General features: G+C 29.6%; 194 protein-coding genes, 4 tRNA genes, 3 rRNA genes and 2 pseudogenes (1 of these 203 running past the window's edge). 122 read left to right on the forward strand and 81 right to left on the reverse strand.

What is annotated here, in order from left to right:
• The first annotated feature begins 5 nt into the window (after positions 1 to 5).
• The 42 genes and pseudogenes from BW723_RS15875 to BW723_RS18175 all read left to right on the forward strand — a co-directional run.
• Positions 6 to 578, forward strand: coding sequence for a hypothetical protein (locus BW723_RS15875; protein WP_139059067.1), 573 nt, complete (start codon positions 6 to 8; stop codon positions 576 to 578).
• Positions 579 to 598: 20 nt separating this feature from the next.
• The gene (locus BW723_RS15880; protein ID WP_068357819.1) at positions 599 to 808 is read left to right on the forward strand and encodes a hypothetical protein; all 210 of its coding nucleotides are present in this window, start codon (positions 599 to 601) and stop codon (positions 806 to 808) included.
• A 160-nt stretch (positions 809 to 968) separates the two neighbouring features.
• The gene (locus BW723_RS15885) at positions 969 to 1,784 is read left to right on the forward strand and encodes a hypothetical protein (protein ID WP_068357815.1); all 816 of its coding nucleotides are present in this window, start codon (positions 969 to 971) and stop codon (positions 1,782 to 1,784) included.
• Between the two features lie 148 nt (positions 1,785 to 1,932).
• Entirely contained in the window at positions 1,933 to 3,726 is a 1,794-nt protein-coding gene (locus tag BW723_RS15890; protein WP_068357813.1) for a DUF6119 family protein, read from the forward strand.
• Positions 3,727 to 3,879: 153 nt separating this feature from the next.
• Positions 3,880 to 4,374 (forward strand): hypothetical protein, encoded by a 495-nt coding sequence (locus BW723_RS15895; RefSeq protein WP_068357810.1) that lies wholly within the window; start codon positions 3,880 to 3,882, stop codon positions 4,372 to 4,374.
• A gap of 132 nt (positions 4,375 to 4,506) precedes the next feature.
• Positions 4,507 to 4,878, forward strand: coding sequence for a hypothetical protein (locus BW723_RS15900; protein WP_068357806.1), 372 nt, complete (start codon positions 4,507 to 4,509; stop codon positions 4,876 to 4,878).
• A complete protein-coding gene (locus BW723_RS15905; RefSeq protein WP_068357803.1) occupies positions 4,878 to 5,747 on the forward strand; it encodes an exonuclease domain-containing protein in 870 nt (289 codons plus the stop codon). The genes BW723_RS15900 and BW723_RS15905 overlap by 1 nt, the downstream gene beginning before the upstream one ends.
• Positions 5,748 to 5,903: 156 nt before the next feature.
• Positions 5,904 to 6,650: a hypothetical protein gene (locus BW723_RS15910; protein WP_139059066.1), complete on the forward strand. Its 747-nt coding sequence runs from the start codon at positions 5,904 to 5,906 to the stop codon at positions 6,648 to 6,650.
• Between the two features lie 246 nt (positions 6,651 to 6,896).
• Positions 6,897 to 7,427 carry a hypothetical protein gene (locus BW723_RS15915; protein WP_068359808.1) on the forward strand — a complete coding sequence of 177 codons (531 nt, stop codon included), beginning with the start codon at positions 6,897 to 6,899 and terminating at the stop codon, positions 7,425 to 7,427.
• 153 nt (positions 7,428 to 7,580) lie between these two features.
• The gene (locus BW723_RS15920) at positions 7,581 to 8,033 is read left to right on the forward strand and encodes a DUF4279 domain-containing protein (protein ID WP_068359595.1); all 453 of its coding nucleotides are present in this window, start codon (positions 7,581 to 7,583) and stop codon (positions 8,031 to 8,033) included.
• Positions 8,034 to 8,199: 166 nt separating this feature from the next.
• Entirely contained in the window at positions 8,200 to 9,060 is an 861-nt protein-coding gene (locus BW723_RS15925) for a hypothetical protein (protein ID WP_068359594.1), read from the forward strand.
• 238 nt (positions 9,061 to 9,298) lie between these two features.
• Complete coding sequence (locus BW723_RS18170) at positions 9,299 to 9,643, forward strand: cbb3-type cytochrome c oxidase subunit I (protein ID WP_418312520.1); 345 nt, start codon at positions 9,299 to 9,301, stop codon at positions 9,641 to 9,643.
• Between the two features lie 2 nt (positions 9,644 to 9,645).
• A complete protein-coding gene (locus BW723_RS15935; RefSeq protein ID WP_139059091.1) occupies positions 9,646 to 10,023 on the forward strand; it encodes a hypothetical protein in 378 nt (125 codons plus the stop codon).
• Between the two features lie 818 nt (positions 10,024 to 10,841).
• A complete protein-coding gene (locus tag BW723_RS15940; protein ID WP_068359587.1) occupies positions 10,842 to 11,666 on the forward strand; it encodes an ankyrin repeat domain-containing protein in 825 nt (274 codons plus the stop codon).
• Positions 11,667 to 11,844: 178 nt separating this feature from the next.
• Entirely contained in the window at positions 11,845 to 12,417 is a 573-nt protein-coding gene (locus BW723_RS15945) for a WG repeat-containing protein (RefSeq protein WP_068359585.1), read from the forward strand.
• A gap of 155 nt (positions 12,418 to 12,572) precedes the next feature.
• Positions 12,573 to 13,064, forward strand: a complete 492-nt coding sequence (locus BW723_RS15950) for a hypothetical protein (protein WP_068359583.1) — start codon at positions 12,573 to 12,575, stop codon at positions 13,062 to 13,064.
• Entirely contained in the window at positions 13,051 to 13,458 is a 408-nt protein-coding gene (locus BW723_RS15955) for a contact-dependent growth inhibition system immunity protein (protein ID WP_068359581.1), read from the forward strand. Before BW723_RS15950 ends, BW723_RS15955 begins: the two co-directional genes overlap by 14 nt.
• A gap of 131 nt (positions 13,459 to 13,589) precedes the next feature.
• Positions 13,590 to 14,921 (forward strand): hypothetical protein, encoded by a 1,332-nt coding sequence (locus BW723_RS15960; RefSeq protein ID WP_068359579.1) that lies wholly within the window; start codon positions 13,590 to 13,592, stop codon positions 14,919 to 14,921.
• A 436-nt stretch (positions 14,922 to 15,357) separates the two neighbouring features.
• Positions 15,358 to 15,960 carry a DUF6088 family protein gene (locus tag BW723_RS15965; protein ID WP_068359577.1) on the forward strand — a complete coding sequence of 201 codons (603 nt, stop codon included), beginning with the start codon at positions 15,358 to 15,360 and terminating at the stop codon, positions 15,958 to 15,960.
• Between the two features lie 2 nt (positions 15,961 to 15,962).
• On the forward strand, positions 15,963 to 16,961 hold the full coding sequence (locus BW723_RS15970) for a nucleotidyl transferase AbiEii/AbiGii toxin family protein (RefSeq protein ID WP_068359575.1): 999 nt from the start codon (positions 15,963 to 15,965) through the stop codon (positions 16,959 to 16,961).
• Positions 16,962 to 17,366: 405 nt separating this feature from the next.
• Positions 17,367 to 17,720 (forward strand): hypothetical protein, encoded by a 354-nt coding sequence (locus BW723_RS15975; protein ID WP_068359574.1) that lies wholly within the window; start codon positions 17,367 to 17,369, stop codon positions 17,718 to 17,720.
• Positions 17,721 to 17,892: 172 nt separating this feature from the next.
• Positions 17,893 to 18,396 (forward strand): hypothetical protein, encoded by a 504-nt coding sequence (locus tag BW723_RS15980; protein ID WP_068359573.1) that lies wholly within the window; start codon positions 17,893 to 17,895, stop codon positions 18,394 to 18,396.
• A gap of 219 nt (positions 18,397 to 18,615) precedes the next feature.
• Positions 18,616 to 19,434 (forward strand): restriction endonuclease, encoded by an 819-nt coding sequence (locus BW723_RS15985; RefSeq protein ID WP_237150084.1) that lies wholly within the window; start codon positions 18,616 to 18,618, stop codon positions 19,432 to 19,434.
• A 148-nt stretch (positions 19,435 to 19,582) separates the two neighbouring features.
• Positions 19,583 to 20,086, forward strand: coding sequence for a hypothetical protein (locus BW723_RS15990; RefSeq protein ID WP_068359571.1), 504 nt, complete (start codon positions 19,583 to 19,585; stop codon positions 20,084 to 20,086).
• A gap of 157 nt (positions 20,087 to 20,243) precedes the next feature.
• Positions 20,244 to 20,609: an FEKKY domain-containing protein gene (locus BW723_RS15995; RefSeq protein WP_068359569.1), complete on the forward strand. Its 366-nt coding sequence runs from the start codon at positions 20,244 to 20,246 to the stop codon at positions 20,607 to 20,609.
• Complete coding sequence (locus tag BW723_RS16000; protein ID WP_068359568.1) at positions 20,606 to 21,037, forward strand: hypothetical protein; 432 nt, start codon at positions 20,606 to 20,608, stop codon at positions 21,035 to 21,037. Before BW723_RS15995 ends, BW723_RS16000 begins: the two co-directional genes overlap by 4 nt.
• Positions 21,038 to 21,200: 163 nt before the next feature.
• Positions 21,201 to 21,443 carry a hypothetical protein gene (locus BW723_RS16005; RefSeq protein ID WP_076686406.1) on the forward strand — a complete coding sequence of 81 codons (243 nt, stop codon included), beginning with the start codon at positions 21,201 to 21,203 and terminating at the stop codon, positions 21,441 to 21,443.
• Positions 21,440 to 21,919 (forward strand): hypothetical protein, encoded by a 480-nt coding sequence (locus BW723_RS16010; protein ID WP_068359806.1) that lies wholly within the window; start codon positions 21,440 to 21,442, stop codon positions 21,917 to 21,919. Before BW723_RS16005 ends, BW723_RS16010 begins: the two co-directional genes overlap by 4 nt.
• 224 nt (positions 21,920 to 22,143) lie before the next feature.
• Positions 22,144 to 23,217 (forward strand): Fic family protein, encoded by a 1,074-nt coding sequence (locus tag BW723_RS16015; protein WP_068359815.1) that lies wholly within the window; start codon positions 22,144 to 22,146, stop codon positions 23,215 to 23,217.
• Positions 23,218 to 23,364: 147 nt separating this feature from the next.
• A complete protein-coding gene (locus BW723_RS16020; protein WP_068359813.1) occupies positions 23,365 to 24,102 on the forward strand; it encodes a leucine-rich repeat domain-containing protein in 738 nt (245 codons plus the stop codon).
• A 169-nt stretch (positions 24,103 to 24,271) separates the two neighbouring features.
• A complete protein-coding gene (locus BW723_RS16025) occupies positions 24,272 to 25,078 on the forward strand; it encodes a toll/interleukin-1 receptor domain-containing protein (RefSeq protein WP_076686421.1) in 807 nt (268 codons plus the stop codon).
• 208 nt (positions 25,079 to 25,286) lie between these two features.
• Positions 25,287 to 25,745 (forward strand): helix-turn-helix domain-containing protein, encoded by a 459-nt coding sequence (locus BW723_RS16030; protein ID WP_076686423.1) that lies wholly within the window; start codon positions 25,287 to 25,289, stop codon positions 25,743 to 25,745.
• Positions 25,691 to 26,539 (forward strand): IS3 family transposase, encoded by an 849-nt coding sequence (locus tag BW723_RS16035; RefSeq protein WP_226789300.1) that lies wholly within the window; start codon positions 25,691 to 25,693, stop codon positions 26,537 to 26,539. The genes BW723_RS16030 and BW723_RS16035 overlap by 55 nt, the downstream gene beginning before the upstream one ends.
• Before the next feature lie 123 nt (positions 26,540 to 26,662).
• Entirely contained in the window at positions 26,663 to 27,217 is a 555-nt protein-coding gene (locus tag BW723_RS16040; protein ID WP_068359794.1) for a hypothetical protein, read from the forward strand.
• Between the two features lie 11 nt (positions 27,218 to 27,228).
• Positions 27,229 to 27,651, forward strand: coding sequence for a hypothetical protein (locus BW723_RS16045; protein ID WP_068359796.1), 423 nt, complete (start codon positions 27,229 to 27,231; stop codon positions 27,649 to 27,651).
• A gap of 231 nt (positions 27,652 to 27,882) precedes the next feature.
• A complete protein-coding gene (locus BW723_RS16050; RefSeq protein ID WP_068359798.1) occupies positions 27,883 to 28,836 on the forward strand; it encodes a Fic family protein in 954 nt (317 codons plus the stop codon).
• Positions 28,837 to 29,125: 289 nt separating this feature from the next.
• Positions 29,126 to 29,446, forward strand: a complete 321-nt coding sequence (locus BW723_RS16055; RefSeq protein ID WP_068359804.1) for a helix-turn-helix domain-containing protein — start codon at positions 29,126 to 29,128, stop codon at positions 29,444 to 29,446.
• A gap of 3 nt (positions 29,447 to 29,449) precedes the next feature.
• A complete protein-coding gene (locus BW723_RS16060; protein ID WP_068359800.1) occupies positions 29,450 to 30,493 on the forward strand; it encodes a DNA cytosine methyltransferase in 1,044 nt (347 codons plus the stop codon).
• 3 nt (positions 30,494 to 30,496) lie between these two features.
• Entirely contained in the window at positions 30,497 to 31,459 is a 963-nt protein-coding gene (locus BW723_RS16065) for a HaeIII family restriction endonuclease (RefSeq protein WP_068359802.1), read from the forward strand.
• 315 nt (positions 31,460 to 31,774) lie between these two features.
• Entirely contained in the window at positions 31,775 to 32,233 is a 459-nt protein-coding gene (locus BW723_RS16070) for a helix-turn-helix domain-containing protein (protein ID WP_076686423.1), read from the forward strand.
• Positions 32,179 to 33,027 (forward strand): IS3 family transposase, encoded by an 849-nt coding sequence (locus tag BW723_RS16075; RefSeq protein ID WP_226789300.1) that lies wholly within the window; start codon positions 32,179 to 32,181, stop codon positions 33,025 to 33,027. The genes BW723_RS16070 and BW723_RS16075 overlap by 55 nt, the downstream gene beginning before the upstream one ends.
• Positions 33,028 to 33,133: 106 nt before the next feature.
• Positions 33,134 to 33,348: pseudogene (locus BW723_RS18175) on the forward strand (Fic family protein); the annotation flags it as partial.
• A gap of 99 nt (positions 33,349 to 33,447) precedes the next feature.
• On the opposite strand, the pseudogene BW723_RS18180 reads toward BW723_RS18175, so the two are convergent.
• Both BW723_RS18180 and BW723_RS16080 read right to left on the reverse strand, forming a co-directional pair.
• A pseudogene (locus BW723_RS18180) lies at positions 33,448 to 33,866 on the reverse strand (transposase); the annotation flags it as partial.
• 35 nt (positions 33,867 to 33,901) lie between these two features.
• Positions 33,902 to 34,312 carry an Lrp/AsnC family transcriptional regulator gene (locus tag BW723_RS16080; protein WP_068359732.1) on the reverse strand — a complete coding sequence of 137 codons (411 nt, stop codon included), beginning with the start codon at positions 34,310 to 34,312 and terminating at the stop codon, positions 33,902 to 33,904.
• 117 nt (positions 34,313 to 34,429) lie between these two features.
• Here BW723_RS16080 and BW723_RS16085 point away from each other — a divergent pair, with 117 nt between their 5' ends.
• The 5 genes from BW723_RS16085 (at position 34,430) to BW723_RS16105 (ending at position 38,645) form a co-directional block, all read left to right on the forward strand.
• The gene (locus tag BW723_RS16085; protein WP_068359730.1) at positions 34,430 to 35,359 is read left to right on the forward strand and encodes a 2-hydroxyacid dehydrogenase; all 930 of its coding nucleotides are present in this window, start codon (positions 34,430 to 34,432) and stop codon (positions 35,357 to 35,359) included.
• A 3-nt stretch (positions 35,360 to 35,362) separates the two neighbouring features.
• The gene (locus BW723_RS16090; protein ID WP_068359728.1) at positions 35,363 to 35,776 is read left to right on the forward strand and encodes a VOC family protein; all 414 of its coding nucleotides are present in this window, start codon (positions 35,363 to 35,365) and stop codon (positions 35,774 to 35,776) included.
• Between the two features lie 160 nt (positions 35,777 to 35,936).
• Positions 35,937 to 36,662: a flavodoxin family protein gene (locus tag BW723_RS16095; protein WP_068359723.1), complete on the forward strand. Its 726-nt coding sequence runs from the start codon at positions 35,937 to 35,939 to the stop codon at positions 36,660 to 36,662.
• 373 nt (positions 36,663 to 37,035) lie between these two features.
• The gene (locus tag BW723_RS16100; protein ID WP_068359721.1) at positions 37,036 to 37,974 is read left to right on the forward strand and encodes a DUF4198 domain-containing protein; all 939 of its coding nucleotides are present in this window, start codon (positions 37,036 to 37,038) and stop codon (positions 37,972 to 37,974) included.
• Positions 37,974 to 38,645, forward strand: a complete 672-nt coding sequence (locus tag BW723_RS16105) for a HupE/UreJ family protein (protein WP_068359720.1) — start codon at positions 37,974 to 37,976, stop codon at positions 38,643 to 38,645. The genes BW723_RS16100 and BW723_RS16105 overlap by 1 nt, the downstream gene beginning before the upstream one ends.
• Positions 38,646 to 38,680: 35 nt before the next feature.
• Here BW723_RS16105 and BW723_RS16110 read toward each other — a convergent pair whose 3' ends face one another.
• Positions 38,681 to 39,493 carry a lysophospholipid acyltransferase family protein gene (locus BW723_RS16110; RefSeq protein WP_068359719.1) on the reverse strand — a complete coding sequence of 271 codons (813 nt, stop codon included), beginning with the start codon at positions 39,491 to 39,493 and terminating at the stop codon, positions 38,681 to 38,683.
• 55 nt (positions 39,494 to 39,548) lie between these two features.
• Positions 39,549 to 40,175 (reverse strand): NUDIX hydrolase, encoded by a 627-nt coding sequence (locus BW723_RS16115; protein WP_068359718.1) that lies wholly within the window; start codon positions 40,173 to 40,175, stop codon positions 39,549 to 39,551.
• An 83-nt stretch (positions 40,176 to 40,258) separates the two neighbouring features.
• Between BW723_RS16115 and BW723_RS16120 the strand changes: the two genes are divergently transcribed.
• Positions 40,259 to 40,546, forward strand: a complete 288-nt coding sequence (locus tag BW723_RS16120; RefSeq protein WP_068359717.1) for a hypothetical protein — start codon at positions 40,259 to 40,261, stop codon at positions 40,544 to 40,546.
• Here the strand turns inward: BW723_RS16120 and BW723_RS16125 are convergent.
• The 7 genes from BW723_RS16125 to BW723_RS16155 form a co-directional block, all read right to left on the reverse strand.
• Positions 40,543 to 40,854, reverse strand: a complete 312-nt coding sequence (locus tag BW723_RS16125; RefSeq protein WP_068359715.1) for a DUF6787 family protein — start codon at positions 40,852 to 40,854, stop codon at positions 40,543 to 40,545. The genes BW723_RS16120 and BW723_RS16125 overlap by 4 nt on opposite strands.
• The gene (gene lgt, locus BW723_RS16130) at positions 40,854 to 41,693 is read right to left on the reverse strand and encodes a prolipoprotein diacylglyceryl transferase (RefSeq protein WP_068359714.1); all 840 of its coding nucleotides are present in this window, start codon (positions 41,691 to 41,693) and stop codon (positions 40,854 to 40,856) included. The genes BW723_RS16125 and lgt overlap by 1 nt, the downstream gene beginning before the upstream one ends.
• 41 nt (positions 41,694 to 41,734) lie before the next feature.
• On the reverse strand, positions 41,735 to 42,010 hold the full coding sequence (yidD, locus tag BW723_RS16135; RefSeq protein WP_076686427.1) for a membrane protein insertion efficiency factor YidD: 276 nt from the start codon (positions 42,008 to 42,010) through the stop codon (positions 41,735 to 41,737).
• 83 nt (positions 42,011 to 42,093) lie between these two features.
• Positions 42,094 to 43,572: a cysteine--tRNA ligase gene (cysS, locus tag BW723_RS16140; protein ID WP_068359712.1), complete on the reverse strand. Its 1,479-nt coding sequence runs from the start codon at positions 43,570 to 43,572 to the stop codon at positions 42,094 to 42,096.
• A 96-nt stretch (positions 43,573 to 43,668) separates the two neighbouring features.
• The gene (locus BW723_RS16145) at positions 43,669 to 45,075 is read right to left on the reverse strand and encodes a hypothetical protein (protein WP_068359710.1); all 1,407 of its coding nucleotides are present in this window, start codon (positions 45,073 to 45,075) and stop codon (positions 43,669 to 43,671) included.
• Positions 45,056 to 45,619 carry a hypothetical protein gene (locus BW723_RS16150; RefSeq protein WP_068359707.1) on the reverse strand — a complete coding sequence of 188 codons (564 nt, stop codon included), beginning with the start codon at positions 45,617 to 45,619 and terminating at the stop codon, positions 45,056 to 45,058. The genes BW723_RS16145 and BW723_RS16150 overlap by 20 nt, the downstream gene beginning before the upstream one ends.
• Entirely contained in the window at positions 45,603 to 46,160 is a 558-nt protein-coding gene (locus tag BW723_RS16155) for an RNA polymerase sigma factor (RefSeq protein ID WP_068359705.1), read from the reverse strand. Before BW723_RS16155 ends, BW723_RS16150 begins: the two co-directional genes overlap by 17 nt.
• Before the next feature lie 183 nt (positions 46,161 to 46,343).
• Between BW723_RS16155 and meaB the strand changes: the two genes are divergently transcribed.
• Positions 46,344 to 47,411, forward strand: a complete 1,068-nt coding sequence (gene meaB, locus BW723_RS16160) for a methylmalonyl Co-A mutase-associated GTPase MeaB (RefSeq protein WP_068359703.1) — start codon at positions 46,344 to 46,346, stop codon at positions 47,409 to 47,411.
• Positions 47,412 to 47,497: 86 nt separating this feature from the next.
• Here the strand turns inward: meaB and BW723_RS16165 are convergent, their stop codons facing one another.
• Positions 47,498 to 48,691, reverse strand: a complete 1,194-nt coding sequence (locus BW723_RS16165; RefSeq protein WP_226789297.1) for a serine hydrolase — start codon at positions 48,689 to 48,691, stop codon at positions 47,498 to 47,500.
• A gap of 432 nt (positions 48,692 to 49,123) precedes the next feature.
• On the opposite strand from BW723_RS16165, the gene BW723_RS16170 reads away from it, so the two are divergent.
• Entirely contained in the window at positions 49,124 to 51,346 is a 2,223-nt protein-coding gene (locus BW723_RS16170; RefSeq protein WP_068359699.1) for an LruC domain-containing protein, read from the forward strand.
• A 73-nt stretch (positions 51,347 to 51,419) separates the two neighbouring features.
• Here the strand turns inward: BW723_RS16170 and recG are convergent, their stop codons facing one another.
• Together recG and BW723_RS16180 are read right to left on the reverse strand one after the other, a co-directional pair.
• Positions 51,420 to 53,516, reverse strand: a complete 2,097-nt coding sequence (gene recG / locus BW723_RS16175) for an ATP-dependent DNA helicase RecG (RefSeq protein WP_068359697.1) — start codon at positions 53,514 to 53,516, stop codon at positions 51,420 to 51,422.
• Between the two features lie 164 nt (positions 53,517 to 53,680).
• Positions 53,681 to 59,938 carry a collagen-binding domain-containing protein gene (locus tag BW723_RS16180; RefSeq protein ID WP_076686429.1) on the reverse strand — a complete coding sequence of 2,086 codons (6,258 nt, stop codon included), beginning with the start codon at positions 59,936 to 59,938 and terminating at the stop codon, positions 53,681 to 53,683.
• A gap of 391 nt (positions 59,939 to 60,329) precedes the next feature.
• Here BW723_RS16180 and BW723_RS16185 point away from each other — a divergent pair, with 391 nt between their 5' ends.
• From BW723_RS16185 to BW723_RS16220, 8 genes are all read left to right on the forward strand, one after another.
• The gene (locus BW723_RS16185) at positions 60,330 to 61,547 is read left to right on the forward strand and encodes an RsmB/NOP family class I SAM-dependent RNA methyltransferase (RefSeq protein WP_068364223.1); all 1,218 of its coding nucleotides are present in this window, start codon (positions 60,330 to 60,332) and stop codon (positions 61,545 to 61,547) included.
• Positions 61,548 to 61,593: 46 nt separating this feature from the next.
• Positions 61,594 to 63,786, forward strand: a complete 2,193-nt coding sequence (locus tag BW723_RS16190) for an endonuclease (protein WP_068364220.1) — start codon at positions 61,594 to 61,596, stop codon at positions 63,784 to 63,786.
• A gap of 63 nt (positions 63,787 to 63,849) precedes the next feature.
• Positions 63,850 to 65,937: an endonuclease gene (locus BW723_RS16195; protein WP_068364217.1), complete on the forward strand. Its 2,088-nt coding sequence runs from the start codon at positions 63,850 to 63,852 to the stop codon at positions 65,935 to 65,937.
• A gap of 147 nt (positions 65,938 to 66,084) precedes the next feature.
• On the forward strand, positions 66,085 to 69,762 hold the full coding sequence (gene purL, locus BW723_RS16200) for a phosphoribosylformylglycinamidine synthase (protein WP_068364214.1): 3,678 nt from the start codon (positions 66,085 to 66,087) through the stop codon (positions 69,760 to 69,762).
• 91 nt (positions 69,763 to 69,853) lie between these two features.
• Positions 69,854 to 71,062, forward strand: coding sequence for a threonine/serine exporter family protein (locus BW723_RS16205; RefSeq protein ID WP_139059140.1), 1,209 nt, complete (start codon positions 69,854 to 69,856; stop codon positions 71,060 to 71,062).
• 309 nt (positions 71,063 to 71,371) lie between these two features.
• Positions 71,372 to 72,154: a pentapeptide repeat-containing protein gene (locus BW723_RS16210; protein ID WP_068364209.1), complete on the forward strand. Its 783-nt coding sequence runs from the start codon at positions 71,372 to 71,374 to the stop codon at positions 72,152 to 72,154.
• Between the two features lie 258 nt (positions 72,155 to 72,412).
• On the forward strand, positions 72,413 to 74,203 hold the full coding sequence (locus BW723_RS16215; RefSeq protein WP_068364206.1) for an AMP-dependent synthetase/ligase: 1,791 nt from the start codon (positions 72,413 to 72,415) through the stop codon (positions 74,201 to 74,203).
• A 40-nt stretch (positions 74,204 to 74,243) separates the two neighbouring features.
• Positions 74,244 to 74,657: a BLUF domain-containing protein gene (locus BW723_RS16220; protein WP_068364203.1), complete on the forward strand. Its 414-nt coding sequence runs from the start codon at positions 74,244 to 74,246 to the stop codon at positions 74,655 to 74,657.
• Positions 74,658 to 74,745: 88 nt separating this feature from the next.
• Here the strand turns inward: BW723_RS16220 and BW723_RS16225 are convergent, their stop codons facing one another.
• On the reverse strand, positions 74,746 to 75,351 hold the full coding sequence (locus tag BW723_RS16225; RefSeq protein ID WP_068364199.1) for a thioredoxin family protein: 606 nt from the start codon (positions 75,349 to 75,351) through the stop codon (positions 74,746 to 74,748).
• 6 nt (positions 75,352 to 75,357) lie between these two features.
• On the reverse strand, positions 75,358 to 75,891 hold the full coding sequence (locus BW723_RS16230) for a TlpA disulfide reductase family protein (RefSeq protein WP_068364196.1): 534 nt from the start codon (positions 75,889 to 75,891) through the stop codon (positions 75,358 to 75,360).
• A 204-nt stretch (positions 75,892 to 76,095) separates the two neighbouring features.
• Here BW723_RS16230 and BW723_RS16235 point away from each other — a divergent pair, with 204 nt between their 5' ends.
• Positions 76,096 to 78,729 (forward strand): chondroitinase-B domain-containing protein, encoded by a 2,634-nt coding sequence (locus BW723_RS16235; protein WP_175335428.1) that lies wholly within the window; start codon positions 76,096 to 76,098, stop codon positions 78,727 to 78,729.
• A 75-nt stretch (positions 78,730 to 78,804) separates the two neighbouring features.
• Here the strand turns inward: BW723_RS16235 and BW723_RS16240 are convergent, their stop codons facing one another.
• A complete protein-coding gene (locus tag BW723_RS16240) occupies positions 78,805 to 79,587 on the reverse strand; it encodes a S1/P1 nuclease (RefSeq protein ID WP_068364190.1) in 783 nt (260 codons plus the stop codon).
• A 123-nt stretch (positions 79,588 to 79,710) separates the two neighbouring features.
• Between BW723_RS16240 and BW723_RS16245 the strand changes: the two genes are divergently transcribed.
• The 10 genes from BW723_RS16245 to BW723_RS16285 all read left to right on the forward strand — a co-directional run bounded on the left by BW723_RS16245 (position 79,711) and on the right by BW723_RS16285 (position 88,490).
• Positions 79,711 to 80,568: an SPFH domain-containing protein gene (locus tag BW723_RS16245; RefSeq protein WP_068364187.1), complete on the forward strand. Its 858-nt coding sequence runs from the start codon at positions 79,711 to 79,713 to the stop codon at positions 80,566 to 80,568.
• 3 nt (positions 80,569 to 80,571) lie between these two features.
• Positions 80,572 to 80,742: a glycine zipper domain-containing protein gene (locus BW723_RS17875; RefSeq protein ID WP_169835739.1), complete on the forward strand. Its 171-nt coding sequence runs from the start codon at positions 80,572 to 80,574 to the stop codon at positions 80,740 to 80,742.
• Positions 80,739 to 80,897 carry a DUF4177 domain-containing protein gene (locus BW723_RS16250; protein ID WP_076686431.1) on the forward strand — a complete coding sequence of 53 codons (159 nt, stop codon included), beginning with the start codon at positions 80,739 to 80,741 and terminating at the stop codon, positions 80,895 to 80,897. Before BW723_RS17875 ends, BW723_RS16250 begins: the two co-directional genes overlap by 4 nt.
• 2 nt (positions 80,898 to 80,899) lie before the next feature.
• Complete coding sequence (locus tag BW723_RS17900) at positions 80,900 to 81,400, forward strand: hypothetical protein (protein ID WP_175335427.1); 501 nt, start codon at positions 80,900 to 80,902, stop codon at positions 81,398 to 81,400.
• Positions 81,397 to 82,308 (forward strand): alpha/beta hydrolase family protein, encoded by a 912-nt coding sequence (locus tag BW723_RS16260; RefSeq protein WP_068364184.1) that lies wholly within the window; start codon positions 81,397 to 81,399, stop codon positions 82,306 to 82,308. The genes BW723_RS17900 and BW723_RS16260 overlap by 4 nt, the downstream gene beginning before the upstream one ends.
• Position 82,309: 1 nt before the next feature.
• The gene (locus BW723_RS16265; protein ID WP_068364181.1) at positions 82,310 to 82,474 is read left to right on the forward strand and encodes a type II toxin-antitoxin system antitoxin; all 165 of its coding nucleotides are present in this window, start codon (positions 82,310 to 82,312) and stop codon (positions 82,472 to 82,474) included.
• Between the two features lie 98 nt (positions 82,475 to 82,572).
• Positions 82,573 to 85,749 (forward strand): WD40/YVTN/BNR-like repeat-containing protein, encoded by a 3,177-nt coding sequence (locus tag BW723_RS16270; RefSeq protein WP_068364236.1) that lies wholly within the window; start codon positions 82,573 to 82,575, stop codon positions 85,747 to 85,749.
• Between the two features lie 7 nt (positions 85,750 to 85,756).
• Positions 85,757 to 86,437: a DUF2490 domain-containing protein gene (locus BW723_RS16275; RefSeq protein WP_068364178.1), complete on the forward strand. Its 681-nt coding sequence runs from the start codon at positions 85,757 to 85,759 to the stop codon at positions 86,435 to 86,437.
• A complete protein-coding gene (locus tag BW723_RS16280) occupies positions 86,437 to 87,744 on the forward strand; it encodes a DUF819 family protein (protein WP_068364175.1) in 1,308 nt (435 codons plus the stop codon). The genes BW723_RS16275 and BW723_RS16280 overlap by 1 nt, the downstream gene beginning before the upstream one ends.
• A gap of 41 nt (positions 87,745 to 87,785) precedes the next feature.
• Complete coding sequence (locus tag BW723_RS16285) at positions 87,786 to 88,490, forward strand: DUF4369 domain-containing protein (RefSeq protein WP_068364172.1); 705 nt, start codon at positions 87,786 to 87,788, stop codon at positions 88,488 to 88,490.
• Positions 88,491 to 88,561: 71 nt separating this feature from the next.
• Here the strand turns inward: BW723_RS16285 and BW723_RS16290 are convergent, their stop codons facing one another.
• From BW723_RS16290 to BW723_RS16335, 10 genes are all read right to left on the reverse strand, one after another.
• Positions 88,562 to 90,673 carry a glycoside hydrolase family 97 protein gene (locus tag BW723_RS16290; RefSeq protein WP_068364169.1) on the reverse strand — a complete coding sequence of 704 codons (2,112 nt, stop codon included), beginning with the start codon at positions 90,671 to 90,673 and terminating at the stop codon, positions 88,562 to 88,564.
• 3 nt (positions 90,674 to 90,676) lie between these two features.
• Positions 90,677 to 92,326: an alpha-amylase family glycosyl hydrolase gene (locus BW723_RS16295; RefSeq protein WP_068364167.1), complete on the reverse strand. Its 1,650-nt coding sequence runs from the start codon at positions 92,324 to 92,326 to the stop codon at positions 90,677 to 90,679.
• A 12-nt stretch (positions 92,327 to 92,338) separates the two neighbouring features.
• Complete coding sequence (locus BW723_RS16300; protein WP_068364163.1) at positions 92,339 to 94,219, reverse strand: alpha-amylase family glycosyl hydrolase; 1,881 nt, start codon at positions 94,217 to 94,219, stop codon at positions 92,339 to 92,341.
• 9 nt (positions 94,220 to 94,228) lie between these two features.
• A complete protein-coding gene (locus BW723_RS16305) occupies positions 94,229 to 96,649 on the reverse strand; it encodes a glycoside hydrolase family 31 protein (RefSeq protein ID WP_068364160.1) in 2,421 nt (806 codons plus the stop codon).
• A 46-nt stretch (positions 96,650 to 96,695) separates the two neighbouring features.
• Positions 96,696 to 97,664 carry an alpha/beta hydrolase gene (locus tag BW723_RS16310; RefSeq protein ID WP_068364157.1) on the reverse strand — a complete coding sequence of 323 codons (969 nt, stop codon included), beginning with the start codon at positions 97,662 to 97,664 and terminating at the stop codon, positions 96,696 to 96,698.
• Between the two features lie 82 nt (positions 97,665 to 97,746).
• Positions 97,747 to 99,681, reverse strand: coding sequence for a glycoside hydrolase family 13 protein (locus tag BW723_RS16315; RefSeq protein WP_068364154.1), 1,935 nt, complete (start codon positions 99,679 to 99,681; stop codon positions 97,747 to 97,749).
• A gap of 18 nt (positions 99,682 to 99,699) precedes the next feature.
• Positions 99,700 to 101,991 carry a glycoside hydrolase family 65 protein gene (locus BW723_RS16320; RefSeq protein WP_068364151.1) on the reverse strand — a complete coding sequence of 764 codons (2,292 nt, stop codon included), beginning with the start codon at positions 101,989 to 101,991 and terminating at the stop codon, positions 99,700 to 99,702.
• A gap of 1 nt (position 101,992) precedes the next feature.
• Positions 101,993 to 102,646, reverse strand: a complete 654-nt coding sequence (gene pgmB, locus BW723_RS16325) for a beta-phosphoglucomutase (RefSeq protein ID WP_068364148.1) — start codon at positions 102,644 to 102,646, stop codon at positions 101,993 to 101,995.
• A complete protein-coding gene (locus tag BW723_RS16330; RefSeq protein WP_068364146.1) occupies positions 102,647 to 103,999 on the reverse strand; it encodes an MFS transporter in 1,353 nt (450 codons plus the stop codon).
• A 140-nt stretch (positions 104,000 to 104,139) separates the two neighbouring features.
• Entirely contained in the window at positions 104,140 to 105,162 is a 1,023-nt protein-coding gene (locus BW723_RS16335) for a LacI family DNA-binding transcriptional regulator (RefSeq protein WP_068364144.1), read from the reverse strand.
• Between the two features lie 198 nt (positions 105,163 to 105,360).
• Here BW723_RS16335 and BW723_RS16340 point away from each other — a divergent pair, with 198 nt between their 5' ends.
• The 4 genes from BW723_RS16340 (at position 105,361) to BW723_RS16355 (ending at position 114,344) form a co-directional block, all read left to right on the forward strand.
• The gene (locus tag BW723_RS16340; RefSeq protein WP_068364142.1) at positions 105,361 to 108,273 is read left to right on the forward strand and encodes a SusC/RagA family TonB-linked outer membrane protein; all 2,913 of its coding nucleotides are present in this window, start codon (positions 105,361 to 105,363) and stop codon (positions 108,271 to 108,273) included.
• Between the two features lie 10 nt (positions 108,274 to 108,283).
• The gene (locus BW723_RS16345; RefSeq protein WP_068364140.1) at positions 108,284 to 110,173 is read left to right on the forward strand and encodes a RagB/SusD family nutrient uptake outer membrane protein; all 1,890 of its coding nucleotides are present in this window, start codon (positions 108,284 to 108,286) and stop codon (positions 110,171 to 110,173) included.
• Between the two features lie 11 nt (positions 110,174 to 110,184).
• The gene (locus BW723_RS16350) at positions 110,185 to 111,504 is read left to right on the forward strand and encodes a SusF/SusE family carbohydrate-binding protein (protein ID WP_068364133.1); all 1,320 of its coding nucleotides are present in this window, start codon (positions 110,185 to 110,187) and stop codon (positions 111,502 to 111,504) included.
• Positions 111,505 to 111,566: 62 nt separating this feature from the next.
• Positions 111,567 to 114,344 carry an alpha-amylase family glycosyl hydrolase gene (locus BW723_RS16355; RefSeq protein WP_068364130.1) on the forward strand — a complete coding sequence of 926 codons (2,778 nt, stop codon included), beginning with the start codon at positions 111,567 to 111,569 and terminating at the stop codon, positions 114,342 to 114,344.
• A gap of 25 nt (positions 114,345 to 114,369) precedes the next feature.
• Here the strand turns inward: BW723_RS16355 and BW723_RS16360 are convergent, their stop codons facing one another.
• Complete coding sequence (locus BW723_RS16360; protein ID WP_068364128.1) at positions 114,370 to 115,503, reverse strand: cysteine desulfurase family protein; 1,134 nt, start codon at positions 115,501 to 115,503, stop codon at positions 114,370 to 114,372.
• 15 nt (positions 115,504 to 115,518) lie between these two features.
• On the reverse strand, positions 115,519 to 116,064 hold the full coding sequence (locus BW723_RS16365; RefSeq protein ID WP_175335429.1) for a Smr/MutS family protein: 546 nt from the start codon (positions 116,062 to 116,064) through the stop codon (positions 115,519 to 115,521).
• Positions 116,065 to 116,130: 66 nt separating this feature from the next.
• Between BW723_RS16365 and BW723_RS16370 the strand changes: the two genes are divergently transcribed.
• Complete coding sequence (locus tag BW723_RS16370; protein ID WP_068364124.1) at positions 116,131 to 116,763, forward strand: low molecular weight phosphatase family protein; 633 nt, start codon at positions 116,131 to 116,133, stop codon at positions 116,761 to 116,763.
• Between the two features lie 2 nt (positions 116,764 to 116,765).
• Here the strand turns inward: BW723_RS16370 and BW723_RS16375 are convergent, their stop codons facing one another.
• From BW723_RS16375 to ppk2 (BW723_RS16390), 4 genes are read right to left on the reverse strand one after another with little or no spacing between them, the layout of a single operon-like run.
• A complete protein-coding gene (locus tag BW723_RS16375) occupies positions 116,766 to 117,722 on the reverse strand; it encodes a PorP/SprF family type IX secretion system membrane protein (RefSeq protein ID WP_068364123.1) in 957 nt (318 codons plus the stop codon).
• Complete coding sequence (locus BW723_RS16380) at positions 117,722 to 122,758, reverse strand: cadherin-like domain-containing protein (protein ID WP_068364119.1); 5,037 nt, start codon at positions 122,756 to 122,758, stop codon at positions 117,722 to 117,724. Before BW723_RS16380 ends, BW723_RS16375 begins: the two co-directional genes overlap by 1 nt.
• A 41-nt stretch (positions 122,759 to 122,799) precedes the next feature.
• Entirely contained in the window at positions 122,800 to 123,585 is a 786-nt protein-coding gene (ppk2, locus tag BW723_RS16385; protein WP_068364116.1) for a polyphosphate kinase 2, read from the reverse strand.
• Positions 123,586 to 123,590: 5 nt separating this feature from the next.
• Positions 123,591 to 124,451, reverse strand: a complete 861-nt coding sequence (ppk2, locus tag BW723_RS16390) for a polyphosphate kinase 2 (protein ID WP_068364113.1) — start codon at positions 124,449 to 124,451, stop codon at positions 123,591 to 123,593.
• Positions 124,452 to 124,542: 91 nt separating this feature from the next.
• On the opposite strand from ppk2 (BW723_RS16390), the gene BW723_RS16395 reads away from it, so the two are divergent.
• On the forward strand, positions 124,543 to 125,493 hold the full coding sequence (locus BW723_RS16395) for a lipid A deacylase LpxR family protein (protein ID WP_068364110.1): 951 nt from the start codon (positions 124,543 to 124,545) through the stop codon (positions 125,491 to 125,493).
• Here BW723_RS16395 and BW723_RS16400 read toward each other — a convergent pair.
• Entirely contained in the window at positions 125,490 to 126,914 is a 1,425-nt protein-coding gene (locus tag BW723_RS16400) for an ATP-dependent DNA helicase (RefSeq protein ID WP_068364107.1), read from the reverse strand. The two genes, BW723_RS16395 and BW723_RS16400, sit on opposite strands and share 4 nt — an antisense overlap.
• Positions 126,915 to 127,017: 103 nt before the next feature.
• Here BW723_RS16400 and BW723_RS16405 point away from each other — a divergent pair, with 103 nt between their 5' ends.
• The 3 genes from BW723_RS16405 to BW723_RS16415 are packed head-to-tail and all read left to right on the forward strand — an operon-like array spanning position 127,018 to position 129,114.
• A complete protein-coding gene (locus BW723_RS16405; protein ID WP_068364104.1) occupies positions 127,018 to 127,752 on the forward strand; it encodes a hypothetical protein in 735 nt (244 codons plus the stop codon).
• Entirely contained in the window at positions 127,736 to 128,554 is an 819-nt protein-coding gene (locus BW723_RS16410) for a DUF3822 family protein (protein WP_068364098.1), read from the forward strand. Before BW723_RS16405 ends, BW723_RS16410 begins: the two co-directional genes overlap by 17 nt.
• A complete protein-coding gene (locus BW723_RS16415) occupies positions 128,554 to 129,114 on the forward strand; it encodes an RsmD family RNA methyltransferase (protein WP_068364095.1) in 561 nt (186 codons plus the stop codon). Before BW723_RS16410 ends, BW723_RS16415 begins: the two co-directional genes overlap by 1 nt.
• On the opposite strand, the gene BW723_RS16420 is transcribed toward BW723_RS16415, so the two are convergent.
• From BW723_RS16420 to BW723_RS16440, 5 genes are read right to left on the reverse strand one after another with little or no spacing between them, the layout of a single operon-like run.
• A complete protein-coding gene (locus tag BW723_RS16420) occupies positions 129,111 to 130,064 on the reverse strand; it encodes an AAA family ATPase (RefSeq protein ID WP_068364093.1) in 954 nt (317 codons plus the stop codon). The two genes, BW723_RS16415 and BW723_RS16420, sit on opposite strands and share 4 nt — an antisense overlap.
• Positions 130,064 to 131,377 carry a peptidylprolyl isomerase gene (locus tag BW723_RS16425; protein ID WP_227819765.1) on the reverse strand — a complete coding sequence of 438 codons (1,314 nt, stop codon included), beginning with the start codon at positions 131,375 to 131,377 and terminating at the stop codon, positions 130,064 to 130,066. Before BW723_RS16425 ends, BW723_RS16420 begins: the two co-directional genes overlap by 1 nt.
• A 31-nt stretch (positions 131,378 to 131,408) precedes the next feature.
• Positions 131,409 to 132,257, reverse strand: a complete 849-nt coding sequence (locus BW723_RS16430; RefSeq protein ID WP_083139895.1) for a hypothetical protein — start codon at positions 132,255 to 132,257, stop codon at positions 131,409 to 131,411.
• Complete coding sequence (locus BW723_RS16435; RefSeq protein WP_068364084.1) at positions 132,257 to 133,891, reverse strand: peptidylprolyl isomerase; 1,635 nt, start codon at positions 133,889 to 133,891, stop codon at positions 132,257 to 132,259. Before BW723_RS16435 ends, BW723_RS16430 begins: the two co-directional genes overlap by 1 nt.
• 4 nt (positions 133,892 to 133,895) lie before the next feature.
• The gene (locus tag BW723_RS16440) at positions 133,896 to 134,177 is read right to left on the reverse strand and encodes a DUF493 family protein (RefSeq protein ID WP_068364081.1); all 282 of its coding nucleotides are present in this window, start codon (positions 134,175 to 134,177) and stop codon (positions 133,896 to 133,898) included.
• A 259-nt stretch (positions 134,178 to 134,436) separates the two neighbouring features.
• On the opposite strand from BW723_RS16440, the gene BW723_RS16445 reads away from it, so the two are divergent.
• From BW723_RS16445 to BW723_RS16465, 5 genes are all read left to right on the forward strand, one after another.
• Positions 134,437 to 134,988, forward strand: coding sequence for an AAA family ATPase (locus tag BW723_RS16445; protein WP_068364079.1), 552 nt, complete (start codon positions 134,437 to 134,439; stop codon positions 134,986 to 134,988).
• Entirely contained in the window at positions 134,985 to 136,874 is a 1,890-nt protein-coding gene (locus BW723_RS16450) for a RecQ family ATP-dependent DNA helicase (RefSeq protein WP_068364077.1), read from the forward strand. Before BW723_RS16445 ends, BW723_RS16450 begins: the two co-directional genes overlap by 4 nt.
• Positions 136,875 to 136,879: 5 nt before the next feature.
• Complete coding sequence (gene fmt, locus BW723_RS16455; RefSeq protein ID WP_175335426.1) at positions 136,880 to 137,824, forward strand: methionyl-tRNA formyltransferase; 945 nt, start codon at positions 136,880 to 136,882, stop codon at positions 137,822 to 137,824.
• Between the two features lie 186 nt (positions 137,825 to 138,010).
• The gene (locus BW723_RS16460) at positions 138,011 to 138,283 is read left to right on the forward strand and encodes an HU family DNA-binding protein (protein WP_068364075.1); all 273 of its coding nucleotides are present in this window, start codon (positions 138,011 to 138,013) and stop codon (positions 138,281 to 138,283) included.
• A gap of 78 nt (positions 138,284 to 138,361) precedes the next feature.
• Positions 138,362 to 138,919 carry a YqgE/AlgH family protein gene (locus BW723_RS16465; RefSeq protein ID WP_068364073.1) on the forward strand — a complete coding sequence of 186 codons (558 nt, stop codon included), beginning with the start codon at positions 138,362 to 138,364 and terminating at the stop codon, positions 138,917 to 138,919.
• Here the strand turns inward: BW723_RS16465 and BW723_RS16470 are convergent, their stop codons facing one another.
• Together BW723_RS16470 and BW723_RS16475 are read right to left on the reverse strand one after the other, a co-directional pair.
• Entirely contained in the window at positions 138,920 to 139,750 is an 831-nt protein-coding gene (locus tag BW723_RS16470; protein WP_068364071.1) for an aminotransferase class IV, read from the reverse strand. It lies immediately after the preceding gene.
• Between the two features lie 101 nt (positions 139,751 to 139,851).
• Positions 139,852 to 140,235 (reverse strand): START-like domain-containing protein, encoded by a 384-nt coding sequence (locus BW723_RS16475; RefSeq protein ID WP_068364070.1) that lies wholly within the window; start codon positions 140,233 to 140,235, stop codon positions 139,852 to 139,854.
• A 110-nt stretch (positions 140,236 to 140,345) separates the two neighbouring features.
• Between BW723_RS16475 and BW723_RS16480 the strand changes: the two genes are divergently transcribed.
• From BW723_RS16480 to BW723_RS16510, 7 genes are all read left to right on the forward strand, one after another.
• A tRNA-Met gene (locus BW723_RS16480) sits at positions 140,346 to 140,419 on the forward strand.
• 52 nt (positions 140,420 to 140,471) lie between these two features.
• Complete coding sequence (locus BW723_RS16485) at positions 140,472 to 141,833, forward strand: tyrosine-type recombinase/integrase (RefSeq protein ID WP_068364069.1); 1,362 nt, start codon at positions 140,472 to 140,474, stop codon at positions 141,831 to 141,833.
• Positions 141,833 to 142,801: a hypothetical protein gene (locus BW723_RS16490; protein ID WP_068364063.1), complete on the forward strand. Its 969-nt coding sequence runs from the start codon at positions 141,833 to 141,835 to the stop codon at positions 142,799 to 142,801. Before BW723_RS16485 ends, BW723_RS16490 begins: the two co-directional genes overlap by 1 nt.
• A 207-nt stretch (positions 142,802 to 143,008) precedes the next feature.
• Complete coding sequence (locus tag BW723_RS16495; protein ID WP_068364060.1) at positions 143,009 to 143,236, forward strand: hypothetical protein; 228 nt, start codon at positions 143,009 to 143,011, stop codon at positions 143,234 to 143,236.
• A 2-nt stretch (positions 143,237 to 143,238) separates the two neighbouring features.
• Complete coding sequence (locus tag BW723_RS16500) at positions 143,239 to 144,273, forward strand: AAA family ATPase (RefSeq protein ID WP_068364058.1); 1,035 nt, start codon at positions 143,239 to 143,241, stop codon at positions 144,271 to 144,273.
• A 1-nt stretch (position 144,274) separates the two neighbouring features.
• Positions 144,275 to 144,460, forward strand: a complete 186-nt coding sequence (locus BW723_RS16505) for a hypothetical protein (RefSeq protein ID WP_068364056.1) — start codon at positions 144,275 to 144,277, stop codon at positions 144,458 to 144,460.
• Positions 144,461 to 144,510: 50 nt separating this feature from the next.
• A complete protein-coding gene (locus tag BW723_RS16510) occupies positions 144,511 to 145,368 on the forward strand; it encodes a DUF6371 domain-containing protein (protein ID WP_068364049.1) in 858 nt (285 codons plus the stop codon).
• On the opposite strand, the gene BW723_RS16515 is transcribed toward BW723_RS16510, so the two are convergent.
• The 6 genes from BW723_RS16515 to BW723_RS16540 form a co-directional block, all read right to left on the reverse strand.
• Positions 145,365 to 145,736, reverse strand: coding sequence for a DUF6979 family protein (locus tag BW723_RS16515; protein ID WP_068364048.1), 372 nt, complete (start codon positions 145,734 to 145,736; stop codon positions 145,365 to 145,367). The two genes, BW723_RS16510 and BW723_RS16515, sit on opposite strands and share 4 nt — an antisense overlap.
• A 99-nt stretch (positions 145,737 to 145,835) precedes the next feature.
• Positions 145,836 to 148,103, reverse strand: a complete 2,268-nt coding sequence (locus BW723_RS16520; RefSeq protein WP_068364046.1) for an NACHT domain-containing protein — start codon at positions 148,101 to 148,103, stop codon at positions 145,836 to 145,838.
• The gene (locus BW723_RS16525) at positions 148,090 to 148,857 is read right to left on the reverse strand and encodes an NYN domain-containing protein (RefSeq protein WP_068364043.1); all 768 of its coding nucleotides are present in this window, start codon (positions 148,855 to 148,857) and stop codon (positions 148,090 to 148,092) included. Before BW723_RS16525 ends, BW723_RS16520 begins: the two co-directional genes overlap by 14 nt.
• The gene (locus BW723_RS16530) at positions 148,854 to 149,270 is read right to left on the reverse strand and encodes a restriction endonuclease subunit S domain-containing protein (RefSeq protein WP_068364040.1); all 417 of its coding nucleotides are present in this window, start codon (positions 149,268 to 149,270) and stop codon (positions 148,854 to 148,856) included. Before BW723_RS16530 ends, BW723_RS16525 begins: the two co-directional genes overlap by 4 nt.
• A 70-nt stretch (positions 149,271 to 149,340) precedes the next feature.
• Positions 149,341 to 149,928, reverse strand: a complete 588-nt coding sequence (locus tag BW723_RS16535; RefSeq protein WP_068364037.1) for an SOS response-associated peptidase — start codon at positions 149,926 to 149,928, stop codon at positions 149,341 to 149,343.
• A gap of 457 nt (positions 149,929 to 150,385) precedes the next feature.
• Complete coding sequence (locus BW723_RS16540; protein WP_068364035.1) at positions 150,386 to 151,288, reverse strand: hypothetical protein; 903 nt, start codon at positions 151,286 to 151,288, stop codon at positions 150,386 to 150,388.
• A gap of 1,886 nt (positions 151,289 to 153,174) precedes the next feature.
• On the opposite strand from BW723_RS16540, the gene BW723_RS16545 reads away from it, so the two are divergent.
• The 4 genes from BW723_RS16545 to BW723_RS16560 are packed head-to-tail and all read left to right on the forward strand — an operon-like array spanning position 153,175 to position 162,479.
• Positions 153,175 to 154,017, forward strand: a complete 843-nt coding sequence (locus BW723_RS16545) for a hypothetical protein (RefSeq protein ID WP_139059139.1) — start codon at positions 153,175 to 153,177, stop codon at positions 154,015 to 154,017.
• Positions 154,018 to 154,023: 6 nt separating this feature from the next.
• Positions 154,024 to 155,115 (forward strand): T9SS type A sorting domain-containing protein, encoded by a 1,092-nt coding sequence (locus tag BW723_RS16550; protein WP_068364027.1) that lies wholly within the window; start codon positions 154,024 to 154,026, stop codon positions 155,113 to 155,115.
• A 6-nt stretch (positions 155,116 to 155,121) separates the two neighbouring features.
• Positions 155,122 to 161,778: an RHS repeat-associated core domain-containing protein gene (locus BW723_RS16555; RefSeq protein WP_068364026.1), complete on the forward strand. Its 6,657-nt coding sequence runs from the start codon at positions 155,122 to 155,124 to the stop codon at positions 161,776 to 161,778.
• Positions 161,779 to 161,780: 2 nt separating this feature from the next.
• The gene (locus BW723_RS16560) at positions 161,781 to 162,479 is read left to right on the forward strand and encodes a hypothetical protein (RefSeq protein ID WP_068364023.1); all 699 of its coding nucleotides are present in this window, start codon (positions 161,781 to 161,783) and stop codon (positions 162,477 to 162,479) included.
• Positions 162,480 to 162,912: 433 nt separating this feature from the next.
• Here BW723_RS16560 and BW723_RS16565 read toward each other — a convergent pair whose 3' ends face one another.
• The 4 genes from BW723_RS16565 to dinB all read right to left on the reverse strand — a co-directional run bounded on the left by BW723_RS16565 (position 162,913) and on the right by dinB (position 169,894).
• Positions 162,913 to 164,367 carry an IS1182 family transposase gene (locus BW723_RS16565; protein ID WP_068364020.1) on the reverse strand — a complete coding sequence of 485 codons (1,455 nt, stop codon included), beginning with the start codon at positions 164,365 to 164,367 and terminating at the stop codon, positions 162,913 to 162,915.
• An 870-nt stretch (positions 164,368 to 165,237) separates the two neighbouring features.
• Complete coding sequence (locus BW723_RS16570; RefSeq protein ID WP_068364017.1) at positions 165,238 to 165,663, reverse strand: SOS response-associated peptidase; 426 nt, start codon at positions 165,661 to 165,663, stop codon at positions 165,238 to 165,240.
• Between the two features lie 55 nt (positions 165,664 to 165,718).
• Positions 165,719 to 168,676, reverse strand: coding sequence for a DNA polymerase III subunit alpha (locus BW723_RS16575; RefSeq protein ID WP_068364016.1), 2,958 nt, complete (start codon positions 168,674 to 168,676; stop codon positions 165,719 to 165,721).
• 3 nt (positions 168,677 to 168,679) lie between these two features.
• Positions 168,680 to 169,894 (reverse strand): DNA polymerase IV, encoded by a 1,215-nt coding sequence (dinB, locus tag BW723_RS16580; protein WP_068364015.1) that lies wholly within the window; start codon positions 169,892 to 169,894, stop codon positions 168,680 to 168,682.
• A gap of 52 nt (positions 169,895 to 169,946) precedes the next feature.
• Here dinB and BW723_RS16585 point away from each other — a divergent pair, with 52 nt between their 5' ends.
• From BW723_RS16585 to BW723_RS16605, 5 genes are all read left to right on the forward strand, one after another.
• The gene (locus BW723_RS16585; RefSeq protein ID WP_068364007.1) at positions 169,947 to 170,720 is read left to right on the forward strand and encodes an XRE family transcriptional regulator; all 774 of its coding nucleotides are present in this window, start codon (positions 169,947 to 169,949) and stop codon (positions 170,718 to 170,720) included.
• An 829-nt stretch (positions 170,721 to 171,549) separates the two neighbouring features.
• Complete coding sequence (locus tag BW723_RS16590) at positions 171,550 to 178,734, forward strand: PAS domain-containing protein (protein WP_068364001.1); 7,185 nt, start codon at positions 171,550 to 171,552, stop codon at positions 178,732 to 178,734.
• Positions 178,727 to 179,380, forward strand: coding sequence for a response regulator (locus BW723_RS16595; RefSeq protein ID WP_068363998.1), 654 nt, complete (start codon positions 178,727 to 178,729; stop codon positions 179,378 to 179,380). Before BW723_RS16590 ends, BW723_RS16595 begins: the two co-directional genes overlap by 8 nt.
• Before the next feature lie 309 nt (positions 179,381 to 179,689).
• Positions 179,690 to 180,058 (forward strand): response regulator, encoded by a 369-nt coding sequence (locus BW723_RS16600; RefSeq protein WP_068363995.1) that lies wholly within the window; start codon positions 179,690 to 179,692, stop codon positions 180,056 to 180,058.
• Positions 180,059 to 180,528: 470 nt separating this feature from the next.
• Positions 180,529 to 180,601, forward strand: a tRNA-Gly gene (locus BW723_RS16605).
• A 148-nt stretch (positions 180,602 to 180,749) separates the two neighbouring features.
• Here BW723_RS16605 and BW723_RS16610 read toward each other — a convergent pair.
• Positions 180,750 to 181,406 (reverse strand): rhomboid family intramembrane serine protease, encoded by a 657-nt coding sequence (locus tag BW723_RS16610; RefSeq protein WP_068363992.1) that lies wholly within the window; start codon positions 181,404 to 181,406, stop codon positions 180,750 to 180,752.
• Positions 181,407 to 181,486: 80 nt separating this feature from the next.
• Here BW723_RS16610 and BW723_RS16615 point away from each other — a divergent pair, with 80 nt between their 5' ends.
• Positions 181,487 to 182,407: a lysophospholipid acyltransferase family protein gene (locus BW723_RS16615; protein WP_068363988.1), complete on the forward strand. Its 921-nt coding sequence runs from the start codon at positions 181,487 to 181,489 to the stop codon at positions 182,405 to 182,407.
• On the opposite strand, the gene BW723_RS16620 is transcribed toward BW723_RS16615, so the two are convergent.
• The 4 genes from BW723_RS16620 to rpsA form a co-directional block, all read right to left on the reverse strand.
• Complete coding sequence (locus BW723_RS16620) at positions 182,385 to 183,851, reverse strand: aminotransferase class V-fold PLP-dependent enzyme (protein ID WP_068363985.1); 1,467 nt, start codon at positions 183,849 to 183,851, stop codon at positions 182,385 to 182,387. The genes BW723_RS16615 and BW723_RS16620 overlap by 23 nt on opposite strands.
• Positions 183,852 to 183,860: 9 nt before the next feature.
• Complete coding sequence (locus tag BW723_RS16625; RefSeq protein ID WP_139059138.1) at positions 183,861 to 184,658, reverse strand: hypothetical protein; 798 nt, start codon at positions 184,656 to 184,658, stop codon at positions 183,861 to 183,863.
• A 40-nt stretch (positions 184,659 to 184,698) separates the two neighbouring features.
• Entirely contained in the window at positions 184,699 to 186,090 is a 1,392-nt protein-coding gene (gene glmM, locus BW723_RS16630) for a phosphoglucosamine mutase (protein ID WP_068363979.1), read from the reverse strand.
• A 450-nt stretch (positions 186,091 to 186,540) separates the two neighbouring features.
• On the reverse strand, positions 186,541 to 188,352 hold the full coding sequence (rpsA, locus tag BW723_RS16635; RefSeq protein WP_068363977.1) for a 30S ribosomal protein S1: 1,812 nt from the start codon (positions 188,350 to 188,352) through the stop codon (positions 186,541 to 186,543).
• Positions 188,353 to 188,595: 243 nt separating this feature from the next.
• Between rpsA and BW723_RS16640 the strand changes: the two genes are divergently transcribed.
• A complete protein-coding gene (locus BW723_RS16640; RefSeq protein ID WP_068363975.1) occupies positions 188,596 to 189,225 on the forward strand; it encodes a 7-carboxy-7-deazaguanine synthase QueE in 630 nt (209 codons plus the stop codon).
• A gap of 171 nt (positions 189,226 to 189,396) precedes the next feature.
• On the opposite strand, the gene cmk is transcribed toward BW723_RS16640, so the two are convergent.
• The 11 genes from cmk to BW723_RS16695 form a co-directional block, all read right to left on the reverse strand.
• On the reverse strand, positions 189,397 to 190,086 hold the full coding sequence (cmk, locus tag BW723_RS16645) for a (d)CMP kinase (protein WP_068363968.1): 690 nt from the start codon (positions 190,084 to 190,086) through the stop codon (positions 189,397 to 189,399).
• A gap of 2 nt (positions 190,087 to 190,088) precedes the next feature.
• A complete protein-coding gene (gene porQ, locus BW723_RS16650) occupies positions 190,089 to 191,111 on the reverse strand; it encodes a type IX secretion system protein PorQ (protein ID WP_076686438.1) in 1,023 nt (340 codons plus the stop codon).
• Between the two features lie 131 nt (positions 191,112 to 191,242).
• Positions 191,243 to 191,352, reverse strand: a 5S ribosomal RNA gene (gene rrf, locus BW723_RS16655).
• A gap of 107 nt (positions 191,353 to 191,459) precedes the next feature.
• Positions 191,460 to 194,272 (reverse strand): 23S ribosomal RNA (locus BW723_RS16660).
• A gap of 217 nt (positions 194,273 to 194,489) precedes the next feature.
• Positions 194,490 to 194,563, reverse strand: a tRNA-Ala gene (locus BW723_RS16665).
• A 108-nt stretch (positions 194,564 to 194,671) separates the two neighbouring features.
• Positions 194,672 to 194,745, reverse strand: a tRNA-Ile gene (locus tag BW723_RS16670).
• A gap of 82 nt (positions 194,746 to 194,827) precedes the next feature.
• Positions 194,828 to 196,347 (reverse strand): 16S ribosomal RNA (locus BW723_RS16675).
• The 16S, 23S and 5S rRNA genes sit together here with 2 tRNA genes alongside, the layout of an rRNA operon.
• A gap of 876 nt (positions 196,348 to 197,223) precedes the next feature.
• Positions 197,224 to 197,973: a DUF4294 domain-containing protein gene (locus BW723_RS16680; RefSeq protein ID WP_175335390.1), complete on the reverse strand. Its 750-nt coding sequence runs from the start codon at positions 197,971 to 197,973 to the stop codon at positions 197,224 to 197,226.
• A 62-nt stretch (positions 197,974 to 198,035) separates the two neighbouring features.
• A complete protein-coding gene (ligA, locus tag BW723_RS16685; RefSeq protein ID WP_068357640.1) occupies positions 198,036 to 200,036 on the reverse strand; it encodes an NAD-dependent DNA ligase LigA in 2,001 nt (666 codons plus the stop codon).
• Between the two features lie 246 nt (positions 200,037 to 200,282).
• Positions 200,283 to 201,725, reverse strand: coding sequence for a glyceraldehyde-3-phosphate dehydrogenase (locus BW723_RS16690; RefSeq protein WP_068357636.1), 1,443 nt, complete (start codon positions 201,723 to 201,725; stop codon positions 200,283 to 200,285).
• 136 nt (positions 201,726 to 201,861) lie between these two features.
• Positions 201,862 to 203,256: a trypsin-like peptidase domain-containing protein gene (locus BW723_RS16695; protein WP_068357633.1), complete on the reverse strand. Its 1,395-nt coding sequence runs from the start codon at positions 203,254 to 203,256 to the stop codon at positions 201,862 to 201,864.
• Between the two features lie 129 nt (positions 203,257 to 203,385).
• Here BW723_RS16695 and dapF point away from each other — a divergent pair, with 129 nt between their 5' ends.
• The 5 genes from dapF to BW723_RS16720 all read left to right on the forward strand — a co-directional run bounded on the left by dapF (position 203,386) and on the right by BW723_RS16720 (position 207,155).
• Positions 203,386 to 204,156, forward strand: coding sequence for a diaminopimelate epimerase (gene dapF, locus BW723_RS16700; protein WP_068357629.1), 771 nt, complete (start codon positions 203,386 to 203,388; stop codon positions 204,154 to 204,156).
• 148 nt (positions 204,157 to 204,304) lie between these two features.
• On the forward strand, positions 204,305 to 204,721 hold the full coding sequence (locus BW723_RS16705; protein WP_068357627.1) for a GxxExxY protein: 417 nt from the start codon (positions 204,305 to 204,307) through the stop codon (positions 204,719 to 204,721).
• 43 nt (positions 204,722 to 204,764) lie between these two features.
• On the forward strand, positions 204,765 to 205,289 hold the full coding sequence (locus tag BW723_RS16710) for a GNAT family N-acetyltransferase (RefSeq protein ID WP_068357622.1): 525 nt from the start codon (positions 204,765 to 204,767) through the stop codon (positions 205,287 to 205,289).
• 33 nt (positions 205,290 to 205,322) lie between these two features.
• Positions 205,323 to 206,348 carry an endolytic transglycosylase MltG gene (gene mltG, locus BW723_RS16715; RefSeq protein ID WP_068357615.1) on the forward strand — a complete coding sequence of 342 codons (1,026 nt, stop codon included), beginning with the start codon at positions 205,323 to 205,325 and terminating at the stop codon, positions 206,346 to 206,348.
• 195 nt (positions 206,349 to 206,543) lie between these two features.
• Positions 206,544 to 207,155 (forward strand): peptidoglycan-binding protein LysM, encoded by a 612-nt coding sequence (locus BW723_RS16720; protein ID WP_068357612.1) that lies wholly within the window; start codon positions 206,544 to 206,546, stop codon positions 207,153 to 207,155.
• On the opposite strand, the gene lepB is transcribed toward BW723_RS16720, so the two are convergent.
• The 4 genes from lepB to dnaA are packed head-to-tail and all read right to left on the reverse strand — an operon-like array spanning position 207,152 to position 210,478.
• Positions 207,152 to 207,838, reverse strand: a complete 687-nt coding sequence (gene lepB, locus BW723_RS16725) for a signal peptidase I (RefSeq protein ID WP_068357608.1) — start codon at positions 207,836 to 207,838, stop codon at positions 207,152 to 207,154. The genes BW723_RS16720 and lepB overlap by 4 nt on opposite strands.
• Positions 207,839 to 207,840: 2 nt before the next feature.
• Complete coding sequence (locus BW723_RS16730) at positions 207,841 to 208,548, reverse strand: SAM-dependent methyltransferase (RefSeq protein WP_068357604.1); 708 nt, start codon at positions 208,546 to 208,548, stop codon at positions 207,841 to 207,843.
• A gap of 35 nt (positions 208,549 to 208,583) precedes the next feature.
• Positions 208,584 to 209,036 (reverse strand): low molecular weight protein-tyrosine-phosphatase, encoded by a 453-nt coding sequence (locus BW723_RS16735; RefSeq protein ID WP_068357599.1) that lies wholly within the window; start codon positions 209,034 to 209,036, stop codon positions 208,584 to 208,586.
• A 14-nt stretch (positions 209,037 to 209,050) separates the two neighbouring features.
• Positions 209,051 to 210,478, reverse strand: coding sequence for a chromosomal replication initiator protein DnaA (dnaA, locus tag BW723_RS16740; RefSeq protein WP_068357596.1), 1,428 nt, complete (start codon positions 210,476 to 210,478; stop codon positions 209,051 to 209,053).
• Positions 210,479 to 210,652: 174 nt separating this feature from the next.
• Here dnaA and BW723_RS16745 point away from each other — a divergent pair, with 174 nt between their 5' ends.
• On the forward strand, positions 210,653 to 211,051 hold the full coding sequence (locus tag BW723_RS16745) for an acyl-CoA thioesterase (RefSeq protein WP_068357646.1): 399 nt from the start codon (positions 210,653 to 210,655) through the stop codon (positions 211,049 to 211,051).
• A gap of 12 nt (positions 211,052 to 211,063) precedes the next feature.
• On the opposite strand, the gene prmC is transcribed toward BW723_RS16745, so the two are convergent.
• From prmC to BW723_RS16760, 3 genes are read right to left on the reverse strand one after another with little or no spacing between them, the layout of a single operon-like run.
• Positions 211,064 to 211,924: a peptide chain release factor N(5)-glutamine methyltransferase gene (gene prmC, locus BW723_RS16750; RefSeq protein ID WP_068357593.1), complete on the reverse strand. Its 861-nt coding sequence runs from the start codon at positions 211,922 to 211,924 to the stop codon at positions 211,064 to 211,066.
• A 5-nt stretch (positions 211,925 to 211,929) separates the two neighbouring features.
• Positions 211,930 to 213,354 (reverse strand): cardiolipin synthase, encoded by a 1,425-nt coding sequence (gene cls / locus BW723_RS16755; RefSeq protein ID WP_068357589.1) that lies wholly within the window; start codon positions 213,352 to 213,354, stop codon positions 211,930 to 211,932.
• 1 nt (position 213,355) lies between these two features.
• Positions 213,356 to 213,850, reverse strand: a complete 495-nt coding sequence (locus tag BW723_RS16760) for a GNAT family N-acetyltransferase (RefSeq protein WP_068357586.1) — start codon at positions 213,848 to 213,850, stop codon at positions 213,356 to 213,358.
• Between the two features lie 52 nt (positions 213,851 to 213,902).
• Here BW723_RS16760 and BW723_RS16765 point away from each other — a divergent pair, with 52 nt between their 5' ends.
• Genes BW723_RS16765 through BW723_RS16785 form a run of 5 tightly spaced genes read left to right on the forward strand, consistent with a single transcriptional unit; the run spans position 213,903 to position 217,518 of the window.
• Positions 213,903 to 214,367 (forward strand): LEA type 2 family protein, encoded by a 465-nt coding sequence (locus BW723_RS16765; protein ID WP_068357583.1) that lies wholly within the window; start codon positions 213,903 to 213,905, stop codon positions 214,365 to 214,367.
• 35 nt (positions 214,368 to 214,402) lie between these two features.
• A complete protein-coding gene (gene ribD / locus BW723_RS16770; RefSeq protein WP_068357580.1) occupies positions 214,403 to 215,449 on the forward strand; it encodes a bifunctional diaminohydroxyphosphoribosylaminopyrimidine deaminase/5-amino-6-(5-phosphoribosylamino)uracil reductase RibD in 1,047 nt (348 codons plus the stop codon).
• Positions 215,442 to 216,050, forward strand: a complete 609-nt coding sequence (locus tag BW723_RS16775; protein ID WP_068357578.1) for an HAD family hydrolase — start codon at positions 215,442 to 215,444, stop codon at positions 216,048 to 216,050. Before ribD ends, BW723_RS16775 begins: the two co-directional genes overlap by 8 nt.
• On the forward strand, positions 216,047 to 216,910 hold the full coding sequence (locus BW723_RS16780; protein ID WP_068357575.1) for an EamA family transporter: 864 nt from the start codon (positions 216,047 to 216,049) through the stop codon (positions 216,908 to 216,910). Before BW723_RS16775 ends, BW723_RS16780 begins: the two co-directional genes overlap by 4 nt.
• Positions 216,910 to 217,518 (forward strand): IMPACT family protein, encoded by a 609-nt coding sequence (locus BW723_RS16785; protein WP_068357572.1) that lies wholly within the window; start codon positions 216,910 to 216,912, stop codon positions 217,516 to 217,518. Before BW723_RS16780 ends, BW723_RS16785 begins: the two co-directional genes overlap by 1 nt.
• 26 nt (positions 217,519 to 217,544) lie before the next feature.
• Here the strand turns inward: BW723_RS16785 and BW723_RS16790 are convergent, their stop codons facing one another.
• From BW723_RS16790 to BW723_RS16815, 6 genes are all read right to left on the reverse strand, one after another.
• Positions 217,545 to 217,967: a thioesterase family protein gene (locus BW723_RS16790; RefSeq protein WP_068357569.1), complete on the reverse strand. Its 423-nt coding sequence runs from the start codon at positions 217,965 to 217,967 to the stop codon at positions 217,545 to 217,547.
• A gap of 20 nt (positions 217,968 to 217,987) precedes the next feature.
• Entirely contained in the window at positions 217,988 to 218,857 is an 870-nt protein-coding gene (locus BW723_RS16795) for a DUF5777 family beta-barrel protein (RefSeq protein ID WP_068357567.1), read from the reverse strand.
• Positions 218,858 to 218,871: 14 nt separating this feature from the next.
• Positions 218,872 to 219,411 carry a YceI family protein gene (locus BW723_RS16800; RefSeq protein ID WP_068357564.1) on the reverse strand — a complete coding sequence of 180 codons (540 nt, stop codon included), beginning with the start codon at positions 219,409 to 219,411 and terminating at the stop codon, positions 218,872 to 218,874.
• Positions 219,412 to 219,430: 19 nt separating this feature from the next.
• Positions 219,431 to 219,841 (reverse strand): OB-fold protein, encoded by a 411-nt coding sequence (locus BW723_RS16805; protein ID WP_068357561.1) that lies wholly within the window; start codon positions 219,839 to 219,841, stop codon positions 219,431 to 219,433.
• A gap of 11 nt (positions 219,842 to 219,852) precedes the next feature.
• Positions 219,853 to 220,206: a c-type cytochrome gene (locus BW723_RS16810; protein ID WP_068357557.1), complete on the reverse strand. Its 354-nt coding sequence runs from the start codon at positions 220,204 to 220,206 to the stop codon at positions 219,853 to 219,855.
• A gap of 138 nt (positions 220,207 to 220,344) precedes the next feature.
• Positions 220,345 to 221,430, reverse strand: coding sequence for a LytR/AlgR family response regulator transcription factor (locus BW723_RS16815; RefSeq protein WP_068357552.1), 1,086 nt, complete (start codon positions 221,428 to 221,430; stop codon positions 220,345 to 220,347).
• A gap of 133 nt (positions 221,431 to 221,563) precedes the next feature.
• Between BW723_RS16815 and BW723_RS16820 the strand changes: the two genes are divergently transcribed.
• The 4 genes from BW723_RS16820 to BW723_RS16835 all read left to right on the forward strand — a co-directional run bounded on the left by BW723_RS16820 (position 221,564) and on the right by BW723_RS16835 (position 223,819).
• Positions 221,564 to 222,001: an OB-fold protein gene (locus tag BW723_RS16820; protein WP_068357545.1), complete on the forward strand. Its 438-nt coding sequence runs from the start codon at positions 221,564 to 221,566 to the stop codon at positions 221,999 to 222,001.
• Positions 221,994 to 222,542: a YceI family protein gene (locus BW723_RS16825; protein WP_068357542.1), complete on the forward strand. Its 549-nt coding sequence runs from the start codon at positions 221,994 to 221,996 to the stop codon at positions 222,540 to 222,542. Before BW723_RS16820 ends, BW723_RS16825 begins: the two co-directional genes overlap by 8 nt.
• Positions 222,532 to 223,446 carry a DUF5777 family beta-barrel protein gene (locus BW723_RS16830; protein WP_068357539.1) on the forward strand — a complete coding sequence of 305 codons (915 nt, stop codon included), beginning with the start codon at positions 222,532 to 222,534 and terminating at the stop codon, positions 223,444 to 223,446. The genes BW723_RS16825 and BW723_RS16830 overlap by 11 nt, the downstream gene beginning before the upstream one ends.
• 82 nt (positions 223,447 to 223,528) lie before the next feature.
• A complete protein-coding gene (locus tag BW723_RS16835; RefSeq protein ID WP_068357536.1) occupies positions 223,529 to 223,819 on the forward strand; it encodes a hypothetical protein in 291 nt (96 codons plus the stop codon).
• Positions 223,820 to 223,852: 33 nt separating this feature from the next.
• On the opposite strand, the gene lon is transcribed toward BW723_RS16835, so the two are convergent.
• Positions 223,853 to 226,306 carry an endopeptidase La gene (gene lon / locus BW723_RS16840; protein ID WP_068357535.1) on the reverse strand — a complete coding sequence of 818 codons (2,454 nt, stop codon included), beginning with the start codon at positions 226,304 to 226,306 and terminating at the stop codon, positions 223,853 to 223,855.
• Between the two features lie 207 nt (positions 226,307 to 226,513).
• Here lon and BW723_RS16845 point away from each other — a divergent pair, with 207 nt between their 5' ends.
• From BW723_RS16845 to BW723_RS16870, 6 genes are all read left to right on the forward strand, one after another.
• Positions 226,514 to 227,029, forward strand: a complete 516-nt coding sequence (locus BW723_RS16845; RefSeq protein ID WP_068357530.1) for a hypothetical protein — start codon at positions 226,514 to 226,516, stop codon at positions 227,027 to 227,029.
• 61 nt (positions 227,030 to 227,090) lie between these two features.
• Positions 227,091 to 228,218 carry a glycosyl hydrolase family 28-related protein gene (locus BW723_RS16850; RefSeq protein WP_068357529.1) on the forward strand — a complete coding sequence of 376 codons (1,128 nt, stop codon included), beginning with the start codon at positions 227,091 to 227,093 and terminating at the stop codon, positions 228,216 to 228,218.
• A gap of 98 nt (positions 228,219 to 228,316) precedes the next feature.
• Positions 228,317 to 228,883 (forward strand): RNA polymerase sigma factor, encoded by a 567-nt coding sequence (locus tag BW723_RS16855; RefSeq protein WP_068357527.1) that lies wholly within the window; start codon positions 228,317 to 228,319, stop codon positions 228,881 to 228,883.
• On the forward strand, positions 228,873 to 229,397 hold the full coding sequence (locus BW723_RS16860) for a FecR family protein (protein WP_068357524.1): 525 nt from the start codon (positions 228,873 to 228,875) through the stop codon (positions 229,395 to 229,397). The genes BW723_RS16855 and BW723_RS16860 overlap by 11 nt, the downstream gene beginning before the upstream one ends.
• Positions 229,378 to 230,466 carry a hypothetical protein gene (locus BW723_RS16865; protein ID WP_068357521.1) on the forward strand — a complete coding sequence of 363 codons (1,089 nt, stop codon included), beginning with the start codon at positions 229,378 to 229,380 and terminating at the stop codon, positions 230,464 to 230,466. The genes BW723_RS16860 and BW723_RS16865 overlap by 20 nt, the downstream gene beginning before the upstream one ends.
• 25 nt (positions 230,467 to 230,491) lie before the next feature.
• Positions 230,492 to 230,686: the 5' portion of a head GIN domain-containing protein gene (locus tag BW723_RS16870; RefSeq protein ID WP_068357643.1), read on the forward strand. Its footprint extends 540 nt past the window's final position; 195 of the gene's 735 nt are visible here — the first part of the coding sequence; the start codon lies at positions 230,492 to 230,494; its stop codon lies off the right edge, out of view.

The raw sequence follows: 230,686 nt of genomic DNA on the forward strand, positions 1-230,686 counted from the left end.
ATTCAATGACAGCGACTGAATATCAAAATTTATTAACGCCAATAATGACTGAAAAATTTGAGAATTTAGAAGTGGTTAGTGAATGGAGAGCTTTTACAGGAATGAATTATCAATATTCACCGAGAGTTGATATTGCTGTTGGACCATTTAGTGTTGCGCCTGGACCAAATAGAACTGCGGAATATAATGAAATAATCCAAAGACCTTTAATAGAAAGTTTTCTACGTAACATTTATGATGCTCATATCGAGAATATTGGAGAAGAATGGTTAAATGAAATTAATATTCCAGATTTTGATATTTTAATAAGAAAGAATAAAAATGCAAGGTGTTTAATGTCCATAGAAATTGAAAACAGTAGCACTCGAAAACATATTATGGGAAGTATGATTAATGCAGCTTCATTGGGAAGAGTTGGAATTGGAATTGCCTATAACGATAGCGTATTAAGAACTTTTATTAGAATGCTAAATTATATGGGATTTCTTAAAAGAGTTGAGAAAAATGCTTATGATACTACCAATTTTTTAATTGTGACAAAGGAGCAATTTCAAGAAATTGTAAATCAAAATATTTAACAAAATTAAAATCAACAGAGATGGATTTAAGAAAAATTGCACGAAACCTTGAAAGAGAAAGATGCTCAAAACATAACGAAAAACCAAAAGCAACACCTAAAAGAGATTCTATAGATATATCTTGTTGCTGCGAAGAATTTAGAACAAAGCTGACCAATAAAATGTCGTCAGAAATTAAAAAAGAAGTTGAAAACGATTTAAAGAAAGCGTTTAAAGGTTTCGGAAAATAACGTTGCACAACACCGTATATAATTTATTGCTAGTTCTAGCCTTCTTACGAAAACCCTCGCGGATTTTCTATTCGGTTTTTATTTGCTAACTTTAGTGCTTAAACACGCAACAAACCATATACAAACACGTTGTGCGTCATTATAAAAAACCGATAATTAAATGAAAATTGAGAAATATAATCAAAGACTTCTCGCCATTTTGGGTACAATAGGAGTGATTTTTCTGATAGTTGCTTTAATAGCATTTATATCAATAACCATTATGGAACACAGAAGATATGATGACGACATTGAAACTGGAATTTTATCTGATGAAAAAATTGAAGAATTACAAAAAGAAAATAAACGTGAACAGGTAATTTCATATGAGAACCCACGATTGATTGACACACTTAATTCTGTTTATATCATCCCTGTTTCACATAAAACTTTGAATGAAATAGAAGACATTGGCAAAACACTTAACGCATTTTCTTCTGCCGACAGTTATGAAAAAAGTGATTCTCGTTATTCTTCTTATCATTATGGAGCATTCAACAATTTGATTGTCTACGATTCAAAAAATAGAGCAAACAAAAGTTTATTTGACAAAAGAGTGAATTTCAATCAAATAAAAGCAGAGTACTTTGAAGATGATATTCTTCTATTAATGAAAGTTTCCGAAAAAGACACATATAAAGATGGAGTAATAAATCTTTTGGACTTTAAAAAACTATATATCTACTCATTTGAAAAAAAGGTATTAAAAAGCATTGGAATTGATGGAATGGATGTTGTAAGCTATAAGTTTATAGACAATGGAAAAGATTTGACAGTACGATTTGGCGTTGACAAAAATGATGATGGACAATATGAAGAACATAATGAGCCGACATTGATAAAAAGATATGACTTTGAGAGTGAAAAATTGACAGATATTGTGGATAAAAAAATCGACTCTGAATTACAGCAAACACTTGAAGGAACTAAAAAATAACGAACGCACAACAATGGCTATAAGTAATTGCTGGTTCTCGCCTACTTCTGAAAATCCTAGCGGATTTTCAGCTTGGTGTGTACTTGCAAAGTTGAATGCTACCCCACGCAACTACTCATAGCCGAGACCGTTGGCAATAATTTGAAAAATGAAATTCGATTCTAAAAAAATAGATTTAAAAATTTTTAAACTCAACAATACATTTTATGAGTTTAAAGACAAATCTACAATTGAAAGAATTAAATTAATCGAAGACAACCATCTTAAAAAATTACGCCTTAAATATGATTTGGATGAGCACCATAAACTAAGACCTGTAATAACACATTCAACTGAAGAAGATGGTTTTGAAATTTGGAGTTATTGTTACAATCAACCGAAAGACCAGTTTTATTGGAAACTTTTCCTGCCTGAGAAACTAAGCGAAGGACAAAACTTTGAAATAATAGAATTTTCTTTTGTCCTATTCATAAAATACAAATCAAATATATATTGTGTTATTGGCGGAAGTGGAATGAGTGTTATTAGAAAGTATATTGACCCAGATTTTGGGATTAACCTCTATCAACATTTTGCAAAACCAACTGAGGATATTTTGATTGAATTAAATGCTCGTGGAATAGCAAGTAATATTTCTCAGAAAAGACATACTTATAATTTAAACCAAACTATATCAGAAACTCTAGAATATTCAGAAATTCCAACAAAAATAAAACTTGTTCTTCGCAAAGAATTAAAAGATTCTATTTTCAAAAAATACAAACTTGGTACAGATAGAACTCTTCTTGAAGTCGGGTCATATTTTTATTTAAGAAAAAGAATAAATTTTGAGGAACTAAAACAATTAATCATTGATTTAGATAAAATCCTTAACGATGACAACTTCACCCAATTAACACTTTTCCGAAAAATAGACGATGAAAACTTAGTTAATGAACTTGATAAAGTTCTACAAAATAGAATAATAGATGATGTAATAAAATTAAGTACATCTTCTCGAAACACAATTCAAAAAGATATACTTGAAGTCGTTCATCCCTCTAAATTAGAAAGGTTTTATGAATGTAATAATTACATAATCAAAGCTAAATATTCTCGTGGTAAACACGATATTGAAGTTAACGATAGACAAGAGCTTTATATAAAATCAATTGAGCATATTAATAACAATTCAGACGACCTAACAAATCGTTTTGAAATTGGAAAAAAACTTTTCACGCTTGGCATTGTAGGTCGTGTTAATGATAAAGAATTGACTTATGCCAATTTTTATGCTCATATAATTGCAGAAATTGAATACTTAAGTCAAAAATATTTTCGGATAGATGGGAACTGGTATTTTCTAAAAGATGAATTTCTTGAACTAATGAATTCTGATGCAATCGACTTTTATAGAAAATATGAACTAAAAGAAAATATTTTAAATAAATGGGAAGATGGAGATGATGAAGACACCTACAACTTAAGTCATAAAAATGATAATTACTACGTTTTAGACAAAGTAATTGACAGCAATATTGAACTTTGTGACCTTTTGATAATAAAAGATGATATAGCTTATTTTGTGCACGTTAAAAATGGTTTCAACACAAAAATGAGAGATTTATATGTACAGGTAATGCTCTCTGCTAAAAGACTTTCAACTGATATTAAAAATAATAAGTCTAGTAGTTACTTAAAAAAGACTTTACAAGCCTATAAAAAGATAAACAAAAAAAAGGGACTAGACGTCAAAGAATTAGCTAGAAAAATTTTAGAAAAGGAATATGAGATTGTCTACGTTATGGCTTTTAAGAACAACTATAGAAAGTCTGATACCATAATTGATAAAATAAATAAGAGTAAATCTAATATTGCTAAGTATTCAATCGTTCAAACAGTTAAGGAAATGCAAAGGTTGAACTTCGGAATTAGACTAAAAGACATATCTGAAATTAAATAAAAACTATTGCCAACACCGTATAAAATTAATTGCTAGTTATAGCCTACTTACGAAAGTCCTCGCGGACTTTCTATCTGTGATTTATTTGCTAATTTTAGTGCTTAAAACACGCAACTAATCTTATACAAACACGTTGTAGCCAATTTAACCGAAATGCAGAAAACAGAAGAGTTTATTGAAAATAGAATTAAATGGCGAGCTTCAAAACACGATTTGCCGAATAAAAATGTTCATTTGTTTGAGAATTTAACGGCTGATAAAAAAGCGGAATATTTAACTCAATTCAATGAGAATTATTGTGGAAAAATAATTTTACTCTTTACTGATTCAAAAAAGCACTGGACAGCAATCGGAACAAAAAAAATCATTGGTTTTGACGGAACTGAATTTAACTCTATCGAATTGAATTCTATAAAAGATGTTGATTCTAAAAATCGGAAAGAATATTTCGAAAAAGCTGAAGCTGGCGAAACAAAACTCAAGAAAATCAAAAAACGAAATGAATCTGAATTGTTAATTACGGAATTTAATGGAAAGCAAACTATTTTCCTTACGAAAAAAGGAAGTGACTTATTCTCGTTATGGAATATAATGAGGATGATTGAACAACTGAATAAAAAAACTGGCTACAACACCGTGTATAATTAATTGCTTGTTTTAAGCCTACTTACGAACATTCCTGCGGAATATTCTATCTGTGATTTATTTGCTAACTTAGTTCCATAAATCACGCAACTAACCATACACAATTACGTTAGGCAAAATTAAAAACCAACGACAATGACAAGAATTTACAGAAGTTTTTCAGAACCTGATAGAGAAAACCTGACTTGGGAAGAAACTTGGAAACAAGAAGACAAAGGCTTGATAAAAAATTATGAAGTTGGTAGAGCATTAGCAATAAAAGAACCTGAATTAGCAGAAAAAGCAAAAAGAGGAGAATTACCAGTTCTTGGATATAAAGGCGGAGTTGATAAAGCTTTAAAGAAAAAGGAAAAAATTGGAGCATTGAATTACATCGCTAAATGGCAAGCACTTCGAGGAGAAGATTTGAACATTGATATGAATGAGGAAATGGTTTTGATTTGTACAAAAACAAAAATGATAGTAACATTTACAATGGATTTAGAAAAATTAAAAAATGCTAACTAATGGACTTTTTAGCTATTGACGTTGAAACTGCTAACTCTGATATGGCATCAATTTGTCAAATTGGATTTGTGGTTTATGAAAACGGTCAAATAAAGAAAGAATGGTCAAGTTTAATCAATCCAGAAGATTATTTTGACTTTTGGAATGAGTCAATACACAACATTACCGAAGATGATGTAATTGAGAGCCCGAAATTTCCAGAAATATATGAGGTTCTTAAACAAAATTTAGAAAATTATGTTTGTGTTTGTCATACTCATTTTGACAGAGTTTCAATAAATAGAACTTGTGAAAAATATGGACTTCCTGCAATCCAAAATAATTGGATAGATACAGCAAAAGTTGCTCGAAGATGTTGGAATGAATTTGCATATAAAGGTTACGGACTTGCTAATGTTTGTAAAAAATTAGGCTATTCATTCAATCATCACGATGCTTTGGAAGATGCAAAGGCTTCAGCTCATATTTTAATTTCTGCAATTAAAGAAGAAGATAACACAATTGACGAATGGATAATAAGAGTTAACAATCCTATTTTAGCTAATGCAAAAACTTATAGCAAATCTGTTTCAAAAGAGGGAAATCCTGATGGAAATTTGTTCGGAGAAGTTTTAGTTTTTACAGGTTCATTACAAATTCCGAGAAGAGAAGCTTCTGTGCTTGCATCTGAAATTGGTTGCAATGTTGTGAACAGCGTAACGAAAAATACAACACTTTTAGTTGTTGGAGACCAAGACATTAGCAAACTTTCGGGAAAAAATAAAAGTTCTAAACATTTGAAAGCTGAAGAATTGAAAATAAAAGGACAAAATTTACGAATATTAAAAGAATCTGATTTTGTTGCATTATATGAATCGAATAAAGAATAAATAACTTTGCCTAACACCGTATATAATTTATTGCTTGGTTCTAGCCTACTTACGAAAATCCTCACGGATTTTCTATTCGGTTTTTATTTGCTAAATTACGTGCTTAACCACGCAACAAACCATATACAAACACGTTGGCAAACATTTAAAAAAACTATGGAGAAACCAGTATTTGACCTTTTAGTCGAAATTAGTAAAAACAAATACTTTGATTATGAGGACAAATCAAGAACTACTAATCGAGATAAAGAAATAGAACGTAGTGAGAAATATAGGCAATTAAGGTATTTGCTTGACCAAGGTTTTATTTCAAGTACCAAAGATATTTACATCATTACCGAATATGGATATATTGTTTCGCAATTTGAAAGTTGGTCTGAATATATTAATCATCAAAAAGAACTATTAGACCGAAAAGTAAAAAAGGAAAATCTTGACTTAAAAATATCTGATTTTCAAGTTCGGACTAAATACTTGCCTTATATAATTTCATTATTAAGTGTTGTTTTATCAATTATCGCTCTCTCATATCAATTCAAAAAGGAGAATAAAACAGAAGAACAAATCTCAAACCCAACTTTGTTGACTTCCGAAAAACAGGTCAAAAATTCAATTAATAATGGTATATGGATTAGTACAAAAGATTCATTATCATCTGTTGAGATTAATGGAAATAATTGGACTTTTAAATATGTAAACGAAAAAACGGATTTAGATGACCATTATGAATATTTGATTACTAAAAGTGTTTTAGATAAACATAATGAAATAATTGATGGTAGTTTAATTTTAACGAACAAATCTGACACACTCAAATACGGAATTGATTATATCTCTGAAAAAAATATGACTCTAATATATTTACCAAGAGGTAATTTTCATCATTATGAGAGGAAGGAATAAAAAACGATTTGCCAACACCGTATATAATTTATTGCTAGTTCTAGCCTACTTACGAAAATCCTCGTGGATTTTCTATTCGGTTTTTATTTGCTAAATTACGTGCTAAACCACGCAACAAACCATATACAAACACGTTGGCTGTAATTTAAAAGTCCGTTAACTAAACGAAATATAGTGTTTACTAATTAAGACTTTTCTATAAAAGCAAACTGAATTAAATTGGAATTGAATACTAAATAAAGTGATTTGAAAAAAGCAATACTTCTGACTTTCTTACTCAATTGCGGAATTGGAATCTCGCAAACCGAATTTCCATTTTATGAACAAATTGCGTTTGACTTTTATCAATCAACAATAATTGATTCTTTTCCTTCAAAAAAGAAAATAAAAGTTTATCCATATGTTATGGATTTTCATCCACCAAGAACGGGATTTTACAATCCAATCTGTTTAGGAATAAGTTGGAAAAGTAAAACTCAATTTAAAGAATTGGAATCTTATTTAGAAACTCAATTAAATATTGATTCCGATAGATTTGAACTTGATTTCTCGAATTTGGACAAAAAGAAATTCAAAATCAAAAGGAATGGAAACGGAACTTATCCAAAATTACAGATAACAGCACCACACAAAGAAATAAACGGAACTGAACGCATTTTTGTGAATATTCATATAACGAATAAATATTTATACGAGACTTATCATATTGAATTTAATGACAAAGGAAAAATTATAAATTGGTGTAGAACATATGACGAAGTTATAAGAACATATTAAAAAACTACAGCCAACAACATATATAATTTATTGCTGGCTTTTTGCTTACTTACGAAAATCCTCGCGGATTTTCTATGTCAGTAATTATTTATTAACTTGGTTGCATAAACACGCAACAAACCATATATAAACACGTTGTGTGCAATTTGAGAAATGAGTCACGAGAAACTAACATATAGCGGAACAGAATGCAATAACTATTTGTATTTCTCTTTTGATGCGGAATATTTCGATACCGAAAAAATTACAGCGGAATTGAATATTGAACCGACTTACGTAATGATAAAAAAAGAACCTGTTCCAAAATCAACTGCGTGGGAATACCGAATTGATGCTGGAAACAAAATTGATTTGGAAAGTTATCTTCAACAACTAATTGACATTTTTGAACCTAAAGTGGAAATCATAAACGGACTGAAAAGCAAATATGATTTAACAACTAGAATACAATTTGTAGTTGACATCGACATAAATCCAGAATCTTCGACACCTTATTTCGGACTGAATAAAAGAGCTGTTGACTTTTTAGCTAAAACTGGAACTGAAGTAGATTTTGCCCTTTATAAAGCTGATACAATCGGACTTTTACAAAAATCGGATGAATAAAAAACTGCACACAACAATGTATAACCGCAATTACGGCGGATTCGACTACGTCCGAATCCACTCGGAATTGCTAACGCCAGTGCTTAACCGAAAATTAACGCATATTAATCCGTAACTGACGGTTATACGAGACCGTTAGCACCAATTAAAAAAAAATACGAACTGAATGAGTTTTGACTTAAACTTTTACAAAAAAGAGAGCAATAAAATAAGCATTTCTGAAATGGTTGAATTCTTAAATACTATTCCAATGTTGGAAAGTAAAACAGAAGACCAAATAGTTTATGAAAACGAAACTACAGGAGTTTTTTGCTTATTTGAAACTTATGAAAGTGAAGATGAAGAAGAAAATGACTTTGGAGAATTAGAAGACACTAATTTGTGTTTTAATATAAATTATGTCAGACCAGACTTTTTCGGAATTGAAAGTTTTGAAATAGTAGATAAATTAATAGAAAAATTTGAACTTTATGTTCTTGATCCACAAGCAGAAGGAGAACCAATAAAGTATAAAAAAGGAGAATTATTAAAAAGTTGGTTAAAATCAAATAAAAAAATAAGTAAATCCTATTTTAAAGAATGGGAACTAAACTATTTAGAATTAGAAAAATCAAATTATTGTTGGAAATTCTGCTACAATAAAAACGAACTTCAAGAAAAATTAACAGAAGAATATTTTGTTCCAAATATATTTTACGTGAATAAAAATGGAACTGAAAAGGTGGAAACTTTATGTGTTTGGCCTGAACATATTCCGTTTGTTTTACCAAAAGTAGATTTTGTTTTAATTCAAAAAAGAATAAAAAAATTATTTAGAACAAAAGAAGAAAGTGGTTTAGTAAAATATGAAACAATAATTGAAAAATTAGGAAAATATTTTGAAAACGAAAAAGATTATAAAATTGTTCACCCAAAAAATGAGGAAAAGATAAAGCCTATTTTTAATTCAATTGAGTTTTTTACAACTATAGAAAAATACGGAAAAGGAATTTCAGTAGATAAAATAGTGAATTACAAGAACGAATAAATAACTGGTGCTAACACCGTATAAACTTTATTGCTATTTATAGCTCACTTGGGAAATTCCTTCGGAATTTCGCCGTTCGTGTTTTATTTAGTAAATTCACTGCGTTAAACAACGCAACAAAGCTTATACAACAACGTTAGCCACAAGTTGAATGAACCTATTAACTAAAAGACCACACATTATTTTTCTTGTATTTTCTGTAATCACTTTTATACTCGGATTTAATGCAAACGGAGGAATGGATATAAATATTCACGACACATATTACGTGATTAGTAATTATCATTTCGCAACACTGATTTCAATTCTTTTCGGAATAATCGGACTGATTTATTGGATTGTGAAAAAAGTGAATGGAAACCTCTCTAAACGTCTGAATTTGATTCACGTTACGCTGACTTTTGGCGGAATTTTTCTGATTCTGATTTTAAACGAATTTTTTAGAAAGTCAATTATGGAATACGATTTTAATGAAAACTTGACAATGGTAATTTATTTGATTTCTGCTATTGTGATTTTTGGACAAATTATATTTCCGATTAATATAATAAGAGGAATAATAAGAAAACGGAATAAAACCTAAGAATGAACTACGAAATACCCAACTCATATAATTGGTTTGCAAAACTGAATTTGACTCAATTCATTCCTTGGAATTTTGATACAGAAATTAATCCGAATTCATCAATCAATGAACGATTTAAAATTGAGTGTGAACAAAATCGAGGAGTTCTGACTTTTGGACGCAGACAAGATATGGACACATTTGTTGGATTTGAAATTGTGGAAGGAAAAGTAACCGAAAATGTAATTGTTTTTCATCCCTCGTTCGGGACAAATGTTAAAGGTTGGAATATCATCGAATCTGAACACGCGGATTTTTTTGAGTTTATGCAAAAAAGAGTTTTACCAGAAATGAAAGAATGGATTCCAGAAGATGACGTGAATGATTATATTGAATAAAAAAACCAGTGGCTAACACCGTGTATAATTAATTGCTAGGTCACTGCCGACTTACGAACATTCCTGCGGAATATTCTATCTGTGATTTATTTGCTAAATTAGTTGCTTAACCACGCAACTAACCATACACAAAACCGTTATCTTTAATGAAATAGCCAGTTTTGAAAATTAAGTTATTCATCGAATTTTACAGAAATCAAAGAATAAAAAAATAAAAATATTCTTAAAAATTGGAATGAAAAATAGAAGTAAAAAATAAAGAAAATTTTATATTAATTATGTTTTCAATATATTAGATAAATTCAGAATTAAAATGAAATATAATTAAGTTTTAAATTTTAAAAAACACTTTCTGATTGTTTGAAAACTCCAGAAAATCGGATAATTTTTAGATTTTTAAAAGTTTAAAGTTAAGTTCAACAAAATATAGAAATAAGCTAAGATAATTTTGAACTAACAATTTCAAAAAAAAAAAAAAAAATGGAAATTAATAACTGTGTGTATTAAAAAATGGAATAAAATTTAATTCTGACAGTTTCATTAAAATCTAGAAATAAATATAAATTTTAGTTTTTTAAATAATTTGAATAAAATAAAATCAAAAATTATTTAGAAATAAATTGAGATAAAACATAAATTCAGAAACGAAAAATAAATATTGTGTGATAAAAAAGCACTAAAGATAACACCGTGTAAAAAAAATTGCTAATTTTAGCTTACATACGAAAATCCTCGCGGATTTTCTATCTGTGTTTTATTTGTTAACTTAGTGCTGTAACACGCAACTTTTAATACACATAAACGTTGGCAGTAATGTAATGAACGACTTTGACGACATAATATTTAACGAACAATGGGACAGAGTTCTTGAAGAAATTTCGAAGGACAAAAGTCTTATTGGACAAATTGAGCCATACGACCTTGCGTGGAAACGTTTTCAATATCAGATAGCAGAAAACGGAATAGAAGAACTTGTTCTACCCTATGGCAATTTCACAGACCTATTAAAACTAATTGAGATTTGTAAAAATCAAGGATTGACAGGTTTAAACATTCCACAGGCAACAGCATTTCAGCAACTTGACCAAATAAAAATCCTTCTAAATCAAGGACACGAAATTGACGAACAAGATTTTGGGGAAAGAACAGGCTTGCTTGTTGCTGCTGCTTTAAATGACGTTCAGCTTGTAAATTTTTTCATAGACAATGGAGCATTTGTATCCTTCTACGACCAAGATAACCTTGAAGCAATTGACTTTACAACTTCGGACGAAATAAAGAAAATACTGAACAAAAATAACGGTCGAACCAAAGCACAAAGACAACAGGACTATGACGAGTATTGTGATGCAAGAGAAAAACTAAACGTACTCAGAGAGATTAATCTTTCATTTATGAAAGCGGCAGAAAAAGGAGATATATCTCAAATGGAACAAGCACTAAAAAATAGTTCAATGGATTTTATGACATTGAATTTTGCATATCCAATCAATGGATGGACAGCACTTCATTTTGCAGCAAAGAACAATGACAAGAGAGCTTTTGAATTTTTAGTAAGCAAAGGAATTGATACAACGAAGAAAAATATTGACGGCTTAACTGCATTGGACTTAGCAAAAACATTAGGAAATAATGAACTCTGAACCGAAGAATAAAAACACTACTGCCAACACCGTATATAATTTATTGCTAGTTCTAGCCTACTTACGAAAATCCTCGCGGATTTTCTATTCGGTTTTTATTTGCTAACTTTAGTGCTTAATCCACGCAACAAACCATATACAAACACGTTGTGGTGCATTTCTCACTCGAATCAACAAAATGAAAAATTTAATAATTATAATTTTTATTCTATCTCTTTTTTCTTGTTCGAAAAGATTCAAACCAGTTACAAATGAGAATGAATATTTTGAATTAACTGAATTAAATACAAAAGACACTTTATTCAGAATTTCAAAAAATGAGTTTTATGAAATGGGAGATGATTTTGCTTTTGTGAATCGAAAAGGAGATACTATAATTTCATCTGAAAAAATATACTTCACATTTAAAGATACTATTACAACATTCGGAATTGTACTTGAAAAAGAAACTTATGATTTAATTGGAATAAATCGGAAAGGAGAAAGAATTTTTGAAGTATATATGTATGACAATGGACCTGATTATATTTCTGAAGGTTTATTCAGAATTAAGAAAAACGGAAAAATTGGTTTTGCGAATGAAAAAGGAGAAATAATAATCAAACCTCAATTTGAATGTGCTTCAAATTTTGAGAATGGAATTGCATCAGTAACTTACGATTGTTATTTGTATTATAACTTGGATGAACATTTACGTTCTGAAAGTGAAAGTTGGTTTGAAATAGACAAAACTGGAAAACGAATTGAATAAAAAAAACGACACCACAACAACATATATAATTTATTGCTAGTTCTAGCCTACTTACGAAAGTCCTCGCGGACTTTCTATTCAGTTTTTATTTGCTAACTTTAGTGCTTAAAACACGCAACAAATCATATATAAACACGTTGTGCACAAGCTAAAAAATGAGCTACTCAAGAGAACAAATAGAAGAAAAAATTGAACTTACAATTGACGAATTGTATGAAAAGGATTCAGAAATTATTTTCGAAACTTACAATTTACACGAAAGGTCTATTACTCACAGATTTGCTCTGTATTTAGAAAAACATTTTGCAGACCAAGATTATGTTGTAGATGTTGAATATAACAGAATGCTAAATGATTATGGAGAAGACATAATCGGCAATGAAATTGGAAAAAGACTGGATTTTGAGAAGTATGGAAAAGAAGCTAGTGCAGTATATCCTGATGTAATAGTTCATAAAAGAAATACAACAGACAATTTGTTAGAAATAGAAATGAAGATGCAGTGGAAAAACTCAAAAAAGGAATTTGATTTAATAAAAATCAACGAATATTTAAGTCAACTTGACTACCAATTTGGAGTTTATTTAGAACTAGCGGAAAATAGAAACGAATGTCAAGTAAATTTTGGGCCATTTGAAATCAATTGAACAATTAGAAAACGATTATTGGAATGAACCTTCTGAGTTTCCGACAAGTTTAGTCGAAAAATGCTATCATTATCGGAAAATAAATATTGAAGAATTGACCAATGAGCAATTAAGACTTATGATTTCTCAACATATCGGAACTGAACACATAATTGGAATTGCACTCGAGAAACTCGAACGGAATATATTGACTGAAGGCGACTTTTACGAAGGTGATTTACTTGTAGCGATATCGGGTTTGCCGACTGAATTTTGGAATAAAAAGAAAACGGAATTTCGGGCTTTTAAAAACTTGGTGGAACGGAATTCTGAACTAATTAAAACTGAACTCGGTGAAAAGAAATTTGACCGAATAAATGAAAAAATAAAAGCCAGTGCACAACAATGGCTATAAGTAATTGCTTGTTCTCGCCTACTTCTGAAAACCCTCGCGGATTTTCAGTTTGCTGTGTACTTGCTAAGTTAACTGCTAAACCACGCAACTACTCATAGCCGAGAACGTTACCACACATTTGACAAGAAACAATGGAAATAACAACAATAAATCAAATAAGAGAAAAAAGAGACAGTATTCGTGAACAAATTAAATCTCTTAATTTGAAAAGTTTCGGGTCAACAACTTATGGTAATGAAAATGAATATACTTTTAAAGGATTAATTGCTGGAATTGATGCTTTATTAACAGATATTTCTACTCTAACACAATATCAAAACAAATTTGTCAAAATCTCAACTTATAACGAAAGAAATGGTATTTATTCAAATTTAAACAGAATAGACACTTATTTACAAACACCAAATAATTACATATCACAATTTGAAGCTTTAAAAGTTCAAATACGAGCTTATAATGTTAGAAATATTTCTGAAAGGCAATTAGAATTTGAAAAAGAAATTGAGGAAGTCAGAAAAATCAAAATTGAACTTCAACAAATTTTAGTAGAATCTAAAGAATTAAATGAAAGTATTGACGAAAAAAATGATTCTATTGAGAAAAAATTAGAAACGAGTACCGAAAAACTTACTGAAATAGAATCTGAATTAGAGAAAATTACAGAACGAAAAGATGAATTAATTGAACAATCAGAAACTCTTGAAACTATTAATGATAAACTTAATTCTATTAAAGAAAGTGCTTCTGATAATTTAGAAGAAATTACAACTTCTCTAACTGAAAGTAAAGGTAATGAAAAGCTAATTACTTCATTTGCTAATAAAGTACAAGACAGAGAAAAAAAATTAGATGAATTAGAACAAAATACTAATTCAAATAATGAGAAACTTTCAGAATATATTAAAGAAAGAGAAACAATTCTAAAACAAGCAAATGAGCTTATAGAATCCTCTAAAAAAGCTTTAAACTATACAACCGCAGAAGGAATAAGTGCTTCATTCCAAGAACAGTATAATAATTCTAATAATTGGAAAATTTTCGGTAGTTGGATTTTCGGCGCTGTAATTTGCCTTTTAGGAACAATCGCTTTAGGTATTTGGATTTTAAAAACAAAAGATGACAATATTGGAATTCTAATTGGTAGAATATCACTTTTACCATTACCAATAATAGGTGCTATATTTTGTGCAAATCAATACACTAAACAAAAGAATATAATTGAAGATTATGCATATAAAATGGTTCTTTCTAAAGCAATAGTTGGATTTTCAGAACAATTAAAGAAAAATGGAACAGATGGTAATGAGGAATATGTTCATTACATTAAAACTGCTCTTATTGAAATACACAAAGACCCTTTAAGAAAAAGAGAGAAAACAAAACAAACAGAAACAAAAGACACTAATTTTAAAGATTTAATAGAAGTTGCAGAACGAATAGTTAAATTAACAAAAGTAGAATAAAAACGTGTGGTAACACCGTATATAATTTATTGCTGGCTTATTGCCTACTTACGAAAGTCCTCGCGGACTTTCTTTGTCCGTAATTATTTACTAAATTAGTTGCTTGAAACACGCAACAAACCATATACAAACACGTTAGGGATAATTTGTGAATAAGTAAGCGCAAAAACAACTTGACTTTCTAAAAATAAAACTGTACCTTCGCCATACTTAAGTTCTTTACTTAGTACTAATTCAAACTTAGATTTTTTAAGGAAAAAGTACTAAGTAAAGAACTTAAGTATGGTAAAAACAAAGTAACGGAAAGAGAGGAAGCTATGCTTCCTCTCTTTCCGTTACTAAGGTTTAGACTTTTCCTAATATAAACACTACTCTTTTCATACAGTATTTTTGTCACAATTATTTACTATATTTGTGACAGATTATATATTTAAAAATGGCTGTATCTGTTGAAAATAAAGTAAAAAAAGCAATTACCAATTATAGAACGGGAAAAATATTTTTCCCGTCTAACTTCTCTAAGTTTGGAACTTCTACGGCAGTAAGACAAGCCTTAAACAGATTAGAGGATGATGAATTTCTTTTAAGACTAGCCCACGGAATTTATCTTTATCCCAAAAGACATCCAAAATTTGGAATTCTACACCCAAGTATTGAAGAAATCGCTATAGCTATCGCTAAAAGAGATAAAGCCAGAATAATTCCTACAGGGATACACGCTCTAAATAAATTAGGTTTATCTACACAAGTTCCTATGAACGTGGTCTATTTAACAGATGGTTCTTCGAGGTCAATAAAAATCAATAAAGGAAGTATCAAATTCAAAAAAGCTTCGCCAAAGCTACTTTCTGTAAAAAGTGATAAAATCATACTTATAATACAAGCTTTAAAAGAATTAGGACAGGAAAATATAAATTCAAAAGTCAAAGAAAGAATAAAGCAAATATTATTAACCGTTGATAAAGATGTCCTAACACACGATATAAAACTTGCACCTCAATGGATAACCGAAATAATCAAAAAATTAATTGAGCAATAAAAATGGATGAGTGGTTTAAACTTAGCGAAGACGATAGAAGAATTGTAATAAATCAAGCAAGCGCAAATAGTGGATTACTTCCTGTAGCTGTGGAAAAAGATTTATGGGTTATGATAGCTTTGCAAGCCATATTTTCAACAGAAGTCGCTGAACATTTAGTTTTTAAAGGAGGAACATCCCTAAGTAAAGCTTGGGGAATTATAGAAAGATTTTCAGAAGACATTGATTTAGCTATTGATAGGTCATTTTTTGGTTTTAAAGGAGAATTAAGTAGATCTCAAGTTAAGAACCTTAGAAAAGCATCCTGCAAGTATGTAGCCAAAAAATTCCATATCCTTCTTGAAAATGCTCTTTTAAAAAATGGAGTTAAAGAATTTGAATTAAGCGTTACTGAATTTGAAGAATCTGACACAGACCCATTAGCAATAGAAATAAGATATAAATCATTAGTTGAACAACAGGAATATTTACAACCGAGAATATTAATAGAAATTAGTTCAAGGTCACTCATTGAACCATATGAAAATAAAAAGTTATCATCAATTATAAGTGAAATTTATCCAAATGAAAATTTCATTGACCAACCAATAAATATCCCAACTGTGATTCCAACTAGAACTTTAATTGAAAAGATGTTCTTATTACACGAAGAATTTCAAAAGCCAAAAGATAGAAAAATCAGAAGTGAACGAATGACAAGACATCTTTATGATATTTCAAGACTTATGGACACAGAATATTTAGAAAAAGTAATTTCTGACAAAGATTTGTATAATACTATTATAGAACATAGAAGTAAATTGACAAAAGTCTCTTGGGTAGATTATGATAAACATAGCTATAGTACTTTAAATTTTATTCCGCCAAAAGAAATTATAGATGAGTACGAAAAAGATTATGAAGCGATGAAAGAAAGTATGTTCTATGGAGAAACAGATTCATTTGAAAGTCTAATAAAAAAATTAAAAAAACTGAACGATAGAATTAATAATTTGGAATAAAACTATCCCTAACAATGTATAAAAATAATAGCGGTTTAATCGCTAAAACGAAAGTAAGTAAATATAAAAAAGGTCTGTATTTAACCGAAAAGTAAGTGCGTAAAAATCCGCTACTATTCTTATACTAGACCGTTGGCAATAATTTGCTCAAAGAAACCTAAATAAAAATATATCAATCAAATTATCATTTGAACCACTATTAAAAAGTGAAAAGAAGACTAAAGAATTTGAACATTTCAGAATTACAGTATCTGAAATAGTTAACAAGTTAAATTTAAATGGTGAGATTGTATTTTACTACATCGATGTGCTAAACAAATTTGAACTTAAAGAAAATACAACTGAATTGAATGACAATGAGTTATTAAACCAAATTAGTTCATTAAATGATTATCTTAACTAATTATGAGTAAAAGAGGTAGCAAATCAACAATAAAGCTTAATAATGCAAAATCAATTTCTGGTGGTTCAGGAAAAGGCGTTGCCAACTGGATTAAAAAAAAGAAAAAAATAATAAAGTTAAACCCAAATGAGAATCAAATTCAAGAATTAGAAAAACATAACATTAAATTAGTTGATACTGACTTAATAGATAACGATTCTGTACTTCGTTCGGAAATTGTAAAAAAAACGAATGAACTGATATCAATATCAAAAATTGAACTTGAACCTCACAAACTTAACTTGGAGAAAAAAAAATCAACTGAACTAAAAAGAATTCTGAATATTTTGCAAAACAACATTTTAAAAAGTATTTAAAAACTATTGCCAACATCGCATAAAAATAATGCGTAGTTTAGTGCTTAATCAAGAGTTCGTGCATTTTTGCTACGTCTGATTTTCCTTCGGAAAATCCTCGCACACAAAACCGCACTATTCTTATACGTAACCGTTGTGCGTCATTTGAGCATACTCAATAGGAATTAAAGAAATGAATAGTGAAAATTTAAAAAACTCAATCCGAATATTTGAACACGCAAGTAATGAATTAGAAAAAATCTCTGTCAATGGTTTAAGAGAATTATCAAAACTGCGAAAACCAAATAACGTTATTCATCTTAAACATATAAAAAAATCTGATGATTTAGGAATTAATACACTATTAGCAACACAAAGAATTCCAGCTATTGTTCTTTTAGGATTATCAATTGAATTGACATTCAAATTAATTATAAAACAAAAATTAAATAAAGAGTTTAAAATACACGAACTGAATAAACTATTTAAGAAATTACCAAGTGAAATTAAAGACTCTATCGTATTAAAAGTAACTTCTGATTTGAAAATTTCCGAAAGTGAATTTTATAATAAACTAAATGAAAATGACTTGATTTTTGTCAACTGGAGATATTTCTTTGAAAAAGAAGCACCAAATTATGCAGGTATTGAATTTTTAAAATCCCTACACAAGTATTTAAAAGATTTAATTGAATAAAAACGAACGCACAACACCGTATATAATTTATTGCTAGTTCTAGCCTACTTACGAAAATCCTCGCGGATTTTCTATTCGGTTTTTATTTGCTAACTTTAGTGCTTAAACCACGCAACAAACCATATACAAACACGTTGTGCCTAATACCTGAAAAACCGAATGGGAAGAAAAAAAATACACGATAAAGTACCAACTCACGATAAAATGATGATTCCAACATTGGAAGCTCTGAAATTATTGGGAGGTTCGGGTTCAATAGATGAAATCAATGAAAAAGTTTACGAAGTAGCTGGATATGACGAGGAAGTTTTAGAAATACCTCACGATGAAAACGGAGTTCAAACCAAAGTGGAATATAGACTAGCTTGGGCGAGAACTTATTTGAAAAAATACGGACTAATTGACAACTCTTCTCGCGGAGTTTGGGCTTTAATTGACAATGAAATTGACACTTCTAAACTTGACGCTGACCAAATATTAAAAACGGTTCGCGAATTAACTAGAAAACCTAAAACTGACAAAAAACAAACCCAAAAAGAGCTTGACTCCGAAATTGAAGAAGAAATAGAAGACCAAATTGACTGGAAAGAAAATCTAATTTCTGTTATTCTAAAAATTGAACCTTCAGCTTTTGAAAGACTTTGTCAACGGATTTTAAGAGAAAGTGGATTTGTCCAAGTTGAAGTTACAGGGAAATCTGGAGACGGAGGAATTGACGGAAAAGGAATAGTAAGATTAAACGGATTTTTAAGTTTCCACGTTTTTTTTCAGTCTAAAAGATATAAAGGTTCTGTTGGGTCTGGCGACATTAGAGATTTTAGAGGAGCAATGCAAGGTAGAGCGGATAAAGGACTTTTTATCACAACAGGTAATTTCACTAGAGAAGCTATTAAAGAAGCAACAAGAGATGGAGCACCACCAATTGACTTAATTGATGGAGAATTATTATGTGATAAATTAAAGGAATTTAATCTCGGAGTAAAAACTGAACTTATTGAGGAAGTTTCTGTAAATGCGGAATGGTTCTCGAAAATATGAAAAAGTACTAGGCACAACACCGTATAAAAATAATTGCGGTTTAGTGCTTAATCAAAGGTCGTTGCGTGTTTGTAACATCTGATTTTCCTGCGGAAAATCCTCGCTTACAAACCCGCAACTATTCTTATACATAAACGTTGTACACCATATGAAAAACGCATTCGTAATCATATTAACCTTTATTGGATTTTTCGCATTTGGACAAGAAAAAAAACTTGACCGAATTGATAACGAAGTGAAATCTATAGAATCGGACTCGACTCTTGTGGAAAAGAAATTTGATTGGGTGGAACTGACTGGAATCACTACAGATGGTGGCGGAATTTTAAAAGTATGGCGGAATGAAAAACAGATTTGTAAAATAGTTGAGAAAATCGGACTTTCTTACGGTCGAATAACGACGGTTATTTACCTGAATAATGGAATACCAATTAAAATAATAGAAACGGAGGAAAACTTTGGTCACGAAAATGGAGAATTGAATTACGAAAAACTGAACGAAGTTTTTAGAGCAACTATTTACGTATTTGATTGGGAAAATGACGAGAGTAAAATAGAACGGACAGGAAAGAGAGTTTTAAGTGAAGGTTCGTGTTCAACTTTTAATTATGAACCGACAATTGAACGTGCTAAAAAAGCAAGAACGGAATGAAAAAATACGGTGTACAACAATGTATAACCGCAATTACGGCGGATTCGACTACGTCCGAATCCACTCGGAATTGCTAACGTCTGTGCTAAACCGAAAATAATCGCTAATTTAACCCGTAACTGACGGTTATACGAGACCGTTGTACGCAAGTTGACCAATGAAACGCAAAAAGAAAATAATAATCCGAATTGGAGTCTTTTTTGTCGGAATTTTATTTTGGCAATTCGGACTTTTTAACCGATTCAATTATTTAACTGGAAAGATTGACAGTTGGCGGAATTCAGCAAGAATCGTGACGGTTGGTAAACCATTGCCTTGTGGAGTTCCTTGCATTGGATTAAAAGAAAAATACGGATTTCACGAATCGAATGTTGGATGCACTGTAACTGGACCTCAATTACGTGGAATTGATTCTTATAACGCTGAAATTGAAAAGTATCTGAATAGAAGAAATGGGAAAGACTGGCGGGAAAATTATCAGGCGGAAATGGATTCATTGATTATAAATAATAGATTGGAATGAGTAAAACGCTAAAAATTATACTTGGAGTTTTAGGAACAGCGATAATTGCAATATTTGGACTAATAATGTTTGGACTTTATCTTATGGAAGATGAAGACAGATATGGAGATTTAGTCTACTTTAATCAAAAAGTAGAAGATGGCGATATTATTTTTCGGTGTAAATATTCCGGAGAATTAGGACAAACAACTGAATTTAATGAATACGGAATAATTGATAGATCTTGGGGAAGTGTTTATGTATGGGACAATCAAAATACAATTAAACAAGACCTTTATGATTGGGCTGAAAAAGGAAACGGAACACGAGTAAGAGTCTTTAGAATAAAAAAAAATGACTTTAATATGAACAAAGTGGAATTGAAAGATGGAACATATAACTATTTAATGAATTCAGGTAAAATGGAATTCGTAACTGAAAATTATTAAAAAACCAGCGTACAACACCGTGTATAATTAATTGCTAGGTTCTTCCCTACTTACGAAAATCCTCGCGGATTTTCTATCTAGTTTTTATTTGCTAAATTAGGTGCTTAAACACGCCACTAATCATACACAAACACGTTGTAGCACATTTGAGAAAACTCACGAATTGAAAAGAAAGACAGGGATTTTAATATTAATAATCGGAATTTTAATCGTCTCTAAATTCTGGGTTGGAATCTATACTCACGATGAATTTGGAGGAAAAAATATTTTCATTAAACATAGACCAATTTGGAAAACGTTTTTCTATTCGCCAAGAGGAATGAGTGATTTAAAACTATCAGAAATGACGACTGAAAAGCAAAATGAACAAATACTGTTCGATGAATTTATTTTAGAAAATCAATGAAATTAACAATTAAAATAGCAACCATTTTTATTTTACTATCAAGTTGTTCAAAATCCGACAACATTTTAGAAAATCGAAATTTTAACAAAGGAAATTGGTTACTTGTGAATGTTAACTATGCAAATAAAACTCTTGAATTGATTGATGATAAATCAATTTTAGAAAAGAATAAAAACGGAATTTATGTGTTGCCTACTGGAGATTGTGGAGGAACAACGTGCGATGGTTTTATAAAACTTTATCAAGACGGAAAACTTGTTGGACAATTAGAATATTTAACTAGAACATTGCTTTACGAATCGAAATCGATTAAAGAATCATATAAAAACGGAACTGAATCATATCTTGAACCTGAAAATTCAGAAGATTTTAAAACAAATTGGGATAGTTTAGTAAAGGCAAATAATTATCCAACAATAAAACATATACAACCTGACGATAAAGATATAATCTTGACTTATAAAAAATCAGAATAAAAACGTGCTACAACACCGTATATAATTTATTGCTAGTTCTAGCCTACTTACGAAAATCCTCGCGGATTTTCTATTCGGTTTTTATTTGCTAAATTTAGTGCTTAAACCACGCAACAAACCATATACAACAACGTTGTACTTAATGCGGGACAAAAAGTCGCATATTAAATTTAATTGAACTATTTTTTGTATTTTTGGTACATATATAATTTACAAGAGATAAAATGTCCCAAATCAATAAACTTGCAAAACTTCCTCCAAAAAGAGAAAAAGTAGAAACTATTGAAATTCTTCGTCAATTGAGTAAATCCTCAAATTCATTAGGAGAATTAAAAGGAATTGCTAAAACTATTCCTAATCAAGAAATGTTGATAAATGCTGTTGTCTTACAAGAAGCTAAAGATAGTTCGGAAATAGAAAATATTATTACAACACAAGATGAATTATATAAAGCTTTAGCTACAAACACAAAACAACCAACTCAAGTTAAAGAAGTTATAAATTACAGAAGTGCTATTTTTTCTGGTTTTGAATTAATTCAGAAACAAGGATTTTTAAAGCTAAAAGATATCGAAACTATTCAAAAAACCATTATCGAAAATAATGCTGGAATTCGCTCAATGGCTGGAACTGTGCTAAAAAACGATAAAACTGGAGAAATTGTCTATACACCACCACAAGAAAAAGACGAAATCTTAGATTTATTAAGTAATTTCTTAGAACATTTTAATGTTAAACAAAACGATTTAAATCCATTAATTAATTTAGCTATTTTACATTATCAGTTTGAAAGTATTCATCCTTTTTATGACGGAAATGGAAGAGCAGGAAGAATACTAAATATTTTATATCTAATTCTAAATGACCTTTTAGATATTCCTATTTTATATTTAAGCTCATATATCAACGAAAATAAAGCAGATTATTACCGTTTACTAAATACAGTTAACAATAAAGACGAATGGTCTGAATATATAATTTATATGCTAAAAGCTGTTGAGATAACATCAAATAGAACTATTGAAAAAATAAATTCAATTAAAGTATTATTGGATAAAACTATAATATTTGCTCAAGAAAAGGCACCTAAAATCTATAGAAAAGAATTAATTGAATTACTCTTTGAACAACCTTATTCTAAAATAGAATTTGTTGTAGAAAAATTAAACGTAGAAAGAAAAGCGGCTTCACGATATTTAAAAAAATTGGAAGATATTGGAATATTAACTTCTCAAAAAATTGGAAGAGAAAGTGTTTACGTAAATACAAAACTGATAGAAATATTGAAAAAGCACTAAGTACAACACCGTATATAATTTATTGCTGGCTTCTCGCCTACTTACGAAAGTCCTCGCGGACTTTCTTGGTCGGTAATTATTTACTAAATAGTTGCTTGAAACACGCAACAAACCATACACAAACACGTTGGCTGTAATTACTCAAAAATGACAAAAAAGGATATTGAAATAGGATTTTGGAGATTTAATGATGGTTTTTGGTCAGAACCTTTGACAATTGAAAACACTGAAATTTATGAAACAGAAAAATTAATTATTAATCTTTCAACATTTAACCAAGATTACAGAAATCTATCAGCTTCAAAAAAAAGAGAATTAAAAAGAGTTTGGGCTGAAACTTTACCCAAATTAGAAAATGTAAAATACCTAATGACAACACATCAAATTGACCAAGATTTTTTTGAGGCAATTTGTAAAATGAAAAATTTAGAAGGAATATATATAAAGTGGGGAAAAGTTGAGTCTTTAGAAAACATTGCTAATTTGAATAATCTGAAACACCTTTATTTTGGAAGTAATCCAAGAATTGAATCTATTGAAGGAATTTTAAATTTAAATAAACTTATTACTCTTGAATTAGAAAACTTTAAGAATTGTAAAAACCTGAATAAATTAGAAAAACTAAATAATTTACAAAGTTTGAGTATTGTTGCATCAATTGATGGTCCAAGAATAAAATTTGAAAATCTTAACTTCTTGAGTAAACTCAATAATTTAAAAGTTTTAAAATTAGATGTGAGTTTGAAATATAAAAAAATTGAACCTATTTTAGAATTGAAAAACCTTGAAAAATTATGGATTCCTGAACATCTTTACAAAAAATATGACAAAAATAATTTGAGAAAGAATTTTGAAAAACTGAAATATGGAAACCTTAAGAATTAAAAACTACAGCCAACACCATATATAATTTATTGCTGGCTTCTTGCCTACTTACGAAAATCCTCGCGGATTTTCTTTGTCTGTAATTATTTACTAAATTAGTTGCTTAAACCACGCAACAAACCATATATAAACACGTTAGCACCAATACAAAAAAAACACACCGAAAAATATGGGACAATCTATACTTACTTTCATAAGTCATTCATCTGATGATAAAATATCACTAATTGAACCAATCGTTGCTGATTTGGAGAATTGCTACATCAATGTTTGGTTAGACAAACGAAAAATAATGCCTGGAGACAACTTAAGAAAATCGATATTTAGAGACGGATTAGATAAAGCAGATGTAGCTCTTATTTTCTTTACCGAAAAATCACTAAAATCATCTTGGGTTGATAAAGAAATTAAACACGTATTAAGAGAGGAAAGTAAAAAAGGGAATGATTTTGACTTAAACAAAATTATTTCAATTTTTGATTCTAAAGAAACCTATGACGAAATTTCATTAAGATATCCTGAATTAACTGACGACTTGATGCACTTAATGCCAACTAAATATACGAAAATTCAATTAGGTCAATTAATTTCTGCTATTTGGAGTAAATATCTTTCTCTACAAGGAGGAGATGTAGAAGTTCAACGACAATTACTTTCTAAAGAAAAAGAGATATTTAAAAAAGAAAAGGAAATTCAAAAACTAAAAACTGACTTAACAGATTTAAAATCTAAAAATTCAAATCTTAATCAAATAGATGAGTTTGAAACGTTTTTAAATTCCGGAAAGATTAATGAATTGATACAAAACAAAGAAAGCTTACTTCGTGGAGGTTGGATAAATAGAGAAAGTATAAGAAATCTACCAGAAGCAATGACTTTAGGTTTAGCAGAGGACAATCCGAAAAACACTGGATATGTTAGAGTATCTGAAAAAGGAAAAGAATTTTTTAAATGGTTATTATTAAACGAAGAATAGAAAGTACTGGTGCTAACACCGTGTATAATTAATGGCTAGTCCTCGCCTACTTACGAAAATCCTTGCGGATTTTCTATTCGGTTTTTATTTGCTAAATTAGGTGCTTGAACACGCCACTAATCATACACAAACACGTTAGCTACAATTAGATGAAATTACTTTCCTGAAATAGGTTGACTAAAAATTAAGCACTTAATTATAGTCACTTATGAAAACACAAAAACAACCCTGGCGAAAAAAAGCGTACGAAAAAGCTACTTTAGAACTCAAATTATTCGTCGTTGACCAAATTCAGAATGGTCAGATTTCTTCAAACTTTGCTTCCAAAAAATATAATGTTCCTAGAACTACAATTGCCTATTGGATTAAAAAATATAGTACTTTAGTCCAACAAAATACTGGTATGAGTAAATTAGACGAAATTAAAAAACTAAAGGAACGTATTGAGGAATTGGAGTTTGTAAAGGAATTTCAACAAGATATTATTGCTGATATGGAAATCATTACTGGAGTCGATTTGGCAAAAAAGTCGTTACCCAAAATATTAGCAAAAGAGATAGCACTAAAAAAGAAAAACCTTTTAAAGTCAAGTGGTTCTATGAATATTTTGGGATCAGTAAACAAGCCTATTACAAAAGACTTAAAACACAAGAAAACAAGCAAATAAACCATCAGAAAATTATTGTAATGGTACAGGATTATCGTAAATTAGTGGGTATGAGAACTGGTGGTATTAAGCTCTATACAGAACTAAAACAAGACTTTATTAACCAAAACATCAAAATAGGTCGAGACAAGTTTTATGATGTGTTAAGACTACACAACCTACTGGTTCCTAAACTTAAAAACTATGTAACAACTACAAACTCAAACCATCAATTTAGAAAGTATAAAAACCGAATTCTAAACCAAGTACCTTCTAGACCTGAACAACTGTGGGTTAGCGACATAACCTACATTAAAACGGAAAATGGACACAATTACTTAGCCATTGTAACAGATGCATATTCTAAACAAATTATGGGATATAAACTCGATAATCATATGAGGACATCACTTTGTAAAGATGCACTTGCTATGGCTATTAAAAATAGAAAATACCCGAATGAAAAACTGATTCATCATTCTGATAGAGGGTTTCAATATTGTAATCCTAAATACACTGCATTTGCTGAAGAAAATGGAATAATTATGAGTATGACAGAACAATATGATCCATACGAAAATGCAATTGCGGAAAGAATTAATAGAACTTTAAAATATGAATATGGGCTAAGAAATCTGATGAAAAATACATCTATTGCTCAAGAAACTGCAAAACAAGCCGTTTTTATTTACAATAATTTAAGAACACATTTTAGCCTAGACTTAAGAAAACCTGCTGAAGTACATTTAAATCCGAATATCAAATACAAATCATACAGAAAAAATAATGTAAATTTGACTGAACTTAAAATTTAAGAACAAAAATAGTTTAAATTATTTTTTGCCTTCTAAACGGCTAAAAAAAATCTTTTGAACGATATAAATTAATCTAAAAAAAGGTCAACCTATATCAGGATAATACAATATTATGGATAAGGAATGAGAGATGAAGAAGTAAATAAAATATTAGAAAAGTTAAATAATCAAGAATATCCTTTATACCCAGTTCTTGAAAATGATATTGATTATGACGACCCAATTAAATTAGCTGAAAAAATAACAGAAAATGTAAATTTTCAATATTTAGAAGATGAATTAAAGCTAATAAAAAGAGTTGAAAACGTTAAAGCTGAATTTGCTTTATATAGTTTAACATCAAAAGGGAGAAGGGTGTTAAGAAAAGGGGGTTGGTTAGAATATTTAAAAATAAAAGATAAAATAGAACAAAGAAAAGAAGACAAGGAAGAATTTGAATTAAAAATAACAAAAGCACAATCTAAATACCCTTATCTACCTTATTGGTTAGCTTTCGGAGGTGTTTTTGTTTCTTTTTTAGCTTTTATTAATTCGTGCAATTCTGGAAATAAAACATCACAAGACAAGAAAGAAACATCGATATATATAATACAAGATACCACTTTAACCAAAGTTCAACAGAACAAAACCAAATATATTGACTCTTTAGAAAAACAAATAGACTCTTTAACACAATAAAAATTTAAAATATGAACAGAGAAGATACAGAAAGACTTTTAAAAATAAGAGTTTCAGCAAGCGACAAAGAATATGCTTGGGTTAAAAACGTTGTTTCAGTCATATCTATTTTATTAGGTATTTTAATTTCATTAAAAGATAAATCTGAAAATCATTCAGAAATTGAATCTAAATTGTTTATTAGTACAATTATACTCTTCGGACTTTGTATCCTTTGTGGATTAATCTTGTTATTTGCTGATTCTGACACTGAACATCGTCTGGTAAAGAAGGTCGTAGAAAAAGAATATGCCGTGGACGTGCCAAATGGATTACACGCAACATTTGTCGAGAGAAGAACCATTTTCGATATTTTAAGAATCTGTTTCTTTTTAACTTTAATTTGTTCTGTTTTGAGTTTAGTTGCTTATTCAGTTTACCCTGAAATAAATTAAAAAAAGAATAAAAAACGGTTGCTAACACAGTATATAAACAATAATTACTTTTTTCTTTACCTTTACTCATTGCAAACCTATTTAGTTAATATTAAACCCTTATTAGTATAGAATATCTAAAAATTAATGTTCATATACTAAAACGTTGTGCCCAATTAAAAAATCACGTTTCATAAGATAATTCAGATTAAATGATTGTATCTTTGATAGTATCAAATGATAGTATCACGAATGAAACCACCTTACGAAATAACATCATCTATTTTAAAATTAATAACTTCTATTTCAGAAAAAATAGGAGAAGTAAATGCTAATTTATTAAACAGACCTTCACCTAAATTAAGAAAACAGAATAGAATAAAAACTATTCATTCTTCTTTAAAAATAGAAGGAAACACACTTACAGAAGAACAAATAACAGCACTTCTTGAAAACAAAAGAGTAATTGGTCCTAAAAAAGATGTGCTTGAAGTTTTAAATGCAATCAAAATCTATGAAAATTTAGAAGATTACAATCCTTCAAATGAAAAATCCTTTTTAAAAGCACATCAAAACTTAATGGAAGGTTTAATAGAAAACTCTGGAAAATATAGAAATCAAAGTGTCGGAATTGTAAAAGGCTCAAAAGTTGAGCATTTAGCACCACCTTTTGGAAATGTGCCATACTTAATGAAAGACCTTTTTGAATATTTGAAAAAGTCTGATGAAATTGAATTAATTAAAAGTTGTGTTTTCCATTACGAAATGGAATTTATACATCCTTTTTTGGATGGTAATGGAAGAATGGGAAGATTATGGCAAACTTTAATTTTAATGGAAAAATATCCAATCTTTGAGTTTTTGCCTTTTGAAACTTTAATAAGCAACGACCAAGAAAAATATTACAAAGCTTTAGCTGAAAGTGATAAATCTGGAAAGTCAACTAAGTTTATTGAATATATGCTTAACGTAATTGACATTTCAATAAGCCAGTTATTAGATTTTAATAATCGAACATTAAATGAAAAAAATAGATTAGAATATTATGTTTCATTAAATAAAACTGAATTTACAAGAAAAGATTATATGGATATTTTTAAAGATATTTCTTCAGCGACTGCAAGTAGAGATTTAAAGAAAGGAGCAGAATTAAATTTATTTGAAAAAATAGGAGAAAAAAATAAGACAATCTATCGTTTAAAATAACTGGGCACAACAATGCATATATTTTATTGCTAGGTTCTGGCTTGCTTACGAATATTCCTGCGGAATATTCTATTCGGTTTTTATTTGCTAAATTAGTTACTTGAAACGCAACAAACCATATGCTAAACCGTTGTGTTTCATACTGAGCCAACCGCATATTTTAGCATTTTCGGTTTTTGCCAACGCTCAAGTTCCAATGCTCGAAAAACCAAAAGAGCTAAAATTTCCCAACGCTCGAATTGAATATTCAAATTAAATCATTTAAATTTGTCAAAAAATGACAAGTCTTATGAAAACCACATTTGGAGAATACATCCGACTTTTACGAAACGAAAACGAATTGACTTTAACTCAACTTGCGGCCAAACTGAATTTGGACTCTGCAAACTTGAGCAAAATCGAGAACGGAAAACGAGAGTTCGATGAAAAACGCTTACCAAAACTTGCCAAAATCTTCAAACTCAATCTTACGGAATTGCGAAATGAATATGTGACTGACCAAATTGGAAAACATATTTACGAAACAAATTGTACAAAACAACTTTTGCAAGTTGCCGAGGAAAAAGCAGAATACAGAAGAACACTTAATAAATCACTTCAAACACAATAACATATGAATGTAGTATCATTTTTCGCAGGAGCTGGCGGATTAGATTTAGGATTTGAAAAAGCAGGATTTAATGTTGTTTGGGCAAACGAATATGACAAAGATATTTGGGAAACTTACGAAAAGAATCATAAAAGTACAATACTTGACAGACGAAGTATCGTAGATATAGAATCTGACGAAGTTCCAGAATGTGATGGAATTATTGGCGGACCACCTTGTCAAAGTTGGAGTGAAGCTGGTTCATTACGTGGAATAAATGATAAAAGGGGACAATTATTTTATGACTTTATCCGAATATTAGAAGCTAAACAGCCAAAGTTCTTTCTTGCCGAAAATGTGAGCGGAATGTTATTGGAAAGACATAGCGAAGCTTTAAAAAATATTAAAGAAATGTTTAAAAATGCTGGCTACAGATTGTCTTTTAAATTATTAAATGCATCTGACTTTGATGTACCTCAAGATAGAAAAAGAGTATTTTTTGTTGGCATTCGAGAAGACCTAGATTTTGAATTTCAATTTCCTCAACCATTAAAAAAGAAAGTTACACTTGAGCAAAAGATAGCGGATTTAAAAGATTCCGTTGTTCCTGCAAAAGAAGGTAACAAAACAAACAAAGAAAATTGTAAAGTACCAAATCACGAATATATGATTGGTGGTTTTTCTTCAATGTTTATGTCAAGAAATAGAGTAAGAAGTTGGGACGAACAATCTTTTACAATACAAGCAGGTGGACGACACGCACCACTTCATCCTCAAGCACCAAAAATGAAATTCATTGAACAAAACATTCGTGTTTTTGTTCCAGGACAAGAAGATTTATATCGTAGATTAAGTGTTCGAGAATGTGCAAGAATTCAAACTTTTCCAAACAATTTTATCTTTCATTACAAACATATTGCTGCTGGATATAAAATGATAGGAAATGCTGTTCCTGTAAATCTGGCTAAACATATTGCCATAAGTATTAAATCTCAAATTGAGAGTGCAGAAAAGAAACCAAAACGAGTTACGAAGAAAAAATTGGAACTAGAAAATACACTTTCATAATTTATGGCTAGTCAAACTATTAATGGTAAAGCTTTCGAGTATGCTTTACTCTTTGAATTTTACGAACGTTTAAAAACAATTACAAGCGTTTCGATAACAGAAAATGAACCTTACAAAACAGCTAAAGGCTTTTTTGATAGTTTCTGCGAATCTGAACAAGACACTTTTAGAATAACAGCAAGTGCATCAATTAATTTCCTCATTGACATTGAACCTAGGTTATCAAATGGAATTAGCGAAGATGATATTTTGGTTTTAGAATTAGTAAGCGACCAAGCTGGGCAAACTGGAGATGTACGAGACGTTTTAATGATTCGCTCTTTACAAAAATGGGAGATTGGGATTTCTGCAAAAAATAATCACAGAGCAGTTAAGCATTCAAGATTATCTAACAAAATCAACTTTGGAGAAAAGTGGTTAGGCGTTTCTTGTTCGGATAACTATTTTAAAGAAATCAATCCAATATTTGATATGCTCGCTGATTTGAGAACAAAAGATAAATCAACGAAATGGACTTCAATCGAAAATATGCACCAAGTTGTATATATCCCAATTTTAGATGCTTTTAGAAAAGAATTACTTCGTTTAGACAAAGAAAACCCAAGTATTGTTGCAGAAAATTTAGTTCAATATCTAATCGGAAATCAAGATTTTTACAAAGTAATTAAAGGTAAAAAGAAAGTTGAAATTCAGGCTTACAATTTACACGGAACTTTGAATCTGCCATTTGAGAAAATAAAACCAAAAGCAAAAATTCCTAAACTAAAATTGCCGACAAGATTAATCGAAATTGTTTATCAAGAAAACTCGACAACAACATTATTGGTTTCCTTAAACGAAGGTTGGCAAATATCTTTTAGAATTCATAATGCAAGTTCGCGAGTTGAGCCTTCATTGAAATTTGATATTAATTTAGTGAGTGCACCACATACTTTGTTTACGAATCACATATTTGTGAACGGATAAGCCAACGCTGAAAGCCGTACACATTTGCAATTCGCTAAAGCCACCACACAAGCCAAAAATTGCAAAAGAGTATGTCTTTACCAACGCTAGCAAGTTTGCGGAAAAAAAGTACGAAAACACAACAATGTATAAAAATAATAGCGGCTTAATCGCTAAAAATAAAGTAAGTAAATATAAAAAAGGTCAATGTTTAACCGAAAAGTAAGTGCGTAAAATTCCGCTACTATTCTTATATTAGACCGTTGGCAAACATTAAAGAAAATTACTTTCCTGAAATAGGTTGACTAAAAATTAAGCACTTAATTATAGTCACTTATGAAAACACAAAAACAACCCTGGCGAAAAAAAGCGTACGAAAAAGCTACTTTAGAACTCAAATTATTCGTCGTTGACCAAATTCAGAATGGTCAGATTTCTTCAAACTTTGCTTCCAAAAAATATAATGTTCCTAGAACTACAATTGCCTATTGGATTAAAAAATATAGTACTTTAGTCCAACAAAATACTGGTATGAGTAAATTAGACGAAATTAAAAAACTAAAGGAACGTATTGAGGAATTGGAGTTTGTAAAGGAATTTCAACAAGATATTATTGCTGATATGGAAATCATTACTGGAGTCGATTTGGCAAAAAAGTCGTTACCCAAAATATTAGCAAAAGAGATAGCACTAAAAAAGAAAAACCTTTTAAAGTCAAGTGGTTCTATGAATATTTTGGGATCAGTAAACAAGCCTATTACAAAAGACTTAAAACACAAGAAAACAAGCAAATAAACCATCAGAAAATTATTGTAATGGTACAGGATTATCGTAAATTAGTGGGTATGAGAACTGGTGGTATTAAGCTCTATACAGAACTAAAACAAGACTTTATTAACCAAAACATCAAAATAGGTCGAGACAAGTTTTATGATGTGTTAAGACTACACAACCTACTGGTTCCTAAACTTAAAAACTATGTAACAACTACAAACTCAAACCATCAATTTAGAAAGTATAAAAACCGAATTCTAAACCAAGTACCTTCTAGACCTGAACAACTGTGGGTTAGCGACATAACCTACATTAAAACGGAAAATGGACACAATTACTTAGCCATTGTAACAGATGCATATTCTAAACAAATTATGGGATATAAACTCGATAATCATATGAGGACATCACTTTGTAAAGATGCACTTGCTATGGCTATTAAAAATAGAAAATACCCGAATGAAAAACTGATTCATCATTCTGATAGAGGGTTTCAATATTGTAATCCTAAATACACTGCATTTGCTGAAGAAAATGGAATAATTATGAGTATGACAGAACAATATGATCCATACGAAAATGCAATTGCGGAAAGAATTAATAGAACTTTAAAATATGAATATGGGCTAAGAAATCTGATGAAAAATACATCTATTGCTCAAGAAACTGCAAAACAAGCCGTTTTTATTTACAATAATTTAAGAACACATTTTAGCCTAGACTTAAGAAAACCTGCTGAAGTACATTTAAATCCGAATATCAAATACAAATCATACAGAAAAAATAATGTAAATTTGACTGAACTTAAAATTTAAGAACAAAAATAGTTTAAATTATTTTTTGCCTTCTAAACGGCTAAAAAAAATCTTTTGAACGATATAAATTAATCTAAAAAAAGGTCAACCTATATCAGGATAATACATAAGTGAAAAAGACCGATTAGAATATTATGTTTCCTTAAATAAAACTGAATTTACAAGAAAAGATTATATGAATATTTTTAAGGATATTTCTTCTTCAACAGCAAGTAGAGATTTAAAAAAAGGAGCAGAATTGGATTTATTTGAAAAAATAGGAGAAAAAAATAAAACAATCTATCGATTAAAATAACTGGGCACAACAAAGAACTGAGATAAAAAACAACTCTTTTCTTCATTAAATTTACACACTATTACTCTAGGCTCATAATGCTATGAATTAGTATTTTGAGCTTTTATTTTTTATGTAATTACTACTTATTTTGATAAAACAGAAACGTACGTTTCGTTATGTTGTAAACCTGATTTTACAATAGCAAAACTCTGTTTTATCAGTTTATTTGAAACTGCTATTAAAGCCAATTTCTTACTCTTTCCATTGTCTACAATTCACTCATAAATCTCACGACATCATTTATTTTGCTTGTAAGCTGTATAAGCAAAGAGAAACAAGAGGTTTCGTAACTTCCTATTGACTACTTTACTTATTCTACTTTTACCTCTTACACTACTTCTAGACGATTTTATTATTATAGTGACACCTATTGAGTCATTTCAAACTTTTTAAATCCATCTGTAATTACGATTAAAAATAATGCCGTTTTCAATCCTATTTCCTTGAATACTAGAGAGAATATTAGCTGTGTTTGTTGCTCTTGTTTTATTAATAATAGTACCTATGTTTAGATTCCAAATTATAAAAAACCTAAAACTATACTTCAGATAAAATTAAAAAAGTACTTGTATCACTAAAAATCATTAGTTCATCTAATAATTTTTGCAAACACAACTGATTCTTAACAGCAACTTTTAAATGAATATTCTGACTACCTGTAATCCGATAAGTCTCCATAATTTCATCAAAAGTTTTTATTTTTTCAAGAACATGTACTAATTGACCCGGAAAAACTTTTAATAAAATAAAGGCTTCAATATCATTACCCAGTTTTTTTTGATCTAACTGAATTCCATATTTCTGAATAACTCCAAATTCTTCTAACTTCTGAACTCGCTCTCTAACTGCAGAAGGAGATAAATTTATTTTTCTTCCTAAATCAGCAAAAGATAATCTAGAATTCTCTTTTAAAACATCAAGTAATTTTCTATCTATTTCATCTACCATTGAATCAACTTTAAATTGAACATAATTACATTATTTCCATTGTGAATATAACAAATATCACAATAATCTATTTTAAATTGTATAAAATGAAATCTATCTTTGTTAAAAAAATAGAATATGAGTATTTTATTAATCTTTGAAAACAAAGACGTTAATCCTTGGAAAAAAGAATTGGAGACAAAATTACCCAATGAAACCATTGAAGTTTACCCAAATGTAAAAAATAATAAAAATGTTGAATTTGTTATTTGTTGGAAACCTAAGAAACATATTTTAAAAAAAATCCCAAATATAAAAGTAATTCATTCTGTTGGTGCTTCTATTGACCATATTATAAATTCACAAACTGTAAAAAAAGATCAAATAATTACACGCATTGTTGATGAAAAATTATCTGATGATATGTGGGAATTTTTACTCACAATTGTATTATCAGAATTAAAGAATATGAACAGATATGCTGCACAACAAAATCAAAAATTATGGCAACAACTTGCTTATCGATCAATAAATAATACAACAGTTTCTATTTTAGGTTTAGGCAAGATAGGTAGTTATGTAGCTCAAAAATTTGCCCAAATTGGTTTTAATGTAAAAGGTTGGAGCAATTCTGCTAAACAAATTGAAAATGTTACAAGTTTTTCTGGTGAAAATGAATTCAATTTATGTTTAAATAATTCTGATTTCCTAATCAATTTATTGCCCTTAACCCCAAAAACGAAAGGGATTTTAAATACAAAAACATTTCAGCAATTACCCAAAAATGCTTTTATCATTAATGTGGGCAGAGGCGAGCATTTAATAACAAAAGATTTAATACATCAACTAAATAATGACACTCTTTCTGGAGCTTTTTTAGATGTTTTTAATAAAGAACCTTTACCTAAAGAACATCCTTTTTGGCAACATTCTAAAATTCAAATTTCACCCCATATAGCAAGTTTAACAAATGTAAAAACAGCCACAAATCAAATTATAGAAAATTACAAACGCTTTCTAAATAATGAGCACTTGCTAAATGTTGTATCATTAAAAAAAGGATATTAAACTATGGATTACAAATTTCACCTTGCATTTAAAGTAAAAGATATTAAAAGCACAATTCAATTTTATCATCATATATTAGGTTGCAATTTAGGCAGGCAAACAGAAGATTGGGTTGATTTCGATTTTTTTGGTCATCAATTATCTGCTCACGTTTCAAATAATATTCCTGATTTAGATTATTGTGGAAAAGTAGATAGTCTTAAAGTTCCTATACCACATTTTGGTGCAATTATAGATAACACTACATTTTCTGATGTTTATGATAGATTAGAAAAAAATAATCTAGATTTCATTTTTAAACCTCAAGAAAGATATATGGGTAAAAAAGGAGCACAAAAAACGATGTTTATTTTAGATTTTAGTAATAATCCTTTAGAGTTTAAAAGTTTTACAGATGAACAAGAAATTTTTAAATAAAAACTGTTTTATTAAGAAAAAAATTGATCAAACAAAACATTCTTAGATTTAGTTTCCTCCTTTTTCTTAAAAATCGATTTCGTTTTTATTCGTTAAATTAGACATTTATACTTCTTAAAATCAATCAAATAAAAATTAAAGATTATCAAATTAAGAAAAAATAGATTTTAGCAATTTAAAAGTAATTTACATAAACTGTACACTTAAAAAATCACCACAAGAAAGTCATACAGCTTCGTTAATAAACGTTTCTAAAGCTATTATGACCAAAGAAAATGTTCAAATTGACGAATTAAGATTGATAGATCATCAAGTTGCAAGTGGCGTTTATCCTGATATGACAGAATATGGATGGGATACTGACGAGTGGCCTAAAATATCTAAAAGAATTTTAGATGCTGATATTTTAATTATTGGGACACCTATTTGGTTAGGCGAAAAATCTTCTGAAGCTCAAAAATTAATAGAAAGATTATATGCATTAAGTGGACAAACGAATGATAAAGGCCAATATATTTATTATGGTAAAGTTGGTGGCTGTATTATAACTGGTAATGAAGACGGAATTAAACATTGTGCAATGGGTATTTTATATTCGTTGCAACATATTGGTTATTCAATTCCTCCTCAAGCAGATTGTGGTTGGATTGGAAAAGTAGGCCCAGGACCAAGTTATGGTGATAAAGAATGGAAAGGAGAAAAATTAGATAACCCTGTTGGTTTTAACAGCGATTTTACGAACAGAAACACCACTTTTATGACTTACAATTTACTACACTTAGCTTTAATGCTAAAAAACAATAACGGATACCCGAATTACGGTAACTCTCGCCAAAACTGGGATGATGGAGAACGTTGGGGATTCGAAAATCCTGAGTATAGATAAAAACAAAAATTTTTCTCATAAGCCTCTATATATCAATATTTAGAGGCTTTTTAACATCATAATAATTTGGAATAGTCAAAAAACAAGAAACCTTGATTTCTTAATAAATTCATAAAATTTTAAAATAGCGAACATCTAGAAAGATAACTCTTATATTTAGAGTTATAAAAATTCAGTAAGTTATCAATCATTAATTAAATGTTATTCCTAAGATTAACAAGTAATTGTAATAAAAAAGCTAACCAACCTTTAAGAATAAAATATGAATTCAAACACAAGAACAACAATCAAAAACAGTATTATTAATTTCTCTAAATATTTTTTTCTGATAGCTGCCTTCATTGTTTTTTGTAGTCATGATTTATATTTAAAAATGGGTACCTATTTTTTACAAGCAAATCAAGAAGCTACTTTAAGTCTGTATAATGGAACTTTTGAAACCAGCGAAAACATAATCACAAGAGATCGTATTATTGATGCTTCTGTAGTTTCGCAAGGAGAAAGAAAAGCCATAAACACCAATGATTGGCAAGATAAAGATAGCACAATTACTCAGTTAAAATTTAAAACTGGTAATCCAGGAACTTATGTTGCAGGTGTATCTACTAAAGCAAGAAATATAGCACTTACTGCAGATAAATTTAATGCTTATCTAAATAGCGATGGTGTTTTTGATATGCTAGATTATAGAACAAAAAATAATTTACTAGAACAAGATGCTGTTGAGAATTATCAGAAACACGTAAAAGCAATCTATCAAGTTGGTGATGTAAAAACCGATGATTGGAAAACTGTTTTAGGCTATCCTATTGAATTTGTTCCTCAAGCTAATCCGTACCAAAAATATAGTGGAGACAGCATCGATATTTTATTATTGTTAGATGGTAAACCAATAGCTAATCAATTGGTTTTTGCTGATAATATTAAAAGTGCTAATGCTCACTCTCATCATAATGAAAATGATGAACATACTCACGATGGAGAAATGCATTCGCATGACGATACCGAAGATCATACACATACAAATGGGCAACAATTACATACAAACAGTAAAGGTATAGTTACTGTAAATCTAAAAGAAGAAGGCATTTATTTTATGCGTACCATAAGTATGATTAATGTTACAGATTCTGATGAGTTAACACATCAATCTAAATGGGCTACACTTACTTTTGAAGTTGGTCACTCTCATAATAACGCACATGCACATGATGATGATCATAAAAATGAAATACCAACTTGGGTATTTATTCTAGGAAGTATATTAGCTGTTGGTGTTTTATTTTTATTCTTTAGAAACAAGGATAAATAATGAAATTTAACTTAAAGAGATATTTACCTCTATTGCTATTATTTGTTCCTTTTTTAAGTTTTGCTCATGATGTAACAAGTTCAGATCAAGAATTATTGCGCACTGGAGGCTTGTGGGCTTACATTCAAGTTGGTGCAACACATATGCTAACTGGTTACGATCATTTACTTTTTTTAGCTGGTGTAGTATTTTACTTAAAAAGCTTTAAAGATATTTTAAAGTTTATAACCTTTTTTACTATTGGCCATTGTATTACTTTAATTGGTGCTACTTATACTGGTATAACTGCAAATGAACATATTGTAGATGCAGTTATTGCCTTGAGTGTATTTTATAAAGGGTTTGAAAATTTAAACGGATTTAAAAAACTAAAAATTAAAGCACCCAATTTATTATTGATGGTTGGTCTTTTTGGTTTGATACACGGTTTCGGATTATCAACAAGATTACAGTCTTTTGATATTGGAAACGATCAATTTTTAGCAAAAATTTTGTGTTTTAATCTAGGTGTAGAATTAGGACAAGTTTTGGCATTAATACCAATTATAGGTATAATTACACTTTTTAGAAATAAAAAACAATTTCCTGCATTTTACAAAGCAATTAACTGGTACTTGATCTTTATTGGTATTGCCTTGTTTATTTATCAGATTTATAATTATTATAATTAATTTAAAATCTCCTTAAAGTTAATTAATAAATACACTTACCAAAAAGTGCGTTGCTTATTTAACTCTTCTTCTTCTTTTAAATATTCTTCTGCTTCTTTAGGAGATAATACCTTTAAAAATGAAGGATGCTGTTCTATAGCATATTCTATTTTAGTTACAATTTCTGCAATTTCTTCGTTATCGTAATCAATTTCTAATGGCTCTTTTATTACCATAGATTGCAGCACGTTTTTTCTTTTTATGCTTAATCCTTTTTTATCAAAAGAACGTCTAAAGCCATCAATTACAATTGGCACAACAACAGGCTTAAAAGTTTTAATAATATGCGCTGTACCTCTTCTAATTGGCTTAAAAGGAGTTGTAGTTCCTTGAGGAAAGGTAATAACCCAACCATCTTTTATAGCTTTACCAATATTAGAAATATCAGAATTTTTAACTTGTCTGTTTACATTTTTACCAGCACTTCTCCAAGTTCTATCAATAGAAACAGAACCTGCATACGCAAATATTTTTGGCAATAAACCTGCTTTCATAGTTTCGCCAGCAGCCACAAAATAAACGTTTAATTTAGGATTCCAGATGTAACCTATATTTTTGATAGAATCTTCTCTACCACTTAAAGATGCGTTAAAAACATGAAACATCGCAGCAACATCAGCAAAATAAGTTTGATGATTAGAAATGAATAAAACATTTTTATCTGGTAGATTTCTTAAAATTTCAGAACCTTCTATATTAAGATTGTTAAACTTTCTGTAGCGTCCATGAGAAACTACTCCAAAAAGTCGGATAATAAACTTTTTTATGAATAAATAATGTCCAAAAGGATTCCTTTTAAATAAAGGCATTTATAGTTTTTTTACTTGGTTTATAGGCAAAACTACAAAACAATTTAACAATTAGCTATTTTAGTAGTTCTTTAATTTCTGAAAGCATCATACCTGTAGCCCCCCAAATAATATGATTATTAATTTTAAAACAAGGCACATCTATGTTTTTCATATATGAGGTTGATAAGTTTACAGTAGTTAAATGCTTGTCGTTCAATAAATCTGTGATTAAAATCTCAATAGTATTTGCTACTTCGTGATTTAAGATAAACTTTGGTCTTTTAGTTACATAACCAATAAATGGCGTTGCTAAAAAATTACTTGGTGGTATATAAACATCTGTCAGTTCTCTTATTATTTCTACAGATGATGATCGAACTCCAACTTCTTCCCAAGTTTCTCGTAAAGCAGTTGCTTCTAAGTTTATATCATTTTCTTCAATTTTACCACCTGGAAAACTAATTTGAGCTGAATGTGTGCCTTTATAACTTGCTCTTTGTGTTAAAAGTAAATTCGTTTGGTTTTTATCATTTGGATAAAATAATGCCAAAACTGCAGCTTTTCTAGGATTACTGGCGACAATCTTTTCTTTATCAAATTTTAATCGAAGTTTTGGCGCCATAATAAACTGAGCCTCTAAACCTCCTAATTTTGTTGACTTTATCTCGTCAATTTTATCAGTAAAATCTTTAAAATTCATTTTGATTAATTACTTTTAGCAAACTTATAGCATTCTATTTCAGAAAATTGTTTTTTGGCAAGAATTTTGAATTGATATTAAATATGAATATAAAATATAAAAAATTAATCTATAGCATAGCTTTAGATGCTGTTGGTTTAATACCTGTTCCTTTTTTAGATTTTGCTTGGGCTCCTATTTCTAGTTATGTAATGACAAGAATGTACAAAGGTACCAAAGGTAAAATAGGTGGTATTATTAGTTTCTTCGAAGAAATTTTTCCTTTTTCTGATATTATACCAACATTTACATTAATGTGGATTTACACTTACATCATTAAAAAAGGTGATGATGAAAATGAAGAACAAGAAATAACTACAATAGACGTTTAACTATTTTCTTTAAATAAAAAGCCTAAACCTAATCTGCCTAAAAACTTTTTTTCGAAAGCCCAAAAGAATTTAAACTGACCAAATAACCAACCCACAATTGGTAATGTTAATTGATAAATAGGAAAAATTAGTAAAATTCTAAGTGGCCAATACAACCAAGGATTTAGAGTTTCTGGAGTTAACCCAATAAAACTAGTAACGGGTTTTGCAACCCAAGCTGCAAAAGAACCATTTACAGCAAAAGCACAAAAAATAAAGAAAATAGCCCAATTATTTTCTATACCCCATCTTTCTTTTAATTTATCCATTACACTGTTTCTTTAACTGTTTTTGTTTTTCTAAACATTAAATAAACTCCTATTAAAACTAAAGGAATACTTAACACTTGTCCTGTATTTAAAGAATTGAAAACCCAATCTTCTCGTCCATCTACTTGTGCTTCTTTTAAGAATTCTATAAAAAAACGTAAAGACCATAAAACAATCATAAATAAGCCAAATAAATAACCTAATTTTTGTTTTTTATCGGTTTTCCAATAGATAAACCACATCACAAAAAATAAAGCTAAATAACTAAATGCCTCATATAATTGAGTTGGATGTCTTGCTGCAGTTTCTCCTGCTCCTTTAAAAATTACACCAAAGTCAGAACCTGTTTCTTTTCCGTAAATTTCTGAGTTAAAGAAATTACCTAGTCTAATAAAAAAACCTGCTAAAGCCACCATTATTGCTAATCTATCTAAAATAAATAACCAAGGTTTTTGTAAATGTTTTTTAGAATAAAAATATAATGCAATAGGAATACCAATAGCAGCTCCATGGCTCGCAAAACCTGTATAGCCAGTAAATTCCCAACTCCCATTTATTTTTTTCATTGGTAAAATAATTTCTAATAAATGATGCTGATAATAATCCCAACTATAAAAGAAAACATCACCCAAACGCATACCAACCAACATTGATACAAATACGTACATAAAAAGTGTGTCTAATTTTTCTGCCGGAATTTCATCTTTTACAAATATTTTTTTCATTAGATATAAACCCAATAAAAAAGCGGCAACAAACATTAAACTGTACCATCTAACAGTAAAAAAACCTAGGTCTATACCTAATGATGGATCCCACTCTATTGCTAAAAAATTCATAAACTATAATTCAATATTTAAATTTTAAGATTCAAGTAAAATTACTTTTCTCTTTTTTCGGGTACAGGATCATAACCACTTCCTCCCCAAGGATGACAACTAAAAATTCGCTTCAAAGATAACCAACCTCCATAAAATAAACCGTGTTTTTGCAAAGCTTCTATGGTATAATGTGAACATGTTGGAGAATACCTACAAGTTGCTGGTGTGTAAGGTGATATTGCTGCTTGATAAAAACGAACTAATAAAATGAAGAAGCCCCCTAACCCCCAATGGGGGAATTTACGAGTTGTTTCTTTTTTTACTTTATTCTTCATTAATTTAAAATATCCTATATTTTTAAGTTCAATTTTTTATCAACCTTAGAACTCCTTCCCTTTGGGAAGGTTGGGATGGGCTATTAGTTTACCGAAAAAGTTGTGCCTTCTTTACCATCTTTTAATTGAATACCAAGTTCAATTAACTCGTCTCTAATTTGGTCTGATAAAGCCCAGTTTTTGTTTTCTCTGGCTTCTTTTCTTAGTTTTATTAACAACTCCACGACTCCTTTAACTTTCTCAGAATTATCTTTACTAGATTCGTTCATTAAACCTAAAACATCAAAAACAAAAGCGTTTAATGTTGATTTAAATTCTGCTAAATCATCTGCAGTTAAAGTTGCTTTCTTTTCTTTTATTTGATTGATTGCTTTTACGCCTTCAAATAAATTTGATATTAAAATAGGTGTATTAAAATCATCGTTCATTGCTGCATAACAATCTCTTTTCCATTGCTGTACATCAAAAGTAGATGATTTACCAGCTTCTATTTTGTCTAAATAAGAAACAGCTTCCATTAATTTAGCGTGTCCTTTTTCAGAAGCTTCTAAAGCATCACCAGAAAAATCTAGAATACTTCTATAATTGGCTTGCATATTAAAGAAACGCACTACAGAAGCCGAAAATGCTTTTGGTAAAACATCATTTTCTCCTGTTAAAATTTCATTTGGTAAAATAAAATTCCCCGTAGATTTAGACATTCTTTGTCCGTTTAAAGAAAGCATATTTGTATGCATCCAATAATTTACTGGTTTTACACCAGAACAAGTTTGCGATTGAGCAATTTCACATTCATGATGTGGGAATTTTAAATCCATTCCACCTCCATGAATATCAAAACTTTCGCCTAAATATTTTGTACTCATTACAGAACACTCTAAATGCCAACCAGGAAATCCATCACTCCAAGGAGAAGGCCAACGCATGATATGTTTTTCATCGGCTTTTTTCCAAAGTGCAAAATCTTGTGGATTTTTCTTATCAGATTGCCCGTCTAAAGTTCTAGTATTATTTAATAAGTCTTCTACTTTTCTACCAGAAAGAATTCCGTAGTTTTCTTTTTTATTGTACTCATGTACATCAAAATAAACAGAACCATTAATCTCGTAAGCAAAGCCTTTTTCTATGATTTCTTTAATCATTTCTATTTGCTCAACAATATGACCTGTTGCAGTTGGTTCTATACTAGGTGGTAAAAAATTGTAATTTTTTAAAACATCATGAAAATCTACGGTGTAACGCTGCACAACTTCCATAGGTTCTATTTGCTCTAAACGTGCTTTTCTAGCAATTTTATCTTCGCCTTCATCAGCATCATTTTCTAAATGACCTGCATCTGTAATATTACGTACATAACGTACTTTATAACCTAAATGTAATAAATATCTGTATACAACATCAAAGAACATAAAGGTTCTTACATTACCTAAATGTGCGTTGCTATACACTGTTGGTCCACAAACATACATACCTACATAACCTTCTGTTATGGGGTTAAAATCTTCTTTAGATTTTGATAACGAATTGTAAACTTTAAGCTGATTTTCTTTGTAGAGTTCCATTAAAAAAGTGACTATTTATAGGGTTCAAATATAGACACTTTAAGAAGAATAACGAAATGGAAATTGTTAGAAGTTTGGTAAAAATATTAAATCAAATTACTTAATTAATATAGTACTATATTCAGAGTTTACTTCTAAAGAATTTTTTTGCATACTGTTAATAATACCTGACTTAGTAATAAAAGTATCAGAAGAAAAAATCAACTTATTAAAATTATTTGACATATCATCTAATCTACTTTTAATCAAATCATAAGCAAGTGAAGTTTTTACTTTATTAAGATTAATAATTACATTAGAATGACTTGTATTTAAAATAAGTTCACCAAAATTTAAATCTAATTCATTGATAAGTAACTCACCAAATTTATCAGAAATATCGGTATTTCTATCTATGACTTGAATTTCTACATTTGAAGAATTATTATTCAAAATTGAATTTTGAATAAAGGCTATTTTTGCATCTACAACGTTATTTAAAGATAAATCACTAGAAAACAAACCATTAATAATTACTTGAGAATAATCTATAGTTAATTCTCCCCCTTTTAAATTATTTGCAAAAAAAGAACCATATTTTACATTACCACAAGCAACTGTATTTGGTAATTTTACTTTACAATGACGTGTATTTAAATTAAAAGTGGCATCTTTTGGAACTTTAATTTCTAATCTTTTTTTAATATTTATTTTCTTACCATTAATAATTACATCTTCATCTTCTGAGTTAAAATGGAAATTCATTTTTTTAAGTTCTTTTTTGGCTTTTTCTAATTGTTGACGAATTTCCTCCTTGTCAACTTTTTGAAATTCTTCTTTAACCTTCTTCAATTCAACTCTCATCTTGGCTTTAGACTCTGCTAATTCTTTGCGCATTTTTTCTTTATCTAAAGTAAGTTTCTTTTTAAGCTTTTCGTATTCTTTGGTTTTCTTAAAAGCTTCCCATTCTTCTTTTGAGTTAATTTCTATGTTATGATCATCATCTTTCCATCTAAATTCGTATTTGCCATCTTTACCCATATTTTTATCTAAATCATCAAAAATATTATCAAAATCTAGGTCTAAATCGAAGTCAAAATCAAAATCCATATCTGGTATTACAATTGTTTCAAATTCTGGTAAGTTGATTTCTGGCATTTCAAAATCGAAATTCATATTATCAAAAAAAACAAAATCGTTTTTAAAATTAAAAGCATTACTACCTTTAGAGGTTATTTTTACTTTTTTAGAATTTCCTAAAGCTTCAAACTGCCAATCTTTAAAATATTTTTCAGCTTCTTCTTTAGATATTCCTTCAATTTCTATAAAAGCTTCTACTTGTACTTCATTTTTGTTCCAAATTGTTACATTAATATCTGTATTTGATGCATTTATAGCAACTTCTACATCTTTATTGGTTTTAAAATTTTCGGTAAACTTTTTATCAAACTTTTGTGCAAATGAGGTTCCTAAAAAACCAATGGCAATAAAAGTAATAATAGGTTTATATAATCTGTGTTTCATTTTGTGTAGTGTTTAAATTTTTGAGTTGTTTTAATTGCTTTTTTAAACGTTGTAAAAGCTGTAAGCGTAATTGTAAATTACGAACTAATGCATCTATAGTTGCGTCATTAACCCCATTTGTATTGAGCTCTTTGGTTAATGATTTGTATTCTTGTGTTAATTCTGCAATCTTTAATAAATAGCCATCTACGATATCCTTATTTTCTTCGGACAAATCTAATTGACTAATTTCTAGATTAATACTATTTACATAATAGGTTTCTATGGTATTAAATTCTGGTGATATATTACCTAAAGTTATCTCTTTCGTTTTATTTTTTGTCGGAATTTCTTCAACATTTTCTGATGGATAAAACTGAATACCTAAACTAACCAACAATAATATTGAAGCTGCTATTGATAACCATAAAAAAGGTTTGTTTTTAGGTTTTGTTTGATGTAATTCTTGCTGCAATAAAGCTTCAAACTTATTGCTATGTTTTTTTGATAATTCGATATTATCATCTTTGTAATCTTTTAATTTTTCTCTAATATCCTGCTGCATAACTCGTGTTTTTTAATTGTTCTTTCAATAACTTTTTCCCTCTTAATAAATGAGTTCTAGACGTATTTTCTGTAATATTTAATACTTGCGAAATCTCTTGATGATCATAACCTTCTAACAAGTATAATGTTAAAACCAATCTGTATTTATCCTTTAAATTGTTTATTTTTTCTACAATAGCATCAATAGAAATATTGCATTCAACTTTCCAATCATCTTCATCCACTTTAGTGGTAACTTCTTCATTTATAGATACTAATTCTAATTTCTTTTTCTTTAAATAATCGATACTTTGATTAATTACAATTCTTTTTAACCAAGCTCCAAAAGGGACTTCATTCTTATAACTATTTATATTTTTAAACGCCTTTATAAAGGCTTCTTGCATTACATCTTCTGCCACACATTTATCATTTACATATCTGTAAGATATAATAAACATTGCCTTACAATACAAATTATACAATTGCATTTGCGCTTTTGCATTATTGTCTTTGCATTGATCAATAATAGTTTGATGTACTTGTTTGGTTGATCTCATTAATACTTTCTTGCCTTATAGACGATACTTTTTTTGTAGTGTTGCAAAAATTAAGAATAAACACAAAAAAATAAAATTTTCAATGAAACTCACTCAGATTTTGTTAGTAATTCTTTGTTCACTTGGTAAAAAACTTAGCTTCTTTCCTCTTATTTTCTTTAAATTTACATATTATGTTTTACAATGGATAAAAAACAATCTGCTTTGCAAGAAAAAAAAGGAGTTTCTCAACCAGAAACTACCAATTCTATGAGTGCAGAAAAAATAAAACTGAATAGAGCCAAGCAAAACTCAGTTAATGAATTTGTTTCAAAAATTTTAGAAGGCGATATTCCTTTTTTAAGTAGGGCAATTACTTTAGTAGAAAGTACAAATACTAAACATCAAAAAAAAGCAAATGAAATTCTTGAACGCTGTTTGCCTTACGCAAATAATTCTGTTAGAATAGGAATTACTGGTGTGCCTGGAGTTGGAAAAAGTACATTTATAGAAGCTTATGGAAAGTTTTTAACCAATCAAGGGAAAAAAGTTGCTGTTTTGGCTGTAGACCCAAGTAGTTCTGTAAATAAAGGTGCTATTTTAGGTGATAAAACTAGAATGGAACAATTAGTGACAGATAAAAATGCTTTTATAAGACCTTCTGCTTCTGGTTCTTCTTTAGGTGGAGTTGCACAAAAAACAAGAGAAACTATTATTTTATGCGAAGCTGCTGGTTTTGATACTATTTTAATAGAAACTGTTGGTGTTGGGCAATCTGAAACTTTGGTACATTCTATGGTAGATTTCTTTTTACTTTTAAAATTATCTGGTGCAGGTAATGAATTACAAGGCATTAAACGTGGAATTATAGAAATGGCGGATGCAATTGTCATCAACAAAGCAGATGGTGACAATGAAAAAAATGCAAAAATTGCTAAAGTTGAGTTTAACAGAGCTTTACATTTATATCCTTTAAAAGAAAATAACTGGCAACCTAAAGTTTTAACTGCAAGCGCTTTAAACAAAATTAATATTGATAAAGTTGATGAAATGATTAACAGTTATATTTCTCTTACCAAAGAAAACAATTATTTTAATCTAAAAAGAAAAACTCAGAATAAGTATTGGCTTTTAGCTACCATTGAGCAACAATTAAAAGACAATTTTTATAATAATCCTGTTGTTAAAAAAGCACTTTCTGAAGAAATAGAAAATTTAGAAATAGGAAAAACAACTCCTTTTAATGCTGCTAAACGCTTACTAAATATGTAACTTTAAATGCTTTTTATTTTGAAACTTGATGCAAAAAATCAAAATACTAGATATTAAATAAAAAGATAATTCAAATTTTAAATGAGTTAAACTTCCAGATTTTGAGATACTATTTTCTTTATTTTTTCATTTAAAGATTTCATCGCATTATAACTTGTATGCTCTAACACAATAACCACTAAATTATCTTCTAAATAATTGGTTAAAGCAGTACTAAAACCATTCCATTTACCATAATGATAAATGTTATTTTCATTACTTCTATCCATTCTAAAACCAAAACCATAAGGTATTTTTCTACCGTAAATAGTTTCACCTTTTGAGTACATTAAGCTTAAAGATTCTTTAGAAAGTAGCTGCCCAGAGTTTAAGCCATATGTCCATTTAAACAAATCTTCTGGAGTAGAATACACATTTTTATCACCAACAATGGCATCATTTACAGTATTACCAATTTTTAGATGCCTCCAACCTTTGTACAAACGATAGCCTATTAGTTGATTTTCCCTAACTACATCATTCTTAAAACGATACACATATGTATTGTTCATTTCTAAAGGATCAAAAATATTTTTTTCAAGAAAATTGTTAAAAGAAATACCAGAAACTTTTTCTACTATTGAGGCCAAAACAAAATAACCAGTATTAGAATAATCGAAATTACGACCAGGTTTAAAAAATCGTTGTGCCTTAGAAGATGGTAATAGTTGCATCAACTCTGTATTTGTTGGTGGTCTGTTTTGTGTCCATTCATGTTCTGCCACCCAAAAATATTTCGGCAAACCAGAAGTATGATTTAATAAATTTTTTATGGTAATATTTTTATATGGAAAATTAGGAAAAAAAGTATTTACAGTATCAGAAAGTTTTAATTTATTTTGTTCTTTTAAAAGCATTATAGCTGCAGCTGTAAACTGTTTACTTACAGAGGCTAGTTGAAAAACTGCATCTTCTTTTAAATATTTTTTCTTTCTAAAATCGGTATAACCTACTTGATTTTTATAAACGATTTTATTGTTTTTTGCTACTAAAACAGCTCCATGAAAATCATGTCTTTTATTAATTCTTTTTAATAAAGAATCTAATTTATGGTTTACTTTTTTTGTAATTTCTTCAGGGTAGTATTCAACCGAAACAAAAAATTTATCTTCTTTATTATCAAGAATAGCTTCTTGATGAATTGCTTTCTCTTCTTTTAATTCAAAATTATTAAAGGCAAAAAAAGAAGCTGTAACTATAATTAAGAATGCAATTGATATCTGTTTAATATAATTTTTCAAAAAATTAATCTTTATATATACACAAATGTAAGTATCATTACGAAATAAACAAAACCCTTACTTTATGATACAATTTTTGTTATTGCTTAATGATAACAAATAAATCCTTTTAAAAAAATTATAAGAGTGAGAATAAAAAAGTTTAAGTTAAATTAACATTTTAATTGTATAAAATAAAAATAGTTTTGTATATTTATATTTAAGACAAGTATAATTAATTAGTGAAAAGTAACCTTTTTTTGAGTTAAAATTATTAAAAACTTTTATGATTTAATAGATAAAAGACAGTAAAAATGGTTAAAATAAATCATTAATCTCTGATAAAACGTAATTAATCGATACAAAATATCAATACAACCACAAAAGCAAAAAAAATTTAAATTAATAATTAATTTTGCAGTGGGTAAAAATAAATCTAAAAAACCCCCAATTATGAAAACTAAATCTATTGCTTTACTTTTATTAGTAATTTTATTACAAAACTGTACACCTGAATTTGAAAAAACACCAGAAGAAACAGTAGAATACATTCAAGATGATATTACTACACTGGTTGTACCAGATGGTCATGACTTAAGACCATTGGCATTGCAAAACACAAGTATTAATTTATCTGAAGAATCTCGTGCAGATATGGTTAATATTAAAATGTATAAAGTAGAAAATGATACAAATATATTATTGTACGAGGGTTTTATTGATAAAGAAAAATCTATAAGTAGTATTACTAAAATACCAAATCATGTTGAATTAATAGCAGTACAAGCAGATTTAGCAACTGGAACAAGAGAGTGGATTGTTACTCCAAGTGAATTACAAAATGTAGTTATAGAAGATGAAGAAATAATTGATGATGAAGAAAGTAAAACAGCTACAGTTACTAAATTAAGTGCTAGAATAAATAATGATCCTCCAACCTGGAATTGTAATGATTATGACTCATTTAACGGTAATGATGATGGAAGTTACAGTATAACAAATACATCTACTCAAGGTATAAATGTAAACCAAAATACAACTATTTATATCTGTGATGGTGGTTCATGGAGCCCATCTTACTTGAATGACAACAACAATAATCTTACAATTTATGTTGCACAAGGAGGTACTTTAAAACTTTCTGGAACTGTTAACTCAACCATTTATAATGAAGGAACCTTTAATGGTGTTAACCTTGGAATGAACAAAAATAGTTCATTTGAAAGCTGGGGAACTACAAATATTACAGGAAATTTAAATACCAATAGTGAAGATTTAAATGTTTATGCTGGTGTTTTTAATGTTTCTGGATCTTTAAATTTAAATAGTGATGGGAAATTTGAAAATGATGGTGGACAAGTAAATATTGGCGGTCATCTTACCATTTCTGGAAATTTTGATAACGAAGAAAATTCTTCTTTAAATGTAGCTGGTAATTTTACAGTAAATAGCAGAGGAGATTTCAAAAACGAATGTCAAACAATTATTTCAGGAAATTTCATCAACAATAATGATGTAAATTTTAGAAATGCATCTTACACTGTTATTAGTGGTTCTTTAACAAATAACTCTAATACTGATTTTAAATTACGTGAGGGCTCTATTTTAAAATGTAAAAGCATTATGTCTAATGATAAAATAGAAGGAAATAGAGGATATTCTGTAATAGAAACTGGAAGCATCACTTTTAACGGAAACAATAAATTTGAAGGAAATTTAGATATTTGTTCTGATTATTATACAGATAAAATGGGTGACAATGATGTTTTAAATACCTGCTCAACATTTATATCTGCTGGTACTTGCTCTCCTGGTTATAACGCTGTTACAGATAATGATAATGATGGTGTAGTTGAAGGAGTAGATGTTGATGATTCAAATCCAAATGTATCTTCATACAATTACCCACAAGGAAAAGATACTTATTTTACATCTTTATACGAAGATTTATATCCTTGTATGGGAGATTATGATTTAAATGATTTAGTACATAATTACAGTTACCAAGAAGGTGTAAATAAAAATGGTACAATCACAGAAATTGCATTCGACTTTAAATTCCCTGCAATGGGTGCTAATTTTAACAATAGTTTTGTACTTAGAGTAGTTGATGAAGATGATAATGCTGTTTTAAATTTAAATAATTCTGATGCATATTCTAGTAGTGAAATAACAAGAATACATGACACTCAAAACAACACAACATTATTTACTTTTAACAATCTTAAAACAATTTATACAGATAACAAAGGGGCAATTATAAATACAGTTAAAATAGATTATGATAACATACCCGTAATTTCTGGAACAGTTACTAAAATTAATGGTGCTTACGATGAATTTATACTTAAAAATGGAGAAATAGGACAAGAAATACACCCTATTTATAATTCGTTTCACAGCAATTATCCAGCTTTAAATAAACCATCAATGTATAATGATTCTAGTAATTTCTTAAATTGTAGCGATAATTCTTCTGGTAATAATCTTTTTGTGAATTCAAATAAATTTCCTTGGGTACTTAACGACTTACCAATTGATTTACCTTGGGCTAAGGAAGGGGTTTCAATTTTAGAAGCGTATCCTAATTTTGATGATTTTGTAATTTTAAATCCTGGATTAGATTGGTATTCAGACAAAAATGGAAACAGAAATAACGACAAATTAAATAATTAATAACATTTGTTAAATTTAAAATTACTCCATAAAAATGGTATTCCATTTTTATGGAGTAATTTTTTGCTTATACTTAACTAATATTAGACCAAACTTTCGAAGTTTTACTCATTTTAAAAAATGTATTTCTAATCGGTAAATTTTCTTTTTTAGATAAATTTGGATCTTCTTGTAAAACATCAATAGCAGTATTTCTTGCGGAAACTAAAATTTGAGAATCTTTTACAACATCAGCAATTTTTAAATTTAAAACTCCACTTTGTTGAGTGCCCATTATATTTCCTGGTCCACGTAATTTTAAATCTACTTCTGCAATTTTAAATCCGTCAGAAGTTTCTACCATTGTTTTTAAACGTGTTTTTGCTTCTACAGATAGTTTAAAACTCGATAATAAAATACAATAACTTTGGTCTGCTCCTCTACCAACTCTACCTCTTAATTGGTGCAATTGGCTTAACCCAAAACGTTCTGAGCTCTCAATAATCATTACACTTGCATTGGGCACATTTACACCTACTTCTATTACAGTTGTGGCAACCATAATTTGTGTTTCACCATTTACAAAACGTTGCATTTCATAATCTTTATCTGCAGGTTTCATTTTACCATGCACAATACTTATTTGATATTTTGGTAATGGAAATTCTCGAGAAACACTCTCATAACCATCCATTAAATCTTTATAATCCATTGCTTCAGATTCCTGAATTAGTGGATAAACGATATATACTTGTCTTCCTTTTGCAATTTCATCTTTCATAAATTTAAAAACAGATAATCTATTACTATCATATCTATGAACTGTTTTAACTTCTTTTCTTCCTGGTGGTAATTCATCAATCACAGAAATATCTAAATCACCATAAACAGACATTGCTAAAGTTCTAGGAATTGGAGTTGCAGTCATTACCAAAATGTGTGGAGGCAATTCATTTTTAGTCCACAATTTTGCTCTTTGTTTTACTCCAAATCTGTGCTGTTCATCAATTATAGCAATTCCTAAATTTTTGAATTTTACTTTATCTTCTAATAAAGCGTGTGTACCTATTAAAATATGTAAAGTTCCGTCTTCTAAATTTTGATGAATTTCTCTTCGCTTTTTTGTTTTTACAGACCCTGTTAAAATATCAACGTTAATGTCCATTCCTTCTAATAACTCAGAAACTGCCATATAATGTTGATTTGCCAAAATTTCTGTCGGTGCCATAATTGTAGCTTGAAATCCGTTATCTAAAGCCAATAACATAGTTAATAATGCTACAATCGTTTTCCCTGAACCAACATCACCTTGTAAAAGTCGATTCATATGTGCACCAGAAGCTACATCTTTTCGAATTTCTTTTAACACTCTTTTTTGAGCGTTTGTTAAATCGAAAGGTAAATTATTCTTGTAAAAACCATTAAAATAGTCGCTCACGTTTTCAAATACAAAGCCTTTTATTTTAGTTTTATTTACCAGTTTTTTTCTTACTAACTGTAATTGAATAAAAAATAATTCTTCGAATTTTAATCGATATTGTGCTTTGGCTAAATTCTCTTGATTTTTAGGGAAATGTAAATTTAATAAGGCATCTCGTTTTTGCATCAACTTAAAATCATTGATGATTTCTTCGGATAAACTTTCTTGAATTCCATCGTAAAATTGTTGTAATAAACTCTGAATGTAGTTGCGTATCAATTTATTTGAAACTCCAGAATTGGTTAATTTTTCTGTGGATGGGTAAACAGGTTGCATTTTAGTTTGCAACTTTTTTTTGTATTCTGTTACCAATTCCATTTCAGGATGAGGAATACTAAAATTTCCATTATAATGATTCAGTTTACCATAAACTACATAAGGAACTCCAATTTTTAAAGAATCTTTTATCCATTTTTGACCTTTAAACCAAACCAATTCCATAGTACCAGAAGTATCTTGAAAAGTAGCTACTAACCTACTTCCCCTTTTTTGTGCTACAGATTTTACATTTGTAATTTTACCAACTATTTGTACTTCAGATGAGTTAGGTTGTAAATCTTTTATTGCGTAAAAAGCTGTTTTATCTATATATCTAAAAGGAAAAAAATTAAGTAAATCGTTACACGTTTTTATACCCAGCTCTGTATAAAACAAAGTTGCTCTTTGTACACTAACTCCTTTTATATATGTAATTGGGTAATCTAAATTCAAGTTGATAAATAAATGAATAACGAAAATACGTAATTCATTACATATTTTAATAAATCCTTAATTTTAAACAAAAAAAGAGAGCTGATAAATCAGCTCTCTTGGAATCAATAGTGTTAATTAATACCCCTAAAAATTATTCAAACTATTGACTATTTTATAATTATCTATCTAAAAATAATTTTAGATGTTCCATAATCAACTTTAGGTGATGTTACTTGTAATAACATAACGCCTGGCTTTACTTTAAAAGTATACTCTAACTCGTTTTTACCAGCATTTAATTCTTTTTGAACACTATAAATTACTTTACCAGTAATGTCTGTTAAAGTTACAGTAGCTTCTGTATCTATTTCACTGAACAATAATAAATTTACATTTCCTTTTGATGGGTTAGGATAAGCCATAAATTCGTTTTCAAAGGTATCAATTTTTTCGATAACTTGACCTTCTTCAGCAACTTTTGTAAACTTTACATCAGAGATTTCTAAATCTAGCTCAGTAGTGTTTGCTTCAACTGGCAAGAATGTGAACGTTAACATTGTTAAATCTTCAGCAGTTAACTCTTCTTGAGAAGCACTTGAAGTAAATACATCAAAAGGAACATAGTATGTTTGCTCTTCTTCAGATAAATCTACCATTACTTTATATTGAGCTGTCCAATCTTCGATTGATGATTTTAGTAAACCTAATTCCATTAATCCAGACCCTTTAGCTGTAAAAGCTACATAATTGTACTCAGAATAATCTGCTGATAAAGTACCAGGTAATAATGATTTGTATACTGTTAAGTAATCATAATCACTTGTTGCTTGTAACTCTACACTTCTGTTGATTGTATATTCATCATCTTGATATTCTCTATCAAAATCATTCCAAACAAAGTAGTTCTTGATTTCTGTGTATCTAGAATCATAATCTAATCCCCAGTTACCATCTGCGTGATAGAATGCATCTTCAACTTCATCTTCAACTTTAATTAAAGCATCATACTCATAACCATCTGCAATATCAACTCTTAAACTCTGTTGAATTTCTGTACTTACAGTATTATATCTGTGTTTGATGTTATTTGCAGTTTCAGAATACAATTCAACCATAGAAATATCTGCAGTATTACCTTCTTCTGTACTTCTTAATGCTACAACTAATTCTCCTTTATCTCTGTAAATTTTAGAAGCATACGTTTCTGGAAACTTCTGTACTTCTGTTTGTGCAACAGGAATATAAGTTTTTAAGTTGTTTAAAATATCAGCAACTAACTTCTGAGTATCAGCTGGTCTTGTAGACCATACTTGGAAGTTATACACATCATTAAACTTAGTATAATTGTTAACATACCAGTTCGTTTGAATGGTATAATTTGCATCGTTATTATTCTTAGCAGTTGCAAAAGAGATTGCATATTCTATCTCACCACTTCTTTGTTTGATACCTTGCATTAAGAAATTATACCCTTGAATTTGTACTTTCTGAATGTTTAAAATCTCAGCACCTCTTAAACGATCACAAGACGCTTTAGTGTGATTGTAAATTTTATCAGAAGTTTTAATTCCTAAAACAACACCTTTTGTTTCACCATTTAAAGAGAAATCTACAGACAATACTTCATCAGCAATTGTGTAATCTAAGATATCTGTAGGCGAAGTAACGTTTGCTACATTACCAGCATATAATTGCGCTGGGAACATATCTAACATTGTTTGTCCTTTACCTTGGTAAGGTTGTTTTGATTTTAATTTTGCTTTGTTAAATAAGTTTTCACTTGATTTTACAAATTGAGTTGGTACAGAATTCTTTTTTCTACCTACGTAGATTTTAGAGATTGCATCACCTAAAGATTCAGATTCAACACCACCAGAGTTTCCTCCAGAAGTTCCACCTGTTGGCACGATATATGCAAAATCTTGATCTAAGTTATCTTCACCTTGTGCTAAGTTAATGGTACTATTGTTTGGAGTACCAACACTATCATCATCATAAGTTTGTACTAAATCAGCTGGAGTTTTACCTGCAGGGATACCAGAAGTTACAGTACTAACATCAACAGAAACAGTGTAAGTTCCAGCTGGTAAATTATCGAATAAATAATTACCATTTGCATCTGTAATTGTAGTTACATCATCACTAGCATCACCAGGAGTTCCTGGATCTAAAGTTACAGTTGCACCACCTAAACCAGCTTCGCTTGCATCTTTAATTCCATCTCCATCTGTATCATACCAAACTGTATCTCCTATAGAACCTAAACCATTATCACCAACATAACCAAAGTCTTGGTCTAAGTTATTTTCTCCAGAAGCTAAAGTTACATCACTTGTATTGGCAGAACCTGTTCCGTCATTATCATAAGTTTGTACTAAATCTGCAATTGTTACTCCTGTAGGTAAACCACCAGTTACTGTGCTTACATCTACAGTTACTGTGTAATCTCCTGCATCCAAATCATCAAATAAATAGTTACCATTTACATCTGTTGTAGTGGTTACATCATCACTTGCATCTCCAGGAGTTCCTGGGTCTAAAGTTACAGTTGCTCCTTGTAAACCATTTTCACCAAGTAAAGAACCATCACTATTTGCATCATACCAAACAGTATCACCAATACTTCCTAATAATGGAGTAACCGTAAAAGTTACATCATCAGAAGTAGCAGCACAATCACCATCCGCAGCAATTGTATAACGAATTACAACAGTTGTATCAGTATTGATATCATCTGGAGTATATGTTGTTCCAGAAATAGAACCACCACCAGATACGATAGACCAAGTACCACCAGTAGGAGCACCTGAAAGTGTTTTAGTTTCGTCTTCTGTAATTGAAGCAGTAGAAGTTGTGTTATCCGCAACTACATCACACACTGGAGTTACTGTAAAAGTAACATCATCAGTGGTTGCAGCACAAGAACCATTTTCAGCAATTGTATAACGAATTACAACAGTAGTATCATTATTGATATCATCTGGAGTATATGTTGTTCCAGTAATAGAACCACCACCAGACACGATAGACCAAGTACCACCAGCAGGCGAACCTGAAAGCGTTTTAGTTTCATCTTCTGTTATAGAAGCTGTTGATGTTGTATTATCAGCAGTTTCACAAACTTGTGTAACTATAATATCAATTGTATCAATATCACTTAAAGAAGTAATACAATTATCCATAGATGTCATAGTTAAAATGTCTGTACCATAAAAACCTGAATTTGGACTATAAACTAAGGTTCTTAAGTAAGAATTTATTACTCTTTCTGTACCTGTAATTGTAATATCTCCAGGGCCATTAAATGTAACAGGACTGTTATTGCTAACTCTTACAATAACTCCTAAAGTTCCATTAGATACTGTTAACCTTACTTTAGCGATATCAGAATCAGGGTCTGTAACACTTATACCGCTAATACTATGTCTTACAGTATTTTCAGATATTGTTTGAGTTCCTGGCACTGTATTTACTGGGTTGTTACAAACTGGAGAAACCGTAAACGTTACATCATCAGAAGTTGCAGCACAGTCCCCATCAGCAGCAATTGTATAACGAATTACCACAGTAGCATCAGTGTTGATATCATCTGGAGTATATGTTGAACCGTTAATAGTTCCACCACCAGACACGATTGACCAAGTTCCACCAACAGGCGCACCTGAAAGTGTTTTAGTTTCGTCTTCTGTTATAGAAGCTGTTGATGTTGTATTATCAGCAACTACATCACAAACTGGAGTTACTGTAAAAGTAACATCATCAGAAGTAGCAGCACAGTCACCATCCGCAGCAATAGTATAACGAATTACAATAGTTGTATTTGTGTTGATATTATCTGGAGTATAAGTTGTTCCGTTGATAGTTCCACCACCAGACACGATTGACCAAGTACCACCAGCAGGCGCACCTGAAAGTGTTTTAGTTTCGTCTTCCGTAATAGAAGCAGTAGACGTATTGTTATCCGCAACTACATCACAAACCGGAGTAACCGTAAAAGTAACATCATCAGTTGTAGCAGCACAGTCACCATCCGCAGCAATTGTATAACGAATTACAACAGTTGTATCCGTGTTGATATCATCTGGAGTATAAGTTGAACCTGAAATAGAACCACCACCAGACACGATTGACCAAGTTCCACCAGCAGGCGCACCTGAAAGTGTTTTAGTTTCGTCTTCTGTAATTGAAGCAGTAGAAGTAGTGTTATCAGCAACTACATTACAAACAGGAGTAACCGTAAAAGTCACATCATCAGAAGTCGCAGCACAATCACCATCCGCAGCAATAGTATAACGAATTACAATAGTTGTATTTGTGTTGATATTATCTGGAGTATAAGTTGTTCCGTTGATAGTTCCACCACCAGACACGATTGACCAAGTACCACCAGCAGGCGCACCTGAAAGTGTTTTAGTTTCGTCTTCTGTTATAGAAGCTGTTGATGTTGTATTATCAGCAACTACATCACACACTGGAGTTACTGTAAACGTAACATCATCAGAAGTCGCAGCACAGTCACCATCCGCAGCAATAGTATAACGAATTACAATAGTTGTATTTGTGTTGATATTATCTGGAGTATAAGTTGTTCCGTTGATAGTTCCACCACCAGACACGATTGACCAAGTACCACCAGCAGGCGCACCTGAAAGTGTTTTAGTTTCGTCTTCTGTTATAGAAGCTGTTGATGTTGTATTATCAGCAACTACATTACAAACAGGAGTCACTGTAAAAGTAACATCATCAGTTGTAGCAGCACAGTCACCATCCGCAGCAATTGTATAACGAATCACTACAGTAGTATCCGTATTGATATCATCAGGCGTATAAGTTGTTCCAGAAATAGTACCACCACCAGAAACGATAGACCAAGTACCACCATTTGGAGCACCAGTTAAAGTTTTTGTTTCATCTTCAGTGATAGAAGCCGTAGACGTTGTATTATCAGCAACTACATCACATACAGGAGTTACTGTAAAAGTAACATCATCAGTTGTAGCAGCACAGTCACCATCCGCAGCAATTGTATAACGAATTGTTACATCTGTATCTGTATTGATATCTGCTGGCGTATATGTAGAACCATTAATCGTTCCGCCTCCTGAAACAATTGACCAAGTACCATCAGCAGGCGCACCTGAGAGTGTTTTAGTTTCGTCTTCCGTAATTGAAGCAGTAGAAGTATTGTTATCAGCAACTACATCACAAACTGGAGAAATTGATTGATCAAAACGCTGATAATGCATTTCACCACCATTATGTATTAAAGATTTTCCAATTACTTGACCATCTATGTTAGACCAGCCAATTTTATTTATATCTGCAAAAGGAGCAAATACAGTACCCTTTATAGTAGCTCCATCAATATTTAATTCTGTTGTGTTGTGAAAATTATAAAAGATAAAAGCACCTTCAGCATCACCAATTCCTGCGTGATTCCAAACATTCCAATTTACAGTCCCAGGAGCATTTACATTAATAACTAATATTTTGTTCGCATCAGGTTTATTAATAAATGTTAATTCGTTTAGATTAGTTAAATCTGTACTATCAATATTTAAATAGTTAATTCCATTTTGTAACTCAATCCTTACTCTACTAGGTAAATTTGTAGTAACTGCATCAAAAGGATAATCAGGTTTTGTTAAGATAGCATTGGTTGCATTTTGAGAAATACTTACAGAAGAAGCTCTCATAGTTTGAAAAGCAGCAGTAAAATCAATTAATCCACTTTCTATTACTGGATTATTACTTGCACTTACACCAAAGCTTAGGGCATTATCTTGAATTTGAATTTTTGCAGATGAGTTATAATTGTTATCTTCTGTAATTCTAATATTAGAATAAGCTCCATTTTGGTCTTGGTACCAAACTTTAGACCCTGTACCATCACCTATCTTTACATAACGATTAGAATTAACTTTAATTTCTCCATTTGTACTCGAGTTATAATCTATATTACCCCCAACCAAAAGTCCTATTTTATTACCTCTAACAGCATAATTTCCAACATCATGAATATTTACTTGGTAATAACCTTTAATAATAAGATTTCCTCCTATAGCAACTCCTCCTTCAGATTCATTTGTAATTAAAGTAGCATTGTTTTCTACAAAAACATTAAAACCTAGAGCTGGTTCTGTTGGACTTGCTCCATTTATGTAATTAAAAGTTTTACTTTGTTTTGAATTCGTTTTAGTGTCTGATGTCAAAAGAGCACTCTCTATATACCAAAGATTTGCATCGTTTAATTTAGAAGTATTAGATTCATTAACAAAAGATGCTATTTTACTTTTGTTTGCAATACTTTTAGATTTTGATTGTTTTTTGTGAAACTCTAAATTACCTGAAGTTAACGCAAAATTATATTTTTTTTGCGAAAAAGAATAACTAGAAAAAATAAAAGTAAAGAAAATAAATGATAGTAATTTTGTCTTCATTATAAGATTTTTATAGGTTATTATTTATATTAAAATATCTGCTAATTGCTTGTATTTAATAGAATAATTAGAGTTAAAAATCTCATTTCGTGAATATTTTAAACACCAATTGTTATCAAATATATTTGTATAGGTTTTAAAAAAAACAAGAATAAGAGGAGTTGCATTTATCTATAGGTGAAAAACAAATTAATTTAGATTAAGTATTTACTGGAAAAAGTTCTTTTACTTAAATAAATAAAGTAACCTTAGTGTTTATATGACTCAGATATAAATTTAATTCTTTAAAACTGCAGTAAACAACAAATACATTATCATGTATTTATCTTTAAAAAGAAAATAGTAATACCTATATTTTGATGTATATTTGCAGCCCATTAGCTGATAGAAAATGAGATTACATAGAAACTTAACATTTGCTGTTATTGACAGCATTAGAGATATATTTAACGAAGGTGTTTATGCAGACAAAGCTGTAGAAAAAGCACTAAAAAGAGATAAACGTTGGGGAGCAAGAGATCGTAAGTTTGTGGCAGAAACCATATACGATATTGTTCGCTGGAATAGATTATATGCAGAAATTGCAGAAGTAAAAGTACCTTACGATAGAGATAATATTTGGCGATTATTTTCTGTTTGGTGTATTCTAAGAGGTATTGCTTTACCAGATTGGAATCAAATTGGAGATGTACCCGAAAGAAGAATTAAAGGTCGTTTTGCAGAATTGTCTAAAACTAGAAAATTTAGAGAATCGATACCAGATTGGATGGACGAGCTTTGTGCCTCTGAATTGGGTGAAGATGTTTGGACTAAAGAAATTGCTGCCTTAAACGAACAAGCAAAGGTTATTCTTAGAACCAATACTTTAAATATTTCTCGAGAAATTCTTCAAAAGAAATTAAGAACCGAAAACGTAATCACAGAGATTGTACCAAACCATCCAGATGCGTTAGTATTACCAGAAAGAGCGAATGTATTTAGAACAGAAGCTTTTCATAATGGTTTTTTCGAAGTTCAAGATGCTTCATCGCAACTTGTTGCTGCGTATTGTGATGTTAAACCAGGTATGAAAGTTGTAGATACTTGCGCAGGTGCAGGTGGTAAAACTTTGCATTTATCTGCTTTAATGGAAAACAAAGGACAAATAATTGCTATGGATATTTACGAAAGTAAATTAAGAAAATTAAAAGTAAGAGCAAAAAGAAACAAAGCTCATAATATTGAGTTACGTGTTATCGATTCTACTAAACCGATTAAAAAACTTCACGGAAAGGCAGATAGAGTTTTAATTGATGCTCCTTGTTCTGGTTTAGGTGTTATCCGTAGAAATCCAGATTCTAAATGGAAATTACAACCTGAATTTATTGATAATATTAAAAAAGTACAACAAGACGTTTTACAACAATATTCTAAAATGGTGAAACCTGGTGGAAAAATGGTGTATGCAACTTGTTCAATTTTACCCTCAGAAAATCAAAATCAAGTTAATACTTTCTTAACATCAGAAGCCGGAAAAGATTTTACATTTGTAAAAGATAAAAAAGTGTTGGCTCATAAATCTGGATTCGACGGATTCTATATGGCGCTATTAGAAAAAAAGGAAATATAATTGCTGAAAAAGAAAATGTTTATTTTCTAATTTAAAGAATACCTTAATGACAAAAAAAATACTATTTCTATTTATTTTCACATTAACTTCTATTGCTTTTTCTCAAGAACAATATTACTATAATGTAGATTTAACTTTAACAGGCATTCAGTTAAAAGAAGAATTGGCTGCAAAAATAATATCAACCCACACTAGATTCTTAGAGTATACAAGTGGAGGTCCAGATGTTTGGGATGCTACTAAAGCTACCGATGAAAACCCAAATAATACAGATAATGTTATTTTGTATTATGGATGGGAAGAAGGCAGAGATCAAGATATTACAAACGACTATTCTCGTAATAAAAACTTACAAGATACTGGTAACGCTGCAATTTCAGAAGTTTGGAATAGAGAACACGTTTTTCCTAAATCTTTAGCTAACCCTGTTTTAGATACAGATGTTCCTGGTCCCGCAACAGATGCACATCATTTAAGAGCCGCAGATAGAACACGTAATTCAACTAGAAATAATCGAAAATACGGTAGAGGTTCTGGTAATTCAGACTTTTCTACAGATACTTTTAACGGATTAAGTGGTGCAAATACAGCTGCTTGGTATCCTGGCGATGAATGGAAAGGTGATGCTGCAAGGATGATCATGTATATGTATTTACGTTATGGTGAAGTTTGTTTACCAACAGCAGTTGGTGTTGGTAGTTCTGAATTTACGCCAGACGAAATGATAGACTTATTTTTAGAGTGGAATGCAGAAGATCCTGTTTCTGATATTGAAATTGCTAGAAATAATTACCACGAAGACACTAGAAATTATGCCGCACAAGGTAACAGAAATCCTTTTATAGATAACCCTTATTTAGCTACAAGAATTTGGGGTGGAACTTCTGCAGAAGACAGATGGGGCATATATACTGGTAGCGATACAGAAGCACCTACTACTCCAACAAATGTTACTTTAAATAATATTACCTTAACTACAATAGATGTGGCTTGGACAGCTTCTACGGATAATGTTGAAGTTTCTGGTTATAATGTATATGTTAATGATCTATTAACAACACAAACTTCTAACACAAACATAACAATAACTAACTTAAATACAAATACAACTTATAGCTTTTCTGTTGTTGCTAAAGACATTATAAACAATCTTTCTAGTGCTAGTACTGCAGTAAATGGTACTACTTTGCAAGATACAGAAGCACCAAGTGTACCTGCTAATGTTCTAGCAAGTAATATTTCTGATTCCTCATTTAAGGTTAGTTGGTCTGCATCTACAGACAATAATGCCGTAGCAAGTTATGATGTTTATTTAGATGATAATTTTGATGCTAATACTTCGGACTTATCATACACTTTAACAGGTTTAAACACATCTACAACCTATACTGTTTCAGTTTTAGCAAAAGATATTGATGGCAATACTTCCGCAAAAAGTACAGCTATAAACGTAACTACCACAGATGGCTCATCAAACGGAATTACAGAGTTATTTATTTCTGAATATGTAGAACCAAGCGAGTTAAATAATAAAGCTATAGAAATTGTAAATTTATCTAGTTCAACAATAAGTTTAGCTGGTTATAGTTTACAAAAGCAATCTAATGGTGGTTCTTGGGTAAATGATTTACCATTAGATACAGGAGATGTAAAAAGTATTATACCTAATGATGTTTTTGTAATTACACATATAGATATTGCAGATGAACATCTGATTGCAGAGTCAGATTTATCTGGCCCACCTAATAATGATGCTAATAATTATGGCTCTCCATTAAACTTTAATGGTAACGACCCTGTAGGATTATTTAAAGATGGAGTTTTAATTGATATTATTGGTGAAGACGGTAATTCTAGCAATCACATTAAAGATGGTACATATCGAAGAAAAACTACTATAACCGTACCAAACACTACTTACACTACAACAGAATGGGATGTTTTAGCTGCTGGAACTTTTGACGGAATCGGTAGTCATACAGCTACATTAAGTAATGCTAATTTTACTTTCGTATCTTTTAAAATGTTTCCTAATCCAGCAAACGGAAATAACGTTTACTTTAGCGTAACAGAAGATGCAACCATCAGCATTTACAATGTTTTAGGAAAATTAGTTAAAACAACAAAAGTTACAAAAAATAAAAATAATATTGATATTTCCGAATTTTCAAAAGGAATTTATCTTGTTAAAATTAATTCTAATAAGCAATTTATTACTAAGAAATTAATAAAAAACTAATACAATTACATTTAACAAAAAACGATTCATTTTTAATGAGTCGTTTTTTTAATTTTTATAATTATGAAAAAAAATCTACTTTTTTTATCCCTTTTTTTAGTCTCAATCATCAGCTATGCTCAGCAACAATATTATAATGGTGTAGATTTAACAAAAGAAGGATTAGATTTAAAACAAGAATTAGCTACTAAAACAATTAACGCTCATATTAATTTTTTAAGCTATACTCCTGGAGTTTGGGAAGCTTTAAAAATCACTGATTTAAATCCAGAGAATAGTAGCGAAGTATTATTAATTTATGGCTTTTCAGATACTACATCTGGTGAAACCGCAAGAAGAAGAGGCGTAAATGATAATAGCGGTGATCAAGGAGATTGGAACAGAGAACATACCTACGCTAAATCTTTAGGAGACCCAAATCTTGGTTCTACAGGTCCCGGTGCAGATGCGCATCATTTAAGACCTTCGGATGTTAGTTATAACAGCCAAAGAGGTAATTTAAAATTTGCTGATGGTTCAGGAGATTCTGGTAGCGTTTCTGGTGGTTGGTATCCAGGAGATGAATGGAAAGGAGATGTTGCAAGAATGATGATGTACATGTACATTCGTTATGGAGATCAATGTTTACCAAATGGAGTTGGTATTGGTAATAACGCAAATGCTGGTGACGATATGATTGATTTGTTTTTAGAATGGAATGTAGAAGATCCTGTTTCTGATTTTGAAAGACAAAGAAATACCTATCACGATTCTAACGCTACTTACGCACAAGGAAACAGAAATCCATTTATAGACAATGCTTATTTAGCAACAAGAATTTGGGGTGGAGAAAATGCTATAGATTCTTGGGGAATTTACATTACTTCGGATGACGAAGCACCAACTGTACCAACAAATGTTGCTTTAAGTAATATTACAACTTCTTCTATCGATGTTTCTTGGATTGCTTCTACAGATAATGAATCGGTATCTAAATATGAAGTTTATGTAGACGGAACTTTAGAAGGGCAAACTTCTGATGTTAATTATACTATTACAGGTTTAACACCTAATACAACTTATGCAATATCTGTATTAGCAAAAGATTTGGCAAGTAATAAATCTGCACAATCTACAGCAATTAACGGAACTACTACAACCGATACTACGTCACCAACAGTACCTACAAACATTACAATTACGAATGTTTCTGGGACTTCTTTTAAAGTAAATTGGAGTGCTTCTACAGATGATACTGCAGTTGTTGGTTATGATATTTATATTGATAGCTCTCTTAACGGATCTACCTCAACAACTAGTTACACTGTTAACAATTTATCATTATCTACAACCTATAGCGTTACTGTTTTAGCAAAAGATTCCGCTGATAATAAATCTCCTAATTCTTCTGCAATAAATGCAACAACAACAGATGGTGCTGCACTTGCAAATGAGCTATTTTTCTCAGAATATGTAGAAGGTGGTAATTATAGAAAAGCTATAGAAATTGCCAATCTTACTGGTAATACTGTCGATTTATCTGCATATTCTGTAGCCAGACAATCTAAAGGTACTTGGGAAACTTCTTTATATCTAAGTGGTTATTCTATTGATGCCGATGATGTTTTTGTTATTACAAACAGTTCTACAACAAATCAAACCTTAATTAATGAAAGTGATTTAGGTGTAGCAAATTCTACTCCTATGACATTTAATGGTGATGATAGAGTTGGTTTATTTAAAAATGATGTGTTAATTGATATTATTGGAGACATAGATGGTACTTCTAATTTTGGAAAAGACATAACTTTAAGAAGAAAAATGACTGTTACAAATCCTAATACTACATACACAATTAATGAATGGGATGAATATGCAAAAGATACTGTAGATGGAATCGGAGTTTACTATGATGCAACAGCAAATACTACTTCTTCTACTTTTGATACTTTTAAAATGTATCCAAACCCAAACAATGCAGATAAATTGTATTTCAACATTACAAAACAAGTTGAGATTAAAATTTATAATACTTTAGGAAAACTAGTAAAATCTGATACTTTAAACACCAATAAAAATAATATTGACATTTCTAACCTTACTAAAGGTGTTTATTTAATAAAAATAGATTCTGATAACCAATCTATCACAAAAAAATTGATAAAAAATTAATTCGAATATCATATTTTATAAAAAGACCGCTTCGGCGGTCTTTTTTTGGTTTATAAATAAGTGAATAACTATTCATTTAATCTTATGTTTTAATTTGAAAAAAAGTAAATTTGCATTTTTACAACAACACGCAAACACTACTTAAAAATGATTCATTTCTTTGGAAACAAAAGCAGCAAAGTATTCGCTGTTCAAACTACAAAAGAATTATCTTCAGAAAACATTTCTAAATTGGTATGGCTTTTTGCCAATCAGCCTAAAATAGATGAAGCATCAATAGATGCTTTTTTTGTTGGACCAAGAGCAGCAATGATAACTCCTTGGAGTACAAATGCTGTAGAAATCACTCAAAATATGGGTATTTCTGACATTATTAGAATTGAAGAATTCACTGCTGTTTCAGAAGATTTTTCTGATTTTGATCCAATGATTTCTGAGAAATTTAAAAGCTTAAATCAAGATTCATTTTCTATTGATATTCAACCAGAAGCAATTTTAGAAATCGATGATATTGCTGCATACAACACTAAAGAAGGTTTATCTTTAAGTGATGAAGAAGTTGCCTATTTAGAAAGTGTTGCCACCAAAATAGGCAGAAAATTAACAGACTCTGAAGTTTTTGGTTTTAGCCAAGTAAACTCAGAACATTGTCGTCATAAAATATTTAACGGAACTTTTGTAATTGATGGAGAAGAAATGCCAACTTCATTATTTAAGTTGATAAAAGAAACTTCGAAACAAAATCCTAACGATATTATTTCTGCATACAAAGACAATGTTGCTTTTATAAAAGGACCAAAAGTGGAACAGTTTGCGCCTAAAACAGCAGATAAACCCGACTTTTATCAAACTCAAGAATTTGAATCTGTAATTTCTTTAAAAGCAGAAACACATAATTTCCCAACAACTGTAGAACCATTTAATGGAGCTGCAACTGGTTCTGGAGGAGAAATTAGAGATAGACTTGCAGGTGGGAAAGGTTCTTTACCTTTAGCAGGTACAGCAGTTTATATGACTTCTTATTCTCGCTTAGAAGAAAAAAGACCATGGGAACAAAAATTTGAAGCAAGAGATTGGTTATACCAAACTCCTATGGATATTTTAATAAAAGCTTCTAATGGGGCATCCGATTTTGGTAACAAATTCGGTCAACCTTTAATTGTTGGTTCTGTTTTAACATTTGAGCACGAAGAAAATGCTGCTTCGAGTGATGCTGCTGCAAGAAAATTGGGTTTTGATAAAGTGATTATGCAAGCTGGTGGAATTGGTTATGGAAAAGCAGAACAAGCTTTAAAAGATACTCCAAAAGAAGGCGATAAAATTGTAATTCTTGGTGGAGAGAATTATAGAATTGGTATGGGTGGTGCTGCAGTTTCATCGGCAGATACTGGTGAATTTGCATCAGGAATTGAATTAAATGCAGTACAACGTTCGAATCCAGAAATGCAAAAACGTGCTGCTAATGCAGTTCGTGGAATGGTAGAAAGTAAAGAAAATTTTATTGTTTCTATTCACGATCATGGCGCAGGTGGACATTTAAATTGTTTATCAGAATTGGTTGAAGATACTGGTGGTAAAATCGATTTAGATAAATTACCAGTTGGTGACCCTACTCTATCAGCAAAAGAAATTATTGGTAACGAATCTCAAGAAAGAATGGGATTAGTGATTGCTGATAAACATTTAGAAACTTTACACAAAATTGCAGATAGAGAACGTTCTCCAATCTATGATGTTGGTGAAGTTACAGGTAATGACAGATTTACTTTTGAATCTAAAACTACTGGTGAAAAACCAATGGATTTAGCTTTAGAAGATATGTTTGGTTCATCACCAAAAACAATAATGACAGACAAAACTGTCATCAGAAAATATAAAAATCCACGTTATAAAACGAAGAATTTAAAAATCTATTTAGAGCAAGTTTTACAGTTAGAAGCTGTAGCTTGTAAAGATTGGTTAACTAATAAAGTTGATAGATGTGTAGGTGGTAAAGTTGCCAAACAACAATGTGTTGGGCCTTTACAACTTCCATTAAACAATGTAGGGGTTATGGCTTTAGATTATAATGGAAAAGAAGGTATTGCTACTTCAATTGGGCACGCTCCTATCGCTGCGTTAATCAACCCAGAAGCAGGGAGTAGAAATGCAATTGCTGAGAGTTTAACTAACATTATTTGGGCACCTTTAAAAGATAATTTAGATTCAATTTCGTTATCAGCAAACTGGATGTGGCCTTGTAAAAACGAAGGTGAAGATGCTCGTTTATACAAAGCTGTTAAAGCAGTATCCCAATTTTCTATTGATTTAGGAATTAATGTTCCTACAGGAAAAGATTCCTTGTCAATGAAACAAAAATATCCTGATGGAGATGTAATTTCTCCAGGAACGGTGATAATTTCTGCTGCTGCTAATTGTAATGAAATCAGTAAAGTTGTAGAACCTGTTTTACAAATTGATGGAGGTAATATTTATTATATTAATATTTCTCAAGATGATTTTAAATTAGGAGGAAGTTCTTTCAATCAAGCATTAAATGCGATTGGAAATGAAGCTCCTGATGTTACAAATACTGCTTTTGTAAAGAATACTTTTAACACCATTCAAGAATTAATTAAGGGTGATAAAATTACTGCAGGACACGATGTTGCTTCTGGAGGTTTAATTACAACTCTTTTAGAAATGTGTTTTGCTGACGTTAATTTAGGAGCTGATTTTGATATTTCTTCTTTAAACAATGAAGATTCAATTAAAGTTTTATTCTCAGAAAACTCAGGAATTGTTTTTCAAGCTGATGCTTCTGTAGAAACAATTTTATCAGAAAATAATATCGAGTTTTTTACGATTGGTACTGCAAATAATTCAGGACAGGTAAACATCCAAAACAATGAAGATAATTTCTCTTTTGATGTTACTGAACTAAGAGATGTTTGGTACAAAACTTCTTTCTTATTAGATCAAAAACAAACTGCTAATAATTTAGCACAAGACAGATTTGATAATTATAAAAATCAGCCTTTAACTTATAAATTTCCAGCCAATTTTACAGGAAAATTACCTGTCACTTCGAGCGCAGTCGAGAAGCCAAAAGCTGCAATCATCAGAGAAAAAGGTTCTAACTCAGAACGTGAAATGGCAAATGCCATGTATTTAGCTGGTTTTGATGTAAAAGATGTGCATATGACCGATTTAATTTCTGGTCGTGAAACTCTAGAAGATATTCAATTTATTGGTGCAGTTGGTGGTTTCTCTAATTCTGATGTTTTAGGTTCTGCAAAAGGTTGGGCAGGAGCATTTAAATACAATGAAAAAGCTAATACTGCGCTAAAAAACTTCTTTAAAAGAGAAGATACTTTATCTGTTGGTATTTGTAATGGTTGTCAGCTTTGGATGGAATTAGACCTAATTAATCCTGAACACAAAGTGCATGGAAAAATGGTTCATAACGATTCTCAAAAGCACGAAAGTTCTTTTACATCCGTAAAAATTCAAGAAAATAACTCTGTAATGTTATCTTCTTTAGCCGGAACAGAATTAGGTGTTTGGATTTCTCATGGTGAAGGAAAATTCAGTTTACCAGAAGCCAAAGAAAACTATAATATTGTGGCAAAATACGGTTATGAAGGTTATCCAAATAACCCAAATGGTTCTGATTTTAACACAGCAATGCTATGTGATAAAACTGGTAGACATTTAGTAACAATGCCTCATATTGAGCGTTCTACTTTTCAATGGAATTGGGCCAATTACCCAGCAAATAGAAAAGATGAAGTTACGCCTTGGTTAGAAGCATTTATTAATGCAAAAAATTGGTTGACGAAATAATTTTCGCCCTAAAATACTATATATAAAAGGGCTTTTTAGAGCCCTTTTTTTGGCTTTAATAGCTAGTAAACAAATTATACTATTATTGCAAATGAAAATTCCAGAAAAATATCGATTTATTATTGAATTAGGAAAAGCGCTTCATACTTACGGAATTCCTTCATATAAAATTCAATCTTATTTAACAGAAGTTGCTAGCAATAAAGGAATTAATGCTAGTTTTATGGACTTTCCTACTTGGATTAATTATGCTTTTTATGATGATGATGAATCGTATAATTATATAGAATGTGTACCTCCAGGTTCTTTAAATTTAGGTGCATTTTCTAGAGTTGCTGAATTAAGTAAAAAAGTAATTAATTCTGAAGTAGACAGCAATGAAATTAGCAAAGAATTAAGCATAATTCATCAAAAAACAAAAAGAGTAAATCACTTATATTCAATTTTGGCGTATGCATTTGCTGCTGGCGGATTTGGTTTAATTATTGGTACAAATTGGACCTCTTTTGGTTTTTCATTATTAACAGGTTCTTTGGTGTATTTAATGGTATTTCTTACATCAAAATCAAAATATATAGAAAATGTTTTTGAACCTTTAAGCGCTTTATTTATTACTGTAATCTGCTGTCTTATTAAACAAGTGTTTCCAGAATTTAATGTGGTATTAACCATTTTAGCCTCCATCATTATTTTTGTACCAGGCTTAGGAATTACAATTGCTTTAGAAGAAATAACATCTAAAAATTTGGTTTCTGGCTCTGCAAAACTTTTTGATGCAATAATTCTATTATTTAAACAATTTTTTGGGGTGCTACTAGGTTTAGGTTTAATGAAATCTTTAATGGATGTTGATCTAGCACACAATATCGCAGAAATACCAAAATGGATTAGTTTTCTTGGAATTCCTGTTTTATCCATTACATTATTCCCAGTATTACAAGTAAGAAAAAAAGATATGTTTTTTGGCGCATTAACCGGTGCAATTTCTTTTTCTATTATTGTTTTGCTATCTGGTTTTGGAATATTAATCAGCACTTTTATAGGTACATTAACTGTTGTTGGCGCTAGTGTTTTATTTGGTAAAATCTCTAAGACACCGAAAACGGTCTATTTAATTCAGGGTATTATTATTCTTGTACCTGGTAGTAAGTCTTTTATGGGAATTAGTAATACTTTTCTAAATTCACCAATTGCTGGTTCTGGAAATATATTTGAAGAAGTTGCCTTTATTTTAATGGGAATTATAGGAGGTTTACTTTTTGCAGGTACGTTCAGAGAAAAAAGCAGTAGTAGAGATTAAAAAACTATAAAAGAATAAAAAACTGTTTCAAAAATTTGAAACAGTTTTTACATTAAAGGCAAATATTTAGGGTAATTAATAACAATCTAAAGCACAATAAAATACTTAATAAGAGGCATTCAAAAATATTTTTTTAATGCCACTCTTACTTTAGATTAGTGCTATATAAAGTCTCTAAGAATGTTAATTCTTATTTCTAAAGCCTAAATTATTTAACCTAATTTTAATCTTAAAATCAATTTAAGATTAAAAAACTGTCACAAATTAGTTTTTGTTTGGTCTTTAAAGAAAAAACATAAACTTTTACATATGAAACATAAAATTACTTTATTAGCTGTTCTTTTTTTATCAATTAGCTTTTTTGCACAAAAAACAATTGAAGCATCAGATATTTTAAAAGACATAAAAAATGGTAAATCTATATCTTATCAAAATGCAACCATTGTTGGTACTTTAGATCTAACTTATATGGATGAAGCTATGGAAAAACTACCATCAAAAAGAAAAAGTAGTTGGTGGGGAAATGGTAACTCATCTAACGAAATAAAAAAAATAATCGAAGTAAGTATTTCTTTTATCAATTGTACTTTTAAAGATGATGTTTTAGCTTACATACCAGATGAAGATTCTGGCTACACTTTTACTGCAAGTTTCGAAGATATTGCCATTTTTAAGAACTGTAATTTTGAAAGAAAAGCCATGTTTAAATACTCTCGTTTTGAAAGTGAATCAGATTTTTCTGGCTCTTTTTTTGAGGATAACAGCACTTTTAAATATGCTAAATTTGATAAAGATGTAAGTTTCGAAAGCACTAAATTCTCTGAAATTTCTACGTTTAAATATGCTAAATTTATTAGAAAAGTAAGCTTTGCCAACTCAGTTTTCGAAGATTCTGCAGTTTTTAAATACACTAAATTTAATAACGGAGTTTCTTTTTTTAATACCAATTTCGAAGAAGATTTAAATATTAAATACATGCAAGTTTCTGGAGATTTCGATATTTCTAAAATGAAAGTTGGTTATGATATCGACTCTAAATACACCAAAATAAATGGTAAAGATTTTAATAAATATTTACTTATTAATAATTAAAGCTTATAAATAAACAAATCGATAAGGTTGACTATATGTCAACCTTTTTTATGCTCTAAAGTTTATATTTTATCGTTTTAAAAAATTAACTTTTACACTAAAATTTAAAGACTTAAAAATATCTCAAAAACAATAATTTAAAGGAAAATATAATATTAAGTGTCAAAAAATATATATTTCATAAAATAATATGTGTATTAATTAGTATTTGTAAATTCAAGTTATTTTAGTATTTTGCAATACTACAAAATAGACTCTATGCCAACAGAAATTACAAGGTTATTTGATTTTCCTTATTATCAATTAGAAAAATACAATCTTAAAAAAGCATTTTCTACAAAATACAATGGAAATTGGGAATCAATTTCTACACAAGAATATATAGATAAATCGAACCAATTAAGTAGAGGACTACTTAAATTAGGTATACAACCTAATGATAAAATTGCAATTATTTCTACAGAAAATAGAACTGAATGGAATATTTGCGACATTGGCATTTTACAAACTGGCGCGCAAACAGTACCAATTTACCCTACAATTTCTAAAGAAGATTACGAATATGTATTAAGCCATTCAGAATCCACTTATTGTTTTGTTTCTGATGTAGACATTTTAGAGAAACTAAATAAAATTAAAGGAAAAACTAAACTCAAAGGTGTTTATACTTTTAAAGATATAAAAGGCGAAAACAATTGGAATGAAATCTTAGAATTAGGTCAAGAAACCGACAATCAAGATGAAGTTGAAGCAAGAAAAAACAATGTAAAAACCGATGATTTAGCAACATTAATTTACACTTCTGGTACAACAGGTAAACCAAAGGGCGTTATGCTTTCTCATAAAAACATTGTTACTAACGTTTTATCTTCGGAAAAAAGAGTTCCTTTAGATTATGGTAATTCTGTAGGATTAAGCTTTTTACCTGTTTGTCATATTTTTGAACGTATGATATTATATTTATATCAATATTGTGGTGTAGATATTTATTTTGCAGAATCTATAGAAAAATTATCAGAAAATGCGCAAGAAATAAAACCGCATGTAATGACTGCTGTACCTCGACTTTATGAAAAAATCTACGACAAAATTATTCTTAAAGGAGAAGATTTATCTGGTATAAAGAAAAGTTTATTTTTCTGGGCCGTTAATTTAGGTTTAAAATATGAACCTAATGGCGCCAATGGTTGGTGGTACGAAAAACAATTGGCTTTAGCTCGCAAACTAATTTTTTCTAAATGGCAAGCAGCTTTAGGTGGCGAGTTAAAAATAATGGTTTCTGGTAGTGCAGCTCTACAACCAAGATTAACAAGAGTTTTTGCTGCTGCAGGAATGCCAATTATGGAAGGTTATGGTTTAACAGAAACATCCCCAGTAATTGCAGTAAACGATCAAAAAGATAGAAATTTTAGAGTAGGAACTGTTGGTAAAGTTATTGAAGGTGTAGAAGTTAAAATTGCCGATAATGGAGAAATCTTAGTAAAAGGTCCGAATGTAATGTTGGGTTATTACAAAGATGATGAAAAAACGGCAACTGTTATGAAGGGAGAATATTTCTGTACTGGTGATAAAGGGGAATTTGATCAAGATGGTTTCTTAAAAATTACTGGTAGAACAAAAGAAATGTTTAAAACCTCTGGTGGTAAATATGTTGTTCCGCCTTTATTAGAAGGTGAATTAAAACAATCTCTTTTTATAGAACAAGTAATGGTAATTGGAGAAGGAGAAAAAATGCCAGCCGCTATTATTCAACCGAATTTTGAGTTTATGAGAGATTGGATAAAACATAAACATTTAGATATAGGTTTAACTAATCAAGAAATTATAAGTTCTGATATTGTTATAAAACGTATTCAAAAAGAAGTTGATAAATGCAACAAAAACTTTGGAAAATGGGAGCAAATAAAGCGTTTTGAACTCACGCCTGAAGAATGGTCTATTGATGGTGGTCATTTAACACCAACAATGAAAATGAAAAGAGAAATAATTAAGAATATATATATTAATTTATACGAAAAAATTTATAGAGGTAATTTTTATAAAAGTTAAAATTTAATTTCAGTTTTTGTCTATTTTCAAGAATTAAATTATGTTAAGTCAATTAGTATATTATTCTATAACTAATGTAATTGTTTCAGATAAAGTTATTACAGAAATTTTAGAGTCTTCTCGTAAAAACAATGCTGCTCTAGAAATTACAGGCTGTTTACTTTATCATAATTACATTTTTCTACAGCTTTTAGAAGGTGAAAAAGAAAATGTAAACGAACTATTTGAAACTATTAAAAAAGACGAAAGACATTCTAATGTTACTTTAATAATAGAAGAAAATATCAACGAAAGAATGTACCCAAATTGGAGTATGGCTTATCACGATTTTAGAGCTAAAAAATCAGCAAAAGATAATTTTGTTAAAAGCATTGATTTTTCCTCAAATAATATTCCAAAAAAAACTGAAGCTATTGATTTATTTTGGCGAATGGCAAAACAAATAGTAGTCTAAAAGTAATATATTTTATAGCAAGAATACATAAAAAAATCCCTAGAATTAAATTCTAGGGATTTTCATTTATAATATTAAAATATTATAATTAAACTTTAATAGAACAACCAATTGCTCTAGTTTCTGTTTTTTCTACTGTTTTACCAGCCAATAAAGCATCAACAGCATCTTCTACATACTTTTCTGTAACAGCATCTGGGTTTCTAGAGCTATTATCAATTGCACCTATATATTTTACCTTCATATCATTTTTGGTTACTATAAAAACATGTGGAGTTTTAGTAGCTCCAAATTTTGGATAAACTTTCTGGCCTTCATCTAACAAATAAGGAAAATTAAAATTCTTTTCTTCAGATCTTACTTTCATTTTCTCGAAACTTTCATCAGCAACAGCTTCGGGATTATTTGGGTTTATAGCAATTACAGGATAACCTTCATCTTCATACTTATCATTTAAAGCAATAATTCTGTCTTCATTTGCTACTGAATAAGGACAAGTATTACAGGTAAATATAATAATGTAACCTTTTGCATCATCATAATCTGATAATGATAAAAAATCACCATCCACATTTTTGAGTTTAAAATCTTCTATTTTATCTCCTATTTGATAGCCAGAATCTGATTTTAAAGTAAAAGCTGTTGCAGTAATTACAACAACTGCAAGTAATAAAATGTTCTTTATTGTTTTCATAATTTATTAATTTAAAAATGTTTTTAATTCGTTTTCTAAAGTGATATAATCAAAAGATTGTTCGTAAAATTCTCTTTTATTTTTATTGTAGATAATTGTTGCTGGTATTGCCCCACTCCAACTTTCATCAATTGCTTTAATCCAAACATCTTCATTTACATCATTTAAATATACCACTTCAGATTGTAAATTTCTTTTACTGATAAAAGGAATCAATTTTTTCTCAACTTGTTTCGGAAAATCTAAACTCACCAAAATAACCTCAACATTTTTGTCTGCATATTCTTTATTTATTTTCTCAAAATAAGGCAATTCTTTTACACAAGGTGCACACCAAGTTGCCCAAAAATTAATTACATAAACTTTATCATCCTTTTTTTCTAATAAAGGTTTTAGTTGATTGTAATTGTATGTTTTTACAGATGTAATTTGTTTTGTTTCTTCAGCAGAAAGATCATCAGAAACCGGTTTAGCAACTTCTTTTTTACAAGAAGTAACTACAAATAGTAAAGTAACGAACAGTAATGCTTTTTTTATCATATTATAAAAATACATATTAAATTAAATGGTAAGTTAAAATTAACTCATTATTAACATTTCTATAAGATGATATCTTTTTAAAATTCTTGTTTACAGAATATTAATTCCATACTTTTGGTAAACCAATTTGGTAAACCAATTAACTAAAAACATTAAATTATGAAAAAAAACTATTTCAAAAGCAAATTTTTTGAACATCTAACAATGGCAATATTCTTCTTTTCTGCTTTTTCTTCCTATTCTCAAACCACCTACAATATCGACGATCCAGAAGATTTAAGAAACGTAATTTACAGTCCTGGGGATGTTATTATTCTAAAAAATGGTACTTACACAACAGACGAACGTATGATTTTTTTAGGGTCAGGTACTAAAGAAAATCCTGTTACTTTTAGAGCAGAAACTCCTGGTGGTGTTATTTTTACTGGAGGACCAAGATTAACAGTAGGTGGTGAAAGTGAAAACAATGTAAAAGTTGCAACAGGTGAATATTTAGTTGTAGATGGTTTCCATTGGAAAGGTGGTTATGGAGCCAGTAACTTTATAGAATTTAGAAACGGACAAGATTTTGCTCATCATAGCACAATTCAAAATTGTGTAATAGATGGTTTAGGTGTTGAAGCAAGTGAATTAGCTGAAGATTTGGCAGATGAACAAATTACCAAACACAGATGGATAGTTTTATATGGTACATATAACACAGTTATAAACTGTTCTTTTATGAATAAAGTTACTGCTGGTGCTATTGTTTTAGGAGAATATTCTTACAATGCTTTTCCTGACGGAGATGATGGTGCTAACAATAGTTGTGCAGAAGTTGGTCATACAATTTCGAAAAATTATTTCTACAATTTCGAAAAATTAACAGAAAAATACGGAACAAAAGCAAATGGTGATGCTTTATCGAATTCTGGTGATAGTGAAACTATTCGTATTGGTACAAGTTCATATCAAATGGTAAATAGTAACGTAACAGTTAGTAACAACTATTTTGTACAAGCAGATGGTGAAAATGAAATTATTACCAATAAAAGTAAAGGAAACTCTTATTTAAACAACACTTTTAGAAGATCTAGAGGTTCTTTAGTTTTAAGACATGGCTCTAATGCTACTGTAGAGGGTAACTTTTTTATTGGTGAAAATGTAGATGGTACAGGCGGAATTAGAATTACTGATAGTGGTCATTCAATTACTAACAATTATATTCAAGATTGTATTACTGTTTTAAGTAATGCTAAATGGAATAATGGAATTACATTTATTGGTGGTAGTGAAGACGCTGATGTTGCTTGTACTTCTGATGACGTTTCAAATGGATATCAACAAACAGAAAACATTACAGTTTCTAGAAACACTATTGTAAATACAAACGCTCCTTTATTTTATAATACCGATAAAGGTTCTACAGATCCTACAGGTGTAATTTCTGATAATTTAATTTATTTCCAAGATTCAAATGCAAATCTAACACCTGTAATTTCTGGTGATACAGAAACTGCTTACAATAATCTAGGTACAGCTTTAACCTATACTGGTAATGTATTTACCGGTTCAACTTTAGGAGCCACAAATACTGGTTTTTCTGAAGAATCTGGAATAACTGCAACTGCAGATGGTGAAATTTTTACTTTTACAGGAACAGGTGTTGCTAACAAAGGTGCAGATTTAGGATCTAATACCCCAATAACTGATGCTATGGTTGGTTATGGAATTGGAGCTTGTTTTACAGATTATACAGGAGCAAGTATTATAGATGGTAATTGCGTAATTGAAATTAGCGAATCTATTAACGTTAGTGGTTTATCTCCTTTATCTTCAGAAGCTGGTAGTTATGATATTACTGTAACTGCTAATGTAGGATGGACAGCTGTTTCTAATAATGATTGGATTACTATTAATGTTGACTCTAGCACAGGTGATGCAACAGTTTCATTAACTGTTACCAAAAACGAAAGTGCTGATAGCAGAACAGGTACAGTTACATTTACACAAGTTGCTGGTGGAGATGATATTATTAAAACGCTAACTATAACACAAGAAGGTGCAGATTTAACATCTTTATTTACATTAATAAATACTGGTACAGGATTAGATACTGATAAAGTTACCGTACATTCTTTTTCTAAACAAAACGACTCTAAATCTCCACCAGAATTAGCAATCCACTCTTTAGATAAAGATCTAGACACAGAATGGACAGCAGATGATGGATCAATTATTTCTGGTGACTTTAAAGGTGATGGAGAATATGTAATTTATGATTTAGGTGATGAATATGACTTAGACTTAATCCGTTTTAACACAACAAGTAAATCTGATGCTTTTGGAGTACAAATTTGGGTTTCTACTACTGGTACTGATGCAGCAGATTTTACAAGAATATTACCAACTACTGGAGATTTATTATTTTCTGCAACGAATACAACAGATTTTAATCAATATGAAGTAGATGAAGATGCGCTTTATGTAAAACTAATTGGTTTTGGTAGATTTAATGCTGATGGTGATAGTAGAGAAAGTGCTTGGACAGCCATTACAGAAATTGAGTTTTATGGAGAATCTACAGCACTTAGCGTAAATGATTTTTCTGCAATAGAAGGTCTAAATGTTTATCCAAATCCTGTAAACAATAAGGTATTATTTATCAAAAGAACTGCAACTGATTTTAATGCTGTAAATATTTATTCTTTATTAGGTCAAAAAATTCTAGAAGCAAAATTATCTTCTGATAACCAAACAAATAAAATTGATGTTTCTTCTTTAGAGTCTGGCGTATATTTTGTTGAAATTAGCAATGGAAAACAAAAAGCCATCAAAAAAATAATCGTTACAGAATAACAGTAATTGAATTACAAAAAAAGGTCGTCTATATATTTTATAGACGACCTTTTTACTTTTATTTTGATAAATTAATTAATCAAAAATATCATTCAATACTTTAGCCAAACGAATACCACCTTTTTGTAACTGAGTTCTTACAGTTCCAAAATGATCATAATTATATCTGTAACGTAAGTTTTCTCCTATTTTTGCAGATTTATAAACCTCAACAGAAATTTTGTGTACTTCATTTACCCAATCTATAATAGAACCTTGTTTTATTAAATCTATTTGCTTTTTTGATAAATCTTTAGCATTATCAGCTAAATCAGAATAACTCATTCCATAGTCATCAATCATTTTACTGTCCCAAACACTATGTAAATTTGTTCCTTTTCCAAACCATTGTACTTGGACATCATTACCTCCTTTATCCTCTTTTCTACCAATATGTAAAGGTTGATGTAAATCTCCAATAAAATGAACCAACATTTTTAAATGAAAAACTTTGTCTTCTTCGCTGCTATTTTCATCCTTTAAAACCTTAATACAAGTATCTATACCTGTTACTAAATCTCCCTGCGGATTTTTTTCAGCTTCTTCATAAGTCTGATCTAAATCCATATTTACATAATGCCAAGGCGAATATTTTCTATAAGCTCTATCAGATTTTATTTCATCTGCAAACGTAGATACAAAAGCTAAACTCTGCCCTTTTAATAATTTATCAATTTTCTTTTTGGCTCTATTTGTCAAATGGTTTTCGGCAATTTTACCAGTAACTCTATGCCCGTTTTTACCCCAAAAAACAGTTTCTTCTGTAGTAGAATTTGTTAAAAAAAAGAAAGGGATTAACAATAATAATTTGATATTCATTTTTCTGAATTAAATTTAATATATCACAAAAGTATAAAAATATTTATCAGAAGTTTTGGAAAATCAAAAAAATAAATCATATCTTCGTGATATCATTTTAATATCACTATAAATTTACTCAATATGAAAGCAGAAAAAATTATCAAATTAGCCAATGGCTACCTAATGTTGTTTATTGTATTATCATTGTTTTTCGGCGGAATTGCAATGTCAATTTTTAAAACTCCTATTTTTATTCTGGCTTCAATTGTAGGTTTTATTGGTTTCTTCGGCTTTATCCTTGTAAATCCAAACACTTCTAAAGTTATTTTACTTTTTGGTAAATATGTAGGTACTATTAAAGAAAATGGTTTGTATTGGGCCAATCCTTTATTCAGAAAAAAAACAATTTCTTTAAGAGCTAGTAATTTTGATAGTGAACGTTTAAAAGTAAACGACAAATTGGGTAATCCTGTAATGATTTCTACAATTTTGGTATGGAGAGTTACAGACACTTATAAAGCTGCTTTTGATGTAGATAATTACGAAAATTTTGTGCGTGTACAAACAGATGCAGCTGTACGTAAATTGGCAAGTATGTATCCTTATGACAATTTTGCTGATGAAGGCCATGATGAAGACATTACTTTACGTTCTAGCGTAAACGAAGTTTCTGAGGCTTTAGAAAAAGAATTAGAAGAGCGTTTATCAATAGCTGGAATCGAAGTTTTAGAAGCAAGAATTGGTTACTTGGCTTATGCTCAAGAAATTGCTTCTGCAATGTTAAAAAGACAACAAGCTACTGCTATTGTTGCAGCAAGACATAAAATTGTACAAGGTGCTGTAGAAATGGTAGAAATGGCTTTAGAAGAATTAAACAAAAAAGAAATTGTAGAATTAGATGAGGAGCGTAAAGCTGCAATGGTTAGTAATTTATTAGTTATTTTATGTGGTGATAAAGAAGCATCACCTGTAGTAAACGCAGGTACTTTAAGTCATTAAAACATGGAGAAAAAGAAACAAAAAAAACAAAATAAAGGAACAGGAATTGCTATAGGAATAGCAATTGGTGTGGCATTAGGAACCGCACTAAATAACATTGCAATAGGAATTAGTTTAGGGTTGATTTTTGGGGTTATATATGATTCTAATAAAAATAAAAAGACGAAATCGTGAAAGAATATAAAGTTGTTAACTGGAAAATGGGCTTATCAAAAAACAATCAAAAACTTGAGGACACTCTAAATCAATATGCAAGAGAAGGTTGGGTTTTAAAACATCTCGCAGAAAACACAGCTAGAATAGTTTTAGAAAGAGATAAAAATCGTTAGTAATGAAGGTTTTTAAAGAAGAACAACGTTTTACTCAATTATGGTTAATTGTTTTATTGGCAGTTAGCTTAATTGTTCCTATTGGTATTCTTTTTCAAGAATACAATAAACCAGAATCTTCTTTATCTTTAAATAAATTAATAATATTTATAGTTGTTATTTTACTAACCGCGCTTTTAATTTTCACTTTTAAGTTAACAACTAGAATTGATGAAAAAGGAATTTACTACCAATTTTTTCCTTTTCATTTAAAGTTAAAATTAATTGCTTGGCAAGATATTTCTAAAGCTTATGTAAGAAATTACAGTCCTATTAGCGATTATGGTGGTTGGGGATTAAAAGGGGGTTGGTCTAGTGCAAAAGGCAAAGCTATAAATGTTTCTGGAGATGTAGGCATTCAACTAGAACTAAAAACAGGCAAGAAATTGTTAATTGGTACCAATAAAGAAAGTGAAGCTAAAAGAGTTTTAGCCACATATTCATCAAAAATAGAAATACTATGATACGTTTACTGAGTTACCTTATTATTTCAATTTTAAACATCACAGTTTCATTAGCTCAAATTAATTCGGATGAAATTCTGATTAAAAACCAAGCAATTGAATTACCTGGAACTTTAACGTATTCTGAAGAAAAAACACCTTTAATTATTTGGGTGCACGGTTCTGGAGGTGTAGACAGAAATGGTAATCAGCCAAAATACATTCAGCAATTTAGAGAGGCTGTAAATCAAGAAAATATTGCATTTTTTAGTTTTGATAAAAGAACAGCGAATCCTAAAAACATTAGTTTTATAAAACAAGATGGCGTTTATTTTAATGATTTTGTAAATGATGTAAAAGAAATCGTAAATCATTTTAAAAATGATGCACGTTTTACAGAAATTATTTTGGTTGGTCATAGTCAAGGTTCTTTAATAGCAATGTTAGCTTCAGAAAGTGTTGATAAATACATTTCGATTGCTGGTGCTGGAGAAACTATTGATAAAACTTTAATAAGACAATTAACTGCTCAAAATCCCGATTTTGCTAAAGTTGCCACAGCACATTTTAAAGAGTTAAAAGAAACTGGCCAGATTAAAGATGTTAATCCTTTTTTGATGTCTATTTTTGCGAAACAAAATCAGCCTTTTTGGGCTTCATGGATCGAATTAGATCCAACTGAAGAAATAAAAAAAGTAAAAATACCAACCTTAATTTTAAATGGTGATAAAGATTTACAGGTTTTAATTAATGATGCAGAAAATTTAAAAACAGCTAAACCAGATGCTGAATTTGTAATCATAAAAAATATGAATCATATATTAAAAGATATTCAAAAAGACGAAGATAATTTAGCATCGTATACCAATCCAGATTTTAATATTTCAAAACAACTAATCCAAACAATTGTTGAATTTGTAAAAAAATAAAATGGCAAAAAAGAAAGCTTTCGCATTGCGAGTTAATGAAGATATGATAAAAGCTATTGAAAAATGGGCTGCAGATGAATTTCGTTCTACAAACGGACAAATAGAATGGATGTTAATGCAAGCTTTAAAAGAAGCTAAAAGAGAACCTAAAAAAAAGGAAGAATAATTACTCATATTATATTGTTAAAAAAACGCTCAATTTTTATTGAGCGTTTTCTATTTTGTATATTGTTGGCTAAATTCAAATTCAATAATTCTTACACAATGAAAAAACTACTAACCTTACTTTTTTTATGCGCTACTTCCCTACTCTTTTCGCAAGAGTTTTCTATGGATTTAGTAAAAAACATGAAACCCAGAAACATTGGTCCAGGAGGAATGTCTGGTCGTGTTACAACAATCGATGTTGTAGAGTCTAACCCAGAAATTATGTATGTAGGTACAGCTTCTGGTGGTATCTGGAAATCTACTTCTGGTGGTATTAAATGGGAGCCAATTTTCGAAAAAGAATTAACAGCTTCAATTGGTGCAATTGCCATTCAACAATCTAACCCAAGTGTTATTTGGGCAGGTACAGGAGAAGGTAACCCAAGAAACAGTTTAAATGGTGGTTTTGGTATTTATAAATCTTTAGATGCAGGTAAAACCTGGACAGCTATGGGTTTAGAAAAAACTAGACATATTCATAGAGTTATTATTCACCCTACAAATCCAGATATTGTTTATGCTGCTGCAATTGGTTCTCCTTGGGGAGAGCATAAAGAACGTGGTGTATACAAAACTACAGATGGTGGTAAAACTTGGAAACAAATTTTATTTAACAACAATAAAACAGGTGCAGCAGATTTAATTATAGATCCTAAAAACCCTAATAAATTAATCGCTGCAATGTGGGAGCACAAACGTGATCCTTGGTTTTTTAATTCTGGTGGTAAAGGAAGTGGTTTATACATTACTCACGATGGTGGAAATAACTGGAAAAAAATTACAGATAAAGAAGGTTTCCCTAAAGGAGATCTAGGAAGAATTGGTGTTGCAATAGCTCATAGTAATCCTGATGTAATTTACGCTTTAGTAGAAGCGAAAAAAAATGCCCTTTATAAAAGTGAAGATGGTGGTTTTAGCTGGAAAAAAATTAACGATAAACCAGGTATTGGAAACAGACCTTTTTATTATTCAGAAATTTACGTAGATCCACAAAACGAAAATAGAGTTTTTTCTGTATTTACATATGTAAACGTATCGCAAGATGGTGGTAAAAACTTTAAACAATTAATGCCAGCTTATGGTGTAGATAATGGTATTCATCCAGATCATCATGCTTGGTGGATTCATCCAAGTAATGGTAAATTTATGATTGATGGTAATGATGGTGGATTAAATATTACCAAAGATGGTGGTAAAACTTGGCGTTTTATAGGTAACATTCCTGTTGCTCAGTTTTATCATATTAATGTTGATAATGAATTCCCATACAATGTTTATGGAGGTATGCAAGACAATGGTTCTTGGAGAGGACCTGCTTATGTTTGGAAAGCACAAGGAATTAGAAACTCTTACTGGCAAGAAATTTCTTTTGGTGATGGTTTTGATGTGGTGCCAGATAAAGACGATTCTAGATATGGATGGACAATGAGTCAGCAAGGTTCTGTTTCTAGATTCGATTATTTAACAGGTAATAATTATGGTGTAAAACCAACACATAAAGATCCAAATGTAAAATTACGTTTCAATTGGAACTCTGCAATTAACATAGATCCTTTTGATAATTCTACTTTATATTTTGGTAGTCAATTTGTACACAAATCAACAGACAAAGGCTTAACTTGGTCAGTTATTTCTCCAGATTTATCAACTAACAATCCAGAAAAATTAAAACAATCTGAAAGTGGTGGTTTAACTATGGATGCAACTGGTGCAGAAAATCACTGTACAGTTTTAGTAATAGAACCAACAGTTTTAGAAAAAGGTGTTTTATGGGCTGCTACAGATGATGGTCAAGTTCATATCACTCAAAATGGTGGAGAATCTTGGACAAATGTTGCCAAGAACATTAAAGATTTACCTGCAAATAGTTGGATTACTCAAATTAAAGCATCAAACAAAAACAAAGGTGAAGCACTTTTAATTGCAAATGATTATAGACGTTTTAACTATACTCCTTATGCATTCAGAACCAAAAACTATGGTAAAACTTGGGAACGTATTGTAGATGAAAACGATGTACAAAGTTATACTTTATCTATTATCGAAGATCCTGAAAATGCAAACTTATTATTTTTAGGGACAGATGATGGTTTATATATTTCTATTGATGCTGGTAATAAATGGACAAAATGGACAGAGGGTTTCCCAACTGTACCTGTAAAAGATTTAGTAATTCACCCAAGAGAAAATGATTTAGTTATTGGTACTTTTGGTAGAGCTGCTTGGGTTTTAGATGATATTAGACCTTTAAGAAAAATGGCTTCAGAAAACATTACTTCTAAAAAACTAGAATTATTTAAACCACCAACAGCATATCAAGCAGCAACCCAACAACCAACAGGAAGTAGATTTGGAGCAGATGCATTATATCAAGGAGAAAACAGAAAAGGTGGTGCAATTATCTCTTATTTTATTAACAAACCAAAGGTTGATAAAAAAGCAGCAAAAGATAAAAAGAAAGATAAATCTGCAGTTAAATACGATTCTATTAAATTAGAAATTTTTGATGGTGCAAGACAAATTAGAACGTTAAAATTTAAAGCTCCTAAAGAAAATGGTGTTCATAAAACAACTTGGTATTTAAGAGAAAAAGGTGTTGATAGAGCTTCTAGAAGAATTAGAAAATCTACAAGAGAACCAGGTGGAGTTTCTGTAAAACCAGGTACTTATAAATTAAAAATGACTTTTGGTGATACTGTTTCTGAGCAAAACATAAAAGTAGAATTCGACCCTAGATTAGAAATTTCTGAAACAGCTATCAATCAAAAATATGATGCGAGTAAAAAACTTGAAAAATATCAAGAAAAAATTACAGGTATTGTAACTCAATTAGTAGAAAGCAAAAAAACAGCAACTACTATAAAATCTGATTTGTCTAAAAGTGATAAAAAGAAATATAAAGCAGAAATTAAATCATCGACAGAAATTATTAAAAAGATTGATAGTTTAACTGCAATGTATTTAGGTACAGTTGATAAAAGACAGGGTATTACAAGAAATCCAGAAATTACCGTAAACCAACGTTTTGGACAAGCAAGTAGATATATTCGTTCTCGTTTTGGAGAGCAAACAGCTACAGAAACTGTTTTAATGAATCAGTTTATAGAAGAATTTAAAAAAGCAGTTGCAGAAACAAATACCTTTTTTAACAATGACTGGGTTGCTTATAAAAAATCTGTAGAAAACATTAAAATATCACCTTTTAAAGAAACTAAAATTTATTCTGCGAACTAAAAAATTTATGAATAAAATATTATTAATTATGGGTTTGTGTATTATTTCGTTTAAGGCGCAAACCCAAAATTCTGCCGAAAATAAACTAGGAACTTGGTATATGTACAATGGTTCTCATAAATTATCAGAAAAATACGCCATTAAAACAATGGCTCATTTTCGTTATTATGAGCTAGCAAGTGAGTTTCAACAAGAAATTTACAGATTAGGTGCAAACTACACATTTAATCCAAAAACAAATATAACATTAGGACTTAGTTACGCAACAGCAGACACTGAATATGATATACCTTCTCCGGGTTTTTACGAATGGAGATTGTATGAAGATTTAAATCTAAAATCGAAATGGTGGCAATTTAACGCGAAACATCGTATTCGTTTTGAACATCGTTTTATTCATAAAAATTTAATAGAAGATGTTACACAAACTTGGGTTCGTTATGATTTAAATATAGGTTATCCAATTTCTAAAAATTGGAATGTTTACGCTTTTAACGAATTATTCTTAAACTTAGACAGAGGCAAAAGATTTGCTCAAAACTGGACAGGTGCAGGACTTTTACATCAACTAAACCCAAGAATAAAACTTAAAATGGGTTATTTTCAAATTAAATCGCCTACAAACGTTTTAAAAAGATTACAATTAGGCGTAATCTTAAATACAAATCATATTAAAAGCAAAAAATAATGACAGCTCCAATTTTTACTAATGATGCCATTGTTTTTGGTGTTTTAATGATTTCTTTAGGTTTTGTTTTTTACACAGAAAATCTTAAATCTGGTTTTTGGCCTAAGTTTTACAAAATAGTTCCAGGCTTATTTATGGCGTATTTTATTCCTGCCATTTTTACAACTTTAGGTGTAATTGCTCCTGAATGGGAAACTGAAAATACTTTGGGTGAAGTTGTAAAAAACAATTCGGAATTGTACTATGTTTCTAGTCGTTTCTTACTACCAGCAGCCTTGGTATTAATGACGTTAAGCATTGATTTAAAAGCCATATTTAACTTAGGTTCTAAAGCGTTAATTATGTTTTTTACTGGTACTGTTGGTATTGTAATTGGTGGTCCTATTGCCATTTTATTAATCTCTATTTTTTCTCCAGAAACTGTTGGTGGAGCAGATTTTGATGCAGTTTGGAGAGGTTTATCTACACTTGCAGGTAGTTGGATTGGTGGTGGAGCTAACCAAACAGCAATGTTAGAAATATATCAATATAACCCTGCAAAATATGGAGGAATGGTTTTTGTTGATATTGTTGTTGCCAATATTTGGATGGCGATTTTATTAATAGGAATTGGTAAAAAAGATAAAATTGATAAATGGTTAAAAGCAGACACTTCTGCCATTGAAGATTTAAAGAATAAAGTTTCTCAATTTTCTCAAAAAGTAAAAAGAAATCCGTCTTTAACCGATATTATGATTATGCTAGCCATTGCTTTTGGAACAGTTGGTTTTGGTCATTTTGCTTCAAAATATTTAAGCGCTTTTTTTACTGATTTAGTAACTGCAATGGATTCTCAAACTTGGCGAAATATTTTCTCTTTTTTGGGTTCTGGCTTCTTTTGGTTAATTAGTATTTCTACTTTGGTAGCCATTATTTTATCATTTACAAAAGCTAAAAATTACGAAGGTGCAGGTGCAAGTAAATTAGGAAGCGTTTTTATTTACATTTTAGTAGCCACCATTGGTATGAAAATGGATTTATTAATGATATTAGATAATGTAGGTTTAATAGCTATTGGTTTAGTTTGGATGTCTATACACGCTGGTTTATTAATATTGGTTGCCAAATTAATTAAAGCGCCTTATTTCTTTTTAGCAGTGGGTAGCCAAGCTAATGTTGGTGGTGCAGCCTCTGCTCCTATTGTTGCACAAGCATTTCATCCGTCTTTAGCAACAGTTGGTGTTTTATTAGCCGTTTTTGGTTATGCCATTGGTACTGTTGGGGCAATTTTATGTACCATTTTAATGGAATTATCTGCCACAGTTTAAATAAAAATCAGCATATTTGTTCTCCAAAATTTTAACTTAAAATGAAAAAATTTATAACTGTTTTATCTCTTTCAATCATCTTATTTGCTTGTTCATCAAAGAAAGAAGGTAATATGATTGTGCAAGGACAAATTAAAGGTCTTAAAAAAGGAAAATTGTATTTACAAAAAATGGTAGATACTGTTTTAGTATCTGTAGATTCTATTGCTTTATTAGGTGCTGATACTTTTAAACTTACAGATAATGTAGATTCACCAGTATTATATTATTTAACTTTTGATGGAAATACAACTGACAAAAGAATATTATTTTTTGGAGAAAAAGGCACAATTACAATTAATGATAAAGTTGATAATTTTGGTTCTTTCCCAAATATTTCTGGATCTAAAAACCAGGAAATATTAGATAGATATAATGTAGTTAGAAAAAAGTTTCAAAACAAACGTTTAGATTTTATTAAAAAAGATTTTGATGCTAAAAGAGCTAAAGACGAAGATTTAATAAAACAATTGGAAGTTGATTATAAAAGATTGGTAAAAAGAAGAGTTTTATACACTACTAATTTTGCGATTACAAATTCAGATTCTGAAGTTGCTCCTTATCTAGGATTAACAGAAATGTATGATGCTAGTTTACAAATGTTAGATACAGTTAATAATACATTATCTCCAAGAGTTAAAGAATCTGATTATGGTAAACGTTTTCAAGAATATCTAAATAAAATTAAAGCTGCTAATAAAGAGTAATTATTAGTGTTTATATCAAAAAAAAGACCAAGTAAAATGCTTGGTCTTTTTTTTAGAACTAATTTAAAATATTATAATTTTTTAATACTAATAGCCAATCCTCCACCTTCAGCTAAATGTACTTTTAATTTTGATTTCTTTGTTATCCTTAAAGTTTCAAATTCAATATCTAAAGGATTCTTGCTAAAATGTGCTGATTTTCCATCTTTATAAACTTTAGCTTCATAAGTAAAATTATCATCCAAAAAACTAAAATCAATTTCTATATCTCTGGCATTTTCATCAGTAATACTTCCCAAAAACCAATTGTCAGTTTTACCTTCTTTCCTAGCAATGGTAACATAATCACCAACTTCGCCATTTAAAACTTTGGTTTCAGACCAATCTACACCTACATCTTTAATAAATTCCAAAGGTTTTGGATTTGCTTCATAATGCTCTACCAAATCTGCAGCCATTTGTATAGGACTGTAAATAACTACATACAAAGCCAATTGATGCGCCAAAGTTGTATTTACCTGATTGTCTTTTTTAAACTCATTAAACTTTATATTAAATATTCCTGGTGTAAAATCTATTGGACCTGCTAACATTCTTGTAAATGCTACAATAGACAAATGTTCTGGAGGATTTCCTCCATCTGGAGACCAAGCATTAAACTCTTGTCCTCGTAAACCTTCTCTAGAAATGATATTCGGATATGTTCTTCGTAAACCTGTGGCTTTAATAGGTTCGTGTGCGTTTACAGCAACTTGATATTTAGCTGCTTTTATGGCTGCATTATTATATTGATTTACCATATACTGTCCATGATGAAACTCACCTTTTGGTAAAATTTTACCCACATAACCAGATTTTACTGCGTGCATTCCGTATTTCTGCATTAAAGCATAAGCTGTATCTTGTTGTTTTTCGTAAGTTTCTGTAGCAGCAGAAGTTTCGTGATGCATAATAATTTCTACACCTTTTTCTTTTGCATACGCTGTAACTTCTTCTAAATTGTAATCTGGATAAGGAGTTACAAAATCGAAAACACCTTCTCTATCTTCAAAACCAATCCAACGTTCCCAACCAGTATTCCAACCTTCAACTAAAACACCACCAATATTATTTTTTGCTGAAAAATCGATAAATCGTTTAACATTTTCTGTAGTAGCTCCGTGTTTTCCGTGCGCTTTTCCTGTATCTGTCCATTTTCCATCAACCATTTCCATTCCATAATCCCAAGAAGATTTACCCAAATGCATTTCCCACCAAACACCAGTATATTTCATTGGTGTAAACCAAGAAACATCACCTAATTTATTGGGTTCATTCAAGTTTAGGATCAACTTAGATGCAATTAAATCTGGAGCATTATCGGTAATTTGAATCGTTCTCCAAGGAGTTTTAAAAGGCAAAGTTCTTTTTACTTTATAGTCTGTGTTTTTAGAACCGACTAAACTACTTTTAAAGCTTAGTATTTCTGTATCAACCTTTAAAGTCATACCAGCATAATCTACCAAAGCAGCTTCGTGAAAACTTAAATGAATTCCATTTTCACCAACCAAAGTTACAGGCGTATTTACCGCATTTTCTGGTATATAAGTTTGCCCTAAACTAGGGTGATTTCTTTTAACAGTGGCATCTATTTTCGATAATTTTGTTGTACTATACAAGTGTTCATAAATATCCCAATCACCAGGAATCCAAAAGGTTTTGTAATCTTCTGTTAAATTAAATTCAGTGTTTTCTTCGGATATTAAAACTTCTTTTAAATTATCTTGTTCAGGAAATTCATATCGAAAACCAACTCCATCATTATAAACTCGAAAAACAATATTCAACTTTCGTTTTAAATCTGTCTTTTCTTGCAAAGCAATGCTAACTTCATTGTAATGATTTTCTACATTTAATTGCTCTCCCCAAGGCATTTCCCAAGTTTCATTAAATGTTGTTGTTGATGAATTTACAACCATAAAATCATTAGAAAATGATTTTGAATCTTGAAAATCAAAACCTAATGACGATTTTTTAATGATTGTATCTTGTTTAAAAACAACTTCATAAAAAGGTTTACCATTTTTATCCAGAGAAAATTCCAGGAATATTTTTTCATCAGGAGAAACCAAAACAGTTTCTGGTTCTGCCCAACAGGAAGTTAAACTAACACAAATAACAATCAACAAAAATCGAACTTTCATACCCTATTTTTTTTCTAACAAAACAATATCAAATTCTGAATTTACGGTTACTTTACCATCAACAACATTTACTTCTTGATTTGAATAAAAGTCATTTAAAACAACTCCATTTTCAAAAACATTAGACACATTAATTTCTTTTTTTCCTTTTGATAAATTAATCCCTGCAACAATTTTATCAGAATTTCTAATTCTAGAAAAAACCAATCCATTTTCATCAGAAATTAATTGATGTTTTCCTGCACCAACTGCTGTATGATTTGCTCTAAACTGACCTAATTTTTGCCAGTGTTTCATTATTTTTTGAGTTTCTACATCAGCATTAATGGCATCCCAATTCATAAAAGAGCGTAAAGTTGCATCACCAGCAGTACCTTCAATAATTAAAGGTCTTGCAGATTCATCACCATAATAAACTTGCGAGGTTCCTGGAGTTAACAACAACATTGTAGCAGTTTTGTAAGGCATTTTTCTTTCTTTATCAAAAGGCTGACCATCATCGTGAGAAGTCATATAATTTAATACTCCATATCCTTTTAAATCATTTTGCAGAATGCTATCATATTTTTCAAAAACATCTTTTTCTGCCATTTGTTTAGCATTCCATTTAATTTCAAAATTGATTAAACTATTAAACGCTTTATCAAAATAATTTACTTTTTTATTACCAAAATTAAAGGCTTTTTTAGCTGATATTCCGTAATTATAAACTTCCCCAACTAAATAAAAATCATTATTATCAACTACTTTATCAGCATTATTTTTCTTGTACTCTGCAAATGCAAAATCGCATTCTTGTTTAAACTCTTGCCAAACAAACTCTTCTGTATGTTTTACAGTATCAACTCTATAACCATCAATTCCGAATTCTGTAATATAATCTGTTAGCCATTTCATTATATAAAAACGAGGCGCTCTTGGATGTCCTGTTCTTGCAAAGAATTCATCTAATTCTTTTACTTCTTGCTCATATCTGCCTTCAGCTTTCCATTTTTCAACTAATTGAGGTGGCAATGCAATGTTTTCATTGCTTTCTGTTTTAATATCTGGTAAGTTTTTTACCAACGTACACGTAATGGTATTTTCGTAATTATTGTATGCACATTGTGGGCCTGTTCTTACCCAATCACTTGGCCAAACAGGATCTTTCTCAGTTACAGGACCTGTGTGATTAATTACAGCATCCAACAAAATTCGGATTCCGTTTTTATGTGCAACAGCCACCAATTCTTTTAAATCTTCTTTTGTGCCAAAGTTGGGATCAATTTTTGTCCAATCTTTTGCCCAATAACCGTGAAAACCATAAGAATTCCCTGTACCTTCATCCGTAGAACCGTGAATTTGTTCTACAATTGGTGTCATCCAAATCGCATTAATTCCTAAATCTGTAAAATATCCTTCTTTAATTTTTTGAGTAATTCCTTTAAGGTCACCACCTTCAAAACCACGTAATTTTCCAGTTTCTTTAGTTCTATCAAAATTAACATCGTTAGTTGTATCACCATTATTAAAACGATCTGTTAACAAGAAATAAATGTTGGCTGCTTCCCAAACAAATTCTTTTGTTTCCATTTTTGCAATAGTTTTTGTTGATTTTTTTTCTTGACAACTAATTAAAACCATTAAACTGATGATAAAGATGATATTTTTCATAATTCTATTTTTTTAATTATTTTTTAACTTTAAAATAAATGATTGCAAAGGTTTAACATCTACTCTAACTATAGCTTTATTATTACCTACTTTTAAGGTTGATGTAAATTCTTTATACAATTGATCTTCCAACTGATATTCACCCTCTTTTAAATTCCATTTTTCTATGATGTTTTGTGGCAAACCTAACTCAAATCCGTAGGTGTTTTCTGCATTAAAATTAGCTACAATAATCAATTTTTCATCACCTTTATAACGAACAAAAGACACCATTTTATCATTGTACCATTCTGTATTGTATCTATTATGATGATGAATATCTTCATACTCGCCCATTAAAGCATCACTCTGAATTGTAAAATTTAGCAAACGTTTGTAAAAGTCTCTTAACTCTAATTCTTCTTTGGTAGATTGCCCACCATCAAATTGTTTATTATTAACCCATCTCTGTAAAGTTGGTACGCCAATATAATCAAAGATTGAAGTTCTTGATGGCGTTCCAAAACCTGCATTTTCAGAACCATCTTCTCCAAATTCTTGTCCAAAATAAACCATAGTTGGTGCTGTAGATATGGTTGCAGAAACTACCATTGCTGGTTTTGCTTTTAAAGCATCTCCTGCAAATTCTGGACTTGCTATTCTTTGTTCATCGTGATTTTCTAAGAAGTGCAACATATTGTGCTCAATGTCTTTTAAATCATCTTGAATTTTAGCAATATTGTCTGTAGAACCACGACCTTGCATTATATTTTTAATGGTATCATACAACTGAACTTTGTCGTATAAATAATCCATTTTTCCTTTTTTGATGTAATCTCGGTATAAATGAGGTTGATACACTTCTGCCAGTAAAAAAGCATCCGGATTTTTCATTTTGATAGAAGAATTTAGATAACTCCAAAACTCAACTGGCACCATTTCTGCCATATCAAAACGAAAACCATCAACTCCTTTTTCTAACCAATACAGCGCAATATCTCTAAATTTTATCCAAGAATTGGGTATTTTTTTATCTTGCCAAAATTCAAAGTGTTTTTTGTAATCTTCGTTTTCAAAACTTAGTGGTAACTCATCAAAATCTTTTTTACCTTTTGGTGATATTCCATAATTCACTTTTACAGTTTCATACCAATCGTAAAAATTTGGTTTTACAGAACGAGATCCATTTCCAGTCCATTTAGATGGATTTTCATCAAACATACCATCAGACAAAGGATGATTTTCTCCACCCAAAGGTTTGTAATTATTTAAAAAATCTGGCACCTGAAATTCTTTATTCGGATTGTAATAAAAGTTATTATCAACATCATAAACCACAGATGTATCATCATTGGCACCAAAATCTACAACGCCTGCTGGATTTGATAAACTCTTATAATTTCTGGCAACGTGATTTGGTACAATATCAATAATTACTTTTAAATCGTTTTTATGAGAACGTTCTATAAGTGCCTCAAATTCTTCTAAACGATTTTCAACATTTACAGCCAAATCAGGATTTACGTTGTAATAATCTTTAACTGCGTAAGGACTTCCTGCTCTACCTTTTACAACATCTGGATCATCATTAGAAATCCCGAATTCTGTATAATCACGAATCACATCGTGATGAGGAACACCTGTATACCAAATGTGTGTAACCCCCAAATCTTTAATTTCTGACAAGGCTTTGTTTGTAAAATCGTTAAACTTACCAACTCCATTTTCTTCAATAGTTCCCCAAGGTTTATTTGTGGTATTTGTATTCCCAAACAAACGCGTAAAAACTTGATAAACAACAGCTTTTTTCTTTACACTAGGATTTTTCATTTTCTTTTCTGATACTTTTTCTGATGTACAACCAATTACGATTGATAAAATTACAGCTAACGAATAAGAATGTATTTTTTTCATAATTGATATTTATTTTAATGATATTTTAATTTTTAATTCTTTATTTGGATTCCATTTTAGCGGAATTGTAAGCGTATTTTCTTTGGATGAAATTCGAACTCTTTTACCATCAACTTTTATCTTTTTAGGATTGTATTTGATGTTATGAATAATTAGTTTGATTTCTTTTTCTGATGGATTCCAGTTTTTACCAAACTCTGCCTCAAAATCAATCTCTAAATATCTTTTTTCGAATTCTGCTTCGAATTCTAAAATTTCATAGTTTCCTTTTTCGTAAGCATTGGCAGTTAAACCATCATCATTGTAATAAGTTCTTTCAGAATTTTCTTTTTTATCTAAATAATAATGTAATTCTAATTGATCTGCTTTGTAATGATCTGTAGTTTGCACTAATTCACTCATCAAAATAAAAGAACCTCCTCTTACATAAGTTGGAATTGCTTTTTCTTCAACTTTTACAGTTTTGGTTTGTCCACCTTCAATTTTTTCTTCATTGAAATAAAAGTTAAACCAGTTTGCACTTTTTGGAAAGTAAATTTCTTTACTAGTTACAGAATCTTTTAAAATTGGTGTAATTAAAAAATCTTTTCCCCATAAATATGTCGTTGAATTAGTCATCAAATTTGCATCATCTTCTTCAAAGAAAATAGGACGCATTAAAGGGGTTCCTTTTTTATTGTTTTCAAAAGCCAAATTGTAATTATATGGCAACATTTTATAACGCAACTCTATGGCTTTTTTTGCATATTTTTTAGCGAAATCACTTCTAAAAACGGGTTCGCTAGCTACATCTTCTTGAGCATGAGGTCTAAAAATGGGTTGGAAAACTCCATATTGCAACCAACGTACATACAAATTATCATCTAAATTTGCGCCAGCGAAACCACCTAAATCAGAATGCATATAACCTAAACCTTGCATACCCATTTGTAAAGCAATTTCTGGTTGAGATTGCAAACCTCCCCAAGTTCTATTTACATCTCCAGACCAAGGAATCATTCCAAAACGTTGTGAACCAGAAGACCCTGCTCGCATTAAAATAAATGGTCTTTCGTTTGTATATTCTTTTTGATAACCATCGAAAATTAATTTTGCCCAATCTTGACCATAAATATTATGAATTTCATCTGCTTTTTTATCATCAAAATTTACCCAAGAAGGCAATACTTCTGGTTCGCCTAAATCTCCCCAAAGTCCTTTTGCGCCAAGATCTATAATCTCTTTATAAATATTCCAAAACCAATCTTTACCTTCTTTTTTGTAAATATTTACAATTCCTGTATTTCCAAAATAGAAATCATATTTAGCAGGATTTCCAATAGAATCTGTTGCTAAAACTTTCTGTTCTGCAGCTTCTTTCCATTTTTTAGAATTTGATAAAATAAAAGGTTCTGTAATTAAAACGGTTTTTACGCCTTTGTCTTTTAATCTAGAAATCATTCCTTTCATATCTGGAAAAGAATCTTTGTCTACTTCTAAATTCCCCATAGTTCCTTGTACCGTTTTTCCAAACCAGTATAAATCTAAAATAATAGCATCTACAGGTATTTTTTCTTCTTGAAACTTGGCAATTGTTGCTTCTGTTTCTTGTTGTGAATGATACCCAAATCTACTTGAAAAGTTCCCTAAAGTCCATCTTGGAGGTAAAGGTTGTTTCCCTGTTAAATTGGTATAATTTTCAATTAAATCTTGCCAAGAATCACCAACAATAACTTGATAGGTTTTTCGTCCAGAAATGGTTTCGTAAGTTAAAGAATTGTCTTTTTTACTATCCAAATCTAAATACCCAATTGGCGCATTATCAAAATGAATCATATATTTTTTTGATGAAATTACTAACGGAATTGTAAAATTCATCAATTCAGCATGCGTTTCATAACCATATTGAGCTCTGTTATATAAAGGTAATCTATAGCCTCTTCTGTTCATTCCTAAAGCTCTTGCTCCTCCTCCAAATAAAACCTCATCACTGGTTAAATTGAATTCAATTTTCTCGGTTTTATCTGCAACAATATTTCCTTTTACCATTTCTAAAGGAATATGTTTAGATTTAAAATAGCCTTGTTTTTCTGATGTTACAACTTCTCCTTTAAATTGATACGTAATTTGAAAAGGTTTGTGGTTGATATGTACTGAAATTCCATCCGTAGAAAAAATACTTTCCGTTTTTGAAATAACAGGAACTATTTCAACTTTTTTTGGTTCTAAAACCACTGCGTGTGAGGTTTTTAAAAATTCTTCTCCTTTAGGAATAAAGGACGTTTCTACAATTTTATCAGAATAAAATTTTATAACGTATTTACCATCATCTACATTAATTTCTAATCCGTTTTCGGTTTGATTTATATTTTTAAAAATTCTATTTGAATTTTGAGTAAAAGAATTTTGTGTTATAAGAAGAAATAAGAAAGGAATTATATATTTTTTCATATGATTTATACCTACAAGGTTTTAAAATCCTTGTAGGATTTGTAGTTTATTTTTTCAATAAAAAAGTTAAAGGAATATCAATTCTGTTTTGCCAAGAAATTTCTGAATGATTGGTACCTTCAAAAAATAAGTTTTTAAAATTTGATTCAGAATAGCCATTATGTAAGAAAATCGAATCCACTTTTGGTGCATATTCTGGATAATATTGGTCTAAAGTTTTATTACCATAATCAAAATACACTTTATGTGTTTTAGCATCAGGAACATTGTGTTCTAAATACTTAAAAATAGATTTTGGCAATGGATTATTTTCTACAGGTTGTGCACCCACCCAATGTGTAGAAATACAAGCAGCGCCTTTAAAAACATCTGGATATTGAGAAATTGCGTACATAGACATTAAACCTCCCATTGAAGAACCAGCTACAAACGTATTTTCTTTATTGGTGTAAACTGAATATGTTTTGTCTACATAAGGTTTTAAATCTTCGACTAAAAATTTTAAGTATTCATCACCAGTTAAATCTGATATTTCTACATCACTATTCGAAAAGCTTTTTACTACTTCTAACTCTTCTTTGGTTAGAAAACTCATTGCTTTTTCTGGATATAAATCTAACCATCTTAAAGCTGCAATATTATGAATACCAACAACGATAAAATCTTTAGTAATTCCGTCTTTCATTAATTTTGAGGCCACCTCATCAATTTTCCATTCTTGTTTGTTCCAAGTGGTCGTTTCATCAAACAACATTTGACCATCGTGCATATATAAAACCGCATATTTTTTTTCTGATGAATAGCCTTCTGGCAACCAAACATCAACTGGCCTTGGAGTTATGTATTTTGTAGGGAAAGAATCTACTCTAATCAATTTTCCAGCAAATAGATTTACGGAATCTAAATCCTTTGCTACTATTTTTGTTTTTTGTACTTCTGCTTTTGCGACTTCTTGTTTGGCTTGTTTGCAAGAAAAAAGCAATACAATTGAAAATAATATTGATAGATATTTCATATTTATTAATTTTTAAAACTGTTCTCGATACAATTTCGAATAAAAATCGAAATCACTCGAACTGACAATACTGAAAATTTAATTAAAATTTTGTCGTTAAAATTACGCTTCCTTTTTCTGATAACTGAATAGCGTCATTCCATAAAAATTCTTCGCCAGTAACAATGTTTTTCAATTTTTTGCCATCTAAACCAACTTCTTTATAGCGTTTTAAATCAATGATAATTGGTTTCTCGTTTTTGTTGATGATATGCACAACTGTTTCATCATTTTTAATTCTGAATAAGAAATAGGTATTCATAAATGGCGCAAAATGAATCGTTTTTCCATCTTGAATCGCATCACTGTTTTTACGATAATTTAAAACTTTACTAACAAAGTCTTGCATTGATTTTTGATCATCAGTTAAACCTAAACCTGTAAAAGCATTTATTTTATCACCTTTAAATCCGCCAGGAAAATCGGTTCTAATTAAACCATGATCTCCAGGATTTGCAGTATCATCCATTAAAATTTCTGTACCGTAATAAATTTGCGGAATTCTAGGTAACATTAGCATATAACTTAAAGCCATTTTAGCATTTACAACATCTTCTTTTACCTCTGTAAACAATCTACTTTTGTCGTGATTGTCTAAAAATATCATAATGTCTTTTGGAGTAGCATAATAAAAATCATTCGCCAAACCTTCGTATAATTTCACCAAACCTTTGTCCCAAGATTCTTCTTCATTAATTCCCTCAATTATGGCTTTTTGCATAGGGAAATCCATTGTAGATTTTAAGTTAGATTCGTAACCATCCTTATTATCTGCGCCAGTTTGCCAATAACCAACTAACAAAGGATTGTAACTCCATTCTTCTCCAACAATTGAAAAATTCGGATATTCTTCCATAATAGCACCTGCCCAATTTGCCATAAAATCTTTATCAGGGTAAGGATATGTGTCTTGTCTAATTCCGCCTAAACCTAAGGTTTCTATCCACCAAATTGAATTCTGAATTATGTAATTCGCCATAAACGGATTTCTTTGATTTAAATCTGGCATTGTAGCTACAAACCAACCTTCATTATTTCCTTTTCTATCGCTTTCTGATGCGTATAAATCTTGATTTGTGGTTCTTCTATGATTCGAATTGATGTTGGTTTTATAATTCCAATTCTCAATATTATCTTCGTAATTTTTTTGATGATTTACCCAATCTTCGAAAGGTAAATCTTTCATCCACCAGTGTTCTAAACCACAATGATTCGCAACCTGATCCATAATTAATTTCATTCCTTTTTCTCTTAATTTATCAGCTAAATTTTTATAATCAGATAAATTTCCAAAACGAGGATCTACGCTATAATAATCTGTAATTGCATAACCATGATAAGAACCTTGGTACATATTATTTTCTAAAACAGGAGTTGGCCAAACTGTTGTAAAACCTAAATCTGCTATGTAATCTATACCGTTGATAATTCCTTGTAAATCTCCTCCATGACGTTTGTAACCATCAGTTCTATCGATGGTAGTTTCTTTTAAGTTTTTGTTGATGTCATTACTTTCATCAGCATTTGTAAAACGATCTGGAGTTATTAAATAAATGGCATCTGTACTGTTAAAACCTACATATTCATCCGCAGTTTTTTGTCTTTGTTTTAACTCGTAAGTGTGTGTTTTTGTTGTTTGATCATCAAAAATAAAAGTGATGTCAAATTTTCCTGATTTTGTAGTTGCATCAATATCTAAATCAAGAAATAAATAATTGTTACTTTTTGCTTTGTTTACTTTTTTAATAGTTACTCCAGGATAAGAAATTGATGGTTCAGATTGCCCAATATTTTCTTCTTTTACTAATAACTGAAGTGAAGTATTCTTCATATTTACCCACCAATGAAGAGGCTCTACTCTTTCTAAAAAAGTGTTAGAAACTGAAACTTCAGAAACATCTTTTTTGGTTTCTGTATTGTTACATGAAATAAAAACGATTACTGATAATACTAAAAAAATGTTTCTGAAATGTTTCATAATTTCTTTTAAAGATATTTATTTAGGAGATACTGTTACTTGTTCTCCGTTTACTAAAATGTTAATTTCTTTGGTTCCTTCTAATTCAAATTGAGTTCCTTTTTGGCTAACATTAACCGTAATTACTTGCTGTCTAAAGTTTACTTTAAACGAGTAAGAATCCCATCCTTTAGGAATTTTTGGTGAAAAAGAAAGTGAATTATCTACAACTCTCATTCCTCCAAAACCTTCTACAATACTCATCCAAGTACCAGCCATAGATGTTATGTGTAAACCTTCTTCTACTTCGTGATTGTAATCATCTAAATCTAAACGAGATGTTCTTAAATAGAACGTATACGCTTGCTCCATTCTATCTAATTTGGCAGCCTGAATACTGTGTACACAAGGTGAAAGTGAACTTTCGTGCACTGTAAATGGCTCGTAAAAATCGAAATGACGCTCTAATTCTTCAGTAGAAAAATGATCTTCGAACATATAGAAACCTTGTAAAGTATCAGCTTGTTTTATGTAAGGAGAACGTAAAATTCTGTCCCAACTCCATTTCTGGTTAATTGGTCTTTGACTTTGATCTAAATCTGCAACAGTGATTAATTCTTTGTCTAAGAAACCATCTTGTTGTAAGTAAACATTGTGTTTTTCAGAAAAAGGGAAATACATATTATCTGCCACATTTTTCCAAGAAGCCAATTCTTCATCAGTAATATTTACTTTTTCTTTAATTCTGATATAATCAGAAATATGATCGTTTTTAACAATATCAATATTTTCTAATGCATATTCTATACACCATTTTGCGATGTAATTTGTGTAGAAATTATTGTTGATGTTATTCTCATATTCATTTGGTCCTGTTACACCTAACATTACAAACTTATCTTTATCTGTAGAAAAGTTGACTCTTTGATGCCAAAAACGTGCAATACCAATTAAAACTTCTAATCCTTTTTCTGGAATGTAAGTATAATCTTCTGTAAAACGATGGTAATTATAAATAGCAAATGCGATTGCTCCATTTCTATGGATTTCTTCGAAAGTGATTTCCCATTCGTTATGACATTCTTCACCATTCATAGTAACCATTGGGTACAAAGCAGCTCCGTTTTTAAAACCAAGTTTTTCTGCATTTTCAATCGCTTTTTCTAAATGATTATACCTGTACTCTAACAAAGTTCTTGCAACAGATTGATCTTTGGTTGCCATATAAAAAGGAATACAATAGGCTTCTGTATCCCAATAGGTACTTCCTCCATATTTTTCTCCTGTAAATCCTTTAGGCCCTATATTTAAGGAAGCATCTGTACCTAAATAGGTTTGATTTAATTGAAAAATATTAAAACGAATACCTTGTTGTGCTTTTACATCGCCTTCTATGGTGATGTCTGACATGCTCCAGATTTTAGCCCAAGCTTCTTTTTGTTTTGCCAACAAAGCATCAAAACCTAAACTAACAGCTTTGTCTAAAGCCGTTTTTGCAGCTGCAACTAATTCATCTTTATGGTGATTGCGATCAACAACATAACCTCCAAATTTATGGATAGAATAAGTTTGATCTTTTTTAATTTCTTGTTGATATTTATTAGCTGTATAATTATTAGATTGTTCATTAACACAATTTGTAATAATTTCATTTGGACCAATAAATATTTTAGATTCCATAAAAGTACACGTATAGAAATGTGTTTTCATGGTTCTTGCCTCTATAAAAGATTGATGATTGTCTTGCGAAACTTGTAAAACATCCCAAAATTGATCATCCCAATTGGTATCTTCATTAGTAATACCAGCATCTAAATAAGGAATATAAGTAATATTAACATCGTTACTTAAAGGCGTAATACTGTAATTAATTGCCCCTATTTCATCTAAATCTAAACTTAAAAAACGTTTGGTATCTACTTTAATTTTGATGTCGTTTTGTAAAACAGCCTCAAAACTTCTAGACAACCAACCTTCTTGCATGTTTAGTTCTCTTTTAAAATTTAAAACTTCTTTACACGTATGTAAATCTAGTTTTTCATCATTTATTAAAACGTTAATTCCTATCCAATTTGGAGCATTTAAAACTTTTGCAAAATACTCTGGATATCCGTTTTTCCACCATCCAACACGTGTTTTATCAGGATAATAAACACCTGCAATATAACTTCCTTGAAAAGTAGGACCTGTATATTCTTCTTCAAAATTTGCCCTTTGTCCCATAGCACCATTACCAATGCTAAATAAACTTTCTGAAGATTTTACCATTTCTGCATCGAATCCTTCTTCAAGAATCGACCACTCATTTGGTTGTATATAAACTTGATTCATTTTATTTTTCTATTAAATCTTTAATAAAATTGGTACTGATTTCTGTGAAATCATTAAAATTAAATTGCGCTTCTGTAAGCACGTTTTTATCACCAATACCAATACTTATCATTTGAGCAGCATTTGCTGCTTGTACACCAGCAACTGCATCTTCAAAAACCACACATTCATCTGCATTAACATCTAATTGTTTTGCGGCTAATAAAAACACTTCTGGATCTGGCTTTGCTTTGGTAACATGATTACCGTCTACAATTGCATCAAAATAAGGTAACAGACCTACTTTTTCTAGAATAGGTTTTGCATTTTTACTTGCAGATCCTAAAGCAATTGGTATGTTATTTTCTTTTAAAAAGGCTAATACTTTTGGCACATCAGGTAGTATTTCTGATGCATCCATATTTTTTATAAATTCTAAATAATCGACATTTTTGTCAATCATCCATTTATCAAACTCTTCTTGTGTTGCTTCTCTTTTTCCAATTTCTAATAAAATTTCTAAACAGCGTTTTCTACTCACTCCTTTAAAGAGTTCGTTTTGTTCTTCTGTAAATTCGAAACCTAATTGGTTAGCTAATTTTTTCCAAGCTAAATAATGATATTTGGCAGTGTCTACGATTACACCGTCCAAATCAAAAATAAATCCTTTTTTCATTTAATTTGTTTTTACCACATCATCTACATCTTTTACTTTGTAGACTAACGCTGCTGCGATTAAGAAACTAATACCGCTAATAAGTAATGCAAAGATTGCCTGATTGTTATAAGCGTATTTTACTAATGGACCACCAATTAAGGCGTTAATAATTTGAGGAATTACAATGAAGAAATTAAAAATCCCCATATAAACTCCCATTTTTTTAGCGGATATAGAACCTGCTAAAATTGCATAAGGCATAGCTAAAATACTTGCCCATGCAATACCTACACCAATCATTGAAACTATTAACCAGTTTTCGTTTGGCATAATATAAATTGATAATAGACCTAAACCACCAATAATTAAAGAAACAGAATGCGTTCTTTTTCTTCCTATTTTCTTAGCGATATATGGTAAAGCAAATGCATAAAGTGCTGAGACTAAATTGTAGATACCAAATAGAATACCAACCCAATCTCCTGCATTTTGATAAGTTTTACTGCTGCTATCTGTAAAAGGCAACCCATAAATGTGTTGCGCTATTGCAGGCGTAGCAAAAACCCACATCCCAAAAAGACCAAACCAAGAAAAGAACTGCACCCAACTTAATTGACGCATTGTTGTTGGCATTTTTTTGAAATCATCAAAAATATCCATCAAACTAGAGTTTTCTTCTTCGTCTGTAGAAATAGCATCTGAATCTTGATCAAAACTTGCTAATTCTTCTGGAGAGTACTCTTTAGTAGTGAAAATTGTTACTAAGATCGAAATAATTAAAATTGCAGCACCAATCACAAAAGACCAGATAAGATTTTGAGGCACAACTCCAGATGAAGTTTCGTTAGAAACGCCAAACCAATTTGTAAGTGCATATGGCAACCAAGAACCAACTACGGCTCCAAAACCAATTAATGCAGTTTGTACACTAAATCCTAAAGTTCTTTGATCTGTTCTTAAATTATCGCCAACAAGAGCTCTAAAAGGCTCCATAGCAACATTAAAAGAGGCGTCCATAATCATTAACATTCCTGCACCAACCCAAAGAGCGGGTAAAAATGCAATAAATAGATCTGCTTGTGGCATTAAAATTAATCCGATAGAAGCTAAAATTGCTCCAACTAAAAAGTAAGGTTTTCTTCTTCCAAATTTTCCCCAAGTTTTATCGCTGTAATGCCCAATTATTGGTTGAACAATTAACCCCATTAAAGGTGCTATAATCCAGAACCAAGAAAGTTCATGAACATCTGCTCCAAAAATTTGTAAAATTCTACTTGCGTTAGCATTTTGAAGGGCAAAACCCATTTGTATTCCTAGAAATCCAAAACTCATGTTCCAGATTTGCCAGAAGCTTAATTTACGCTTTTCCATTATCGTAATTATTAGTTTATACGATAAGTGCTTAGACTTATCAATTAATAAATTTTGTGGAATGTAATTTATTGATAAATCTTAATTATGTAACAAAGATATATTATTTTTATCAAGTTGATAAAAACTAAGGTAAATTTCTACGACGACGGTTTCGTAGATTCTCGTAACTTTAAATCGCTCGAAATCACAATTTTTTTCGGGCTATAAACTTCAGATTCTTTTTCAATTCTTTCTATTAAAAGCTCTACTGATTGTTTACCCATTGTAAACCCATGTTGTGCTATTGTTGTGATAGATGGAGAGGAATATTCTGATATTAAACCGTCTGTAAAACCAATGACAGAGAAGTCTTCTGGTACTTTTAGCCCTTTTTCTTTAGCAATTCGAATAGCATTAGCAGCATAAATTTCATTTACTGCAAAAACACCATCAATGTCTAAGTTAAATACTGGTTCTATTTGTTTTCTAACATCAAGATTTTCATCAATCTCAATAATTAGATTGTTATTCGTTTTAATGTACTCTTCTATTAAAGCTTTTTCATAACCTTGTCTTCTTAAAGTGCCAACATTTACGTGTTTTGGAGTAGTAATCAAAGCTATTTTTTTTCTACCATTATCTAACAAATGTTTAGTAGCCTTATAACCTGCACCTACATCATCTACAACCACTTTATCACATAAGATATCGTCTACTACCCTATCGAATAAAACTAAAGGAATCTCTTCAGAAACCAAATCTGTAAAGTGCTTATAATCCTTATTTTTTAAGGTTTCATTAGCTATAGAAACAATTAAACCATCGACACTACCATTAGATAAAACTTTTAAAGTTTCTACTTCTTTTGCATAAGATTCATTAGAAAAACAAACCATAATGTGATAACCTTTTTCTATAGCACCTTCTTCTATTCCCATGATTACAGTAGAAAAAAAATGATGAACAATTTTAGGTAAAATAACCCCAATAACTTTTGTTTTTTGATTTCTTAATTGAAGTGCTAAACTATTTGGTTTGTAATTATAGAGATTTGCATAAGCTTGTATTTTATCTTTTGTTTCTTTACTAATCTCATGACTATCCTTTAAAGCTTTAGACACTGTAGATGTTGAAACCCCTAATTCTTTGGCAATTGTTTTTATGGTAATTTTTTGCTTCATTTTTTTCTAAAAAGGCAATTTTAAGCGTTAAATATTACTAATTTAATGATTTTTAACAAAAAAGTTGTTAACACGAAACCGTTTTCGTGACTTTTATCATATTGATTACAGGCTTCTTGTTTCTATATTTACAATGTGGAATGTGAATTTATTGTTAAGTCGAAATCAAATTTACAGTTATTATTTAACAAATTATACATGAAAAAATTTAAATTATTGTTAATTGGAATTCTTTTGACTTCATCATTTACAATGTTTGCTCAGCAAACCATAAATGGTGTTGTAAAAGAAAAAGCAACAGGTGAGCCTTTACCTGGTGTTAGTATTTTGGTTAAAGGTACAACAAAAGGTACTCAAACCGATTTTGATGGAAACTTTTCTTTAGACAAAGTTAAAACTGGAGATATTTTAGTCTTTAACTATCTAGGATTTGCTGATTTAGAAGTAACAATTGGAACTAATTTTAATATTGAAGTAGCACTAACTGAATCTTCTGAGCAATTAGATGAAATCGTTGTAGTAGGTTATGGTTCTATTAAAAAAGAAGATTTAACAGGTACAACAGACTTATTAACTAGCGACGACTTTAATAAAGGTCCAATTGTTTCTGCACAATCTTTAATTAGTGGTAAAGTTGCTGGTGTAAATGTAATTGCTGGTTCTGGTGCTCCTGGAGATGGACAAACGATTAATATTCGTGGTACAGGTTCTTTATCTTTAACTAGCCAACCATTATATGTAATAGATGGTATTCCTTTAGATAATGGTGGAGTTGGTGGATCTAGAAATCCATTAAACTTTATCAACCCAAATGATATTGAAACTTTTGTGGTTTTAAAAGATGCTTCTTCTACTGCTATTTATGGTTCTAGAGCTGCAAATGGGGTAATATTAATTACTACTAAAAAAGGTAAAGACAGAGATTTTAAATTCAATATTAGTTCTCAAACAACGGTTTACACGTTAAGAGATAAAGTAGATGTTTTATCTGCGGATCAATTTAGTACATTAATCAACGATATTGGTACACCGAATCAAATTGCTTTGTTAGGTAATGCTAATACAGATTGGCAAGAAGAAATTTATACTACAGCAATTGGACAAGATCATAACTTTAGTGCATTAGGTAACCTTTATGGTGTGCCAATGAGAGCTTCTTTAGGATACTCTGAACACGAAGGTATTTTAAAAGGTGATAATTTAGCACGTACAACTGCTTCTATTAACTTATCTCCTTCTTTTTTAGATGATCATTTAAAAGTAGATCTTAACGCAAAAGGAATGTACACAGAAAATACATTTGCAAATAGAGGTGCAATAGGTGGTTCTATTTCTTTTGATCCTACTCAAGCTATTTTCGATCCAAATTCTCAATATGGTGGTTATTTTGCTTGGTTAGATGCAGGTACAGGAAACCAAAATAATTTAGCACCTACAAATCCTATTGCATTATTAGATTTAATAGATGATACTGCAGAAATTAGACGTTTAGTAGCAAATGCGAAAATAGATTATAAAATACATGGTTTAGAAGATTTAACTGCTACAATTAACTTAGGTTTTGATACTTCAAATAGTCATGGTAGAACTATAACTTCTGAATTAATACCAACTTCGGATGCAACTTTTAATGGTTCATTAACCAGCTTTGTTCAAAAATCAGACAATAAAGTTTTTGACGCTTATTTAACTTACACAAAAACTTTTAATGAAGCACATAATTTAACAGTGGTTGGTGGTCATGCATATCAATCTTTTGAATATGACAATTATAGTTTTGATAGTGAAGCACAAGAAGATGGTAACACTTTCGAATTTGTAGACAAATCTAAAAATGTATTATTATCATATTTTGGTAGAGCTAATTACGATTATAAAGGTAAATACTATTTAACTGCAACTTTAAGAGCAGATGCTTCCTCTAAATTAAATCCAGATGATCGTTGGGGAATTTTCCCATCATTTGCAGCAGCTTGGAGTATTCATAAAGAAGCTTTTATGGAAGATTCTTTCTTTAACGAATTAAAATTAAGAGTTGGTTATGGAGAAATAGGTAACATTAATGGTTTAGGAGATTATCAATTTTTAACAAGATATAATGGTAGTACAGATACTGCTAATTATCAATTTGGTAGTGCTTTTTACCAAACATTTAGACCAGAACCAATTAACAAAGACTTACGTTGGGAAGTAGGTAAAACATTTAACCTTGGTATGGACTTTGCTTTTCTTGATAGAAGAATTTCGGGTTCTGTAAATGCTTATATTAAACAAACTAACGACCTTATTGCAAGTTCAATCGTAGATCCTTTTACAAATTTTGGAAACAGAATTAATGCCAACATTGGTAATATGGAAAACAGAGGTTTAGAATTTAACATTAATGCTACACCTATAAGAACTGATAATTTTGAATGGTCTGTGAATTATAACATCTCTTTAAACGATAATGAAATTACACAATTATCTGTAGATCAACCTCAAGGAGGAATATCAACAGGTGTTGGTAATAATGTTCAAGTTCATAGAGAAGGAGAAACTGCAAATAGTTTTTATGTTTTTCAACAAGTTTATGGTGCAGATGGTAAGCCTTTAGAAGGTGTTTTTGTAGATAGAAATAATGATAACACCATTAATGATGATGACAAATACATTAACGAAGATCCTTTTGCTGATGTTTTAATGGGCTTTAACACCAATATAAATTATAAAAATTGGGATTTTTCTATACAAACAAGAGCAAGTTTTGGTAACTATATGTATAATGATGTAGCTGCAAACAGAGGTGTGCAAATAAATGCTACAAATAATAATATATTATCAAACTTACATTCAGATTATTACAACAGTGGTTTTACTGTAATTAGTGATAAAACTGCTTTAAGTGATCATTTTGTACAAGACGCATCTTTCTTTAAGATTGATAACATTTCTCTTGGTTATACTTTAGACAAGATTAAAAACACAACATTCAGATTCTACGGATCTTTACAAAATGTTTTAATTGTAACAGATTATGATGGTTTAGACCCAGAAATTAATTTAGGTATTGATAATAATTTTTACCCAAGACCTAGATCTTTTGTCTTAGGTGCAAACATTAACTTTTAAATAAAAAATAATGCAACAAAAATTTAAATATTTAATTGTAATCATGTTATTCTCCTTAGGAGTAATATCATGTCATGAAGACTTAAATCAATCTCCTATTGATCCAGATAGTTTTACAGAAGAAGATGTGTTTTCTAACGCAACAGATGCACAAGGCGCATTAGCTAAATTATACGCTAGTTTAGCATTAACAGGGCAACAAGGCCCTGCAGGACAAGCAGATATTGCTGATATTGACGAAGGTTTTTCTCAATATTCAAGAATGTTATTTAACCTAAACGAATTAACTACAGATCATGCAGTTGTTGGTTGGGGAGATGCTGGTTTGCCAGATTTACATGGACAATATTGGTCTGGTAGTAACGATTTTACAGAAGCAATGTATTATAGATTAGCTCAAGAAGTTTCTTTTTGTAACTCATTTATAGACAATGCTGCTATTTTAACAGACACAGAAGTTGCGGCTTATATTGCAGAAGCTCGTTTTTTAAGAGCTTTCGCTTACTATAATCTTATGGATTTATATGGGAGTGTTCCTTTAGTTACTCAAGTAACAACAGAATTACCAGAGCAAGCTACAAGAACTGAGTTATTTAATTTTATAGAATCTGAATTATTAGAAATTGCAGATGATTTAAAACCAAGTGGTTCTAATGAATATGGTAGAGTAGATCAAGTTGCGGCTTGGGCTTTATTATCTAAATTATACTTAAATGCTGAAGTTTTTACAGGAACTCCAAGATATGCAGAAGCTGTAACATTTTCTAACAATGTAATGTCATCTAGTTACACCATTAACACAAATGATGCTAATGGAAATGGTACTGCTTATGATGAGTTGTTTTTAGCTGATAATAATACGAACGGAGCTCAAAACGAATTCATTTTTACTTTAAATTTCGATGGATTAAGATCTCAAACTTATGGAGGTTCTACGTTTTTAGTTCACGCTGCAATTGGTGGTAGTATGAATGCTACAGAATTTGGTGTAAATGGTGGCTGGGGAGGCTTAAGAACTACAAAAAGTTTAGTTAATAAATTTGATGTAGATGTTACCACTCTTAATCCAAATTTAGGTCCAGTATCTAATTGGGGGATTATTGGTGATGCAACACCAAATGGATGGAATGATCCTGATACAAAAATGTATGAAACAGGTACAGATACTTATGCAATTTATGCAAATTTAACTCCAGGTGAATTAAAATTTAGAAGAGATGGTGCTTGGACAGTTAATTATGGAGATGATACTGTTGATGGTACTTTAGAAGCTGGTGGTGCTAACATTCCTGTTACAGTTGCTGGTACTTATTACATCACTTTAGATTTAAATAGCTTAACATATGCTATAGCACCATTTGTAGGTGATAGCAGAGGAATGTTTTATAAAGACGGACAATCATTAGAAATTGAGGAGATTCCTACTTTTGAAGACGGTTATGCTGTAACAAAGTTTAAAAACTTAGATTCTAATGGTAACCAAGGTTCTGATGCTGCTGGTGATTTTGTAGATACTGATTTACCATTAATTAGATTAGCAGAAATTTACTTAAACTACGCAGAAGCTGCTCTTAGAGGTGGTGGTGGAGATTTAGGTTTAGCTGTTACTAAAATTAATGAACTTAGAGAAAGAGCTTTTGGAAACTCTAGTGGTAATATAACAAGTGGAGATTTAACTTTAGATTTTGTTTTAAACGAAAGATCTCGTGAGTTATACTGGGAAGGTCAAAGAAGAACAGATTTAATAAGATATAACTATTTTACAACAGACGCTTACCTATGGCCTTTTAAAGGAGATTCTAAAGATGGTACAAGTGTAGAAGATTATAGAAATATTTTCCCTTTACCAAATAATATTATAACAACTAATCCTAATTTAACTCAAAATCAAGGATACTAATAAATAAAGACATGAAAAAAATATTAAATTCATTATTCGCTCTAATTATTGTATCAATTGGTTTTACCAGTTGCGAAGATATTAGCGATCGAGTAATATTAAATGAAAACGTAGAAGCAACAACAGAACTTATTGTTGTAGAAACTACACCTATTGTACTTTTAGAAGCAAATCAAGATATTATTGCTTTAAATACAAATTGGGCTGAACCAGATTACGGTTTTAATGCTGCACCAACTTATAAAGTTCTTGTAGATTTAGCTACAGGAGATTTTAGTAACGCAGCAACTATAGATGTAGGAGACGATTTAGAAAAGTCTTTTAGCACATTAGAGTTAAACTCTATTGCTTTAGGTTTAGGAGCAGAAGCGGATATGGCTTCAGATTTATCAATTAAATTACAAGGTTTTGTTGGTGGTCAATTATTAATAAATTCTGATGCTAAAACAATTAATGTAACTCCATATTCTAGTATTTTAGATTTATCTACTACTTGGGGTGTTGTTGGTTCTGCTGCAAATGATTGGGGAGCAACTCCAGATTTACCATTCTTTACCACAAGTGAGTCTGGTGTTTTAGTAGCGTATGTTACTTTAATTGATGGAGAAATTAAATTCAGAGAAAACAATGATTGGGCAAACAATTATGGTGATACTGGTGTAGATGGAACTTTAGAAGCAGGTGGAGATAACATTAAAGTAAATCCTGGTTCTTATAAAATTCTTTTCAATTTAAACGACCTTACTTATACTATCGAAGAATTTACAATTGGTATTGTAGGTTCTGCATATAACGAATGGGGAGCAACTCCAGATTATGCATTAACTTATGATCCTTATTCTGATCAATTTAGAGGAATCGTAAAATTAGAAGATGGTGAAATGAAATTTAGACTGAATAATGAATGGACAACTGCTTATGGTGCCGGTTCTGCTGGATTTCTAGACACTTCTGGAGGCAATATTGCTACAACCGCAGGCAGATATATTGTAACTGTAAATTTAAATGATTTATCTTATTCATTAGATCCAATTGAAAATATCTGGGGTCTTGTGGGTTCTGCTTACAATGATTGGGGTACCACTCCTGATGCAATTTTTACAAGAGATTGGTCGCAACCAAATGATGATATTTGGGTTCTAAATAATGTTACTCTTTTAGACGGAGAATACAAATTTAGAGCAAATGAGGCTTGGGCTTTAAACTATGGTGATACTGGTGCAGATGGAACTCTAGATAACGGAGGTGATAATATCGTTTCAGTAGCTGGAACTTACTCTTTTGTTTTAGATTTTACAGATCCAGACAACCCTACTTACACAATAAATTAAGTTTTTTTTTAACTTAACAAAGGCTACCATAGGTAGCCTTTGTTTTTTAAAATCGATACAATATGAAAAAAATTACGATTCTATTTTTATTAATCAGTTCTTTAGGATTTAGTCAAATTACCATTACACCAAACCCTTTTGATATCAATGCTTCTATTACAATTAGTTTAGATGCTAATAGTGCAGCTACAGATTGTAATGGATTAAATAATCCTACAAAAGTATATTTACATTCTGGGGTTGGTAAAACAAACGATGCTTGGAGCACAAGTGTTATTGGTAATTGGGGGCAAGATGATGGTGTTGGGCAAATGACTTACAATACGACCAACAATCGTTGGGAAATTACTTTTATACCTAAATCGTATTATGGTTTAACAGATTCTGAGGCTGCATCAATCACCAATATGGGTATGGTTTTTAGAAACGCTGCTGGTAATCAAGAATTAAAAGACAATGGTTGTTCCGATTTTATTTTTAACGTAGGTTCTTTTCAATTAACACTTAATTCTCCATCAACAACAACTTCCATTTTAAATTCTGGTGAAACCTTAGCTATAAATGCAACTGCATCTTTACCTGCAAACTTCAATTTAAAAGCAAATGGTGTATCTATAGATCAAAAAACAAATCTAACTTCTTATAGTTTTTCTCCAACTGTTACCCAAAACACAACTTTTGTTTTAGAAGCTACAAATAACGGAGAAACAAAAAGCTCTACTTTTCAAGCTATTGTAAAACCAACGCTTACAGAAGCTGATGTGCCTACTGGAATGAAAGACGGAATTAACTTAAATTCTACAGACAATACAAAAGCAACTTTAGTATTTTACGCTCCAGATAAAGACTTTGTTCACGTAATTGGTAGTTTTAACAATTGGGAAATCAATGACGCATATCTACTAAAAAAAGATAGTAGTTCAGACCGTTTTTGGATAGAACTTACAGGCTTAACACCACAAACAGATTATTCTTATCAATATATTATTAATGCCGATTTAAGAGTTGCAGACCCATACTCTACTGTGGTTTTAACAGAATCTAATGATCAATATATAGATGATGTTACGTATCCAAATTTGCCAAGTTATCCATCAGGAGAAACAAATCACGCAGTTACTTTATTAAGAACTGGTGATGCTGATTACGTTTGGCAAAACAAAAATTTTACGAAACCTGCAAAAACAGATTTAGTTATTTACGAACTTTTAATTAGAGATTTTGATGCTTTACATAGTTATGATGCTGTAAAAGCTAGATTAGATTATTTACAAGATTTAGGTATCAATGCAATTGAATTTTTACCTGTTATGGAGTTTGATGGTAATGAATCTTGGGGATATAATCCATCTTTTCATATGGCTTTAGACAAGTATTATGGAACCACAACTGCTTTTAAACAGTTTATTGATGAATGCCACAGAAGAGGCATTGCAGTAATTATTGATGTTGCTTTTAATCACGCTTCTGGTCAAAATCCGTATTACAGAATGTGGAACACAGACAATGGTGGTTATGGTGGCCAAGCAAGTACAGATAGCCCATTTTTTAACCCAATTGCAAGACATTCTTACAGCGTTTTTAACGATTACAATCACTCTAAACAAGCTGTAAAAGACTATGTGAAAAGAGTTTCTCAATATTGGATTGATGAATATAAAATTGACGGTTTTAGATGGGATTTAACCAAAGGATTTACTCAAAATTGTACTGGTAGCGATGCTTGTACTAATGCATATCAACAAGACAGAGTTGATGTTTTAAAAGAATATGCAGACTATCAATGGGAAATTGATCCTGATTTTTATATCATTTTTGAACATTTAGGAGGAAATACAGAAGAAACTGAATGGGTAAATTATAGATTAGATGAAGGCAAAGGAATTATGGTTTGGGGTAACCACAATCATCAATACAATCAAGCAACAATGGGCTTTGGTAGCGATGCAGATTTTTCTTGGATTTCTTATAAAAACAGAGGTTGGTCTGTGCCAGCAAATGTAAGTTATATGGAAAGCCATGATGAAGAAAGGTTAATGTACAAAAACTTACAATATGGTAATTCTAGTGGAAGTTACAGCGTTAAAAACACAAGTACAGCTTTAGATAGAGAAGAATTGGCGGGTGCATTTTATTTTACAGTTCCTGGACCAAAAATGATTTGGCAATTTGGCGAATTAGGTTACGATATTTCTATCGATCAAAATGGAAGAACTGGTAATAAACCTATTTTATGGAATTATTTTGATAATCAAGATAGAAAAGATGTTTACAATACTTGGTCTAAATTAATTCAGTTAAAATTAAAGTTTGATATTTTTGAAGCGTCTGATTTTACAATGGATGTAGGTAATTCTAATGGTTTAAATAAAATTCATTTAACTGATGATACTGCTCAAGAAATTCAATATGTTACTATTATTGGTAATTTCGGAGTTACCACTCAAAACATAGCTCCTGCTTTTCAAAAAACCGGAGTTTGGTATGATTTACTAAATGATGATCAAACCATAAATGTGAATAATGTAAATGATGTAATTTCTTTAGCTCCTGGTGAGTTTAAAGTTTACGGAAATCATCAAGCAGCATTATCAACAGAAGATTTATTTTTAGAAGATGAAGTTATGGTATATCCAAATCCTGCAAGAAATTCATTTAAATTAAACATCAATACAAACAGTGTTCGTGTTTATGATATGAATGGTAAAAAAGTGATGGATTTTTCTGGAAGTTTTAGTGCAAATGAAACTTTTAACATTCAACAATTAAATAAAGGTATTTACTTTTTAGAAGTTAAAAACCCTGATGGAAAAGCCTACAAAAAATTAATAATTGAATAAATATTTTTAGAATAAAAGAGTTGTTTTAAAGCAACTCTTTTATTTTTTTTACGGTTTCATTAATTTCTTCTTTGGTAGTATATTTAGAAAAAGAAAAACGTACAGAGGTATTATCCGCATCTTTTTCGTTCAAGATTTCAGCAAGCACATGAGAACCTAAACTACTTCCACTTTGGCAAGCAGAACCTCCAGAAACTGCAATTCCTGCCATATCTAAACTAAACAAAAGCATAGCATTATTAACAGGAAAACGTACATTTAAAATCGTATAACTGCTTTGACCTAAATCTGAAGAACATCCATTAAATTGAATGTCATCAGAAATATTTTTTAGTTCAGAAATAAAATAAACTTTTAAACTTTCTATATAATTTTTATCTTTTTCTAAATTATTATAAGCAATTGTTAAAGCTTTATCCATACCTAAAATACTGTGCACATTTTCTGTACTAGACCTTGCTCCTCTTTCTTGATCTCCTCCATGTAACATTGGTAAAATACCAAATCCCTTTCTAAAATAAGCAAATCCAACACCTTTTGGTCCGTGAAATTTATGAGCACTTGCCACAATAAAATCGATTGGAGTTTTTTGTAAATCTAAATGATAATGGCCAATAGCTTGCACAGTATCTGAATGAAATAAAGCATCATATTTTTTACAAATTCTACAAATTTCATCTGCAGGTAAAATCCTACCAATTTCATTATTTATATGCATTAAACTCACTAGTGTTTTATGATCTGAATCTGATAATAATTCTTCTAAATGAATTAAATCTACACATCCAAACTCGTCAACATTTACAAAATCTAATTGTATATTTTGTGTTTTTTCTAAAAACTCGCAGGTATGTAAAACTGCGTGATGTTCTGTTTTAGCGGTAATAATCTGTTGAACATCTAAATTTAAAACAGCATTTTTTAAAATTAAATTATCGGCTTCTGTACCACCAGCTGTAAACACAATTTCGCTAGCAGTTACATTAAAATGTTTGGCAATATTTTTTCTGGCTGTTTCTACAGCAGATTTTGCTTTTCTACCAAATTGATGCGTAGAAGACGGATTCCCGAAAAATTCTTGCATAGAATTATGCATTAATTCTAAAACCTCATCATCAATTTTTGTGGTGGCTGCATTGTCTAAATAAATAGCTTTCATAGTACAAAAATACAACTAATTCGCATTCTGATATACATAAACTTCAGTAGCGCCTAAACCATATTTCTTATAAGAAGCATCGTAATATTTTACAGGATATTTATTCAGCAAATAATGAAGTTCTGTTTTTAAAACGCCTTCTCCTACTCCATGAATAAATACAATTTTAGAAATTCTTTTATTAATTGCGTATTCAATTTTTCTTTTTGCGGTATCTAATTGTAAGTTTAGCATATCGTAATTATCTAAACCTCTTGTAGATTTTATTAATTGATTAATGTGCAAATCAACTTCTAAAATCACTTCGTTTTTATCTTTAACAAAAGCGCTTTTTTTCTTTTTTGGGGAGGCCATTTTTTGTTTTAAAAATGGATTATTAATGTCAGAGAATTTAGTGAGTTCGTGTTGCTCTTTTTCAATCTTAACCAATTCATAACTTTTGAAAATAAAAACCATTTCATCATCTGTTTTTATGGTAATATTTTCACCATCAATATTGGTGATTATCCCTTTTAAAACATCATCTAAAACCGCTACTTTATTTCCAATTTCTAAACGCATTCTTAACATTATATTAATTAACAAAAATACAATTTTAGTCTAATTTTGTTGGAAAATAATGGGAATATGCTGAAAACTTCAAATACCTCTACTAAAAACTTTTTTGAAAATTCTTATAAAAAACTTTCAATTTCTGAAGATAGAACAAAGATACTGTTAAAAATAGCAGAAACTATAGCCAAAGAGTATGTAAATAATGAAGTTGTTAATTTAAATTTTATTTGCACACACAACTCTAGAAGAAGTCAAATGGGGCAAGTTTGGAGCTATTTTGCAGCCTATTATTTTAACCTAAATATTAATGCCTTTTCTGGAGGTACAGAAGTTACCGCTTTTTACAGAAAAACAGTAAAAACTTTGCAAAAAGCTGGTTTTTCTTTTCAGTTATCAGATTTTTCTCATCAAAACCCTACTTATCAAATTTCTTTTGAAGGCTCTTTTAGTCATATTTTAGGTTTTTCAAAACTATACAGCAATCCTATAAATAAAGAACCATATATGGCTATTTTAACTTGTAATGATGTAGATAGAAATTGCCCTTTTATTTCTGATGCTACACATCGTTTTGCATTGCCTTTTTTAGACCCAAAATTCTCTGATGGAACTACTGAACAAGAAGAAGTTTATCTACAAACAAATACCCAAATTGCTGGTGAAATCTATTTAATTTTTGATCAAATTAAAAAATTACTTTCTTAAGATTAAAAATAACAAAGGTTATGAATTAACCATCTTGTATTTCTTTTAAAATTAAGATCGATGTGAAACATAATTTCGTGAGAACTTAAATTACCACCCAATGTAGAAAATCGATGATCGTAAGCATAACCAATTCTAAATTTCTTATTTAAAATTACACTGAATAAAGCACTTACAGAACTTTTATGACGATAAGACAAACCACCTTCTACCATATCTTTATACAAGAAATTTGTATTTATATCTACAGATACTGGTAAGTTTTTTGTGTATCTAACCATTGTTGATGGTCTAAACATTACATTTTCTGATAGTTTAAACAAAACTCCACTAGATAAAAAATAATTTGGGTTGGTTGCCAAGCTACCTTTATTATAATTATCTTCTATATAAAATTGCGGGGTTTCTAATAAATAAGGCACAGATAAACCAATATAAAACTTTCTATTGTAAAATAAAGCCCCAAAACCTACATTCGAAAAATTACCAGAAGTAGATGCGTAAACATCGCTATCTGGAGTTATACCATCAAATAAATTATTATTAAAAAAGGTAAAACCTCCTTTTAAACCCAAGGCAATTCTACTATATCTAGAAGTTATTAATGTATAAGATGCATCTAAATTTAAATTTGTTGTTTCTGATAAACCAATTTTATCGTTTACAACTGTTAAACCAAAACCTAAGCCTTTTCTTGTTCTTGCATTTAAAGAAAATGTATTTGTTTTTGGTGCACCTTCTACTCCAACCCATTGTTGACGAGTTAGAATTGATGCGCTTAACTCTGCTCTATACCCCACAAATGCTGGGTTAATTATTTGCATATTATACAAATATTGCGTGTAATGTGGTACTTGCTGGCTTTGCATTTTTATACTTAAAAGGCAAGCAACTAGAAGTACTAAGCTTATTTTAAACTTAGTACTAATATTTAAGATAACTTTAGTTTCCTGAGTCATTATCTTATTAATTGAATAAATTTAGTAATAGGTTTTGATGATCCATCATTAAAATCTAATTGATAAAAATAGACACCTGTTGGTGCAGGATTGCCATTATATGTTCCATCCCACCATAAAGGATTTACATTTCCATTATTACTGTAATTGTAAATTTCGTTTCCTTGACGATTGTAAATCGTTAATTTAAAGTTTGGATAATCTTCTATTCCAGATATTTCGAAAACATCACTTATACCATCACCATTTGGTGAAAACAAATTAGGGTAATCATTATCTTTTATAATACCTGTACCTCTTGGAGCAGTTATGTTTGCCACATTAAAACTAAATAAATCTGCTTGTAAATACATTGTTTCTGTATCTTCGTTTAAATTATCGTTTAACGTTTTTACTGCTTGCGTTATTGTTGATGAATATGCAGGTATTGTAACTTGTTCAGAAATTGATTCGTAATCAAAATTACCTGTTGTAGTACCATCAACAGTAATAAAATTTAAATTTATTGGTAGATAATTTTGCATTAATTCATTAGAATCATTTAAAAGATTTATTGTAAAAATTAAGCTTTTGCCTTCCACAGTTTCTTCGTTAGTGATAACTACTAGCGGATTTGGGTCTACATCTACAATTGTAGCAGTTTTGGTTAAATCTTGTGTACCAACATTGTTAGTTTGAACAACACCAACTACATCTAAAGGTTCTTGATCTAACTCATTTAAATTATCTAAAAAAGATGAGATTGAAAATGATACTTCTGTATTTGCATTACTTTCATCAATAGTACCTTCTATAACCAAAACTTCTGAAAATGAATCGTAATCATCTGGACTTATGGCAAAATCGTCTTGAGTATTTACATCAATTTCTATTGGTGTTGAACAAGGATGAGAAATTGTAATAGTATGCGCTAATGCAACTCCTTCATCTTCTAAAGAATTATTCATTATTATGTTTGGGGCAACGTCATTATCTAAAATTGTTCCAATACCGCTAAAATTTGTATTGATTGTGTTGTTGGATGTAATTGTACCATTTAAGGTAAAAAACTCTGTTAACTCGTAGATATTATCTTCTAGAGTTGTTGTAGAAAACTGTTCTGTATTCATTAATGGGGGAATTGTAAATACTGTATTTAAAACACTAAAGTAATCAAAAGGAGCAATTGCAGCATCATATTGCCCAGTTATATTTGTACCATTTGCAGTTGAAAAATTTATGGTGATAGGAAATGCACTTTCTATTAATACTGAATTATCATTTTTTGTTACTAATCTTAAAGTAAAAACAAATTCATTTCCTTCTGATAAACTAACATCATCTATAAGTACAACTATTGCAATAATTTCTCGCCAATCTCTTTCTGGAGTATCTGCATTATCAAAATTTGGAAAACTTTGTGGCGTTTGCCCATTTGTTGGGTTTAATAAACCATCATTATTATCAAAAGCATCATCTAAACCATCATTATCTGCATCAGAATTTGTGGCTACAGTTTCTGCTGTTCCATCACTATTAGTATCCCAACCTTCTATAATATCATCTCTAATATCATTATCTGAGTTTGTATCTATGTAATCTGGAATGTTATCATTTTCAGAATCTATAGGTGTTAATCCATTTGGATAAGCTGTATCTATACCAGCATCAGAAAAAACACCATTTATAGTTACGTAATTGTTAGTAAGTTGCGCTTCTATGTTATCTACAATTCCATCTCCATCAGCATCAATATCTAAAAAATCTGGTTTTGTTGTACCATCAGTATTTGGAATATTATAATTATTTGATGCGTTTGAACCATCATTAGTTTCATTAGAATTATCTAATCCATTAGCCCCAACATTGTTGTTCGTTCGTCCATTATTACTGGTATCATCTAAAGCATTACCTGCTTCTACAATGTCTAAAATTCCATCATTATCACTATCTAAATCAAAATGATTTGGCACACCATCATTATCAAAATCAAAAATATCAACAATTCCATCTGCATTATTATCAGCACCAAAATCGGTATCTCTGTAATTTGGTATAAAATCGGCATCATCATCATCTAAAGGATTTAAACCATCATATTCTAAAACATCTGTAATAGTATCATTATCATCATCTAAATCAATATCATCTATAATACCATCATTATCAGTATCTGTAGAAGCATTTACACTTGTTGCATTAGATGAGAATATTTGTCTATCTAAAGGATCATTAGCTGTAAATGAAGCTGAGTTAGAACCAATACAAGATTCGCTATACAAAACCGTAAATTCGATTGTAATTATTTCTCCTGTTTTTAAAACTCCAGAAGTTCCATCAAACAAATTTGTATCTGATGTACCATTATAATTTAAATTTAAATTCGGATTTGCTGTTGCTGAGGAATTAAAAATTGTAGGTGTAGAAACAGAAAGTATATTACCACCACAAGTACTATTTAAATTATCGGTGATTTGTAATTCGTCTAACTGAACAGAATCACTTGTGTTTTCAATAGTGATTTGATAAGTTATTTCTTCGTGTTCTAAAACACCATCTGGTACTTTTACAACATTGGTAATTGTTTTATTAGTTTTTGATTTTGCATCAAAAATAAATCGCATACCTGCAACCGTACACGTACAATATAAATCTGATGTTATGCTTGCTGATGCTGAATTGGCAAAATAATAACGGTCTAAATGATCGCCTAAACCATCTGACCAACTTACAAAGGTAAAAGCTCTTTTATTTGCATCTGATAAAGCGTCAAAACCATCAGCAATTCCTTGAGTTTGCGACAAACTAGTTTGATTAAAATAGCTATAACTACCATTATCTATTGGACCTATTTTATAATAAATTTCTAAAACTACAGTTTCTCCTGCCGGCAGGATGTTATTTGGGGTTAATAAAGTTGTTTCGTTATTTCCATCATAATTGGTGTTAACTGTAACATCTGGGCCTGAAACTTGAGAGATTAGAAATTCTGTAAAAACAACTCTATTTCTAAAATCGGCTAAGCCCATATTAAAATTAATATTTTGGGCATCTACAGTACCTTCATTTGTTAAAATAACAGTGTTTACGTAGTCGTAAGTTCCATCAAAGTTTACTAAACCAGGAGGATCTAAAGACTGATTATTAAATTCTGGCACATATAAACCTGCAGAAACAACCGCTTCTGTGGTATGAAAATCATTTAAAGTGATATCACTTGTTGCGTTATTGCCTTTGTCTGTATTTACAGTAAGTGTATTTGTAAAATTAATACCAGAACCTGATGGAGTTGGATCTGGCCTTCCATCACAAAAAGGATTTACAGTAACACAAAAACTAACAAAAATTGATTGCCTTGGATAAAGAATTAAATTATTAATAGCATTAGTATTAAAAAAGGAACTTGAACTACCATTTAAAAATGAATTATTAATTGCTGAAATATCATAATCCATAGGAAAATAAGAACCTTCTGCAATATTTTCTACTAAATTATTACTCACTGATGCAGCTTCTACATTTACAATACAACCAGAACCAAAAGCACTTTGTAAATCATCTATTAAATCGATATTTCTAATTAATGCTGGTTCGTGTAAATCTCTAGCATTATTTCTATTTGTAAGTATTAAACTATATACAATTTTATATTCGCCATTTGCATTAAATCCTTGATTACAGCTACCAAGTTCATTTATTTCTAATAAATCTTCAGTAGGCTCTACTGTCATCAATAAATTAGAAGTAGTGGTAAAAGTACCATCAGAAATTGTATATGTAATTGTAGGTACATTACCTGTATAATTTGGTGTGGGTTCAAAAATATAACTACCATCTACTGCAACTGATAACTTACCTTCTGCTAAATTTGCTGTTTGACCTGCATTATATAAAGTTCCATTTACTGAGAATTGAGTAACTGTTACAATATCTTGTACATTAATATCTGTATCATTTGCTAAAACACCTGGTGCTGCAACAGTTAAAGTTGTATTTATATCTACAGTATCATAATCTGTACTCGCTATCGGTGGTTCTGGTGGTAAATAGACCGTTAGATTTAAGTTGGCAGAGCTTTCAAAAACACCATCTGAAATTGTATAATTAATTTCGGAAACATCCCCAGAAAAATTTTGAGTTGGTGTGTACATATAACTCCCATTTTCTGATATAATAATTGAACCTTCTGAAAAGTTGGCTGTTTGCCCTGCATTATAAGTTGAACTGTTTACTGAAAATTCAATAATTTTAAGTTCATCACCATCTAAATCGATATCATTATTTAAAAGACCTGGAGCTAATTCGCTTATAGAAATATCAACAACTGTAGAATTTTCATCATCAATTGCTTCAGGGATATTTTCTACGGAAATATTTAAATCTGCAGTACTTGTAAAATTCCCATCTGAAATTGTATAATTTATGGTTGGTAAATTACCTGTAAAATCTAAAGTTGGTGTATAAGTAAAACTACCATCTGATAATATTAAAATTGCTCCTTCTGTAAAAGTTGCAGTTTGCCCTACATTATAAGTTATTCCGTTTATAGAATACTCAGTAACCACAATAACATCTCCATCTGAATCAGTATCATTATTTAAAATACCAGGTGTTGTAGTAACTAAAGCTGTGTTATTTATAGCAATATAATTATCATTATTTGCAACTGGAGCCACCTTAACAGATATGTTTAAGGTAGCTGAGCTAGTAGAAGTGCCATCTGAAATTATGTAGTTTATATCTGGTAAGTTCCCAGTAAAATTTAAACTAGGAGTAAAACTATAAGCACCATTCTCTGCAATATTTATGGTTCCTTCTGTTAGATTCGCAGTCTGATCCGCTAAAATTGTTACTCCGTTTATAGAAAATTCTGTAACGGTAATTGTATCTCCATCAGCATCAGAATCATTTGCTAAAACTCCAGGAGCAGAGACATTTATGTTTGTATTTATTAGGGCTATGTTTGTGTCATTAACAGCCAAAGGTGCAGTTTGCCCAACAAGTAATTGTGAAACAAATAGCAGAATAATTAGGGTATTAGAAAGTTTTGTTAGCATACTATATTTTTAAAAATGGGGGAATAGTCTAAAGCTAAAAACTATATTTCTAAAGTTTTATCATAAGGAATACTTTTTAAGATATGATTTATCACATTAACTCTAGCTTCAGTTTTTCTATTGGCTCTTATAATTTTCCAAGGAGAAATTTTGGTATTTGTTCTTTCGAACATTGCATTTTTATAACCTGTGTATTGGTCCCATAAATCTTGTGCCTTTTCATCTAGCTTTGTCATTTTCCATTGTTTTAAAGGATCACTTTTTATTTCTGCAAAACGCTTTGCCTGCTCTTTTTTAGAAATAGACATATAAATTTTTACCAAATGAATACCAGATTCTAAAATCATTCTTTCAAAATCATTCACTTGATTCATAAAAATCTCATATTCTTCTGGTGTACAAAAACCATTTACAGGTTCTACTACTGCTCTATTGTACCAGCTTCTATCAAAAAAAACCATTTCACCAGCTTTTGGCAATTGCTCTACATATCTTTGAAAATACCATTGCGATTTTTCGTCTTCAGTAGGTTTTGGCAATGCTACAATTCGCATAAAACGCGGATTTATACGTTCTGTAATTCTTCTTATTGCACCACCTTTACCTGCTGCATCTCTTCCTTGAAAAACAACAATAATTCTTTCGTCGTTATTAATTACCCAAGTTTGCAATCGAATCAACTCAGTTTGTAACTTTTTTAATTTTTTCTGATAATTTATATATCTTAAAGCTCTTTCTACATTTAAAGGTTCTTTAGATAAAAGAGCCAATAAACCTTTTTTAGAGTTTAATTTTTTTAAATCTGATGCACTTAAATTCGTACTCATAAATTTTAATCTATTTGATGAATATTAGAACGATAATAACGCATAACAATATTAGGATCAGGATTTAAAACAGTACCTGCTTCCGTTTTACCTTCGTAATCGAACTGAGATAAAACGTGTCTTATGGCTTCTAATCTTGCTACTTTTTTATCATTAGTTTTTACAATCATCCACGGACTGTAAGTAGTGTGGGTTTTGGTAAACATTTCTTCTTTGTAGTACGTATATTTATCCCAAAGAATTTGCCCTTGTCTATCTACAGGGCTAAATTTCCAACGTTTTAAAGGATCTTCTTTTCTGCCCTCAAAACGTTTTGCTTGTTCTTCTTTAGTTATAGACAGCCAAAATTTAATAATAATTAAACCATCCTCATACATCATATGCTCAAATTCTGGTACTTGCTGTAAAAATTCTTTGTACTGCACATCTGAACAAAAACCCATTACAGGTTCTACAACTGCTCTGTTATACCAACTTCTATCAAAAAAAACAATTTCTCCAGGATTTGGTAATTCTTTAATATATCTTTGAAAATACCATTGTCCTTTTTCTACTTCAGTAGGTTTATTCAAAGCCACTAATCTACTAGAACGTGGGTTTAAATGCTCCATAAATCTACGAATATTACCACCTTTACCTGCTGCATCTCTACCTTCAAAAATTATGGCTACTCTTTTATTATTTTTAGAAACGTAACGTTGTAATTTTACCAATTCTATTTGTAGCATACGTAATTCGTTATTGTACGTATGTGTATTTTTTACCTTAGAGAAAGAAATATTTTTTTCTTTGATTAGGGATAATAATTCATCACTACTCTTTAAATTTTCAAAATCTTCAGCACTTAGAGTTCCCTTTGCAGTCATATCTTTTATTTGATTGGTCTAAAATAAAACCTTTTTTATAATTGCCCTAAAAATTTATAAATTTAAATTGATTCATATATATTTGTCCACAATGAAAAACCGAGTATTTATATTTCTTTTTTTTATATCGCTATCTCTTTTTTCTCAGCAAAAATACTCAAAAGAGATTAGTTTTGTGAGTGATAATGACTTGTATGTTTCTGTGAACTCAGACCGATATTACACAAACGGAATGTTTTTAACCTACAGATATCTGTCAGAAAACAAAAATAAAAACCTAGAAAAAAAGATTTTTGAGTGGCAAATTGGTCATAAAATGTACACAGCATACAGGCCTGTAGTTAAAACTATTAATTTACACGACAGACCATTTGCAGGTTATTTATATGCTGGTTTAGGCTTAAGAAAGGTTTATAAAAATAATAAAATTTTAAATACTTCTGTACAAATTGGTATTATTGGACCCAATGCATATGCTAAAGAACTGCAAGATTTTATTCACGATATTTATGGTTTTGAAGAAGCTACAGGTTGGCAATATCAAATAAAAAATGCCTTCGGATTAAATTTTGGAGCAGAATACACAAATCTTTTAACCGAAAGTAAATCGAAAACTTTTGATATCTCTTGGGTTAACTCTGCTAATTTAGGAACCGTTTTTACAAATATTAATACTGGTTTAAATTTTAGGTTTGGTTTTACAGAACTTCAAAAAATGGCAAATTCTATTGCTTTTAACACAAATTTAAATGATGAAAGCACTACATTTAAAAGAGAGGTAGAATCTTTCTTTTACATAAAACCAGCTTTACAACTCGCTTTTTACGATGCAACAATTCAAGGTAGCTTTTTAAATAAAAACAGCATTGTAACCAAAGAAATCATTCCGCTTGTTTTTAATTTAGAGTTAGGGATTAAGTTTACGGCAAATCGTTTTAATTTTGGTTATGCTTTTAATTACAATACAAGCAAATCTAAAGATTTAAGAAGAACAGCAGGTCATAAATACGGTGCAATAAGTGTAAATTACTTACTACATTAATCTATAAAAAACTCATCTTTAAAGCCTATTAAGTACAATTTATCTTGTGCTCTTGTAATAGCTGTATATAACCATCTAAAATATTCTTTAGAAACACCATCTGGCAAATAGGGTTGTTCTATAAAAACAGTTCTCCATTGGCCTCCTTGAGATTTATGACAAGTCATAGCGTAAGAAAACTTAACTTGCAAAGCATTAAAATATTTGTTCTTTTTAATTGCCATAAACTGCTTATATTTCGATTTTTCATCAGCATAATCTTCTCTTACAGCTTGGTACAATTTATTAGATTCATCGTAAGTTAAAGAAGGGCTTTCACTAGTTAAGGTATCTAGTAACAAAACTGTTTCGAAGGGTTGCATTTCTGGGTAATCTATCATTTTCAACTCAACTTCTGCAAATTTAAAACCATATAACTCTTTAATTGAGAATATTTTTAAAACCTGGCAAATATCTCCATTGGCAATAAAACCTGCTTTTGATGATTCATTTAACCAGAAATAGTTGTTTTTTACAACCATTACATAATCACCAGCAGAAATTTCATTTTCTTGCCCACGAATTTTCATTCGTATTTGTTGGTTATATTGATTGGCTCTTTTATTAGAACGCACAATAAAAGCAGTATCTTCTACTCCATCTGATTCATATGCAGTTACTAAAGCATCCTCAATATCGTAACCATCTTCTAGTCTTTTTATATCAGGAAAATCGACATCAAACTGAAAATTATCTCCATTATTTTGCAACAAGAGTCTTAATTGTGTTGCATTTGCCAAAATTCCTGAATTTTCGTGCTGACGCATTACCTCATCCAATTCTATTTCAACAACGTTTTTATGATAATCGTAATGTAATGTTTCTTGTTCTAAAGCCGGACTTATATCTAACTTAACAGGTGGTAATTGTGCAGTATCACCAATAAAAACTAATTTACAATTGTGCCCACTATATACATAAGATATTAAATCATCTAACAAAGAACCAGATTCAAATAGTTTTTGATTCTGACGACTGTCTGGAATCATAGAAGCCTCATCAACAATAAAAATTGTATTTCTATGTTTGTTGGTTTGCAACACAAAATCTACAGAACCATTACTTTGCTTTTTAGGAAAATAGATTTTTTTATGAATTGTAAAGGCTGGTCTTTTAGAATAAACAGCTATAACTTTAGCAGCCCTACCAGTTGGCGCTAACAAAACTGCTTTTTTACCAGAAGCCCAAAGAGAATTCACAAAAGTACTTATAGTTGTCGTTTTACCTGTACCTGCATAACCCTTTAATAAAAACAGTTCGTCTTTATCATCATTAAAGATAAAATTGCTTAATAATTGCAACAATTTACCTTGTTTTTGCGTTGGATTATGAGGAAACTTCTTTTGGAGTTCTTTGTAAAATTCAGCGGGTAATTTTATCATAAAAAAATTAAAGCAGTAAAGATACATTTCTTTGCAAAGAAAATTTTTATCATTAAAAAAAAATTGTAGATTTGCGATAACACTATTAAAAAACAAATAAAAAATGAATTTAATACTAATGATTATAGGAGCTGTGATAGTATCAGTTCTTATCGCTTTTATTATAGTTAAATATTTACCTTTAAAGTTAAGATGGCTTCCTTCAATTTTACTGTTGGTTATAGCTGTTTTTTTAGGAGTAAAAATATACGATGGGATTATGGAACCTATCAAATTTGCTAAAGATAAAGTTGAAAAGTACACTCCAGTAATTGAAAGCTTAAAAATTATTAGAGATGCTGAGGTTAAATATTATGAAGTTAATGGTGTTTATACTAAAGATAAAACAGGTTTAATTAAATTTATTGATACTGCTCAATTAGCTTTAACAGAAACAAAAACTGTAGTAGAAAAAGTTAACAAAGGTGGTGGAATTATTGTTGATGAAGAAGTAAGAGTAACAGATACAATAGGTTACGAACCCGTTTTAAAATATTTTAAAAACAAAAATTATCAAGATATGTTCAAAGTTCCTGGTGTTGCAGGTGCTGAGTTTGAATTAGAAGTTGGTTCTGTAGAAAAAGTACAAGGTTTAGTTGTACCTACTTTTAGAGCAAGAACTCCTAAAGCAGGAATTTTAAAAGGAATGAACGAATCTTTAATTAAACAAGAATTAGAGGCTATAGAATCAGTTCAAATTAAAGGAGAGTATGTTTCTGTAGGTTCTTTAGAAGAAGTTTCTACAGGTGGTAACTGGCCTCCTTCTTACGATAGAAAAGACGGTGCAGAAAAAGAGTAGCCTTACATCTTTACAGAAAATAAAGGATATAAAATTATCCATCCAATTTAGTTTGGATGGATTTTCTTTTTGTATTTCAGATTTAGAAAGTAATCAAGATTTATTTTTTACAGAATATTTGTTTGATGAAACGTTAAATTCGCCAGTAGATTTATTAAATAAGATAGAATCTATCTTTAAAAGTGATACAAATCTACAGCAAGAATATGCTAAAATAGAAGCAATTCATCAAAATAACTTATCTACACTTGTACCAAATGACTATTTTGATGAAGGTTCTTTAGAATCCTATTTAAAGTATAACATTAAAACGCTAAAGAACGATTTTATTACTTTTGATGGTCTTAGCAATATCGATGCAAAAAATGTTTACATTCCGTTTGTAAACATCAACAATTATCTGTTTCAAAACTTTGGCGAATTTGAATTCAAACATCATATTACGGTATTAATAGATAAACTTATTGCTATAAATAATAGTAATGAAAATGTAATGTATATCAACGTTTCTAAAAACAATTTTGATATTATTATTTTAAAGGATAAAAAACTCATTTTATCAAATTCATTTACTTATACTTCAAAAGAAGATTTTATCTATTATGTATTATTTACAGCCGAACAAATTCAATTAAATACAGAAGAATTTAATTTGTATTTTACAGGTGAAATTAATTCTGAATCAGATATTTATAAAATAGCCTATACATATATCAAAAATATTTACTTTTTAGAAAGTGAAAATGCTATTTTTAATGATTTAGAAGCACCAAACCATTCTAATTTTATATTGTTAGGCTAATGAGAATTATATCAGGAAAACATAAAGGAAGACGTTTAAAAGCACCTAAAAACTTGCCTGTTCGTCCTACAACAGATATGGCAAAAGAAGGTTTGTTTAATATTATAAATAATCTTTATTATTTTGATAGCATTGCTGTGCTTGATTTATTTTCTGGTACTGGTAACATTAGCTACGAATTTGCATCTAGAGGCACAAAAAACATATATGCAATCGATGCAAATTACAATTGCATTCGATACATTTACAATACAGCAAAAGAATTTGATTTAGATATAAATACCTACAAAAGTGATGTTTATAAGTTTTTAAACAAAACATCTATTCAATCTGATGTTATTTTTGCCGACCCTCCTTACGACTTTGAGCAAGATAAATTTTTAGAAATTGCTGATCTTGTTTTTGAGAAAAACTTACTAAAAGAAGATGGTGTTTTAATTATAGAACACTCCAAACACACAGATTTAACAATACATAAAAACCATAGTTATGATAAACGATATGGAGGAAATGTATTTAGCTTTTTTGAAAATTCTGTTGAAGAAGAAAAAGAAGACTAAAGCAAAGAGGTAATAATATCAGAAATAGTAACTCCTTCTGCTTCTGCTTTATAATTCTTTACAATTCTATGCGATAAAATAGGAATAGCAACTGCTTTTACATCTTCTATATCTGGTGAATATTTTCCATTAATTGCTGCGTGTGCTTTTGCTGCGATAATTAAGTTTTGCGAGGCTCTAGGCCCTGCTCCCCAATCTAAATAGCTTTTTATCATTTCTGTTGCTGCACTAGATTTTGGTCTTGTTTTACCCACCAAACTCACTGCATATTCTATTACATTATCTGTAACTGGTATTCTACGAATTAATTTTTGAATGGCTATAATTTCATCCCCAGAAAGGATTCCGTTAACATTTTGAGCAATAGCACTTGTAGTGCTTTTTACAACCTCTACTTCTTCTTTAAACGTAGGATATTCTAAATTAATAGAAAACATGAATCGGTCTAATTGTGCTTCTGGTAAAGGATATGTACCTTCTTGCTCAATTGGATTTTGTGTTGCTAAAACAAAAAATGGTAATTCTAATTTATAATGATTACCAGAAACTGTTACAGAACGTTCTTGCATAGCTTCTAATAAAGCTGCTTGCGTTTTTGGCGGAGTTCTGTTAATTTCATCAGCTAAAATAATATTAGAAAAGATTGGTCCTTTTATGAATTTAAACTGTCTGTTTTGATCTAAAATTTCGCTTCCTAAAATATCAGAAGGCATTAAATCTGGTGTAAACTGAATTCGATTAAATTTTAAACCTAAAACATCTGAAACTGTATTTACTAATAAAGTTTTTGCCAAACCAGGAACACCAATCAATAAAGAATGACCTCCACAAAAAATAGATAATAAAGTAAAATCTACAGCTTCTTGTTGCCCAATAATTACTTTACTTATTTCAGATTTTAATGATTTGTATTTTAAAACTAAATCATCTACAGCTTTAACGTCAGACATTATTTACCTGTTTCTTTTTTCCAATTTTTATTAAAAGTACATTTTCTGTGAGTATCTGCCATTTTAATGTACGTATCCATTATTTTTTCTTTTGCCCACTTATCAATAGTTTCTTCTTTCTTTTTTGTTAAAGCTAATTCTTGCACCTTAACATAATCATTTACTAAATCTGCAGTATGTGTATTAGTTCTATCTCTCATTATAATGAACTTATACATTTTTTCTCCACTTCTGTTTTGATCAAAAAACACATCAGAAAGTTCTCCTTTTTTTAACTCAGCAACTCTAGCATACAAGGCAGGGTCCATACCTGTTAAATCGAACGTAGCTTCTCCTGTATAAGGATTAATAATTAAACCAGCATTATTTTTAGTTTCTTTATCATCAGAATATTTTTTTACAGCTTCTTCAAAAGTAATTTTACCAGACTTAATATCTTCTACAATCTGTTCTGCTTTTTCTCTAGTTTCTACCAATTTAGAGTTAGGAACATCTGGCTGCATTAAAATGTGTGATGCAATTCTCATATTACCTCTAACTTCGTGCAATTGCATTAAGTGATAACCATAGTCAGATTTAAAAGGTTTAGATACTTGACCTACATCTAAACTAAAAGCCATCTCCTTAAATTCTTTAATAAATTGAGATTCTTTAGTTACCTCATATCTACCTCCGTTATTTGTAACACCAGGATCATCAGAATTTATAATCGCTTTCATTTTAAATGGAGCTCCCTCTTCTATTTCTTTTTTAAGCTCATTTAACTTATTTAAAATTCTTTCAAGTTCTTCATCAGTTGGCTTTGCATTAATTACAATTTGTGCTAACTCAATTTCTGCAGAAAATTCTGGCAATTCTCCTTTTTCTTTTAAACCATTATAAAAAATTCGAACCTCTTCTGGAGTTACATCAATCTTTTCTGTAATTTTTAATTGCTCTTTTTCAATTAAAACATTTTCTTTTTGAACTGTATATAATTCCTTTTTTAAATCATCTAAGTCGTTAAAACCATAAGCTTTAATTACTTTATCTACAGAACCATATTGTTGTGTAAAATACTGTACACTTCTATCTACTCTTTGTGTAATTTCTGCATCAGAAACAGTAACACTATCAATTACAGCATGATGTGCTAATAATTTCTGTTGCATTAATTCTTCTAACATTTCACAATCTGAAATTTTAATTTTACCTTCTGATCGTACTTCAATTTCTTGCTTAAATTTATCGATATCAGAATCTAGAACAATGTTTTTACCAATTACTACTGCAACACCATCTATTTTTACTTGTGCAAAATTTGCGATGCTCATTAACCCAAAAAAGGCAGCGAAAAGCGTTAATTTAGTATACTTTGAAATTGTTATTTTTTGTTGCATCTTTTACTAATATTTTTTCTATATCTCTAATTAATTCGATTTTACGTTTGTGTAAAATCATTTGTTTTATGGTAGGTTTTATGTAGCTTAATGGTGCTATATCGTTTCTTACCAAAACATCTTTTATAGCGACCAAATATAAACCTAATGAATCTTGTTTTTGAACAAATTTTGTTTTTTTTAACAGGTTTTCTTTAGAAAAGGGCAGTTTTAACAAAACCTTATCTAATTGTGTCCAAATTGTATCGTTAAATTGATAAAATTTAAAGCTTAATTGTTGTTTTTCTAAAGCTTCAACATCTTCTATACTATCAGATTTAAAGAGAGTTGTAATTTCTTTCTTATTAATGATATTGTTATCGAAATGAAGATATTTAATCTTTAAAAGCTCTTCGTTTAACTTAAAATTCTCTTTATTTTCTGAGTAAAAAAGTTCAATTTCATTATCATCAATAATAGTATCTAATTGTTGTTTAATTAACCTTTCTTTATAACTGTTGATTAATAAACTCTCTTTGTAATCTTTTACAAGCGAATTAATTTCTTCTACATCTTCTAAAGAACTATTGGTTTCAGCTTTTTTTAATAACAATTGTTTAATTGCCCAATCATTAATATAACCTCTTACTAAAACAATACTATCTTGTTCGCTAATATTATTAGGTAAAACACTTTTTAAATCTTCTCTAAAAAGCTTTTCTGTGTTTACAATTGCAACAATTTCTGAAGTTGTTTTTTCTTTTTCTTGTACCTCTAAATAATCGCAAGAAGTAAGCGCACACAACATTAAGAAAAGAACTGCATATTTATTCATTAACTTTTATTATAAAATTTAATTAATTTTTTAAGTTGTTTTTTATTTACTTCTATTGCACTTTTATTTCTTAAATCTGCAATCCAATTTTTCTCTAAATAATTTTGGTAATCGTTCATCACCTCTCCTTTTACCTTTTTAAATTCTTTATTCTGATATTTAGCTATATTAGAAGTATAATGATTTTTTAAACCTAATGTATCTTTAGACGATTTTTCCCAAATTTTTCTTTGCATTAACTCAAACAACAACAAACCATCTTTATATTCTTGCAAGGTATTTGCAAATTCAGGTTCTGTTTTCTCTAAATTATCTTTATAATAGGTTAAGATTTCTTGATCTTTAAAATCATTAAACAATTCAAAAACAGGTTTATTCTTTCTATTTTTTATGTAATTTACAAATGCTTCTTGTTTAATTTTCTTTTCATTGATTGACAATAAAACAGATTGCAAAGAATCTTTAGCAATGGTTCTTATTTTTTCATTAGCAAAAATTTCTTTTGCAACTTCATTCTCAGAAATTGTATATTTTTTCTTTAGTTTATTGATTACTGCTTTTTCTGATAATTGAGCTCTATCTCCAGATTTTACTTTGTTTTTTAATTCTCTTTCTAATTCATTAAAAGATTGCACAGGATGTTTTTTTATCAACTGAACAATATGCCAACCAAAACGAGTTTGAAAAGGTTTCGAATAATCTCCTTCTTTTTCTAAACTAAAAGCAGCAACTTCAAAAGGTTTTACCATTGCTCCACTGCCAAATTTTCTTAATTTACCACCTTTTGGTTTAGAACCAGTATCATTAGAATATTTTCTTGCTAAAGCTTTAAATTGTACATCTTTTTCTAATAAACTGTAAATTGAATCGATTAAAACTTTCGCATTTTTTGTTTGTTTGGTTAATAAAATATGAGCAACTTCTAATTCTCCTTTAGATGGTCTTAAAGAATCTACTTTTAAAATATGATACCCAAAACGAGTTCTAAATGGCTTAGAAACCTCACCAACTTTAGTTGTATATGCAGCTTCTTCAAAAGGATAGACCATTTTAAAGGCAGAAAAATAACCTAAATTACCTTTATTTCCTTTTCGCTTTCTTTTTTCATCGTTTCTTGCAGATGGATCTTCTGAAGTTTCTTCTGCAACCGCCTCAAAGTCTTCGCCATTTACAATACGATTTCTAATCTCAGTAATTTTTTTATAAGCTGCTAAAGTATCTTTGGGTGTTGCTATTTTTGGTGTTCTTATTAAGATATGCTTTGCTTTTATCTCATTTTTTGTTCTAAAATAGGCGTCTTTTACTAACTTATTAATAAACAAAGTATCTTGCATATAAGGTGCAGAAAGCTGATTTTTATAACCTTCCATTTCTTTTACATAAGATGGTAAAGTATCTAACTTAATATTGTAAGCTTCTTTAACTTTTAATTTATAATTGATAAATAATTCTAAATTCTTCTCAACATCTTTGGCTTCTTCATTATCAATAGCATCTAAATTTTTTTCGTAAACTCTTTTAAAATCAGAAACTGTTGTAACTTCTCCATCTATTCTTAATAACTCTTTGTCTTTCTTTTGTGCAAAAACTACGCTAGAAAAACATAAAACCACTAATAATACTAACTTTTTCATAAATTTATAATGATATGATTCCTTTAATTTTTTCAACTTTTTTATAATAACTAATCACTTCATCAGCATCTTTTAACTTTAAAACGATTGTTATACTAATATATTTACCCGTTTTCGATTTTTTAGTTTTGATTACGGCTCCTTTATTATCAAAAATAGTTTGTACTTCTTCTAACTGATTACCATCAGTAGGCACAATAAATTTGTACATATAATCAGTAGGAAATTTTGTGGTGTCTTCTAACTGACCTTTTAACTTTATATAAAAAGCTTTTTTATCACTCATAATTATAATTGCGTTTTACTAATAACAAATAGCAAGCCACAAAATTACATTAAAATTTAGTTTTATAAAGCGAATGATTTATTTTTGTGGATTTCGCTAAAAAGTGAACCTCAAAAATAAAGTTTTTTTGATTTTAATGTAGTAAAATAAAACTGTATTTTTAGAAACACACATAAATAAGCGTAACATATAACTTAGAATCTTTTAGTTGATAGCTAAAAACATTCTTTAATATTTAATAATTTTTAAACGAAAATACTTGCAAAATAATCAGCAAAAAATTGTTTTAATCGGTGGACCAGGAACAGGAAAAACAACAGTATTAAACGCATTAAAAGAAAAAAACTTTTTTTGTTTTGATGAAGTTTCTAGAGCTGTTACCTTAAAAGCACAAGAAAAAGGAATAGAACAATTATTTTTAACAGAACCACTACTTTTTAGTAAAATGCTTTTAGAAGGCAGAGAAGAACAATACCTAAATGCTGAAAAAACAAAAAATGATATTGTTTTTTTTGATAGAGGAATACCAGATGTTTACGCATACCTCAACTATTTTAAAACAGAATATCCGCCAGTTTTTATAGAAAAAAGTAAAGATTATAAGTATGATATTGTATTTCATTTTTCTCCTTGGGAAGAAATACATACCACAGACAACGAACGTTACGAGTCTTTTGAAGAATCTATTGCTATAGATAATTTTTTAATAAAAGCTTACTCAGAATTGGGCTATAAAATTATAACGATTCCTTTTGGTTCTGTAGATGAAAGAGCCAATTACATTATAAATTCGCTTTCTTGCGATTTATGATTGACGCAAAAAACATACTAAAACAATACTGGGGTTATTCTACATTTAGAAAACCTCAAGAAGACATAATAAATGCTGTTCTAGCAAAAAAGGATACAATTGCACTATTACCAACTGGTGGCGGAAAATCGATCTGTTTTCAAGTGCCTGCATTAATAAACGAAGGTGTATGCATAGTAATTTCACCTTTAATTGCTTTGATGCAAGACCAAGTAGAAAACTTAAAGAAAAGAGGCATAAAAGCTACGACTATAAAATCTGGAGTATCACAAGATGAAATAATTACTCTTTTTGATAATATTAAATTCGGTAATTATAAATTCTTATACATTTCTCCAGAAAGATTACAAACCTCTTTAATTCAGCAGAAAATTAAAGAACTCAAAATTAGTTTTGTTGCTATTGATGAAGCGCATTGTATTTCTGAATGGGGACAAGATTTTAGACCCACTTACAGAAATATTAAAATTCTAAAAGGATTAAAACCCGATGTAAACTTTATTGCACTTACAGCAACTGCCAATAAAAAAGTGCTAGAAGATATTTCAAAAAATCTTGAATTAAAGCAACCTCAACTTTTTAAAAAATCTTTTTTCAGAGAAAATTTAGCCTATCAAATATTTGATGTTGAAGATAAATTATTGAGGTTAATTCAGATTTTTACCAAGACAAAATCACCTGCAATTGTTTATGTAAATTCAAGAAAAAAAACAAAAGATATTGCCAACTTTTTAAATGCGAATAATTTTAAAAGTAGTTTTTATCACGGAGGATTACCTTTAGCAGAAAAACAAATTGCTTATGAAAACTGGATGTCTGAAAAGACAAAAATAATTGTGGCAACCAACGCATTCGGAATGGGAATTGACAAACCAAATGTTGGCATTGTTGTGCATTTTGATTTGCCTTTTTCTTTAGAAAATTACATTCAAGAATCTGGAAGAGCAGGTAGAAACGAAAAAAAATCTTTTGCAGTTTTATTAAAAAATAATAATGATATTTTAATTCATAAAAATCAACTTAAAAAAGAACTGCCATCTTTATCAGAAGTAAAAGAAATTCACCGAAAATTATATCAATATTTTAGAATTGCAAAAGGAGAGATTTTAGAAGAAATATTTCAATTTCAGATTTCGGAGTTCTGTAAAACTTATAAATTTTCTCAAAAAAAAGTTACTTCAGTTTTAAAAATATTATCAAATAATGGTATCTTAGAAATCTCAAATACGTTCAATCAAAAATCTACTGTAATTTTTAATGCTAGTAGTAAAAAAGTGATTTCTTACGCTATAAACAATATCTATACTAAACGATTTATAGACACATTTCTAAGGACTTATACAGCTTTATTTCAACAAGAGGTTAAAGTAGATGAATTTCTATTAGCTAAGAAAACAAATAGCACTTCTAGACAAGTAATTAAGCATTTAGAACGTTTACACCAAGACAACATCTTAACTTATAAGCGTACAAAAACAGATGCAGAAATTCGTTTTTTAGTACCTAGAGAAGATGACAGAACCATTAATATATTCTCTAAAGAAATTGTTCAATTCTTAAAACAAAAGCAAAAAAAATCTGATGATTTTTTAAACTATATTCAGAACAAAAACACTTGTAGAAGCATTCAAATTTTAGATTATTTTGATGAAAAATCAACCAAAAAATGTGGAATTTGCGATGTTTGTTTATCAGAAAAAAAGACAAAAAATCAAGATATTTCTTCAGATATTTTATCGCTTTTAGCAAAAAAATCGAGCTTAACATCTCAAGAAATAAATCAGAATTTACAAGCAAATGAAAAAGACATTTTAATACATTTGCGAATGTTATTATCTGAAAATAAAGTGCAGATAAATCATCAAAATAAATACCTTTTAAAATAAAATTTATGAAAGATTTACGTATCGTTTTTATGGGAACTCCAGATTTTGCAGTTACTATTTTAAAGCATTTAGTAGATAATAATTATAATGTTGTTGGTGTAATTACTGCAACAGATAAACCTGCTGGAAGAGGAAGAAAATTAAACGAATCTGCAGTAAAAAAATATGCATTATCTCAAGACTTAAAAATACTACAACCTAAAAATTTAAAAAACGAAGACTTTCATAAAGAGTTAAAAAGTTTAAACGCAGATTTGCAAATTGTAGTTGCATTTAGAATGTTACCTAAAGCAGTTTGGCAAATGCCAAAAATGGGTACTTTTAATTTACACGCTTCTTTATTACCAGAGTATAGAGGTGCTGCACCAATTCATTGGGCAATTATTAATGGAGAAACAAAAACAGGTGTAACTACTTTTTTTATTGATGATAAAATTGATACAGGAGAAATCATCTTACAAGAAGAAATTGAGATTACCAACACAGAAACTGTAGGCTCATTACACGATAAATTAATGTTTTTAGGCGCTGGTCTAGTTGCTAAAACTGTAGATTTGATTGAAGCTGGTAATATTGAAACAAAAAAACAACCTGAATTAGAAGAAAAATCGGCTCCGAAACTAAATTCTGAAAATACAAAAATTGATTGGTCTGATAATTTAGATAATATTTATAACAAAATTAGAGGCTTAAATCCTTACCCAACAGCTTGGACTTTAATTAAAAATGATGACGAAGAGATTTCTGCTAAAATTTATAATATTGAAAAGATAGAAGAAATACATAATTATGAATTAGGAAAGCTTATTTTTTCTAAAAAAGAAATTAAAGTAGCTGTAAAAAACGGATTTATTAATATTAAGGAAATTAAACTTGCAGGAAAGAAAAAAATGGATGCCACTAGCCTATTAAATGGCTTCAGTTTTTCTAAAAATGCAAAAATGCTCTAAGTCCTTTACTGACAAGCATTTTAGCGATTTTTCAATTTTTCAACTCTCCTTATTAACAATTTGGGGGTATTTATCAACAAAACAGTAAATTTTACAGGCACAAATTTGCGTAAACCCTTAATCCGTCTATATTTGTTGAGCTTTTAAGCAATAAAATATACAATTAATTTAAAAAATCTATTTATTATGAACAAGTCAGATTTAATCGACGCAATGGCTGCAGACGCAGGAATCTCTAAAGTAGCAGCAAAAGCAGCTTTAGAATCTTTTACAGATAATGTAACTTCTGCTTTAAAAGGTGGTGGTAAAGTTGCATTAGTTGGTTTTGGAACTTTTTCTGTTTCTCACAGAGCTGCAAGATCAGGTAGAAACCCACAGACTGGTAAAACTATCGAAATCGCAGCTAAAAATGTAGCTAAGTTTAAAGCTGGAGCTGGATTAAGCGACGCTGTAAACTAAGAAATACAGCATAAATTATATTAAAACTCTCTTTTTAAGAGAGTTTTTTTTATTCCTATATTTTGCCTATATTTACTTATGGCCTATTTAAAACCGCTTAAAGGAAGATTATTAATTGCTGAACCTTCTATTTTAAACGATAGTTCTTTTAATAGAGCAATTGTTTTAATTACTGAGCATACAGATTTTAATTCTGTGGGTTTTATCTTAAATAGACCTTTAGATTACACACTACAAGATTTAATTCCTGAAATCGACTCTGATTTCACAATTTATCAAGGAGGCCCTGTAGAACAAGATAATTTATACTTTGTACATAAAGTACCAGAACTAATACCAGAGAGCATAGAAGTTGCCAAAGGCATTTTTTGGGGCGGTAATTTTGATTCTTTAAAACTGTTATTAAACGAAAATTTACTAGAAAAATCTGATATTCGATTCTTTTTAGGGTATTCTGGTTGGGGTAAACATCAACTCACCGATGAAATAAACATAAACTCTTGGTTTATATCTGAAAATGATATCGAAAATATTTTTTCTGAAAATGATGATTCTCTTTGGAGAAATAAAATTCTACAAAAAGGTGGTGATTACAAACTTTGGGCAAATGCCCCGAGTGATATTCAGCTAAATTAATTAAGAAGTTACCTCTAATACTTTTAAGCTTTTACTTATTTTATTGGCAAAATCTACATTAAATTTCTTCTTTTTATAATTGGTTACTGGCTGAATACCAATAATTGCATTTGTAATAAAAACCTCATCTGCTTTTTGAATTTCGAAAGGAGAAATACTCGTTTCTTCTAAAGAATATTCTTTATTTTTGGCAATTGTGTCTATAACTTTCATTCTAAGGATTCCTTTTATACATCCTTCTGATAAAGCTGGAGTCTTAATAACATTACCTTTTAAAATAAATATATTGGCATTGGTTACCTCTACTACCCCTTTCTTTTCATTAATTAATACACAATTATCTAAATCATTTTCATCAGCATAAATACTAGCCAAAGTATTTACCATTCTATTATTCGTTTTAATGGTTGATAACAAACCAGAATAATTATAGAAATCTTTAAACACATCAACTTTATAAATATCTTTAGTTTGATATTTATTTTCTTTTACATCGATTAAATAATCAATTTGGTTAGTTTTTGGTGTATATAAACCCCCATCTTTTCTAAAAACGCTTAAACGAACTCGAAAACTTGTAGCTTGATCTTGTACAGCCACTGTCTTTAAAATTTCTTCTTGTAAAAACTCTAAAGTAAACTGCATAGGTATTTTCATACGCAACATGCGCATAGAGGCCATTAATCTAAAGTAATGATCTTCCCAAAAAACTATTTTATTATTATTTACTTTTATGGTTTCAAAAATTGCATCACCATATTTAAAACCTCTATTTTCTGGAGATAGTTTTACATTTTCATTAAAAAGTAATTCCCCATTAAAATTAATCATCTATGCTTTTTTTTGTGAATGCAAAATTAGTGTTTTTTGTTAGATTTAGAGCATAAAAAAACTCAACCAAAAGTTGAGTTTTCTTTATATTAATTTTAGTATTAAGCTCCAATGGTATGTTTTAATTCATCTATCTGATTTTCCCAAAGTTGTTTAGATTCTTCTACCTCATCTTCATCATCTGCGAAATCAGTAATAATTAAAGAAACATCTTTAGTTAAAGCATCTACTTGAATTTTAATTTCGAAATAACTCTCATCATCTTCGCTTTCTAACCATTTAAAACGAATTCTTTCTTCCGTTTTTTTTGTTACTAGTTCTGCAACCTCTTCTGTACCATCCCAACTAAAAGTAAAAATTTTACCTCTAGAATTTACACTATCAGCGAACCATTCTTGTAAATTAGAAGGTGAAGATAAATATTGATACAACATATTAGGGGAAGCATGAATTGGTATTTCCAATTCGAATTTCACTTTATCCATTTAGTATAACTTTAGTTGACAATATAGGTATTAATTCTATTTAAAAAAAATTTTAACCACAACTTGCCAGAATGTAAAAATCTATTATATTTGCACCCTCAAATATTAATGGCGAGGTAGCTCAGTTGGTTAGAGCGCAGGATTCATAACCCTGAGGTCACGGGTTCAAATCCCGTTTTCGCTACAAGCTTTATGGTAATTAAATCAACGAATTGTGTCTCACAATTCGTTTTTTTATGCCCAATATTTTCTTACTTTTACGAAGAGTACACGATACAGTACACGATTTACCTATGAAACTGAATTATTCTGAGCCAAAAATCTTTACTGGCGGAGTTGATATAAACTCTTGGTCTAAACTATCTTCTAAAGAAAAAAAAGAAGCTTTATCTAAAAGTTGGTATATATATTATTCCTTTAGAAATCCAAAAACTGGAAAACTAAAAAGACAAACAAATATAAAAGCTGGTGTAAATCTTTATAAAGACAAAAAAAGTAGATTTCACATCTTAAAACAGCTTAAAAAAAGTTTAGAATACATTCTTGCTAAAGGGTTTAATCCTTATCAAGACAATACTAACTTAGCCAATTTTATTGAAGAACTTTTAATTGATGATATAGATAATAAAAAAGTAAAATCGAAAAATATCCCTACTAACTGCACATCTAACAAAGAAGTTTCAGAAAATAACATTATCAACTATTCAATTCAAGATGCTTTTACTTTTGCTTTAAGTATAAAATCAAAAGTCTTAAGCGAAACATCTTACAAAAATTTTAACAGTAGAATACATCGTTTTAAAACGTGGTTAGTAAAACAAAATATTGAACTTAGTATTGATATATCTACAGTTGACAAAAAGCTTGTAATACAATATTTAAATGTTGTATTACAAAAGTCTAGTGCAAGAAATAGAAATAATACAAGAACTGATTTAAGTTCACTTTTTCAAACATTAGCTGACAACGAAATAATACAAGATAATTTCATTAAAAAAATTAATGTTTTAAAATCAAAACCTGAACGCAATAAAACTTATACTTCTACTGAACAAAAAGATATTTTCAAGTATCTAAAAGAAAATGACCCCATTTTGCATTTATTCGTACAGTTTGTTTCCTATAATTATTTAAGACCTGTTGAAGTTTGCAGGTTAAAAGTAGGTGACATTGATTTAATTGATAGAAAAATTTCAGTTAAAGCTAAAAACAAAGCTGTAAAAATTAAAATCATACCCAATATTTTAATTGAACAACTCCCTGATTTAACTGAAATGAATAAAAATGATTATTTATTTACACCAAACAAAATTGGTGGTGTATGGGACACTAAAGAGAATAATAAACGAGATTATTTTACAAAACAGTTTAAAAAAGTAAAAGACCACTTTAAACTAGGTAAAGAGTATGGCTTATATAGTTTCAGGCATACTTTTATCACTAAGTTATACAAGGAAATGGCTAAAACTGGAACACCTTTTGAGGTTAAGAGTAAATTAAAATTAATCACTGGCCATGCAACAATGGATGCTTTAGAATTATATCTTAGAGATATTGATGCTGTATTACCTGAAGATTATTCAAAATTACTTAAATAATGAAAGAGAATAAATACTATAATATTTTACCATATACATTGTACGAAAAAAATAATTTAGATACCATATTAGAATATCTAATTGAAAATGATATTTGTGAAAAGTTGATTGTAAAAAGCTTTTCTGGAAAATTTAATGAAACCAACAATTTAGGTGAATATAAAGCAAATGGTAGGTTAATTGAAGAAGAGGGAATTATTCAGTATTCAAAAGAATTAGTTAACGAATTTTACAATTTTCTTTTAACTCATTATCAAGCAGGGTTAGGAAAACATATTTCATTTAGTTTAGAACTCAATCAAGATACCTTTGGATTAGAATATACTGATAGTAAAAAAATTGCAGTAAAATATTTCAATACATACTATAACCAAATCCCAATTAATCCTATTTATAAACTTAAATTTGATACTAATAGAAATGTATTGCCTGCTACGAAATTTGAAACTTTAGATAGTCATAAACAGTATTTGCTTTTAAACCTTGAAAATAAATCTGAATTGATAATTCCATATTTAGCAGGTGATGATTTGTTTTACAACAGAAAGTTATTCGAGACTAATTCGATGATTAATGAAATTTTTCAATTTGAAAATAATTTAAAAATTTTAATTGAATTAAACAAAAAGTATCAATTAGAACAAGATAATCTCTTTACTCACAAAACAGTTGCTCAAAATATTTATAAGGAATTTGCTGAAAATTTTGATTCATTAAACCAGATAGAATTTATAGAAAATCAAATTAACTCTAAAACGAAAGTTACTAGATCTTTTATTGTGGTTCTTTTCGACTTATTCTCCAATCAATTAAAATTACAAATGCCTTCTGGAAAAGATTTTGGAATAATTATAAATAACTTTTTTGGTTTTAATTTCAGTGAAATAAAGTTGAATGGATCAGAAGGTGATAAACATTATAAACAAATAGAATCAATAAAAAAAGAATGGGCAAATTTTAGAAATTAGAAACTTTTTTTTGCCATTTCCATAAAGATTTACATTTCCCACACTTTTCCCACAAATTTTCCATTTTTATTCCATTTTATTTTAAACTATGTATTACAATATTGCACCTAGTTAAATCTTGTTAATTAGGTAGTTATCTTTTGATGTAAAATCACCTTACTTTTTAGCAAGCATTTATTTATCAAATAATGTTTTAAAAAAAGTAAAATGGAAAAAACAATCAATTTTAGAATTTCAGAAGAAAACAAGTTAGAATTACAATTTATTGCAGAAGAAAAAGAAATTAAAGTTTCTCATTTAGTAAGAGAAATAATTAATGACTTTATTGAAGATTACTACGAAGATGAAAGTCCTGTTTATTTAGATAATATAGAACCCATCGAAGTTTTTTTAGAGATACCAAGTGATCATCATCAATACAAAAAAATCGATTAACTATGTTTTCAGAAAAAATCGATTTGATTAAAAAGGATATTGATATCCATAAACAAAAATTTAACTCTAATAATTTTGAAGTAGGTTGCTTAATCATAAAAGAAGCAAATATTTGGATTGAACAAGCCAAAAACAGACCTATACCAAATATGCTATTCAGTGAATTTTGGTATGAGAATGAAGTTTGTATTTTATTTTCCGATACTAACTTGGGGAAATCTGTTTTAGCGGTTCAAATTGCGAATAGCATAAGTAAAGGAATACCTATTTCTGGTTTTAAATTAGAAGGAGGTTCAAAAAAAGTGTTGTATTTAGATTTTGAATTGTCTGATAAACAATTCGAAAATCGTTGTTCTGAAAAATATCAAAATCATTACCAATTTAACAGTAATTTTCTGCGTGCAGAATTTAAAGCTGATATAGAAATTCCTAAGACTTTTAATTCTGTTGAGGAATATTTATGTGATAATTTAACAGTGATTATTAATACAGTAAAACCATCTGTTTTAATTGTTGATAATCTTACTTACTTAAGCCAAGAACACGAAAAAGCAAAAGAAGCTTTATTCTTAATGAAAGCTTTAAAAAAACTTTCTAAAGAATTTCAAATTTCTATTCTTGTTTTATCTCACACCCCAAAGAGAGATGAGTCTAAACCAATAACAAAAAATGATTTGGCAGGAAGCAAAATGCTAATGAACTTTTGTGATAGTTGTTTTGCTATTGGTGGATCTAACCAAGAGCCATCGCTAAGATATATAAAACAGCTTAAGCAACGTAATACAGAACATTTATATCACACAGAAAATGTTATTCTATGTAGCCTAGATAAAAAATCAAACTTTTTGGAATTTCATTTTGAAGATTTCGATACTGAAAAAAATCATTTACAATCAAATTCAATTTTAAATTCAGAAGAAAAAGATGAAAAAATCAGATTACTAGTTTCAGAAAACCTACCAAATACACATATAGCAACTAGACTTAATTTATCTGAAGGTGCTATTAGAAAAAGAAGAAAAAAACTAGGTATCTAAAATGGTCGCTAAAGATGTATATAATATAGCTAAAGCTCTTTCTAAAAAAGAGTTATACAGTCTATATAATATGCTGAAAAGTGATATGAACACAGAAAACAGTAAACTTAAAACAAAACCTAAATTACCCGATTTTACTATGCAAGACGGATTAAGGTATTTATTAGAAAACCAGATTAAAAAATAATCGTACCAATCGTACCAAAAAGAAGTACGAATGGTACTAATAATAACACTATGCATTACAAATTTAGCTTAGACCCTACTCCAAGAAAATTCATTTGTCCTAATTGTAACAAAAAGACATTTGTAAAATTTATTGATAATGAATCAAAAAACTACTTAAATGCCATTGATGGTAGATGTGATCGAGAAAGCAAATGTGGTTATTTTAAAAAACCATCAAATAATTATGCTATCACAAACAGCAATAGCAACGCTCTAAATGTATTACACCCAACATATCACAATAAAGATATTGTATTACAATTTTATGATACAATGCAACAAAGTAACTTTATAATCTATCTATTAAGTGTTTTTGATTTAAAAAGCGTGCAAAAAGCAATAATAAGGTATCATTTAGGTATTACAAATTATTGGAAAGGTGCAACAGTATTTTGGCAAATAGATGATAAAAACAAAATAAGAGGTGGTAAAATAATGCAATACAATTGCAATACAGGTAATCGTGTAAAACAACCTTTTAATCACGTTAGTTGGATTCATAAACAATTAAAATTAAATAACTTTGTATTACAACAATGTTTATTTGGCTTACACCTTATAAATAAAATTTCTAAAAGTGATACAATCTGCATTATAGAGTCAGAAAAATCAGCTATAATAATGAGCATTTTTATACCTGATTTTTTATGGTTAGCAACTGGAAGTAAATCGGGTTTTAAAGAAAGTATGCTACAACCATTAAAAGGTTATAAAGTTATCGCTTATCCAGATAAGTCAGAACACCAAAATTGGCAGGATAAATCGCAACTTTTAAATAAAAGAGGATTTAAAATTCAATGTAGTTCTTTATTAGAAAATATTGACATTGAAGATGGTTCTGATTTAATAGACTTATTAATTTCTTAAATAATTAAATCATTCTCCCAAAGAGCCAAAACAACATCCATTTGAGAATTTGATCTTTTATCTCCAAGATCTAAAGCTAACCATAATTCTTTTGGAGTAATATTTTTATGTTTATGCTGTTTTAATATTTCAACCGCTTTTAGGGCATATTCTTTATTTTTCACAGATTTTGTATAATTACCTTTAGGTATACCTCTTACTAAACCAGTTTCACATAAACCTAAAAAAGTACCTTTGGGACAGCCTTTTTCTTGAGGACTTTTAGTTGTAAAAAATTCTTTTGCAGCTCTTTCATAACTTTCTAAAATGGAATAGTTTTCTTTATAATTTCGTTTTGCTTTTAACGTTGTTTGTGCGTATTTATTCATTATGTTCTTTTATAATTGTCTCTTACCTTTTTTAGAGAAGTACAATACAATCATTTTCAATAAATTAATGCTAAACAAGTTTTTTCTTTGAAAAAAAAATTACCTTTTATTTACTTTATCCCAAAATTCTTTTAATTTGTTTTCATTACTATCGCTATCGGCTTTAAGTAAGTCTTTTAAATCATAATTTAATCTATAAGCCTTGCTACCACTTTGTTTGATGTTTTTATTATCAAATTCACTTATGATTTCATTTTCAAGTAAAAACGGAATAACATCTTCAATAATCATTTTCGTTGATGAACCGTAAATGCTGTGTTCTTTCCAATTAGATTCATATTGTAATATTGTTCTGTGATATTTTGATAAGAATTTATTTACTAAAGTTTTAAAAACAGAATGTTTCTTAATTACTAGTATTTCTTTTTCAGTTGTACTTCTTATGCCTCTTTTATGCAGAAGATCTTTTATTCTTATTGGAGAATAAGCAGTTTCAATTATTTCATCATTATTAATAATTTGAATTGAATCTATATTTGAATTTGAAATAATTACTTCTTCAAAAACATTTGAAGATGTTAAATCAAATTTAATTTCGTTAAAACTACAATTATCAAAAATTACATTTTTCAATTTTACGTTTTTTAAACTTATATTGATGAAATTTCCATTTTTAATTACAACGTTATTTATGAATTTATTTTCGAAACCTAAACTAGAATAAGTTACTTTACCAGAAAAGGACAAAATATCGTCGGTTGTATTATTATCAATTAAATAAGGTATTATTGTACCTACATTACTTTGTATATGAGTCGGCTTCCATTCTTTATCAATTATTTCTTGAAATAAATCTAGATACTTTTTTATATCATTTTTTTTCAAAGTATTTAACATATATCTCGGAACTGAATCAGGAAGTTGACCGAGAAATAAGAATTTTTTCAATTTCCTTAATGAAAGTTCTTTGATCAAATTTCCTAATGACTTGCCTAAAAAAAAGTTTTTAAACTCTTCATGATCAAATTTTCTTAATTGTTCGGACCCTATTGATATTGGTACTAAAAGCGCATGACTATGTAGCATTCTAATAATTGTTGCTCTTAGACTTTCTTCTATATCCCAATCGTCTATTAGCATAGTTCCGTAAAGTTCTATTTCATCAATGGAAATATAATCTTTTTGAGATTCCCACATTTCTTTTGCAATGGTGGCAAGAAACGAAAGATGTTGATTAAAATTTAAATAAGGTTGACCAGTAACTTTATCTCGATCTTTCCATTTTTGCACTTCTCTTTTTATAAATGACTCTACTATTGTTGTTACTCCTTCTTTATCTTTATTCATTTCATCAAGAAGTTCTTTAAGCGAATTCTCCTCATCACTTGAGTCAATTAACTGAACAATTTTTGATAGTAAGAAAGGTCTTGCTAGAATCGGATGAGATTCATCCTTAAAGTTCTCTATTAAATGTGAATATATTTTTTCTTGGTCATTACAAAAATATGAAATGTATTCAGTTGCATTTTCCTTTCGCCAATTGAGAACTTTTAACTCGTAAAAAAAACAATTGTGAGAAATATATCCTTTCAAAAATTCAGTTCTTTTTAAGTAATCTTGTGTATTAAAAAAAGTTCTTCTAGATGCCGCAATTAATGTTCCTCTCCCATCCATTTCTTTTACTAAACTTGAAAGAGAACCCAAAGCTGATTCACCTCCAATCTCAGCAGCTAATTCATCAAAACCGTCAATTGCCAAAATTATATTTCTATTCTTTATTAAAGTTAATATTGAAGAGTAATACAACCCTCTAATTCTTAACTCTCCTAAATCATACATTATTGCTTCAGCCAGTCTAACAAGATCTCTTCCTTGCAAATCAACATGCCAAAAGAGATAATTACTTTCTCCTTTTAAAAACCTATTAGCTTGAATAATTTGGAACTCCTTTAACAATGCACTTTTACCATGACCAGCATCAGCCGTAATAAAAGTAATTTTTGTTCCACTTAAAAGAGCTTCATCACATTCCTTTTGTAGTTGTTTAATGGCAATACCATTAGTTGTTGACCATGGCGTAATTAGATTAGATGGTCCTTCAATAAATGGTTCAATATTTTTTCTTTTTTGTATTAATCTTGTAGCAAAAATATCTAGCTGTGCAATTTCTTTGGAGATAAAGTCTTGGTATTTTATATTTCTTCCTTCAAAATTAATATACAGACTTTCATCGATATCATTTATTTTTAATTCATAATCTTTACCTAGTCTTGTAAACAAAACTTGACCATCTGGCTGAATAATTACGTCTTCTTCTGTATCTGCAAATGATTGTAAATCATTTTTAATTCTTTTAAGCCTTTCCATAACAAATTGTGTTTACTGAAAAATTAGATAATATATTTTTATAATTCGATTCTAGTCTTGAATTTTTTATTAAAACTTCAAACAAACAGTTTTTATTAAACCTTATTTTGTTTTGAGAAGCCACAGCCAGTGCTGGGAAAAAATCGACATCATCTGAAACAATAATTATTTTACTTACATCGTCTTCCATAGAATAAGACATTAAGTCACATGCAATCATAGTATCAACCATTTTCTGTTCTGTTTTGACAAACAATTCATTGTTTAAAGAATTACAGCCATCTACTGCACACTGATGAGTTTTCTTTTTTGCTATTCTTTTTAATATATGTGGAGGGCAATTGGTTTTATTATTTGCACATGTATCATTTAACTTGTCGTTATTAATTTTTATGTATGACATTCCATTTTTCTCCTTCAAAGTATTTCTCCATTGATAACTTGGAACATTAAACAATGTATCAATAACCTCTATTTTTCCTTTAATAATTATATTTTGATTATTAATTATAGGAAAGAGATTAAAAGATGAAAGAATGCTAAACAATATTGAGGCTTTATTTGTTAATACATCTTCTTGATACCAACCACCATATAACCTAATTTCTAAATAAGTATTAATTGGTGATGAATTGATATCAATACATGTATTAATTATTTCAGAAAATTGATATTGAATTTCTTCATCAGTGTATTGATTTAAATCTTTTCTATCAAACCAATTATCAAAGTCAACAAGAAAAATATATTTCATATAGTATTATTTATTTCAACAACCAAACCCAAACTTTCTTTTGCTCTTTGATTTAGATACTGATTTTCATCAGTATGCGTTACACGCACCTGCCCATTCATTAACATAGGCAATAAACAATCTCGTAATTCAGATAGTTTTTGGCTTTGTTTAAAATTGACAACCATTTTATTATAATAAACTCTTCCTAAATCTTCATTTTCTAATGAAAGAGAAATTTTATTAAATATTTTTTCTGATTCTTTTTGAGAAAGATTTTTATTGTTTTTTTTTAATTGATAATAAAAAATATAAGTAAAAATATTGGTTTCTAAATCCCAATTATTTTCTTTTAAAGAAAGGTATGTATAACCTAATTTGATAAGATGTAAAATGGAGGGAATTTTTACTCGAGAATCTTCATTGAATTTCATAGCAAATGAATAAACTACTAATGTAAGAAAACCAAATGATATTTTACTTTAGAAACCTAAATTATGAATGTTAAAAAAGAGTAGGTTGTTTAAAACCCAATTGATTTGTAGTAAAATCATATTGTGGATTAACTTCCTTATTATTTAACCAAGCTTTAAAATCGTCTTCGGTTTTTAAACTAAAAGGCATTCTTAATTTAGAGTTGTGTATTTCTCTCATAATACCTTTAGCTTCTGTGGTTACTATTGTGTAGGTGTTATTTATAAACAAGCCTGCGAATGCAAAAAGTTGATTGTTAAAGCCTATTTCAAACTTAATTTTTTCTTTCCCTTGATGTTGCCATTCGTAAAAACCATCAACTAAAACAATACACCTGTTTTCTGTATAATGTTTAAAAGCAGGTTTTTCTGATATGGTTTCTATTCGTGCATTTAAAGTATAATTTCTTTTCCAGTCAGAATTTGCCCATTCTGGTATTAGTCCCCAATTATACATTTTAATTTCTGTAAGATTAGAGTTGGTAATGATTGGTGTTTTAGGAAAATTAAATCCATTAATTTGTGAACTAGGATTAAATGAAGCTTCAGAATTAAATTTAGCCTTAAATTTTTTCTCTATTTCCTTAATTGATTTTGTTTGTTTAGTATGAAAACACATAAAATAACTTTTTGATAGTAAACTTAATAAAAATTAAAAGAAAGCACTTTAATAATCAATTTCTGGGATCAATTGCAATACTCATTTTTTTAGATTTAATAACGTTCATACTACAAAAGCCAAATCGATTTGTAATTTTACCATAACAAGCATAAATTCCCATTCCGTTTATTATAGTACTTCTAATGTATTGGCTTTCTGTCCTATTTGTCGGGGCTTGTAAAGCAAAAATCTACTTCTTGCAAATAGTTGTTTCTAGTGTAACCGTTATTAAATTCTTTGAGAGTTAATTTTTTATTTTTTGCTCTTACTTGTGGTTTATCTATTCATTGTATAAGATTAGTTGCATAGTTTAAGTACTAAAGTTAGTAAATAAATCACAAAAAGAAAGTCCGATAGAACTTTTGTAAGTAGGTAAAAACTAGCAATTAATTTTATATGGTGTTAGGCAATGGCTTTATTCTTTTTCTAATTTCTCTAATCTTTTTTGTAATTCTACAACTTTTTTTAATAAAAACTTTAAAGATTCGTTTTCTTTTTCAACCTTTTCAATTTTCTTTTCCTGAGCAATAGTGTATAATGTCAATTCTTCAATTTTTTTTAGAAGATCCATATCCATTTTTGCTAGCATTATTCCATTTTTTTCAAACTCTTTAGCGGATGGTATTTCAGGAAGATGATTGTTTTCTTTAATGAAGTTTTCTAATTCTTCAAGATCTATAAGTCTGTAACTTTTTTTAAATACATAATCAGGAGCTGGAATATTAAGGTCAATTTTCACCTCTTTAGCATGAACACTTCCATTAACTGTTAATTTCATATCTGGATTTATTGTTCCAATTCCAACATTACCAAGTGAAGTCCCGTCTGATTTGGTTGCTAAAATGGTGTTTCGATTCCAAGATTTGATGATGTCTAAATCACCCCCAATGGCATTAATACCCACTCCGTTTGAATACTGATAAGTACCCCTAATAGACCAATTCATTGCTCCAGTAATACCACTATAATTTAAAGGTATTATCCTCACAACATTTTTATCAACATAGTTTGTCGCTAACCTAACTCTTAATTCATCTGAAACCTCTAATTTGGCATTAGGAGCTGCTATTCCAATTCCAATATTCCCATTACCGAGAATTTTAATTCGTTCTTTCCCTTGAGTATAAAAGTTCAATCCAAAATACCCAGATAATCCAACATAATGATAACCAGTTCCGCTTATTCTTGACATTCCATAATGAGCAACTGAATTACCTGACACATCGAATGCATCGTTTATATCAAATCCAATTTTTGTTTGAGAATGAATTCCAAAATTCATTGCAATTAGAGCAATTAATAAAATTCTTTTTTTCATAATAATTTTTGTTTTTATAGTTACTTATGTTAGTTTTTTTTTGCTTGTGCCTAACGTTTATATATATTAAAAGTTGTGTTTTGTAACACTAAGTTTACAATTAAATCACAGAAAGAAAATCCCCCAGGATTTTCGTAAGCTAGCTTTCACTAGCATTTTTTTACACGGTGTTATTTTTTGTTGCGAAACACATTACTTAACACGTTTTAATACCAATTTTAATTTTTTTCAACATAGTTTGATTTCCGATTTAAATAATTTTTCTCTTAACATTTTTCCTTTTAATTTTTTTTCAAAGATTTTTCATAGAGTTTGAGAGGGAATTCCAGCGTTAAAATTCAGAAAATATTTTAGTTTTTAAAGTTAAGATTAAACTTTCAAAAAAGTAAGATTTTTTGACTTTTTTTGTTAAAAATCATATTAAATTAATATTTTTTATTCAACCATAATTCATCCTGAAAAAGTCAAGCAAAAAATACAATTTCAACTAATTATTAAATTTTTAAACCATAAAATTTCCCCACTTTTGATTTTTTATTTAATCTTAAAATTCCAAAAAAAAGTAAAATATTTAACTATTTTTTCAGACAATTAGATTTTGCGTTGGTTTATCTATTCATTTTATAAGTCTAAAGCATCCCTCCTATGCTAAATTCTTATATCCTGAACTGATTAGAGTGCAAGTTTTTGTATGTGAAATCATCGGTTACTTGTATGTTTTTAGGAAAACATTTTTTTGCAGTAGTTTACATAGAATTTTCCTTATTCAAGGTGATTTCCCTGACCTTAGTTTCCTTCTTGACCGATATCTTCAAGAGTTGTTTTATAATAGGTTCTACTTTGGTTCCAAGGAATATGGCTACTATAACCTCAGTTCTTTCCTTTAGCCTTCTTTTTAGTGAATATAGTAAAAAGTATTCCTTTAGACAATGCTAATTCATCAATAGATAAATAATAACTAATATTTTCAGGAAAAACAAGCTATTGCTTGACCTATATTTTGTTTCCAGTTCTTAAAACCGCTTAAATAGTATTTATATAATTGTTGTAATTTTTTCCCATTGACTTCATAGAAACTTTGAATAGTATAACAATCGGAAGTTTTAGTATTGACTAATTTCATTAAAAAAAGCAACGAACTCGTGGTCAAATTTGTTCCCTTTGCTATTATTTTTCAATCTAATTGAATAACTTCTTTCGTTGTTTTATCTAGCCTTTTAAGTCGTTTTAGGTGAGGATAAATCGTGTTTTAATTTAATGGAGAATATTGAATAGTTACTTCTTTATGAAAGCCGTGTGCAATTAAAGTTCTGGAGGCTTGTTCTTTTGGTGATGTGTTCGGTTCTTAAAAATAGAGGTCCATTACCTAACCGTTCTTAATATTCTTCACAAGATTAAAGTGGTAGATTAAGAATTCAGTAAGAATAAGTTTTAATAGATTTAGGTAGTCGTCTATTTTTTTTACAAAAAAACACAGTTCAATTCACAAACAAGTTTTTGATTCGTTTTGATTCCATAAAATTCTTATTTTGATTATTATAATCTTGTTTGATTTAGTTAAAATAATCGTTAATTAATTTGTTATTAAATTTTAAAAGCAGCTTAATGAAATAATTAAAACACGTAATTTAGAGTTAAAAGATTAACATTTTTTATTTTCTTGATTTGACATCATTAGATATAACTTATTTAATATGTTTTAAAAACAGTTGATATTTGAGTTTTTCTTAATTTACACAAAATCAATTGCTTGTAATTTCTATCTCCCCATTTATAGTGAAGAACCTCCCCATAAATGGGGAGATAAAAATTTCACTATAAATGGGGAGTTTTTTTTTTTTTTTTTTAAACTAATTTTATCAAATAATTTAAAAACTAAAATTGCAATGAGAAAAATATTATTTATTCTATTATTAATGTCTTTATCTTTTTGTTTGAATGCCCAAGATTTGTTAAGTGGAGGTAGTAATTCATGGATTTTCCACACTCCCGATGATGGTAGGACGACTCTTCACTTAACATCTATGCTTAATGGTAGTTGGCAATGGGGGAAAGAAACTGTATTTTATAATAATGGTAATGTAAAATTTAATGGCGAACTGGGTATAGGTACATCTGTTCCTATGGGTAAATTAGATATATTACTAGGTGGGTGGAGTAATATCCCTAGAGTTTTGTTTAAACAAACATCTGATAATCCATCGATGAGATTATATAGACCCTCTGGTTCTGGATCAAGTATATATTCTTGGTGGATTGAAAATACGGGGAATGGAGGTTTAAATTTTAAATATGGTTACGGCTCTAGTACCGGAAGTGAATCCCCAGTTTCAAAATTTACGTTTACTAATAATGGTGATTTTGGAATAGGAACAACTACTCCTGATTCAAAATTATCTGTAAACGGAACAATTCATGCAAAGGAGGTTAAAATAGATTTAATAGGTTGGCCAGACTATGTTTTTAGAAAAGAGTATCAATTATTAACTTTAGAAGAAGTTGAGTCTTATGTAAAGAAAAATGGACATTTACCAAGAATATCATCGGCTGATGAAGTAGAAAAAAATGGAGTTCTTTTAGGAGAGATAAGTAAAAAATTACTTGAAAAAATTGAGGAATTAACGCTTTATGCAATTTATCAAGAAAAAATAATAAAAGAACAAAATCAAAAAAATAAAGATTTAGAGAAAAGATTGAGTAAAATAGAGTCATTAATTATAAATAAATAATGATTTATGAAAACGAAAATATTTTATCTGGTAATACTTGCGAGTTTTAACTATTTTTCTGCAAATTGTCAAAACTTACTAGATTTAAGTTCTTGGACGGTTGGTTCAGGTTCAGTTTTAGGTTATTCACAACATGGTTTAACTCTAGAAAATATAAGAGATTATGGCAAAAATCATATTGGTGAGGAGGAAATAATCTGGATAGCTTCTCCAGACTTGAATGGAGGAAGTAGTGGGGGGTTTTATACAGATTTTTTCAACATTGACAATGAAAAATCATATAGGTTCTCTATATGGCTAAAAAAGTTAAATTCTAAAGATGGTACTACTTTATTAGGCACTGTGTCTAACAATAATACAACATTAAAATTAGATGGAACAATACAAAATGACCCTTACTTTTTTATTGGTGATTTACCAAGTCTTAATAGATGGTATTTATTGGTAGGTTATATTCATAGTAGTACTTATAATTCAACAATAAATTACGGAGCTGTTTATGATGGTGAATCTGGCCAAAAAGTACAATTATTGACCGACTATAAATTTAAAAATAATGCAATTAATGTTAGGTTACAATCCTATCTGCATAATGATTATAACAACTTAGATAGACAATTTTTTTATGCACCTAGAATGGAGGAACTTAATGGCAGTGAGTTATCCATACAAGAATTATTAGGGATCAATAATAATTCCAAATTAATAGTTTCTTATGATATGGCTGGTAATCAATCTCAAAATTTTTATTGTTATGACCCAAACTTTTGCGTAGCTCCAGCTGCAAAAAAGGAAGGTAAAGAAGTTATTTCAGAAGAATTACTGGAAGAACCAATTATTGATAAAGAATTAATAGAAAACATATCTGTATATCCAAACCCTACTACTGGGTTTATAAATATCAAACTAAGCACAACTTTACTTAGCAATATTCATTCTATAAAGTTATACAATGTAAATTCATCTTTAGTCAAAGAGATTAAAACTAAAAAGGAGATAATCGATTTGGATATAAGTCGAATGGCTAATGGAGTTTATTTTTTACATATTCATTTAAAAGAAGGAAGAAGTATTACTAAAAAGATTGTTAAAAAATAAGTGGTTATGAGAAGAAAAATAAATATAGGTGCTCTATTGTTATTTTTTGTTGGATATCAATTTATCTATTCACAACAAGAAGATAATTTTTTAAAAAAGAAAGTAGGATTTAAAAAAATTGAACTAAATGATAATGAATCTGGTACTTTAATCTTAGAAGGAGCAAATAAGAAAAATGTAAATCATAAAAATGAACAGACTATCAGTAGTAAATCTAATGGTTCTGGTATTGGTGAAACAATGGGAGAATTAAGTGTTTCGCTTACAGGTGGAGCAAATTATGATATCCCTATTACTGTGCCCTCTGGAATAAATGGCGTACAACCAAATATTTCTATTAGTTATGATAGCCAATCTGGTATGGGTTTAGCAGGTTATGGTTGGAATATAAAAGGAGTATCAGCTATAACAAGAATCCCATCATCAAAATACCACGATAACTCTATAGGGGGTGTTAATTTGGATCATAATGAAAATAGGTTTGCTTTAGATGGTAATAGACTTATTTTAAGAAGTGGAACCTATGGAGGGGATGGTGCTGAATATGAAACTGAGGTTTTTTCCAATTTGAAAATAACCTCACATAGAACATTTTCATATGGACATTATGATGGTCCAGAATACTTTAAAGTTTTGTATCCTGATGGTTCAATTGCCTATTATGGATATAGTACAGATTCAAAAACTGAAATTAACTATTTGATTTCATATTGGCAGAATAACCAAGGAATTAGAATAAACTATGAATATTTGAATCACAGAAATTATTCAAGCCCTGGAGGCAATACCAATATTATAAAGAAAATATCGTATGGTAGTAGATTAAACGATATACCTAAAAGTGTGATAGTATTTGAATATGAAGACATATCTAGGAATGATTTATCTGGTATTGGTGGTAATATGTACTATAATCCAGATATTCTTTCAAAAATTATTGTAAACAATAATTCTATTAAGTATAGAGAATATAATTTAACGTATAATACTAGTAGTCTAAACTATCAAAGATTAGAGAGTATCCAAGAAAAAAGTGGAGATAATACAAAATCTCATAGCCCTATATTTTTTGATTATTCTGATAGTAATTCATCAGTTACTTATAATGGTTTAACAGCAAATTTAAACTTACTAAATATAGAACAAAGAAATAGTGAAACAAGGTCTTTAGATCTTAATGGTAATGGTAAAATGGATTTTATTGTTTTTCCAAGGGATAATAAAGATAAATTTTGGGTATTTCAAGATATAAAAGGGGGTAATAATTCAGCTTATGAAATTCCTACAAACGTTTTTAAAGATGTCTTTCCTATTACTTCTTTAAGTCATAATAATAAAGTCTTATCAGGTCAAAACTTAGTTTTTATTGAGGAAACATCAAATCAAGTAAATTTTAAGATTATTTCAAAAGCTCCTGCATCTGCTGGTGGTTATCCAGTTAGATTAGATTATGAGAAAACTTGGAATGCACCTAGATATATACATACCATTAATAATTGTGGAAGTGATGGAGGGGTGAGAAATATTACTACATCTGTAAATAGTGGACAAACATCAAATGTAAATGCTAATGTAATTAATGCAGCTAATTTAATCCATTCAAATGGAGTAGCAAATTATACAGCTGATCAATTAGTCCTAAAACCAGGATTTAAAGCTAAAAATGGTTCAACTTTTAACGGAACAGCTACAAATAATGTAACCAAACTTATTCCAAATACTTATGTAAGTGGAGATTTTAACGGAGATGGATTAACAGATATAATTGCAATTTCAGAAAATTATTCTAGATCTGTTTGTAATGAAGTATGGATAAACCCTAGAATTGGGAGGGATTGCAGATGCACAGGAAGTCCAGTTAATGATGGAAATTCAAAAGTTTTTTTTGTTGATTTAAATAGAAATAGCAATTCAAATCCAATTCAAATCGGCACATTATCAAAAAGTATAACTAAAGATACTGATAAAATTTTAGTCGCCGATTTTAATGGAGATGGTAAATCAAATATCCTTCATATTGTAGAAGGAAAAGTTTTCGTTTATACTTTAAATAATAGCAATGTCTTAGAGTTGCTTTGGACCACAACAGATTATAAGTTTAATTTAAATTTACCCTATCTTTTAGGTGATTATAATGGAGATGGTTTAACAGATTTTTTAATACCTGATGTAAATACCGGTAATAATTTTGATATATTCAACATCCGTTTTTCAACAGGTGAAAGCTTTGTTAATTCAAAATCCAGACAACCTTTTTTTTATACAGAAACTAATTGGAATGGTAGCAACGGAGTCTTGAGTGGTTATAACTTAATACCCATAGATTACAATAGAGATGGAAAGACGGATATTGTAGAATATAATACCAAAACTTATAATGGAAGCTCTAATGGAACTCAAGAGATTAAGGTATATTATAATAAGGGAGCAGCAGACTCGTCGAACAAAGTTACTTTTGAATATGAAGGTCAAACTAAGAAAACAGGCAATTTAAAACACTTTCCAATACCTATTTTCTTAAATTCTAATGAACCTAATAAAAATATTGAATTTGCAGCTATAAGTGATAGATGGATTACTTCATTTAGTTTCACTCAAAATCATAGAGAAGATGTTTTATTAAGATCTATTGAAAATAATGGAATTACTAACAGTATATCCTATAATAATCTAGATGATACAGAATACACGGACGACTTTTTAAGAGTATATCAACCAGATTATAACGCTAATTATCCTAATGTAGATATAACATCTTCTCCAGGAACAAAAGTGGTAACGTCTTTAGCCAGAACTGGTTTAGGTTATACAGGTTTAAAACAGGTTTTTTCTTATTACGGAGCTATCCATAATATGGAAGGTTTAGGTTTTTTAGGATTTAAAGGTATCGCTCAAAGCAATTGGCATACAGATGGTGGAGATAGGATATTTAATGTTTCTAAATTTGATACTTCTTTAAGAGGGGCAATAATTGAAGAGTACTCTCAACCTTATAACTTTTCGTTTACTAGTCCATCCAATATAATATCTAAAGTTACAAATACATATTCTCATTCTATTTCATCAGAAAAAGTTTTCAAGTTAACTTTAGATTATAGTAGTGAGCAAAATACCTTGGAAGGTACTACTACTACTAAGACCTATGAATATAATATTTACAATAATCCAAAAACAGTTATAACTAATTATATTGGTGGTGATTCAAGTCTTGTAGAATATGAGTATGATGATACTCCAACTTCAATTACTAACTTTTTTATAGGTAGGCCAGAAAAAGAAAAAAGAACAACCACAATTGATGGCAATTCTTTTACTACTGAAACTCATTATTTACAATATTCTGGAAATTTACCAAAACAAATAAAAACTAAAGGAAATGGTACTCAATTTGATGTTGTGAATATCACATACGATTCTTACGGTAATATATTAAATAAAGAAAAAATTCCTTTTGATAGTAGTTCTAGAAGTGTAAGTTTCAAATATGATAGCTCTCATAGATACTTAGAAGAATCTACCGATTTAGAGGGTTTTACCACAAAATATGACTACAATATTACAGATGGTTCCGGTACACTAAAAAAGGAAACTAATCATTTTAATCAAAAGACAGAATATTTATACGATTCTTGGAACAGATTAACTCAAATTACGGATTATTTGGGTAACAATTTAACTACCGATTTTTCAGAATCTAATTATTCATATACTGTTACAGAGTTAGGTGACAGTGGTATGGGTAAAATTACCATTTACGATCCTTTAAAAAGAGTTTCTAAAGTTCATGAGAAAAACGCTTTAGGAAACTGGGTAAGCAAAAGTTATGAATATGATGCATTTGATAGATTAATAAGAGAAAGTGAACCATATGCAGGTGCTGCTACTCAATGGAATACTACTGCTTATGATTTTTATGGAAGAGTGGTAACACATAATAATTATGCTGGGAAGTATATGAATATCCAATATAATGGATTATCAACTACCTTAGATGATGGTACAAAAATTATTACAACTGTTAAAAATGGAATGGGACATATTAAAAGTGTGACAGACAATGGTGGAAAAATAAATTATGATTATTATGGAAATGGAGCAGTTAAATCATCAAATTATAATGGTAATATTGTAACAATTGAACAGGACGGTTGGGGAAGAAAAAGCAAAATGACTGATCCATCATTTGGAGATTTTACCTACACCTATAATGGTTTTGGAGAACTATTAACTGAAACCTCACCTAAAGGAGTAACAACTTATACTTATAGTAATATAGGTAAGCTAGAAACCGAAATTATTCAAGGTGAAAATACAGATATAAATATTACATATTCTTATTATGATTCTACACATAAACAATTAAAAAATATAACAGGGTTCAATGCTCGTACTAATGAAAATTATACGTATGAGTACTTATATGATAATTATAATAGACCTTGGATAACAAGAGAAACTAACGCTCATGCTTTCTTTGAACATCAAGTATCAAGAGATGGTTTTGGAAGAATAGAGAATGAAACATATATTACTACTAATTATTCAGATAATTTAATTAGTACAGTTAAAACTAAAAACGTATACAATTCTAATTCTGGAGGATTAGTCGAAATATTAGATTTCAATACCAATGCATCTTTATGGAAATTGAATAGCTTAAATGCTAAAAATAAAGCGACACAATTACAAATAGGTAATGGTATTCTAAAAAATAAAAGTTATGATACTTATGGTTTCTTAACCAATATATCACACAAAAAAGGTTCAGGCAGTTCTATAATTACTGCTTTGGATGTAGATTACAGTTTTGATCATCAAAGAGGAAATTTACTAACTAGAAATAACAATGTATTTTCATGGAGTGAAGCGTTTAATTATGATAGTTTAGACCGATTATTAGGAGTTTCAGGCTCAGTTAGCTATTCTCATACCTATGATAATCAAGGGCGTATTAATAATAATTCAGATGTAGGAGACTACACTTATGCCTCTTCTTCGAGTTATAAATTAAAAGAAATTCAACTCAATACAAAAGGAGATTTACACTATCAAAACAACCCACTGCAGAAAATAGAATACAATGCATTTAAAAAGCCTGTTTCTATTCACGCTAATGGTAATGGTAGAGTTGATTTTGAATACAGTATTTTAAAAAGCAGAAGCCATGCATATTATGGTGGTGAACAAGAAAATAAGTTAGATAGACGCTATAAAAAACACTACTCTGCCATTAGCCCGGTAGAAATAGAAGTTGATAAACAAGGGGGTACAAAAATTATCACTTTTATTGGTGGTGACGAATACTCTGCACCTATTATGTACGTAAAGAAAACTGGTGCAAATTCTATAGATGGCTATCATTATTTACATAGAGATTATTTAGGGACTATTCTAGCAATAACAGATAGTAATGCTATTATTGTAGAACAACGCCAATTTGGTGCTTGGGGTACTGTAGATAAATTTGTAACAGGCAGTAGTGAGGTAGATTTTACAAACGATACTACTTTGTTGAACAGAGGATTTACTGGACATGAACATTTCTTTGAGGTGGGGTTAATACATATGAATGGTAGAATGTATGAAGCCAAGTTAGGACGTTTCTTATCTCCAGACAATTACATACAAAACCCACAAAATACGCAAAACTATAATCGCTATAGTTATGTTTTAAATAATCCTTTAAAATACACAGACCCTAGTGGTGAATTTATTGCAGAAATAGGAGCAACACTCTTTTTGGTAGTTAAAGCATTGTTTGTAACTTCAGCTCTTGTTGGTTCTTATTCACTAATTAGTAATTTAAGTGGGCAATCAGGTGGTGGTGGTCAAAACACTCAGCCTAATATTAAAAATAACAGCTTACTAAATAATGCTACAGGTTCTCCACCAACAGGAGGTTTCAAACAGGCATTTGATAATGATAGACCTTGGTATGTAAATGCCTTTAAAGCATATATGGACTTCAAACAAGGAAGGGACAATGGTAGGTTAAGAGCTGCAAAAAGTAGTTGGAATTTTGTTAAAGGTCTTGCCACAACAACTCAAGCGTGGAAAGATCTGGGGCAAGGTTTTATGGATATGGCTGCAATGGCTAGCCCTACAGATGCAAGAGGTATGATGCTTAGAACCCAAACTGCTACAGCTGTAATTGACTTTGTAGGTAGAATACCAACTATGGGTTTCTACGAAATTGGTGATCATACAGGTTATGGAGAATTTAAATTGGGAGAGTCTATATTATTAAGTAAAGGTACTGGTCTCGTTGCCAATGGTATTAAAGGTCTTGCCAATTTTGCAAAAGTTCCTGCTAATTTGATTAAGGTGCCTCAAATTCCAATTAAAATTAAATCATTAAATTTGACAACTTCATCTGGAGCGCTAAAACATGCAAGGACATATACGATATATAACCGCTTTGGGGAAGTTTTTAAATTTGGTGTTACAGATCCTTCATTAGTTAGGTATGGACAGTCGTTAGGGATGGCAGGTCCTGGTGCATATGGTAAATTTTCACAAGTTATGTTTAAAGGAAAAGCTCATACGATGGAAAGGTATTTAAGAAGTATATATTATAATTCTACTGGACAGTATACCTTACCTGGTATGAAATATCCTTACCCTATTAATTTTAATACTGGATTACCAATTAAACCTTTTTAAATATGAAAAATATAATAGAGCGAACTTTGTTTTGGTTTAGTGATGGAGATGATAAATTGTTATCGTTGAATGAGAGATACTTTTCATTAGGTAATCTTCTTAACAGGTTACTTTGTGAGAAGTATAAAGGAAAGAAACTACAGTTTATTAATTTATTTTTTAGAACAGAAGAAACTTATAAACTATACCCACAAGCATCTAAGCATTTTACGCATTTTTACGGAGGGCAACTGACATATGATGATGTATTTGACTTGAAGGCGTTTAATAAAATGAATAAACAAGAACAAGACAATTTTATTTGGAAACGAGCTTTTGAAATATTGCAAGAAGCTGCCGCTTCAATAAAAAACAAGGATATATTAAATGCTAGTGAATATGCATATAATAAGGGGCTTGAAATGGATTTGAACCCAGATTTCAGAATGATTGAAAAAGATGTTGTTTTATTCGACCAAGCATTGAAAGCAGCTATCTGGGTGAATTTTAAGAAAGAGGGCATGTACTCTAAGTTCACTTTAGAAAAGGAAAACCAAATAGTTTTTGAAAAAGAAATTGATAAAGCTAAAAACGGAGTGGAATTTTTCTTGGAAATTTACAAAGACATTGACTTAAAAAACAATAATATAATTATTAAGGGTAGAAAAGATGTTGAATATTTACCTTTAAAAATACGGATATATAAAGAAGAACTTGTGTAATAACTCCATTTTATAAATGAAATCAAAATAATTTAGGAAAATATAAAAAACGAACTAATACTGAACCTTATACCAAAAGTATTATAGAAATCTGAAGAAGAAGTCTTATCAGTATTACTAAACAATTTCAGTGAAGGTCTAAAATCAATTAGAAAACAAAGTTATAATGAGTAAAATTAATAAATCCTAATATTGATAGAAATAGTATTAGATATAAGTTTAATTCAATAAAAAAACCCACTTATAATAGGAGGCTGCTGAAAAAGTAGCTTTATTTTTCAAATAAGGTTTTTTAAAAATAGATTTGACATTCAGTTGTCAAATCTATTTTTTAATTTTATCAGTATTGAAATTAAATTTTAGGGTTTTAAAATAACTAAAACAGCTTTGTTTATCGTTTTTTGGTAGCTTTATTATTTCAAAGTATTCCTTGTTAATTCAATTTCAAAATTCTTTTAAGATTTACAGCAAAAATGGTCAAAGCACCTTGCATTTGCATATTTTCAATACCATAAGATATAGCTCTCCCATAACCATGCACATTTTTTAATTCTCCATTTTTAGCTTCTATTTTGTAACGATGTTTTGATTTTTCTTTGAAATATGTTGATTTTTCAAAATCAATTTGTTCTTGATGTATTTCTGATTTTATGGATATAGAATATGTTTTTGTTTTTGCTCCTTCTTTATAGCATCCTTTTTTTAAAGGACAGTTTTTACACTTTTCTACATCAAAATAATACGTAATCACTTGATTTTCCCTTACATTCTTTTTACCCTGAATTGCTTTTCGTATCGCCATATGTCCTGCAGGACAAACAAACATATCTGCATCTTTGTTATAATCAAATTCTTCTTCTTTTTTTCTGATTCCTTGACTAATAGTAGGGTTTAATCTAGCTACTATCTGAATGTTTTCTTGTTTAGCTTTTTCTAAATTTATTTTCCCTGAATACGCGGCATCTCCAATAACCGTATCTACAACTATTCCATTGTTTTGACTTTGACTTATAAGTTCTGGTAAAATAGGTCCATCTCCTTTTTCTCCTGATGTCACAACTGCTGCTGTAATGATTCTTTCTTCACTCATCGCTAGATGAGTTTTAAAACCAAAGAAAGAACTATCAGCTGATTTGTGGCCTATTTTAGCATCTATGTCTTTAGATACAACTTCTTGCTTGTGATGTTCTATCTCATCTATAGATTCTTTTAAGAGATTCAATTTTTCTTTTATTGAGGGTACTTCTCTTATAGTTGGTGAGGCTTCTAATAATGTTTCTAATTCTTTACTATAGCTAATTTCTTTTCCTAAATCATTACTATCGTTCTTCACAGGCATTTTATCTTTCCAGTCTTCTTGATAAACATAAACAGCTTTTCGAAGCTGTTTTGATCTTTCTCTTAAAACATCAATAGCAGAAACTGGGTTAGATTTTGATAAAGTATGCGTAGCATCTACAATAATTGAACTTGAACGAATAATCCCTTTTTCTACAGCAATACCTACTGTTTTGTTTATTAATAAGTTTAATAAATTAGTGTCTTTTAGACATTGTCTACGAAATTTGGTTAAGGTACTTGGATTGATAACATCATCTTCGGGAAGCATGTCTAAAAAGTACTTAAAGGACATATCATAACGAGAACGTTCAACTACATCAACATCTGAAATAGTGTAAATCACTTTTAATAGTAAATACTTGAAAAGTTTTATGGGACATTCCGCTGTTCTACCTTGATCCACAGAATACTTGTCTAAAAGTTCTTTATAGATAAAATCAAAGTCTATCAGGTCATTGATTTTACGCAATAAATTATCTTTCGGAACTATTAAATCATAAAGTGAACTATATTCACTTAGTTTTAAAACTTGTTGTTGTGAGAGCATTACTAAAAATACAAAAAGGATTAGAATTTCAAAAATTCTAATCCTTTTTGTTCCTATCTAGACTTTTTCAGCAGCCTCTTATAATAGCGGGAATTATTTAGTTATGAAAATTACACTAAAAATTAACTACACTCTCTAAATCTTCATCATCCTTGGAGATAATACCAAAATGAATTATACTCTAAATATTGATTATTTTTGAACTATTGTAAAATGAATTTGATTAATAAAAAATTTACGGAAAGAATTTATAAAAACTAAAAAATTAATTGTTCCTTTTGATATGGATAACCCAAACAAAAGAATTACTGGTTTTTTATATACAAATATTGCAGAAAAGTAAAATACCTCTTTTTTGCAGTTAGATAAAGATAAAAAGTGGAAAACTAGTAAGGTAGTTTTTATAGTGCAAGAGGTTACCAAAAATGATTTATTTGCAAAAATTATAGATTCAGGAAAAAAATTGAGTCAGTAATTAATTTATTAGACAACCTTGATATTTTTTTGAGTCAAATAAATGATTTTAAAATTGGAAATGTTCTAGGAATTAAACAATCAATAGATTGAAGTTTTGAGTTATATAAGATAAAACAACCACCTAGAAGAAGAATGAAGTTGCCTGAAAAAATGGATATTAAAAAACTAAAATTAGAGCTTAATAAGATTGAGTACAAAACTTTAATTATTCAATATACGAGGGGGTAAAAGTAGATGCCTTAATGGTAGAGGATTTAGATGGTTTATGGAAAGTATTTTATTGCGAGAGAGGTAATAAAGAATTGATTTGAATATTTAAATCTGAATCAGAAGCCTTTATTGGGTTGCTAAATCATTTTAGAAATGATCTAAACTTAACGGGTAAACAAAGCTTTAATGAGTAAATATTGTGTAGGTGTTATTTATAAACAAACCTGCGAATGCAAAAAGTTGATTATTAAAACCTATTTCAAACTTAATTTTTTCTTTCCCTTGATGTTGCCATTCGTAAAAACCATCAACTAAAACAATACACTTGTTTTCTGTATAATGTTTAAATGCAGGTTTTTCTGATATGGTTTCTATTCGCGCATTTAAAGTATAATTTCTTTTCCAGTCAGAATTTGCCCATTCTGGTATAAGCCCCCAATTATACATTTTAATTTCTGTAGGATTAGAGTTGGTAATGATTGGTGTTTTAGGAAAATTAAAACCATTAATTTGAGAGCTAGGATTAAATGAAGCTTCAGAATTAAATTTAGCCTTAAATTTTTTCTCTATTTCCTTAATTGATTTTGTTTGTTTAGTATGAAAACACATAAAATAACTTTTTGATAGTAAACTTAATAAACATTAAAAGAAAGCACTTTAATAATCAATTTCTGGGATCAATTGCAATACTCATTTTTTTAGATTTAATAACGTTCATACTACAAAAGCCAAATCGATTTGTAATTTTACCATAACAAGCATAAACCCCCATTCCGTTTATTGGGTATTGATGCACAACATTAGTAAAGTGGACTGCATCAAAATAATTACCTTCAATATCAATAAAGGTGCTTAAACGCATTAATTTTCCTTGTGAAGTTTTATTGTATCTGGTAGTAACTAATTTGCCATATAGCAATACGTTTTTATCAGAATAATCAATCATTTGATTTGCATTAATATGTTTGTAATATTTTTCTGTAACCAAAGAAAAATAATTCTGAATTGTAAATCCTAACAATTCTATTTCATCATAAACACTCTCTAGCCAATGAGAACTTAATTTAGGAATCGTAAACTTTTGATGTTGCAAACGGAATAACTTTACTTGTTGATGTACTTGTTGTTTTTTTGTTGCATTCACTTTAAAGGTAGCTTGCCAAAGTAATTCTGTTTTGGGTTTATTGGTAAAACGAAAAGCATTAATCCGAATTAAGATAGAAAGCTGTTCTATTGAAATTGATATGCGATCAATAAAATCATCTAAAGAAGAAAACAAACCATTTAACTGACGTTCAGTTAAAATATTTTGAATTAATAAATTTTCTAAGTTTTTTAAATATCCAAAACCTAAATAGATGGTTATACCTTTTACAGCATTAGCGTGATCACTCTTATTTATACAAGGTAATTCTACAATTGCACCTCGCATTTTTGCTTCGTGAATATAATGTTCAGCAGAATAAAAACCACCTCCATTATTTAAAACAGCAACCATAAATTCAATTGGGTAATAGCATTTTAAAAATAAACTTTGATAGCTTTCTACTGCATAAGAAGCAGAATGCCCTTTTGCAAATGCATAGCCAGCAAAACTTTTAATTTGATTCCAAACTTCAAAAATTAAATCATCTTTAAAACCTTTATTTCTACAATTTGCTATAAATTTATCTTCAACCGCTTTAAATTCTGACAGCGACCTATATTTACCACTCATTCCTCTTCGTAAAACATCAGCTTCCCCTAAAGTTAAATCTGCAAATTGATTAGCTACTTTCATTACATCTTCTTGATAAACCATTACTCCATAAGTTTCTGGCATAATTTGTAATAAAATAGGATGCGCTTCTTTTCTTTTTTCTGGATAACGTTGCCTTTTAATAAATTCATCTTTCATACCAGAACTAGAAACTCCTGGTCTAATAATAGAACTTGCAGCAACCAAACCTAAATAATCTTGAGTTTGTAATTTTTGCATTAAACCACGCATTGCAGGAGATTCTACATAATAAGCACCAATTGCACCACCAGTTTTTAAAAGGTTATTGATATTTTTATCTTTCTTAAAACGCTCAATATCTGTAATGTTAATTTTGGGGTGGTTAGGATTATTCTCTTTAATAATCTCTAAAGCATCTTTGATTTTTGCTAATCCACGTTGTCCTAAAATATCAAATTTAAAAATACCTACATCATCAGCAATATTCATATCAAATTGAACAGTAGAGAAACCTTTTGGAGGTAAATTAGTAGCAGAATAAAAATGAATAGGTTTATCTAAGATTAAGATTCCTGCAGAATGTACGCTTACATAATTAGGGAAACCTTCAATTAGTTTTCCGTATTTTAAAACCAGTTTAGCAATATCATCTATATCTGTTTGTAATTTGCCTTTGCTCAACTTATCAATTTCTTCTTTAGGTAAACCAAAAACCTTACCTAATTCTCGAACAACAGCTTTGTATTTAAAAGTTACGTAGGTGGCTAAAAGTGCAACATTATCAAAACGATTAAAAATGTATTGAGTAACAGCATTTCTATCTTTCCAAGAAAAATCAATATCAAAATCTGGTGGAGAAGCTCTAAAAGGATTGATAAAACGTTCGAAATATAAATCCAATTCAATAGGATCTACATCTGTAATACCAATAATATAAGCCACAATACTATTCGCTCCACTTCCTCTACCAACGTGAAAGAAATTATTTCTATTCGCATATTGTACAATATCATAATTGATTAAAAAAAAAGAAACAAATTTTAAATCTATTATAACTTTTAATTCTTTTTCTAAGCGAGCATAAACTTGTGGTGTTGCATTCTTATATCTTTTATTAATGTTGTTGTTGCAAAGTTGTTGTAGCTTATTGCAATCTTCTTTAAAACTGTTGTAATACAATTGTAAATTCTGATTTTCACGTGTTATATCAAATCCAAATTGAATTTTACATTGTTGCAAAAGTGTTGTTGTGTTTTTAATGATATTAGGAAATTCTTTAAAAAATATTTTCAATTCTTTTAAAGAATGCATTGTATCTGTTGTTAAACATTGTTCATAAGTAGAAAGCTTACTTAATAAAGTATTTTTATCTATGGCACGCAACAAACGATGCGCATTAAAATCTCTTTTATTACGAATGGTAACTTGCTGTTGAATTACTATTTTATCTGAAAACTTTTTTAAATAAGAAAATTTAAGCTTGTTAATTTCTGCAATAGAAACACCTATAAATTCATTTTCAGCTAAAGAAGTTAAATGCATTTCCAGTGCTTTTTCAAAAGGATATATGATATAAACATTTTCTAAAAACTTTGGTTGATCTGGGATCTTAGTTTTCGATTCTAAAAAAGAAGACAAATAACTATTAATATTCTGAAAACCAATATTGTTTTTAGCCAATGCAACAAATTGCTGACTGTTACCATTTCTGAAATCTACACCAATAACTGGTTTTATATTAAACTTTTTTGACTGTTGTACAAAGTTTAAACAAGCAGAAGTATTATTTATATCTGTTAGAGCAATACAATTAATATTGTTCTCTTCAGCTAATTGTAACAACTCAATTTCTGAGAACGTACCAAAACGTAATGAATAATATGTATGACAATTTAGATACATAAATCATTGTTTTCTATGTGCTAAAACTAAAGGAGGATCTCCATTAAAAGGATCATTAAATCTGCCAATAGTTTTTGCTCCCATTGCTGATGCTCTCATTATACTAGCTTCACCATATTTATTACGAACATTATCCATAGCATTATAAAGGTTTAGCATTTGTTGTGTATCATCAAAAAGGTTAATCTGATAATTACCATTTACAATGTCAGAAATTTTAACACCTACCAACCTTATTAATAATCTTCTTTGATAGAGTTTGTTAAATAGCTCTAAAACAGTTGGTATAATAATATGATCTGCACTTGTATAAGGTATTTTAACTTGTTTGCTATAAGTATTAAAATCTGAATATCTAATCTTTACACTAAAAACAGAAGCTAGTTTGTCCCCTTTTCTTAATTGATAGGCTAAGTTTTCTGCCATTGCAAAAATGGTTTCTTTTAGCTTTTTTACATCAATTGTATCTTTATTGTATGTTCTTTCTGTTGATAAAGATTTACGCTCGTGAAAAGTTATTATTGGTGGATTGTCTATTCCATTAGCACGTTTCCAAATAGTTTTACCATTTTTACCTAGAACACTTATCATCATTTCTAAAGGCATTTCTTGTATCACTTTTACTTTATCAACTCCTAAGTTTCTGAGAGTTTGATATGTTTTTTCTCCTACTGATGGTATTTTACGAATTGAAAGAGGTGCTAAAAACGATTTCTCAAAACCATTATCTATTTGTAATTGATTATTAGGTTTAGCTTCACCTGTTGCAACTTTAGAAACAATTTTGTTTTGTGACAATCCAAAAGAAATAGGTAAACCACTTTCTTTAATAATTCTTTGACGTAATTCTGATGCAAATTTATAGCTTCCAAAAAATGCATCCATTCCTGATAAATCTGCATAAAATTCATCAATACTTGCTTTTTCGAAAACAGGTACACTCTCTTTAATAATATCTGTAACAATATTTGAATACTTAGAATAGGTGCCAGTATTTCCTCTTATAATTGTGGCTTCTGGACATAGTTTTCTAGCAATTTTCATAGACATACCAGAATGAACACCAAATCTTCTAGTTTCATAACTACAAGCTGCTACAACTCCTCTATCTCCAGTTCCGCCAACTAACAAAGGTTTTTTCTGTAACCTGCTATCAATTAAACGTTCGCAGGAAACAAAGAAAGTATCTAAATCTAAATGTAAAATATGTTTTTTCACTTGTCAAAAATATCTCAAAATTGTAGATTTGTTGGCTCAAAATATTAGTTTTATGTCATTTATTCAACAAAACATTAAGTTCATCAGAAAACAAAAGGGATTAACTCAGCTAGAGTTTTCTAGTGATTTAAATTGGTCTAAATCTCAAATAGGTGCTTATGAAGAAGGTAGAGCACAACCTTCTATAGACAAGTTAATTCAGTTGTCTGATTTAACGAATATTCCTATAGATATTTTAGTAAAAAATGATTTAAGAAAATCTGGAACTACAAGTTTTATAGAGGTTGGTAATAAGAGAATTCTTTTCCCCATTATGGTTGATGATGAAAATGAAAATTTAATTGAAGTAGTACCAACAAAAGCATCAGCAGGTTATTTATTAGGTTATGATGATCCAGAGTACATTGAGCAGTTAGAGAAAATCAAATTGCCATTTTTGCCTACTGGTAAGCACAGAGCTTTCCCAATAAAAGGAGATTCTATGTTACCAATGAAAGATGGTTCTTATGTGGTTGCTGAATTTGTTGAAGATATTAAGCAAGCTAAAAGTGGTTATACTTATGTTATTGTTACTAAAGATGATGGAATGACATACAAAAGGATTTACAATCAAGTTGAAGAAAATCAATCCTTTTTATTGAAACCAGATAATTCAAGTTATCAACCTTATGAAGTTCCAGTTTCTGAAATAATAGAATTATGGAAATTTACTTGTAGTATAAATACACAAGAATATGATGAAAATGAATTAAAATTGAGCAGTATTATTGAAATGTTTAATGGTTTAGGTGTTGAATTAGAAGCTTTAAAAAAATCTTTACTTTAAAATAAATACATTTCTCATATAAGAAAAACTTGTATATTTGAATAGAAATTAATTATAAATCAGAGTACACGATTCAGTACACGATTTAGTTAAAATAAGTTGTAAAGGGACTAAAATTTGATTTTTTTATCAAATTCATAACCCTGAGGTCACGGGTTCAAATCCCGTTTTCGCTACTAAAAGTAAAGCAGTTACATTTTTTTGTAACTGCTTTTATTTTTAACAATAAGTGTTTTTTATTACTTTTTTCTATAGATTTAAAATGAAATAAAAATAGTCCTTATTGTTTTTTACTTTACTAAGGCTAGAAAAAAATCATCTTAAGATAAACTGACTTATTATTTTCAATTTATATGTTATTGTACCCAACATCTCTATCATAATAAAGTAAAAGAATATTAGAATAAGGTATTAAAACAATTTCATACTAAGTTATTATCAACCTTAGTTTTAAGTTTATTTGTTTCTAGTTTTTCTGCTAATACCAGAATTAATTTCTATAATTATATAATTGGATTCGTTTCTTATAAAAATAACTATACATTAAAATAGTATTCTTTTTTAATATATCAATATTTCCTTCTTTATAAATTACAAATTTCATCCTAATAAAAGCTCTTAATCATTTTTATAAAAAAATTACATTTTTAATAAAATAACTATTAAATAATTTGAAATATGGATTTTTTTTTTACAATAATATTATTAATTATAATTCTAAATAAGAAAATAAATTTCAGAATAAATAAAAAAAAGGTATATTTAGTAAAAAATTAAAAAGAAATTTTATTTACTTATTGATAGTAAGTTTCCCCAACAATTTCAAGTTATGAATTATAATGAATTGCTAACCTTATTTGTACAAGGTTCTATAATTGCTCTTATAATACTTTTATTGTTTAGACTCAGAAAATATCTAGGACTAGGTGTTTTATATGCTTGTTTAGGTCTTTTTCAATTTGTACAGGTATTGGTATTTATTCTAAATACTGTTTACGACTCTACTACAAATAAATTTCTTGTTTCCCCAGGTTCATCAGTATTTATTACGATTACGCTTTTTAGTTTATTAATTATCTATTTAAAAGAAGACGCTAAAGAAACTAAAAAAATGATTTTTGCAATACTTATTGTAAATGTATTAATATCATGGTTATTACTTGCCTTTGGCAGGAATATGAACGAGGCGTATCTAGAAAATAATTTACTAACTCCTAATCACTTTATATTTTCTCCGAGAATTCAAATTTTTGGTAATATATTTTTATTTCTTGACTCTTTTCTATTGATTATTATTTTTGAATACATCTCTAAGAAAATAAAACACCTGTTTTTTCAAATATTTGTAACTATGGTATTAGTTGTAAGTATAGATACTATTCTATTCTCTATAACTACATTTTGGAATTTAGAAAATTTAAGTTCTATTATAACTAATAATTTACTTGCTAAAAACAGTTTTACTTTTTATTACAGTATTCTCTTTTATTTCTACATAAAATATTTAGATATAAAAGATAAAGATTTGGTACATTTTAAAGTAAAAGATGTTTTTAAACCTCTTAGTTACAAGCAAAAATTTGAGACTGCTGTTAGTAGTGTTAAAAAGAGCGAAGAAATGTATCGCCTAATAACAGATAATGCCACCGATATTATTAGTCTACTTGATTTGGATGGTAAATACCAATATGTAAGTCCGTCAATTAAAAATGTATTGGGTTATAATCAATCTGATTTTATAGACGAAACTATATTTAGCATTGTACACCCAGATGATATAGAAAAACTGAAAAAAAACATTAAAAAAAATATAATTGTTTTAAAAAAAACTAATAATATTTTTACGATTAGGTTACTTCATAAAAAAGGATTTTATGTATGGATCGAGTTTACAATATCACCTATCTATAAAAATAGCAAGTTTACCTCTTTTGTTTCATCCGCAAGAAATATTACAGAAAGAGTATTAGCAAATAATCAATTTAAAACTTCTTTAAAACTTTTAGAAAATAGAGAACGAGCTTTATTAGCATCTAGCAAAATAGGTAAAATAGGTTTTATAGAATTTAACAATAAAACAAATACCTACACTTGGTCTGATTATTTATATACAATTTTCGGTTTAGAAACTGGCAGTAATATACCTACTCAAGAAGAATTCTTAAATTATTTTGAAGAAAAATCTAAAATTAAACTAAAAAAATGTGTTAAAAATCTTGAACAAAATGGTATTCCTTTCGACGTAGATTCAAAAATTATAAATACAAAAAAAGAAGAGCTTTGGTTAAGAACAAAAATAGAACCAATATTTGACGAGCAGAATAAAATAGTAGGTAGAAGAGGTATTGTGCAAGATATTACTGAATTTAAAAACACGCAACTAACATTAGAACAAAATAATTATTCTTTAACACAAACAAGTAGAATTGCTAAAATAGGTTATTGGGAATATGATATAAAATCAAAATGTTTTACGTGGTCTAATTATGTTTATAAAATCTATGGTTTAGATCCTAAAAAAGAAATACCATCTCGTAAAGAAATGATTAATTTTTACGACGAGGCATCAAAAGAAAAATACAAAACTGCAATTAAAAATCTTGATATTACTGGTAAACCTTATGATTTAGAATTAAAAATTATCAATAATAAAAATGAAGAAGTTTGGGTTAGAGTTGTAGTACAATTAGTAATTAATGAATATAACCAAATTACAGGCAGAAGAGGGATTATTCAAAATATTACTGAAAACAAAATTGCCAGTCTTCAACTCGAAAAATCGAATTTAGAAATAACAAAATCTTTACATCTTTTAGAGCAAAAAGAACGTTCGTTAAAAGAATCTAGAATTATTGCTAAACTAGGGTATTCAGAATATATTTTTGAAACCAAAACTTATGTATGGTCAGATTATATGTACCTAATATATGGAGTAGACCCTAACCAGAAAACTCCTACTCGTGAAGAAATTTTAGCCTTACATGATGATATTTCATTAAAAAAACTTCAAGAAGCTACTAAAAAATTAGATAAAGAAGGCACTCCATATGATCTAGAATTAAAGCTAACTAATTTTAACAATGAAGAAATTTGGGTAAGAATAGTTGGACGTCCTATTTATAATGACAATAATGAAATTATTGGTAGAAGTGGAATTTTTAGAGATATAACAAATATAAAAAATAGTCAACTTAAATTAGAAAGTTACTTAAAACAATTAGAGGCTAAAGATGCTGATTTAAAAGAATCTAATAGAATTGCAAATATTGGTTATTGGGAGTATAAAACAGATTCAGATACTGTTACTTGTTCTCACTATGTTTATAAAATTTACGGCTTAGACTCTAACCAAAAAATCCCTTCGCAAAACACTTTAAAAGAATTATACGATAAAGAAAGTTTAAAAAGGTTAGAAGAGGCTACAATAAAACTAATAAATGATGGAAAACCATACGATATTGAAATTAAGTTAATTAATTTTAAAAATGAAGAAATCTGGACAAGAAATATTGTACAACCTATATATAATGATAAAAATGAAATTATTGGTCGTAGAGGAGTTATACAAAACATTACAGCTTATAAAAAAACACAACTAGCTTTAGAAAATTCTTTACACCTTTTAGAGAAAAAAGAATTAGCTTTAATAGATTCTAGTAATATGGCAGGCATAGGTTATATAGAATATGATTATGCAACAAACAAATACACAGATTATTCAGAATATATTTATAACATATTTGGTTTAAAACCAGGAGAAGAATTAACCCAAAAAAACGAAGCTTTATTTTATTTTGATGAAGAATCAAAAATAAAATATTTACAATCTTTACATGATGTTAAAAATGGAAAAATTTCTGATATAGAATTAAAAGGAAAAAACAGAAAACAAGAAGATATCTGGATAAGAAGTGTATCTAGTCCTATTTATAATGATAACAATGAGATTGTAAAAAGAAGAGTTGTTCTACAAGATATTAGAAATTACAAAGTAACACAGCAAGAACTACAAGAAACTCTACACCTATTAAAAAGAAAAGATTTATCATTAAAAGACTCTAGTAGAATTGCAGGCATAGGCTATGTAGAATATAGTTACAAAACAGATTCTTACGAAACAACAGAATATGTTTATAAAATTTTTGGTATTGATATAGACAAAAATGCCACACAAAAAGAAATCATAAGCTTTTTTGATAAAGAATCTCAAATAAAATATATAGAAGCTTTAGAAGAGCTTCAAGAAAACGGGACTAACTACGATATAGAACTAAAAGGAAAAAACAAAAAAAATGAAGAAATATGGATAAGATCTGTTTCTAGCCCAATATATAACGATGAAGGCACTGAATTAATTGGAAGAAGAATTGTAATACAAGACATCAAAAATTATAAAAACATACAATTACAATTAGAAAAATCGAAACAAAAAATACAAAATTCATTAGATTTAATTAAAGACAAAGATGCTACACTAAAAGAATCTAATAAAATAGCGAATATTGGTTATTGGGAGTTAGATTTAAATACAAATATCTATACCTGGTCTGAATATGTATATAAAATTTTTGGATTAGATGCCAAGCAAAAAAATCCTTCTCGCAAAGAAATATTAAAATTTTACGACCAAAATTCTAAAGGAATAATAAGTAAAGCAACGCAAGAGTTAAATACCCATGGAGTACCTTACGATTTAGAATTAAGATTAATAAATGCCAATAATGAAGAAATTTGGACAAGAAATGTAGTGCACTTAATTTTAGACCACAATAATAAAGTTATAGGAAGAAGAGGTTTAATACAAAACATTACAGCCTACAAAAAAGCACAGTTAGAAATAAAAAAATCTCTTACACAACTAGAAAAACAAGATTTTTCTTTAAAAGAATCTAGTAGAATAGCCAAAATAGGTCACGTAGATTACAACAGTATAACAAATCAATACATTTGGTCCGATTATACCTATACTATTTTTGGACTAAAACCAACCGACAAAATACCATCTCGCGATAAAATTATTAACTTTTTTGATAAAGAATCTCAAGAAAAATTAAAAAAAGTTTTTAATGATATCAATGAAAAAGGGTTATCTACAGACATAGAGTTAAAAGGTAAAAACAAAAACAATGAAACTATTTGGATAAGACAAGTAGCACAACCTGTTTATAACGATCATAATATATTAATAGGTAGGCGAGCTTTATTACAAGATATTACTACTTATAAAATAAATCAACTTCAATTAGAAAACTCCAAAAAAGAAATACAAAATTCTTTAAATGAATTAGAAAAGAGAAAATTCTCTATGGATGAAGCAAGTAAAGTTGCTAAAATTGGATACTTTAATTACGATATAGCTACAGGAGAATTTTATTGGTCAGATTATTTATATGAAATGTATGACTATGATCCAAAAAATACTGTAGTTTCTAGATCTGAGATTTTAAAATGTTTTGATGAAGCATCTAAACAAAGAATGAAAAAGGCTACCGATAATTTAAATAAAAATGGTGTGCCTTATGATATTGAAATAAAAATAACAACTCATAAAAATAACGAAGTCTGGATTAGAAATGTTGCACAACCAGTTTATAACGAAAAAAATGAAATAATTGCAAGAAGAGGTGTTTCTCTTAATATAACTACTGCTAAAAAAGCACAAATAGAATTAGAATTATCAAAAGAAAGAATACAAAACTCTTTAAAAGAAATAGAAAAAAGTAAATTTTCTATGGATCAAGCCAGCAAAGTTGCTAAAATTGGTTATCATAAATATTACAACACAACAGATTCTTTTTATTGGTCAGAATATATGTTTAACATTTTTGGTTTAATACCTAACCAAAAAATACCAACAAGAGCAGAACTATTAGAATTATTTCATGAAAAATCTAGAAATAGATTAATCAAAGCAAATGAAGAACTAGAAACTTATGGTTTACCATATGACTTAGAATTAAAACTAACCAATTTAAAAAAACAAGAAATTTGGATAAGAATGTCTAACCAACCCATTTATAACAAACAAAAAACTAAAATTGTTAGTAGAGGAGGTGTTGCTCAAGACATTACAGAAAGAAAAAAAATTGAAGAAGAACATTTAAAAACAAAAAACGATTACATAAGATTATTCGATAATGCTACAATTTCTATCTGGAACGAAAATTTAAGTTTAGTATACAAAGAAATTGAAAAACTTAAGAAATTAAACATCACTAATATTTGCCTCTACCTAGAAGAAAGACCAGATTTGGTATTAGAACTCATAGGCAAAATAAATGTTAATTATGTAAACAAGGCTACCTTAAAATTATTTAAAGCAAATAGTCAACAAGATTTTTTTAACAACATAAATTTATTTTTTGGTAAAGATGCAGATAAAGTTTTTATAAAACTTATAGAAGCAATTTGGAATGATGTAGAAACATTTACATCCGAAGTTAATTATAAAACTTTAGAAGGAGACCAATTTATAGCTATTTTTTCGGTTGCTATCCCTAAAACAATTGAAGAACAAAAAACAGTGCCCATCAGTATACAAAGTATTCAAAGTATAAAAGATGCAGAAATAGCTTTAAAAGAAACGCTTAAAACATTAAATGAAGCACAAAAATTAGGTCATATAGGTAACTGGGAATTAAACACAATAACAGATGAATTTACTTGGTCTGATGAGGTTTATAATATTCTTGATTTTAACCCAGAGAATGGAGTTCCTAAAAAAGAAGATATTTTTAAAAAAATACATCCAGATGATGTTGAGTTTCATAATAAAAAAATAGAGAATGCAATAAAATATGGCAATCCTTTTAATATTGAAATTAGATTTAAAATTTCGGATAGTACTGAAAAAACTATAAAAATTATTTGTAAACCTATAAAAGATAACAAAGGCAAAGTAATCTGTTTAAAAGGTGTTAACCAAGACATTACTGAACAAAAAAAGATACTAAAAGAAATAGAAAAAACTCAAGAAATGTATCGTTTAGTTACAGATTACTCTAATGATTTAATTTGTTTACACGACATAAATGGTAAGTTATTGTACATTAGTCCTTCTGTAAAAACCTTGTTAGGCTATGACAATTTAGAACAATATGATAAATCATTTTTCGAAATTATTCATTATGATGAAGTAGAAATGCTAAAAAATCATATTCAGGAAACTAGTATAAATAGTGAATATAAAAAGCTTATTGATTTTAGAGCTAGACATTTAAACGGACATTTTATTTGGTTTGAAGCTTTAACATCTAAAGCTTATAAAGAAGATGACACAACTTATTTTGTTACCATTGCAAGAGACATAACAGAATATATATCAGCAAAACAAGAAATAGAAGAATACCAAAAATCATTACAAAAATTAACCACAGAAATTACAGTGGTCGAAGAAAATCAAAAGAAAGAAATTGCCACCAATATTCATGATCACTTAAGTCAGGCTTTGGTAATTTCTAATATGAAGATTAAGGAGCTAAAACTAAGAGATAATTTAAAAATTACTCATGAAGAATTAAATTTTATAGAAGACCATATTTCAAATGCTTTAGCAAATAGCCGTAAAATAACCTCAGAGCTATCCCCTCCTATTTTGTACCAATTAGGTATTATTGAAGCTCTTTATTGGCTACTAGAAACTATAGAAGTAAAGCATAAAATTAAATGCGAGATTAATGATTATGCGAAAAATTTTAAATTAAATGATACAAGATCTATTTTACTATACAGAAGTATTCAAGAAATTTTAAATAATACTATAAAATACGCTAAAGCAACTTTAATAACGATAGATCTACATAAAAATGATTCTGGTATAGATATTATTATAATGGATAATGGTAAAGGTTTTGATGTTGCAAAATTAAATAACTTACGTAACCATAACGGTTCTGGTTTTGGTTTGTTTACTGTAAAAGAAAGAATAAAAAATATAAAAGGTAATTTTAAAATTACTTCTAAAATTAATAAAGGAACAACTGTTAACATTTTTATACCACTGGCAGATGAGTAATACAAATACAATAAATATAATATTAGTAGACGACCATAAACTATTAAGAGATGGTTTAAAAAATATTATAGAATTAAAATCGAATATGCATATAATTGGTGAAGCTTCTAATGGTAGAGAAGTTATTAAATTATGCAATAAATTAAACCCAGATGTTATTATTATGGATGTTTCTATGCCAGGTTTAAATGGTATAGAGGCTACTACACAAATAATTAAACATCATCCAGAAATAAAAATAATTGGTCTTTCTATGTACTCTAGTAAACAATTTATACAAGGTATGTTTAGAGCTGGTGCATTTGGTTATTTATTAAAAGATGGTGGTTCTTTAGAGCTAGTAACCGCTATTTGTAAAGTAGTAGAAAATAGAAAATACTTATCTAAAGACATAGATCAAGAACTGCTTCTTCAATTAAAAAAAGGAGACAATATAGAAAGTACAGAACTTAGCTCGAGAGAAAAAGAAGTTTTACAATTACTTGCAGAAGGAAAATCGTCTAAAGAAATTGGAGAAATTTTGTTTTTAAGCTCTAAAACTGTAGATGTGCATAGAAATAATATTATGAAAAAAATAGATTTACACTCTATACCAGAATTAACAAAATATGCAATCAAAAAAGGTTTAACTTCTCTAGATATATAAAAAACTAGATTTATTGGGGGATTATAAATCTAGTTTTTAGTTCAAATATAATTTATTTATTGGGGGACTATAAATAAATCTATCTATAAAAAATCAATATTCTTTTAATACATATTTACACTACAAAGATATATGAGATGAACAAATCATTATATAGGTAAATTCCTTATTTATACAATTATATTTCTAGATACATTGTTAAATATATTACAATAATAAAAAAAATGAATTAAGCATTTCACCTAATGATTATGAAACCTATAATTCTTAAATTTGATTATTAATTAATAAATCAATACTACCTATATTTTGAACTCTCAAGAAAAAAAAGTTTTAATAGTAGAAGACAATGCTCATATTGGTAAAAGTATTGTTGATGCAATTTCTAAAGGTAGTAACTCGCTTAATTTACAATTAACAACCACAATAGCAGAAGCTATTTCTAATTTAAAAGGCACTAATTACGATTTAATTTTACTCGATTTAAGTTTACCAGATGGCAATGGTTTAGAAGTATTAAAAATGCTTCAAGAAAAAAAGTTAGAAAAGAAGGTGTTTGTATTTTCTACAAACACGCATCTTAAAAGAATTTGCTTAAAATACGGTGCTCAAGCTTTTTTTGATAAAGCAACAGATTTTGATCTGTTTATTTCTACTGTTAAATCTACTCTAGTTTAATTTACACCAACAGATTCTAATAATTTCATTTATTTGAATAAAACTAATTTTATGCTATAATTTTTAAATTATAAAAATGCATATACAAATTATCTCTTCTGATGAAATATTAATAACTATTTAACTTCTAACAAAATAAATCACCTTTAATATTTTAGAAATCGAGTTTTAGAAGTTTCTAAATCAACTTATTAAGAATGGAAAGATTTATTTTTCAGAAAATAAATTAGTAGGTATTTCTGAACTTTGGTATACTTGATGCGTACGTTAATAATAAAGGATGCGAAACCATTTAACTAAATGCATATTTTAATAACTCAAAAGCACACAAATTTTATTATAATTAAGGTTATGCTGTTTATGGTTTTCATTGTGTAAAAGTTTTAAGAAACGATAAATAATTTTATTAATTTTAGTAAAAAAACATTGTAGAATTCAAAAATGATTATATATTTGCAACCCTTTACCAAGCGAAAGTAGCTCAGTTGGTAGAGCGTCAGCCTTCCAAGCTGAATGTCGCCAGTTCGAACCTGGTCTTTCGCTCAAAAAAACCTTATTTTAATTAATAAGGTTTTTTTTATGCCTAAAATTAAAGTGCAAAAAATATGGTAAAATGAAGAGATTTATCAATGATAAGATAATCAAGTTCTTTATATACTAAAAACTTGTTTTCTTAAGGAAGGAAATTTCTTTATAAACTTTTAAGTTTATCGCCAAATAGTAAGAGTAAAACTATTGGAATCGCTAATAAAACAATAAAAGTAGTATTAGTAGAAAACAAAACTGGTCTAATTAAAAGCGTTAAAATAAATCCACCAATTGCACCTCCTAAATGTGCTGCATGGCCAACATTACCAATTTGTTTTTTCATTCCGTAAATAGAATACAATAAATAACCAACTCCAAATACATAACCAGGTATAGGAACTGGAATAAAAAACAGATATAAACTCATATCCGGATTTAGTAAAATAGAAGTATACACAATACCAGAAACGGCACCAGATGCACCAACTGCACTATAATAAGGCTCATTTTTATGATATTGTAATGCATATAAGCTACCAGCTAATAAGCTACCAAAATAGATAATTAAAAAGGAAACAGAACCAACAATTTTGGTTACAAAACCACCAAACATATATAAAACATACATATTTAAAATAAGATGCATCCAATCTACGTGTAAAAAACCAGAAGTTAGCATTCTAATTTTTTCATCACCTTTTACTCTACCTACTTGAAACTTATATTTGTCTAAAAAGCTATAATCATCAAAGCCTTTTTTAGAGAATAAAACATTGGCAACTATAATAAGTAATAATAATGGATTGTTGTCTTGTAGCATCTTACAAAAATAACAAATCGGTTTTGTTTTATTATATTCTTTTAATATAAATACTGATATTTGTAAATTAAATAAATAATATGCAGTTTATAATATTTGCGCTTACTTATCCTCTAATTTGGTTATTGTCTAGATTACCAATGAGGGTGCTGTACGTAATTTCTGATGGTTTTTTCTTTTTAAATTTTTACGTTATTAAATATAGAAAAAAGGTAGTTTTAGATAGTTTAAACCTTGCTTTTCCAGAAAAATCTAACGAAGAAAAGAAAGCTATTGCTAAAGGTTTTTTCATACATTTTACGGATTTATTTATAGAAAGTATTAAAGCTTTTTCTATTAGTGAAAAAGAAGTATTAAAACGCTATAAATACAAAAATCCAGAGGTAATAAATAATATAGTTAAAGAAGGTAAAAGTATTGCTTTAGTAGGTGCACATCAAGCAAATTGGGAATGGTCTTTTAGCACACCTCTAGTTTTAGATGGTAATATTTTTGGTGCATACACAAAATTAGGCAATAAGTATTTTGAGAAGAAATTAAGAACATCTAGAGAGAGATTTGGAGTTATTGGTTATAAAACCTCTGAAACTGTAAAAGGGATGCAGAAGAATTTTAGTAACAAAATTCAGGGTTCTTATATATTATTAAGTGATCAATCTCCACGATTAACTAAAACTCACTATTGGCATACATTTTTTGGCATAAATGTACCTATACATACAGGTGCAGAAATGTTAGCCAGAAAATTTGATATGGTTGTTGTAAATTATGTTGCTAAAAAGGTAAAAAGAGGTTATTACGAAACTGAATTTCAAATTATAACAGAAAAACCTAAATTACATAAAGAATATGAAATTACTGATAAGTATCTGGCTTTAACTGAAAAAAACATCAACAAACAACCAGAACTTTACTTATGGTCTCATAAAAGATTTAAGCATAGAAATAAAATTGAAGAATGGAAAAAAATGAAAGTTGCTAAACAGAAAACCAAGAAGTAACTAACTCTTTTTCTATTGGTGTAAAAGAGTTGTGTACATAATCGTTTTTAATGGCATCGTATGTATAATCTTTTGCCCAATCTTCTATATTTTCTGATAACTCTTGTAAAGATTTACATATAAAATCTAACTCAGCATTTGTAATTGTTGGATGTAAAGACAAACGAACCCAACCTGGTTTATCTGTATTGCAGCCGTGCAAAATTTCATCTTTAATTCTGTTAGACGTTTCTTGATCTACATTTAATAAAAAGTGCCCATAAGTACCTGCGCAAGAGCAGCCTCCTCTAGTCTGAATTCCGAATTTATCATTTAATAATTTTACAACTAAATTAAAGTGATATTTTTCGAAATAGAAAGAAAAAATACTTAAACGATCTCTATGATTTGGTGCTAATATTTTAACGCCTTTTAAATTTTCTAAAGTTTCAAAAATTACACTATTAAGTTCTTCTTCTCTTTTTTTGATGTTTTTGGTTCCCATTTTTTCTTTCAACTGAATAGAAAGTGCAATTTTTATGGTCTGTAAAAAACCTGGTGTACCACCATCTTCTCTGGTTTCTACATCATCGAAATAATCATGTTGACCCCAAGGATTGGTATAACTCACAGTTCCTCCTCCTGGATTATCAGGAACTGTATTTTTATATAACTTTTTATTAAAAATTAAAACTCCAGAAGTACCTGGACCTCCTAAAAATTTATGTGGAGAAAAGAAAATAGCATCTAGCATTTCATCTTCATTTTCTGGATGCATATCAATATCAACATAAGGTGCACAACAAGCAAAATCTACAAAACATAATCCATTATAACTATGTATTAATTTTGCTACTTTGTGGTATTCTGTTTTTATACCTGTTACATTAGAACAAGAAGTAATTGAAGCTATTTTTATTTTTCTATCTTCATATTTCTGAATGTATTTTTCGAAAGTAGCTAAACAAACTAAACCTTCATCATTACAAGGCACAACTTCTACATCTGCAATAGTTTCTAACCAAGAAGTTTGATTTGAGTGATGCTCCATATGAGAAACAAAAACAATAGGTTTTAACTCTTCTGGAATAATGGTATGATTCTTTAAATTCTCTGCAACTTTTATTCCTAAAATACGTTGAAACTTATTTACAACACCTGTCATTCCAGAACCAGTTGTTATTAAAACATCATTACTGTTTGCATTTACATGGCGTTTTATAATGTTTCTAGCTTCGTGATAAGCCAAGGTCATTGCTGCACCAGAAGTAGATGTTTCTGTATGTGTATTTGCAACAAAAGGACCAATTTGATTGCTAATTTTATCTTCTATAGATTTATACAATCTACCACTTGCAGTCCAATCGCAATACACCAAATTTTGTTCTCCATAAGGAGATTTAAAGGTTTGATTAACACCAATTATTTGGTTTCTGAACTGTGAAAAATACTGCTCTAAATTCATTCTTAATTCTTAAAATAATTTAAATCTTGCTCCAAAAACAATTGTTTTTTCAAAAAAAGTAAAATTCTGTTCTGCAGAATCTTCTGGACTTATTGTTGTTCTAATATTTGGCATGTTTATGTACCCATATTTAAAATCAGACTGCAAAAAGAAATGCTTAAAAAAGGTAATGTTTAAACCAGCACCAACCGAAACTCCCCAACCAGAAACGTGAAAATTATCATATCTTTCTTTGTTTAATAAAGTGGTATTTGTACGCGGATATAATACACCTGCTCCAAAACCTTCAGTAATATTTAATTGTAAATTCTTGTGATTTATACCTATTAAATGACCTATTTCATCAAATCTTTTTAGCTCTACGTTTATATAATTTAGTCCATCTGTGTGTTCAAATTGTAAAAAATCGTGAGTTAATCTGATATCTTCATTATTATAAACACCATCAAAAGGAGTACCCGCATTAATTTCTCCATTTATTTTTACTGTTTGATAACTTTCAGTAACATATTTCATATGGTCTACACCAATAGAAATGGTATAATGATCATTTAAAAAATACCCTAATCTAAAATTAGTTTGTGGTAAAGTTATTTTTGTAGGATGAAAATAATCTAAAGAAAAACTAGATATTCTATCATTTGCAACAACATTTTGCAAAGTAAAATCGTAATCAGCTCCTTTAAATCTAATGTCTGAATTAGAGTAATCAGCTCTATTCCATCCCCAGTAAATAAAGAATTTTCCTTTATTACCTATTTTTATTTTTTCTTCTTGTTGGTCTTGTGCCATTAAAGATGATGACATTAGTACAAACAAGAAAAAAAATGATTTTATTTTCAAAATATTATGCAATTATTTCTTTAATTTCTTTTATAAATCTTTCTGCTAAAGCATCTGCTGCAACTTGTGATTTAGCTTCTGTATAAATTCTGATAATTGGTTCAGTATTCGATTTTCTTAAATGAATCCATTCTTCAGCAAAATCTATTTTTACACCATCAATTGTATTTACATCTTCATTTTTATAAGTTGATGCCATTGTTTCTAAAATTTGATCAACATCGATTGCAGGTGTTAATTGAATTTTATTTTTACTCATAAAGTAACTTGGGTAAGAATCTCTTAAAGTTTTACAAGATACTTTTTGATGCGCTAAATGCGATAAAAATAAAGCTACACCAACTAAAGAATCACGTCCGTAATGAGAATCTGGATAAATAATTCCTCCATTTCCTTCTCCACCAATTACAGTATTGGTTTCTTTCATTTTAATAACCACATTTACCTCTCCAACTGCAGAAGCTGTATAAGTACCACCATGTTTTTGAGTAACATCTCTTAATGCTCTAGAAGAAGATAAGTTAGAAACAGTATTTCCTCCACCAAGTCTTCCTAAAACATAATCTGCACAGGCTACTAATGTATATTCTTCTCCAAACATAGAACCGTCTTCAGATACTAAAGCCAATCTATCTACATCTGGATCTACAACAATTCCGAAATCTGCTTTTTCTTTTACAACCAATTCAGAAATATCTGTTAAATGTTCTTTTAAAGGTTCCGGATTATGAGGAAATTGTCCGTTTGGAGTACAATATAACTCTACACATTCTACATTTAATTCTTTTAATAAAGCTGGTATAAAAATACCTCCTGTTGAGTTTACTCCATCTACAACAACTTTAAAATTAGCTTTTTTAATGGCTTCAACATCAACTAAATCTAAATCTAAAACTTCTTGAATATGTTGATGTAAATAGGTACTGTTTTTTGAGTACGATCCTAAATCATCTACTTCTGCAAATTCAAAATCTTCACTTTCTGCTAATTCTAAAATCTTAACACCTTCTTCTCCATTTAAAAACTCGCCTTTTTCGTTTAATAATTTAAGAGCATTCCATTGTTTAGGGTTATGCGAAGCAGTTAAAATAATTCCTCCATCTGCTTTTTCTAAAGGCACAGCAACTTCTACAGTTGGTGTTGTAGATAAACCTAAGTCTACTACATTTATACCCAAACCTACTAAAGTGTTGGCTACCAAACTAGAAATCATTTTACCAGAAATTCTGGCATCTCTACCTATAACTACTGTAAGTTTTTCTTTATTCGAATTTCTTTTTTTTATGAATGCTCCATAAGCTGATGCAAATTTTACAGCATCAATTGGGGTTAAATTATCATCAGTTCTACCTCCTATTGTTCCTCTTATTCCTGATATTGATTTTATTAATGTCATAGTTTGATAATGGCCTATTTTTGTATAACAAATATAAAAGAATCTATTTTGTAATTTATTAATTTTATAAAAAAGGTAGTAATTTATTGTTAAATTACTGATGCTTGCAAATAAGCTGCGTTAAGGATTGGAGCTTTGTTTGAGCTCTTTTATGAAGATATGAATAAAAAGCGAGTGCGTAAAGCCTGACCTGAAAGGTAACGCTAAAAAAATGGTATTAAGCAGTTAGCAGTTAGCAGTTAGCAGTTAGCAGTTAGCAGTTAGCAGTTAGCAGTTAGCAGTTAGCAGTTAGCAGTTAGCAGTTAGCAGTTAGCAGTTAGCAGTTAGCAGTTAGCAGTTAGCAGTTAGCAGTTAGCAAAAATAAAATATTGGACTTACTTGTTTAAAAATTTTAGACAAAAAAAGCCAATACAAAATTGTATTGGCTTTTAAATTTATAAAGAATGAAGATTATTTACCTTCTTCCATTTTTTTCTTTAAGGCTGCAAGACCTCCAATATCTCCTAATGTAGTTTTTTCTGCATCAGATGATTTTTTAGCTTGTGCTTTAATATTTTTACGCTCTTGCTCTTTAAAGATAGATGTATGAGATACAACTACTCTTCTGTATTCTTTAGAGAATTCTAATACGATAAATTTTAAAGTTTCACCTTTAGCTAATTTAGTACCATCTTCTTTTTCTAAGAATCTGCTTGGCGCAAAACCTTCTACTCCATCAGCAAAAGTTACAACTGCTCCTTTATCATTCTTTTCTTTTACAAGACCTTCGTGAATAGAACCAATTTCGTAAGTAGCTTCGTGTGCATCCCAAGGGTTATCTTGAGTTTGTTTATGACCTAAGTTTAATTTTCTGTTTTCAACATCTAATTCTAAAACTTGTACGTCTAATTTTTGACCTACAGTTACAAAATCTGATGGATGTTTTACTTTCTTTGTCCAAGATAAGTCAGAAATATAAACTAAACCATCAATACCTTCTTCTAATTCTACAAATACACCAAAGTTTGTGTAATTTCTTACAGTACCTGTATGTACAGAGTTAATTGGGTATTTAGTGGTAATATCTGTCCAAGGATCTGGATGTAATTGTTTAATACCTAAAGACATTTTACGGTCTTCTCTATCTAAAGTTAAAATTTGAGCTTCAACTTTATCACCAACTTTTACAAAATCTTGTGCAGAACGTAAGTGGGTTGACCAAGACATTTCAGAAACGTGAATTAATCCTTCTACTCCTTGCTCTACTTCTACAAACGCACCATAATCAGCTAAAACAACAACTTCTCCAGTTACTTTATCACCAATTTTTAAATCAGCATTTAAAGCTTCCCATGGATGAGCAGATAATTGTTTTAAACCTAATTGAATTCTAGATTTGTTATCATCAAAGTCTAAAATTACAACGTTTAATTTTTGGTCTAACTCTACAACCTCATTAGGATGATTAATTCTAGACCAAGATAAATCTGTAATGTGTACTAAACCATCTACACCACCTAAATCTACAAATACACCATAAGAAGTAATGTTTTTAACAACACCTTCTAATACTTGTCCTTTTTCTAACTGGCCAATGATTTCTTTTTTCTGTAATTCAATATCAGCTTCAATAAGTGCTTTATGAGATACAACAACGTTTTTAAATTCATGGTTGATTTTAACAACTTTGAATTCCATTGTTTTCTCTACATACTGATCGTAATCTCTAATTGGTTTAACATCAATTTGAGAACCTGGTAAGAATGCTTCGATTCCGAAAACATCTACAATCATACCACCTCTTGTTCTACATTTAACAAAACCATTAACTACTTCTCCAGTTTCATGTGCATTGTTAACACGCTCCCAAGCTTTAATTACTCTTGCTTTTTTGTGAGATAATACTAACTGACCAGAAGAATCTTCTCTTTTATCAACTAATACTTCAACTTTATCTCCTTCTGATAACCCTTGGTTATAACGAAATTCGTTTAAAGAAATAACTCCTTCAGATTTAGAATTGATATCGATGATTGCATCTCTATCTGTAATTCTAATTACAGTTCCTTCAATTACATCACGCTCATTTACAAAACCTACAGTACCTTCTAAAGCTTTTTCAAACTCTTGTAATTTTTCTTCATCTACAGCTTCAATACCTTGTTCGTATTTGTGCCAGTTAAAATCAGCTAAGAATTGTGTTGGATTTACAGCAGGAGCCGCTGTTTCTTTTACTTCAGTAGCAACTACTTGCTCTTCAGTGTTTTTTGTTTCTTCAGACATGTGTCTAAATTAATTTTGTATCTTGTTGTTTTACAGATTTCTAACGACTAAAACTACAAGAGATGTTTTTATATTTTGTTTTATCTAAACCCTTTTATAAACCTGTTCTCGTAAAAAGGAGTGCAAATTTACAAAATTTACTTGATTTATAGCTAATTAGAATTAAATTATTATTCTTTTTATTCTTGATATACAAAAAACTACCTTTGCACTTTTAAAACAATCAGGTAGATTTTAATGTAGATGGATAAAAAGACAAAAGATTTAGTAGATAAAGGTATTATGCTTCCTTTAATGGAAGAGTTTTATACCATTCAAGGAGAAGGTTCTCATACAGGAACTGCTGCTTATTTTATAAGAGTTGGTGGCTGTGATGTTGGTTGCCACTGGTGTGATGTTAAAGAAAGTTGGAATGCAGATTTGCATCCGCCAACTTTAGCAGATACTATTGTAGATAATGTTAAAAAATACGCCAATACTGTTGTGATTACTGGCGGTGAGCCTTTAATGTGGTCTATGGATTATATTACAGAAAACCTGCAAAAAAATAATATAAAAACCCATATTGAAACTTCTGGAGCGTATTCTTTTTCAGGAAAATGGGACTGGTTTTGTCTTTCGCCAAAGAAAACCAAATTACCTTTAGATGAGTGTTATACTCAAGCAGATGAATTAAAAATGATAATTCATAACAAATCAGATTTTGATTTTGCTGAACAAGAAGCTGCTAAAGTTGCCGAAAAATGTCAGTTATTTTTACAACCAGAATGGAGTAAAAAAGAAAAAATGACAGAACAGATTGTAGATTATGTAATGAAAAATCCGAAATGGAAAATTTCTTTACAAACACATAAATATCTGAATATTCCTTAATTTTATTTGTAGCTATTTCCTGCTTTACACTATATCTTTTTATGCTGAATACCTTATAATTCAATTCATTTTTAGAATTTAATAGCATTATAAAATCTAAATCTAATTTAATTCAGCATAAAAAGGATGTCGTTTCAATCAGGGCTAAGATTGTTTGTTAGCTTTTAGAGTTTAAGATAATTTATCATCTACTAAAGCACAGATTCTTTCAAATTGTTCTTCAATTCCCATATCAGAATTATCAAATTCTATTGCATCATCAGCTTTTACTAATGGTGAATCTTCTCTTGTAGAATCTATTCTATCACGTTCTTGTACATTAAAAAGAATATCTTCAAAATTGACTTTATCACCTCTATCTATCAACTCCTTATAACGTCTTGTTGCTCTTTTATCAGCAGAAGCAGTCATAAATAATTTTAAATCAGCATCCGGAAAAACTACTGTTCCAATATCTCTTCCATCCATAACCACTCCACCTGCTGTACCCATTTCTTGCTGCTCAGCAACAAGTTTTTTTCTAACTTCAGAAATAGCAGCAACTTTACTAACTAATTGCGAAACTTCTAAAGTTCTAATTTCTTTTTCTACATTTTTGCCATTCAAATACATTTCAGCAAAACCTAAATCTTCATTAAATTGAAATGAAAGAGAAATACTATTCAAATTTGAAATTAAACCTTCTTTATTTAACGCATCTGTACTAACAAAATCATTATTTTTTGCAAAAAGTGTTACTGCTCTGTACATAGCACCAGTATCAACATATATATAATTATATTTCTTTGCTAATAATTTAGCAATTGTACTTTTCCCTGTTGATGAGAATCCATCTATTGCAATTGTTATTTTTTTATTCATTATTATCTTTTATCTAAATCAATTTGTAAACTAAATGTACTGGCATTGGTTGCTGAATGGAATTTAGAATAGGCATAGTTAAACTTTAGTTTATTCATTTTAATCCCAAATCCAAACGATATTCCACCAAAAGTTCTCACATTTTGTAATTTCAATTCAGCAGCTCTTCTAAAATTGTATCCCATTCTAATATTGATTGCACTTTCTGGAAATAATTCAGCACCAATAACAAAATGTCTAAAGGTATTGCCAATAAAACCAATTTCTTCTTCTGTAATATTACCTTCTAAATCTGTAGTCTGCTCTGAAGGGTTAGGTTCAGAAACATCCCAATGCTGTAAATTATCTAAAGTAAAATACCACTTTAAAGGAACATATTCTAGACGATAAGAACCTCCTAAAGAAACTTTAAAAGGAAGTTTTTCATAGGTCCCATCATATGATGTTATTTGTCTACCAGCATTTCTAGCTACAATTGTAAATGAGTAATTTTTATATGGACTATAATATAAAACTCCAAAGTCAGCTACAATACCAAAAGATGTATAACTACTTATACTTGAATTTATTAATTTGATATTGGCACCAAAAAATAAATTTGTCCAAGGTAAATTTCTAGCATAACCAAATGAAAATGCTAAATCAGAAGCACCAAAATCTCCAGTTTCATTACCTTGATTATCAGCACCAATTAATGTACCATAATCTAAATATTTAATACTTGTTTGTATAGTACCAAATCGTCTAGAAATTAATTTAGCATAAGAAAAAGATCCAATATTAATACTAGCTAAATAACTAGAATAATTAATAGAAACTTTATTATCAATCTCAGGATTAATCGTAGAAGGGTTCCAAATTGGTTGATTCACATCATCGATTAATGTCAATACTTCTCCACCAAGAGCAATCTGTCTAGCAGATGTAGATAAATTCAGAAATTGGTAAACACTTTCCCCTCCAACTTGAGAGGCACCCTCAATTGAAAATAAAATAGAAATAAATAAAATAAATAGTAATCTCATTTAAAAATTAAGTTCCTAAAGTAAAACGAAAATACCACAGAAAATTGCATAAAAAAAGAGATATATTTAAAAAATAAAAAAACCTCATATCATTAGATATGAGGTTTAAGATCTTGATTTAACAAGATAAAGAAAGGCAGCGACCTACTCTCCCACATAAATGCAGTACCATCGGCGCTATTGGGCTTAACTTCTCTGTTCGAGATGGGAAGAGGTGAGCCCCAATGCTATAACCACCCTAAGTTTTTCAGTTAAATTACTTTAACTGTATAAGTTAACATATGGTAAAATAATATTGTAAGTTCAAAATAAAAAAAAGAGTGTCTCCCGAGCCGAAGCTCGGGAAGCGTACATAAGTCTATGGGTTATTAGTACTACTCGGCTATGACATTACTGCCTTTACACCTATAGCCTATCAACGTTGTCATCTCCAACGACCCTTTAAAGAAATCTCATCTTGTGGTGGGTTTCGCGCTTATATGCTTTCAGCGCTTATCCCTTCCCGACGTAGCTACTCTGCTATGCTCCTGGCGGAACAACAGATGCACTAGAGGTCAGTCCAACTCGGTCCTCTCGTACTAGAGTCAGATCCACGCAAATTTCTAACGCCCACAGCAGATAGAGACCGAACTGTCTCACGACGTTCTGAACCCAGCTCGCGTGCCACTTTAATGGGCGAACAGCCCAACCCTTGGGACCTTCTCCAGCCCCAGGATGTGACGAGCCGACATCGAGGTGCCAAACCCCCCCGTCGATATGAGCTCTTGGGGGAGATCAGCCTGTTATCCCCGGAGTACCTTTTATCCTTTGAGCGATGGCCCTTCCATGCGGAACCACCGGATCACTATGCTCTTGTTTCCAACCTGATCGACCTGTATGTCTCTCAGTCAAGCACCCTTATGCCATTGCACTCTACGCACGGTTACCAAGCGTGCTGAGGGTACCTTTAGAAGCCTCCGTTACTCTTTTGGAGGCGACCACCCCAGTCAAACTACCCACCAAGCACTGTCCTCATCTCTGAGTTAGACTCTAGATAAGCAAAGGGTGGTATTTCAAGGATGACTCCACAACGCCTAGCGACGCTGCTTCATAGTCTCCCACCTATCCTACACATTACTTATCCAAAGCCAATACTAAGCTATAGTAAAGGTTCACGGGGTCTTTTCGTCCCGCTGCGGGTAATCGGCATCTTCACCGATACTACAATTTCACCGAGCTCATGGCTGAGACAGTGTCCAGATCGTTGCACCATTCGTGCAGGTCGGAACTTACCCGACAAGGAATTTCGCTACCTTAGGACCGTTATAGTTACGGCCGCCGTTTACTGGGGCTTCATTTCAGATCTTCGCCGAAGCTAAACCCTCCACTTAACCTTCCAGCACCGGGCAGGTGTCAGGCCATATACGTCATCTTTCAATTTAGCATAGCCCTGTGTTTTTGATAAACAGTCGCCTGGACCTTTTCACTGCGGCCCATCCGAAGATGGGCGACCCTTCTCCCGAAGTTACGGGTCTATTTTGCCTAGTTCCTTAGCCATGAATCTCTCGAGCACCTTAGAATTCTCATCCCAACTACCTGTGTCGGTTTACGGTACGGGCTGCTTCACTCGCTTTTCTTGGAACCTCTTTCGCTACATTATCACCTTAGCCGAAGCTTCAGTGTACTATTGCTTGCGCTTCAACGTACTATTCCGTCAGTACGCAGTAACCACAGAGATCCGTCACTTTTAGTGTGAGCAGGTACAGGAATATTAACCTGTTGTCCATCCACTACCCCTTTCGGGTTCGCGTTAGGCCCCGACTAACCCTCAGCTGATTAGCATCGCTGAGGAAACCTTAGTCTTTCGGTGTGCGGGTTTCTCACCCGCATTATCGTTACTTATGCCTACATTTTCTTTTGTAACCACTCCAGCATACCTCACAGTACACCTTCTACGCAGGTTACAATGCTCCCCTACCACTTATTAATAAGTCCATAGCTTCGGTAATATGTTTATGCCCGATTATTATCCATGCTCGTCCGCTCGACTAGTGAGCTGTTACGCACTCTTTAAATGAATGGCTGCTTCCAAGCCAACATCCTAGCTGTCTGGGCAGACAAACCTCGTTTATTCAACTTAACATATATTTGGGGACCTTAGCTGATGGTCTGGGTTCTTTCCCTCTCGGACATGGACCTTAGCACCCATGCCCTCACTGCTGAGAAACATTTTATAGCATTCGGAGTTTGTCAGGAATTGGTAGGCGGTGAAGCCCCCGCATCCAATCAGTAGCTCTACCTCTATAAAACTTTTACTCAACGCTGCACCTAAATGCATTTCGGGGAGTACGAGCTATTTCCGAGTTTGATTGGCCTTTCACCCCTACCCACAGGTCATCCAAAGACTTTTCAACGTCAACTGGTTCGGTCCTCCACTATGTGTTACCACAGCTTCAACCTGCCCATGGGTAGATCACTCGGTTTCGCGTCTACTACTACTAACTAAAGCGCCCTATTCAGACTCGCTTTCGCTACGGCTCCTTGACTTAATCAATTAACCTTGCTAGAAACAGTAACTCGTAGGCTCATTATGCAAAAGGCACGCCGTCACATCCGAAGATGCTCCGACCGCTTGTAAGCGTACGGTTTCAGGTTCTCTTTCACTCCCTTACTTAGGGTTCTTTTCACCTTTCCCTCACGGTACTAGTTCACTATCGGTCTCTCAGGAGTATTTAGCCTTACCGGATGGTCCCGGTGGATTCATACAGGATTACACGTGTCCCGCACTACTCAGGATACCACTATCAATAACTTCGCTTACTTTTACGGGACTATCACCCTCTATGGTCTGTCTTTCCAAACAGTTCTAATTCACTTAGCATTGAATATCGTGGTCCTACAACCCCAATATTGCCGTAACAATATTGGTTTGGGCTAATCCGCGTTCGCTCGCCACTACTAACGGAATCACTTTTGTTTTCTCTTCCTCCGGTTACTTAGATGTTTCAGTTCACCGGGTTTGCCCCTTTCGGTACTATGCCTTCAACATAGTGGGTTGCCCCATTCGGATATCTACGGATTATAAGGTATGTGCCCCTCCCCGTAGCTTTTCGCAGCTTATCACGTCCTTCATCGCCTCTGAGAGCCTAGGCATCCGCCATACGCCCTTACTTAACTTATTGTACTTTTTGCTACAGTATAAATACTGCAACGAGCTCTTTTATATTTTTATAAAATTTTTGTCTAAAATATCTCTATTTTAAACTCTCTATCTTTTTGATTCTTACGATATCATTTTACCAATATGTCAATGAACTGTGGCGAGTCGCCACTGACAAGTTATTATCAGTGTTGACCTTGATACTATGAGTTAGTTACCTATCTCAAGGCATCGCCTTGTGGAGAATATCGGAGTCGAACCGATGACCTCTTGCGTGCAAGGCAAGCGCTCTAGCCAGCTGAGCTAATCCCCCTTTTCTTTTAAGTAGCAGTATTCAGTATACAGTTTGCAGTAACTAAATCTGCAACATAACTGAGAGTTGCTTAACTTCTAGAATTTCCTTAAAATATCAAACTTTTTGTAGTCCCGGGCAGACTCGAACTGCCGACCTCTACATTATCAGTGTAGCGCTCTAACCAGCTGAGCTACGAGACTATAATAGCTTTGATATTTCTATATTTTAAAATTAACAGCAAAGAGTAAAATTTACCTTTTGTAACTCACCATCTTTCTCTAGAAAGGAGGTGTTCCAGCCGCACCTTCCGGTACGGCTACCTTGTTACGACTTAGCCCTAGTTACCAGTTTTACCCTAGGCGGCTCCTTGCGGTGACCGACTTCAGGCACTCCCAGCTTCCATGGCTTGACGGGCGGTGTGTACAAGGCCCGGGAACGTATTCACCGGATCATGGCTGATATCCGATTACTAGCGATTCCAGCTTCACGGAGTCGAGTTGCAGACTCCGATCCGAACTGTGATATGGTTTATAGATTCGCTCTCTGTTGCCAGATGGCTGCTCATTGTCCATACCATTGTAGCACGTGTGTGGCCCAGGACGTAAGGGCCGTGATGATTTGACGTCATCCCCACCTTCCTCGCGGTTTGCACCGGCAGTCTCGTTAGAGTCCCCATCTTTACATGCTGGCAACTAACGACAAGGGTTGCGCTCGTTATAGGACTTAACCTGACACCTCACGGCACGAGCTGACGACAACCATGCAGCACCTTGTAATATGTCCGAAGAAAAGTCTATCTCTAAACCTGTCATACTACATTTAAGCCCTGGTAAGGTTCCTCGCGTATCATCGAATTAAACCACATGCTCCACCGCTTGTGCGGGCCCCCGTCAATTCCTTTGAGTTTCAATCTTGCGATCGTACTCCCCAGGTGGGACACTTATCACTTTCGCTTAGTCACTGAGCTAATGCCCAACAACTAGTGTCCATCGTTTACGGCGTGGACTACCAGGGTATCTAATCCTGTTCGCTCCCCACGCTTTCGTCCATGAGCGTCAGTACATACGTAGTAGACTGCCTTCGCAATCGGTATTCTGTGTAATATCTATGCATTTCACCGCTACACTACACATTCTATCTACTTCCATATGACTCAAGTCAACCAGTATCAAAGGCAGTTCCATAGTTAAGCTATGGGATTTCACCTCTGACTTAATCGACCGCCTGCGGACCCTTTAAACCCAATGATTCCGGATAACGCTCGGACCCTCCGTATTACCGCGGCTGCTGGCACGGAGTTAGCCGGTCCTTATTCTTACAGTACCGTCAAGCTGCTACACGTAGCAGTGTTTCTTCCTGTATAAAAGCAGTTTACAACCCATAGGGCAGTCTTCCTGCACGCGGCATGGCTGGGTCAGAGTCTCCTCCATTGCCCAATATTCCTCACTGCTGCCTCCCGTAGGAGTCTGGTCCGTGTCTCAGTACCAGTGTGGGGGATCCCCCTCTCAGGGCCCCTACCTATCGTAGCCATGGTAAGCCGTTACCTTACCATCTAGCTAATAGGACGCATAGCCATCTTTTACCGATAAATCTTTAATTAAAAACCGATGCCAGTTCTCAATACTATGAGGTATTAATCTTCATTTCTAAAGGCTATCCCTCTGTAAAAGGTAAGTTCTATACGCGTTACGCACCCGTGCGCCGGTCGTCATCTGTAGCAAGCTACAATGTTACCCCTCGACTTGCATGTGTTAAGCCTGCCGCTAGCGTTCATCCTGAGCCAGGATCAAACTCTTCATTGTATATCTTAAATATGTTTAATGAATAAGTTTCAAAAGAATTTACATTATATTATAATGTGGTTATTCTACTCTTTGTTTACGCTGTCAATTTCAATATTTTCAATGAACTAATTTAAGTTGATGCTATAAGCGTTTATCACACTTCTTATCTCCCTAATTTTGTAGAAACACTAGAATCGAACTAGTTGATTTTTTATCCAAATCTTTCCAAAATCTCTCTGAACTTTTTCGCTGTATTTGTTAGCGGATGCAAATATATAAACTATTTTAATTCTGACAATAAAAAAGAAATTATTTTTTTTATTTATTTTTTTGAACCTAAATACCTGAACTTACACCCCGAAAATTTCGGACTGCAAACATACAACTTATATTTTTCCTAATCCTAATAAAAATTAAAGTTTTTTTTCTAAAAAAAATAACTCTTACTAACAACACAATCTCTCAATGAACTCAACTAAAACTACTAATTCAACATCCGAAAATGTATCGCTTTTCGCTTAGCGGGTGCAAATATACAACGCATTTCTATTCCCACAAGCTTTTGTCTGGAAAATATCTGAATTTATTTTTAAACTTCTCATAACTACATTAAAATAAACCACTTAACTAATGAATTATTTTTTAATGTTTTTATAGCTTTTTAATAACTTAAGTTAATCCGCTTCTAAAACCTTTCTAGAACTCCTAAACCTGTGTTAAGGATTGAAGCAATTGTTTGAGCTCTTTTTTTGAACTCTTAAACTATCTTTAAGCGTTTTTAGAGAATTTACTCTATATATAAGTACTGAATAACTCTTTAAAACGTCAAAAAAAAGCGAGTGCGAAAAGCCTGACCCGACTGAAAGAAGGGTAACACCCATAAAAAAACGTCTATTATTCCTTTTTCTGTTTAATGGATTTCCTATTTTTTCTCATTTTAGCAAACATCTCTTTGTAGATTTCGACATCAATCTCTGCTTTTCTTTCAAAAATTATTTTTGAAAAATCGAAATTCAATTTAGAATCTTGCTTTTGTAGCTTGTCATTTTGAAAAGCTCGTTGCAAAACATCTTCTATTAAGAAATCTTCGTTCTCAAATTCTGGATGATATTCTGTTTTAAGCGACAATTTAAAAACATTTGCAGTGGTGTTGTACCAAAATGCTTTCCAGCCACTTCTTAAATTTTGTATATTTTGAAAAGCTGTTTTGCCTGTTTGACGATGAATTAACTTTATAAGTATACGACCTTCTGTTCTGGTCATCTTTTTAATTTGATCTGTAAATTCGCCCTCTATATATTTTTGGACAAGCTTTGTGTATTTCTTTCTCTTACTTTTTGAATCAATTTTGTTTAAACGCACATTTAATGAGTCTAATCTTTCTGATGCTAATTTTGCATAAGGATAGGCTTTGAAAACTTTTTTTCTAAACCATATGTAATAACGTATGTCTTTTCTTGATTTGAATTTGTGTTTTGGAAATAAAGTGATTTCATTTAACTTAATAGTTATACTGTCTCCTGGTTTTACAAATATGTAATCATCATAATTATTGGGTAAAGAATCTAACTCCTCTTTTTTCTGCGAAAAAGAAGCAATAGAAAATAGTATTATATATATGTATAGGAAGTTTTTCAATATCATTATTTATTTAACACCTAGAAACAATAGAAATATAGACTTTAAGTATACCCTAAAAAGAATCATTAACTATTTATCTTATCTATAAAATCTTGCTCAGTTATAATTGGTACACCTAAAGTTTCTGCTTTAGCTAATTTTGAAGGCCCCATATTATCGCCTGCAACAATAAAGCTTGTCTTTTTAGAAATTGAAGAACTTACTTTACCTCCATTATCTTCTATTGCTTTCTTTAATTCGTTTCTGCTCATTTGATAAAAAACTCCAGAAACCACAAATATTTGTCCTTGTAATTTATCTGTTTGATTTTCTAGACTTTTTGCAGATACTTCTAATTGTACAGCTACTGATTTTAATTTCTGAATTAATTGAATGTTATTTAAGTCGTTTGAAAAATTGATAATGCTTTGTGCAATTCTATCTCCTATTTCATCAACAGCAATTAAGGTTTCTAAATCTGCACTCATTAAATTATCTATAGACTTAAAATGTTTTGCTAACTTTTTAGCTACTGTTTCACCTACAAAACGAATGCCAAGTGCAAATAATACTTTCTCAAAAGGTATTTCTTTTGATTTTTCGATTCCTGAAATCATATTCTGAGCAGATTTCTCTGCCATTCTTTCTAAAGGAATAACTTGTTCTACTTTTAAATCGTATAAATCTGCGTAATTATGAATTAAACCTTCTTTACGTAATAAATCTACAGTTTCTCCTCCAAGACCATCAATATCCATTGCTTTTCTTGAAATAAAATGCTGAATTCTACCTGTTATTTGAGGTGCGCAACCAAATTCATTTGGGCAATAGTGTTTTGCATCTCCTTCTGTTCTTATTAAAGGTGTTTTGCATTCAGGGCAATTTGTAGCATAATTTGTAGGTTCTGAGTTTTCTGGACGTTTTGTAAAATCTACAGCAATAATTTTTGGAATGATTTCGCCTCCTTTTTCTACAAATACAGTATCTCCTACTCTAATGTCTAATTTTTCTATTTGATCTGCATTATGTAAAGACGCACGTTTTACAGTTGTACCTGCTAATTGCACTGGTTCTAAATTTGCAACTGGAGTTATTGCACCTGTTCTACCTACTTGATATGTAATTTCGTTTAAAATAGTTGAAACTTGTTCTGCTTTAAATTTATAAGCAATTGCCCATCTTGGGGCTTTTGATGTATATCCTAATTCTTCTTGTTGTTGTAAGTTGTTTACTTTTATTACAATTCCATCAGTTTCATATGGTAAATCGTGTCTTTTTGTATCCCAGAAATTTACAAATTGAAAAACTTGATCTATTGATTTTGCTAATATTATTGTTTCTGGAACTTTAAAACCTACTTTTCTTGCGTTTTCTAAACTTTCGAAATGTGTTTTGTATTTTCTTTCGGATGTTACTACTTGATACAATAAACAGTCTAAAGGTCTTTTAGCAACTTCTGTACTGTCTTGTAATTTTAAACTTCCGCTTGCTGTATTTCTTGGATTTCTGTATTCTTCTTCTCCATTTGCAACGCGTTCTTCGTTCATTTTATTAAAACCTTCTATTGGCAAAATGATTTCGCCACGCATTTCGAAGTTTTCTACAAAGTCTTTTTTTATTGATAATGGAATTGATCTTATTGTTTTAATATTATTGGTAACTTCATCTCCTTGAAAACCATCTCCTCTTGTTACTGCTTTTACAAATTGACCATTTTCGTAAGTTAGGTTAATAGAAGCTCCATCAAATTTTAACTCACAAGTGTATTCTGTTTCTGTTGTGCCTAATATTTTTTGTACTCGTTTTTCCCAATCTAACAAGTCTTCTTTAGAATAGGAATTGTCTAAAGAATACATTCTGTTTTTATGAGTTACTGTATTAAAGTTTTTAGTAATTGTACCTCCAACTCTTTGGGTTGGCGAGTTTACATCTAGAAACTGTGGATTTTCTAATTCTAATTTTTCTAATTCTTTAAGCTTAACATCAAACTCAAAATCTGATATTGTTGCATTATCTAACACATAATAGTTATAATTATGTGCGTTTAATTCATCACGAAGTGATTCTATTTTTTGTTGAATGGTCATTAAAACTGAACTTCTAAATTTTTTATAAAAATAGTGAAAACAACACTTGAAACAAAGGTAAATTAACTTTCGTAACCCCCTTAGTAATAGCATAAAGTTAGCAAACAGGTTTAGCCCAGATTGAAATGGCATCCTTTTTTTGTTTTTACAAAAAAAGATATAATGGAAAGCTGGAAATAGCTTCTAAAAAAAATAAACCCAAAACAAATGCTTTGGGTTTTATAATGGGATTGAAAGTATTACTGACTAATAGTATGTATAACGTCTTACTTTGGCAATGTATTTTGCCAAACGAATTACTTGATGTGAATAACCATATTCATTATCGTACCAAACATAAACTACAATTGTTTCTTTATCTGCTATGGTTGATTTGCTATCGAAAATTGATGGTGCTGTACAACCTATAATATCTGATGAAACCAACTCATTATCTAAAGAATATTTTATTTGCTCTACTAAATCGCCTTCTAATGCTCCTTGTTTTATAATTGCATTTACAGCATTTGTAGTAACTGGCCTCCTTAATTGTAAATTTAAGATTGCTAAAGATCCGTTTGGTACAGGAACTCGAATTGCATTTGAGGTTAATTTACCTTCTAAAACTGGAATTGCTTTTGAAACAGCTTTACCTGCACCTGTTTCTGTAATTACCATATTTAATGCTGCAGCTCTACCTCTTCTGTATTTTGAGTGAATATTATCTACTAAATTCTGATCATTAGTATAGGCATGTATGGTTTCTAGATGCCCTTTTTTAATTCCGAAATTGTCTTCTAAAACTTTTAAAATAGGTGTAATTGCATTTGTTGTACAAGAAGCTGCCGAAAAAACATCTACTGTATCAGGATTGTATTGTTTATGATTTACACCATGTACAATATTTGGTACTCCTTTTCCTGGTGCAGTTAATAAAACTTTACTTGCTCCTTTTGCTTTTAAATGTCTTGCCAAAGCAACATCGTCTCTAAAAGCACCTGTATTATCGATGATTAAAGCATCGTTAATTCCGAATTTTGTGTAATCTATGTCTTCTGGATTATTTGCAGAAATCATAGCAACTGTGGTTCCGTTAATAATTAAAGCTTCATTCTCTAGATCTGTTTGTACTGTTCCTAAAAAATCTCCGTGAACAGAATCTACACTTAATAATGATGCTCTTTTTTCTAAAATTGATTGGGAAATTTCGCCACGAGTAACAATGGCTCTTAATCTTAATTGAGAACCTTTACCCATTTTAGTCATTAACTCTCTAGCTAATAAACGACCAATTCTACCAAAACCATACAAAACAACATCTTTTGGAGTTATATTTTTAGCTTCTTTCGCATTTTTTAATTGTTTTTTTACAAAAGCAACTTTATCTGCACAGCCTTTAGGATTTAAATAACATTCATAAGTCAATTTACCAATATCTAATTTTGCTGCAGGCAAATCTACTTGCTCAATTGCTTTTGCAATACTTAAAACATCTTCGATAGTAATTTTTTTATTAATAAATTCTTTAGCATAATTGATTAAATTTAAAATTTCACTGGCTCTTTTATCTTGTAATTGATTTCTAAAAAGTACTAATTCTATGGATTTCTCATACCAAAGATTATTTAGGATATTAATAAATTCTACCGTAGCTTTTCTAGTTTTAGCTTGTGAAATAATTTCTTTTTCGTAATTCAGGGTTAATGACATAGCGTAATTAATTATTTATAGTTTCGACAAAAGTATTTCTTTTTTTGAAAATACGAAATCGATTTCGTATAAATTTTTTACACAAAAAAATCCTGATATAAAATATCAGGATTGAGTAAAATAATTAAGCAATAATTTATCTTATTGCATATCTTTCTGTTTCGCCATTTAGATTAATAACTTCTAAATAAAGCGGATTTCCATTACTTATATTACTATTATCAATAGCTCTTTTTGCTTCGGATGCATTTAAAACTGGTTTCTTATTTACTTTAGTAACAATAAAACCTCTTTTTACTCCATAATAAGATAAAGTTCTGTTTGCATTTTCGATGATTTTAGCTCCGCCTTTTAAATCGTACTTTTTTAATTCTTTTTCAGATAAATCTTTTAAAGAAATACCCAAACTACTTGCAATAAATGTACTTTTCTTATTTAATACAACTGTTTTAGTTAATAATTCTCCATCTCTATCAATTAAGACATTTACATTATCACCTGGTCTTTTAGATGTTAATTGCCCTTTTAACTCAGAAAACTTAGAGATTTTTACATTATTAATTTTCTTAATAACATCTCCTTTTTTTAATTCTGAATTATTTGCTCCTTCTTCATAGAATACATCACCAATTTTAACACCTTCATCATCATAATTTTGATCGATAGCAATGCCTAAAATTGCTTCTTGAACAGTACCAAATTCTAATAAATCATCTACAATTTTCTTTGCGATATTAGAAGGTACAGCAAACGAATAACCTACAAAAGAACCTGTTTTAGATGAAATTGCAGTATTTATACCTACTAATTCTCCTCTAATATTAACCAAAGCTCCACCACTATTTCCTGGATTTACAGCTGCATCTGTTTGTATAAAAGATTCAATATTTCTATTCCCTTCTAAATCTCTACCTTTTGCACTAACAATCCCTGCTGTTACTGTTGATGTTAAATTATAAGGATTACCAACTGCTAAAACCCATTCGCCAATTTTAATATTGTCTGAATTTGCAAAAGGAGTATAAGGTAAATCGATATCTGCTTCAATTTTTAGTAGAGCAATATCATTACTTGCATCTGCACCAATTAATTCTGCTTTGTATTTTTTCTGATTATTTAATGTAATCTGAATATCACTTGCATTATCAATTACGTGATTATTGGTTACAATATAACCATCAGAAGAAATAATAACTCCACTTCCTGTACCTACTTGTTCAAATTGCCTTTCTCCACTTCCATTACCAAAGAAAATATCTAAAGGATTTGTTTGTGTTCTTACAGTGGTATTTTTAACGTGAACAACAGAATTTACAGTTTTTTCTGCAGCTAATGTAAAATCTATAGTGGCTGCATTTAGTGTTGGTGAGCTAGGCTCATAAGCAGTATTAAAATTTGTTTGCACTGTTTGTGCGCTATTTGGTAGTGTTCTTTCTACCACAACAGTATCATTAAAAAGCAATTTGTAACCTCCTAAAGTTAAGGTTCCTCCTAAAATTGCCATTCCTAGTAAACTAAAAAATTTCTTCATAATTCTAAATTTTTATTAATCAAATATACAATTTTAACATTTTCAAAAATTCTGTTTAACTCGCTTTTAACGATTTTTAACCACGTTTTAACAGCCAATTTTTGTTAACGAAATCATTATCTTTGCCCAATGAATTTGACATTTTATAAATATCAAGGAACAGGAAACGACTTTGTTATGATAGATAACAGAACAAAAATCTTTCCAAAAAACAATACTGACAAAATTTCACAAATTTGTGACAGACATTTTGGTATTGGTGCAGATGGCATTATTTTAATTGAAAATGATGCTGATTACGATTTTAAAATGATTTATTTTAATGCTGATGGTAGTCAGACTTTTTGTGGTAATGGAGGTAGATGTGCTGTTGCTTTTGCAAAATATTTAAACATCATTAAAAACAAAACAACTTTTTTGGCATATGATGGTAAACATTATGCAGAAATTAATGACGGTATTATTAGTCTTCATATGATTGATGTTGATGAAATTATTGTAAAAGAAAATTCTGTTTTTGCTTATACCGGTACTCAACATCACGTAGAAATGGTTGATGAATTAGATGATTACCCTGTTTTTGCGAATGGTAAAAAAATTAGATATTCTTATGATGATCCTGGTAGTAATGTAAATTTTGCGCAGCAAATTAATGAAAACACATTTAGGGTAAGAACTTATGAAAAAGGTGTAGAAGATGAAACTTTAGCTTGTGGAACAGGTGTTACTGCTGTTGCAATTGCAATGCACAAAACAAATAAAACAAAAAGTAATTCTATTTCTTTACCTGTAGAAGGAGGAATTTTACAAGTTTCTTTTACCGAAAATGATGGTGTTTATACTAATGTATTTTTAAAAGGACCTGCTGAATTTGTTTTTGAAGGAAATATTTCTCTATAAACTATAGTATTGTTTTTTGACCACATAGGCACATAGATTACATAGTTTAATGTTTCTAAAAAGAAACATTATTTATAAATGAATTTTTATTAACTAAATCTAATTTAGATTAAACAAATTTATTTTTTTCTATATTACACTAAAAACTATGGAAATCAGCAAACAATATTTAAACGAATTAACCTATGCTTTTTTGGGTTGTTGTATAAATGTTCATAAAGAATTAGGTCCAAGATTATTAGAGAGTGTGTATCATCAATGTTTAATAGAAGAATTAAAATATAACGAAATCTCTTTTACTTCAGAAATCGATGTTAGCGTAAAATATAGAGGTAAAAAAATTGATTCAAAATTTAGAGCAGATTTAGTAATTGAAAATTGTATGGTTGTAGAATTAAAATCTGTAAAAGAATTTCAACCTATATTTGAAGCTCAACTTTTAACTTATATGCATTTATTAAAAGCTCCAAAAGGGATTTTAGTTAATTTTAATTGTTTAAATATCTTTAAACAAGGACAGAAAACTTTTGTAAATGATTTTTTTAGTGAATTACCTGACAAATAAAACTATGTAATCTATGTCCCTATGTGGTCAAGAAAAATAATAAATGAAAACGTTAAAAGGCAAAAACCTTAATTTAAGAGCAATAGAACCAGAAGATTTAAATTTTCTACACACTATAGAAAACAATGAAATGTTTTGGGAAGTTAGCCATACTCAAGCTCCTTTTTCTAGATATGTTTTAAAGCAATATTTAGAAAATGCACATTTAGATATTTATGAAACCAAACAACTACGTTTGGTAATTGAAGAATCATCAAAAAAAGAACAAGTAGGTATGATCGATTTGTTCGATTTTAATCCGCAACATAAAAGAGCAGGAATTGGTATTTTAATTCATCCTTATTATCAAAATAAAGGCTATGCTTCTGAAGCTTTATCTCTATTAATCAACTATTCATTTTCTTATTTAGACTTACATCAGCTGTATGCAAATATTACTTCTGATAATGAGAAAAGTTTAGCTTTATTTAAAAAACATAATTTTGCAGAAGTTGGTCTTAAAAAAGATTGGATTTTATCAAACAGAAAGTTTAAAGATGAAATTTTATTTCAATTAATAAAAGAGTAGTTTTGCATCCATCAAAAAAAAAATAAAAGTAAATTGGGTAAAAAAATTTTATACGCATTAGGTTTTGTCCTTTTAATAGGAGGTATTTTAGGTTATAATTATTATCAAAAAATATTTGGAGAAGCCATTACCAAAGATTACGTACTTTTTATAAATAGTACAGATAGTTTAGTTGATGTAAAAGAAAAAATAGCAGACTATTCTAAAAATCCTAATACATTTCTTTGGGTTGCTGCAAAGAAAAATTTTTCGAAACCTAAAACTGGTCGTTATTTAATAAAGCAAGGGATGTCTAATAACGATTTGGTAAATATGTTAAGAAGTGGAAATCAGACTGCTTTAAAGATATCATTTAACAACCAAGATACTTTAGAAAAATTTGCAGGAAGAATTGCTGAACAATTAGAACTTGATTCTATAGCAATAATCAATTCATTTACAGAAAAGGAGTTTTTAACCAAAAACAAACTGAATAAAAAATCTGTTTTACAAATTTGTATTCCTAATAGTTATGAATTTTATTGGACAGTTTCTGCTGATAAATTTAGAAACAAATTATTAAGAGAATATAATCGTTTTTGGAATGCTTCTCGACTTGCAAAAGCTAAAGCTTTAAAGCTAACTAAAGATGATGTAATTACTTTAGCTTCTATTGTACAAAAAGAAACTGCACAAAAAGTTGAACGTCCAATTGTTGCTGGCTTGTATTTAAATCGATTAAAAAACGGTTGGCCTTTACAAGCAGATCCAACTATTATATATTGTATTAAAGAAGTTAAAGGTCAAGATTATGTTGTAAAACGTGTTTTAAATGTGGATTTAGAAATCAACTCACCTTATAATACTTACAAAAACAGAGGCTTACCTCCTACTTTAATTTCTATGCCAGATATTTCGTCTATAGACGGAGTTTTAAACGCTCAAAAACACGATTATTTTTATATGTGCGTAAATGTAGACAAGTTTGGTTACCACTCTTTTGCCAAAACTTTGGCGCAACATAACAGAAATGCAGCTAAATATCAAAATTGGTTGAACAAAAAAGGGGTAAATAGGTAACTTACACTAAATTTAATTTCATAAAATATCTAAAAAAATTATTTTATTCACAATACGAAACGTAATAGTATTCCAATCTTCTTAATAAAAAGACGTTTCACCTATCTAATTTACAATTTCGACGAAATTAATATACTGATATTCAGCATATTCAAATTAAACCTTACATTTGCAGCCGAAATAAAACGATTATTTATGATCAAGAAGTTTTTATTAATAACAATTGTATTTGTACTTTTTGTAAATGCTACATCAGTAAATATTTCTACTGATAAAAAAGCTACTGTTAATACAACTTTTGTTACAAAGGAAACAAAAATATTACCTGTTAATATGGATTATAATATTCCATATTTACAAAATAATTATGTTGCCTTTAAAGAAGCTGTTGCTTTTAAAGAATCTCAAGGAAAATATAATGTAGTAAACACATTAGGTTATCTTGGTAAATATCAATTTGGTAGAACTACTTTACAACGTTTTAAAATATACAATACTGAAGCTTTTTTACAAAATCCTGAACAACAAGAAAAAGCATTTTTAGCTTTGTGTAAAGTTAATAAATGGATTTTAAGAAAAGATATTAAACGTTCTGTAGGTAAAACTATTAATGGTATAGAAATTACAGAATCTGGTATTTTAGCAGCTGCTCATTTAAGTGGTGCTGGTAATGTAAAGAAGTTTTTAAGAAGTAATGGTAGCATACGTTTTGCTGATGCTTATGGTGCAACAATACAATCTTACTTAAAGAAATTCTCTAATTACGATGTTTCTTCTATTAGTGCAGACAGAAAGGCTACAGTTTAAAAAACTTGTATAATTACACCAACAATTTCATCTTTTTCTATAAAACCAATATTCCTAGAATCAAAAGTAGCGTCTCTATTATCACCTAAAATAAAAACTTTATTTTTTGGCACAATTAAAGGTCCAAAATTATCTTTATTCCAAGGCTTATTATAGATAGATTGAACTTCAGAATCAACAAAATCCTTATTCTCAATTATCCTATCTACTGGAAATTTTAATTTCGATATTTCAGAATCTTGTATTAAAGTTTTTAAATTGATAGAATCTATTTTTTCCATAAAAGAAAAAGCGTAATCTGGTGTTATTTCATATATTTTTTCAAGGTTAATTTTAGAAAACTTATAATAATGAACAAGGTTTAAATCTTCATCAAAATTTGTGTCATTTACAAATACAAGCCCATCTCTAATTTCAATTTTATCTCCTTCAAAACCAACTAATCTGTGAACTCTTTTATGTTTTCCAGAATATTGATCACTAAAGTTATAGGAAACAAAATCGCCTCTTTTTGGTGTAGCTAAATTAGTTACTAAACTTCTAGAACCTTGTGGAATATTAGGTTCATTTGAAGGGGTTGGATTATTATATATAACTAAGATTCCAGATAAATTTAATAGATAATAAACAACAATTAAAAAAGTAATAAAATATAAAATGTAGTTTATTTTTCTCTTACTCATTATTACTTCTGAATTATAAAAATTGCAGGTCTTTTGTGTAAATTAGGCTGTTGATGTTTCCAATCTTTAATAGCCATCGTTTTTATATATTCTGATGATAAAGTAATATCAGCAGCAATACATAAATTAGTTTGTGGAGATAAAATTGCTTTTAAATCTGCTAACATTTTTTCATTTCTGTATGGAGTTTCAATAAAAATTTGAGATTGATTTTTATCGATAGAAATTCTTTCTAAATCTTTAATAGCTCTTTTTCTTTCGCCTTTATCTATAGGTAAATACCCATTAAATGCAAAGTTTTGCCCATTAAAACCAGAACTCATCATTGCCATTAAAATAGAACTTGGCCCAACTAAAGGCACAACCTGTATATTTTTTTGATGCGCTAATTTTACAATACTTGCTCCAGGATCTGCAATTGCAGGTACACCAGCTTCAGAAAGTAAACCCACATTAAAGCCTTGTGCACAAACATCTAAATAAGTCTGTGTTTCTTCTTCAACAGCATATTTATCTATCAATTTAATAGTTAAATTGGGCTGTGGTTTTTTTGGTGCTATTTTTTTGATAAACCTTCTTGCAGACTTTTCATTTTCTACAATATAATAATTGATTTCTTCAATTACTTTTTTAACTGATATTGGCATTACTTCTAAAGGTTCTGTTTCTTCTCCTAAAGTTGTTGGAATTAAATAGAGTTTACCAGTCATTTTGTAGTTTTAAGATACTAATTTAAACAAATATATTAAGACAATTTATTTGCAATGATTTCACAAGCTTCATCTAACATTTTATAAACGTTTTCAAAACCCTCTTTCCCTCCATAATATGGATCTGGGACTGAAGCATTTTCATTAGGATAAACTTCGTTCAAAATCATTTGTACTTTGTTTTCATCCTCTTTATTTCTAGCTAAAGCTAAAATATTTTGATAATTACTTTCATCCATTGGATAAATAAAATCGAAATTATCAAAATCTTCTACTATAAATTTTCTTGCTCTTTGGTTGGTAATATTAATACCATATTTTCCAGCAACTTCTATAGAACGTTCATCTGGTAAATTACCAATATGATAGGCTCCTGTACCAGCAGAATCAACAAAAATAGTATCTGAATTTATTTTAGATTGTAAAATACCTTCTGCCAATGGCGAACGACAAATATTCCCCAAGCAAACCATTAGTACTTTTATCATTTAAAATGTAATTTTTAGAACGTTAACTTCTTTGTTAAATCATCAACGTATTTTCTGAATTGTTTATCAGTTTCTGTAAGGTTATCTACAGTTTTACAAGCGTGTAATACAGTTGCATGATCTCTTTGCCCAATTTGGTTACCAATACTTGCCAAAGAAGTTTTAGTTAATCTTTTAGCAAAATACATAGCTAATTGACGTGCTTGTACAATATGACGTTTACGTGTTTTAGATTGTAAAGTAGCCACATCCATATCAAAATACTTAGAAACTTCTTTCTGAATATAATCTATAGAAACCTCTTTTTTGGTATTTTTTACAAATTTATCTACTATCTGTTTAGCCAATTGTAAAGAAAATTCTTTTCTATTAAAAGAAGCTTGAGCAATCATAGAAATTAAAACACCTTCTAATTCTCTAACGTTAGATTTTATATTTTTGGCAACATACTCAACTATATCTTCTGGCATTTCTACACCATCTCTATACAATTTATTTTGTAAGATTGATATTCTTGTTTCGTAATCTGGCGATTGCAATTCTGCTGATAAACCCCATTTAAAACGAGATAACAAGCGTTGTTCTATATCTTGCATATCTACAGGCGCTTTATCCGAAGTTAAAATTACCTGTTTTCCATTTTGATGTAAATGATTAAAAATATGGAAGAATACATCTTGTGTACCAGCTTTACCTGATAAAAACTGAACATCATCAATAATTAAAACATCTATCATTTGATAGAAGTGAATAAAATCATTTCTAGTATTCGATTTTACAGAATCTATAAATTGTTGCGTAAATTTTTCTGATGAAATATATAAAACAGTTTTATCTGGATATTTATCTTTAATATCTACACCAATAGCGTGTGCTAAATGTGTTTTACCTAAACCTACTCCACCATAAATTAATAATGGATTAAATGATGTACCACCGGGTTTATTTGCTACAGCCATACCTGCAGAACGTGCCAATCTATTAGAATCACCTTCTATAAAGTTTGCAAAACTATAATTAGGATTTAATTGTGATTCTATCTTAACTTTTTGTAATCCAGGAATTATAAAAGGATTTCTTAATTCTCTCTTATTAGACTCTAAAGGAACCGTAACTTTTTGCGGTTTTAAAGGATCTCTATTAGAACTCGGAATCTTAACAATTTGCGGTCTATTACTACTGTAATTGTTTTCCATTTTTACATCATAAATCAATTTGGCATCATTACCTAATTGTCTTACTAATGCAACTCTTAATAGTTTAATGTAGTGCTCTTCTAACCATTCATAAAAAAATTTACTAGGCACTTGAATAGTTAATGCTTCTCCAGAAAGTTTTACCGGTTTTATAGGTTCAAACCAAGTTTTATAAGCTTGTGGCTTAATGTTGTCCTTTATAAAGGACAGACAGTCAGTCCAAACGGATTCAGCAGTGTTACTCATTTAATTTACTGTGTAATTTTTTTTAAACTCTTAATTTTGGTTCATCTGTAGAACCTTTGGACCTTTTTCTTAAGCACTACAAAAGTGTGAATAAATTTCAGTATAAAAAAATGAAATTACTATTGATTATTAATTATTTTTTACGTAGAATGCACAAAAAATAAAATGCAAATTCTGAAAAAATTTTCAACAAAAACCAGAGTTCGATATTCTGAAACTGACCAAATGGGCGTAGTTTATCATGGTAATTATGCACAATTTTTTGAATTGGGCAGAACCGAATGGTTACGCGAATTGGGGGTCACTTACAAATATATGGAATTAAGCGGAATAATGCTTCCAGTAATTTCGTTAAAGTCTAATTTTTTAAAATCGGCTATGTATGATGATGTTTTAACAATTGAAACTATTTTAATAAAAAAACCAATGGTTAAAATTGAATTTGATTATAAAATAACAAATCAAAATAATGAATTAATTTGTACAGGAAATACTGTATTGGCTTTTGTAAATATGAAAACTAAAAGACCAACAAGATGCCCTGATTATTTATTAGAAAGTTTAGGGTATTAAAGTTAATAATAATTAAATATTAGCTTTTATCATTCTATCATTTTTAAATAAATCTTTTCTTAATTCAACATTTTTAAAACCTTTTTTTATTAACATTTCTAGGGTTTCTTTACCTAAATATTGATTAATTTCAAAGAATAAAATTCCGCTTTTAGAAAGGTGTTTTTTTGCCAATTCTGCAATTTTATTATAAAAAATAAGAGGATCATCATCAGAAACAAATAAAGCCAAATGTGGTTCATTTTCTAATACATTATTTTGGATTTCCACTTTTTCTAGTTCTCTAACATAAGGTGGATTTGAAACGATAATATCATAACTTTCTGGCAAATTATTAGTCGCTAAAATATCATTTTCAATAAAGTTTATGTTTACTTTATTTAATTCTGCATTTTTTTTAGCCATTTTTAAAGCATCCGCAGAAACATCAATTGAAGAAATTGTAGTGTTTTTTAAATTTTTAGCTAATGATATTGGTATACAACCAGAACCTGTACCAATATCTAAAATATTGAGTTTTTTATTTTCTGATAAGTCTAAATTTTCAATTTCATTAAGAATCCACTCTACTAATTCTTCTGTTTCTGGCCTTGGAATTAAAGTATTTTTATCAACAAAAAAAGGATAACCATAAAACTCGGTTTTACCAATAATGTATTGTAAAGGTTCTTGATTTTTTAATCTTTGTAAAGCTTTATTTAAAATTGATAGTTTAGCTTCATCAATTTTAAAATCTGGTTTTAAAACCGTGTCAATTCTTTGTAAACCTAAATATTCATCTATCAGCAAAAAGAAAAAAGAATCGATTTCTGTGGTTGGATAAACTTCTGAAAGCTCATTTTTAAAATGAGTTCTGAATTGCTTTACTATCATATCAATTATAATAATGGACTAAAAAAACGACAAAGACGTTCTAATGTTTTTTGTTTGATTGATCTTTTTCTAAACGTATCATAATCTATTTTATTCGCTTTATTTTTTCGTTCATCAAACTCATCTTTTACTTCTAGAGTAATTTTTTTATCAAAAAGAATTGCATTGAGTTCGTAATTATGTTCAAAACTTCTGCAATCGAAATTTGTAGAACCAATAGAAATAATTTCATCATCGATAAAAATTACTTTGCTGTGAGAAAAATCTTCTCGTAAATAAATATGTACTCCAGCTTTTAGCAAATCTTCAAAATAAGAATACATACTATAATTGGCCACTTTAGAATCGCTTTTTGCTGGCAATAACAACGTTACTTCTACTCCACTTAAAGCTGCCATTTTAAAGGCTTCTAAAATTGAAAAAGTAGGTATAAAATACGGATTTAAAACACAAATACTTTTTTCAGCCAAATTTATAAAACTTAAATACTGTTGCATAACCACAGATTGCTCATAATCTGGACCACTAGAAACCATTTGTAGTTTTGTATTCCCTTCTACATTACAAGGGGTTAAATAGCTCTCATTATTACTCAAATCTTTGTTTGTAGCATAATAATAATCCATTAAAAAAGTTTTATGAATTCTGTTTACGGCGCAACCTTTTACTTGTATGTGTGTATCTTGCCAAATCCCTAAAAAATCATCATCTGTAATATATTCATCAGAAATATTAACTCCGCCAACAAAACCAATTTCATTATCTATTACTGCAATTTTTCGATGATTCCTATAATTTAAAGAAAACAAGAAACTACCAAATTTAAAAGGAGTTTCTGGATATAATTTTACATCAATATCTTTTAGTTTTCTTTTAGATTTTTTACTTAATTTATAACTACCAAAAGTGTCGTAAATAATTCTAACCTCAATATTCTCTTTAATTTTTTGGGCTAAAATTTCTATAATCTCGTCTAAAACTTGCCCATCTTCAATCATATAATATTGGAGATGAATAAACTTTTTGGCATTTTTTAAAGCTTTATTTAATGCTTTAAAAGTTTCTTTTCCGTTTTTTAGTAAAACCACTTCATTTTTATCTTCTACATTACTATTTGTTGATGAATAAATGAGTTGAGAAATCTTTTTTTGTTGTGTGGTTTCTAAAATATCGAGGTTAGCATTCCCTTCACCCTTAAAAGAATCTTTAATATGTTTTTTTCTTTTTTTGGTTTCTTTAAGTTCAAAAAACTTAATTTTTCTTCTGTTAATTCCAAATAAAACAAACACAAAAACCCCTATAAATGGAAAGAAAAAAGTAATTAAAATCCAACTTAAAGATTTAGAAGGTTTTACACCAAAATACAGCACATTGTAAAATGCCCAACTGAATAAAACAAAATGTAAAACTCCTAAAACATAAAAAATCATATTATTTAATTTCTTTTAGCATCCAAACACTACAAGAATAATGGCAAGTGTTACCCATTGGTTTGTCTAAATTTTTAAAACCGTATTTTTTGTACAATTTTACAGCAGCTTCCATATATGGTAAGGTTTCTAAATAACAGTTTTCGAAACCAAATTCTTTTGCTTTTTCTAAACAAACAGAAATTAGTTTTGGACCCAAACCTTTACCTCTTGCAATTGGCAAAAAATACATTTTTTGTAGCTCGCACGTATTTCCATCAAAATTATCTAATTGTGCAACTCCTGCTCCACCAACAACTTTGTTATTATATTCTACCACAAAATAGGCTGCTTTTTCTTTTTGATAAGTTTCAAACATTGCATCTGTTGCTTTATCTTCATAAGCTGTACCCACTTTTGGTGCACCCATTTCTAAAATAACATTTCGAACTACACTTGCCATTTGCAAATTATCTTTTGATTCTATTTCTCTAATGATAAAATCTGTACTTGTCATTTATTACTGTATTTTTGCAAGAGCAAGTTACCTATTTTTTTAAATACTTTTGATGAAAAAGGCATTCTATTTTTTAAGTTTTTTAATACTATTTTTTAATTGTTCAGTAAAAAAGCAACCTATTTTTATAAAAGTTGATGATGTAAAAATAGTAAGTTTTGCTGCTGACACTCTTAAGCTGCGTGCAAATGCTTTTTTTGAAAACCCAAATGATGTTGGTGGTAAAATTGCTACGGATGATATTGCAATATTTGTTAATGAAATTGAAATTGCTCAAGTTTTTTCTGATGAATTTAAAGTACCTGCAAAAGATAAATTTACGATTCCGCTAACTGCAAACGTACCTACTAAAAAGCTTTTAAATTCTGATAAGAATGGAGTTTTAGGTGGTTTGATAAATTCTTTTATCACTAAAAAAGTGAATGTTAGAATAAAAGGGAATTTAGAATATGTTGTTTTCGGTTTCAAAAAAGAATTTATTGTTGATAAAACCGAAGAAATAAAAATTAAGTTTTAAAATAAATCCATTTTATCTGATCTAAAAAACAAAACATTATCAATCACGAAATTTACATAAAACGCTGTTTACAGATTGCTAAAAACGGAATTAGCTCTACAAGACCAAACCCAAGTGTTGGTGCTGTAATTGTTTTAAATAACAAAATTATTGCAGAAGGTTTTACTTCTAAATATGGAGAAAGTCACGCAGAAGTAAATGCAGTTAATGCTGTAAAAGATAAATCCGTTTTAAAAAATGCTACAATTTATGTTACGCTAGAACCTTGTTCTCACTTTGGCAAAACTCCACCTTGTGCAGATTTATTAGCAAAACATCAATTTAAAAATGTTGTTATTGGTTGTAAAGACACCAACGATTTAGTTGCAGGTAAAGGAATTGAACGATTAAAAAAAGCAGGAATCAATGTAATTGTAGGTGTTTTAGAGGATGAATGCAGAAAACATCATAAAAGATTTTTTACTGTTCAAGATAAAAAAAGACCTTATATTATTTTAAAATGGGCAGAAACCAAAGATGGTTTTGTTGCTCCTTTAGAAAAAGATACACAAGCTCCTGTTTGGATTTCAAACAAATATTCGCAACAATTAGTACACAAATTAAGAGCAAAAGAACAGGCAATTTTAGTGGGTACAAATACAGTTATTGCAGATAACCCTAAGTTAAATGTTAGAAGTTGGTCTGGAAATAATCCTATTAGAATTGTTTTAGATAAAAATTTACGAATACCAAAAAGTGTTCATATTTTTGATGCTAGCGTAAAAACAATTGTGCTAATTAATAAAGGAATCAGAAAACAAGAAAATAAAGAAAATTTGTTTTTTGAAGAAATAGATTTCTCAAATAATATAGCAAAACAAATTTGCGATGTTTTACAAAAACACAAAATTCAATCTGTAATAATTGAAGGAGGCACACAAACACTACAAACTTTTATTGATGCCAATCTTTGGGATGAAGCTTTGGTTTTTGTTGGCGACAATTCTTTTTATACAGGAATAAAAGCCCCCATTTTATCAGCAAAAATTACATCAGAAAGAAAAATAAAAAACGATATTTTAAAAATTTACACCAATGATTAAAAACATAATTTTCGATTTTGGAGACATCTTTATCAATTTAGATAAACAAGGCACTTATAAAGCTATGGCTGCTTTAGGCGTTACTGATATTACTCCAGAAATGATATCAGTTTATCATAAATATGAAAAAGGATTAATAACAACTGAAGATTTTATCAACTTTTACTATGATAAATTTAAAATTAATAAAACTGATTTAGTTGCTGCTTGGAATGCTGTTTTGTTAGATTTCCCTAAAAAACGTTTAGACTTTTTAAAAGAATTGGCTGCAAGCAAAAAATACAGATTATTTTTATTAAGTAACACAAATGATTTGCATATAAAATCTGTTATTAATACAGTTGGTGAAACTTTCTTTAATGAATTTAAAAACTGTTTTGAGCAATTTTATTTATCTCATGAAATTCATTTTAGAAAACCAGATACAGAAATTTATGAGTTTGTTTTAAAAGAAAACAATTTAATTGCAGACGAAACTTTGTTTGTAGATGATTTAAAAGAAAATACGGATTCTGCGAATACATTAGGCATTAAAACTTGGAATTTAACACCTAAAAAAGATGATGTAACTGAACTATTTTTAAAAAATAATTTGAATTGATATATCTAATTTTAAGCATCCTTTTTTCTACAGGATTATTTGTTATTTTTAAATACTTTGGCATTTATAAAGTTGATGTTTTAAAAGCAATTTTTGTAAATTATATTGTTGCTTTTATAATGGGGTTTGCTTTAACAGAAAGTAGTTTTACTTTTTCAGAAATACCTAATCAACCTTGGTTTATTGGCGCAACTTGTTTGGGAGCTTTATTTGTTTCTATATTTTTTGTAATGGCAATGACAGCGCAAAGAAATGGAGTTTCTGTAACTTCTGTTGCTGGTAAAATGTCTGTTGTAATTCCTGTTTTTTTTGGTGTTTTTTTATACAACGAGTCTGTAACAGTTTTAAAAATAGTAGGTATTATTATTGCTTTAATATCAGTTTATTTGGCTTCAGTTAAAGAAAAATCTACAGTTTCTAAAAATGCAGGTTTGCTTTTTCCAGTGCTTTTGTTTTTAGGTTCTGGAGCTATTGATACTATTTTAAAATTTGTAGAATCTAATTACGTACCAAAAAATGATGTTTCTATTTTTTCTGGTAGTTTATTTGGTATTGCTGCTGCTTTTGCTGCAATAGTTTTAATAATTAAAAGCTTAAAAAAAAGAGAAGCTTTTGGTGTAAAAAACATATTTGCTGGTATTGTTTTAGGTGTCCCAAATTATTTTTCGATTGTATTTTTAATCAAAGCTTTGCAAACTCAAGGTTTTGAAAGCTCTACTTTATTTACTATTAATAATGTTGCCATTGTTATTGTGTCTACCGTAGTTGGTCTCTTGGTTTTTAAAGAACAGTTTAGCATTAAAAATAAAATTGGTGTGGCTTTGGCAATTTTAGGAATTGTAATTGTAGCTTTGGCGTAATGGAAAATGATAGCTACAAAACAATTCTAAAGCCATCTACAGAAACCCTTTTTAAAGAAAAAGGTAGTAAGTTCTTTGGTTATGCTTTTCCTGTTTTAAATGAAGATGATGTTAAAGATTGTTTAGAAAACTTAAGAAAAACTCATCATGCTGCTCGTCATTTTTGTTATGCTTACCAAATAGGAATTGAAGACATTAAATACAGAGCAAATGATGATGGAGAGCCTAATAATTCTGCAGGTTTGCCAATTTACGGTCAAATTCAGTCTTTTGAAGTAACCAATGTTTTAATAGTTTCAGTTCGTTATTTTGGAGGCACAAAACTTGGTGTTGGGGGTTTAATTAGCGCTTACAAAACATCTGCACAAATTACTTTAGAAGCCTCAGAAATTGTAGAAAAAACAATTGATGTTTTGTACAAACTCAATTTTCAATACGATATGATGAATAATGTAATGCGCATTATTAAAGAAAAAAACATCAATATTGTAAATCAAAAATTGGAATTAGATTGTGAATACACAATATCCATCAGAAAAAAAGAAGCTCAAACAATTTTTGACATTTTTAATAATTTATACAAGGTTGGTATAAAAACTTTAGATTAAAATTGAAATAAAACCACTTAAATTCTTTACCCAACTTTTCCATAATTTTTAACCTCAACAAAATATTTGGCGATTGCCTTTGGAGGAGTTATACTTACCCAATTCGTATAATCGAACCAAAATAATTCTCTAGTTATTGTGGTACATAATTCCTTTTTATCATTATAAAAATGTATAGATACATTCATTTTTTGATTTGAAAAAGCAATGCTCTTAAACTCTAAATCTACAGAAAAAGCTTCTGTAAATATCAATCTTTTGTGTTGTAAAATTTGATCGTTTTTTTTCTGCAAACCAACTTGTAAATTGTTAAGTTTACTTTTGGTAAACCCGTTTACAAACAAAAATGTTTCTAAAATTTTAGTTGAATAGTTTAAATAAGCTGCATTTTGCATCACCATAAAATCGTTTACATCTTCTCCTTTTACTGTATAATTTCTTTGAAACATAGTGTTTTTTTGTTTTAAAATTAAAAAGTTCTTGAAATGTTAAATCCAAAATGAATATCACCACCAAAAAAATTACCTGTATTTTCGGCTATAAAACTTTTTTCGATCATTGTAATTGCATTTGATAAAATTAATTGAAATATATGGCCACCAGTTTCTATATCTACACCAAAAGCCAATGAATTTCTAGCATTTATAGATTCAGACTCATCAAAAGCATAATAATACTCACTATTTAAAGAAACTCTTTTGCTTAATTTTAATCTGCCTCCAAAACCTACTGCAAAAATATCATGGGGATCTGCTCCTATTTTAACAGTATTTCTATGAATGTAAGTAGGGGTTATTTGAAACGAAAAAGACTCATTAAACTTTCTTGCCACTAAAACCTGCCCAACATAAGATAAACTTTCTGCAAAAGATCTTTTATCTGCAGGATCGTAATCCTTAATCGTTTTTACAGCAATACTACCAAATAGTGAAATAGCTACTGGAAATGATTTTTGTCCTTTTCGTTGTTTTACCCAACTATACTTTAAAAAAGAATCGTAAGTTTTCTCGAAACTACTTCTACCAAAACCAGCTGTTAAATTATCTGTAACTCCATATTCTAGAGCAAAACGAATGTTAGATTGGTCTAAGCCAAAAAGTTCGTCAAAACCTAAATTTATGGCTCCAAATCTGTGAGAAATTATAAACTCTAATTCGCTGTCTTTTCTATTTTCTATAGAATGTCCATTTAAAATCCTTGTTCCTTTAAAGGTTGATGTTACAATATTATCTGTGGTACTTTCTGGTGTTTCATCTTCTAAAATATCTAGTAAATCGTCTTGAGAAAAAATTGAATTGTTTATAAAAATCAATAAAATAATTAATAATATTTTTTTCATTGTACAGAGTTATTTTAATAAGGTTTATGGTTAAATTTAAAAGTAACTTTAATTTTTTTGGCTATATTTTTAGCTACAATTGCAGGAATTTTAATTTTGAAATCTTCTAGATTTATCATAAAATCTCCAGAAACTAAAATGGTATTATTTTGTTTTATAAAATTAGCATCAATATTAATTTCTTTAGAAACCCCATGAATAGTTAAAACACCTTTAACTTGTTTTGTGCTAAGCACATTATTTACAGAATTAAAATCTAAAATTTCACCTTTAAAAGTTGCTTTAGGGTATTTATCAGATTCCACATAATTTTCGTTAAAATGTTCTTGCATTAATGCTTTTTTAAACAGAAACGATTTCATTAAAATTGAAATGGCCATTTTACTATGATCAGTATCGATAATGCTTAAAACTTGATTGTTATCTGCAGTAATATCTTCCATAGGTGCTTTAGAAAAAAAGGTAATAGCACCGTTTTTAGTTAAATATTTTCCTTGACTCTGAGTTATTGAAACCCATAAAAAACAGCTAATTAGCGTAAGTATAATTTTCATATTTGTATATTTTATTTTATTAAAATTCTGATTTTACCAGAACAACATCCATTAAATAGCCAGTACAAATACCTTTAACTGTTATAATTTGTCCGTTTTTTAAAGTGTTTATTTTTTTGCTAGATTTTTCTGATAAATGACAAAGAACTCCACCAAAATCTTTATTGCTTGTTAAGGTGATAATTCCTTTTCCATTTTCTATTTTTAAAGAAGAAATTGCACCATTTACTGCAATTATTTTTTCTAAATATTTTGAGTTTGCAGTTTTTTCATCCAAAGAAAATTCTTCTAAAATTGTATCTGCAGAAACGTAAATATCTACTGGTGTTTCTGTAATATTTTTATGAGGTTTATTGTACATTTTATAACTTATACCTGCACCTACTATTACTAAAAGCAGTACTAATAGAATTATTTTTTTCTTATTCATAACATCTAGTTTTAATTATTTAATGCACCAGCATCTACCCAACAACTTATTGCTTCTATTTCTGTAGTAGTTAAAGAGCCTCCTTGTGGCATTCTTCTGCTTACAACTTCTGCTTTTACACTATTAGCATTTGCACTTGTTCCATTATATGTTGTTAAATTCGGAAAATTACCTCCTGTTCCATGACATTGAATACAATTATTATCTATAATTGGTTTTATACTAAGAGCATAGGTAATTGTAGCACAAAGGTCTGTTTCTGGTGTTTCTTCAATAGTTTCTTCTACGTTTTTTAAACATGAAGCAAAAAAAACTATTGTAGAAAGTATCAATAATGTTTTTTTAAATTTTAGTTGATTGTTCATTTAAATTCGGTTTTAGTAATACCGTAAAATAAATGGTTTACAATTATTTATAAACTATTAAGTTCTTTGAAAGAGAAATAAAAAAGGTTAAAAGGGAAAAAAATAAGTTAAAAAGGAAAGAGAAATTTACTAAAAAAGTTAAATACTTAGCCATTGTTTAAATTCGGCAGCTTTGTTTTTACTGATAATTATTTCTTCGGATGTTTTAGATTGCAACAATATTTTTAACTGACTATTTCCGTATTTAATAATTTTATCAATAGCTGTAATACTTATTATAAATTGTCTGTTAGCTCTAAAAAATAAAGTGGAGTTTAAATTGGTATACATATCATCTAAACTCAAATTAGTTGTAGATCTTTTGCCATCGAAACAAACTACATAAGTTATTGTATTTTCTGTATAAACGTATGCAATATCTTTAGTTGCAATTGGCACAAGTTCGTTTCTAACATAAGTAAGAATTCTTTCTTTTTCTTTTTCTGTAGTTTCTTCTTTAATAATTTCTATTGGTGTTTCTGCTACTTTTTCTTTGTAAGAGACCAAATCTGTATTCAACTTAGAAAGGTTTACAACTTCTGATGTTAAGTTGGTATTTCTTAATTCTAATTGTTTTTCATAAGCACTACCAAGAACTCTAACTGCTAGAAAAGATAATACAATTATTAAAATTCCCATTACTAAAAAAATAAGGTAAAAATTGCTTTTTAAAGTATTCATTTGAATCGAAATACTTTTAATATTTACGTTCGCAGCAATTATTAAATCAGAATTTTTAATGGGTGAAATATGAATAATTTCTGATGATGAATTTGTAATTGGATTTACTAACAAATCGTATAAATTATCAGAATTGTTTTTCTCTTTTAAAGAAGCTAATAAAGTTTGATTTGAGCTAACTAACTGACCAACTTTTGTTTTATCTGGATTTGCAACCTCTTTTCCACTCCAATTAAAAACACTTATAAACCAACTATCTGTATTTGTATTTTCTATAATTTGCTGAATGTTTTTTACAATTTCACCTTTTTTAATGCCTGATGATAATTGAAAATCGATAAGTTTTGCAATTTCATTTGCTTCTCTTTTACTAGATTCTACTTGAACTTCTATCAATTGATTTGCACTAACTTTAATAAAATATTTAGATGCAAATAGCGCAACCAATAAAAAAATGGCAGCAATAGATAAAAAGGTTAAAAAATAAAGTTTGTCTTTTTTCATTTAAAAATTGAATGTCGAAATATACCACTATTCTTATCTTATTGTCAAGGTTTATTCCTCTTTAAAGTATTTTTTTCGCTTTCATAGATTTTTGTTTCTTAAAAACAATAGTTTTCTTTTTCTTTGATATCATATGAAAACTAAAAATATTTTTTATGGCATAGGTATTCTTTTAATAGTTGTACTGAATATTCTGTATTTTTATAATCCTATTTTTAAATCGGATAGTAAAAGCATTGAAAATAAGCTTACTGATTATAATTTAAAAGCCTCAGATTTAGTAAGCAGTTTTACCAACAACGAAAAGAAAGCAAACCTTTTATATACTGGAAAAATTATCGAAATTACTGGTACAATTAAAGAAATTACCTATTTAAATGATAGAAATACCATTATTTTAAATAGTAATTCTGAAACATTTGGAGTAATTTGCGATATCAACCCAAATCAAAAAGAAAAAATACATCAACTAAAGCAACATCAAAAAATTAAAGTAAAAGGCATTTGCAAAGGTTTTTTAAAAGATGTTATATTTTTAAATTGCGCTATAGATTTACCAATCAATGAATAAACTATTACCATTTTTTTTTCTGATTATAACGCTTGCTGACTTTAATGTAAAAGAGCATCAATTTATTGCAAGGCAAGGACAAATTTCTTTTTTTTCTTATACCTCTGTAGAAAATATTGAAGCCAAAAACAATCAAGTTCTCAGTATATTAGATCTAGAAAAACAAGAAATTGCAATTAGTATGTTAATGCGTGCTTTTGTTTTTAAAAAAGATTTAATGTACGAGCATTTTAACGAAAGTTATATAGAGTCTGATATTTTTCCGAAAGCAAATTTTGAAGGAAAAATTATTGATTTTGATGCAAAAACGATGCAAAATCAAACCAGAATTATTCGCGGAAAAATAACCATCCATGGCATAACAAAAGAGATAGATATTAAAACCACCATTTTAAATAATAATGGTAATTATACACTTTCTGGTTCTTTTGATCTTTTAGTTAACGATTTTGATATTAAAATTCCACCAATTTTATCAAGTAATATTGCCAAAACCATTGCTATACAATTCAACTTTCAATACAAACCTTATGAAGAATAAACACCTATTTAAACTGTTCTTATTTTGTATGCTATTGATGCATTTTTCTACAAACTCACAAGGTTTACTAGACCAATTAGAAAACGAATTCCCAAACAAACCAATATATGAAATTGCCACTTTTAAAACTACTAGAATTGGTTTAGGGCATTCTATTGAAACACGTAAAAAAGGAATTTTAGAAATTGCTTTTTATAATAGATATTGGAATATTCCTGATTTTAAAGGACAACGTTTTTTAGCAGATAAAGTGAGCATTCGTTATGGTTTAGACTATGCTTTTTCAGATAATTTTACTTTTGGTTTAGGCTACACGAACTACGATAAAATTACTGACGGTTTTTTTAAATATAAACTATTAAAACAACGTCAGAACTCGAATAAAGGATTGGTCAGCATTACCTTGGTTCAAGGTGTTTCTCATAGAAAAACAACAAGTATGTATAGCAACTATAATCAACAAAACAATAGCACAACGTCTAGCAAATATGCCTTTACCAGCCAGGTTTTAATTGCAAGAAAAATAAATACAGAACTTTCTTTACAAGTTGCACCTACTTTTATACAAAAAGCAGAAAATCCGTTAATAGATAATGATAAAAATCAGTTTGCAATTGCATTTGGTGGTAGACATAAAATTGGAGGACACGCTTCTATTGTATCTGAATATTTTTATGTAACTAACCCAATAAAATCTATAGAAAATTATAATGCTTTTATGATAGGTATAAATTGGGAATTGAGTCATTTAATGTTACAATTTCAAATGACAAATGCCCGAAATTTTGCCGAAGACACTTTTATTACTCAAACCAGAAATAATTTTAATGCTAAAGATGGTAATTTTCATTTTGGGTTTAATGCTACTTGGGTTTTACAAACTAAAAAGAAAAAATTAAACTAATAATAATTTTACCTAAAGATAGGTATTGTTTCGATTAATAAGTTCAAATACATTTGAGATTATTAACTAAAAACTATTTATCATGAAAAAAGTGAAATTTTTATTGTTGGCATTTTTAACTCTAGTAACTGTTAGTTTTTCGAGTTGTGAAGAATTATTTGGTTTAGAAGATGAAGATGATAATGTTGTAGAAACTGTTGCTTGTGGCGATTATAATGGACCAAGTAATATAGACAATCAATACGATTATCAATGCCAAGCTGCTTACGCTTACAAATGTAATGGGGAAACAGAAGCCTTAGCTAGCCAGTGTGCCTATTACAAACAATTACAACAACAGCTAAATTTACCAGATTGTGATTATTGTGATTAAAAAAAAGCCTCCAAATATTTGGAGGCTTTTTTTTTAAACTAATTTCTTAGCATTTTTAACTTTTTGCTTTGTTAGTGCAATATCTATTACTTGTTTCATATCTGAAACATAATGGAAAGTTAAGCCTTTTAAGTAGCTTTCTTTAATTTCTAGAATATCTTTTCTATTTTCTTCACAAAGAATTATTTCTTTAATATTTGCTCTTTTTGCAGCTAATATTTTTTCTTTAATTCCGCCAACAGGCAATACCTTTCCTCGTAAAGTAATTTCGCCAGTCATTGCTAATTTATTCTTAACCTTTCTTTGCGTATAAGAAGAGATTAACGAAGTTAACATTGTAATACCTGCACTTGGCCCATCTTTAGGAGTTGCACCTTCCGGCACATGAATATGTACATTGTACTTCTCCATTACTTCTGGTTTTATACCAAATTCTTCTGCATTCGATTTTATATATTGTAATGCAATTGTTGCAGACTCTTTCATTACAGTACCTAAATTACCAGTAATTGAAAGATTTCCTTTTCCTTTAGACAAAATAGATTCTATAAATAAAATATCTCCACCCACAGAAGTCCAAGCTAAACCAGTAACAACACCTGCAACATCATTTGTTTCGTATTTATCTCTGTTTCTTGGAGTTCCTAAAATTTCTTCAACTTTTTCTGATGATAAATTAACCTCATATTCTTCTTCTAAAGCAATAGATTTTGCAGCAAAACGAACTACTTTAGCCACTTGCTTTTCTAAACCACGTACACCAGATTCACGAGTATAACCTTCTACAATTTGCTCTATTTGTTTTTTACCTAATTTTAAATCTTTAGAAGATAAACCGTGTTCTTTTAATTGTTTAGGCAATAAATGTCTTTTGGCAATTTCTATTTTTTCTTCAATAGTATAACCAGTAACATTTATAATTTCCATTCTATCACGTAAAGCCCAAGGAATTTGCCCTAAATTATTGGCTGTTGCAATAAAAAGCACTTTCGATAAATCGTAACCAACTTCTAAATAATTATCGTAAAAAGCTTCATTTTGTTCAGGATCTAAAACTTCTAACATTGCAGAAGATGGATCTCCTTGATGACTTTGCCCTAACTTATCAATCTCATCCAATACAAAAACTGGATTTGATGTTCCTGCTTTTTTAAGGTTTTGGATTAAACGTCCAGGCATTGCACCAATATAAGTTTTTCTATGTCCTCTAATTTCAGCTTCATCACGTAAACCACCTAAAGACATACGTACATATTTACGTCCTAAAGATTCTGCAACAGATCTTCCTAGTGAAGTTTTACCAACTCCTGGAGGTCCATATAAACAGATAATTGGCGATTTCATATCGTTTCTTAACTTTAAAACAGCCAAATGTTCTATGATTCTTTCTTTAACTTTTTCTAATCCGAAGTGATCTCTATCTAAAACTTTTGTAGCGTGCTTTAAGTCGAATTTATCTTCAGAAAAAATTCCCCAAGGTAATTCTAACATTAACTCTAAATAACTTCTTTGTACACCATATTCAGCAGCTTGCGGATTCATTCTTTTTAAACGAGCCAATTCTTTATCAAAAGTTTCGCCAACTTCTTTGGTCCACTTTTTAGTTTTGGCTTGCTTACGCATTTCTTCCAATTCTTGATCGTTAGAAACACCTCCTAATTCTTCTTGAATAGTTTTTAATTGCTGATTTAAATAATATTCACGTTGTTGTTGATCTAAATCTTCGCGCGTTTTTGACTGAATATCATTTCGCAATTGTAATTTCTGCAGCTCTTTATTTAGGTTCTTAAGCGTTAATAATGCACGTTCTTTTAGGTTGTCTTTTTCTAAAATTACTTGTTTCTGCATTACAGATAAATCCATATTTGATGCAATAAAATTCACCAAAAACGAATTCGATTGAATGTTTTTAATAGCAAAAGAAGCTTCACTTGGCAACATAGGGTTTTCTTTAATTACCTCTAATGCTTGCTCTTTAATAGAATCGATAATTGCATCAAATTCTTTCTGATTTTCTATTTCTTTGTTTTCAAATACTTCTTTTACTGTCGCTTTTAAATAAGGTTCAGTCTGAGTTAATTCATTAATTTCAAAACGTTTTTTACCTTGAATAATTACAGTTGTGTTACCATCAGGCATTTTTAACACACGTAAAATTTGTGCTACAACACCTGTTGTATGAATGTCTTGTAATTTAGGAACTTCTTCCTCTTCATTACGCTGTGCAACAACTCCAATTATTTTATCTCCTTTATTGGCATCTTTTATTAATTGAATCGATTTATCTCTACCAGCAGTAATAGGTATTACAACTCCAGGAAATAACACAGTATTTCTTAAAGGTAAAATTGGTAACGATTCTGGTACACTTTCTTTATTAATAATCTCCTCATCTTCAGCAGTCATTAAGGGGATTAATTCAGAATCTTCACTTATAATATCTTGAAAAGACAAACTGTCTAATTTTATTATTTTTGATTTGCTCATATACTATATATCTGTCATTCTGACATTGATTTAAATGTAAATCGAAAATCAACATCTTTCTTATAAAATTAAAATACTGATAATCAAAAATATAAAAAATTATTACTGATTATCTTATTTACTAAAGACAATTGTTGTGCCAAAGGAAAAGTTCTGTTTTCCGCTCTTTGATACTTTAATAATAAAACAATAAATTAGCTTAAAAAATTGAAATTTAAAATTCCTTTTGATGACAAGTTGTTTTTAGAACAAACAAAATTAACTATTCCTTTTATTTATGCTAATCAATATAAAAAAATAAAAGAGCTTCGCTTATCAGTTTCTATACTTTTTGGTATTGGTATAATTATTCAAATAACTGGTAGCGATGTTTCAACTTTATTTTTCTTTCTTGGTATTTTATTATTTTTTGTGCTTTACTCAAAAATTGAAAATTATAAAGAACTTAAAACAAACTACATAAGAAGCATAAAAGAATTATTATTTTACACACCTAATACATTTGGAATTTTTGAATTTAATGAAGATCGTTTATTATTATCTACAGATCATTTATGTAGTTGGTATTATTGGTCTGATTTTAGCGAATTTAAAATTGTAAAATCTAGTTTATTATTATTCGAAAAAGAGTGTTCTTACAACATTTTGGTTATTTCAAAATGTGAATTAAATACGGGTGAGTTTGAACGAATTATAAATTTTGTGCAAAAAAAAATTAATTAAAAAACAAAACGATTATCAAGGCTACAAAACACTAAAAAACCATCGAAAAAACTAATAATCAATGTCATTTAAAAAACATTTAATTTTCTTTTTACAACTATTTTGTATTGCAATTACTTCTGCTCAATTAAAAGTTGGTGATTCAAATATTTCTTTTGATAAAACAAAATTTGATTCTAATTGGCCTCAAATGGAAAGATGGTCTAAAGCAGGAGTTTTAAACGGAATCCCGAGTATTAATAATATAGAGTTAGGTATAAAAGTTACAGCTTTTACAGCTTCAGGAATTAACGATGCTATTAAAAAATGCCCATCAGGAAAATATGTTTTTTTACCAAATGGTAGTTATTTAATTGATGAAAGTATCCAGTTAAAATCAAATGTATTTTTAATAGGAGAAAGTGTAGATAGTGTAATTTGCAACATTACTATGACTGATAAAATTGCTTTTCAGTTTTATAATATTAATAATTCTGGTATTTATAATCTTACCATTCAAGGTGCTTGGGGTAACCCAAAATATAATTGGAATATTAGTTCACAACTAAATGATGAAATGCCAAATAACACTAATATCTCTGTGAAATTTTCTGGAACGACTAAAAATTGTTGGTTAGACAATGTAAATATTTACAATAGTGCTTTACATCCTTTAGTTGTTAATGGAACACATATTACCATTAGAAGTTGTAAAATAATTGGAGTTCATAAAAAAGCGGGTGGTTATCAAGGATATTTTCACGTAGGTAATTCTGATAATTTAATTTATGATAATTATGTTACTTATTTACGCCATATTTCTTGTCAAAATCCAAAATCAAAATACAATGTTTTTTACAAAAATAAATTTGATCAAGAGTTTAGCTTTCATACCAATGATGGTGGTAATAATTTAATAGAACAAAACAAGATTACTTTACCAAAAGATATGCCTAATAAAACCCCTAATTATTTTGCATTAATGGGGCCTTGGTCTGTGAAACATAAAATATCAATAAAACCCAATTATATTTATAAAAATACAATTGTAGAATTAAATCATAAAAATGCGACTCCTTGGTCTAATAATTCTAAAATATATTATGGTCCTTTTGAAATAAAACCTAAAAATCCATACTTAAACTTTAAAGCTATGGATAGTATTTTTATTCCTACAGGAGGTACTTTATATCCTGTAATTTTAAAATAAAAACAGTTTTATATTTATCAATTAAAAAAACTTACTTTTATTTTTACAAAACTGTCACAACTCAAAAATAGTTTTGTCTTTAGTATAGAAGTTTTTAATTGGAAGCTAATCAACCACATATAACCAACCTTTTAGAACGCTGTAAATCGTCTGATAAAAACGCGCAACTGAAAATCTACAATGCTTATTACAAAGCAATGTATAACTCAGCTCACCGAATTTTAAAAGACAATTATGAAGCTGAAGATATTATGCAAGAAGCATTTTTAACAGCGTTTACAAAGCTAAATTCCTATAAAGGGGAAGTTGCTTTTGGGGCTTGGTTAAAACGAATTGTTATCAATAAAAGTTTAACACAACTTAAGAAAAACAATCGTTATGAAGAAGTAAAATTAGAAGTTGTACCTAATGATGAAATTGAAGATGAAGCAATAAATTACACAGGCTTAAACCCAAAATTAGTATTAACTACTTTACAAGGTTTAAAAGATAATTATAGAGTTGTGCTCACTCTAAATTTAATAGAAGGTTTTGATTATGAAGAAATTGCACAAATATTAAATTACACAAACGAAAATGTGAGAACCACAGTTTCTAGAGCAAAGAAAAAATTAAAGCAAGTAATACTTGCCCAAAATATACAAGCACAAGTTTATGGAAGATAAATTACATAACTTTTTTACTGAAAATGATTTCGATTTTCAAGAACCACACTCTGGGCATTTAGAGCGTTTTGAACGCAAACTAAATACACCTAAAAAAATAAACCGAACTTCTTGGAAATGGCTTTCTGTAGCTGCATCTGTAGTTTTAGTTTTAGGTTTTTGGTTGGGTAGCACTCATCAAAAAAGAATGATAGATTTGGCAGACGTTTCTCCTAAATTAGAAGAAGTACAAGACTATTTTGTAACTACAATTAATCAAGAATTAAAAACGGTAGAAAAAAATAGAAGTTTAGAAACAGAATCTATTATAGAAGAAGCTTTAGATCAATTAGAAGAATTAGAAGATAATTACAGGCTTTTTATTTTAGAATTAAATTCTGATGTTAATAAAACAACAATTATCAATTCTATGATTAGAAACTATCAACAACGTTTAGAAATTTTAGAAAATGTATTGCAACAAATTGAACAGATTAAGAATCCAAACCTTTTAAATGATGAAATTTATATATAAAATTACATTCCTTTTTTTACTTTTTCCTCTTATAACATCAGCAAATAGTGTTGGTAAAAAACAAGAAAAAAGTAAAGTTATTACAAAAGAATACAAAGTAAATGCTAATGCTAAAGTGGCTATTGACAACAGATATGGAAATTTAGACATTACCACTTGGGATAAAAAACAAGTAGAAATTGAAGTTACCATAACAGTTAAAGGAGATAATTTAGAAAGCTTAGAAAATAAATTAGCGAGTATTGATGTAGAGTTTGAAACGTCTTCTAATTTTATATCAGCAAAAACCATTTTTGAAAAACAGCAAAAAAGCGGTTGGTCTTTCTGGAAAAAAAACAACAATGTTAGTTATAAGGTAAATTATAAAGTAAAAATGCCAAAAACAAATACTGTTGACTTAGACAACGATTATGGAAGTATTTTTTTAGGAGATTTATCTGGCAAAGCAGATATAAATTGCGATTATGGTAAAATTATTGTTGGTGAGCTATCTGCAAGCAATAATAATATTAATCTAGATTATTGCTCATCATCTACCATAAGTTATATGAAATCTGGAAATGTAAATGTAGATTATTCTAAAATTACTATTGATGAAGCAGAAGATTTGAAAGTAAATGAAGATTACTCAACCATAAAATTTGGTAAAGTAAAAGACATTAATTTTAATGCAGATTATGGTTCTGTTACTATTGATGAAGCTGTAAATGTTGATGGTAACTCAGATTATGCAAGTATGAGAATAGGAACGATATATAAAAATTTAACCTTAGAAACTGATTATGGAAGTGTTTCTGTAAAAAGATTGGCAAAGGGTTTTGAAAATGTAACAATTGACGGACAATATGCAGGTATAAAAATCGGTGTAGACGAAGGTGCTATTTTCGATTTTGTGTTAGACTTACAATATGCTGGTTTTAAATATGATGATGACCAAATTGAGTTTTTCAAGAAAATATCTAAATCAACAAAAAAATATTACGAAGGTAAATTCGGTAAAGGAAATTCTAGTGGTAGAATAAAAATAAGATCTCAATATGGTGGTGTATCCATCAAAGAAAACTATTAATCAAATCAATTTAAAAAATAAAATTATGCTTAAAAAAATTACTTTATTATTATTTACAATTACTTTAAGTTTATCTACCAATGCTCAAAGTTGGTGGGGAAGTAATAAAAAAATAAAAGGAAATGGAAATGTTGTTACTGTAAATAGAACAACATCAGATTACGATGAAATTTCAGTTGGTGGTTCTTTTGATGTTATTCTTGTAGAGGGTGAAGAAGGA

Source organism: Polaribacter reichenbachii (assembly GCF_001975665.1).
Classification (GTDB): domain Bacteria; phylum Bacteroidota; class Bacteroidia; order Flavobacteriales; family Flavobacteriaceae; genus Polaribacter; species Polaribacter reichenbachii.

Bases quoted from the DNA above. Each gene is read 5' to 3' on its own strand.
- BW723_RS15875 (WP_139059067.1), top strand. From the start codon at position 6: ATGACAGCGACTGAATATCAAAATTTATTAACGCCAATAATGACTGAA.
- BW723_RS15880 (WP_068357819.1), top strand. From the start codon at position 599: ATGGATTTAAGAAAAATTGCACGAAACCTTGAAAGAGAAAGATGCTCA.
- BW723_RS15885 (WP_068357815.1), top strand. From the start codon at position 969: ATGAAAATTGAGAAATATAATCAAAGACTTCTCGCCATTTTGGGTACA.
- BW723_RS15890 (WP_068357813.1), top strand. From the start codon at position 1,933: ATGAAATTCGATTCTAAAAAAATAGATTTAAAAATTTTTAAACTCAAC.
- BW723_RS15895 (WP_068357810.1), top strand. From the start codon at position 3,880: ATGCAGAAAACAGAAGAGTTTATTGAAAATAGAATTAAATGGCGAGCT.
- BW723_RS15900 (WP_068357806.1), top strand. From the start codon at position 4,507: ATGACAAGAATTTACAGAAGTTTTTCAGAACCTGATAGAGAAAACCTG.
- BW723_RS15905 (WP_068357803.1), top strand. From the start codon at position 4,878: ATGGACTTTTTAGCTATTGACGTTGAAACTGCTAACTCTGATATGGCA.
- BW723_RS15910 (WP_139059066.1), top strand. From the start codon at position 5,904: ATGGAGAAACCAGTATTTGACCTTTTAGTCGAAATTAGTAAAAACAAA.
- BW723_RS15920 (WP_068359595.1), top strand. From the start codon at position 7,581: ATGAGTCACGAGAAACTAACATATAGCGGAACAGAATGCAATAACTAT.
- BW723_RS15925 (WP_068359594.1), top strand. From the start codon at position 8,200: ATGAGTTTTGACTTAAACTTTTACAAAAAAGAGAGCAATAAAATAAGC.
- BW723_RS18170 (WP_418312520.1), top strand. From the start codon at position 9,299: ATGGATATAAATATTCACGACACATATTACGTGATTAGTAATTATCAT.
- BW723_RS15935 (WP_139059091.1), top strand. From the start codon at position 9,646: ATGAACTACGAAATACCCAACTCATATAATTGGTTTGCAAAACTGAAT.
- BW723_RS15940 (WP_068359587.1), top strand. From the start codon at position 10,842: ATGAACGACTTTGACGACATAATATTTAACGAACAATGGGACAGAGTT.
- BW723_RS15945 (WP_068359585.1), top strand. From the start codon at position 11,845: ATGAAAAATTTAATAATTATAATTTTTATTCTATCTCTTTTTTCTTGT.
- BW723_RS15950 (WP_068359583.1), top strand. From the start codon at position 12,573: ATGAGCTACTCAAGAGAACAAATAGAAGAAAAAATTGAACTTACAATT.
- BW723_RS15960 (WP_068359579.1), top strand. From the start codon at position 13,590: ATGGAAATAACAACAATAAATCAAATAAGAGAAAAAAGAGACAGTATT.
- BW723_RS15965 (WP_068359577.1), top strand. From the start codon at position 15,358: ATGGCTGTATCTGTTGAAAATAAAGTAAAAAAAGCAATTACCAATTAT.
- BW723_RS15970 (WP_068359575.1), top strand. From the start codon at position 15,963: ATGGATGAGTGGTTTAAACTTAGCGAAGACGATAGAAGAATTGTAATA.
- BW723_RS15975 (WP_068359574.1), top strand. From the start codon at position 17,367: ATGAGTAAAAGAGGTAGCAAATCAACAATAAAGCTTAATAATGCAAAA.
- BW723_RS15980 (WP_068359573.1), top strand. From the start codon at position 17,893: ATGAATAGTGAAAATTTAAAAAACTCAATCCGAATATTTGAACACGCA.
- BW723_RS15990 (WP_068359571.1), top strand. From the start codon at position 19,583: ATGAAAAACGCATTCGTAATCATATTAACCTTTATTGGATTTTTCGCA.
- BW723_RS15995 (WP_068359569.1), top strand. From the start codon at position 20,244: ATGAAACGCAAAAAGAAAATAATAATCCGAATTGGAGTCTTTTTTGTC.
- BW723_RS16000 (WP_068359568.1), top strand. From the start codon at position 20,606: ATGAGTAAAACGCTAAAAATTATACTTGGAGTTTTAGGAACAGCGATA.
- BW723_RS16010 (WP_068359806.1), top strand. From the start codon at position 21,440: ATGAAATTAACAATTAAAATAGCAACCATTTTTATTTTACTATCAAGT.
- BW723_RS16015 (WP_068359815.1), top strand. From the start codon at position 22,144: ATGTCCCAAATCAATAAACTTGCAAAACTTCCTCCAAAAAGAGAAAAA.
- BW723_RS16020 (WP_068359813.1), top strand. From the start codon at position 23,365: ATGACAAAAAAGGATATTGAAATAGGATTTTGGAGATTTAATGATGGT.
- BW723_RS16025 (WP_076686421.1), top strand. From the start codon at position 24,272: ATGGGACAATCTATACTTACTTTCATAAGTCATTCATCTGATGATAAA.
- BW723_RS16030 (WP_076686423.1), top strand. From the start codon at position 25,287: ATGAAAACACAAAAACAACCCTGGCGAAAAAAAGCGTACGAAAAAGCT.
- BW723_RS16040 (WP_068359794.1), top strand. From the start codon at position 26,663: ATGAGAGATGAAGAAGTAAATAAAATATTAGAAAAGTTAAATAATCAA.
- BW723_RS16045 (WP_068359796.1), top strand. From the start codon at position 27,229: ATGAACAGAGAAGATACAGAAAGACTTTTAAAAATAAGAGTTTCAGCA.
- BW723_RS16050 (WP_068359798.1), top strand. From the start codon at position 27,883: ATGAAACCACCTTACGAAATAACATCATCTATTTTAAAATTAATAACT.
- BW723_RS16055 (WP_068359804.1), top strand. From the start codon at position 29,126: ATGAAAACCACATTTGGAGAATACATCCGACTTTTACGAAACGAAAAC.
- BW723_RS16060 (WP_068359800.1), top strand. From the start codon at position 29,450: ATGAATGTAGTATCATTTTTCGCAGGAGCTGGCGGATTAGATTTAGGA.
- BW723_RS16065 (WP_068359802.1), top strand. From the start codon at position 30,497: ATGGCTAGTCAAACTATTAATGGTAAAGCTTTCGAGTATGCTTTACTC.
- BW723_RS16070 (WP_076686423.1), top strand. From the start codon at position 31,775: ATGAAAACACAAAAACAACCCTGGCGAAAAAAAGCGTACGAAAAAGCT.
- BW723_RS16080 (WP_068359732.1), bottom strand. From the start codon at position 34,312: ATGGTAGATGAAATAGATAGAAAATTACTTGATGTTTTAAAAGAGAAT.
- BW723_RS16085 (WP_068359730.1), top strand. From the start codon at position 34,430: ATGAGTATTTTATTAATCTTTGAAAACAAAGACGTTAATCCTTGGAAA.
- BW723_RS16090 (WP_068359728.1), top strand. From the start codon at position 35,363: ATGGATTACAAATTTCACCTTGCATTTAAAGTAAAAGATATTAAAAGC.
- BW723_RS16100 (WP_068359721.1), top strand. From the start codon at position 37,036: ATGGGTACCTATTTTTTACAAGCAAATCAAGAAGCTACTTTAAGTCTG.
- BW723_RS16105 (WP_068359720.1), top strand. From the start codon at position 37,974: ATGAAATTTAACTTAAAGAGATATTTACCTCTATTGCTATTATTTGTT.
- BW723_RS16110 (WP_068359719.1), bottom strand. From the start codon at position 39,493: ATGCCTTTATTTAAAAGGAATCCTTTTGGACATTATTTATTCATAAAA.
- BW723_RS16115 (WP_068359718.1), bottom strand. From the start codon at position 40,175: ATGAATTTTAAAGATTTTACTGATAAAATTGACGAGATAAAGTCAACA.
- BW723_RS16120 (WP_068359717.1), top strand. From the start codon at position 40,259: ATGAATATAAAATATAAAAAATTAATCTATAGCATAGCTTTAGATGCT.
- BW723_RS16125 (WP_068359715.1), bottom strand. From the start codon at position 40,854: ATGGATAAATTAAAAGAAAGATGGGGTATAGAAAATAATTGGGCTATT.
- lgt (WP_068359714.1), bottom strand. From the start codon at position 41,693: ATGAATTTTTTAGCAATAGAGTGGGATCCATCATTAGGTATAGACCTA.
- yidD (WP_076686427.1), bottom strand. From the start codon at position 42,010: ATGAAGAATAAAGTAAAAAAAGAAACAACTCGTAAATTCCCCCATTGG.
- cysS (WP_068359712.1), bottom strand. From the start codon at position 43,572: ATGGAACTCTACAAAGAAAATCAGCTTAAAGTTTACAATTCGTTATCA.
- BW723_RS16145 (WP_068359710.1), bottom strand. From the start codon at position 45,075: ATGAAACACAGATTATATAAACCTATTATTACTTTTATTGCCATTGGT.
- BW723_RS16150 (WP_068359707.1), bottom strand. From the start codon at position 45,619: ATGCAGCAGGATATTAGAGAAAAATTAAAAGATTACAAAGATGATAAT.
- BW723_RS16155 (WP_068359705.1), bottom strand. From the start codon at position 46,160: ATGAGATCAACCAAACAAGTACATCAAACTATTATTGATCAATGCAAA.
- meaB (WP_068359703.1), top strand. From the start codon at position 46,344: ATGGATAAAAAACAATCTGCTTTGCAAGAAAAAAAAGGAGTTTCTCAA.
- BW723_RS16170 (WP_068359699.1), top strand. From the start codon at position 49,124: ATGAAAACTAAATCTATTGCTTTACTTTTATTAGTAATTTTATTACAA.
- BW723_RS16180 (WP_076686429.1), bottom strand. From the start codon at position 59,938: ATGAAGACAAAATTACTATCATTTATTTTCTTTACTTTTATTTTTTCT.
- BW723_RS16185 (WP_068364223.1), top strand. From the start codon at position 60,330: ATGAGATTACATAGAAACTTAACATTTGCTGTTATTGACAGCATTAGA.
- BW723_RS16190 (WP_068364220.1), top strand. From the start codon at position 61,594: ATGACAAAAAAAATACTATTTCTATTTATTTTCACATTAACTTCTATT.
- BW723_RS16195 (WP_068364217.1), top strand. From the start codon at position 63,850: ATGAAAAAAAATCTACTTTTTTTATCCCTTTTTTTAGTCTCAATCATC.
- purL (WP_068364214.1), top strand. From the start codon at position 66,085: ATGATTCATTTCTTTGGAAACAAAAGCAGCAAAGTATTCGCTGTTCAA.
- BW723_RS16205 (WP_139059140.1), top strand. From the start codon at position 69,854: ATGAAAATTCCAGAAAAATATCGATTTATTATTGAATTAGGAAAAGCG.
- BW723_RS16210 (WP_068364209.1), top strand. From the start codon at position 71,372: ATGAAACATAAAATTACTTTATTAGCTGTTCTTTTTTTATCAATTAGC.
- BW723_RS16215 (WP_068364206.1), top strand. From the start codon at position 72,413: ATGCCAACAGAAATTACAAGGTTATTTGATTTTCCTTATTATCAATTA.
- BW723_RS16220 (WP_068364203.1), top strand. From the start codon at position 74,244: ATGTTAAGTCAATTAGTATATTATTCTATAACTAATGTAATTGTTTCA.
- BW723_RS16225 (WP_068364199.1), bottom strand. From the start codon at position 75,351: ATGAAAACAATAAAGAACATTTTATTACTTGCAGTTGTTGTAATTACT.
- BW723_RS16230 (WP_068364196.1), bottom strand. From the start codon at position 75,891: ATGATAAAAAAAGCATTACTGTTCGTTACTTTACTATTTGTAGTTACT.
- BW723_RS16235 (WP_175335428.1), top strand. From the start codon at position 76,096: ATGGCAATATTCTTCTTTTCTGCTTTTTCTTCCTATTCTCAAACCACC.
- BW723_RS16240 (WP_068364190.1), bottom strand. From the start codon at position 79,587: ATGAATATCAAATTATTATTGTTAATCCCTTTCTTTTTTTTAACAAAT.
- BW723_RS16245 (WP_068364187.1), top strand. From the start codon at position 79,711: ATGAAAGCAGAAAAAATTATCAAATTAGCCAATGGCTACCTAATGTTG.
- BW723_RS17875 (WP_169835739.1), top strand. From the start codon at position 80,572: ATGGAGAAAAAGAAACAAAAAAAACAAAATAAAGGAACAGGAATTGCT.
- BW723_RS17900 (WP_175335427.1), top strand. From the start codon at position 80,900: ATGAAGGTTTTTAAAGAAGAACAACGTTTTACTCAATTATGGTTAATT.
- BW723_RS16260 (WP_068364184.1), top strand. From the start codon at position 81,397: ATGATACGTTTACTGAGTTACCTTATTATTTCAATTTTAAACATCACA.
- BW723_RS16265 (WP_068364181.1), top strand. From the start codon at position 82,310: ATGGCAAAAAAGAAAGCTTTCGCATTGCGAGTTAATGAAGATATGATA.
- BW723_RS16270 (WP_068364236.1), top strand. From the start codon at position 82,573: ATGAAAAAACTACTAACCTTACTTTTTTTATGCGCTACTTCCCTACTC.
- BW723_RS16275 (WP_068364178.1), top strand. From the start codon at position 85,757: ATGAATAAAATATTATTAATTATGGGTTTGTGTATTATTTCGTTTAAG.
- BW723_RS16280 (WP_068364175.1), top strand. From the start codon at position 86,437: ATGACAGCTCCAATTTTTACTAATGATGCCATTGTTTTTGGTGTTTTA.
- BW723_RS16285 (WP_068364172.1), top strand. From the start codon at position 87,786: ATGAAAAAATTTATAACTGTTTTATCTCTTTCAATCATCTTATTTGCT.
- BW723_RS16290 (WP_068364169.1), bottom strand. From the start codon at position 90,673: ATGAAAGTTCGATTTTTGTTGATTGTTATTTGTGTTAGTTTAACTTCC.
- BW723_RS16295 (WP_068364167.1), bottom strand. From the start codon at position 92,326: ATGAAAAATATCATCTTTATCATCAGTTTAATGGTTTTAATTAGTTGT.
- BW723_RS16300 (WP_068364163.1), bottom strand. From the start codon at position 94,219: ATGAAAAAAATACATTCTTATTCGTTAGCTGTAATTTTATCAATCGTA.
- BW723_RS16305 (WP_068364160.1), bottom strand. From the start codon at position 96,649: ATGAAAAAATATATAATTCCTTTCTTATTTCTTCTTATAACACAAAAT.
- BW723_RS16310 (WP_068364157.1), bottom strand. From the start codon at position 97,664: ATGAAATATCTATCAATATTATTTTCAATTGTATTGCTTTTTTCTTGC.
- BW723_RS16315 (WP_068364154.1), bottom strand. From the start codon at position 99,681: ATGAAACATTTCAGAAACATTTTTTTAGTATTATCAGTAATCGTTTTT.
- BW723_RS16320 (WP_068364151.1), bottom strand. From the start codon at position 101,991: ATGAATCAAGTTTATATACAACCAAATGAGTGGTCGATTCTTGAAGAA.
- pgmB (WP_068364148.1), bottom strand. From the start codon at position 102,646: ATGAAAAAAGGATTTATTTTTGATTTGGACGGTGTAATCGTAGACACT.
- BW723_RS16330 (WP_068364146.1), bottom strand. From the start codon at position 103,999: ATGGAAAAGCGTAAATTAAGCTTCTGGCAAATCTGGAACATGAGTTTT.
- BW723_RS16335 (WP_068364144.1), bottom strand. From the start codon at position 105,162: ATGAAGCAAAAAATTACCATAAAAACAATTGCCAAAGAATTAGGGGTT.
- BW723_RS16340 (WP_068364142.1), top strand. From the start codon at position 105,361: ATGAAAAAATTTAAATTATTGTTAATTGGAATTCTTTTGACTTCATCA.
- BW723_RS16345 (WP_068364140.1), top strand. From the start codon at position 108,284: ATGCAACAAAAATTTAAATATTTAATTGTAATCATGTTATTCTCCTTA.
- BW723_RS16350 (WP_068364133.1), top strand. From the start codon at position 110,185: ATGAAAAAAATATTAAATTCATTATTCGCTCTAATTATTGTATCAATT.
- BW723_RS16355 (WP_068364130.1), top strand. From the start codon at position 111,567: ATGAAAAAAATTACGATTCTATTTTTATTAATCAGTTCTTTAGGATTT.
- BW723_RS16360 (WP_068364128.1), bottom strand. From the start codon at position 115,503: ATGAAAGCTATTTATTTAGACAATGCAGCCACCACAAAAATTGATGAT.
- BW723_RS16365 (WP_175335429.1), bottom strand. From the start codon at position 116,064: ATGCGTTTAGAAATTGGAAATAAAGTAGCGGTTTTAGATGATGTTTTA.
- BW723_RS16370 (WP_068364124.1), top strand. From the start codon at position 116,131: ATGCTGAAAACTTCAAATACCTCTACTAAAAACTTTTTTGAAAATTCT.
- BW723_RS16375 (WP_068364123.1), bottom strand. From the start codon at position 117,722: ATGACTCAGGAAACTAAAGTTATCTTAAATATTAGTACTAAGTTTAAA.
- BW723_RS16380 (WP_068364119.1), bottom strand. From the start codon at position 122,758: ATGCTAACAAAACTTTCTAATACCCTAATTATTCTGCTATTTGTTTCA.
- ppk2 (WP_068364116.1), bottom strand. From the start codon at position 123,585: ATGAGTACGAATTTAAGTGCATCAGATTTAAAAAAATTAAACTCTAAA.
- ppk2 (WP_068364113.1), bottom strand. From the start codon at position 124,451: ATGACTGCAAAGGGAACTCTAAGTGCTGAAGATTTTGAAAATTTAAAG.
- BW723_RS16395 (WP_068364110.1), top strand. From the start codon at position 124,543: ATGAAAAACCGAGTATTTATATTTCTTTTTTTTATATCGCTATCTCTT.
- BW723_RS16400 (WP_068364107.1), bottom strand. From the start codon at position 126,914: ATGATAAAATTACCCGCTGAATTTTACAAAGAACTCCAAAAGAAGTTT.
- BW723_RS16405 (WP_068364104.1), top strand. From the start codon at position 127,018: ATGAATTTAATACTAATGATTATAGGAGCTGTGATAGTATCAGTTCTT.
- BW723_RS16415 (WP_068364095.1), top strand. From the start codon at position 128,554: ATGAGAATTATATCAGGAAAACATAAAGGAAGACGTTTAAAAGCACCT.
- BW723_RS16420 (WP_068364093.1), bottom strand. From the start codon at position 130,064: ATGTCTGACGTTAAAGCTGTAGATGATTTAGTTTTAAAATACAAATCA.
- BW723_RS16425 (WP_227819765.1), bottom strand. From the start codon at position 131,377: ATGAGCATCGCAAATTTTGCACAAGTAAAAATAGATGGTGTTGCAGTA.
- BW723_RS16430 (WP_083139895.1), bottom strand. From the start codon at position 132,257: ATGAATAAATATGCAGTTCTTTTCTTAATGTTGTGTGCGCTTACTTCT.
- BW723_RS16435 (WP_068364084.1), bottom strand. From the start codon at position 133,891: ATGAAAAAGTTAGTATTATTAGTGGTTTTATGTTTTTCTAGCGTAGTT.
- BW723_RS16440 (WP_068364081.1), bottom strand. From the start codon at position 134,177: ATGAGTGATAAAAAAGCTTTTTATATAAAGTTAAAAGGTCAGTTAGAA.
- BW723_RS16450 (WP_068364077.1), top strand. From the start codon at position 134,985: ATGATTGACGCAAAAAACATACTAAAACAATACTGGGGTTATTCTACA.
- fmt (WP_175335426.1), top strand. From the start codon at position 136,880: ATGAAAGATTTACGTATCGTTTTTATGGGAACTCCAGATTTTGCAGTT.
- BW723_RS16460 (WP_068364075.1), top strand. From the start codon at position 138,011: ATGAACAAGTCAGATTTAATCGACGCAATGGCTGCAGACGCAGGAATC.
- BW723_RS16465 (WP_068364073.1), top strand. From the start codon at position 138,362: ATGGCCTATTTAAAACCGCTTAAAGGAAGATTATTAATTGCTGAACCT.
- BW723_RS16470 (WP_068364071.1), bottom strand. From the start codon at position 139,750: ATGATTAATTTTAATGGGGAATTACTTTTTAATGAAAATGTAAAACTA.
- BW723_RS16475 (WP_068364070.1), bottom strand. From the start codon at position 140,235: ATGGATAAAGTGAAATTCGAATTGGAAATACCAATTCATGCTTCCCCT.
- BW723_RS16485 (WP_068364069.1), top strand. From the start codon at position 140,472: ATGCCCAATATTTTCTTACTTTTACGAAGAGTACACGATACAGTACAC.
- BW723_RS16490 (WP_068364063.1), top strand. From the start codon at position 141,833: ATGAAAGAGAATAAATACTATAATATTTTACCATATACATTGTACGAA.
- BW723_RS16495 (WP_068364060.1), top strand. From the start codon at position 143,009: ATGGAAAAAACAATCAATTTTAGAATTTCAGAAGAAAACAAGTTAGAA.
- BW723_RS16500 (WP_068364058.1), top strand. From the start codon at position 143,239: ATGTTTTCAGAAAAAATCGATTTGATTAAAAAGGATATTGATATCCAT.
- BW723_RS16505 (WP_068364056.1), top strand. From the start codon at position 144,275: ATGGTCGCTAAAGATGTATATAATATAGCTAAAGCTCTTTCTAAAAAA.
- BW723_RS16510 (WP_068364049.1), top strand. From the start codon at position 144,511: ATGCATTACAAATTTAGCTTAGACCCTACTCCAAGAAAATTCATTTGT.
- BW723_RS16515 (WP_068364048.1), bottom strand. From the start codon at position 145,736: ATGAATAAATACGCACAAACAACGTTAAAAGCAAAACGAAATTATAAA.
- BW723_RS16520 (WP_068364046.1), bottom strand. From the start codon at position 148,103: ATGGAAAGGCTTAAAAGAATTAAAAATGATTTACAATCATTTGCAGAT.
- BW723_RS16525 (WP_068364043.1), bottom strand. From the start codon at position 148,857: ATGAAATATATTTTTCTTGTTGACTTTGATAATTGGTTTGATAGAAAA.
- BW723_RS16530 (WP_068364040.1), bottom strand. From the start codon at position 149,270: ATGAAATTCAATGAAGATTCTCGAGTAAAAATTCCCTCCATTTTACAT.
- BW723_RS16535 (WP_068364037.1), bottom strand. From the start codon at position 149,928: ATGTGTTTTCATACTAAACAAACAAAATCAATTAAGGAAATAGAGAAA.
- BW723_RS16540 (WP_068364035.1), bottom strand. From the start codon at position 151,288: ATGAAAAAAAGAATTTTATTAATTGCTCTAATTGCAATGAATTTTGGA.
- BW723_RS16545 (WP_139059139.1), top strand. From the start codon at position 153,175: ATGAGAAAAATATTATTTATTCTATTATTAATGTCTTTATCTTTTTGT.
- BW723_RS16550 (WP_068364027.1), top strand. From the start codon at position 154,024: ATGAAAACGAAAATATTTTATCTGGTAATACTTGCGAGTTTTAACTAT.
- BW723_RS16555 (WP_068364026.1), top strand. From the start codon at position 155,122: ATGAGAAGAAAAATAAATATAGGTGCTCTATTGTTATTTTTTGTTGGA.
- BW723_RS16560 (WP_068364023.1), top strand. From the start codon at position 161,781: ATGAAAAATATAATAGAGCGAACTTTGTTTTGGTTTAGTGATGGAGAT.
- BW723_RS16565 (WP_068364020.1), bottom strand. From the start codon at position 164,367: ATGCTCTCACAACAACAAGTTTTAAAACTAAGTGAATATAGTTCACTT.
- BW723_RS16570 (WP_068364017.1), bottom strand. From the start codon at position 165,663: ATGTGTTTTCATACTAAACAAACAAAATCAATTAAGGAAATAGAGAAA.
- BW723_RS16575 (WP_068364016.1), bottom strand. From the start codon at position 168,676: ATGTATCTAAATTGTCATACATATTATTCATTACGTTTTGGTACGTTC.
- BW723_RS16585 (WP_068364007.1), top strand. From the start codon at position 169,947: ATGTCATTTATTCAACAAAACATTAAGTTCATCAGAAAACAAAAGGGA.
- BW723_RS16590 (WP_068364001.1), top strand. From the start codon at position 171,550: ATGAATTATAATGAATTGCTAACCTTATTTGTACAAGGTTCTATAATT.
- BW723_RS16595 (WP_068363998.1), top strand. From the start codon at position 178,727: ATGAGTAATACAAATACAATAAATATAATATTAGTAGACGACCATAAA.
- BW723_RS16610 (WP_068363992.1), bottom strand. From the start codon at position 181,406: ATGCTACAAGACAACAATCCATTATTATTACTTATTATAGTTGCCAAT.
- BW723_RS16615 (WP_068363988.1), top strand. From the start codon at position 181,487: ATGCAGTTTATAATATTTGCGCTTACTTATCCTCTAATTTGGTTATTG.
- BW723_RS16620 (WP_068363985.1), bottom strand. From the start codon at position 183,851: ATGAATTTAGAGCAGTATTTTTCACAGTTCAGAAACCAAATAATTGGT.
- BW723_RS16625 (WP_139059138.1), bottom strand. From the start codon at position 184,658: ATGTCATCATCTTTAATGGCACAAGACCAACAAGAAGAAAAAATAAAA.
- glmM (WP_068363979.1), bottom strand. From the start codon at position 186,090: ATGACATTAATAAAATCAATATCAGGAATAAGAGGAACAATAGGAGGT.
- rpsA (WP_068363977.1), bottom strand. From the start codon at position 188,352: ATGTCTGAAGAAACAAAAAACACTGAAGAGCAAGTAGTTGCTACTGAA.
- BW723_RS16640 (WP_068363975.1), top strand. From the start codon at position 188,596: ATGGATAAAAAGACAAAAGATTTAGTAGATAAAGGTATTATGCTTCCT.
- cmk (WP_068363968.1), bottom strand. From the start codon at position 190,086: ATGAATAAAAAAATAACAATTGCAATAGATGGATTCTCATCAACAGGG.
- porQ (WP_076686438.1), bottom strand. From the start codon at position 191,111: ATGAGATTACTATTTATTTTATTTATTTCTATTTTATTTTCAATTGAG.
- BW723_RS16680 (WP_175335390.1), bottom strand. From the start codon at position 197,973: ATGATATTGAAAAACTTCCTATACATATATATAATACTATTTTCTATT.
- ligA (WP_068357640.1), bottom strand. From the start codon at position 200,036: ATGACCATTCAACAAAAAATAGAATCACTTCGTGATGAATTAAACGCA.
- BW723_RS16690 (WP_068357636.1), bottom strand. From the start codon at position 201,725: ATGTCATTAACCCTGAATTACGAAAAAGAAATTATTTCACAAGCTAAA.
- BW723_RS16695 (WP_068357633.1), bottom strand. From the start codon at position 203,256: ATGAAGAAATTTTTTAGTTTACTAGGAATGGCAATTTTAGGAGGAACC.
- dapF (WP_068357629.1), top strand. From the start codon at position 203,386: ATGAATTTGACATTTTATAAATATCAAGGAACAGGAAACGACTTTGTT.
- BW723_RS16705 (WP_068357627.1), top strand. From the start codon at position 204,305: ATGGAAATCAGCAAACAATATTTAAACGAATTAACCTATGCTTTTTTG.
- BW723_RS16710 (WP_068357622.1), top strand. From the start codon at position 204,765: ATGAAAACGTTAAAAGGCAAAAACCTTAATTTAAGAGCAATAGAACCA.
- BW723_RS16720 (WP_068357612.1), top strand. From the start codon at position 206,544: ATGATCAAGAAGTTTTTATTAATAACAATTGTATTTGTACTTTTTGTA.
- lepB (WP_068357608.1), bottom strand. From the start codon at position 207,838: ATGAGTAAGAGAAAAATAAACTACATTTTATATTTTATTACTTTTTTA.
- BW723_RS16730 (WP_068357604.1), bottom strand. From the start codon at position 208,548: ATGACTGGTAAACTCTATTTAATTCCAACAACTTTAGGAGAAGAAACA.
- BW723_RS16735 (WP_068357599.1), bottom strand. From the start codon at position 209,036: ATGATAAAAGTACTAATGGTTTGCTTGGGGAATATTTGTCGTTCGCCA.
- dnaA (WP_068357596.1), bottom strand. From the start codon at position 210,478: ATGAGTAACACTGCTGAATCCGTTTGGACTGACTGTCTGTCCTTTATA.
- prmC (WP_068357593.1), bottom strand. From the start codon at position 211,924: ATGATAGTAAAGCAATTCAGAACTCATTTTAAAAATGAGCTTTCAGAA.
- cls (WP_068357589.1), bottom strand. From the start codon at position 213,354: ATGATTTTTTATGTTTTAGGAGTTTTACATTTTGTTTTATTCAGTTGG.
- BW723_RS16760 (WP_068357586.1), bottom strand. From the start codon at position 213,850: ATGACAAGTACAGATTTTATCATTAGAGAAATAGAATCAAAAGATAAT.
- BW723_RS16765 (WP_068357583.1), top strand. From the start codon at position 213,903: ATGAAAAAGGCATTCTATTTTTTAAGTTTTTTAATACTATTTTTTAAT.
- BW723_RS16775 (WP_068357578.1), top strand. From the start codon at position 215,442: ATGATTAAAAACATAATTTTCGATTTTGGAGACATCTTTATCAATTTA.
- BW723_RS16785 (WP_068357572.1), top strand. From the start codon at position 216,910: ATGGAAAATGATAGCTACAAAACAATTCTAAAGCCATCTACAGAAACC.
- BW723_RS16790 (WP_068357569.1), bottom strand. From the start codon at position 217,967: ATGTTTCAAAGAAATTATACAGTAAAAGGAGAAGATGTAAACGATTTT.
- BW723_RS16795 (WP_068357567.1), bottom strand. From the start codon at position 218,857: ATGAAAAAAATATTATTAATTATTTTATTGATTTTTATAAACAATTCA.
- BW723_RS16800 (WP_068357564.1), bottom strand. From the start codon at position 219,411: ATGAAAATTATACTTACGCTAATTAGCTGTTTTTTATGGGTTTCAATA.
- BW723_RS16805 (WP_068357561.1), bottom strand. From the start codon at position 219,841: ATGAATAAGAAAAAAATAATTCTATTAGTACTGCTTTTAGTAATAGTA.
- BW723_RS16810 (WP_068357557.1), bottom strand. From the start codon at position 220,206: ATGAACAATCAACTAAAATTTAAAAAAACATTATTGATACTTTCTACA.
- BW723_RS16815 (WP_068357552.1), bottom strand. From the start codon at position 221,430: ATGAAAAAAGACAAACTTTATTTTTTAACCTTTTTATCTATTGCTGCC.
- BW723_RS16820 (WP_068357545.1), top strand. From the start codon at position 221,564: ATGAAAACTAAAAATATTTTTTATGGCATAGGTATTCTTTTAATAGTT.
- BW723_RS16825 (WP_068357542.1), top strand. From the start codon at position 221,994: ATGAATAAACTATTACCATTTTTTTTTCTGATTATAACGCTTGCTGAC.
- BW723_RS16830 (WP_068357539.1), top strand. From the start codon at position 222,532: ATGAAGAATAAACACCTATTTAAACTGTTCTTATTTTGTATGCTATTG.
- BW723_RS16835 (WP_068357536.1), top strand. From the start codon at position 223,529: ATGAAAAAAGTGAAATTTTTATTGTTGGCATTTTTAACTCTAGTAACT.
- lon (WP_068357535.1), bottom strand. From the start codon at position 226,306: ATGAGCAAATCAAAAATAATAAAATTAGACAGTTTGTCTTTTCAAGAT.
- BW723_RS16850 (WP_068357529.1), top strand. From the start codon at position 227,091: ATGTCATTTAAAAAACATTTAATTTTCTTTTTACAACTATTTTGTATT.
- BW723_RS16860 (WP_068357524.1), top strand. From the start codon at position 228,873: ATGGAAGATAAATTACATAACTTTTTTACTGAAAATGATTTCGATTTT.
- BW723_RS16865 (WP_068357521.1), top strand. From the start codon at position 229,378: ATGATGAAATTTATATATAAAATTACATTCCTTTTTTTACTTTTTCCT.